The organism is Mycobacterium sp. ST-F2, assembly GCF_001905655.1.
Lineage (GTDB): Bacteria > Actinomycetota > Actinomycetes > Mycobacteriales > Mycobacteriaceae > Mycobacterium.
The window spans coordinates 1-228974 of the sequence record NZ_JMHT01000005.1 but is presented as its reverse complement, the minus strand read 5'-3'; the positions used below and the strand labels follow the sequence as shown (position 1 = coordinate 228974).

General features: G+C 66.9%; 222 protein-coding genes and 1 pseudogene (1 of these 223 running past the window's edge). 103 read left to right on the top strand and 120 right to left on the bottom strand.

Translation table 11 applies throughout. The features are described from left to right. On the bottom strand, nt 1-1440 hold the 5' portion of the coding sequence (locus EB75_RS02715; protein WP_073693933.1) for a nitrate reductase subunit alpha. Its footprint begins 2208 nt before the window's first position; only the first 1440 of its 3648 coding nucleotides appear in the window; its start codon is at nt 1438-1440; its stop codon lies beyond the left edge, outside the window. A gap of 415 nt (nt 1441-1855) precedes the next feature. Between EB75_RS02715 and EB75_RS02710 the strand changes: the two genes are divergently transcribed. After that, a complete protein-coding gene (locus EB75_RS02710; RefSeq protein ID WP_073693932.1) occupies nt 1856-3094 on the top strand; it encodes an HNH endonuclease in 1239 nt (412 codons plus the stop codon). A 116-nt stretch (nt 3095-3210) separates the two neighbouring features. On the opposite strand, the gene EB75_RS02705 is transcribed toward EB75_RS02710, so the two are convergent. From EB75_RS02705 to glf, 12 genes are all read right to left on the bottom strand, one after another. After that, nucleotides 3211-4137, bottom strand: a complete 927-nt coding sequence (locus EB75_RS02705) for an alpha/beta fold hydrolase (RefSeq protein WP_073693931.1) — start codon at nt 4135-4137, stop codon at nt 3211-3213. A gap of 157 nt (nt 4138-4294) precedes the next feature. Then, on the bottom strand, nt 4295-5860 hold the full coding sequence (locus EB75_RS02700; protein ID WP_168175966.1) for an acyl-CoA carboxylase subunit beta: 1566 nt from the start codon (nt 5858-5860) through the stop codon (nt 4295-4297). A gap of 19 nt (nt 5861-5879) precedes the next feature. Continuing rightward, nucleotides 5880-11375, bottom strand: a complete 5496-nt coding sequence (gene pks13 / locus EB75_RS02695) for a polyketide synthase Pks13 (RefSeq protein ID WP_286150053.1) — start codon at nt 11373-11375, stop codon at nt 5880-5882. A 55-nt stretch (nt 11376-11430) separates the two neighbouring features. Beyond that, entirely contained in the window at nt 11431-13317 is a 1887-nt protein-coding gene (fadD32, locus tag EB75_RS02690) for a long-chain-fatty-acid--AMP ligase FadD32 (protein ID WP_073693929.1), read from the bottom strand. Nucleotides 13318-13524: 207 nt separating this feature from the next. Next, a complete protein-coding gene (gene culp6, locus EB75_RS02685) occupies nt 13525-14538 on the bottom strand; it encodes a carboxylesterase Culp6 (RefSeq protein WP_073693928.1) in 1014 nt (337 codons plus the stop codon). Nucleotides 14539-14698: 160 nt separating this feature from the next. Next, nucleotides 14699-15568, bottom strand: coding sequence for an alpha/beta hydrolase-fold protein (locus EB75_RS02680; RefSeq protein ID WP_234785360.1), 870 nt, complete (start codon nt 15566-15568; stop codon nt 14699-14701). Nucleotides 15569-15823: 255 nt separating this feature from the next. Beyond that, on the bottom strand, nt 15824-16825 hold the full coding sequence (locus EB75_RS02675) for an esterase family protein (RefSeq protein WP_029104783.1): 1002 nt from the start codon (nt 16823-16825) through the stop codon (nt 15824-15826). A gap of 163 nt (nt 16826-16988) precedes the next feature. Further along, nucleotides 16989-18983, bottom strand: a complete 1995-nt coding sequence (aftB, locus tag EB75_RS02670; protein WP_286150052.1) for a terminal beta-(1->2)-arabinofuranosyltransferase — start codon at nt 18981-18983, stop codon at nt 16989-16991. Beyond that, nucleotides 18980-19906 (bottom strand): decaprenyl-phosphate phosphoribosyltransferase, encoded by a 927-nt coding sequence (locus EB75_RS02665; RefSeq protein ID WP_073693927.1) that lies wholly within the window; start codon nt 19904-19906, stop codon nt 18980-18982. The genes aftB and EB75_RS02665 overlap by 4 nt, the downstream gene beginning before the upstream one ends. Next, on the bottom strand, nt 19903-20442 hold the full coding sequence (locus tag EB75_RS02660) for a phosphatase PAP2 family protein (RefSeq protein ID WP_073693979.1): 540 nt from the start codon (nt 20440-20442) through the stop codon (nt 19903-19905). Before EB75_RS02660 ends, EB75_RS02665 begins: the two co-directional genes overlap by 4 nt. 26 nt (nt 20443-20468) lie before the next feature. Next, nucleotides 20469-22418 (bottom strand): glycosyltransferase, encoded by a 1950-nt coding sequence (locus EB75_RS02655; protein WP_073693926.1) that lies wholly within the window; start codon nt 22416-22418, stop codon nt 20469-20471. 5 nt (nt 22419-22423) lie between these two features. Then, a complete protein-coding gene (glf, locus tag EB75_RS02650) occupies nt 22424-23659 on the bottom strand; it encodes a UDP-galactopyranose mutase (protein WP_073693925.1) in 1236 nt (411 codons plus the stop codon). A 201-nt stretch (nt 23660-23860) separates the two neighbouring features. Between glf and EB75_RS02645 the strand changes: the two genes are divergently transcribed. Further along, entirely contained in the window at nt 23861-24865 is a 1005-nt protein-coding gene (locus EB75_RS02645; RefSeq protein ID WP_073693924.1) for a hypothetical protein, read from the top strand. Nucleotides 24866-25083: 218 nt separating this feature from the next. Continuing rightward, the gene (locus EB75_RS02640; protein WP_073693923.1) at nt 25084-26640 is read left to right on the top strand and encodes an LGFP repeat-containing protein; all 1557 of its coding nucleotides are present in this window, start codon (nt 25084-25086) and stop codon (nt 26638-26640) included. Here EB75_RS02640 and EB75_RS02635 read toward each other — a convergent pair. Genes EB75_RS02635 through EB75_RS02625 form a run of 3 tightly spaced genes read right to left on the bottom strand, consistent with a single transcriptional unit; the run spans nt 26637 to nt 28964 of the window. After that, nucleotides 26637-27449, bottom strand: coding sequence for a Cof-type HAD-IIB family hydrolase (locus tag EB75_RS02635; RefSeq protein WP_083611901.1), 813 nt, complete (start codon nt 27447-27449; stop codon nt 26637-26639). The two genes, EB75_RS02640 and EB75_RS02635, sit on opposite strands and share 4 nt — an antisense overlap. Then, the gene (locus EB75_RS02630) at nt 27449-28186 is read right to left on the bottom strand and encodes a lysophospholipid acyltransferase family protein (protein ID WP_073693921.1); all 738 of its coding nucleotides are present in this window, start codon (nt 28184-28186) and stop codon (nt 27449-27451) included. The genes EB75_RS02635 and EB75_RS02630 overlap by 1 nt, the downstream gene beginning before the upstream one ends. A gap of 4 nt (nt 28187-28190) precedes the next feature. Further along, nucleotides 28191-28964 carry a lysophospholipid acyltransferase family protein gene (locus EB75_RS02625; RefSeq protein WP_073693978.1) on the bottom strand — a complete coding sequence of 258 codons (774 nt, stop codon included), beginning with the start codon at nt 28962-28964 and terminating at the stop codon, nt 28191-28193. Between the two features lie 128 nt (nt 28965-29092). Between EB75_RS02625 and EB75_RS02620 the strand changes: the two genes are divergently transcribed. Together EB75_RS02620 and EB75_RS02615 are read left to right on the top strand one after the other, a co-directional pair. Further along, nucleotides 29093-30643, top strand: a complete 1551-nt coding sequence (locus tag EB75_RS02620; protein WP_073693920.1) for a Rieske 2Fe-2S domain-containing protein — start codon at nt 29093-29095, stop codon at nt 30641-30643. Beyond that, nucleotides 30640-30999: a hypothetical protein gene (locus tag EB75_RS02615; protein WP_073693919.1), complete on the top strand. Its 360-nt coding sequence runs from the start codon at nt 30640-30642 to the stop codon at nt 30997-30999. Before EB75_RS02620 ends, EB75_RS02615 begins: the two co-directional genes overlap by 4 nt. 14 nt (nt 31000-31013) lie before the next feature. On the opposite strand, the gene EB75_RS02610 is transcribed toward EB75_RS02615, so the two are convergent. After that, entirely contained in the window at nt 31014-31262 is a 249-nt protein-coding gene (locus EB75_RS02610) for a hypothetical protein (RefSeq protein WP_073693918.1), read from the bottom strand. Nucleotides 31263-31331: 69 nt separating this feature from the next. Next, the gene (locus tag EB75_RS02605; RefSeq protein ID WP_073693917.1) at nt 31332-32141 is read right to left on the bottom strand and encodes a DUF5718 family protein; all 810 of its coding nucleotides are present in this window, start codon (nt 32139-32141) and stop codon (nt 31332-31334) included. A gap of 106 nt (nt 32142-32247) precedes the next feature. Between EB75_RS02605 and EB75_RS02600 the strand changes: the two genes are divergently transcribed. Beyond that, nucleotides 32248-32973 (top strand): hemerythrin domain-containing protein, encoded by a 726-nt coding sequence (locus EB75_RS02600; RefSeq protein WP_073693916.1) that lies wholly within the window; start codon nt 32248-32250, stop codon nt 32971-32973. A 13-nt stretch (nt 32974-32986) separates the two neighbouring features. Here the strand turns inward: EB75_RS02600 and EB75_RS02595 are convergent, their stop codons facing one another. Both EB75_RS02595 and serS read right to left on the bottom strand, forming a co-directional pair. Beyond that, a complete protein-coding gene (locus EB75_RS02595) occupies nt 32987-36298 on the bottom strand; it encodes an ATP-binding protein (protein WP_073693915.1) in 3312 nt (1103 codons plus the stop codon). 18 nt (nt 36299-36316) lie between these two features. Next, on the bottom strand, nt 36317-37573 hold the full coding sequence (gene serS / locus EB75_RS02590) for a serine--tRNA ligase (protein WP_073693914.1): 1257 nt from the start codon (nt 37571-37573) through the stop codon (nt 36317-36319). A 122-nt stretch (nt 37574-37695) separates the two neighbouring features. Between serS and EB75_RS02585 the strand changes: the two genes are divergently transcribed. From EB75_RS02585 to EB75_RS02575, 3 genes are read left to right on the top strand one after another with little or no spacing between them, the layout of a single operon-like run. Further along, complete coding sequence (locus tag EB75_RS02585; RefSeq protein WP_073693913.1) at nt 37696-39162, top strand: septum formation family protein; 1467 nt, start codon at nt 37696-37698, stop codon at nt 39160-39162. A 2-nt stretch (nt 39163-39164) separates the two neighbouring features. Then, on the top strand, nt 39165-39515 hold the full coding sequence (locus tag EB75_RS02580; RefSeq protein ID WP_073693912.1) for a metallopeptidase family protein: 351 nt from the start codon (nt 39165-39167) through the stop codon (nt 39513-39515). A gap of 49 nt (nt 39516-39564) precedes the next feature. Further along, on the top strand, nt 39565-39762 hold the full coding sequence (locus tag EB75_RS02575; RefSeq protein WP_073693911.1) for a hypothetical protein: 198 nt from the start codon (nt 39565-39567) through the stop codon (nt 39760-39762). A gap of 10 nt (nt 39763-39772) precedes the next feature. Here EB75_RS02575 and EB75_RS02570 read toward each other — a convergent pair whose 3' ends face one another. Continuing rightward, the gene (locus EB75_RS02570; RefSeq protein ID WP_073693910.1) at nt 39773-40447 is read right to left on the bottom strand and encodes a histidine phosphatase family protein; all 675 of its coding nucleotides are present in this window, start codon (nt 40445-40447) and stop codon (nt 39773-39775) included. Then, nucleotides 40444-41358: a prephenate dehydratase gene (gene pheA / locus EB75_RS02565; RefSeq protein ID WP_073693909.1), complete on the bottom strand. Its 915-nt coding sequence runs from the start codon at nt 41356-41358 to the stop codon at nt 40444-40446. The genes EB75_RS02570 and pheA overlap by 4 nt, the downstream gene beginning before the upstream one ends. Nucleotides 41359-41479: 121 nt before the next feature. On the opposite strand from pheA, the gene EB75_RS02560 reads away from it, so the two are divergent. The 3 genes from EB75_RS02560 to EB75_RS02550 all read left to right on the top strand — a co-directional run bounded on the left by EB75_RS02560 (nt 41480) and on the right by EB75_RS02550 (nt 43800). After that, complete coding sequence (locus tag EB75_RS02560; protein WP_073693908.1) at nt 41480-42274, top strand: DUF2470 domain-containing protein; 795 nt, start codon at nt 41480-41482, stop codon at nt 42272-42274. Nucleotides 42275-42333: 59 nt separating this feature from the next. Continuing rightward, nucleotides 42334-43098, top strand: a complete 765-nt coding sequence (locus EB75_RS02555) for a CPBP family intramembrane glutamic endopeptidase (RefSeq protein WP_073693907.1) — start codon at nt 42334-42336, stop codon at nt 43096-43098. A 153-nt stretch (nt 43099-43251) separates the two neighbouring features. Then, complete coding sequence (locus EB75_RS02550) at nt 43252-43800, top strand: ferritin (RefSeq protein WP_073693906.1); 549 nt, start codon at nt 43252-43254, stop codon at nt 43798-43800. Nucleotides 43801-43806: 6 nt separating this feature from the next. Here EB75_RS02550 and EB75_RS02545 read toward each other — a convergent pair whose 3' ends face one another. From EB75_RS02545 to EB75_RS02535, 3 genes are read right to left on the bottom strand one after another with little or no spacing between them, the layout of a single operon-like run. Continuing rightward, nucleotides 43807-44661 carry a glycerophosphodiester phosphodiesterase gene (locus tag EB75_RS02545; RefSeq protein ID WP_073693905.1) on the bottom strand — a complete coding sequence of 285 codons (855 nt, stop codon included), beginning with the start codon at nt 44659-44661 and terminating at the stop codon, nt 43807-43809. Nucleotides 44662-44665: 4 nt separating this feature from the next. Next, the gene (locus tag EB75_RS02540) at nt 44666-45655 is read right to left on the bottom strand and encodes a DUF4328 domain-containing protein (RefSeq protein WP_073693904.1); all 990 of its coding nucleotides are present in this window, start codon (nt 45653-45655) and stop codon (nt 44666-44668) included. Nucleotides 45656-45675: 20 nt separating this feature from the next. After that, nucleotides 45676-46017, bottom strand: a complete 342-nt coding sequence (locus tag EB75_RS02535) for a rhodanese-like domain-containing protein (protein ID WP_073693903.1) — start codon at nt 46015-46017, stop codon at nt 45676-45678. A 393-nt stretch (nt 46018-46410) separates the two neighbouring features. On the opposite strand from EB75_RS02535, the gene EB75_RS29160 reads away from it, so the two are divergent. The 4 genes from EB75_RS29160 (at nt 46411) to EB75_RS02520 (ending at nt 48919) form a co-directional block, all read left to right on the top strand. Further along, complete coding sequence (locus tag EB75_RS29160; protein ID WP_168175962.1) at nt 46411-46566, top strand: hypothetical protein; 156 nt, start codon at nt 46411-46413, stop codon at nt 46564-46566. Nucleotides 46567-46710: 144 nt separating this feature from the next. Continuing rightward, nucleotides 46711-47334, top strand: coding sequence for a superoxide dismutase (locus EB75_RS02530; protein WP_073693902.1), 624 nt, complete (start codon nt 46711-46713; stop codon nt 47332-47334). A gap of 217 nt (nt 47335-47551) precedes the next feature. Continuing rightward, the gene (locus EB75_RS02525; protein ID WP_073693901.1) at nt 47552-48085 is read left to right on the top strand and encodes a peptidase; all 534 of its coding nucleotides are present in this window, start codon (nt 47552-47554) and stop codon (nt 48083-48085) included. A 435-nt stretch (nt 48086-48520) separates the two neighbouring features. Next, nucleotides 48521-48919 (top strand): helix-turn-helix domain-containing protein, encoded by a 399-nt coding sequence (locus EB75_RS02520; RefSeq protein ID WP_073693900.1) that lies wholly within the window; start codon nt 48521-48523, stop codon nt 48917-48919. 47 nt (nt 48920-48966) lie between these two features. Here the strand turns inward: EB75_RS02520 and EB75_RS02515 are convergent, their stop codons facing one another. From EB75_RS02515 to EB75_RS02505, 3 genes are all read right to left on the bottom strand, one after another. Next, nucleotides 48967-50130: a hypothetical protein gene (locus tag EB75_RS02515; RefSeq protein WP_073693899.1), complete on the bottom strand. Its 1164-nt coding sequence runs from the start codon at nt 50128-50130 to the stop codon at nt 48967-48969. Next, nucleotides 50127-50618: an ImmA/IrrE family metallo-endopeptidase gene (locus EB75_RS02510; RefSeq protein WP_073693898.1), complete on the bottom strand. Its 492-nt coding sequence runs from the start codon at nt 50616-50618 to the stop codon at nt 50127-50129. The genes EB75_RS02515 and EB75_RS02510 overlap by 4 nt, the downstream gene beginning before the upstream one ends. Nucleotides 50619-50680: 62 nt before the next feature. Then, complete coding sequence (locus EB75_RS02505; RefSeq protein WP_073693897.1) at nt 50681-51484, bottom strand: hypothetical protein; 804 nt, start codon at nt 51482-51484, stop codon at nt 50681-50683. Nucleotides 51485-52373: 889 nt separating this feature from the next. Between EB75_RS02505 and EB75_RS02500 the strand changes: the two genes are divergently transcribed. Genes EB75_RS02500 through rraA form a run of 3 tightly spaced genes read left to right on the top strand, consistent with a single transcriptional unit; the run spans nt 52374 to nt 53958 of the window. Further along, nucleotides 52374-53030 (top strand): DUF6474 family protein, encoded by a 657-nt coding sequence (locus EB75_RS02500; RefSeq protein ID WP_073693896.1) that lies wholly within the window; start codon nt 52374-52376, stop codon nt 53028-53030. A gap of 20 nt (nt 53031-53050) precedes the next feature. Further along, nucleotides 53051-53455, top strand: coding sequence for a hypothetical protein (locus EB75_RS02495; RefSeq protein WP_073693895.1), 405 nt, complete (start codon nt 53051-53053; stop codon nt 53453-53455). A 23-nt stretch (nt 53456-53478) separates the two neighbouring features. Next, nucleotides 53479-53958 carry a ribonuclease E activity regulator RraA gene (rraA, locus tag EB75_RS02490; RefSeq protein ID WP_073693894.1) on the top strand — a complete coding sequence of 160 codons (480 nt, stop codon included), beginning with the start codon at nt 53479-53481 and terminating at the stop codon, nt 53956-53958. Between the two features lie 70 nt (nt 53959-54028). Here the strand turns inward: rraA and EB75_RS02485 are convergent, their stop codons facing one another. Continuing rightward, nucleotides 54029-55498 (bottom strand): flavin-containing monooxygenase, encoded by a 1470-nt coding sequence (locus tag EB75_RS02485; protein WP_073693893.1) that lies wholly within the window; start codon nt 55496-55498, stop codon nt 54029-54031. Nucleotides 55499-55576: 78 nt separating this feature from the next. Here EB75_RS02485 and EB75_RS02480 point away from each other — a divergent pair, with 78 nt between their 5' ends. Genes EB75_RS02480 through dinB form a run of 3 tightly spaced genes read left to right on the top strand, consistent with a single transcriptional unit; the run spans nt 55577 to nt 59001 of the window. Further along, complete coding sequence (locus EB75_RS02480) at nt 55577-56212, top strand: TetR/AcrR family transcriptional regulator (protein ID WP_073693892.1); 636 nt, start codon at nt 55577-55579, stop codon at nt 56210-56212. Nucleotides 56213-56232: 20 nt separating this feature from the next. Then, entirely contained in the window at nt 56233-57738 is a 1506-nt protein-coding gene (locus tag EB75_RS02475) for an adenylate/guanylate cyclase domain-containing protein (protein WP_073693891.1), read from the top strand. Nucleotides 57739-57786: 48 nt separating this feature from the next. Next, nucleotides 57787-59001, top strand: a complete 1215-nt coding sequence (gene dinB / locus EB75_RS02470; RefSeq protein ID WP_142239384.1) for a DNA polymerase IV — start codon at nt 57787-57789, stop codon at nt 58999-59001. On the opposite strand, the gene EB75_RS02465 is transcribed toward dinB, so the two are convergent. From EB75_RS02465 to EB75_RS02450, 4 genes are read right to left on the bottom strand one after another with little or no spacing between them, the layout of a single operon-like run. Beyond that, the gene (locus tag EB75_RS02465) at nt 58998-59390 is read right to left on the bottom strand and encodes a hypothetical protein (RefSeq protein ID WP_073693889.1); all 393 of its coding nucleotides are present in this window, start codon (nt 59388-59390) and stop codon (nt 58998-59000) included. The two genes, dinB and EB75_RS02465, sit on opposite strands and share 4 nt — an antisense overlap. Further along, nucleotides 59387-59707 carry a DUF4333 domain-containing protein gene (locus EB75_RS02460; protein ID WP_073693888.1) on the bottom strand — a complete coding sequence of 107 codons (321 nt, stop codon included), beginning with the start codon at nt 59705-59707 and terminating at the stop codon, nt 59387-59389. Before EB75_RS02460 ends, EB75_RS02465 begins: the two co-directional genes overlap by 4 nt. Before the next feature lie 16 nt (nt 59708-59723). Continuing rightward, complete coding sequence (locus EB75_RS02455; protein ID WP_073693887.1) at nt 59724-60146, bottom strand: hypothetical protein; 423 nt, start codon at nt 60144-60146, stop codon at nt 59724-59726. 10 nt (nt 60147-60156) lie between these two features. Further along, nucleotides 60157-61161, bottom strand: a complete 1005-nt coding sequence (locus tag EB75_RS02450; protein ID WP_073693886.1) for a PHP domain-containing protein — start codon at nt 61159-61161, stop codon at nt 60157-60159. A 71-nt stretch (nt 61162-61232) separates the two neighbouring features. On the opposite strand from EB75_RS02450, the gene EB75_RS02445 reads away from it, so the two are divergent. Then, on the top strand, nt 61233-62084 hold the full coding sequence (locus tag EB75_RS02445; protein ID WP_073693885.1) for an LLM class F420-dependent oxidoreductase: 852 nt from the start codon (nt 61233-61235) through the stop codon (nt 62082-62084). A gap of 530 nt (nt 62085-62614) precedes the next feature. Here the strand turns inward: EB75_RS02445 and EB75_RS02440 are convergent. The 6 genes from EB75_RS02440 to EB75_RS02415 form a co-directional block, all read right to left on the bottom strand. Then, nucleotides 62615-63406 (bottom strand): polysaccharide deacetylase family protein, encoded by a 792-nt coding sequence (locus EB75_RS02440; protein WP_073693977.1) that lies wholly within the window; start codon nt 63404-63406, stop codon nt 62615-62617. Between the two features lie 288 nt (nt 63407-63694). After that, the gene (locus EB75_RS02435; RefSeq protein WP_073693884.1) at nt 63695-65161 is read right to left on the bottom strand and encodes a glutamate synthase subunit beta; all 1467 of its coding nucleotides are present in this window, start codon (nt 65159-65161) and stop codon (nt 63695-63697) included. Continuing rightward, on the bottom strand, nt 65154-69761 hold the full coding sequence (gltB, locus tag EB75_RS02430; RefSeq protein WP_073693883.1) for a glutamate synthase large subunit: 4608 nt from the start codon (nt 69759-69761) through the stop codon (nt 65154-65156). The genes EB75_RS02435 and gltB overlap by 8 nt, the downstream gene beginning before the upstream one ends. A gap of 509 nt (nt 69762-70270) precedes the next feature. Beyond that, nucleotides 70271-71167: a DNA-3-methyladenine glycosylase family protein gene (locus EB75_RS02425; protein WP_073693882.1), complete on the bottom strand. Its 897-nt coding sequence runs from the start codon at nt 71165-71167 to the stop codon at nt 70271-70273. 9 nt (nt 71168-71176) lie between these two features. Beyond that, a complete protein-coding gene (locus EB75_RS02420; protein WP_073693881.1) occupies nt 71177-71515 on the bottom strand; it encodes a DUF427 domain-containing protein in 339 nt (112 codons plus the stop codon). 98 nt (nt 71516-71613) lie between these two features. Next, on the bottom strand, nt 71614-72306 hold the full coding sequence (locus EB75_RS02415) for a chitin-binding protein (protein ID WP_502689328.1): 693 nt from the start codon (nt 72304-72306) through the stop codon (nt 71614-71616). Nucleotides 72307-72458: 152 nt separating this feature from the next. Between EB75_RS02415 and EB75_RS02410 the strand changes: the two genes are divergently transcribed. Continuing rightward, on the top strand, nt 72459-72929 hold the full coding sequence (locus EB75_RS02410; protein WP_073693976.1) for an SRPBCC family protein: 471 nt from the start codon (nt 72459-72461) through the stop codon (nt 72927-72929). 85 nt (nt 72930-73014) lie between these two features. Here the strand turns inward: EB75_RS02410 and EB75_RS02405 are convergent, their stop codons facing one another. From EB75_RS02405 to EB75_RS02395, 3 genes are all read right to left on the bottom strand, one after another. Beyond that, nucleotides 73015-73836 carry a class I SAM-dependent methyltransferase gene (locus tag EB75_RS02405; RefSeq protein ID WP_073693879.1) on the bottom strand — a complete coding sequence of 274 codons (822 nt, stop codon included), beginning with the start codon at nt 73834-73836 and terminating at the stop codon, nt 73015-73017. Between the two features lie 64 nt (nt 73837-73900). After that, nucleotides 73901-74953, bottom strand: a complete 1053-nt coding sequence (locus EB75_RS02400) for an NAD-dependent epimerase/dehydratase family protein (protein WP_073693878.1) — start codon at nt 74951-74953, stop codon at nt 73901-73903. Continuing rightward, a complete protein-coding gene (locus EB75_RS02395; protein ID WP_073693877.1) occupies nt 74917-75429 on the bottom strand; it encodes a nuclear transport factor 2 family protein in 513 nt (170 codons plus the stop codon). Before EB75_RS02395 ends, EB75_RS02400 begins: the two co-directional genes overlap by 37 nt. 92 nt (nt 75430-75521) lie before the next feature. On the opposite strand from EB75_RS02395, the gene msrA reads away from it, so the two are divergent. Beyond that, on the top strand, nt 75522-76025 hold the full coding sequence (msrA, locus tag EB75_RS02390; protein ID WP_073693876.1) for a peptide-methionine (S)-S-oxide reductase MsrA: 504 nt from the start codon (nt 75522-75524) through the stop codon (nt 76023-76025). A gap of 45 nt (nt 76026-76070) precedes the next feature. On the opposite strand, the gene EB75_RS02385 is transcribed toward msrA, so the two are convergent. Next, complete coding sequence (locus tag EB75_RS02385; protein WP_073693875.1) at nt 76071-76889, bottom strand: alpha/beta fold hydrolase; 819 nt, start codon at nt 76887-76889, stop codon at nt 76071-76073. Between the two features lie 9 nt (nt 76890-76898). Further along, on the bottom strand, nt 76899-78242 hold the full coding sequence (locus EB75_RS02380) for a cytochrome P450 (protein WP_073693874.1): 1344 nt from the start codon (nt 78240-78242) through the stop codon (nt 76899-76901). Between the two features lie 103 nt (nt 78243-78345). Here EB75_RS02380 and EB75_RS02375 point away from each other — a divergent pair, with 103 nt between their 5' ends. Beyond that, nucleotides 78346-78972 (top strand): TetR/AcrR family transcriptional regulator, encoded by a 627-nt coding sequence (locus EB75_RS02375; protein WP_073693975.1) that lies wholly within the window; start codon nt 78346-78348, stop codon nt 78970-78972. Here the strand turns inward: EB75_RS02375 and EB75_RS02370 are convergent. Next, a complete protein-coding gene (locus tag EB75_RS02370; RefSeq protein ID WP_073693873.1) occupies nt 78949-79518 on the bottom strand; it encodes a TetR/AcrR family transcriptional regulator in 570 nt (189 codons plus the stop codon). The two genes, EB75_RS02375 and EB75_RS02370, sit on opposite strands and share 24 nt — an antisense overlap. Nucleotides 79519-79573: 55 nt before the next feature. On the opposite strand from EB75_RS02370, the gene EB75_RS02365 reads away from it, so the two are divergent. Further along, nucleotides 79574-80122, top strand: coding sequence for an isochorismatase family protein (locus EB75_RS02365; protein ID WP_073693872.1), 549 nt, complete (start codon nt 79574-79576; stop codon nt 80120-80122). Here EB75_RS02365 and EB75_RS02360 read toward each other — a convergent pair. After that, on the bottom strand, nt 80119-80919 hold the full coding sequence (locus EB75_RS02360; RefSeq protein ID WP_073693871.1) for an enoyl-CoA hydratase/isomerase family protein: 801 nt from the start codon (nt 80917-80919) through the stop codon (nt 80119-80121). The genes EB75_RS02365 and EB75_RS02360 overlap by 4 nt on opposite strands. Nucleotides 80920-80974: 55 nt before the next feature. Between EB75_RS02360 and EB75_RS02355 the strand changes: the two genes are divergently transcribed. The 3 genes from EB75_RS02355 to EB75_RS02345 are packed head-to-tail and all read left to right on the top strand — an operon-like array spanning nt 80975 to nt 83026. After that, nucleotides 80975-81421: a MarR family winged helix-turn-helix transcriptional regulator gene (locus EB75_RS02355; protein ID WP_073693870.1), complete on the top strand. Its 447-nt coding sequence runs from the start codon at nt 80975-80977 to the stop codon at nt 81419-81421. Further along, nucleotides 81418-82227, top strand: coding sequence for an ATP-binding cassette domain-containing protein (locus tag EB75_RS02350; RefSeq protein ID WP_073693869.1), 810 nt, complete (start codon nt 81418-81420; stop codon nt 82225-82227). The genes EB75_RS02355 and EB75_RS02350 overlap by 4 nt, the downstream gene beginning before the upstream one ends. Nucleotides 82228-82285: 58 nt before the next feature. Further along, the gene (locus tag EB75_RS02345; protein ID WP_286150058.1) at nt 82286-83026 is read left to right on the top strand and encodes an ABC transporter permease; all 741 of its coding nucleotides are present in this window, start codon (nt 82286-82288) and stop codon (nt 83024-83026) included. Between the two features lie 14 nt (nt 83027-83040). Here the strand turns inward: EB75_RS02345 and EB75_RS28625 are convergent, their stop codons facing one another. Next, nucleotides 83041-83202, bottom strand: coding sequence for a cytochrome P450 (locus EB75_RS28625; RefSeq protein WP_142239381.1), 162 nt, complete (start codon nt 83200-83202; stop codon nt 83041-83043). Between the two features lie 112 nt (nt 83203-83314). Here EB75_RS28625 and EB75_RS02335 point away from each other — a divergent pair, with 112 nt between their 5' ends. After that, nucleotides 83315-83608, top strand: coding sequence for an SDR family NAD(P)-dependent oxidoreductase (locus tag EB75_RS02335; RefSeq protein ID WP_073693867.1), 294 nt, complete (start codon nt 83315-83317; stop codon nt 83606-83608). A 122-nt stretch (nt 83609-83730) separates the two neighbouring features. Here EB75_RS02335 and EB75_RS02330 read toward each other — a convergent pair whose 3' ends face one another. The 3 genes from EB75_RS02330 to treS all read right to left on the bottom strand — a co-directional run bounded on the left by EB75_RS02330 (nt 83731) and on the right by treS (nt 88145). Then, complete coding sequence (locus tag EB75_RS02330) at nt 83731-84933, bottom strand: GGDEF domain-containing protein (protein ID WP_073693866.1); 1203 nt, start codon at nt 84931-84933, stop codon at nt 83731-83733. A gap of 207 nt (nt 84934-85140) precedes the next feature. Then, nucleotides 85141-86421 (bottom strand): maltokinase N-terminal cap-like domain-containing protein, encoded by a 1281-nt coding sequence (locus EB75_RS02325; protein WP_073693865.1) that lies wholly within the window; start codon nt 86419-86421, stop codon nt 85141-85143. Beyond that, on the bottom strand, nt 86421-88145 hold the full coding sequence (gene treS / locus EB75_RS02320) for a maltose alpha-D-glucosyltransferase (protein WP_073693864.1): 1725 nt from the start codon (nt 88143-88145) through the stop codon (nt 86421-86423). Before treS ends, EB75_RS02325 begins: the two co-directional genes overlap by 1 nt. A gap of 38 nt (nt 88146-88183) precedes the next feature. Here treS and EB75_RS02315 point away from each other — a divergent pair, with 38 nt between their 5' ends. From EB75_RS02315 to EB75_RS02285, 7 genes are all read left to right on the top strand, one after another. Continuing rightward, a complete protein-coding gene (locus EB75_RS02315; protein WP_073693863.1) occupies nt 88184-88984 on the top strand; it encodes a HugZ family pyridoxamine 5'-phosphate oxidase in 801 nt (266 codons plus the stop codon). 10 nt (nt 88985-88994) lie between these two features. Further along, nucleotides 88995-89564 (top strand): orotate phosphoribosyltransferase, encoded by a 570-nt coding sequence (locus tag EB75_RS02310; RefSeq protein WP_073693862.1) that lies wholly within the window; start codon nt 88995-88997, stop codon nt 89562-89564. 60 nt (nt 89565-89624) lie between these two features. Then, complete coding sequence (locus tag EB75_RS02305; protein ID WP_073693861.1) at nt 89625-90212, top strand: hypothetical protein; 588 nt, start codon at nt 89625-89627, stop codon at nt 90210-90212. Then, complete coding sequence (locus EB75_RS02300; RefSeq protein WP_073693860.1) at nt 90212-90613, top strand: TIGR03668 family PPOX class F420-dependent oxidoreductase; 402 nt, start codon at nt 90212-90214, stop codon at nt 90611-90613. Before EB75_RS02305 ends, EB75_RS02300 begins: the two co-directional genes overlap by 1 nt. Nucleotides 90614-90683: 70 nt before the next feature. Continuing rightward, entirely contained in the window at nt 90684-92732 is a 2049-nt protein-coding gene (locus EB75_RS02295) for an elongation factor G (protein WP_073693859.1), read from the top strand. Between the two features lie 122 nt (nt 92733-92854). After that, nucleotides 92855-94582 carry a hypothetical protein gene (locus EB75_RS02290; RefSeq protein WP_286150051.1) on the top strand — a complete coding sequence of 576 codons (1728 nt, stop codon included), beginning with the start codon at nt 92855-92857 and terminating at the stop codon, nt 94580-94582. Between the two features lie 109 nt (nt 94583-94691). Next, nucleotides 94692-95561, top strand: coding sequence for a type IV toxin-antitoxin system AbiEi family antitoxin domain-containing protein (locus EB75_RS02285; protein ID WP_073693857.1), 870 nt, complete (start codon nt 94692-94694; stop codon nt 95559-95561). A gap of 56 nt (nt 95562-95617) precedes the next feature. On the opposite strand, the gene car (EB75_RS02280) is transcribed toward EB75_RS02285, so the two are convergent. From car (EB75_RS02280) to mrf, 6 genes are all read right to left on the bottom strand, one after another. Continuing rightward, nucleotides 95618-99127, bottom strand: a complete 3510-nt coding sequence (gene car / locus EB75_RS02280) for a carboxylic acid reductase (RefSeq protein ID WP_073693856.1) — start codon at nt 99125-99127, stop codon at nt 95618-95620. A 178-nt stretch (nt 99128-99305) separates the two neighbouring features. Then, nucleotides 99306-102833 (bottom strand): carboxylic acid reductase, encoded by a 3528-nt coding sequence (gene car, locus EB75_RS02275; protein WP_073693855.1) that lies wholly within the window; start codon nt 102831-102833, stop codon nt 99306-99308. A gap of 98 nt (nt 102834-102931) precedes the next feature. Further along, nucleotides 102932-103855, bottom strand: coding sequence for a DMT family transporter (locus EB75_RS02270; RefSeq protein ID WP_286150050.1), 924 nt, complete (start codon nt 103853-103855; stop codon nt 102932-102934). Between the two features lie 119 nt (nt 103856-103974). Continuing rightward, entirely contained in the window at nt 103975-105024 is a 1050-nt protein-coding gene (locus EB75_RS02265) for a zinc-dependent alcohol dehydrogenase family protein (protein ID WP_073693854.1), read from the bottom strand. Nucleotides 105025-105043: 19 nt separating this feature from the next. Further along, the gene (locus EB75_RS02260; RefSeq protein WP_286150057.1) at nt 105044-106150 is read right to left on the bottom strand and encodes an esterase family protein; all 1107 of its coding nucleotides are present in this window, start codon (nt 106148-106150) and stop codon (nt 105044-105046) included. A 185-nt stretch (nt 106151-106335) separates the two neighbouring features. Continuing rightward, nucleotides 106336-107523, bottom strand: a complete 1188-nt coding sequence (gene mrf, locus EB75_RS02255) for a ribosome hibernation factor-recruiting GTPase MRF (RefSeq protein WP_073693852.1) — start codon at nt 107521-107523, stop codon at nt 106336-106338. Nucleotides 107524-107618: 95 nt separating this feature from the next. Here mrf and rpmB point away from each other — a divergent pair, with 95 nt between their 5' ends. Genes rpmB through rpsR form a run of 4 tightly spaced genes read left to right on the top strand, consistent with a single transcriptional unit; the run spans nt 107619 to nt 108582 of the window. Then, nucleotides 107619-107855, top strand: coding sequence for a 50S ribosomal protein L28 (gene rpmB / locus EB75_RS02250; RefSeq protein WP_073693973.1), 237 nt, complete (start codon nt 107619-107621; stop codon nt 107853-107855). Then, entirely contained in the window at nt 107856-108020 is a 165-nt protein-coding gene (gene rpmG / locus EB75_RS02245) for a 50S ribosomal protein L33 (RefSeq protein WP_073693851.1), read from the top strand. A gap of 2 nt (nt 108021-108022) precedes the next feature. Further along, nucleotides 108023-108328 carry a 30S ribosomal protein S14 gene (gene rpsN / locus EB75_RS02240; protein WP_073693850.1) on the top strand — a complete coding sequence of 102 codons (306 nt, stop codon included), beginning with the start codon at nt 108023-108025 and terminating at the stop codon, nt 108326-108328. Next, nucleotides 108328-108582 carry a 30S ribosomal protein S18 gene (rpsR, locus tag EB75_RS02235; RefSeq protein WP_073693849.1) on the top strand — a complete coding sequence of 85 codons (255 nt, stop codon included), beginning with the start codon at nt 108328-108330 and terminating at the stop codon, nt 108580-108582. The genes rpsN and rpsR overlap by 1 nt, the downstream gene beginning before the upstream one ends. A gap of 52 nt (nt 108583-108634) precedes the next feature. On the opposite strand, the gene EB75_RS02230 is transcribed toward rpsR, so the two are convergent. The 4 genes from EB75_RS02230 to EB75_RS02215 form a co-directional block, all read right to left on the bottom strand. After that, nucleotides 108635-109459 carry a zeta toxin family protein gene (locus tag EB75_RS02230; RefSeq protein ID WP_073693848.1) on the bottom strand — a complete coding sequence of 275 codons (825 nt, stop codon included), beginning with the start codon at nt 109457-109459 and terminating at the stop codon, nt 108635-108637. Continuing rightward, nucleotides 109459-109962: a winged helix-turn-helix domain-containing protein gene (locus EB75_RS02225; RefSeq protein WP_217267675.1), complete on the bottom strand. Its 504-nt coding sequence runs from the start codon at nt 109960-109962 to the stop codon at nt 109459-109461. The genes EB75_RS02230 and EB75_RS02225 overlap by 1 nt, the downstream gene beginning before the upstream one ends. Nucleotides 109963-110072: 110 nt before the next feature. Continuing rightward, nucleotides 110073-110939 (bottom strand): rhomboid family intramembrane serine protease, encoded by an 867-nt coding sequence (locus EB75_RS02220; RefSeq protein ID WP_073693971.1) that lies wholly within the window; start codon nt 110937-110939, stop codon nt 110073-110075. Nucleotides 110940-110952: 13 nt separating this feature from the next. Continuing rightward, nucleotides 110953-111738 carry an acyl-CoA thioesterase gene (locus EB75_RS02215; protein WP_073693847.1) on the bottom strand — a complete coding sequence of 262 codons (786 nt, stop codon included), beginning with the start codon at nt 111736-111738 and terminating at the stop codon, nt 110953-110955. Between the two features lie 238 nt (nt 111739-111976). On the opposite strand from EB75_RS02215, the gene EB75_RS02210 reads away from it, so the two are divergent. From EB75_RS02210 to lipE, 4 genes are all read left to right on the top strand, one after another. Next, nucleotides 111977-113380, top strand: coding sequence for an HNH endonuclease signature motif containing protein (locus EB75_RS02210; RefSeq protein WP_073693846.1), 1404 nt, complete (start codon nt 111977-111979; stop codon nt 113378-113380). Nucleotides 113381-113474: 94 nt separating this feature from the next. Then, nucleotides 113475-114101: a class I SAM-dependent methyltransferase gene (locus EB75_RS02205; protein WP_073693845.1), complete on the top strand. Its 627-nt coding sequence runs from the start codon at nt 113475-113477 to the stop codon at nt 114099-114101. 5 nt (nt 114102-114106) lie between these two features. After that, entirely contained in the window at nt 114107-114589 is a 483-nt protein-coding gene (locus EB75_RS02200; RefSeq protein ID WP_073693844.1) for a peroxynitrite isomerase, read from the top strand. Beyond that, complete coding sequence (lipE, locus tag EB75_RS02195) at nt 114586-115830, top strand: lipase LipE (protein ID WP_073693843.1); 1245 nt, start codon at nt 114586-114588, stop codon at nt 115828-115830. The genes EB75_RS02200 and lipE overlap by 4 nt, the downstream gene beginning before the upstream one ends. On the opposite strand, the gene EB75_RS02190 is transcribed toward lipE, so the two are convergent. Beyond that, a complete protein-coding gene (locus EB75_RS02190) occupies nt 115820-116239 on the bottom strand; it encodes an SRPBCC family protein (protein WP_073693842.1) in 420 nt (139 codons plus the stop codon). The two genes, lipE and EB75_RS02190, sit on opposite strands and share 11 nt — an antisense overlap. Nucleotides 116240-116300: 61 nt before the next feature. Here EB75_RS02190 and EB75_RS02185 point away from each other — a divergent pair, with 61 nt between their 5' ends. After that, nucleotides 116301-117845: an acyl-CoA carboxylase subunit beta gene (locus EB75_RS02185; protein WP_073693841.1), complete on the top strand. Its 1545-nt coding sequence runs from the start codon at nt 116301-116303 to the stop codon at nt 117843-117845. Between the two features lie 117 nt (nt 117846-117962). Here EB75_RS02185 and EB75_RS02180 read toward each other — a convergent pair whose 3' ends face one another. The 4 genes from EB75_RS02180 to EB75_RS02165 all read right to left on the bottom strand — a co-directional run bounded on the left by EB75_RS02180 (nt 117963) and on the right by EB75_RS02165 (nt 121556). Next, nucleotides 117963-119063 carry an NAD(P)/FAD-dependent oxidoreductase gene (locus tag EB75_RS02180; RefSeq protein ID WP_073693840.1) on the bottom strand — a complete coding sequence of 367 codons (1101 nt, stop codon included), beginning with the start codon at nt 119061-119063 and terminating at the stop codon, nt 117963-117965. 1 nt (nt 119064) lies between these two features. Continuing rightward, nucleotides 119065-119856, bottom strand: a complete 792-nt coding sequence (locus tag EB75_RS02175) for an SDR family NAD(P)-dependent oxidoreductase (RefSeq protein WP_073693839.1) — start codon at nt 119854-119856, stop codon at nt 119065-119067. Between the two features lie 85 nt (nt 119857-119941). Then, nucleotides 119942-120646: a hypothetical protein gene (locus tag EB75_RS29155; protein ID WP_073693838.1), complete on the bottom strand. Its 705-nt coding sequence runs from the start codon at nt 120644-120646 to the stop codon at nt 119942-119944. Between the two features lie 175 nt (nt 120647-120821). After that, on the bottom strand, nt 120822-121556 hold the full coding sequence (locus EB75_RS02165; RefSeq protein ID WP_073693837.1) for an Rv3717 family N-acetylmuramoyl-L-alanine amidase: 735 nt from the start codon (nt 121554-121556) through the stop codon (nt 120822-120824). Between the two features lie 333 nt (nt 121557-121889). On the opposite strand from EB75_RS02165, the gene EB75_RS02160 reads away from it, so the two are divergent. Continuing rightward, nucleotides 121890-123659 (top strand): CocE/NonD family hydrolase, encoded by a 1770-nt coding sequence (locus EB75_RS02160; protein ID WP_073693970.1) that lies wholly within the window; start codon nt 121890-121892, stop codon nt 123657-123659. On the opposite strand, the gene EB75_RS02155 is transcribed toward EB75_RS02160, so the two are convergent. Next, complete coding sequence (locus EB75_RS02155) at nt 123656-124819, bottom strand: sulfotransferase family protein (protein ID WP_286150055.1); 1164 nt, start codon at nt 124817-124819, stop codon at nt 123656-123658. The genes EB75_RS02160 and EB75_RS02155 overlap by 4 nt on opposite strands. A gap of 108 nt (nt 124820-124927) precedes the next feature. Between EB75_RS02155 and EB75_RS02150 the strand changes: the two genes are divergently transcribed. Together EB75_RS02150 and EB75_RS02145 are read left to right on the top strand one after the other, a co-directional pair. Continuing rightward, nucleotides 124928-125503 carry a TetR/AcrR family transcriptional regulator gene (locus tag EB75_RS02150; RefSeq protein ID WP_073693835.1) on the top strand — a complete coding sequence of 192 codons (576 nt, stop codon included), beginning with the start codon at nt 124928-124930 and terminating at the stop codon, nt 125501-125503. Next, on the top strand, nt 125500-126600 hold the full coding sequence (locus tag EB75_RS02145) for a DUF1214 domain-containing protein (protein WP_073693834.1): 1101 nt from the start codon (nt 125500-125502) through the stop codon (nt 126598-126600). Before EB75_RS02150 ends, EB75_RS02145 begins: the two co-directional genes overlap by 4 nt. 49 nt (nt 126601-126649) lie before the next feature. Here the strand turns inward: EB75_RS02145 and hrpA are convergent, their stop codons facing one another. Beyond that, nucleotides 126650-130546 (bottom strand): ATP-dependent RNA helicase HrpA, encoded by a 3897-nt coding sequence (hrpA, locus tag EB75_RS02140; RefSeq protein WP_073693833.1) that lies wholly within the window; start codon nt 130544-130546, stop codon nt 126650-126652. A gap of 45 nt (nt 130547-130591) precedes the next feature. Continuing rightward, nucleotides 130592-131110: a MarR family winged helix-turn-helix transcriptional regulator gene (locus EB75_RS02135; protein WP_073693832.1), complete on the bottom strand. Its 519-nt coding sequence runs from the start codon at nt 131108-131110 to the stop codon at nt 130592-130594. Nucleotides 131111-131232: 122 nt separating this feature from the next. On the opposite strand from EB75_RS02135, the gene EB75_RS02130 reads away from it, so the two are divergent. Then, nucleotides 131233-131652, top strand: coding sequence for a hypothetical protein (locus tag EB75_RS02130; RefSeq protein ID WP_073693831.1), 420 nt, complete (start codon nt 131233-131235; stop codon nt 131650-131652). Nucleotides 131653-131694: 42 nt separating this feature from the next. Continuing rightward, nucleotides 131695-132102 carry a nuclear transport factor 2 family protein gene (locus EB75_RS02125; protein ID WP_073693830.1) on the top strand — a complete coding sequence of 136 codons (408 nt, stop codon included), beginning with the start codon at nt 131695-131697 and terminating at the stop codon, nt 132100-132102. Nucleotides 132103-132124: 22 nt separating this feature from the next. Here EB75_RS02125 and EB75_RS02120 read toward each other — a convergent pair whose 3' ends face one another. Further along, nucleotides 132125-133018 (bottom strand): mycobacterial-type methylenetetrahydrofolate reductase, encoded by an 894-nt coding sequence (locus tag EB75_RS02120; RefSeq protein WP_073693829.1) that lies wholly within the window; start codon nt 133016-133018, stop codon nt 132125-132127. Nucleotides 133019-133173: 155 nt separating this feature from the next. Between EB75_RS02120 and EB75_RS02115 the strand changes: the two genes are divergently transcribed. Next, nucleotides 133174-133947 (top strand): alpha/beta hydrolase family protein, encoded by a 774-nt coding sequence (locus EB75_RS02115; RefSeq protein WP_073693828.1) that lies wholly within the window; start codon nt 133174-133176, stop codon nt 133945-133947. On the opposite strand, the gene EB75_RS02110 is transcribed toward EB75_RS02115, so the two are convergent. Continuing rightward, nucleotides 133895-135619, bottom strand: a complete 1725-nt coding sequence (locus EB75_RS02110; RefSeq protein ID WP_073693827.1) for an alpha-keto acid decarboxylase family protein — start codon at nt 135617-135619, stop codon at nt 133895-133897. The genes EB75_RS02115 and EB75_RS02110 overlap by 53 nt on opposite strands. 147 nt (nt 135620-135766) lie before the next feature. Here EB75_RS02110 and EB75_RS02105 point away from each other — a divergent pair, with 147 nt between their 5' ends. From EB75_RS02105 to EB75_RS02095, 3 genes are all read left to right on the top strand, one after another. Then, on the top strand, nt 135767-135985 hold the full coding sequence (locus EB75_RS02105; protein ID WP_073693826.1) for a hypothetical protein: 219 nt from the start codon (nt 135767-135769) through the stop codon (nt 135983-135985). 162 nt (nt 135986-136147) lie between these two features. Continuing rightward, nucleotides 136148-136405 (top strand): hypothetical protein, encoded by a 258-nt coding sequence (locus EB75_RS02100; protein WP_073693825.1) that lies wholly within the window; start codon nt 136148-136150, stop codon nt 136403-136405. A 71-nt stretch (nt 136406-136476) separates the two neighbouring features. Beyond that, nucleotides 136477-137001 carry a hypothetical protein gene (locus EB75_RS02095; protein ID WP_073693969.1) on the top strand — a complete coding sequence of 175 codons (525 nt, stop codon included), beginning with the start codon at nt 136477-136479 and terminating at the stop codon, nt 136999-137001. Here the strand turns inward: EB75_RS02095 and EB75_RS02090 are convergent. The 4 genes from EB75_RS02090 to EB75_RS02075 are packed head-to-tail and all read right to left on the bottom strand — an operon-like array spanning nt 136991 to nt 140202. Next, nucleotides 136991-138208 carry a DUF7373 family lipoprotein gene (locus EB75_RS02090; RefSeq protein WP_073693824.1) on the bottom strand — a complete coding sequence of 406 codons (1218 nt, stop codon included), beginning with the start codon at nt 138206-138208 and terminating at the stop codon, nt 136991-136993. The two genes, EB75_RS02095 and EB75_RS02090, sit on opposite strands and share 11 nt — an antisense overlap. Nucleotides 138209-138249: 41 nt before the next feature. Beyond that, nucleotides 138250-138825: a class I SAM-dependent methyltransferase gene (locus EB75_RS02085; RefSeq protein WP_073693823.1), complete on the bottom strand. Its 576-nt coding sequence runs from the start codon at nt 138823-138825 to the stop codon at nt 138250-138252. Between the two features lie 49 nt (nt 138826-138874). After that, entirely contained in the window at nt 138875-139633 is a 759-nt protein-coding gene (locus tag EB75_RS02080; RefSeq protein WP_073693822.1) for a helix-turn-helix domain-containing protein, read from the bottom strand. Between the two features lie 8 nt (nt 139634-139641). Further along, a complete protein-coding gene (locus EB75_RS02075) occupies nt 139642-140202 on the bottom strand; it encodes a PadR family transcriptional regulator (protein ID WP_073693821.1) in 561 nt (186 codons plus the stop codon). A 110-nt stretch (nt 140203-140312) separates the two neighbouring features. Here EB75_RS02075 and EB75_RS02070 point away from each other — a divergent pair, with 110 nt between their 5' ends. The 3 genes from EB75_RS02070 (at nt 140313) to EB75_RS02060 (ending at nt 143380) form a co-directional block, all read left to right on the top strand. Continuing rightward, nucleotides 140313-140732: a nuclear transport factor 2 family protein gene (locus tag EB75_RS02070; RefSeq protein ID WP_083611888.1), complete on the top strand. Its 420-nt coding sequence runs from the start codon at nt 140313-140315 to the stop codon at nt 140730-140732. 2 nt (nt 140733-140734) lie between these two features. Continuing rightward, complete coding sequence (locus EB75_RS02065) at nt 140735-141772, top strand: LLM class F420-dependent oxidoreductase (protein ID WP_073693819.1); 1038 nt, start codon at nt 140735-140737, stop codon at nt 141770-141772. 417 nt (nt 141773-142189) lie between these two features. Further along, nucleotides 142190-143380, top strand: a complete 1191-nt coding sequence (locus EB75_RS02060; RefSeq protein ID WP_353651642.1) for an adenylate/guanylate cyclase domain-containing protein — start codon at nt 142190-142192, stop codon at nt 143378-143380. Here EB75_RS02060 and EB75_RS02055 read toward each other — a convergent pair. The 12 genes and pseudogenes from EB75_RS02055 to EB75_RS28620 form a co-directional block, all read right to left on the bottom strand. Continuing rightward, nucleotides 143374-143823 (bottom strand): annotated as a pseudogene (locus EB75_RS02055) (CAP domain-containing protein); the annotation flags it as partial. The gene EB75_RS02060 and the pseudogene EB75_RS02055 overlap by 7 nt on opposite strands. Before the next feature lie 14 nt (nt 143824-143837). After that, nucleotides 143838-144437, bottom strand: coding sequence for a hypothetical protein (locus tag EB75_RS02050; RefSeq protein WP_073693816.1), 600 nt, complete (start codon nt 144435-144437; stop codon nt 143838-143840). Nucleotides 144438-144468: 31 nt separating this feature from the next. Further along, nucleotides 144469-145023: an Rv1363c family protein gene (locus tag EB75_RS02045; RefSeq protein ID WP_073693815.1), complete on the bottom strand. Its 555-nt coding sequence runs from the start codon at nt 145021-145023 to the stop codon at nt 144469-144471. Beyond that, entirely contained in the window at nt 144993-146462 is a 1470-nt protein-coding gene (locus EB75_RS02040; protein WP_083611886.1) for an MCE family protein, read from the bottom strand. Before EB75_RS02040 ends, EB75_RS02045 begins: the two co-directional genes overlap by 31 nt. Before the next feature lies 1 nt (nt 146463). Beyond that, nucleotides 146464-147585: a virulence factor Mce family protein gene (locus tag EB75_RS02035; protein ID WP_073693814.1), complete on the bottom strand. Its 1122-nt coding sequence runs from the start codon at nt 147583-147585 to the stop codon at nt 146464-146466. Then, a complete protein-coding gene (locus tag EB75_RS02030; RefSeq protein ID WP_073693813.1) occupies nt 147582-148904 on the bottom strand; it encodes an MCE family protein in 1323 nt (440 codons plus the stop codon). The genes EB75_RS02035 and EB75_RS02030 overlap by 4 nt, the downstream gene beginning before the upstream one ends. A gap of 2 nt (nt 148905-148906) precedes the next feature. Further along, nucleotides 148907-150268: an MCE family protein gene (locus EB75_RS02025; RefSeq protein ID WP_142239377.1), complete on the bottom strand. Its 1362-nt coding sequence runs from the start codon at nt 150266-150268 to the stop codon at nt 148907-148909. Next, nucleotides 150265-151293: an MCE family protein gene (locus EB75_RS02020; protein ID WP_073693812.1), complete on the bottom strand. Its 1029-nt coding sequence runs from the start codon at nt 151291-151293 to the stop codon at nt 150265-150267. Before EB75_RS02020 ends, EB75_RS02025 begins: the two co-directional genes overlap by 4 nt. Next, complete coding sequence (locus tag EB75_RS02015) at nt 151290-152600, bottom strand: MCE family protein (protein WP_073693811.1); 1311 nt, start codon at nt 152598-152600, stop codon at nt 151290-151292. The genes EB75_RS02020 and EB75_RS02015 overlap by 4 nt, the downstream gene beginning before the upstream one ends. A 5-nt stretch (nt 152601-152605) precedes the next feature. After that, nucleotides 152606-153442 carry an ABC transporter permease gene (locus tag EB75_RS02010; protein ID WP_073693810.1) on the bottom strand — a complete coding sequence of 279 codons (837 nt, stop codon included), beginning with the start codon at nt 153440-153442 and terminating at the stop codon, nt 152606-152608. Further along, nucleotides 153439-154149 (bottom strand): MlaE family ABC transporter permease, encoded by a 711-nt coding sequence (locus tag EB75_RS02005; RefSeq protein WP_051128409.1) that lies wholly within the window; start codon nt 154147-154149, stop codon nt 153439-153441. Before EB75_RS02005 ends, EB75_RS02010 begins: the two co-directional genes overlap by 4 nt. 270 nt (nt 154150-154419) lie before the next feature. Next, complete coding sequence (locus EB75_RS28620) at nt 154420-154647, bottom strand: alkyl sulfatase C-terminal domain-containing protein (protein ID WP_073693809.1); 228 nt, start codon at nt 154645-154647, stop codon at nt 154420-154422. 279 nt (nt 154648-154926) lie between these two features. Here EB75_RS28620 and EB75_RS28340 point away from each other — a divergent pair, with 279 nt between their 5' ends. Both EB75_RS28340 and EB75_RS01990 read left to right on the top strand, forming a co-directional pair. Next, nucleotides 154927-156975, top strand: a complete 2049-nt coding sequence (locus EB75_RS28340) for a PecA family PE domain-processing aspartic protease (RefSeq protein ID WP_142239375.1) — start codon at nt 154927-154929, stop codon at nt 156973-156975. Between the two features lie 214 nt (nt 156976-157189). Then, nucleotides 157190-158440, top strand: a complete 1251-nt coding sequence (locus EB75_RS01990; RefSeq protein WP_073693808.1) for a DUF445 domain-containing protein — start codon at nt 157190-157192, stop codon at nt 158438-158440. 7 nt (nt 158441-158447) lie between these two features. Here the strand turns inward: EB75_RS01990 and EB75_RS01985 are convergent, their stop codons facing one another. Continuing rightward, nucleotides 158448-159593, bottom strand: a complete 1146-nt coding sequence (locus EB75_RS01985) for a cellulase family glycosylhydrolase (RefSeq protein WP_073693807.1) — start codon at nt 159591-159593, stop codon at nt 158448-158450. Nucleotides 159594-159685: 92 nt separating this feature from the next. Then, the gene (locus EB75_RS01980) at nt 159686-160270 is read right to left on the bottom strand and encodes a TetR/AcrR family transcriptional regulator (protein WP_073693806.1); all 585 of its coding nucleotides are present in this window, start codon (nt 160268-160270) and stop codon (nt 159686-159688) included. A 93-nt stretch (nt 160271-160363) separates the two neighbouring features. Here EB75_RS01980 and EB75_RS01975 point away from each other — a divergent pair, with 93 nt between their 5' ends. Next, a complete protein-coding gene (locus EB75_RS01975) occupies nt 160364-161503 on the top strand; it encodes an acyl-CoA dehydrogenase family protein (protein ID WP_073693805.1) in 1140 nt (379 codons plus the stop codon). Between the two features lie 12 nt (nt 161504-161515). Here EB75_RS01975 and EB75_RS01970 read toward each other — a convergent pair whose 3' ends face one another. Both EB75_RS01970 and EB75_RS01965 read right to left on the bottom strand, forming a co-directional pair. After that, nucleotides 161516-162508, bottom strand: coding sequence for an alpha/beta fold hydrolase (locus tag EB75_RS01970; RefSeq protein WP_073693804.1), 993 nt, complete (start codon nt 162506-162508; stop codon nt 161516-161518). Nucleotides 162509-162622: 114 nt separating this feature from the next. After that, entirely contained in the window at nt 162623-163387 is a 765-nt protein-coding gene (locus EB75_RS01965) for an SDR family NAD(P)-dependent oxidoreductase (protein ID WP_073693803.1), read from the bottom strand. Between the two features lie 25 nt (nt 163388-163412). Here EB75_RS01965 and EB75_RS01960 point away from each other — a divergent pair, with 25 nt between their 5' ends. Continuing rightward, nucleotides 163413-164015, top strand: coding sequence for a TetR/AcrR family transcriptional regulator (locus tag EB75_RS01960; protein WP_073693802.1), 603 nt, complete (start codon nt 163413-163415; stop codon nt 164013-164015). Here EB75_RS01960 and EB75_RS01955 read toward each other — a convergent pair whose 3' ends face one another. After that, nucleotides 164016-164492, bottom strand: coding sequence for a nuclear transport factor 2 family protein (locus EB75_RS01955; RefSeq protein WP_073693801.1), 477 nt, complete (start codon nt 164490-164492; stop codon nt 164016-164018). Between the two features lie 181 nt (nt 164493-164673). Between EB75_RS01955 and EB75_RS01950 the strand changes: the two genes are divergently transcribed. Both EB75_RS01950 and EB75_RS01945 read left to right on the top strand, forming a co-directional pair. Further along, nucleotides 164674-164889 (top strand): three-helix bundle dimerization domain-containing protein, encoded by a 216-nt coding sequence (locus EB75_RS01950; protein ID WP_073693800.1) that lies wholly within the window; start codon nt 164674-164676, stop codon nt 164887-164889. A gap of 324 nt (nt 164890-165213) precedes the next feature. After that, on the top strand, nt 165214-165645 hold the full coding sequence (locus tag EB75_RS01945; RefSeq protein WP_286150048.1) for a hypothetical protein: 432 nt from the start codon (nt 165214-165216) through the stop codon (nt 165643-165645). A gap of 170 nt (nt 165646-165815) precedes the next feature. Here EB75_RS01945 and EB75_RS01940 read toward each other — a convergent pair whose 3' ends face one another. Beyond that, nucleotides 165816-166613: a L,D-transpeptidase gene (locus EB75_RS01940; RefSeq protein WP_073693964.1), complete on the bottom strand. Its 798-nt coding sequence runs from the start codon at nt 166611-166613 to the stop codon at nt 165816-165818. A 221-nt stretch (nt 166614-166834) separates the two neighbouring features. Between EB75_RS01940 and EB75_RS01935 the strand changes: the two genes are divergently transcribed. From EB75_RS01935 to EB75_RS01910, 6 genes are all read left to right on the top strand, one after another. Continuing rightward, nucleotides 166835-168316 (top strand): APC family permease, encoded by a 1482-nt coding sequence (locus EB75_RS01935; protein WP_073693799.1) that lies wholly within the window; start codon nt 166835-166837, stop codon nt 168314-168316. Continuing rightward, nucleotides 168313-169680 (top strand): FAD-binding oxidoreductase, encoded by a 1368-nt coding sequence (locus EB75_RS01930; protein ID WP_073693798.1) that lies wholly within the window; start codon nt 168313-168315, stop codon nt 169678-169680. Before EB75_RS01935 ends, EB75_RS01930 begins: the two co-directional genes overlap by 4 nt. Before the next feature lie 234 nt (nt 169681-169914). Next, on the top strand, nt 169915-171363 hold the full coding sequence (locus EB75_RS01925) for a WS/DGAT/MGAT family O-acyltransferase (RefSeq protein WP_174557611.1): 1449 nt from the start codon (nt 169915-169917) through the stop codon (nt 171361-171363). A gap of 75 nt (nt 171364-171438) precedes the next feature. Further along, a complete protein-coding gene (locus EB75_RS01920; protein WP_073693797.1) occupies nt 171439-172212 on the top strand; it encodes a glucose 1-dehydrogenase in 774 nt (257 codons plus the stop codon). A gap of 119 nt (nt 172213-172331) precedes the next feature. Continuing rightward, the gene (locus EB75_RS01915) at nt 172332-173447 is read left to right on the top strand and encodes an alpha/beta hydrolase (protein WP_286150047.1); all 1116 of its coding nucleotides are present in this window, start codon (nt 172332-172334) and stop codon (nt 173445-173447) included. 63 nt (nt 173448-173510) lie between these two features. Then, nucleotides 173511-174383, top strand: a complete 873-nt coding sequence (locus tag EB75_RS01910) for a hypothetical protein (RefSeq protein WP_083611880.1) — start codon at nt 173511-173513, stop codon at nt 174381-174383. On the opposite strand, the gene EB75_RS01905 is transcribed toward EB75_RS01910, so the two are convergent. From EB75_RS01905 to EB75_RS01890, 4 genes are all read right to left on the bottom strand, one after another. After that, entirely contained in the window at nt 174355-175374 is a 1020-nt protein-coding gene (locus tag EB75_RS01905; protein ID WP_073693796.1) for an amidohydrolase family protein, read from the bottom strand. The two genes, EB75_RS01910 and EB75_RS01905, sit on opposite strands and share 29 nt — an antisense overlap. Before the next feature lie 14 nt (nt 175375-175388). Then, nucleotides 175389-176492 carry an MBL fold metallo-hydrolase gene (locus tag EB75_RS01900; protein ID WP_073693795.1) on the bottom strand — a complete coding sequence of 368 codons (1104 nt, stop codon included), beginning with the start codon at nt 176490-176492 and terminating at the stop codon, nt 175389-175391. A 51-nt stretch (nt 176493-176543) separates the two neighbouring features. After that, nucleotides 176544-177560, bottom strand: coding sequence for a glycoside hydrolase family 6 protein (locus EB75_RS01895; protein WP_142239373.1), 1017 nt, complete (start codon nt 177558-177560; stop codon nt 176544-176546). Nucleotides 177561-177840: 280 nt separating this feature from the next. After that, the gene (locus tag EB75_RS01890) at nt 177841-181098 is read right to left on the bottom strand and encodes a helix-turn-helix transcriptional regulator (RefSeq protein WP_083611908.1); all 3258 of its coding nucleotides are present in this window, start codon (nt 181096-181098) and stop codon (nt 177841-177843) included. Between the two features lie 514 nt (nt 181099-181612). On the opposite strand from EB75_RS01890, the gene EB75_RS01885 reads away from it, so the two are divergent. Continuing rightward, the gene (locus EB75_RS01885; protein ID WP_073693793.1) at nt 181613-182134 is read left to right on the top strand and encodes a DUF302 domain-containing protein; all 522 of its coding nucleotides are present in this window, start codon (nt 181613-181615) and stop codon (nt 182132-182134) included. Nucleotides 182135-182256: 122 nt separating this feature from the next. On the opposite strand, the gene EB75_RS01880 is transcribed toward EB75_RS01885, so the two are convergent. From EB75_RS01880 to EB75_RS01855, 6 genes are all read right to left on the bottom strand, one after another. After that, nucleotides 182257-182520, bottom strand: coding sequence for a hypothetical protein (locus tag EB75_RS01880; RefSeq protein WP_073693792.1), 264 nt, complete (start codon nt 182518-182520; stop codon nt 182257-182259). A gap of 54 nt (nt 182521-182574) precedes the next feature. Further along, nucleotides 182575-183000, bottom strand: a complete 426-nt coding sequence (locus EB75_RS01875) for a DUF4189 domain-containing protein (RefSeq protein ID WP_073693791.1) — start codon at nt 182998-183000, stop codon at nt 182575-182577. Between the two features lie 83 nt (nt 183001-183083). Then, on the bottom strand, nt 183084-185003 hold the full coding sequence (locus EB75_RS01870; RefSeq protein ID WP_073693790.1) for an acyl-CoA dehydrogenase family protein: 1920 nt from the start codon (nt 185001-185003) through the stop codon (nt 183084-183086). Between the two features lie 13 nt (nt 185004-185016). Next, nucleotides 185017-186327, bottom strand: a complete 1311-nt coding sequence (locus EB75_RS01865; protein WP_073693789.1) for a cytochrome P450 — start codon at nt 186325-186327, stop codon at nt 185017-185019. Between the two features lie 7 nt (nt 186328-186334). Further along, entirely contained in the window at nt 186335-188137 is a 1803-nt protein-coding gene (locus tag EB75_RS01860; RefSeq protein WP_064858893.1) for a peroxidase family protein, read from the bottom strand. 58 nt (nt 188138-188195) lie between these two features. After that, nucleotides 188196-188846: a hypothetical protein gene (locus tag EB75_RS01855; protein WP_234789641.1), complete on the bottom strand. Its 651-nt coding sequence runs from the start codon at nt 188844-188846 to the stop codon at nt 188196-188198. Between the two features lie 182 nt (nt 188847-189028). On the opposite strand from EB75_RS01855, the gene EB75_RS01850 reads away from it, so the two are divergent. Both EB75_RS01850 and EB75_RS01845 read left to right on the top strand, forming a co-directional pair. After that, nucleotides 189029-189661 carry a TetR/AcrR family transcriptional regulator gene (locus EB75_RS01850; protein ID WP_073693788.1) on the top strand — a complete coding sequence of 211 codons (633 nt, stop codon included), beginning with the start codon at nt 189029-189031 and terminating at the stop codon, nt 189659-189661. Nucleotides 189662-189759: 98 nt separating this feature from the next. Further along, on the top strand, nt 189760-189969 hold the full coding sequence (locus EB75_RS01845) for a hypothetical protein (protein ID WP_142239372.1): 210 nt from the start codon (nt 189760-189762) through the stop codon (nt 189967-189969). 21 nt (nt 189970-189990) lie between these two features. Here EB75_RS01845 and EB75_RS01840 read toward each other — a convergent pair whose 3' ends face one another. After that, entirely contained in the window at nt 189991-190899 is a 909-nt protein-coding gene (locus tag EB75_RS01840) for an AraC family transcriptional regulator (RefSeq protein WP_073693786.1), read from the bottom strand. Between the two features lie 35 nt (nt 190900-190934). Beyond that, nucleotides 190935-191684, bottom strand: a complete 750-nt coding sequence (locus tag EB75_RS01835; protein WP_073693785.1) for an SDR family oxidoreductase — start codon at nt 191682-191684, stop codon at nt 190935-190937. 242 nt (nt 191685-191926) lie between these two features. Here EB75_RS01835 and EB75_RS01830 point away from each other — a divergent pair, with 242 nt between their 5' ends. The 4 genes from EB75_RS01830 to EB75_RS01815 are packed head-to-tail and all read left to right on the top strand — an operon-like array spanning nt 191927 to nt 195674. Then, the gene (locus tag EB75_RS01830) at nt 191927-192763 is read left to right on the top strand and encodes an ABC transporter permease (protein ID WP_073693784.1); all 837 of its coding nucleotides are present in this window, start codon (nt 191927-191929) and stop codon (nt 192761-192763) included. Nucleotides 192764-192773: 10 nt separating this feature from the next. Then, nucleotides 192774-193526, top strand: coding sequence for an ABC transporter ATP-binding protein (locus EB75_RS01825; RefSeq protein ID WP_073693783.1), 753 nt, complete (start codon nt 192774-192776; stop codon nt 193524-193526). Between the two features lie 12 nt (nt 193527-193538). Beyond that, nucleotides 193539-194564, top strand: coding sequence for an ABC transporter substrate-binding protein (locus EB75_RS01820; protein ID WP_073693782.1), 1026 nt, complete (start codon nt 193539-193541; stop codon nt 194562-194564). A 12-nt stretch (nt 194565-194576) separates the two neighbouring features. Beyond that, on the top strand, nt 194577-195674 hold the full coding sequence (locus EB75_RS01815) for an LLM class flavin-dependent oxidoreductase (protein WP_073693781.1): 1098 nt from the start codon (nt 194577-194579) through the stop codon (nt 195672-195674). On the opposite strand, the gene EB75_RS01810 is transcribed toward EB75_RS01815, so the two are convergent. Then, nucleotides 195671-196558, bottom strand: coding sequence for an SCO6745 family protein (locus tag EB75_RS01810; protein ID WP_073693780.1), 888 nt, complete (start codon nt 196556-196558; stop codon nt 195671-195673). The genes EB75_RS01815 and EB75_RS01810 overlap by 4 nt on opposite strands. A gap of 193 nt (nt 196559-196751) precedes the next feature. On the opposite strand from EB75_RS01810, the gene EB75_RS01805 reads away from it, so the two are divergent. After that, nucleotides 196752-197774 carry a fused (3R)-hydroxyacyl-ACP dehydratase subunits HadA/HadB gene (locus tag EB75_RS01805; RefSeq protein ID WP_073693779.1) on the top strand — a complete coding sequence of 341 codons (1023 nt, stop codon included), beginning with the start codon at nt 196752-196754 and terminating at the stop codon, nt 197772-197774. An 11-nt stretch (nt 197775-197785) separates the two neighbouring features. Here EB75_RS01805 and EB75_RS01800 read toward each other — a convergent pair whose 3' ends face one another. After that, on the bottom strand, nt 197786-198235 hold the full coding sequence (locus EB75_RS01800; RefSeq protein ID WP_073693778.1) for a nuclear transport factor 2 family protein: 450 nt from the start codon (nt 198233-198235) through the stop codon (nt 197786-197788). A gap of 155 nt (nt 198236-198390) precedes the next feature. On the opposite strand from EB75_RS01800, the gene EB75_RS01795 reads away from it, so the two are divergent. Together EB75_RS01795 and EB75_RS01790 are read left to right on the top strand one after the other, a co-directional pair. Next, nucleotides 198391-199461, top strand: a complete 1071-nt coding sequence (locus EB75_RS01795) for an oxygenase MpaB family protein (protein WP_073693777.1) — start codon at nt 198391-198393, stop codon at nt 199459-199461. Then, complete coding sequence (locus EB75_RS01790; protein ID WP_073693776.1) at nt 199458-200012, top strand: peroxiredoxin-like family protein; 555 nt, start codon at nt 199458-199460, stop codon at nt 200010-200012. Before EB75_RS01795 ends, EB75_RS01790 begins: the two co-directional genes overlap by 4 nt. Here EB75_RS01790 and EB75_RS01785 read toward each other — a convergent pair. Next, nucleotides 200009-200638, bottom strand: coding sequence for a TetR/AcrR family transcriptional regulator (locus EB75_RS01785; RefSeq protein WP_073693959.1), 630 nt, complete (start codon nt 200636-200638; stop codon nt 200009-200011). The two genes, EB75_RS01790 and EB75_RS01785, sit on opposite strands and share 4 nt — an antisense overlap. Nucleotides 200639-200773: 135 nt before the next feature. Here EB75_RS01785 and EB75_RS01780 point away from each other — a divergent pair, with 135 nt between their 5' ends. From EB75_RS01780 to EB75_RS01770, 3 genes are read left to right on the top strand one after another with little or no spacing between them, the layout of a single operon-like run. After that, nucleotides 200774-201004, top strand: a complete 231-nt coding sequence (locus tag EB75_RS01780) for a hypothetical protein (protein WP_073693775.1) — start codon at nt 200774-200776, stop codon at nt 201002-201004. Between the two features lie 7 nt (nt 201005-201011). Then, nucleotides 201012-201890, top strand: coding sequence for a hypothetical protein (locus tag EB75_RS01775; RefSeq protein WP_073693774.1), 879 nt, complete (start codon nt 201012-201014; stop codon nt 201888-201890). A gap of 33 nt (nt 201891-201923) precedes the next feature. After that, the gene (locus tag EB75_RS01770) at nt 201924-203288 is read left to right on the top strand and encodes an ABC1 kinase family protein (RefSeq protein ID WP_073693958.1); all 1365 of its coding nucleotides are present in this window, start codon (nt 201924-201926) and stop codon (nt 203286-203288) included. Nucleotides 203289-203291: 3 nt separating this feature from the next. Here the strand turns inward: EB75_RS01770 and EB75_RS01765 are convergent, their stop codons facing one another. Then, on the bottom strand, nt 203292-204659 hold the full coding sequence (locus EB75_RS01765) for a flavin monoamine oxidase family protein (protein WP_073693773.1): 1368 nt from the start codon (nt 204657-204659) through the stop codon (nt 203292-203294). Between the two features lie 271 nt (nt 204660-204930). Between EB75_RS01765 and EB75_RS01760 the strand changes: the two genes are divergently transcribed. Next, nucleotides 204931-206772, top strand: a complete 1842-nt coding sequence (locus tag EB75_RS01760) for an HNH endonuclease signature motif containing protein (RefSeq protein WP_073693772.1) — start codon at nt 204931-204933, stop codon at nt 206770-206772. A 52-nt stretch (nt 206773-206824) separates the two neighbouring features. Here the strand turns inward: EB75_RS01760 and EB75_RS28615 are convergent, their stop codons facing one another. Both EB75_RS28615 and EB75_RS01755 read right to left on the bottom strand, forming a co-directional pair. Continuing rightward, nucleotides 206825-207013, bottom strand: coding sequence for a hypothetical protein (locus EB75_RS28615; protein WP_142239371.1), 189 nt, complete (start codon nt 207011-207013; stop codon nt 206825-206827). 71 nt (nt 207014-207084) lie between these two features. Next, nucleotides 207085-207687 (bottom strand): TetR/AcrR family transcriptional regulator, encoded by a 603-nt coding sequence (locus EB75_RS01755; protein ID WP_073693771.1) that lies wholly within the window; start codon nt 207685-207687, stop codon nt 207085-207087. Between the two features lie 99 nt (nt 207688-207786). On the opposite strand from EB75_RS01755, the gene EB75_RS01750 reads away from it, so the two are divergent. Both EB75_RS01750 and EB75_RS01745 read left to right on the top strand, forming a co-directional pair. Next, the gene (locus tag EB75_RS01750) at nt 207787-208257 is read left to right on the top strand and encodes an SRPBCC family protein (RefSeq protein WP_073693770.1); all 471 of its coding nucleotides are present in this window, start codon (nt 207787-207789) and stop codon (nt 208255-208257) included. Nucleotides 208258-208406: 149 nt separating this feature from the next. Beyond that, nucleotides 208407-209024 carry a DUF1345 domain-containing protein gene (locus EB75_RS01745; RefSeq protein ID WP_073693957.1) on the top strand — a complete coding sequence of 206 codons (618 nt, stop codon included), beginning with the start codon at nt 208407-208409 and terminating at the stop codon, nt 209022-209024. Here the strand turns inward: EB75_RS01745 and EB75_RS01740 are convergent. After that, the gene (locus EB75_RS01740) at nt 209008-209544 is read right to left on the bottom strand and encodes a DinB family protein (RefSeq protein ID WP_073693769.1); all 537 of its coding nucleotides are present in this window, start codon (nt 209542-209544) and stop codon (nt 209008-209010) included. The genes EB75_RS01745 and EB75_RS01740 overlap by 17 nt on opposite strands. Nucleotides 209545-209663: 119 nt before the next feature. Here EB75_RS01740 and EB75_RS01735 point away from each other — a divergent pair, with 119 nt between their 5' ends. Genes EB75_RS01735 through EB75_RS01725 form a run of 3 tightly spaced genes read left to right on the top strand, consistent with a single transcriptional unit; the run spans nt 209664 to nt 213370 of the window. Next, on the top strand, nt 209664-210503 hold the full coding sequence (locus tag EB75_RS01735; RefSeq protein ID WP_083611876.1) for an SMP-30/gluconolactonase/LRE family protein: 840 nt from the start codon (nt 209664-209666) through the stop codon (nt 210501-210503). Beyond that, a complete protein-coding gene (locus EB75_RS01730) occupies nt 210478-211857 on the top strand; it encodes an amino acid permease (RefSeq protein WP_286150046.1) in 1380 nt (459 codons plus the stop codon). Before EB75_RS01735 ends, EB75_RS01730 begins: the two co-directional genes overlap by 26 nt. Nucleotides 211858-211867: 10 nt before the next feature. Then, complete coding sequence (locus EB75_RS01725) at nt 211868-213370, top strand: serine hydrolase domain-containing protein (RefSeq protein WP_142239369.1); 1503 nt, start codon at nt 211868-211870, stop codon at nt 213368-213370. Here the strand turns inward: EB75_RS01725 and EB75_RS01720 are convergent. The 4 genes from EB75_RS01720 to EB75_RS29670 form a co-directional block, all read right to left on the bottom strand. After that, the gene (locus tag EB75_RS01720) at nt 213286-213711 is read right to left on the bottom strand and encodes a hypothetical protein (RefSeq protein WP_073693767.1); all 426 of its coding nucleotides are present in this window, start codon (nt 213709-213711) and stop codon (nt 213286-213288) included. The genes EB75_RS01725 and EB75_RS01720 overlap by 85 nt on opposite strands. A gap of 7 nt (nt 213712-213718) precedes the next feature. Continuing rightward, on the bottom strand, nt 213719-213901 hold the full coding sequence (locus tag EB75_RS01715; protein ID WP_073693766.1) for a hypothetical protein: 183 nt from the start codon (nt 213899-213901) through the stop codon (nt 213719-213721). Nucleotides 213902-214093: 192 nt separating this feature from the next. Further along, nucleotides 214094-214219 carry a hypothetical protein gene (locus EB75_RS29805; RefSeq protein ID WP_286150045.1) on the bottom strand — a complete coding sequence of 42 codons (126 nt, stop codon included), beginning with the start codon at nt 214217-214219 and terminating at the stop codon, nt 214094-214096. Between the two features lie 2 nt (nt 214220-214221). After that, on the bottom strand, nt 214222-214404 hold the full coding sequence (locus EB75_RS29670) for a Uma2 family endonuclease (protein WP_217267674.1): 183 nt from the start codon (nt 214402-214404) through the stop codon (nt 214222-214224). Nucleotides 214405-214507: 103 nt separating this feature from the next. On the opposite strand from EB75_RS29670, the gene EB75_RS01710 reads away from it, so the two are divergent. Both EB75_RS01710 and speD read left to right on the top strand, forming a co-directional pair. Beyond that, entirely contained in the window at nt 214508-215599 is a 1092-nt protein-coding gene (locus EB75_RS01710) for a type III PLP-dependent enzyme (RefSeq protein WP_073693765.1), read from the top strand. Then, on the top strand, nt 215580-216797 hold the full coding sequence (gene speD / locus EB75_RS01705) for an adenosylmethionine decarboxylase (protein WP_073693764.1): 1218 nt from the start codon (nt 215580-215582) through the stop codon (nt 216795-216797). Before EB75_RS01710 ends, speD begins: the two co-directional genes overlap by 20 nt. Here the strand turns inward: speD and EB75_RS01700 are convergent. Then, nucleotides 216769-217962, bottom strand: coding sequence for a PucR family transcriptional regulator (locus EB75_RS01700; protein WP_073693763.1), 1194 nt, complete (start codon nt 217960-217962; stop codon nt 216769-216771). The genes speD and EB75_RS01700 overlap by 29 nt on opposite strands. Before the next feature lie 85 nt (nt 217963-218047). Between EB75_RS01700 and EB75_RS01695 the strand changes: the two genes are divergently transcribed. The 5 genes from EB75_RS01695 to lipA all read left to right on the top strand — a co-directional run bounded on the left by EB75_RS01695 (nt 218048) and on the right by lipA (nt 222801). Next, nucleotides 218048-219139 carry a ferredoxin reductase gene (locus EB75_RS01695; protein WP_073693762.1) on the top strand — a complete coding sequence of 364 codons (1092 nt, stop codon included), beginning with the start codon at nt 218048-218050 and terminating at the stop codon, nt 219137-219139. A 32-nt stretch (nt 219140-219171) separates the two neighbouring features. Further along, nucleotides 219172-220332 carry a fatty acid desaturase family protein gene (locus tag EB75_RS01690; protein WP_073693761.1) on the top strand — a complete coding sequence of 387 codons (1161 nt, stop codon included), beginning with the start codon at nt 219172-219174 and terminating at the stop codon, nt 220330-220332. Nucleotides 220333-220416: 84 nt separating this feature from the next. Then, on the top strand, nt 220417-221220 hold the full coding sequence (locus EB75_RS01685) for a DUF1906 domain-containing protein (RefSeq protein WP_073693760.1): 804 nt from the start codon (nt 220417-220419) through the stop codon (nt 221218-221220). Beyond that, nucleotides 221217-221771, top strand: a complete 555-nt coding sequence (locus tag EB75_RS01680; protein WP_073693759.1) for a hypothetical protein — start codon at nt 221217-221219, stop codon at nt 221769-221771. Before EB75_RS01685 ends, EB75_RS01680 begins: the two co-directional genes overlap by 4 nt. A gap of 97 nt (nt 221772-221868) precedes the next feature. Beyond that, the gene (lipA, locus tag EB75_RS01675) at nt 221869-222801 is read left to right on the top strand and encodes a lipoyl synthase (protein ID WP_073693758.1); all 933 of its coding nucleotides are present in this window, start codon (nt 221869-221871) and stop codon (nt 222799-222801) included. A gap of 3 nt (nt 222802-222804) precedes the next feature. On the opposite strand, the gene EB75_RS01670 is transcribed toward lipA, so the two are convergent. Continuing rightward, nucleotides 222805-223113, bottom strand: coding sequence for a WhiB family transcriptional regulator (locus EB75_RS01670; protein WP_073693954.1), 309 nt, complete (start codon nt 223111-223113; stop codon nt 222805-222807). A 349-nt stretch (nt 223114-223462) separates the two neighbouring features. After that, nucleotides 223463-223747 (bottom strand): MerR family transcriptional regulator, encoded by a 285-nt coding sequence (locus EB75_RS01665; protein ID WP_502689327.1) that lies wholly within the window; start codon nt 223745-223747, stop codon nt 223463-223465. A 187-nt stretch (nt 223748-223934) separates the two neighbouring features. Between EB75_RS01665 and EB75_RS01660 the strand changes: the two genes are divergently transcribed. From EB75_RS01660 to EB75_RS01645, 5 genes are all read left to right on the top strand, one after another. Then, on the top strand, nt 223935-224426 hold the full coding sequence (locus EB75_RS01660; RefSeq protein WP_083611874.1) for an Hsp20/alpha crystallin family protein: 492 nt from the start codon (nt 223935-223937) through the stop codon (nt 224424-224426). A gap of 300 nt (nt 224427-224726) precedes the next feature. Beyond that, nucleotides 224727-225074, top strand: coding sequence for a hypothetical protein (locus EB75_RS28610; RefSeq protein WP_142239368.1), 348 nt, complete (start codon nt 224727-224729; stop codon nt 225072-225074). Nucleotides 225075-225274: 200 nt separating this feature from the next. Then, entirely contained in the window at nt 225275-225553 is a 279-nt protein-coding gene (locus EB75_RS28605) for a hypothetical protein (RefSeq protein WP_142239367.1), read from the top strand. A gap of 4 nt (nt 225554-225557) precedes the next feature. Then, nucleotides 225558-225989: a hypothetical protein gene (locus EB75_RS01650; RefSeq protein ID WP_073693756.1), complete on the top strand. Its 432-nt coding sequence runs from the start codon at nt 225558-225560 to the stop codon at nt 225987-225989. Nucleotides 225990-226175: 186 nt separating this feature from the next. Then, nucleotides 226176-226676: a hypothetical protein gene (locus EB75_RS01645; protein WP_073693755.1), complete on the top strand. Its 501-nt coding sequence runs from the start codon at nt 226176-226178 to the stop codon at nt 226674-226676. 33 nt (nt 226677-226709) lie between these two features. Here EB75_RS01645 and EB75_RS01640 read toward each other — a convergent pair whose 3' ends face one another. Both EB75_RS01640 and EB75_RS01635 read right to left on the bottom strand, forming a co-directional pair. Beyond that, entirely contained in the window at nt 226710-227147 is a 438-nt protein-coding gene (locus EB75_RS01640) for a hypothetical protein (RefSeq protein WP_073693754.1), read from the bottom strand. Nucleotides 227148-227178: 31 nt separating this feature from the next. After that, entirely contained in the window at nt 227179-228381 is a 1203-nt protein-coding gene (locus tag EB75_RS01635; RefSeq protein ID WP_142239366.1) for an ROK family transcriptional regulator, read from the bottom strand. Nucleotides 228382-228630: 249 nt separating this feature from the next. On the opposite strand from EB75_RS01635, the gene EB75_RS01630 reads away from it, so the two are divergent. Continuing rightward, on the top strand, nt 228631-228974 hold a 344-nt coding region (locus EB75_RS01630), incomplete at its 3' end, for a glyceraldehyde 3-phosphate dehydrogenase NAD-binding domain-containing protein (RefSeq protein ID WP_286150044.1).

The window sequence follows — 228974 nt, the reverse complement described above, 5'->3', positions numbered from 1 at the left end:
GTAACCGGCCGGCCAGGTGCCCGGCAGGCCGTCACGGGCCACGCCATACTGTGCCAGCATGAGATCGAAGACCGTGGTGACCCGCTGGCCCGCAACGATTCTGGTGGGCACCCCACGTTCCAGCACACCGGGCTGGTCGGTGTCGAACCGAGGGAGTGCAACGGTAGCGACATCATTGGCGCCACCGTGCAGCGTGAGGAGGGGGTCGACCCCCTGCAGGTCCAGATTCCATTTCCCTTCACCGGAGGCGGTGAAGCGATGGCCCAGGGACCCATTGGGCACCACCGGGGTGCCGTCGGCGTCGAGCAGTACCGGTTTGGAGACCGCGGCTTCCGTGTCCGCGTGTTCGCCGCCGAGATCCGCTGCGGTGAGGAACTTTCCGGGGACCAGCCGGCCGTCACGCTCGGTCAGTGCGACCAGGAACGGCAGGTCGGTGTACTTCTTGACGTAGTCGGTGAAGTACGGGGTGTTCTTCTCGACGAAGAACTCCTTGAGGATGACGTGGCCCATCGACATCGCGAGCGCGGCGTCGGTGCCCGGGCGGGCCGGCAGCCATTCATCGGCAAACTTGGTGTTGTCGGCGTAATCCGGTGACACCACAACGACTTTCTGGCCGCGGTAGCGGGCCTCGGTCATGTAGTGCGCGTCAGGCGTGCGGGTGACGGGGACGTTCGAGCCCCACATGATGAGGTAGCCGGCGTCGAACCAGTCGGCGGATTCGGGCACGTCGGTCTGGTCACCGAACACCTGCGGCGACGCCACCGGCAGGTCGGCGTACCAGTCGTAGAACGACAGCATCGACCCGCCCATGAGCGAAATGAACCGCGCCCCAACGGCATGGCTCACCATCGACATGGCCGGGATCGGCGAGAACCCGGCCACGCGGTCGGGTCCGTAGGTCTTGACGGTGTAGACGTGGGCGGCCGCGGCGATCTCGGCGGCCTCCCACCATTCCGCGCGGACGAAGCCGCCGCGGCCGCGGGCAGACTTGTAGGCCTTGGCCTTCACCGGGTCCTCGACGACGTCGGCCCACGCCAGCACCGGGTCGTTCAGCCGCTCTTTGGCTTCGCGGTAGTAGTCGAGCAGCAGACCGCGTACGTACGGATACCGCACGCGCGCAGGCGAATACGTGTACCAGGAGAACGACGCGCCGCGGGGGCAGCCGCGCGGCTCGTATTCAGGCTTGTCGGCGCCGATCGACGGGTAGTCGGTTTGTTGCGACTCCCAGGTGATCACGCCGTCCTTGACGTAGATCTTCCACGAGCACGAACCGGTGCAGTTCACGCCGTGCGTGGAGCGCACCACCTTGTCGTGTGCCCAGCGGTCGCGATAGAAGTCGTCCGCCGATCGCCCGCCGACCTTGTGAATCGTGCGCTGGTCGCCGGAGATTTCACCGCGGTGAAAATACTTGGACAACCGCAACAACGCGTCGCCGGCCATCGCCGGGCTTCCTGCCAACTCGGCCACAAAGCCCTCCTCTCGAGCCGTCGGAACATAAGGTTAGAGCCGGTCAGAAGGCTGTCAAAAGAACGCACATGCCCCCTCCGTGCCTGTGCGACCGCGTTAACAGGGCTGTCATGTCATGAAACAGAGGCGATTTCGGCATCGCGGGTTCTACCTGCGGTGATCTGTTGATCAGGGTAAACGCGGAGCGGCGCGGTGCGTCGCCCGTCACATTGCCGAGGGGTCGCGATCCGGAATGTTTATCAGCGCGGTAACAAACCGCAGCCGGTACTCGGAACGATGGATTCCCGCCAAAGACAGGCCACCGGCACCGTCACGGACGTCCTGATATGTCCCGCACCGACGTGAAAATCACCCTTGCCGTTCGAACGTTTGTTCGATACACTGTGTTATGGGAATCGCACCGGATCTCAACCCACTCCTCGACCACCTGCGCGGCGTGGCCATCCCCGAGAACATGTCGGGCGAGGACGCCGTCAACGTCACGCGGCTGCTGCTGCTGATCCGGGGCGTGGTCGACCATCTCGCCGCGACGGTGACCGGGGTGCTGGACCGGTTGGGCGTGGCGGCATCGCAGGGCCGGTCGCCGCGCGAACTCCTGATGTCGCTGGGGTGTGCACCCTCGGTGGCCGAACGGCTGATCCGGGTCGGTGCCGCGCTACCGTCGCTGCCAACCCTAGCGGCGCATGCCGGCGACGGCGCGATCTCCGGTGAGCATGTCGACGCGATCGTCAAGGGCATCAACCACATCCACGCCCGCGCACCCGGACCGGTCGACGAGGAGGCTCGCTTCGTCCAGTTGGCCGACCTACTGGGGCAGTTCTTCTCGGGGGCGACGCCGGCTGAGATCGGTAATCGGGCGCGGCGGCTCGGCAACCGGCACGCCGCGGCTGAAGGCGGGCTGCCTGCGGCCGAAGACCGGTCGATCAACACCGTCGAGCACCGCGTCACCTCCGACGGGCGGGTCCAGGTCCGCGCGGACCTGGACGCCGAAGTCGGCGCCAAATACATCGCCGCGATGGAAGAACACTCAGCACCACGACCCGAACCCGACGGCAGCCCCGACGTGCGGTCGGCGGGCAGGCGCCGGGCTGATGCGTTGGAGGCGGTGCTGGACATCGCCGCCCGCGGCGGCGACACCGCCAGCGCGCCGCGCACCCAGCTGCTGCTGTCGGTGCCCGCCGACACCCCGGACCTGGCCACGCTGGAATTCATCGGGTCGATCAGCACCATGACCCTGGACCGGCTCACCTGCGACACCACCGTCACCACGATCATCGTCGACGGCGAACAGGTACCCCTGGACATGGGGCGGGAGAAACGGCTGTTCCCGCCCCATCTACGCAAAGCGCTGTATCACCGCGACCAGTGCTGCATCAAATGCGGCGCACCACCCGGACGCACCCACGCCCACCACATCGTGCACTGGACCCACCACGGCGAAACATCACTGAGCAACGGCTGCCTACTCTGCCCGGCCTGCCACGCCAACGTGCACCACGACCGCTGGGACGTCGTCATGGGAATGGACAAACACCCCTGGCTCATCCCACCCGCCACCGTCGACCCGCAGCGAAAACCAATACCCGCCTACAACCGCCGCACCATGCGACTCGACCACGCCGCATAACACCTAAAGCGTTGTGCACCTTGACAACTCAATAGTGAGCCTGGCCCTCATGTTCGCGCGGCGGGTGGAATTCGCATCCGCCGCGCGAACATCAGAGCCGCGAATCCAGCAGCGATCTAGGGTGTTCCGATGAAATCGACGCCCGCGGTGATCGCCGGGCGGTGCCGCAGAATCCGGTAGTGCGCGAGCCGGCCCAGACCTTTCGTGGTCTCGAGGCGCGCGCCCGGCCAGGCCTCGGCGATCTCGGTGCTGGACGAATACGGGCTGTCCGGATCATCGGGGTCGTGGATGAGCAGCAGCGGCCGGTCGCCGGCGTGCACGGCCGACGCGGTGATGTCGGTGTCCAGCAGCGGCATTCCGAGCCGTCTATCTAGACGCCGGTGCAGGCGATCCCGGATCCGCCGCCCGAAGTTGTGCCGTTCAGCGAAGGCGTCCAGGTACCACGTGAAGTCGCCCATCGGCGCGAGGAACACCAAAAGCCCGGTCTGTGCACCGCGCGCCGCGGCCAGCGCAGCCGACTTCGCACCCAGCGAATGACCGATGACGGCATGCGCCGGACCGTGCTGAGCGATGACGGCCCGTACCGCCTCCGCGCACTCGACGATGGTGGTGCGGCCCGGCGCCAGCGCTCCCGGCTCGGAGTCGTGATGGCTGGGCAGGTCGAAGGCGATGACCCGATATCCCGCCGCGACAAGGGGTTTGACGAAAACCGCCATGTGCGCCCGGCACCCGCCCCAACCGTGTACCAGGTACACGAGCGGACCCGAGCCCCACGACTGCCCGGCGATGCGGTGGCCGTCCCACGACGCTTCCAGTGGCGTGCTGTCCGGCAGACCGGGCGGCATCTTGGTGCTCAGGTCGACATCCGGCACCGTGCACCACAATTCGGTGGCCCAGCGGGCCCCGATCGCCGGCGCGAACCGCTCCAGCCACCAGAAGGCGCGGCGCGTTCGGTCCGGGACCGGCGGGAGCACACCGGCGTCGGTGTCGGTCACCGCTTCGCCGTTTCGAGCCTGCCCGCTACGCGATTCCGTCAATGCCATGCGTCAACCGCCTTGGTACGAAGAGTGTCATCCTGCGACGACCGTCGCTGACGATCTGGCACTACCCACAATGGCCCCGCCGCAAACATCGGCCGCCGGACGCAAATGTCCCCCAAACACTGTGTGCCGGGGGACATTTGAGTCAGCTCGCGAGAGATCAGAGTGGCGTCAGGCCGTGCTTGCGCGCGATACGGTCGTGCTTCTGCTTGTCGCGCAACAACTTCAGCGACTTGCGCAGCAGCAACCGGGACTCGTGCGGCTGGATCACCGCGTCGATGTAGCCACGTTCGGCCGCCGTCCACGGAATCGCCATGTTGGCGTTGTAGCCCTCGATGAAGTCCGCCTTGATCTTCTGCACCTCGGGCGCCGTCGGATCCGGGAAGCGCTTGACCAGCAGCTGCGCCGCACCCTGGGCACCGATCACCGCGATACGCGCGGTCGGCCAGGCGAAGTTCAGGTCGGCAGACAGCTGCTTCGAGCCCATGACGGCGTAGCCACCGCCGTAGGCCTTGCGGATCACGAACGTCACCTTCGGCACGTCGGCCTCGACGATGGCGTTGAAGAAGCGGCCACCGCGCTTGATGATGCCGCCCGTCTCCTCGGCGACACCCGGCAGCGCACCGGGGGTGTCGACGACGAAAACCAAAGGCAGGTTGAAGGAGTCACAGAACCGGATGAACCCGGCGGCCTTGTCGGAGGCCTCGTTGCCGATGGCACCGGCCATGAACAGCGGCTGGTTGGCGATGACGCCGACCGGCCGCCCGTCGACCCGGGCGAAGGCGGTGATCATCTCCGGAGCACGCTGGTCGGCGATCTCGAAGATGTCGCCGTCGTCGAACATGCGCAGCAGGATGTCGTGCATGTCGTAGCCGGCGTTGTCGGCGTCCGGCACGATCTTGTCCAGCTCGAAGTCGCTCGGCGTCAGCTCGGGCTCCAGGCCCGGGTTGACGATCGGCGGATCGTCCCACGTGTTGGCGGGCAGGAAGCTCAGGTAATCACGGACGTACTGGAAGGCGGCCGCTTCATCCTCGACGACCTTGTGGATGTTGCCACGCTGCGCCTGGATGTCCGCGCCACCGAGTTCGTCGAACGTCACGTCCTCACCGGTGACGTCCTTGATGACGTCCGGGCCGGTGATGAACATGTAGCCCTGGTCGCGCACGGCCACCAGCAGGTCCGTCTGGATCGGCGAGTACACCGCACCACCGGCGCACTTGCCCAGGATGATCGAGATCTCCGGCACGGTACCGCGCAGCATCTCGTGCCGGCGGCCCAGCTCGGCGTACCACGCCAGCGAGGTCACCGCGTCCTGGATGCGGGCGCCGGCCGAGTCGTTGATGCCGATGATCGGGCAGCCGACCATGGCCACCCACTCCATCAGCTTCGCAACCTTGCGGCCGAACATCTCACCGACCGAGCCCTGGAACACCGTCTGGTCGTGGCTGAACACCGCGACGGGACGGCCGTCGATGGTGGCGTGGCCGGTCACCACACCGTCGCCGTACAACGCATTCGGGTCGCCCGGCGTCTTGCAGAGGGCGCCGATCTCGAAGAAGCTGCCCGGATCGACAAGCGCGTGGATGCGGGCGCGAGCCGAGGGAATGCCCTTCTTGTCGCGGCGCGCCTTGGCCTTCTCGTCACCGGGATCGGCTGCGCGCTCCAGCTTTTCGCGAAGCTCGGCGAGCTTCTCAGCCGTAGTGGAAGGGCTGCGCGTTTCGGACACTTCAGTCACGGTTCTCCTACTACTTCCCGGCCTGGACCTGGTTGATGGCTTCGCTCATGTGCGCCCCCACCTTGGCAATGTACGGCTCGTCGATGGCCTGGATGTGCTCGCCACCGATATTCACGACCTCGAGCGCCGAGGCGTACTTACCCCAGCCGCCGTCGGGCTGACGGGTGGCGTACGCGGGTTCGAAGGTGATGGCGTCATCGTGGTACCGCTCCGCCATATAGAGCACGACGGGGCCGTCGTACGCCTGCGGAGTGGCAACGTCGAGCGCGCGCTGGTCGAGGTACGACGTGCGCTGGTGCTCGATGATGCCGCCCGGAATCTCCACGCCCGCTTCCTTGACGGCGTTCAGCACGAACTGCACCTGGCCGGCGTCGTCGAGAACTTCGAGCTCCTCGTACGGGATGGCCGGGATCTGCACGTTGAACGTCTTCTCCGCGAACTTGGCGTAGCGGTCCCAGCGCTGGCGCGTGCCTTCCTTGGACGTGTCGATCGGCGTACCCGGGTGCACCGTGTCGATCAGCCCGACGAATCGCACGTCGGCACCGGCCTGTTTCAGGCCGACGGCGCACGCGTACGACAGCGCGCCACCGAGGGACCAGCCGGCGAGGATGAAGGGCTTGCCCTTCTTGCCGTCGACCCAGCCGTTGAGTTCGAGCAGCTTCGGCACGTACTGCGCGGCGCGCTCCTCGATGGTGCCCTCGACACGCTCCAGGCCGATCATCGGCGTACCCGCCGGCAGGCGGTTCAGCAGCGGTTCGTAGACGACGGTCGAGCCACCGGCGGCGTGGAACACGAAAACCGGGACCTGATCGTCGTTCTCGGGGGCGCGGATGATGCGGACGAAGCCGTCCAGCTCACCGGCCTCCAGGAACTCGCGGACCGTCGTCGACAGCTCCTCGATGTTGGCCGCCTTCTTGACGTCGTCGGCCGTGATGGTGCCCTCGACACGCTCGGAGAGACGCGTCGCCATCTTCTCGGCCTGCTCGTCGGTGACCGACGGCAGCACGTTGAAGATGCCTCCCGGCGACTTGCCGGTGACGATGGCCCACGTCGCGAACGTGACGCGCTCGGCCGCATCGCGCGGCGGCACATCGGAATTCAGCGCCTCGGCGACAGCCTTCTGGTTCAGCACCTCAGCAGCGGCGGCGGTCGCGCTCTGCGACGGCTGCGCCGCAGCCGGGCCCGACGGGTTTGTCGGCGGCGGCGGGACGGCCGGGCCGGACGGGTTCGTCGGGGGCGGCGGAATCTCCAGTGCGGCAGCCGCATCGGTGGCGATCTCGGCGGCTGCCGGCGCTTCGTCCTTGGCCGCCAGGGGATGCCCGGCCTCGGCCAGCTTGGCCTCCAGCTCGGCGACAGTCGTTGCGCCGCCCATCAATTCGGCCTGCGCGGCGGCGATCTCGTCGGCGGTCTGGCTCTTCTGTGCCTCGGCCAGCTGGTCGACCTCGTCGCGGTGCTCGATGGCGTAGTGGATCAGCTTCTCCACCGCGTACAGGTTGGCGTCGCGGACGGCGGTCAGCTGGATCGGCGGCAGGTCGAAGTCGTACTCGACGCGGTTCTTGATCCGGACCGCCATCAGCGAGTCCAGACCCAGCTCGATCAGCGGCACCTCCCACGGCAGGTCCTCGGGCTCGTAGCCCATGGCGCCACCGACGATCGCACCGAGCCGGTCCGCGATGGTCTCACCGGAGTCCGGCGACCACTTCTTGAAACCGGCCGCCAGGCCGGCGCCCGCGGTCAGGTCGTCCTGCAGGATGGCCGCGTCGTCTTCGGGTTCCGGTGCGGCGACAGCGGTTTCGGCCACCGTTGCACCGACAGCGGCCGGGAGTGCGGCGCCGCCCATGGCGACCGGCAGAGCCGCGCCGTCACCACCGCGGCTCACGACCGCGTCGTACACCAGCGTGAAGGACTCACCCATGCGGGCGTGCACCTGCACCGTGCCGCCGCCGGGGTGACGGGTCAGCGTGGTGACCAGGCGGGCACCCTCGCCCGGGATGGCGCGCTGCTCGTAAGCGGTCAGCGTGGCATCCGGAAGCACCTGTGTTGCAGCGGCTTTCACCAGCTTGCTCAGTGCAGCGGCGTCGACCTCGCCGCGCGGGGCGTACTCCCACACGTGCCGGCCGTCCGGGGTGGCGACGTGGCTGCCCGGCTCGATGGCCGAGCTGTCGGCGGTGAAGTTGGCGTCCAGCCAGTGCGGCTTGCGCTTGAAGCGCGTCGGCGGGATGGGCGCGTAATCGACGGCCGGGTCCTTGGCCGGCGAGAACAGCGTCCGGAAGTCCAGATCATGGCCGTGCACGAACAGCTGAGCCATGGCATTGGTCATGGAGTCGACCTCGTCCTGCTTGCGGGCGAGGGTCGGGATCAGCTGGCCATCGTGCAGGCCGGCCGACATGGTGGTGAGCCCAACCTGCATGAGCGCCACCGGGTTCGGGGCCAGCTCGAGGAACGTGGTGTGCCCGTTGTCGACGGCGGCGCGGATGCCGTGGGTGAAGTAGACGCTGTGCCGCAGTCCCTTCTTCCAGTACTCGACATCGTGGATCGGGTCACTGCCGGCACGCAGGAAGCTGCCTTCGTGGACGGTCGAGTAGTAGCCGGTTTCCAGTGGCCGCGGCTCGATGCCCTGGATCTCCGCCAGCAGCTCGCCGAGCAGCGGGTCCATCTGCTGCGTGTGGCTGGCGCCCTTGGTCTGCATCTTGCGGGCGAACTTGCCCTCGGCTTCGGCGCGGGCGATGATCGCGTCGACCTGCTCCGGCGGGCCGCCGATGACGGTCTGGGTCGGGGCGGCGTACACGCACACCTCGAGGCCCGGGAAGTCGGCGAAGACCGTCTTGATCTCCTCGGCCGAGTACTCGACCAGCGCCATCAGGCGGATGTACTCGCCGAACAGCATGGCCTCGCCCTCACCCATGAGGTGCGCGCGCGAGCAGATGGTGCGGGTGGCGTCGGCCAGCGACAGGCCACCGGAGAAGTAGGCGGCGGCCGCCTCACCGAGCGACTGACCAATCACCGCACCGGGCTTCGCGCCGTGGGCCTTCAGCAGCTCGCCGAGCGCGATCTGCAGCGCGAAGATCACCGTCTGGACGACCTCGATGGGGTATTCGCAGGTCTCGTTGGTGTAGTCGATGGCGTCGTCGAGGATCAGTTCGACGACGGAGTAGCCGCGCTCGTCCTGGATGTGCGCGTCGACCTTGTTGATCCACTCGGCGAAGATCGGATCGTTCAGGTACAGGCTCTTGCCCATCTTGCGGTGCTGCGCACCGAAACCGGCGAGCACCCACACCGGGCCGTTGGTGACCGGACCGTCGGCGGCGAGCACCAGTGGGCTCTGCTTGCCCTCGGCCAGCGACCGCAGACCCTTGACGGCTTCGTCGTGGTCGTGGGCGAGAATCACCGCGCGCGAACGCCCGTGGTTACGCCGGGACAGCGAGCGGCCGATCGACTCCAGCGAGTAGGACCGGCCCGTTTCACTGTCGATCCAGTCCGCCAGCTCAGCGGCGGCGGACTTCTTGCGCGAGGTCAGGAACCCCGAAACCGCCAGCGGCACAATGCGCTTGACGGGCTCGGCCGACTCGATCTCCGCGCGGCCGGCCTCGATCAGCTCCAGCGCGCGCTCGGTGAGACCGGGCAGCTCGGGCTCGTCGTCGGTCTCGTAGCCGTAGAACTCGGCGTCACCACGAGAATCAAAGGAATCATCGTCACTGTCTGAATCTCTTCGCGCAAGCGGCTCATCGGCGAACTCGCCGTACTCGTCCATCTTGACGCCGCCGACGTAGACGGCGTTCGCGTCGGACGACGACTTCTCTTCGGCGACAACCTCTTTGGGCTCCGGCTCAACGAGGTCGCTCGGCAGCACCTGGCGCATGACCAGGTGCGCGTTGGCACCACCGAAACCGAAACCGGAGACACCGGCGATGGCGTGCCCGCTGTAGCGCGGCCAGTCCGACAGCTCGGCGTTGACCTTGAGGTGTTCCTTGTCGAAGTCGATGTACGGGTTGGGGCCCGCATAGTTGATCGACGCCGGCAGCTTGTCGTGGTACAGCGCCAGCGTCATCTTCGCGACACTGGCCGCACCGGCGGCCGACTCCAGGTGTCCCACATTGGATTTCACCGCACCCAGCAGGGCCGGCTTGTCGGCGGCGCGGCCACGGCCCACGACGCGGCCGAGCGCGTCGGCCTCGATCGGGTCACCCAGGATGGTGCCGGTGCCGTGCGCCTCGATGTAGTCGACGGTCTTGGGGTCGATGCCGGCGTCCTTGTAGGCCTTGCGCAGCACCGCTTCCTGAGCGTCAGGGTTGGGGGCCAACATGCCGTTGGAGCGGCCGTCGTGGTTGATGGCCGAACCGGCGATGATGGCGAGGATCTCGTCACCGTCGCGACGGGCGTCGGCGACGCGCTTGAGCACGACCATGCCGCCACCCTCGGAGCGGGCGTAACCGTCGGCGTCGGAGCTGAACGACTTGATGCGGCCGTCCGGCGCCAGGACGCCGCCGACCATGTCGAAGCCGACCGTCACCGTCGGGGTCACCAGGGCGTTGACGCCACCGGCCACGACGACGTCGGCCTCGCCGGAGCGCAGTGCCTTCACGCCCTCATGCATCGCGACCAGCGATGAGGAACACGCGGTGTCGATGGTCATCGACGGCCCGCGGAAGTCGAAGAAGTACGAAACCCGGTTCGCGATGATGGAGCTCGCGGTACCGGTGATGGCGTACGGGTGCGTGATGGACGGGTCGGAGACCGACAGGAAGCTGTAGTCGTTGGTCGAGCTGCCGACGAATACGCCGACAGACTCGCCGCGCAGCGCCGACGCCGGGATGCGGGCGAACTCCAGTGCCTCCCAGGTCAATTCGAGCGCCATCCGCTGCTGCGGGTCGATGTTGTCGGCTTCCATCTTGGCCAGCGCGAAGAACTCGGCGTCGAAGCCCTTGATGTCCGACAGGTACCCACCGCGGGTGCGGGCCTCGGCCACGCGTTCCGCGATCCGGGGCTCGGCCAGGAACTCCGACCAGCGGCCCTCGGGCAGATCGGTGATGGCGTCGCGGCCCTCCAGCAGCGCCTGCCACATCTCGTCCGGGGTGTTCATGTCACCCGGGAAGCGGGTGGCCAGACCAACAATGGCTATGTTGGCGATGTCCTCATCGACATCGGCGTCGCGGGACCAGTCCTCGGCGTTCGCGGCGTCCGTGTCTTCCTCCGGCTCACCCTCGACGATGACCTGCGCCAGCGCCTCGATGGTCGGGTGCCGGAAGGCCACCGTCGCCGTCAGCGTGACGCCGGTGAGGTCCTCGATGTCGGAGGCCATGGCGACCGCGTCGCGCGACGCCAGACCGAGCTCGACCATCGGCACCGACTCGTTGATGGAGTCCGCCGGCTGGCCGGTGGCATTGGCCACCCAGTTGCGCAGCCACTCCCGCATCTCCGGCACGGACATGCCGTTTGCCCGGGCGGGCGCCTGCCCCTCCTGCGGCGAAGTGTCGATTTCGTTCGAATTGTCTTCGGTGTCAGTCATTTTCACTGTTCACTTTCGCCGCCGGACGGGAAGTTCGAGCCCGGGATAGAGGAGTTCAGTTCAGGTCGTCAGGGAAGGCGTTCGCGACCTTGCCGCTGCGTAGCGTGCCGTCGAGGTACGCCGCACGCGTGGCCCGGCGGCCGATCTTGCCGCTCGAGGTACGCGGGATGGCACCGGCCGCGGTCAGCAGCACGTCGCGCACGGTGACGCCGTGGCGCACCGCGATGGCCGCGCGGATGTCGTCGACGATCGGCTGGGTCTCGAGCTTGTGCGCACCCGGTGCCCGCTCGGCGACGATGACCAGCTGCTCGGAGCTGTCATCGGGATCACGCTTGAGGCCGGAATGGGCGTCGGCGAAGACCTCGTCGGGCAGCTGGTTGGCCGGCACCGAGAACGCGGCGACGTAGCCGACGCGCAGCGCCTTGCTGGCCTCCTGCGCCGAGTACTCGAGGTCCTGCGGGTAGTGGTTGCGCCCGTCGATGATCACCAGGTCCTTGACTCGACCGGTGATGTACAGCTCGCCGTCGTGGTAGGCGCCGTAGTCGCCGGTACGCACCCAGGTGGCGCTGTCTTCGGCGCCCTCGGCGTGCGACGGGCTGGTGCGTGACTTCAGGGTGTTCTGGAAGGTCTCGACGGACTCTTCCGGCTTGCCCCAGTAGCCGGTGCCCATGTTGGCGCCGCTGATCCAGATTTCGCCGATCTGGCCGTCGGGCAGCTCGGTGGCAGTCTCGGCGTCCACGATGACGGCCCACTCGTCCACGCCGATCTTGCCGGCGCCGGCCTGGGCGACCGCCTTGGGCGAGTCGTCCGGGACCACCACGAAGGTGCCGGTGTTGAGCGCGTCACGATCGACCGACACGATGGTCGGCTCATCGGAGGACGGCGTGGTGGACACGAACAGCGTGGCCTCGGCCAGGCCGTACGACGGCTTGATGGCCTTGGACGGGAAGCCGAAGGGGCCGAAGGCCTCGTTGAACCGGCGCACGGTCGCGGCCGAGATCGGCTCGCTGCCGTTCAGCACGGCCTTCACGTTGGACAGGTCGATGTTCCCGTCCTTCGGCACGCCACGAGCCGCGGCGTGATCGAAGGCGAAGTTCGGAGCCACCGAGATGACGCCGCCGGTGTCGCCTTCCTTGCGCGCCATCTCACGGATCCAGCGCTCCGGGCGACGGACGAAGGCAGCCGGCGTCATGAACGTGAAGCTGTGGCCGATCATCGGCGCGAGCAGCGCGGTGATCAGACCCATGTCGTGGAAGAACGGCAGCCAGGACAGACCACGGTCGCCCTCTTCGCCCTCGAGGGCCTCGACGACCTGCACCACGTTGGTGGCCAGGTTGAGGTGCGTGATCTGCACGCCCGTCGGGATGCGGGTCGAACCCGAGGTGTACTGCAGGTAGGCGACCGTGTGCTCGTCGACGTCGTCGAAGGGGATCCAGGTGACCGCGACCTCGTCCGGCACGGCGTCGACGGCGATGACGCGCGGACGCTCGCTGGCCGGCCGGCTACGGAAGAACTTGCGGACACCCTCGGCGGCGGCGGTGGTCGTCAGGATGGCCGACGGCTTGCAGTCGTCGAGCACGGCGTGCAGGCGGCCGACGTGACCCGGCTCCGACGGATCGAACAGCGGCACGGCGATGCGGCCCGAGTAGAGGACGCCGTAGAACGCCACCAGGTACTCGAGGTTCTGCGGGCACAGGATCGCGACGCGGTCGCCGACCTGGGTGACCTGCTGCAGGCGCGCGGCCACGGCCTTGTTGCGGGCGCTGAACTGCGCCCAGGACAGGTCTTTGGCCTCGCCGTCCCGCTCGATGGAGAAGTCGAGAAACCGGAACGCGAGCCGGTCGCCACGGACCTTCGCCCAGCGTTCGACGTGCTTCACGATGCCGGCGCCGTCCGGGAAGGTGATCTTCCCGTTCTTGATGAACGGGTTGTGGAACGCCATCAAAAATCTCCTGTCACAGCCTGCCGCGCCGGCCACATCGTCTGCAGCCAGTCACGCCAAATCCCGGGAAATGGTACCGGGCAGTAGCGATATGCCACCCCAAGATCCACAGCCAATGATAAGACCGTGCTCTTAGCTATCTCTTAATGTTAGGTGACGCGATTTGGCAGGCCAAATCGCCCCACCGGTTTTCTACTCGTCGGTAGCTCAACCGTGTTTCGGGTGCGGTGCGTTGTCGATCAGCTGCTTGGCCCAGTTGAGCGTCCACTGCGTCGAGGTCTGGCCGTCGAGGGTCCAGAACTGCGGGGTGTTGTAGAGGGCATGCACCGGCCCCGCGGCGCTGCCCGACAACGTGGCGAGCGTGCTGGGCAGGTTGACGACGTTGAACGCCTCGGTCGGCGCGGCGCAGATCAGGTCGCCCTTTCCGCAGATCTCGTTGACCCGGTCGTTGAGTGCGCCGAAGCCACCGACGCGCGGTCCCGTCATGTTGAGGCCGAGCATGCCGAGCGGCAGTTCGTGCAGCGTGATCTCGGCGCCCTGTCCCGGCGGGTTCGGGCCGATGTCCTTGCCCACGTCGGGCTGGCGCCGCCCGTCGGCGATCAACGTCACACCCAGCACCAGGTCCTGGTCGATGGGTCCGCGGCCGTTGCCGATGTCACTGGCGATGTCGCCGGCGATGACGGCGCCCTGAGAAAAGCCGATGATCACGAAGCTGGTCAGCGGGCAGCGCTCGTTGACCTGCGTGATCGCTTCGACGGCCTTGTTCTTGCCCTCTTCGCGGCTGTCGTTGTACGACATCTGGTTGTCCGCGGCCAGCGGGTTATGGAACTGCGCGGTGTACGGCACCGTGTACTGCGCCAGCCGGTCCGCGCCGAATTCCTGGCCCAGCGGATTGCTCACGTTCAGCAGCAGCGCAATCGGGAACGACGGCGTCGGGTTCAGCGGGTCGAGCGCCCGCGAGGACTCCCAGGTGCCCGGGATCGAGATCAGCTGCACATCGGGGCAGTCGGCCGACTGGTAGGCCGGACGCGGCTTCGACGGCTTCGTGGTGGGACCGGACGTCGGCGGCTGCGCCGAGGGCGGCGTCGGCCCCGGGATCTCACCGGGCTGACGCAGCCATACCACGATCGCGAAGGCGACCACGATGACCAGCAGTGCCACCGCACCCGCCGCGGCAATGGCGAGGATGCGATGGCGGCGGCGGCGATTGTTGGTGGCCATGTGGTGTGAGGTCTCCTGCGGGCAGAGTCGATCCGGTTGCGATCCGAATGTACTCAGCGCTCGTCACGTCGAGGTCACGCCGACCGCTTTTGCGCTGGTCAAGGCCACGAAGCTGTGCGCGAAATCATGGAAATCGCGTGCAGACCGCGGCCGCGCCGCGTTAGCGGATGACGCTGACGAGTTCGCCCGACATGGCACCGAGCTGGCCGCTCCAGCTGCCCCAGTCGTGCTGCGGGCCGTCTGGGAAGTCGAAGTGCCCGTTGTGGCCGCCGACGCTGCGGTAGTGCGCGTAGAAGGCGCGGTTGCTGCCCTGCGCCTGGTCGCAGTAACCGATCATCGCGGCCGGGTCGCTGCACGTGACGGTCGACGGGCTGAACACCCAGATCCGGGTGTTGTTCTGGTTCAGCAGGCTGACGTGCACATCCGGGTCGTGCCACTTCCAGCGACCCAGCTGCGGGGCGCCCCACATGCCGTAGGTGTCCACGCCGCCGAACTCGCGCATCCCGGCGGTGATGGCGCCGTTGAACGTCGTCGACGACGGGGTCAGGAATCCCGACAGCGAGCCCGCGAAACGGAACCGGTCCGGGTGGAACTCGGCCAGGGCCAGCGCGGCGGTGCCGCCCTGGGCCGCACCGACGACGCCGTGGCCGTTGGGGGCCAGGCCCTTGGTGGCGGCCAGATAGTCCGGGAGCTCCTGGCTCAGGAATGTCTCCCACTGCTTGCTGCCGTCCTGCTCCCAGTTGGTGTAGAAGCTGAACGCGCCGCCAGCCGGGGCGACGACCGAGATGCCCTTACCGGCCAGCGTGCCCATGGCATTGCCTGCGGTGACCCAGTTGCTCACGTCGGGGCCGGCGTTGAAGGCGTCGAGGAGATAGACCGCGTGCGGACCGCCGGCCTGGAACGTCACCGGGATGTCCCGGCCCATCGCGGCCGAGGGCACCATCAGCGTCTCCACGCCCGCGGCCCGGGCCGTTCCGGTACCCGTCAGCAGGCCGCCGGCGAGCACAACCGCCGCCGCCGTCCCAGCCATCGTCCGGAACATCCCCCGCATTGCCTGCAGCCCCATAACCAACCTCACCTGTTCGTGATCGTCGAGCGTCCTGAACCCGCGTAGTAGTGAACCACATCACCTCGGCGGATGGTGACCGAACAACGGGAGGGAACGTTGCCACGGGGTGCCGCGGTGTGGGCCGGTCAGGGCATAAACGACTGGCGGCGACGACCCGTGAAGGTCGCCGCCGCCAGTGCGAGTTGTTGCCAGAGGATTTACCTCGGGATCAGGTTGTTACGCCTGGCCCGAAGCACCCAGCACACGCTGCAGGTCAGGCTTCATGGCCTGCAGCTGCTGGCCCCAGTAGCCCCAGTCGTGGGTGCCGCTGTTGGGGAAGTTGAACACACCGTTGGTACCACCGGCAGCCAGGTAGGTCTGCTGGAAGGTGCGGTTGGTGCGGATGGTCAGGCCCTCCAGGAACTTGGCCGGCACGTTGTCGCCGCCCAGGTCGCTCGGGTTGCCGTCGCCGCAGTAGACCCACAGACGGGTGTTGTTGGCGACCAGGGTGCCGATGTTGACGAACGGGTCGTTGCGCTTCCAGGCGTTGTTCGGGTCGCCAGTGGAGCCCCACATGTCGTCGGCCTTGTAGCCGCCGGCGTCACCCATCGAGATGTTGACCAGGAACGGCCACCAGCCCTCGGACAGGTTCAGGAAGCCCGACATCGAGCCCGCGTAGATGAACTGCTGCGGGTGGTAGATGGCGAGGGTCATCGCGGCCGAACCGGCCATCGACAGACCGACAGCAGCGCCACCGGTCGGCTTGACCGACTTGTTGGCCTGCAGGTAAGCGGGCAGCTCCTGGGTCAGGAAGGTCTCCCACTTGTAGGTGGAGCAACCAGCCTTGCCGCAAGCCGGCTTGTACCAGTCGCTGTAGAAGCTGGACTGGCCGCCGACCGGCATGACCATCGAAATGCCCGAGCCGTTGTACCACTCGAAGGCGGCGGTGTTGATGTCCCAGCCGTTGTAATCGTCCTGCGCACGCAGACCGTCGAGCATGTAGACGGCCGGCGAGCCGGCGCCACCGCTCTGGAACTGGATCTTGATGTCGCGACCCATGGCCGCGGACGGAACCTGCAGGTATTCAACCGGCAGACCGGGACGCGAGAAAGCCCCTGCAGTCGCCGTTTCACCGACGACACCGACAAGACCGGGCAGCGCTGCCGCGGCAACGGCCGCAACCGCCATCCGGCGCGGCATGGCCTTGGCCATGGACCGCATCTTCCCAACGAAACTCATACCGCTCCCTAATCTTTCCTATGACGGCGTACGGACAACCCTCATCACCGCCTCTGCCGTTGAGGTGACGATCAGGCCGGGCGCATACGCCCGAGTGGTTATCGCCGCATGGTTCACCGGCGTTACCTACGCTTCAGGCCAGGACGGCGCACATGCGCCGAAACTATGGCCCGGTAGCCGGTAAGCCAGTGTAAGGGGTCGACAGCCTCGGAGGCACATCGAGCTTGCAGCGATAGAGCTCGTACAACGGCACGCGATCAATCCGGTAACGCGTAAATGTGAACGCGTGTACCAGATTTGACATGAACCGGTGGAAGCCCATCGGAGCGCGCACCGAGCTCAGCATCGTCTCGGTCTCCGGGCACGTCAGGGCGACCGCAGCCTGCGCCACCCAGTCCTCGTCCAGGTACGTCGGGATCCACGGGCGCTTGCGCAGGAACGGCCCCTCGGCCACCGCCCAGTCCGGGAACAGGTCCTTGTCGTGGCCGATGCGCGCATCGTCGAGCCGCGCCGTGTGGGCGGCCAGCGGATTGGCCAGCCCGATCTGGTCGATCACCCGGACCTCGAGCGGCAGGTTCATGCCCATCATGCCCAGATTGGTGAAAAAGACTGTGTGCGGCCCTTTTTCGAACCAGTTGGGTGGCGGCGGCGACGTCGGGTCCGGCACCGGCGGCGGCATGGCCGGAACCACGTCCCACTGGTCGTAATTGCCCGACGGCAGCAGCAGGGCGCCGACCGGAGTGTTGTCGATGGCGGTCAGCACCGACCGCATGCGCGGGTAGTCCAGGTAGTCCGCCGCCGTCAGCGGGTGCGCGTGGCCCGTCGCCTGCGAGTAGAAGCGCCGCTCGTCGACGATGCCGGAGTAGGTGACCCGGGTGGCGTCGTACCCGAGGCCCGGCGAGTTGGCCGCCCACAGCGACCAACCGACGACGGCCAGCCACAGGGCCGCCGTCGTACCGGCCAGCGCGTAGCCGACTTCGCGGGCGATGTTCTTGCCGTCCGGAAGCACGATCGGGATCACCGCAAGGGGTGTGACCAGGCAGAACAGCGGCACCAGCAGCACCCGGCCGTGCATGAAGTCACCGCCCTGGCGCAGCCAGTACAGCCCCTGCACCAGACCACTGCCCGCCATGAAAATCACTACGGCAGTAGGGCTTTGGACCCGACGGGCCAGAGAACTGTAGCCGCGCGGCACGGACTGGCCCCACCACGGCCGGCTGTGAGTGACGAACAACACAATCGCCAAAGCCGCCGTCAGCACCGCCGGGACCCACAACAGGTAGGGCCGGTTGAAGTTGCCGAGGTAGACGAAGCCCTGCGACCACTTGGATCCGGTGGCGTCCTTGGCCAGCGCGGTGATGGGCACCAGCAAGCCGTAGTAGCCCATCCGGAAGATCTCGTAGGCGATGGGAAGCAGGCCGCCGGCCACCACGATGATCAGGCGCCGGCGCCGGCCGCGGGCGGCGACCAGCAGCATCACCAGGGCAACGCCGCCGATCAGCGCCAATTCGGGGCGCACCAGGACCGACAGGCCGGCCAGGCAGGCCAGGGCGCCGTCGAACCGGGCACTGGTGACGTTGGCGTCAGCTTCACGGCCCTCGGCGCCAGGCGCGCGCAAGGCCTGCGACCAGCACACCAGCATCCACCACAGCAGTCCCAGATAAGCCATGATCAGGCCGTTCTCCAGGCCCGACGTGGCGAAGTCACGCGCCGGCGGCACGGCCATGTAGACCAGGGCGCCCGCCGGGACCAGCAGTGCGCGGCGGCCCCGCAGCCCGGGGGCATACAGCCGGCCGGTGCCGAGCATCGCGAAGACCAGACCGGCCACGCTCAGCGTCAGCGCCAGCGCCAGCGCCACGTACTCGAGCTGAGCCGAGCCACCGATCCAGGCGCCGAGGGTGACCAGATAGGTCCACAAGGTCGAGGTGTTGGATTCGACGCGCTCACCGACGTTGAACACCGGGCCGTTGCCGACCAACAGGTTTCGCACCGTACGCAGCACGATCAGGCCGTCGTCGGCGATCCACCGGCGCTGCCAGGCGCCCCAGCCGAACAGGGCGGCGCATACCACGACGCTCAACCACAGGCTGATCCTCGCGGCCCGGCCATACGGAAAGACCGGCCCGCGCAGCAATTGCTGAGCGGGCACGTCACTCAACGGATCAGTCCGGGCAGAATCGCGGCGACGAGCGTCGCGACCAGGGCGACGCCCAGCAGCTGCAGCACTCGGTCGTTCAGCACGATCTCCTCGGGTTCACCCGCAGCGCCACTGTCGACGTCGACGGCGTAGCGCAGGATCGCGATGGTGAAAGGCACCATCGACACTGCGAACCACGGGCCCTTGTTGCCCTCGAAGGCCCACAGGCCGTAGCAGAGGACCACGGCCGTCGCCGACAACGTCCAGACGAACCGCAGGTAGCTGCTGGTGTACGACTCCAGCGCCTTGCGAATCTTGGCGCCGGTGCGCTCGGCGAGTTGCAGTTCGGCGTACCGCTTGCCGGCCGACATGAACAGCGAACCGAACGCGAACACCAGCAGGAACCACTTGGAAAGCGGGATCCCGGCGGCGACACCACCGGCGATGCCGCGGAGCGGGAAACCGGAGGCATTGATGCAGATGTCCAGCACCGCTTGATGCTTCAGGCCGAAGCAGTAGGCCAGCTGGGACGCGATATAGACCGCCATGACGATGGCCAGGCTGGGCGTGAGCAACCAGGAGATCACCAGCGATCCGACACCGAGCGCAGTAGCCAATCCGTAGGCCAAAGGCACCGGAACGACGCCGGCGGCGATCGGACGGTACTGCTTCGTCGGGTGCAGGCGGTCTGCTTCCACGTCGCGGGCATCGTTGATGAGGTAGATACACGACGCGGCCATGCAGAACACCACGAACGCAACGCCGACGTGCTTGAGCACGTCGGCGTAGCTGTAGTGCGCCCCGCCGCCGAGAGCTGCCAGGGGCGCGACCAACACCAGGACGTTCTTGACCCACTGTCGCGGCCGCAGCGCCTTGACGATGCCGGCGGCCAGGTTCTTGGGCGGCCCCAGCTCCTTCGTCAATTCCTTCGTCTGTTCGGTCATGCCCCAGCCTTCGGTTCGCGCTTTGCAGTTCGCTCGGAGATCGCCCCGACTGATTCGGCGACCGCGGTTCCCACCACGACACCGGTCAGCACGTCAGTGGGATAGTGCACGCCGAGAACCAGCCGCGACAACGCCATCGGCGGCACCAGGAACCACGGCAGCGGCAGGCCCGTGGCCCGGCCGATCAGGATGGCGGCCGCGGCGGTGGACGTCGCATGGGCCGACGGGAAGCTCAGCCGGCTCGGGGTGCCGACGTTGACGGCGATGGCCGGATGCTGCGGGCGCTCCCGCTTGACCACGCGCTTGATCAGCACGGCGGCGGCATGGGCGAAGAAGGTGCCGACACCGGCCGTCACCCAGGCCCGGCGGCGCTGCGGCTGCAGCAACGCGCCCAGGCCACAGACGGCGAACCAGCCCAGGCTGTGTTCACCGAAGTACGACAGCACGCGGGCGCCGGCGAGCACCCCGGGACGTCCGGTCAAGGCCGACTGGACGCCGACCAGAATGGCGTCCTCGCCGCGCGGCGCACTGGCGATGGCATCACCCTCGATACCTTCGAGGCTCACCGGGCACCAGCCGACTCGGTCGCCGAAGCCAACAGCACGGTCTCCCACTTCTCCTTGCTCGTCAGCTCCGGCAGGGCGTTGCGGTACACGTTCCGCATGCGGTTGAACTTGCGGACCAGCAGCGCCTGACGCTTGAGCGACTCACGCAGCAACTCGAACATCTTCTCGCGGTCGCGCTGGCGGTAGACGACACCTCGGCCGTCGGCCGTGGTGACGGTGACACCGTCCACCATGCACAGCGAGAACCAGCGGGCATCCTGCGTCGCGACGTTGATCTGCGGCCGCACATGGTGTTCCGGGTCGTGCGGCTTGAGCTGGTTCACGACGCCACGGGTGAGCCGGACCGCGATGGCGGGCAAGCTGGTGGGAATCTTGACCTTGCGGCGCCACTTCTTGTCCGACGGCGCGGGCAACGTGGTCGCGCTCTCCAGCACCACGGCATCGGGGTACTCGTTGCGCATGGCGCGCACCTCGGGCAGTGCGGACTCGAGGATGGTGAACAGATTGTCCGGGCCGGCGAGGAAGTCGTCCATCGCCCGGTTCTGGATGGCCACCGTCGAATACTCAAGGCACAGAAGGTGTTTCATGGTCGCCTTGAAGTGGCTCGCGACCAGGCCACGGATGTTGCCGTCCCAGTGCAGAGCCGCCACGACGAGGCGGTTGCGCAGGTGGAAGTACGCCTGCCAGTCGATGGCGTCGTCCTTGTCGCTCCACGCCATGTGCCAGATCGCGGCGCCCGGCAGGGTGACGGTCGGGTAGCCGTGCTCGGCGGCGCGCAGGCCGTAGTCGGCGTCGTCCCACTTGATGAAGAGCGGCAGCGGCTGCCCGAGCTCCTCGGCGACCGAACGCGGGATCATGCACATCCACCAGCCGTTGTAGTCGACGTCGATGCGGCGGTGCAGGATCTGGCTGCGGTGTTCTTCTTCGTCGCTGAGCGGGTACTTGGCGAAGTTGTGGTCGTACTCGGCGTTGATGGCGTGGGTCCACATGAAGTTCGCCGAATCCACCATCTCGCCCATCACGTGCAGGTGCGAGGGCTCCTGCAGGTTGAGCATCTGGCCACCGATCAGCGTCGGCGACTTGGCGAACCGGTTGAGCGCCAGCGCGCGCAGCACCGAGTCGGGTTCGACGCGGATGTCGTCGTCCATGAACAGAATCTGTTCGCAGTCAGTGTGTTTCAGCGCTTCGTACATGACGCGGCTGTAGCCGCCGGAGCCACCGAGGTTCGGCTGGTTGTGGATGGCCAGCCGGTCGGCCAGCGGGGCCGCCGCGGCCGCGAAGTCGGGGTGGTCCTTGACCTTGTTGGTGCCCTGATCGGACACGATGACCGCGCCGATCACCTTGTCCACCAACGGATCCGACGTCAGCGCCGCGAGCGCGTTGACGGCGTCGGCCGGCCGGTTGAAGGTCGGGATGCCCACGGTGATGTTGGCCCGTCCGGGCGCTTCCACCGGCGCGTACCAACCGGCGCCCCGCACCGTCACCGCACTGTCGGTGGTGATGTCGAACCAGATCCAGCCGCCGTCCTCGAACGGCTCCAAGCCGATCTCGAACTCGACCACCGCCGGGAGGCCGTCGTCGCCGCTGGCGATTTCACTGCCGCCCACGGTGATTCGCGCACCGGTCGCCTTGGACCGGTAGACATCGACACGGGCGCGGCCTGTCAACTCGACCCGCAGCACCACCGAGGTCAGGATGGACCAGCGCCGCCAGTAGCTGGCGGGGAAGGCGTTGAAGTAGGTGGCGAACGAAACCTCGGACTCCCCACCGATTTCCAGCGTGGTGCGCGTCGGGGCGTGCGCGCGCCGGGCGTTGGTGGCCGATTCCTCGATGTAGAGCTTGCGGACGTCGAGGGGCTCACCCGGACGGGGCAGGATGACCCGCGACAGCAGGCTCACCGCACGGGACTCTCCCGACGCCAATGCGCCGGACGGGATGTCGCTCATGGTCTTCAGCTACTTTCTGTACCGGCGTCGCCGAGTGCCGCGCCGTCACGCAGGTGCGGCATCAGCACGTTGTCGTACATGTTCAGCGCACTGGCGATGGCCATGTGCATGTCGAGGTACTGGTAGGTGCCGAGGCGGCCCCCGAACAGCACCCGGTTCTCCTCCGTCTCGGCCTTGGCCCGGGCGCGGTAGGCGGCCAGGATGGCGCGGTCCGAATCGGTGTTGATCGGGTAGTACGGCTCGTCGTCGTCATTGGCGAAGCGCGAGTACTCCCGCATGATGACGGTCTTGTCGGTCGGGTAGTCCCGCTCGGGGTGGAAGTGCCGGAACTCGTGAATCCGGGTGAACGGCACGTCCGGGTCGTTGTAGTTCATGACGGGTGTGCCCTGGAAGTCTCCGATGGGCAGTACTTCCATCTCGAAGTCCAGGGTGCGCCAGCCCAGCCGGCCCTCGGAGTAGTCGAAGTAGCGGTCCAGCGGACCGGTGTACAGCACCGGCGCGTCCGGGCTCTCGGCCCGCAGCTGCTCGCGCACGTCGAACCAGTCGGTGTTCAACACCACATCGATGCGCTCGTCGGCGGCCATGTTCTCGAGCCATGCGGTGTAACCGTCGACCGGCAGACCCTCGTAGGTGTCGTTGAAGTAGCGGTTGTCGAAGTTGTAGCGCACCGGCAGGCGGCTGATGATCGACGCCGGCAGGTCCTTCGGGTCGGTCTGCCACTGCTTGGCGGTGTAGCCCTTGACGAAAGCCTCGTAGAGCGGCCGGCCGATCAGCGAGATGGCCTTCTCCTCGAGGTTCTGCGCATCGTCGGTGTTGATCTCGGCGGACTGCTCGGCGATCAGGGCGCGGGCCTCGTCGGGGCTGAAGTAGCGCCCGAAGAACTGCGACACCAGGCCCAGCCCCATCGGGAACTGGTAGGCCTGGCCGTCGTACATGGCAAACACGCGATGCTGGTAGCCGGTGAAGTCGGTGAACTGCCGCACGTAGTCCCACACCCGCTGATTGGAGTTGTGGAACAGGTGGGCGCCGTACTTGTGCACCTCGATGCCGGTTTCCGGCTCGGCTTCCGAGTAGGCGTTGCCGCCGAGATGGTGGCGGCGCTCGACGACCAGCACCCGCTTGTCGAGTTGGGTTGCCGCGCGCTCGGCAATCGTCAGTCCGAAGAATCCGGAGCCGACGACGATGAGGTCATAAGGGCCGGAGGGCTGGGTCGCAGCGCCCCGGGAATCAGCGGAGGTCATCGGCGTTCAGGGTATCCGACAGTGGCCGTTCGGCCCGAAAACACCCTGTCGGCCCGGCCAGTGCGCGGGCCGGTCGCAATTCGCTCACGATTCCGCATCGTCACTCTAATCCCAGTAATCACAGCTTTAACATCGATTGCGTCAGTACCGACGACTCAGCAAGCCAGCTCGAGCCGTACCCCACAGATTGAGGAGACTTCCGTGCCTAACCGACGTCGACGCAAGCTCTCGACAGCCATGAGCGCAGTCGCCGCCGTGGCCGTCGCAAGTCCGATCGCACTCGTGGCGGTCGCCGAGATGACCCCGGCAGACCCGACTCCGCAGCACCGGGAATTCGTCCAGGCCGCGCTGATCACCGACCTCCCCAACGAGGTCATGTCCGCGCTGTCGCAGGGCCTGTCCCAGTTCGGCGTCAACCTGCCGAACCTCATGGGCGGAGCCGCGAGCTCCCCCAGCCCGCTGACAGGTCTCAGCCCGGGCCTGTCACCGCAGACGGGTCTGACCCCCGGCCTGGGCACCACCCCCGGCTTGACGCCTCCGGCCGGCCTGACACCGGCGGGTGGGCTGACGCCGCCGGCCGGCCTGACGCCCGGTCTGGGCGCCACCCCGTCGACCGGATTGACCGCACCTGGGTTGACGCCGCCGCTCGGGGCAACCGCGCCCGGCCTCACCCCGCCGACCGGCCTGGGTGCCACCCCGTCGGCACTCACCCCCGGCCTGCCCTCGGCCGGTCTGCCCAGCGCGGGTCTGCCCAGCGCCGGTCTGACCACCCAGGGCGCGACTCTCCCGAGCATCAGCACGCCCGGGTTGAGCGCCCCCGGCCTGGACGCCACGGGGCTGACGACGCCGTCCATCAGCGCGAACCCGGCAGGGCTCGGCGCCGCGGGGATGCCGATGACCGATCCCAACGCCAGCCTGGGCCTCGGCCCCGGCCAGGGGCTGGGCGGCAGCTACCCGATCCTGGGTGACCCGTCGGTCGGCCTGGGCGGCGGCGACGGCCTCGGCCTCGGGGCGGCCCCGAGCAGCGGCGGTGGCGGGTTGATCAGCGATCTGACCAGCGCCGCCAACCAACTGGGTGCGACGCAGGCGATCGATCTGCTCAAGGGCATGGTCATGCCGGCCATCACGTCGGCGGTGAAGTCCGCGCAGGCCGCCCCCGCGGCAGCCGCAGCGGCCGCACCGGCAGTGCCCGCTCCCGCGGTCTGACAAGCGCGTCATACATAACTGAAGAGCCTGTAACCGAAACGGCACCGCAGAAGCCCCAAGGCTCTGCGGTGCCGTTGCGGCGTCTCGCAGAGAATTGACAGCACAGTAACCCGTGTCGAAACACTGGTAACACCTGGCACATACGTAACATTCGCGCTGTGCCGCGCCGTCGTCCCGCACCGTCCGTACTGTTGTCCGCCCTGGCGGCGACGGTTGTGATGGTGCCGTTGGCCCTCGGCGTCGTCCCCGGCATCCCCGGCCTGTCGGACGACAAACCGTCCGCGCCGGAACTCCACACGCAGCCACTGACCGGTGTCGGAGGCGGGCAGACCGTCCGGGAAATCCACCAGGACACCCCCTTCTCGTTGGTCGCCCTCACCGCCTCCGACTTCACCGGAACCTCGGCGCGCGTGCGCGCCCAGAAGCCGGACGGAACCTGGGGACCCTGGTACGAGGTCGAGGCACCCGACGGCGTCGGCGAGGCACACGCCACCACCCGCGGCACCGAGCCCGTGTTCGTCGGCCGCACCAACACCGTTCAGATCGCGGTGACCCGGCCCGCCGAGGCGGCCACCACGCCGCCGGCCGGCGACCGCCCGCAGGGGCCCGGACTGGGCTACCGGCCCGTCGACATCGAGAAACCGTTGGGGCCCAGCCTGAAAGCGGTGCTCATCAGCCCGCCGGAGGCACCCGCCGACGTCCAGTTCCAGCCGACCGCGGTGTCGGCGCCGAACCAGCCGCCGAACATCATCAGCCGCGCCCAGTGGGGCGCCAACGAGAGCGTCCGCTGCGGGCAGCCGGTCTACGACCCAGGCGTGCGCGCGGCCATCGTCCACCACACGGCCGGCAGCAACGACTACGCACCCGAGGATTCCGCGGGCATCGTCCGCTCGATCTACGAGTACCACACCCGCGAATTGGGTTGGTGCGACATCGCTTACAACGCCCTGGTCGACAAGTACGGGCAGGTCTTCGAAGGCCGGTTCGGCGGGATGACACGGCCCGTCGAGGGTTCGCACACCGGTGGCTTCAACGTCGACACCTGGGGTGTGGCCATGCTCGGCGACTTCGACGCCGTGCCGCCGACCCCGCTGCAGCTGAAGATGACCGGCAGGCTGATCGGCTGGCGCCTGAGCCTGGACCACGTCAACCCCCTGGGCAGCGTGGTGCTGACCTCCGGCGGCGGCTCGTTCACCCACTTCCCCGCCGGCGCCACACCCACACTGCCGACGATCTTCACCCACCGCGACGTCGGCAACACCGACTGCCCGGGCAACGCGGCCTACGCGGCCATGGGCGAATTACGCGACATCGCAGCATCTTTCACCGCGCCACCGGGTGCCCTGAGCGCGATGGACATGTTGCGCGGCGGAGCCATCTTCGACAAGTGGCAGGCCATGGGCGGAGCCGCCGGCCCGCTCGGCGTCGCCACCTCACCCGAAGCCGCGGCCGACGGGCACACCCGCTACGCGACCTTCGACCACGGCGCCATGTACTGGTCGCCGGTCACCGGCGCCCAGCCGCTGACCGGGGCCCTCTACGACGCCTGGGGCGCACTGGGTTTCGAGCGCGGCGCCCTCGGTCTGCCCACCAGCGGCGAGATTGCCGAACCGCAGTGGATCGTGCAGAACTTCCAGCACGGCACCCTGAACTTCGACCGCGAGAACGGGACCGTCACCCGCGTCATCGACGGTGTGCCCCAAGAACTTCCGCCGCCGCCGAAGCAGGAGCCGGTGCAGCTGGAACGGTTCAGCCGCATCGATATGCAGAGCTAGAGCCACCAGCGTTCGAGCACGCGGGCGACCCCGTCGTCACTGTTGGTCGTCGTGACCTCGTCGGCGGCCGCCAGGGCCTCCGGATGCGCATTGCCCATCGCCACACCCAGGCCGGCCCAGGTCAGCATCGGGATGTCGTTGGGCATGTCACCGAAGGTCACGACGTCCTCGGCCGTCAGACCCAACGGGCGGATGACCTCGGCGACCCCGGTGGCCTTGCTGATGCCCAGCGGCACCACCTCGATGAGCCCGTTGTTGGTCGAATAGGTCAGGTCGCCCGTGACGCCGATATGCGGCGCCAGCGCCGCGGCCAGGTCGGCGCTGTGCGCGCCCGCCTTGCGGATCAACAGTTTCACCGCGGGCACACTGAGCATGTCCTCGACCGAGACCTCGGTGTTGTCGGGGTTGTGCCAGGCGTGCTCATAGCCGGGGGAACTCGCGAACTGCGGAACCGACTCGTCGAACGCGGTGCGGCCCACCCGCTCCACCGCCAGGCCGACGCCCGGGATCACCCGCGTGGCGATCTCGGCCAACTCGCCCAACGCATCCGGGCTCAGGGTATGGGCCGAGACGATCCGATCCGTCGCGGCGTCGTAGACCACCGCGCCGTTGGCGCACACCGCCATCGGCGCCAACCCCAGCCCGTCCACCACCGGCGGAATCCAGCGCGGCGGCCGGCCGGTGGCGAGGACGAACTTGGCCCCGTTCGCGACCGCCGCCTGCACGGCGGCGCGGGTCCGCGGCGTCACCCGCTCATGGGTGTCGAGCAGCGTGCCGTCGACGTCGGTGGCGATCAGCGCGGGCAGCATCACCGGCCCCCGGCTTGGCGGCGGGCCTTCTCGGCCATCTCCAGCACTTCGGCCTCCTCGGGCGTCGGGGCGCTGCCGCCCAGCCGGCGCGGCACCCAGTACTCACCGGCTGGGTGCGGGTACTCCTCCTGCACCGCATGCAGTTGGTCCGTCATCGTCTGCTGCAACGTCGCCATCAAATCCGCGACCGGACCGGCTGCCGCGATGGGCGCGCCGACCCGGACGATGACCGGAATCTTCTTGCGTCCCAAGCGCTTCGGGTGGTCTTTGGTCCACAACCGGTGCACGCCCCAGACGATCACCGGGATGATCGGCACATCGGCGTCGAGCGCCATCCGCGCCACGCCCGTCTTGAACTCCTTGAGCTCGAAACTGCGGCTGATCGTGGCCTCCGGGTACACCCCGACCAGTTCCCCGGCGCGCAGCCGCTCGACGGCGACGGGATACGCGTCGCCACCGGAACTCCGGTCGACGGGGATGAGCCCGGCCCGCTTGACCAGGAAATTGCCCATCGGCACCTGCTGCACCTCGGCCTTGAGCATGAAGCGGACCCGGCGCCGCCGATGGGTGGCAGCCAGCCCGGCCGGCAGGAAGTCGACATAGGCGGTGTGGTTGATCGCGATCACCGCACCACCGGTATCCGGAATGTGTTCCAGCCCTTGGTAAGTGATCCGGGTTCCCGTGGCGGCGACCGCCGCCTTGGCGGCAATCTCGATGCCGCGGAAAACTGGCTCCATGGCGCTACTCCGGCGCACCTTCCGCCTGCCGCGCCGCCCGACGTGCCGCTTTCTCGCGGGCTTCGTCGAGGTCCATCTGGTCGGCCTCGGCCAGCGTCGGAGCGCCGCCGCCCAGCCGGTGCGGCACCCAGAACTCGCCGGCGGGATGTTCGGGGTAGGCGTCCTGGACTTCCGACAGCAGGTGCTGCATCCGGGCATGCAGCAGCGCCGTCAACTCGGCGGCGGGCAGCGTCGGGTAGATGGGCTCACCGACGTGGATGTAGATGGGCACCTTGGGGCGGCGCATGTTGCGCGGATGGCCCTTGGTCCAGATCCGCTGGGCGCCCCAGATGATGTGCGGGACGATCGGTACGTCGGCCTCGATGGCCATGCGGGCCGCGCCCGACCTGAACGCCTTGATCTCGAAGCTGCGGCTGATGGTGGCCTCGGGGTAGACGCCGACGAGCTCGCCCGCCTTGAGCTGCTTGACGGCCTCGGCATAGGAATCGGCGCCGCTGCCGCGGTCGACGGGGATGTGGCGCATCTTGCGCATCAGCCAGCCGCCGTACTTGTTGTCGAACACTTCCTTCTTCGCCATGAACCGCACCTTGCGGCCGCGCTTCTGCATGACGGCGGGCAGCCCGGCGAACGTGAAGTCGAAGTAGCTGGTGTGGTTGATGGCGACCACGGCGCCGCCGTTGACCGGCAGGTTCTCCGCGCCTGTGATGGTGAACTTCAGGCCCTGCACCCGCCACACCGTGCGGGCCAGCTTGATCACGGTGCCATATACCGGTTCCACGGGCATCAGCCTAGTGCGGACCGTCGGTACTACGCCTGGAAGATCACCCGAAGCCCGACGAGGTGCTGGGACGCCCCGGAATCCGGCTAGACTCGCTGGCAAACTCTCCACCGCCAAAAGGGGCATTAGTGCAGGTCACAAGCGTTGGACACGCCGGATTCCGGATCGATACCGCCGCGGGCAGCATTCTGTGCGACCCGTGGGTGAACCCTGCCTACTTCGCATCGTGGTTCCCGTTCCCGGACAACAGCCAACTGGACTGGGACGCGCTCGGCGACTGCGACTACCTGTACGTCAGCCACCTGCACAAGGACCACTTCGATCCGGAGCACCTGCGCGCGCACGTCAACAAGGACGCGACGGTGCTCCTTCCGGACTACCCGGTGCCGGATCTGCGTCGTGAACTCGAGGCCCTGGGCTTCCACACGTTCTTCGAGACCACCGATTCGGTGAAGCACCGCGTCAGCGGGCCCAAGGGCGAACTGGACATCATGATCATCGCGCTGCGCGCCCCGGCCGACGGCCCGATCGGCGACTCGGGCCTCGTGGTGTCCGACGGCGAGACCGTCGCGTTCAACATGAACGACGCCCGCCCGATCGATCTGGACATGGTGGCCACCGAGTTCGGCGACGTCGACGTGCACATGCTGCAGTACTCGGGCGCCATCTGGTACCCCATGGTCTACGACATGCCGGCCCGGGCCAAGGAGGCCTTCGGCACCCAGAAACGGCAGCGGCAGATGGACCGCTGTCGCCAGTACATCGCGCAGGTGGGCGCCACCTGGGTGGTGCCGTCGGCCGGTCCGCCGTGCTTCCTGGATCCCGAATTGCGCTGGCTCAACGACGATCACGACGATCCGGCCAACATCTTCCCCGACCAGGCGGTGTTCCTGGACCAGCTGCGCAGCCACGGCCACGACGGCGGACTGCTGATGATCCCCGGCACGGTGGCGACGTTCACCGGGTCGACACTGGACGCGCTGGTGCATCCCATTCCCGACGCCGAGGCCGAAGCGATCTTCACGACCGGCAAGGCCGACTACATCGAGGCCTACGCGCAACGCATGGCGCCGGTCCTGGCCGCCGAAAAGGCTTCGTGGGCACCGGCTTCCGGCGAGTCGCTGCTGGAGCCGCTGCGCGCCAAGTTCGAGCCGATCATGGTGCAGAGCGACCAGATCTGCGACGGCATCGGCTACCCCGTCGAACTCCGGATCGGCACCGAGACGGTGGTCCTGGATTTCCCGAAACGGGCTGTGCGGGAAGCGATTCCGGACGAGAAGTTCCGCTACGGCTTCGGCATCGCACCCGAACTCGTACGCACCGTGCTGCGCGACGACGAGCCGGACTGGGTCAACACCATCTTCCTGTCCACCCGGTTCGAGGCGTGGCGGGTCGGTGGCTACAACGAGTATCTGTACACGTTCTTCAAGTGCCTGACCGACGAGCGCATCGCCTACGCCGACGGCTGGTTCGCCGAGGCGCACGACACCTCGGCGTCGATCGACCTGGGCGGCTACGAGATTCAGCGCCGCTGCCCGCATCTGAAGGCCGACCTGTCGAAGTTCGGGATCGTCGAGGGCAACACGCTGACCTGCAATCTGCACGGGTGGCAGTGGAACCTGGACAACGGCCGCTGTCTGACCTCCAAGGGTCACGAGTTGCGGAGCGCCAAGAAGTGAGCAGCGGGCAATCCGACGCGCACTACGACGACGGTCAGATCTTCCTGGACCGGCAGGCGATCACGTTGCGCCGCTATCACTTTCCGTCGGGCACCTCGAAGATCATCCCGCTGAGCGCGATCCGCGGATACAAGGCCACGTCGCTCGGTTTCATCATGGACCGGTTCCTGATCTGGGGCGGCGCCGACCGGCGCCGCTGGCTGCCCCTGGACATCTGGCGGCCCATCAAGTCGACGCTGGTGACCCTCGACGTCGGCGGCGCCACGCCCGCGCCGGCGTGTACCCCGTTGCGGCCCAAGGAGTTTCTGGCCACACTGGACCAGTTACTGGGAGAGCAGGCCGCTCGCCGACAGTGACCGAATGGCGGCTGCTACCACCTGGTGCCGTCGAGCCCGGGAATGACGCACCGCCCGTCCGCGGCGACGCGGCCGATGAGCATCCCGTCGTAGCCGGTACACGACGAGTTGAGCGGCTCGCACGTGTTGATGGACGTGATCACCTTGTCCGGGCCGCATGGGGTTCCCGGCCCCGGCGGATCGGCTGCGGCCACAGCACTGCTGAGGCTCAACGCGAGAACTGCCGCAGACGTGACGACGAGCGAGCGGGTCGAGTCGAACATGATCGATACCTCCGGCCGATGGCCCCGACGTGCACCAATGCTACGCCCGAATCGGCGAGGTGATCCGGGCTAATCTGCCGCGCGCACCGTCTGCCGAAGTTCTGACACGTCGTCGGACGCGGTGTCGTACACGCGCACGATGGCCTGGTCACCCGGCTTCAGATAGGTGGACTCCCCCAGCTCGGTGTAGCGCGTCGCGCCGATGCCGACCAGCAGGTTCCTCGGGTGCCCCGCCGCCACCATCAGGGCGCCGACGTCCTCCAGAGGCGTGTCGTCCGAACCCTTCTGGTTCGCGAGCCGGTCGACGATCCAGTCCAGCAGCTGCGTGCCGTAGTACGAGTAACCCAGCAACGGGCTGTCCTGGCCGTAGGCGTGCTCGGTGCCGGTACCGTCGTCCAGGAAGCTCGCCAGCCGCAGCGACGACGTCGGGCCGTCGGGGCTCAGATCGCCGATCTCGAAGAACTGGGCAGCCACGCCCTTGGACGCCGGGCCCCAGTTCTTCTTGTGGCTGATCTTGGGGGCACCGGGCCGGCGGATCGAGCAGTCGTTGAACGCGCCCAGCGCGAACGGCCGCAGCCCCACCACGCGGTCACCCGCCCACGACACCTCGCATGCCAGCCCGACCTCGGGCTCGATCTGGAGGTTCAGCGGGCTGTCGCTGACGGGCAGCACGACCGCGTCCGACGACAGCGGGAACTCGCCGAGGAACGTGTCGCTGCCCGGCGCGTACCACGGGAAGATGCCCTTGGGCGCTCCGCCTTCCGACCGGACGTTGACGAAATCGACTGCCTCCCCGGCCTGTTCGAGGTGCCCGGCGAAGTTGCCCGCCACCCCGAAGCCGAACCAGCCACGCATGTCGTCCAGGTCGAGATCGATCATGGCTGTCACCCTACTTCGGCCGTGACCAGCGCCGACAAGCCGCAACCAAGTCGCGCTTAAGTCGCGGGCATCAGGCTGTGCACCAACCTGATCACAAGGAGCACCCGTGTCCACCTCCCTCGAAGCCGTCACCGTCGCACCCCGCCGCGCCGACGATCCCAAGCCCAACCTGCTGGGCATCACGCTGGCGCACCGCGCCATGCTGGTCGACCTGGTCCGTCTCACCGAGCTGGCCAAGGCCGTACGGGACCGCGACGTCATCTGCACCCCCGCCCGGGCCCGCGCCATCTCGCAGTACATCGAGCTGCTGTGCGACTCGATCCATCACCACCACACCACCGAGGACACCGTGCTCTGGCCGGTGATCCAGGCCAGCGTGGGCGATCACCTGGACCTGCGCGAACTCACCGACGACCACGCCGCACTGGACCCGCGCCTGGACCAGCTGCGGGCCCGCGCCGCGGCGTTCCGGCTGTCGAACGGGGACCGCAAGGTCGCGTTCCTGATGGCTTTCGAGCTGGCGGAACTCACGGCGCTGCTGACCGAGCACATCAACGACGAGGAACTGGACCTGTTCCCGCTGATCACCGAACATGTGTCCATCGAGGACTGGGAGTCGGTGGAAGCCGCGGCCCGCGCCGGCAGCCGGATGTCGTTCGACGGACCGCGCTCGCTGGCCGTGATGACCGACGACGAGCGGGCCTCGATGGCCGGAAAGCTGAACATCGGGCTGCGCGCCTTCCTCGCGGTGCTGGCGTTCCGGCACCGGCGCGTGATGCGCACCGTGTTCGGCGATCTCGCCGAGAGCCGGCTCGAGGCACTGGTCGGGTAGTCGACGAAGCCCGTCAGTCGATGAAGCTCAGCGCCTCGGCGGCGAGCCGTGCCCGCAGCGTCTCGGCGGCCTTGCGGTAGGCCCGGGCGTCCTCGGGCCGGTCCAGCGCGTCGGCGGCCGCGGCCAGGGCGTCGTCGACGGGGCCGACCATGAGCCCGTCGACCCCGAGCCCCGCGATGCTGCCCGAGTACGGCTCGAGTTCAGCCGCACGGGCCTGCACCTCGTCAAGGTCGCCCATCGCGACCGCGGCATTGACCCGCAACACCGTGAACGGCACCCAGAAGTACGCCCGCTCGATCGGTTTGCGGTCCGGCCACAGCTCCCGGGCCTCGGCCTCACGGCCGCGCGCGACCAGTGCCAGCACCGCGGCGTCGAGCGCGGCGACCGAGATCTCGCGGTAGAAGAACAGCAGCTCGTCGGCCAGCGTGCCCAGGTCACCGAGGCAGAACTCACCCGTTACGCGGCCCACCATCGCCAGCTTGGCGCCGTTGGCGGCGCCGTTCTCGGCCATCCGCGCCGCCAGGTCGGTGTAGGCGCTGACGGCCTCCTCGAGACGGCCGGCCAGCAGGTACATCCGCGCCTGGAACAGACCCAGCACGCCGAGCAGGTGGACCAGCTGGCCGGTGCTGGCGCGTGCCACCGCGAGGTCGACGTGCCGCTTCGCCGTCACCAGATCACTGCGGTTCCCGGCCGCGAGCGACAACAGCCAGTGCGCCACCGCTTGATAGTCGGCCTGCTCGGCGGCTTCGGCGGTCCGCAGCAGTTCGGCGGCAAGCACGTCACGCTCGGTGTCGAGGTCAGGTCCGAGCGCACAGAAAGCGTGCACGTTGAGCGCGGTACACAGCAGGCGGCCGGCCCCGGGATCGTCGGCGTACACCTGCCGCGCCAGCGCGAGCATCTCGGCGCTGGCCGCCAGCGCCCCATCCGGGTCGTTGCCCTCCAATTCTACGTAGAGCGCCTTGAGCAGCCGAATCCGGTCGGCGGCAGTGATGTCGCCGGCCAGCACGTGCCGCAGCAGCCCGATCATCTGTCCGTCGGACTCGTCGTACTCGCGGTCGCGCCACACCAGCGGGGTGTCCCACGCGGTGAGGATGCGCACCACCAGATCGTCGCGCGACCGGCCGGACACCAGCTGCAGCGCGCATTTCATCTCACTGCGCGCGGTGACGGCGTCGCCGGACTGCGCGAGCGCCGCGATCAGGCCGCAGCGGACCTCGATGTCCTGGTCCAGCAACGCGACGCTCGGCGACAGCTGCCGGCTGGCCGCCAGCTCGAGCATCTGCACCGCGGCGCGCCACTGCCGGGCGGCTTCCGCATGGGCGCCGACCGAACCGGCGTCGCGTGCGGCCGCGGTGGCGAAATCCGCTGCGGCCGTGGCGGTTTCCGCAGTGGCCGAGGCGACGGCGTGGTGCGCCAGGGCCGCCGGATCGACCGAGCGCCCCGGAGCGCGCAGCAGCTCCAGTGCGGCGGCGTGCAGCCGGGACCGGCGCAGCTTCGAGGTGTCCTCGTAGAGCGTGTCGCGGACCAGGCCGTGCGCGAACTGCAGCCGGCCCGGGGTCGGCTCGTCGAGCAGACCCAGCAGGACGGCGGGTTCCAGCGCGTCGAGCAGATCGTCAGGGTCGCTACGGCCCAGTTCGGCCAACAGGTCGACGTCGATGTCGCGGCCCAGGACCGCGGCCTGGCGCAGCGCGGTGACCGTCGGGCCGGGCAGCCGGGCCAGCCGGCGCCGCAGCACGTCACGCACCCCGACCGGCACCGACGCCCACACCGCGTCCTGGCCCTCGGCGGCCATCAGCCGGGCCAGCTCGCGGACGAACAGCGGGTTGCCGCCGGTCCGTTCGCGCAGCAGGCGCAGGGCTTCACCGCTGGTCGTCAGCCCGCAATCGGCGGCGACGGCGGCGGTGGCCGCCGCGTCCAGCCCACCGAGGATCAGGTGCGCGGACGTGTGCACCGTCAGCGCCGCACGCGCCACCTCCAGTTCGCCGCGATCCTCCGACGGGCGGTACGTCGCGATGACCAGCACGCGGCGGTCCTGCACGCGGTCGGCCACCAGCCGCAGCAGCTCCAGCGTCAGGCCGTCGGTGCGGTGCAGATCGTCGAGTACGACGGCCAGAGGCTGCTCATCGGCGACGGCACCGAGCGCGTCGGCCACCGCCTGCCCGAGCCAGAAGGTGCCCTGCTCGGCCGCGGCGCCGTCGTGCAGCAGCGGCGCCAGCGCCTGCCGGTCGTTCGCGGCCTCCCCCAACAGCTCCCGCAGCACCTCGGTCCACGCCCAGCCCGCGGGTGCGCCGTGCACCTCCTGGCAGCGGCCGTGCACCGTCCGCCATCCCGCGGCCCGCAACCGGCCCGCCGCCGCAGCGGCCAGCGTCGTCTTGCCCGAGCCCGCCTCGCCACCGATCCACATCACGGCGCTGGCACCGGTGGCGACGCTGCGGGCCACGGCGTCGATGGTCGCGAGTTCCTCGGCCCGGCCGTAGGCCTGTCCGGTTCGGTCGCGCGGCGCGGTATCCCGGGTCTGCGGCGGCGACGGCCGGACCGGGGCGGGCTGCGACGGTTCCAGGTGATCAGCCTGGCGCAGGATGTCGCGTTCGAGATCCCGCAGGGCGCGGCCGGGTTCCAGACCCAGCTCGTCGATGAGGTGTTCGCGGGTGCGCCGCAACACCTCGAGTGCGCCCGCCTGCCGCCCGGTCCGGTACAGCGCCGTCGCCAGGACCGCGGCGGCACCTTCGCGTCCCGGATGTTCGGCGACGTGCCCTTCGAGCGCGGCGATGGCGCTGCTGTACCGGGCGAGGTCGACGTGGGCGGCGGCGTGGCTTTCCACCGCGGCCAGCCGGAGCTCGGTCAGCCGGGAGATCTCCGGCGCCGCCCACAACGCGTCACCGGCGCCCGCGAACGGATCGCCCGCCCAGCCCGCCAGCGCCTCGTCGAGCAGCTGCGCGCGTTGCCGCGGGTCCGATTCCTCTTGTGCCGCAGCCACTTTCGCCTCGAAGCGCCAGGAGTCGACGGCATCGTCGGGCAACCGCAGGCAGTACCCCGGCGCCGCGCTGACCAGTATGCGGGCCGGCGCCCGGCGGGGCCGGTCAGGTTCCAGCACCCGCCGCAGGTGCGAGACGTAGACCTGCAGGGCCGACAGCGCCTTGGGCGGCGGTTCGCCCTCCCACAGGTCATGGATGAGCCGGTCGACGGACACCGTGTGCCCGCGTGCGGCGACCAACCGGGCCAGCAGCGCCCGCTGCATGCGCGCGCCCAGGTCCACCGGATCGTCGCCGACCCAGGCCCGAACCGGGCCGAGGACCGTCACCCGCACCGCCCGTTCCACCGTCATGCCCCCGCCGACGTGGTTCTACTTGGGCTGTAACACCGAGGTGCCGACGTACGGCACCAGCGCGTCGGGCACCCGGACGCTGCCGTCGGGCTGCTGGTGGTTCTCCAGGATCGCGACCAGCCAGCGCGTCGTGGCGAGTGTGCCGTTGAGGGTCGCGGCCGTCTGCGGCTTGCCGTTCTCGTCGCGGTAGCGGGTGGACAGGCGCCGGGCCTGGAACGTCGTGCAGTTCGAGGTCGACGTCAGCTCGCGGTAGGCCTGCTGTGTCGGCACCCAGGCCTCGCAGTCGTACTTGCGGGCCGCCGACGACCCGAGATCGCCTGCCGCGACGTCGATCACGCGGTAGGGCACCTCGATCATGGCCAGCATCTGGCGCTGCCAGTCGAGCAGCTTCTGGTGCTCGGCCTCGGCGTCCTCCGGCTTGCAGTAGACGAAGGCCTCGACCTTGTCGAACTGGTGCACCCGGATGATGCCGCGGGTGTCCTTGCCGTAGCTGCCGGCCTCCCGGCGGAAGCACGACGACCAGCCCGCGTACCGCAGCGGACCCTCGGACAGGTCCAGGATTTCGTCGGAGTGGTAGCCGGCCAGCGGCACCTCCGAGGTCCCGACGAGGTACAGGTCGTCGGCTTCGAGACGGTAGATCTCGTCGGCGTGCGCACCCAGGAAACCGGTGCCGCGCATGACTTCCGGCCGCACAAGCACCGGCGGGATCATCAGGGTGAACCCGTTCTCGGTGGCCAGCCGGACGGCCAACTGCAGCAGGCCCAGCTGAAGCAGGGCGCCCTGGCCCGTCAGGAAATAGAAGCGCGAGCCCGACACCTTGGCGCCGCGCTCCATGTCGAGCAGGCCGATGGCCTCGCCCAGTTCCAGGTGGTCCTTCGGAGCATCAAGTGCCGGCGGTTCACCCACCACATCCAGCACCTCGAAGTCGCTCTCGCCGCCGGCCGGGACACCGTCGATGATGACGTTGCCGATGGCCATGTGGGCGGCGGTGAACGCCGCCTCCGCCTCGGCCTGCCTGGCCTCGATGTCCTTGATCGCCGCGGACAGTTCCTTGGCCTTCTCCAGCAGTGCGGGCCGTTCCTCCGGCGAGGCCGCGCCGACGAGCTTGCTCGCCGCCTTCTGGTTGGCCCGTGCGGTGTCCGCCTCGGAGATGGCGGCACGCCGGGCCGCGTCAGCGTCCAGCAGCGCATCCACGAGGCCGGGGTCTTCGCCACGGGACCGCTGCGACGCCCGCACCCGGTCCGGATCTTCGCGCAACAGCTTGAGGTCGATCACGGGCGTCAGACTACTTTTGTCGCCGCGGCCGTGGAATGTCGAGGGCCTCTAGCGGTGCCCGGCCACAACCACATAACGGTACAACTGCAACTCTTGTCACAGCTCCAGCCGCGGCTGTCACAATGGAGCCGATGTTGGACGCACCCGCGGCGGTCGAACTGGGCACGGACACACCCCCAGACGCGCCGAAGACGACGACAACCTGGCGGCAACGCATGCACGGCATGCATGTCACCGGGACGCAGCGCGCGCTCGTCCTCACCGCGCTCGGCGGACTGCTCATCGCCGGCGTCCTCACCGTCATGCCCGAAGGCTCCCTCGGCCCGACCGGCCTCGGTTTCACCAGCGGCCGCGTCAACGCCGGCCGGGTGAGCGACACCCTCGACCACGCCAAGCCCGGCGACTGCCTGAACTGGCCGGAGCGCTCGCCGGACGCCGTCGAGATCGTCGACTGCAAGAACGAGCACCGCTTCGAGGTTGCCGAGTCGCTCGACATGCGGACGTTCCCGGGCAGTGAATACGGCCCGAACGCCGCGCCGCCCTCGGACTCCCGGATCAAGCAGATCAGTCAGGAGCAGTGCCAGAACGCCGCGCGCGACTACCTGGGCCCGCGCTTCGATCCGAACGGCAAGTTCGCGGTCAGCCTGGTCTGGTCCGGCGACAAGGCCTGGAAGGCCAAGGGCCAGCGCCGCATGCTGTGCGGCTTGCAATTGCTCGGCCCGAACAGCCAACAGCTGGCCTACAAGGGCAAGGTCGCGGACGTCGACCAGTCCAAGGTGTGGCCGGCCGGCACCTGCCTGGGTATCGACCCGGCGACCAACCAGCCCATCGACATCCCGGTCGACTGCTCGGCACCGCACGCCATGGAGGTCACCGGCGCGGTCAACCTGGCCGACAAATACCACGACATCATGCCGGCCGAACCCGATCAGCTGACGTACATCAAGGACTCCTGCACCAAGGCCACCGACGCCTACCTGGCTCCGGTCGAGTTGCGCGGCACCACGCTGACGCTGATCTACAGCTCCATCGCGCTGCCCAGTTGGACGGCCGGCAGCCGCCAGGTCTCGTGCAGCATCGGCTCATCGCTCGGAAACGGCGGCTGGTCGACGCTGGTGGGCAGCGCCAAGGGCCCGCTCATGATCAACGGGCAGTCGCCGGTTGCGCCGCCGGCCATCCCGGAGGAGCGGCTGAACCTCCCCCCGATCCCGGTCATCGAGCCGCCGGTGGACACGTCGTCGCAGGGCTCGTCGTCGTCCTCGTCGCAGGGTTCACAGTCCGGCCAGTCCGGGCAGAACCAGCGCGGCCAGCAGGCCCCGCAGACGCCCCAGGGCAACCAGCACATGCCGGGTCAGCCCGACACGTCGAACCAGCACGGTGCCGCCACGCCCGGGACTCCTCAGCAGCAGCAGGGCAACACGTTCCTGAACGGTCCGCCGCCGGCTCCGGCGCCGCCGCCCGGTGGCGGTGCGCCGCTCGACGGCCCGCCGCTCGAGGAGGCGCAGCCCGGCGCGCCGCCGCCACCTCCGGCGGGCCCGGTGGGCGCGGGTGCACCGCCTGGACCGGCCGTGCTGCCACCCGCTCCGTAGCCGTGCCGGTACGCATGAGCCGGCAGCGCTTCGAGGAGTTGGTGTCCGACGCGCTCGACCTGATCCCGCCCCGGCTCGCCGCGGCACTCGACAACGTCGTGGTGCTGGTACAGCCGCGCAACCCGGACGATCCGACGATCCTGGGGCTGTACGAAGGCGTCGCCCTCACCGAGCGTGATTCCTTCTACGCGGGCGCGCTGCCCGACACCATCTCGATCTACCGCGACGCGCTGCTCGACATGTGCGACTCCGAGGAGCAGGTGGTCGACGAGGTCGCCATCACGGTGATCCATGAGATCGCCCACCACTTCGGTATCGACGACGAGCGGCTGCACGAGCTCGGCTGGGGCTGAGCAGCGCGGCACCCCGGTTTTGTCGGACCGCGGTGCTACAAAAGAGGCCATGAGCACCGCCTGCCGCAACTGCGGGGACGGGCTGGCGCACTGCCACGGCACGGTCATCGTGCACGCCGGCCTGCCTGCCGAATGCACCGAGGAAACCTGCGCACTGCCCGAGTCCGAGCACACGCTACGCATCGATTGCGACGTGGTCGGGTGCGGCTGCGCCCAGCCGGCGGTGGGCCTGCGGGCCACCGGATAGTCAGCCCACCTCAGCCCATCGGGTCGGGCGCCGGGGGCGCCGCGGGGTCGTGTCCCGGGTAGAACGGCGGCAGCACCGGGCCCCACTGCACGCAGCTCCACCGGCCGTCGGTGATCGGGCTCAGCACCACACATTCGCCGTTGCGCAGGTGATGCTCGGACGCGAAATCGGCGTCCACTCCGGCCATTTGGGCGGCCACCAGCCGGATGGCCGCGCCGTGGCTCACCACCAGGATGTCGCCTGCCCACTCGTGGTCGTCCAGGTACCGCACGCGCAGATGCGTCAGCACCGGCACATACCGGTCCAGCACTTCGAGACCCGTCTCACCGCCGGGCATGGGGACGTCGAGGATGCCCCGCTGCCACTCGTCGTAGACGGCGTCGAACTGCGCGATGGCGTCGGCGTCACTGCGGCCTTCCAGGTCGCCCACCTGCACCTCGTGGATGCCGTGGACCTCGACCGGGTCCAGGCCCAGCCCGTCCGCGATGTCAGCGGCCGTCTGCACGGCCCGCTCCGCCACCGAATGCACCACCAGCCCGACGGGATGCGCCCAGTCGATCCCGAAATCGCGGGCCTGCTGGTGGCCGAGCTGGGTCAGCGGCGCCCCGGGCGGCCGGGTATCCAGCCGCTTGGCGACGTTCGCCTCCGACTGCCCGTGCCGCACCAACACCAAACGGCCACTCATGCCCGGCCCCCTTCTCTCAACCCCGCCAACCACTGCGTCGCCTCATCGGTGTCCGGGGGTGCCGCGCCCGCCGCCACGCCCGTCGGCCACGAGCCCAGGTACCGCACCTCGGCCACCCGCCGGTGCAGCGCCTTCAGCGCCTCGGCGACCGGTGCGTCGTCGATGTGTCCGACGCAGTCCAGATAGAAGATGTAGGTGCCCAATTCCGTTCTGGTAGGCCGGGATTCGATGCGGGTCAGGTCGATGCCCCGGATCGAGAACTCGGTCATCGCCGACACCAGCGCGCCGGGTTCGTTACGCAGACGCAGGACGACGGACGTGCGGTCGGCACCGGTGCGCGGCGGCGGCGGGCCGGGGCGGCCGACCAGCACGAAACGCGTTCGGGCATTGGGCTCGTCGACGACGCCCTCGGCCAACGAGTCCAGTTCCCACCGCAGCGCGGCCAACGCGGTACTGACTCCGGCATCGGCCAACCCTTCGGAAACCTGCTGCGCCGCACCGGCATTCGAGATCGCGGGCACGACCGTGGCGTGCGGCAGCCGCTCGGCCAGCCACCGCCGCACCTGGGCCGCCGCCACGGGGAAGGCCGCGACGGTGGACACCGTTTCGGCGGTCACACCCGGCCGGACGACGATGGTGAACGCGACATCGAGGGTGTGCTCGGCGAAAATCTGTACGCCACTGCCCCACGACAGGCTGTCCATGGTCGGCAGCACCGAACCCTCGATGGAGTTCTCGATCGGTACGCACGCGTAGTCCGCGGTGCCCATCCGCACGGCTTCCAGCGCCGCGCCCGAGCTGTCGCAGGCGACGGGTTCGAACTCCGATCCGCCCGGTGCGGCGTCGGCCAATTGCAGCATGGCCGCTTCAGTGAAAGTGCCTTGCGGCCCGAGATAGGCGATGCGTGCCACGCCGCAACCCTACTGGTTGCCGGTGCGCCGGAGCTCGCGACGCGGGCCTTTCGGTAGGCCTTGCGCCGGCACCAGGCGATAGTTAACTTAGGCTTACCTCACTTACTAGCGAAGGCGGGACATGCGCGACCTCACGACGACAATCGCAGCACCGACCACAGCCGAACGCGTCCGCAGCGCGTGCGCCCGAGCGGCCGACGCGATGCTGGCCGCCGACGGCGTCACACCGATCACCACGCCGGTGCACCATCTGCTGGCCGACGGCTCCGTCGTCCTGACGGTCCCGGCCTCGGGCCTCCTCGCCGCCACGGCCGGCGCCGCCGGACACAGCGGCGTCGCCGCCATGCTGGAACTGACCGATCTGGCCGCCCTGCCGTTGCGGGAACGGGTGCGCTCCCTCGTCTGGTTCCGCGGCCGCCTGCACGCCGTCCCGGCGGCACGGGTCCCGGCGCTGCTCGACCTCGTCGCGTCCGAAAACCCGCACCCGGTACTGCTCCAAGTGAATGCCGGAGCAGACCACGAAAACCCCTGCACGCTGGTCCGGCTCGAGATCGAGTCGGTCGTGGTGGCCGACGCCACCGGCGCCGAGTCCGTGCCCGTCGGCGCACTGCTTGACGCCCGGCCCGACCCGTTCTGCGCCATGGAGTCGCACTGGGTGCAACACATGGAGAGCGCCCACCGCGACATGGTCGACCGGCTCGCCAGCCGGCTCCCGGTCACCCTGCGCCGCGGCCACGTCCGCCCCTTGGGCCTCGACCGCTACGGCGTGCAGCTGCGCATCGAACGCGAAGACGGCGACCACGACGTCCGGTTGCCGTTCAGCAGGCCCGTCGACGACGTCACCGGCCTCAGCCGCGCCATCCGCACCCTGATGGGCTGCCCGTTCCTCAACGGGCTGCGCGCGCGCAGGACCTGAGCGCGCCGATGAGCCGCTTGCGCGAAGAGCATCAGACAGGCGCGGTTACCGTTGCTGCGATGACCGGGCCGGAGCAGGAGACCGAACGACGCGCGCTGCGCATCGAGATCGCCGTGGTGCTGGCGGTGACGTTCGGCCTGTCGGCCTATACGGCCGTCGTCAGCCTGGCCGAAGCCGTGATCCTCGGGCTGGCCGGGCAGAAGGTCGCGCTCAACCACCGGCGCTCGCCTATCGACTTCATCGACTTCCTGCTGAACCTCAGCCCGGCCTTCACACTGGTCGGCTGGGGCGCCCTGGCCCTGTATCTGTTGTGGCGCACCGGCTTCCGGCCCGCGGCAATCGGGCTGGGCCGCTTTCGATGGCGGCCCGACCTCCTCGGCGGTCTGGGCCTCGCCGCACTCATCGGCCTGCCCGGGCTCGGGCTGTATGTCGCCGGCCGGGCCCTGGGCATGGGCGTCGACGTGGTGCCGAGCACGCTCGGCGACACCTGGTGGCGTATTCCCGTGCTGCTGCTCATGGCGTTCGCGAACGCCTGGGCCGAAGAGATCGTCGTCGTCGGCTTCCTGTTGACCCGGCTGCGTCAACTCGACGTCTCCCCGACCAAATCGCTGGCCCTGTCGGCGCTGCTGCGCGGCAGCTACCACCTGTATCAGGGGTTCGGTGCCGGGCTGGGCAACATCGCCATGGGACTGGTGTTCGGATACGCCTGGCGGCGGACCGGCCGGTTGTGGCCGTTGATCATCGGGCACGGGGTGATCGACGCGGTGGCATTCGTGGGCTACGCGTTGGCCGCACGCCATTTGGGTTGGCTGCACCCGGCGTAATTCCGCGGACACGAGCCAAGCCTTACCTTTATTCGCATTCAGCAATTCGAATTAATGGATATTGCATGCGTCACATTGGGTAAGGATATGCTTTCCTGAATTAGGTTGACCTTGCATGACAAGGCCATTTGACCTGCACTATCTTTCATTTTCATGACCGAAGTGACGCGCCTCGAGACGAAATTCCACCAACTGCTGCAGGAGCAGATTCGGAGCGAATTCAGCGCCTCTCAGCAATACATCGCGGTCGCGGTCTACTTCGATGGAGAAGACCTCCCCCAACTGGCCAAGCACTTCTATGCGCAGGCCGTCGAAGAACGTAATCACGCCATGATGCTGGTGAAGTACCTGCTCGACCGTGACATCGAGGTGGAGATTCCCGGCGTCGACCCGGTGCGCAACACCTTCGACTCGCCGACCGAGGCGCTCAAGCTCGCGCTCAACCAGGAACGCGTGGTCACCGAGCAGATCAGCCGGCTGGCCAGCGTGGCCCGCGAAGAGGGCGACTACCTCGGCGAGCAGTTCATGCAGTGGTTCCTCAAGGAACAGGTCGAAGAGGTCGCGACCATCACCACGCTGGTGAAGATCGCCGACCGTGCCGGCGAAAACCTGTTCAACCTCGAGGATTTCGTGGCGCGCGAGCTGGCCGGCACCGGTGCGGCCGACCCGACCGCGCCCGAGGCCGCGGGCGGAAATCTCTAGGTATACCTAGGCTTCCGCGTCCTGGCCGCTGTCCCGGCCCGCGCCGGTCAGCCCGTTCTGCAGCCAGGCCTTGGTGCGGCCCGGGTGGTTGGTGGCGATCCAGCCGACCTCGAGGTCCGCGCAGTAGCGCACGTCCTCGTAGTGGTCGACGGTCCAGCAGTACAGCGCACGCCCGTGCGCGGCCGCATGGTCGACCAGTTCGGGGTGCTCACGAAGGGTCGTGATGGACGGTCCCACCGCCGTCGCACCGACGGTCGTCGCCGCACTGCCGCCCAGGTACCGCGACGTCTCACCGAGCAGCACCGTGGGCAGCATCGGTGCCGCACGGCGGATCCGCCACACCGCGGCTGCCGAGAACGACATCACCACGGCGCGTGCGAGGTCGGCCGAGGCCGGTGCCGCGATGCCGTACCGGTGCAGCAGCGCCAGCACCTTGTTCTCGACCAACGCGCCGTACCGCACCGGATGCTTGGTCTCGATGAACAGCTTCACCGGGCGGCCCCAGTCCAGAGCCAGCCGGATCAGCTCGTCGAGGGTGAGCAGGCCGGCGGCGCTCTGGCCGCCATCGGCTCGGCTGGGATGCCATGCGCCGTAATCCAATTCGCGAAGCTGGGCCAGGCTCATCTCGCTGACCAGTCCGGTGCCGGTGGACGTGCGATCCACCCTGCGGTCGTGCACGCACACCAGGTGCCCGTCCCGGGTCAGCCGGACGTCGCATTCGAGCCCATCGGCGCCCTGGCTCAGGGCCAGCTCGTAGGCGGCCAGCGTGTGCTCGGGCCGCTCGGCCGAAGCCCCGCGATGCGCCACCACGAAAGAGTTGTTGCGTGTACCGTCTGCGCCGCCAGTGCCGTCCACGCCCATGGTCCTATGCTGCCGGTTCCTCCGGCGCGGGCTCAACCGGAACCGCCGATTCGGTGACCGATCTCCCTGTTTCGTCCGCCCCGTCGGCCTCCCGGACCACCCAACGCTGCGCGGGTGCGTCCGCCTGGGTCCGCTCGAACGCGAGGTAGACCCGCATGACCATCGCCAGCGACAGCATGCCCATCAGGTACGCGATGACCGTCACCTCGGTGCTGTCCGCAACGCCCTGCGGGTCGGTGGCGAACATGCCTGCGATGGACCACGCGACAACCAGGCCCGTCACGGCCCAGATGGCCCACCAGATGCCGATCGGGCGCCGCAGCGTCCCCACGCGGTTCTCGCCCGTCGCCATCTCGGTGACGAACACCGGCGCGAGGAACATGTTCACCACCGGGACGAGGCAACCCACCCACAGCACCCAGCGGCGACGTGGATCGGTGGTTCCCGCCCGGTGGTAGGCCGCCGAGCGGCGGGCGATAAGCCAGTTGGTGAGCACGATCGCGACGGCCAGGACCGTGAACAACGCGACGACGCTGGCCGCGACGCCCAGCCAACTGCCTGCGAGGGCCACCCAGGGGTTGAGCAGCACGGTGCGGTTGATCAGCAACAGGATGTAGCGGACGACGTGCATCAGCGCCGCGGCGCCGAGCGCGATCATCGCGATGGCCGCGACCCCCTGCACGGTCCCGTTCGACGGCCCGCGGCGCGTCTCCTCGTGCTCGACGGTCGGCTCGGCGAACTCTTCGGTCAGTCCCCAGCGCGGAATGTGGTCGTAGTGCGGCGTCGGCCCCAGCGGCGGCTGATGGTGACGCGGCTTCGGCGCCGGCCCGGGCCGGACGGCGATCCACCGGTATCCGCGCGCCGGCTTCGACTGGCCGGCGACCGGCGCCGGCGCGGCGGGCGCCAGCAGCGGGCCCCGACACCGCGGGCACCATTGGCGCTGGCGATCACGCACGTTCCAACGCGTCGAGCACCGGGAACAGACCTGGATCACGGCACCAGCCTACGGGCCGGTCAGATGGCGCCGGGGGCGCCGTCGCCGGTGACGACCGGGCGGCCGGACCCGGCCCAGGCCAGCATGCCGCCGTTGACGTTGATCGGCTCGAACCCGTTGCGAGCCAGGTAATGCGACACCTTCAGCGACCGGCCGCCGGCATGGCAGATGACATACAGCGTGGCATCGCCGTCGATCTCCCCCAGCCGGCCCGGTACCTCGCTCATCGGGATGTGCTGCGCCCCGGCGGCATGCCCGCGGGCCCACTCGTCGTCCTCGCGCACGTCGAGCAGGACCGTGCTGGCGTCGAACTCGGTGGGCAACTGGTCGGCGTCAATCTGCGGCACATGCACATCGTCCATGGGTACATGCTGGCACGGGCAGCGCTCGTGTCACCAGGCGCGTCGTGACAGCAATTGGCCAACTATCCACAGTTTCCACAGGTTCATCCACAGGGCGCCGACCCGCCCGCGGGCATCCGTACCGGCCATAGCACCCCGCACCGACACTTGACTGGGGATAAACCGCCGCCGCTGGACGCGGTTGATCAACAGGCCGACACGCGGGGCGAGCGAAAAAGCTTGCCGAGCTAAGTAATTTTGCGGTCGCGGACCCGACCCGCCGCCGCTGGCGCCCGATTTCCCCGTCCCGCTGGCAAACGGTTATGATCGGCGTCACAACATCGGGTTGTGACACTCCTCACTTCACGCGAAATCGGGAACTGAGGACTGTTCAGGCAGGTCAGGGAGCATGCAATGGCGGCACATCCGTTGCGTCCGAGCTCGGGCGCATCGCCAGAGTGGCATTCCGCTTTCCCGTCGCGCACCCACAGCCAACTCGTCGCCTGTATCCGCGCCGGCATCATCGCGCTGTTCCTGCTCGTCGTGCTCGTTCTGATCGTTCTGGTCTAAAGCCCCAACGGGCGCCGATCTCACCCCTGTTGCGGGGGTGTCCTTGCGGTGCGCGCACCGATGGAGCAATGTGGTCTCGGATCTGTGGACGAACCCCAACTAGGGTCGTTGATCCCGCACGCGATCATCTAAGGAAGGAATTCTGTGGCTGAGTACACCCTGCCGGAACTGGACTACGACTATGGCGCCCTGGAGCCGCACATCTCCGGTCAGATCAACGAAATCCACCACAGCAAGCACCACGCGGCCTACGTCAAGGGCGTCAACGATGCGGTGGCCAAGCTTGAGGAGGCGCGGGCCGGAGACGACCACGCCGCCATCTTCCTCAACGAGAAGAACCTGGCCTTCCACCTCGGCGGTCACGTCAACCACTCGATCTGGTGGAAGAACCTGTCGCCCAACGGTGGCGACAAGCCGACCGGCGAACTCGCGCAGGCCATCGACGACCAGTTCGGTTCGTTCGACAAGTTCCGCGCGCAGTTCACCGCGGCCGCCAACGGCCTGCAGGGCTCGGGCTGGGCGGTGCTCGGTTACGACAGCCTGGGCGACCGGCTGCTGACCTTCCAGCTGTACGACCAGCAGGCCAACGTGCCGCTCGGCATCATCCCGCTGCTGCAGGTCGACATGTGGGAGCACGCCTTCTACCTGCAGTACAAGAACGTCAAGGCGGACTACGTGAAGGCCTTCTGGAACGTCGTCAACTGGGCCGACGTGCAGGAGCGGTTCGCCGCAGCCACCACGAAGACCAACGGCCTGATCTTCGGCTGATATCGCGTTTCGGCGGTAACGGGGCGTCGCGCTGCTGCGCGGCGCCCCGTTCTCGTTACCACCGAAACGTCGTCTGCGCGAGCCGAAGCCACTTCCGGCCCACGTGACACTTCTGGCACTCGGACACTCTTGCGTGCTAACCCGCCACTGCCGCACCCTGTAAGCAGCGATCCACTGTCGTATCGGCACGATTGCTGACTGAGTACCGGAGGCAGCCATGGACAGCGGGTCTGGCCAAGCGGTCGAGATTGCACCGTTCCATTCCGGCGGCGCACTCAAGGGGTTCGTGGTCTCCGGCCGGTGGCCGGATTCGACCAAGGAATGGGCCCAGCTACTGATGGTCGCGGTACGGGTGGCGTCCCTGCCCGGCTTGCTGGCCACCACCACCATCTTCGGGGCGCGCGAAGAACTGCCAGAACATCCACAGCCGGGAACGGTCGGCCTGGTTCTCGCCGAAGGTCCCGTTGTCGGCGAAGCCGCGGTGCCGCCCGGATATTTCGCCGACCGCCAGCCACCGGCGCTGCTGATGCTCCATCCGCCGGCGGAGACGACACCGTCCCTTCCGGAATGCCGGGGCGCGGCGTCCGGGTGTCTGCTCCTGCCCGGACTCCCTTACCTGGGGCTCGACCATCGAGCCGCCTGGGTCGAAGCCGAGGCCGACGGCACCATCACGTCGATGGTCAGCAGAGTCGGCGTGGACCCCATCAGCCACCCGGATACCGCGATTCTGGCCATGCTGCTTGCCGCCTGACGCGGCAATGGGTCGACAGCAAAGAGCTCGCATTTTCGCTGCGCGGCCGCGACCGCTCGACAACCAGCGCGCGCGGTTGCCGCGTCCCGCCGCAATGGTTAATCGCCGGTAGGCTGACGGCAAATACTTGGAGACGCATCGACCGCGCCGCGCGCGGATTGCTGATTTGTCCACCACCCGACAGCGACGGCGACGCATCGCGCAGCCGAGGTGCGGGCAAAATAGCACATGCGTCAAAATTTGCCTTGGCGGGCTGCCGGAAGGTGCTGGGATCCACCATTAGAATCCCAGCTCGGGGGCCTATCAACCGAGAAATTTGGTAGCTGGATCGAGTTTTCCGTGGTTTGCACTTGGCTCCCGGCGCAACTCTCGCTACGATAGTCAGCAAATAGTGACACTGACGCCTGTAGTTATCGTTAAGTGGAGGAATAAACGATGAGCATGACGTTCGCCGCTCGGCTGAACCGGCTGTTTGACACCGTCTACCCGCCAGGACGCGGTGCCCACACATCTGCCGAGGTCATCGCTGCACTTAAGGCCGAAGGTGTGACCATGTCCGCCCCGTACCTGTCGCAGCTGCGTTCGGGCAACCGGACCAACCCGTCGGTCGCGACCATGGCCGCGCTTGCCAACTTCTTCCGGATCAAGCCGGCGTACTTCACCGACGACGAGTACTACGAGAAGCTCGACAAGGAGCTGACGTGGCTCGCCAACATGCGCGATGAGGGCATCCGCCGCATTGCCGCTCGGACCGTCGGCCTGTCCCCGGAAGCCAAGAAGGACATCGCCGACAAGGTCGACGAACTGCGTCGCCAAGAGAACCTCGACAGCTAATCCGGTTAGCCCGAACGGGCTCACCTCAATACGACCAGCGGATTCCGTTAATCCGCTGGTCGTACTGCTTTAACGCGCCCGACAGACGCCTTGGCAGCCGTGCCTGTCGCCTCAGCTTTTCCCTGCCGGTCCAGCTCGCGGTACTGCGCGGCAATCGCCAGGATCCATTCCCGGTCCGAATACGTCGAGGGCTGTCGCAGCCAGCTCGGCCCCGGAAACTTCGTGCGGGACCGCCCCTTGGGCGCATCGCTGCGACCGTCGTAAATCCAGCTCGCCACCCGCCGCGCCTGCGCCTCGGGCGTCACGCCCGTGCGCTCGCTGTCCGAAAGGTGGCCGCCGTCGAGGACGGCGGTGGCCTCCAGATACAGCGCGTCGGAAATCAGCGACATCTGCTCGGCGACGCGGAACAGCAGTGGCCCACGCGGGCGCTCGCCGATCCCGATGTTCGGGTGCCGGCGACTCAACTCGGTGAGCAGCGGAGCGATGGTTCGCAGTTCCCGCCGCGCACCGAACCAATCCTCGACACTGGGCAGCAGCGAGCCGCTGGCCACCACCAGCATGGCGCAGCCGAGGATGGTCGCGGCCGCGCCGACGCCGACCAACTGGGTGCTGCCCACGGCGCGCAACAGAATGAAGGCGCTGGCCAGCACGATCAGCACGATGCCGATGCTGAAGACGAACAAGGCCCGGCCACGCCGGGTCCGGTTGGAGTTGCGCACACCGGCCCACGCCACCAGCGTCAGCGCCAGCAACACATACAACAACGGCAGCAGCCACGACAGCGAGTTGCCGCCCGACCCGAGATTCCGGCGCAGGTACTCCTCCGGTGCCATCTCCGGCTGCCGCGGGGTCAGAAAGAACAGCACCAGCGTCAAAGCCGCGATGGCCGCGGCGACGCTGTACTGAGCCAGGGCGATGCGGCGGATCGCCAGCGGCTTACGGCTCGACGATGCAGACGTGATCATCACGCAGCTGCCGGCTGCGCAGGCGATCAACGCCACCTGGCTCAGCATGCTGGACACGTTGGGCCAGTGCAGCAGGGTGTCGAGCAGCAGTGTGAGCGGCTCCCAGTTCAGTGCCGCGACCAAGCCCAGACTGCCGAGCGCGACGATCATCGCGGCGCTGACGAGCGACTGCTTGTTGACCAGTGCCCAACCGATACGAAGGCCGGTCGCCAGGCCGAGCAGGCCGGCGATTACCCAGATGATCAACCAAACGCCTCGCCGAGCCGGATCTGAACGATCGAGGAGCGGTCAGAAGGCAGCCGACCCAACCGGTGGATCAGCAGCGCTGCGAAATCCTCGGCCTCCTGCTCTGCTTCCTCACCGGCCGGACCCATGCAGCCCGTCCGCTGATTGAGCATGTAGCCGATGAGGTCCGAACTCGCGAACTCCATGGAGTCGCGGGCCGCCTCGACGACGGAGACGCCCTCATGCCCCAGCACCAGGTGGCCGAGCTCATGGGCGAGGGTCCGATCGCCGGCCGGCAGCCCCTTCTGCAAGAGGAAGACGTCGCGGTCGTTGTACTGGCGCCATTGTCCGCACACCCCGGCGGGCAGGTCGGCCATGGTCACCTCGATGGGGCGGCCCCGATCCTCGCTGACCGCTTCGACAAGACGGGCAAGGGAGACTTCACCACGTCGCGGGGCAAGATCCAGCACCGAATTGACGGCGCGTGTGACACGGCGGCTCGCGGGCATGCCGAACCCCCTTTCACTGCGATTGGCACGGTTATCACCAATTGTGCCGCACACCTATACCGTCAGGTCATAAATCGTGCAGTGCCGCTGCGGCGGACCACATGACCTGCGCGCGCCTGCCGGTAGCCGACGAGTCCACCGGCGCCGGTCAGGATGAGGATTCCGGTGAAGCCGGGGACGGCCACCGCCGCCACTTCACTGAGCCCGGCTGCGCGCAGGTAATCAGGATATCCGGCGCGGAACGCGGGGTCGGCGACGATCTCGTGCTTGGCTCCGAACGTCGTCGGTTCCGGCGACCGCACCGCCGGGACCTCAGCCGGAGCACTGACGACGACAGGGTTGTCGAATTTGAGTGCGGGGAAGGCCGGAGTGTCCAACACCGGGGCCACAGGCACGCCCGCCGCCGGCGCGGGGGTGCGGTTCGGGCGCCCGAGGTTCATGACCGGGACGACTTGCTCGCCGAGCATCGAAATCGATGTCTGCATGAACGGCAGCGACGTCGCCACGTCGAGGGTCGCGTTGGCGAGGCCCGCGACGAAGTCGTACACCGGCGCGATGTGGGCGAGGACGAAGACCGGGATGACTGCGAGCTGAGCCAGCACCGGAATGTTGGACACGTCGGGCAGCTGAGGGAGCTGATCCCACCGCGGCAACCTCGGTACCAGCGACGCCAGCGGGATCTTCGTCAGGTCGACGCTCTGCACCGTGCCGGTCGGAGTCGTGTGAACTGCCGCGGCGGGCAGGGAGAACATCAAACCCATCAGGTTGATGGTGCTGGTGGCCGCGGTCGTCGTCGGTTTGACGGTCGGTGTCGTGGGGGACGACGTCGGCGATGCCGGGCCGGCCGAACCCGCCCCTGACTTCACCCCGGTCGGAGTCGGGAGTTTGGGCAGACCCGGCAGACCCGCGAGGGTGGGCAGGCCGGGGAGGCTCGGGATTTTGGGGAGCCGGATTCCGGGGATACCGATGGCGGTGGCCGGTGTCGGGTCGGTTGCGGGAGCGGGTGCGCTCGAGCCGGGGTCGGTCTGCTGCGTCGCCGAGGTGGCCGACGGCTGGTGTTCGCCAGCCGCCGCGGTGGACGTTCCAGTTTCCCCGGACTGCCCAGGAGAAGCGTCGCTATTTTGTTTGCTGGAAGGGTCACTCCCCGTTGCATTCGTGCCCGATTCCGTAGCCTTGCGAGGGCCGTGTACATCGGTATCGGAACCACCCTGAGCAACGGAGCCGGACGAGCCGCGCTTATCTTTTTTCGCGCCCGAACCGGAACGGCCCTTCGATGGCGCCTTGTCGCCGTCGTCCGTCCGCCCAGCCGCCTGCCCGGGGGTCGTGTGCCCGCCACCAGCGGTTGAGCTGCCACTAGGCTTCGTGACGTCGTGGGAAGCCCCGCCACTGTGGTCACTCGAGCCACCGCCGGACGCCACGGAGTCAGCGAAGGCGTTCGCGCCACCCATGCCAGCGATCAACAGCCCAGATGCCATCAGCGCGGCAGCTGTAGCTATTCGTTGGCGTGGCGCCATCGTCCCCCGCTTTCATGGCATCGCAGAATCCGCTCAGATGAATTGTGAATAATTGTCGCACAACGCCCAGACTTTGTTTGCTGGATAAAGTAGCGAGAATTGTGTGAAATTCCACCCTGGAATTGCGGCGTAATTCGACCCGCGACCCGGTGCCCGATTCGGGCCTACGGACGATAGGGTGACGTCACCATCGCAGCAAGATCGTGCACACGTGTCGAGACGACCGGGAGGTCAGCCGAGAATGGGCCTGTTCAAGCGACGCAAGAGCCGGGCAACCCGTCGCGCCGAGGCGAAGGCGATCAAGGCGAAGGCGAAACTCGAGGCGCGGCTGTCTGCCAAGAACGAAGCTCGCCGCATCAAGGCTGACGGTCGTCGGCAAACCAAGCGCGACCGCGCCGGCGTCAAAGCCCAGCGGGACAGCGACAAGGTGGCACTCAAGGTTGCTGAAACCCAGCTGCGAGCGGTCCGCGAGGGCAAGTTGCTGTCGCCGACCAAGATTCGCCGGCTGTTGACGGTGTCGCGAATTCTCACCCCCGTCGTCGTGCCCGTCGCCTACCGGGCCGCGATTGCCGCACGCGGCGTCATCGACCAACGCCGCGCCGATCAACTGGGCGTCCCGCTCAGCCAGATCGGGCAGTTCTCGGGCACCGGCGGCGCGCTGTCGGCCCGGATCGCCGGCGCGGAGCGCTCGCTGCGCCAGGTGGCCGAGAACAAGCCCAAGGACGCCGAGACCAAGCAGTTCGTGACGACGCTGTCGAGCAAGCTGGCCGATCTCTCGGCCGCGGTGACGGCGGCGGAGAACATGCCGGCCCCGCAGCGGCGGACCGCGCACGCCGCCATCGAGACGCAGCTGAACGGCATCGACGCAGACGTCCTGGCCCGGCTCGGAGTCGCCTGACCGCGCGGAGGAGCACCCCCATGGCAGACGAGCAGAATCCGGCCGACGAGCCGCAGCCCGCCGTTCCGGCGAAGAAGACGCCGGCCAAGAAAGTGCCGGCCAAGAAAGCGGCCGCGAAGAAGGCTCCTGCCAAGAAAGTGCCGGCCAAAAAGACGCCCGCCAAAAAGGCTCCTGCGAAGAAGGCCGCGACCACCGCCCCGGCCAAGAAGGCCCCCGCGAAGAAGGCGCCGCCGAAGGTCGCCCCGCCACCGCCACCGGCGCCTGAGCCCCCGGCTCCCGAGCCTGTCGCACCGGCGCCGGCGCCCGTCCTCACCCTGGCCCCGCCCACTTCCCAGCGCTCCCGAGTGCCCGCGGCCGCGGTGATCGCCGCGGGCGTGCTGGCCCTGCTCGTCGTGCTGCTGGCCCGACGCCGCGCCACGGACTGACGCCGCCCTGAGATAATCGGCGCGTGACCATCGAACCCCGCGCCACTGCTGACCTCGTCGACGAGATCTACCCCGATGTCCGCAGCTGCGATCTGCAGTTGCAGAACTACGGCGGTCGGACCATGTTCGCCGGCCCGATCACCACGGTGAAGTGCTTCCAGGACAACGCCCTGCTCAAGTCGATCCTGTCGACCCCGGGCGACGGCGGCGTCCTGGTCGTCGACGGCGACGGCTCGCTGCACACCGCCCTGGTCGGCGACATCATCGCCGGCCTCGCGCACGACAACGGCTGGTCGGGCGTCATCGTCAACGGCCCGGTGCGCGACGCGTCGACGCTGCGCACCATCGACGTCGGCATCAAGGCGCTGGGCACCAACCCCCGCAAGGGCACCAAGACCGGCGCCGGCGAGCGCGACGTCGAGGTGACCTTCGGCGGCGTCACCTTCGTCCCGGGCGACATCGCCTACTGCGATGAGGACGGCATCGTGGTGGTGACGCCGTGACGGCGTGACGCCTTCAGCGCAATACGGAAAAGCCCCCACCGCGAAGTGGGGGCTTTTCGCATCTGATGGATCAAACTGTCACTGCGGCACGGTGTTTCGTGAACTGCAGGGCCTGCTCGTCGACCTTGCCGTACCGGATGGTCCGCATGTCGAAGAAGTAGTTCTGCTTGAGCTTCCACGGTGCTTCCGAGCCCGACTTCGGCAGGCTGTCCATGGCCCGCTTGAAGTAGCCGGGGGTGAAGTCCATGAACGGCAGCTCGTCGACGCTGTCGCCGGGGTGCTGCGGCTCGACGCGATCAAAACCGTTGGCGTCCATGTAGTTCAGCACGCGGCAGATGAACTCGGACACCAGGTCGGCCTTGAGCGTCCAGGACGCGTTGGTGTACCCGAAGGTGATGGCCATGTTCGGCACACCCGAGAGCATGAGGCCCTTGTAGGTCATGCTCGAGGGCAGGTCGATGGGCTCACCGTTGCGGTGGGCGATGGCGCCGCCGAACAGCTGCATGTTCAAACCTGTTGCGGTGACGATGATGTCGGCCTGCAGCTCCTCGCCGGAGCTCAGCTTGATGCCGTTCTCGGTGAAGGTCTCGATGGTGTCGGTGACGACGCCGGCCTTGCCCGAGCGGATGGCCTTGAACAGATCGCCGTTGGGCGCCAAGCAGACTCGCTCGTCCCAGGGGTTGTAGCGCGGGCTGAAGTGCTTGTCGTAGTCGAAGCCTTCCGGCAGGCGGCGGGTCGCCATCTGGCGCAGCGCCTTCTTGAACACCGCCGGGAACTTGCGGGCCAGCTGGTACTGCCCGGTGCTGTAGCCGATCTGCTTCCAGCGGTTCACGAAGTGCGCGAGGTGCTTCGGCAGGTACTTGTTGGTCTGCTTGGCAATCGGGTCCTCCAGCGGCAGCGCGCCGATGTAGGTGGGCGAGCGCTGCAGCATGGTCACGTGGCCCACGCCCCCGCTCACCAGCGACGGGATCAGCGTGACAGCCGTTGCGCCGGAACCGATCACGACGACGTTCTTGCCGGTGTAGTCCAGATCCTCGGGCCAGTGCTGCGGGTGGACGATCTGTCCCTTGAAATCGGCGGCGCCGGGGAACTCGGGCGAGTAGCCCTGGTCGTAGTTGTAGTAGCCGCTGCACACCGACAGGAACGACGCGGTGATCTGCTTTTCCTCGCCGCCGGCGGTGATGTTGATGGTCCAGCGGTTGTCGGCGTCCGACCAGTCCACCGAGGTGACGTGCTGGCCGGTGCGGATGTGCCGGCGGATGCCGTTCTCGTCGGCGGCCTCGTTGATGTAGTTCCAGATGGACTGGCCGTCGGCGATCGACTTGGCAGACTCCCACGGCTTGAACCGGAAGCCGAGGGTGAACATGTCGGAGTCCGAGCGGATGCCGGGGTACTTGAACAGGTCCCAGGTGCCACCGATGTTCTCCCGGCGCTCCAGGATCACGTAGCTCTTGGTGGGGCAGCGGTCCTGGAGGTGCCAGGCGGTGCTGATGCCGGAGATACCGGCACCGACGATGACAACATCGAAGTGTTCGATCATGGTACCGACGGTATCAACATGGTGTTGAGTCGGTCAACGGTGTGTTGAGAAGCTCGACAAACTGTTAGGCTCAGCTGCGTGAGTACCGCCGCACAGACCCGGACACCCCGGGGCCGGCGCGCGGCCCGACCGTCCGGTGACGACCGCGAAGCAGCAATCCTCGCCACCGCGACAACGCTCCTGCAGCAGCGTTCCTTCTCGGAGATTTCGGTCGACGATCTGGCCAAAGGCGCCGGCATCTCCCGCCCCACGTTCTACTTCTACTTCCCGTCCAAGGAAGCGGTGCTGCTGTCGCTGCTCGATCCGCTGATCAAGCGCGCCGACACCGGATTCGACGGTGCACTCGAGGACATGCCGGCCGACCCCAAGGAGGCCATCCGGCACGGCATCGAGATCTTCTTCAGCTCGTTCGGTTCCCACCCGGCCACCGCCCGGGCCGGCGTCGAGGCCGTCAGGACGGTTGCGGAGTTCCGTGAATTCTGGGCAGGCCTCATGCAGAAGTGGATCAACCTGACCGCCGCCCTGATCAGCGCGGAACGCTCCCGCGGTGCCGCGCCGGAGACCCTGCCCGCGCGCGACCTGGCGACCTCGCTGAACCTGATGAACGAGCGCATGATCATGGCGACCCTGGCCGGCGAGTCCGGGGCCGTCGCCCACGACGACGTCGTGGACACCCTCACCCACATCTGGCTGACCAGCATCTACGGCAGCTGACCACGGAGCGCCGCGCGCACATGGACGCCTTCTGGCAGTGGATGTGGGATCGATTCGGTTCGCGCTATTCGCTGGCACTGGGCACCATCTTGTTCCCGCTGCCGCTGTCGATCTATCTGATCCCGGCGCTGTGCGTTGTCGCGCTCGAGCATTCCAGCCGCTATGGCGCAGCCGTCGCAATCACGGCCGCCACCACATTTGTGGCGGGTGCCGTGACGGCAGTTCCCGGCTTACGCGACATCCGGGTGGTGGAGCGGTGGGCGGCCGGTCACGATGTCGACCGAACCCGCGCCCTCGAGGCCACCTACACCTGGGCTCGCGGGATGATCGTCCGGACAGTGGTGGGCAACGCGATCGGGGGCGCCGTCATCCTGGCCGCCGTCGCGGCGATCGCCGGGGCCGGCCCGCCGCGACTGATCCAGTACGCGGTGCTGGGCGCCGCCTACGGCACCGCGGCCCCCCTTCCCGGCGTGCACAGCTTGGCGGAAGCCGCGCTGCGACCGGCCCGGATCGCCATCGCCGGCGACACCGGGATCGGGGATTCCCTGCCTCGTTCGCGGCCGAGTTTTGCCGGGTGGACGAAGTTGTCCATGGTCGCGATCGCATTCGCGTACTCCGTCGGCGGCGCCATGTTGGCGGTCGCCTTCGACCGTGCGCGCGACATACCAGCGGTCCTCCTCGCGATCGGGTGCGCGTTGACGTTCGCCTTCGCGGTGCCGATCACCTTCGGTGTCGCGTTCTCGCCATCACTGCGACCGATTCGCGACCTCGCGGCGGGAACCGAGCGCGTTGCGGCCGGTGACTACAGCCAGCGCCTGCCCGTGGTGCAGGACGACGATCTCGGCACCCTGGTGGCCTCGTTCAACCGCATGCAGGCGGGTTTGACCGAGCGGCAACGGCTTCAGGCCGCATTCGGCAACTATGTCGACCCGGCTCTGGCCGAACGGCTCCTCGAACAGGGCGACGACATCTTCACCGGCGAGCGCCGCGAGGTGACGGTGATGTTCGTCGACGTGCGCGACTTCACGTCCTTCGCCGAGGCGAACACCGCCGAGGACACCGTCGCGCGCCTCAACGCGCTGTTCGAGATCGTGGTGCCGGCTGTCGTGGACTCCGGCGGGCACATCAACAAGTTCCTGGGCGACGGCGCCATGGCGGTGTTCGGCGCCCCCAACGACCTTGCGAATCACGCCGACGCAGCCCTCACCGCCGCTGTCGTGATCCACCGCCAGGTCACCGAACGATTCGATGGCGAACTGCGCATCGGTATCGGCATCAACACGGGTGTGGTGATCGCCGGGACCATCGGCGGCGGAACCCATCGCGAGTTCACGCTGATCGGCGACACCACCAACGTCGCTGCCCGCGTCGAGCAACTCACCAAGATCACCTGTGACGCGATCCTTCTCACCGACCGCTCCGTCGATGCACTGCATACTCCCCCGCCCGGACTCACCGACCGGGGAGCCCACGCCCTGAAGGGTAAGTCGGCCCCCGTGCGGGTCTTCGGGCTGAATCCCCTCTGAATCCCCTCCAACTTTCCACGCGTCGAACATCTGTGCGAAACTAGGCTGGTGTCGGACGTCCAAGCACACGCCGGGGCAGCCATCCTGCATGCCGACCTCGACTCGTTCTACGCCTCGGTCGAGCAGCGCGACAATCCCGCGCTGCGCCGCCGACCCGTGATCGTCGGCGCCGGCGTGGTGCTCGCCGCCAGCTACGAGGCCAAGGCCTTCGGCGTGCGCACCGCGATGGGTGGGCACCAGGCCCGCAACCTGTGCCCGCAGGCCATCGTCGTGCCGCCGCGGATGTCCGCCTACTCAGCGGCCAGCAAGGCGGTGTTCGAGGTCTTCCACGACACCACCCCACTCGTCGAGCCGTTGTCGGTCGACGAGGCGTTCCTCGACGTCAGTGGCCTCGGCCGGGTGTCGGGCACCCCGGTCCAGATCGGCGCGGCGCTGCGGGACGCGGTCCGCGAGCGCGTCGGCCTGCCCATCACGGTCGGCATCGCCCGCACCAAGTTTCTGGCCAAGGTGGCGAGCCGGGAGGCCAAGCCCGACGGGCTCCTGCTGGTACCGCCGGACCGTGAGCTGGCGTTTCTGCATCCGCTTCCGGTGCAACATCTTTGGGGTGTCGGCGCCAAGACCGCAGACAAACTTCGCGCCCACGGAGTCGAGACCGTGGCCGATGTCGCGGCCCTGACCGAGTCCGAGCTGGGCGCCATGGTGGGTGCGGCCATGGGACGTCAACTGTTCGCGCTGTCGCACAACATCGACCGCAGGCGGGTGACCACGGGCGTCCGGCGGCGCTCGGTCGGCGCCCAGCGTGCCGTCGGCAGGCGCGGAAACTCGATGTCCGACAACGACATCGACGCCATGGTGATCAACCTGGTCGACCGCATCACGCGCCGCATGCGCAGTAGCGGACGGACCGGCCGCACGGTGGTCCTGCGGCTCCGGTTCGACGACTACAGTCGCGCCACGCGCTCGCACACCATGCGCCGTGCCACCGCGTCGACCGAGGAAATCCTCACGGCCGCACGTGGGTTGGTGGCCGCGGCAGGACCGATGATCGCCGAGCGCGGGCTGACCCTGGTGGGGTTCTCGGTGTCGAACGTCGACAACGCCGGCACCGAACAACTCGAGCTGCCGTTCGACGGTGAGCCCGACACCGCCGCGGTGGACTGCGCCGTCGACCTGGTGCGCCAACGGTTCGGCAATGCCTGCCTGACGCGCGGGGTGCTGGTCGGCAAGGATCCGGGTTGGGAAATGCCGATGCTGCCGGACTAACCCGCCCGGTACGTCCACCCTGCATCGGCGACGCACTGCTGGATCGGAAGCTTGATGTCGTCGGTGGTGATCAGGTGGTGCATGCAGTTCGAGTTGCCGGACCAGAACCGCTGCAGATCGCCGGTGTCGTGGCACTCGAGCCACTGGCCCTCGGCATCCTGCCGCCATTCGACCAGGTGGTCCACAGCGTGCAGCAGTTGCTGCTCGGCGTCCAGCCGCAGCTGAATCTGGTAGCTCAGGGCCACCGCGAGGTCTTCGAGCACCTGCCGCCAGTCCGGGTCGTCGGACTTGAATTCGGCCACCAGGTCCACGCCCTCCGCGGCGCCGTCGCGGATCAGCCACGGCCGTGCCGGGCTGTTCAGCTGCAGCAACCGGTCGTGCAGGTTCACTTGCCGGGGATCAGTTCGATGCTCAGGGCGACATCGGCGCCCCGGATCTCAGCGACCCTCACCGTCGCCCGGCGACTCGTCTTGCCGGTGACCACGGTGCAGTTCTGACCCGCTCCGACTGTCGCCTCGAGGCCGCCGTCGCAGACGACGGAATCGATGGTCGCTGTGGTCTTGGTACTGAGGTTCTTCTTGACCTCCGCCTCCAACTTGTCTTTCGGCATCGTGGTAGCCCCAGCGCCCACGTGGAAGGAGCATGACGTCAGCAGACCCACGGCGGCCAGCGCGGCGACCCACCGCGTCTTCGATCGAACGTCCATGCTGAACTCCCTCCGCTCAGAGTTGGGCAACCACGAAACCCGATAGCAGCACCAGAAATCCGCCGACCTCACCGAGGATCAGCGCCACCATCCCGGCGTGCAGCCCGGCGCTGGGATGCTCGAACTGGTTGGTGGTGTCCCGCCGGACTCCGTGCTGGATGTACGCGGCGATCGCCACGACGAAGAAGAACACCAAAACCATTGCGGCCGTGAGGTTCACCCACATGGGCCAGGCGCTGAACTGCACGAACACCGCGACCAGCAGGGTGGAGAACGAATACATCAGCGCGGCCCGATGTGCGATGTCGACGTACGGATGCGCCAGGTGATCGGCATTGACGGCCATCTGCCGGTACTTCCAGATGCCGAGGATCAGCGCCAGCAGAAAGATCACACCCGCAGCGAAAAGCGTGATGGCGGTGGCGGTACCGAGAACCATGGGCCCGACGCTACGCGCCGGTCCACGACAGCAGTCGCTCGACCGGCCAGGTGGTGACGATCCGGTCCTGCGGCACACCGGCGTCCAGCGCCCGCTGCGCCCCGTAGCCGAGGAAGTCCAGCTGCCCGGGCGCATGCGCATCAGTGTCGATCGAGAACAGGCACCCGGCGTCCAACGCCAGGTTCAGCAGCCGGGTCGGCGGGTCGCGCCGTTCCGGGCGCGAATTTATCTCGACGGCAACATCATTGGCGGCGCACGCCGCGAACACCGCTTCGGCGTCGAACTTCGATTCCGGCCGGGTACCCCGGGACCCTTCGACCAGGCGGCCGGTGCAGTGGCCCAGCACGTTCGCCCGGCCACCGGATACCGCGCGGACCATGCGCCGGGTCATGGCGGCGGAGTCCATCGACAGCTTCGAATGCACGCTGGCCACCACCACATCCAGCCGCTCCAACAGTTCGGGCTCCTGATCCAGCGTGCCGTCCTCGAGGATATCGACCTCGATACCGGCGAGGATCCGCATCGGCGCGAACCGGTCCCGGATTTCGTCGATGACGTCCAGCTGCTGACGGAGCCGGTCCGCGCTGAGGCCGTTCGCCACGGTCAGTCGCGGTGAGTGGTCGGTCAGCGCGCAGTACTCATGTCCCAAACGCTGTGCGGTGGCCATCATTTCGCTGATCGGCGCGGATCCGTCGGACCAGTTGGAATGCAGGTGCAGGTCGCCCTTCAGGGCGCCACGCAGCTCACCCCCGCCCAAATCGGCTGCCGCAGTGCGGAGTTGGACCAGCGTGTCGGGCTCACGACCGGCCCACGCCTGGGCGATCACGGCGGCGGTCTTGGGCCCGACACCCGCCAGCGACTGCCAGCCGTTGGCGCGCCCCAGCTTTTCGCGTTGTTCGGCTGTCAGCGCCTCGACCACGTCGGCAGCCTTGCGGTATGCCATGACACGACGGGACTCCTCACGGGCGCGATCCTTGTAGAAGGCGATCTCCCGCAGCGCGGCCACCGGGTCCATGGTGTCCAGTCTGCCAACCCATCCAAAAACTCACAGGAATTAGTCGCCGCCCCTGACTAGTTTGAATAAGCGTGCGATTCGCCTTCAAAACCTCACCGCAGAACACCACCTGGTCGGACATGCTCGCCATCTGGCAGGCCGCCGACGATATCGACGCTTACGAGTCCGGTTGGACCTTCGACCACTTCTATCCGATCTTCTCCGACTCCAGCGGCCCATGCCTGGAGGGTTGGATCACGCTGACCGCGCTGGCGCAGGCCACCAAGCGGCTGCGGGTGGGCGTGCTCGTGACCGGCATTCACTACCGGCACCCCGCCGTGCTGGCCAACATGGCGTCGGCACTGGACATCGTGTCGAACGGCCGGCTGGAACTCGGCATCGGCGCCGGCTGGAACGAGGAGGAGTCCGGTGCCTACGGCATCGAGCTGGGCTCCATCAAGGAGCGGTTCGACCGTTTCGAAGAGGCCTGCGAGGTGCTCAAGGGCCTGCTCAGCCAGGACACCACGACGTTCGACGGGAAGTACTACCAACTGAAGGATGCCCGTAACGAGCCCAAGGGCCCGCAGCAGCCGCACCCGCCGTTCTGCATCGGCGGCAGCGGCGAGAAGCGGACCCTCAAGATCACCGCCAAGTACGCCGACCACTGGAACTTCGTCGGCGGGCCGCCGGAGGAATTTGCCCGCAAGCGCGACGTCCTCGCGGCGCACTGCGCCGACATCGGCCGTGACCCCAAGGAGATCACCCTGTCGGCCCACGTCCGCCTGGGCGAGGACCGGGACTACCGCAAGGTCGTCGACGAGGCCGCCGGGCTGGCCGCGGAGGGTCTCGATCTGGCGATCATCTATCTCCCTCACCCGCATGACGTCGCCGTGCTCGAACCGCTGGCCGAGGCGATCCGCGACTCCGGCCTGCAGACCGCCTGAGATATGGCAACCGCCCGGAGCCGAGAGATCGGTTCCGGGCGGCAGTAGGTTCTTAATTATCGCGAAGGTCACAAATTGATAACGAACAGCAAATCAGCTGGCGCTACCGCCGACCTCGGTCGGCTGGTGCGGTCGAACTGGCGCTAGACGCCGAAGCGGACCATGTCCGCGGCGGTGACCAGGCGCTCGTTCTTGGCCGGAAATTCGCGGCTCTTGACCGGATGCCGGAACAGGGACCAGGCAATACGTCCCATACGTGAACGCGATAGCGGGTTGTTGTACACGGTGATCACTCCTGCGGTCGGCGATTGGTTGCACCGTGGGGCCAGACTATCGCACGGCCCCCGCAATTTCATTACAACGCCGGTCACCGGCAAACCTCTGGAGGCGCGCCGAAGGTAACGTCCGCGTTTCTGGTGTGACTGAAGTGATTCATGTTGCGTGAGAAGTCCTTAAGCCCCTCTTAATTTAAGAGAGTGGACACCGCGCACGTGACCCACCGGACAATATGAGCTACGTCACCCGGCACCTCAGGCAGGCATATCGCGTGGCTTCCGGAACACGTCGTCGAGCGTGACCGTCCGCAGATTTCGCTCCTTCAGGAGGTCCACCAGTTGGCCGTAGACATGCGTCACCGGCAGGTGGTTCAGGTGCCCGATGACCACCGTCTGCTCCGTGAAGTACTTGCCCGCCATCTTGAGGATGTAGTCCTCGGACACGATGTTCTCGTCACCCAGCGATCCCGTCCACATGGTCGGCGTCGAGTAGCCGAGTTCAGCGGCGATCTTGTCGACGATCGCGTTGTGGCTGCCGTACGGCGGCCGGAAGTAGGGCCGTGAGTCGACCCCGAACGTCGACTGCAGAAACTTGTGGTTGCGCTCCAACTGGTCGACGATCTCGTCCTTGGACAGTTTCGCCAGGTCCGGATGCGACCACGTGTGGTTGCCCAGCTGAATCTGCCCCGACTCCACCAACGGCAGCATCAGATCCCGATTCTCGGTCCACGACTGGTACCTGCCGTTGACGAAGTAGGTGAGCCGCATCCCGGTGTCCCGCGCCAGCTTGGTGTACGCACGCACCACTTCGGAGCTCACGCCGTCGTCGAGGGTGATGGCCAAGCGGTTACCCGCCACGCCCGGCAGGCTGCTGATCTCGCCACCACCGGGCAATGCCAAACCCATGCCCCGCTGCACCGGCTCCGTCGGGGCCTTCGGCGGCGCCGCGGCCACGCTGGTGGCCGGTCCGTCGACAGCGCACCGCGCCAGGCCCACCCCCGCGACCACCGAGGCCGACAGACCCACCAAAAAGCGTCGCCGGCTCAGCTCGGAGCCGGCGAACGGGGACCCGGGAGTAGTGGAGTAGTTCGCCATAAGTATTCAGTTCTGGTCGATCGGGACCCGAACCGAATCATTGTGCAACTCTTGTAACACCAGCCTCACTCGACACACCCGGGGTGTATCGAGCTGTTACCAATGCCATCCGATACGCGTCGGGCGTTGACTGTGCGCGTACGCAGATGCTCACCCGGGTTGTGTGTGCGTCAGCGCACGGCCAACACAAATGAGGCCCGGCGGTGCGTCAGCACCACCGGGCCTCATTCGACTTCTACGTCAGCGCTGCGGCGCCGCCGTCGGCTTGATCGGCTTCGGCAGTGCCGACTCGCCCATCAGGAACCGGTCCACGCCGGCGGCCGCGGCGCGGCCCTCGGCGATGGCCCACACGATCAGCGACTGGCCGCGGCCCATGTCACCGGCGACGAACACGCCGGGCACCGTGGTCTGGAAGTCGTTGTCCCGGGCCACGTTTCCGCGGTCGGTCAGTTCGACGCCCAGTTCGGTCAGCAGGCCCTCACGCTCGGGTCCGACGAAGCCCATGGCCAGGAAGACGATGTCCGCCGCGAGTTCGAAGTCCGAACCCTCGACCTTCTCGAACTTGCCGCCCTTCATCACGACCTCGTGCACCTTCAGCGCCGAGACCTTGCCGTCGGTGCCGAGGAACTCCTCGGTGTTGACCGAGAAGACGCGCTCGCCGCCCTCTTCGTGTGCCGAGGACACCCGGAACATGAGCGGGTAGGTCGGCCACGGGGTCGACTCGGCGCGCTCCTCCGGCGGGCGCGGCATGATCTCGAACTGGTGGACGCTCTCGGCACCCTGCCGGTGGGCGGTGCCCAGGCAGTCGGCGCCGGTGTCACCACCACCGATGATGACGACCTTCTTGCCCTTGGCCGTGATCGGCGGCTCGCCGTCGGGACCGAGGACGTCGTCGCCGAGCTGCACCCGGTTACCCCAGGGCAGGTACTCCATGGCCTGGTAGATGCCCTCGAGCTCGCGGCCCGGGATCGGCAGGTCACGCCATGCGGTCGCGCCGCCGGCCAGGACCACCGCGTCGAAGTCTTCCTGCAGCTGCAGGGCGGTGATGTCGACGCCGACGTTGACGCCGGCGCGGAACTGCGTGCCCTCGGCCGCCATCTGCTCGAGACGACGGTCGATGTGCCGCTTCTCCATCTTGAATTCCGGGATGCCGTAGCGCAGCAGACCACCGATGCGGTCGGCCCGCTCGAAGACGGTCACGTCGTGTCCGGCGCGGGTCAGCTGCTGGGCAGCGGCCAGACCGGCCGGTCCGGAACCGACGACGGCGACCGTCTTGCCGGTCTTGACGTCCGGCACCATCGGCTTGACCCAGCCCTGGTCGAAGGCGTTGTCGATCAGCTCGACCTCGACCTGCTTGATGGTCACCGGGTCCTGGTTGATGCCCAGGACGCACGACGCCTCACACGGCGCCGGGCACAGCCGCCCGGTGAATTCCGGGAAGTTGTTGGTGGCGTGCAGGCGCTCGATGCCGTCGCGCCAGCGGTCGCGGTACACCAGGTCGTTCCACTCGGGGATGAGGTTCCCCAGCGGACAACCGTTGTGGCAGAACGGGATACCGCAGTCCATGCAGCGTGAAGCTTGGACCTGCAGGGTCTCCTTGGAGAACTCCTCGTAGACCTCTTTCCAGTCCTTGAGGCGCAGGTCGACCGGCCGGCGGACCGGGGTCTGACGGTGGGTGTGCTTGAGGAAGCCGTTCGGGTCAGCCACGAGCGGCCGCCATGATCGCGTTGTCGACGTTCTCGCCGGCGGCCTCGGCCCCGGCGATCGCCTCGAGTACCCGCTTGTAGTCGCGCGGCATCACCTTGATGAACTGCTCCTTCTCATTCTGCCAATCGGCCAGAATCCGCTGTCCCACAGCCGATTCGGTGCCGTCGACATGCGCGGTGATCATCTCGTGCAGCCACAGTTCATCCGTGGCGTCCAGCGCATCGAGATCGACCATCTCGCCGTTGATGTTGCCCGGCAACGCACCCTGCGGGTCGTACACGTAGGCCATACCGCCGGACATACCTGCGGCGAAGTTGCGGCCGGTCGCCCCGAGGATGACCACCTTGCCGCCGGTCATGTACTCGCAGCCGTGGTCGCCGACGCCCTCGACGACAGCCTGCGCACCCGAGTTACGCACCGCGAACCGCTCGCCCACGACACCGCGCAGGAACGCCTGCCCGCTGGTGGCACCGAACAGGATCACGTTGCCGCCGATGATGTTCTCCTCGGCCACGTAACCGGCCGGCGCGTTCTTCGACGGGCGCACCACGATGCGTCCGCCCGAAAGACCCTTGCCGACATAGTCGTTGGCGTCGCCGTTCACCCGGAGGGTGATGCCCTTGGGCAGGAACGCGCCGAAGCTGTTACCCGCCGAGCCGTCGAACGTGATGTCGATGGTGCCGTCCGGAAGACCTTGGCCGCCATGGACCTTCGTGACCTCGTGGCCCAGCATGGTGCCGACGGTGCGGTTCACGTTGGTGATCTTCATGGCGAGGCTCACCGGCGTCATCGACTCGATGGCGTCCCGGCACTCCGCGATCAACTGCTGGTCGAGCGCCTTGTCCAGACCGTGGTCCTGGCTCGACGTGCAGTACAGATCCTGCTTCATGAAGGCCGACTCCGGTTCGTACAGCACCGGGGTCAGGTCCAGCTTCTGCGCCCGCCAGTGGGCGACGGCCTTGCTGGTGTCCAGCGCGCCGACCTGGCCGACCATCTCGTTGACGGTGCGGAAGCCCAGCTGCGCCATGAGTTCCCGAACCTCTTCTGCGATGAACAGGAAGAAGTTCTCCACGAACTCGGGCTTACCGGTGAACCGCTCGCGCAGCACCGGGTTCTGGGTGGCCACACCCACCGGGCAGGTGTCGAGGTGGCAGACGCGCATCATGATGCAGCCCGAGACCACCAGCGGTGCGGTCGCGAAGCCGTACTCCTCGGCGCCGAGCAGCGCCGCGATGACCACGTCGCGACCGGTCTTGAGCTGGCCGTCGACCTGCACGACGATGCGGTCACGCAGACCGTTGAGCAGCAGGGTCTGCTGCGTTTCGGCCAGGCCCAGCTCCCACGGCGCACCGGCGTGCTTCTGCGAGGTCAGCGGGGTCGCACCGGTGCCACCGTCGTGCCCGGAGATGAGCACCACGTCGGCGTGCGCCTTGGACACCCCGGCTGCCACCGTTCCCACACCATTTTCGGACACCAGCTTCACGTGGATGCGGGCCTCGGGGTTGGCGTTCTTCAGGTCGTGGATCAGCTGCGCCAGATCCTCGATCGAGTAGATGTCGTGGTGCGGCGGCGGCGAGATCAGGCCGACACCCGGGGTCGAGTGCCGCACCTCGGCCACCCACGGGTACACCTTGTGTCCCGGAAGCTGACCGCCCTCACCGGGCTTGGCGCCCTGGGCCATCTTGATCTGGATGTCGGTGCAGTTGGTCAGGTAGTGCGACGTCACGCCGAACCGGCCCGACGCCACCTGCTTGATGGAGCTGCGTCGCCAGTCGCCGTTGGCGTCCCGGTCGAAGCGCTCGACGTTCTCGCCGCCCTCACCCGAGTTCGACCGGGCACCGAGGCGGTTCATCGCGATGGCCAGGGTCTCGTGCGCCTCGGCCGAGATCGAGCCGTAGCTCATGGCACCGGTGGAGAAGCGCTTGACGATCTCGCTGGCGGGCTCCACCTCGTCGATCGAGATGGGCTCGCGCACACCCTCTTTGAACTCGAACAGGCCACGCAGGGAGGCCATGCGCTCGCTCTGGTCGTCGACCAGCTTGGTGTACTCCTTGAACACCGAGTACTGCCCGGTGCGGGTGGAGTGCTGGAGCTTGAACACCGTGTCCGGGTTGAACAGGTGGTACTCGCCCTCGCGGCGCCACTGGTATTCGCCGCCGACCTCGAGCTCGCGGTGAGCCCACTCGTCGGGCCGGTCCAGGTAGGCGAGGCTGTGCCGCGCCGCGACGTCGGCCGCGATGTCGTCGAGGTCGATGCCACCGGTCGGACAGGAGATGCCGGTGAAGTACTCGTCGAGCACGCGCTGGCTGATGCCGACGGCCTGGAACAGCTGGGCGCCGGTGTAGGAGGCCAGCGTCGAGATGCCCATCTTGGACATCACCTTCAGCACGCCCTTGCCGGCGGCCTTGACGTAGTTGGCCTTGGCCTTGTCGCTGGTCATACCGCTGATGACACCGCGGTCGACCATGTCCTCGATGGTCTCGAAAGCCATGTACGGGTTGATGGCGGCGGCGCCGACACCCACCAGCATGGCCATGTGGTGCACCTCGCGGGCGTCACCGGACTCGACCACCAGGCCGACCTGGGTGCGGGTACGTTCCCGGACCAGGTGGTGGTGGACGGCCGCCGTCGACAGCAGCGACGGGATGGGCGCCAGCCATTCGTTGGACTCCCGGTCCGACAGCACGATGATGCGGGCACCGTTGCGGATGGCCTGCGACACCTTGGTGCGGACGTCCTCCAGGGCGCGGCGCAGACCGTCCCCACCGTCGGCGACGGGGTACAGGCAGCTGACGACCGCGGCGCGCATGCCGTGCTTGCGGCCCCGGATCTCGTGGTCGGGGTCCACGCAGATGAGCTTGGACAGGTCGCCGTTGCGCAGGATCGGCTGCGGCACGACGATCTGCCGGCACGAGTTCTCGTCCGGGTTCAGCAGGTCGCCCTCGGGGCCGATGACGCCCGAGAGGCTGGTCACGACCTCTTCGCGGATGGCGTCCAGCGGCGGGTTGGTGACCTGGGCGAACAGCTGCTGGAAGTAGTCGTAGAGCATCCGCGGCCGCTGCGACAGCACAGCGATCGGGGTGTCGGTACCCATGGAGCCCAGCGCCTCGGCGCCGGTGCGCGCCATGGGCACGATCAGCTGGGTGACCTCTTCGTTGGTGTAGCCGAACGCCTGCTGCCGCAGCACCACGCGGTGGTGCGGCATCTTGACGTAGTCGCCGGGAGGCAGGTCGTCGATGTGGAACAGACCGTTGTCGAGCCACTCCTGGTAGGGGTGCTCGGCGGCCAGCTTGTCCTTGATCTCTTCGTCGTCGACGATCCGGCCCTCGGCCATGTCGACGAGGAACATGCGGCCGGGCTGCAGGCGCATCTTCTTGACGACGGTCGACGGGTCCAGGTCCAGGACGCCGGCCTCGGAGGCCATGACGACCAGGCCGTCATCGGTGACCCAGATGCGCGAGGGACGCAGGCCGTTGCGGTCCAGGACCGCGCCGACGACGGTGCCGTCGGTGAAGCACACCGACGCCGGGCCGTCCCACGGCTCCATGAGCGACGAGTGGTACTGGTAGAACGCCCGCCGGGCGGGGTCCATGGTCTCGCTGCGTTCCCACGCCTCGGGGATCATCATCAGCACCGCGTGGTGCAGCGGACGTCCACCCAGGTGCAGCAGCTCGAGCGCCTCGTCGAAGCGAGCGGTGTCCGAGGCGCCCGGCGTACAGACCGGGAAAATCTTGTTCAGGTCGTTGTGGAACCCGAACACGTCGGTGTGGATGAGCGCCTCGCGGGCCCGCATCCAGTTCTCGTTGCCGTTGACGGTGTTGATCTCACCGTTGTGGGCCACCCGGCGGAACGGGTGCGCCAGCGGCCACGAGGGGAACGTGTTGGTCGAGAACCGCGAGTGCACGATGCCCAGCGCGCTGGTCATCCGGTCGTCCTGCAGGTCCAGGTAGAACGCCTTGAGCTGCGGGGTGGTGAGCATGCCCTTGTAGACGATGGTCTTGCCCGACAGGCTCGGGAAGTACACGGTCTCGCGGCCGGGGCCGTCCTGACCCGGGCCCTTGGTGCCCAGCTCGTGCTCGGCACGCTTGCGGATGACGTAGACCCGACGTTCCAGCTCCATGTCGGACGCACCGGCGATGAAGATCTGGCGCAGCGTCGGCATGGCGTCGCGGGCCAGCGCGCCCAGCGACGAGTCGTCGAACGGCACGTCGCGCCAGCCCAGGACGCTGAGGCCCTCGGCTTCGACGATCTTCTCGACGGCCTCGCACGCCAGCTTGGCGTCGCGGGTCGACTGCGGCAGGAACGCGATGCCGGTGGCGTAGCTACCCTCGGCGGGCAGCTCGAAGCCTTCCTCCGCGCACACTGCGCGCAGGAACGCGTCGGGAATCTGCAGCAGGATGCCTGCGCCGTCGCCGGTGTTCGGCTCCGCACCCGCAGCACCGCGATGCTCCAGGTTCAACAGTGCCGTGATCGCCTTGTCGACGATGTCGCGGCTCCGACGTCCGTGAATGTCCGCGACCATGGCGACGCCACAGGCGTCGTGCTCATTCGCGGGGTTGTACAGCCCGACCTTGCTGGGTCCGCCGTGCTGCAGCGCCATTCCCACCTAACCCTTCACCATCTTCTTGACGAAGCATCGCTTGACCGCCGCTTACAGCGGCGCCAGCGGACTGAGCGACGGTATGCCAGCGTGCAGCACTGAACGACGGGCCGTCCCGCTCGCCTCGATTGAGACAAAACGATATGACAAACCCGGCCTGACATGCCAACTTAGGTAGACCTAACGAGGTTGCTGCGACTGTGGTCGACAACACTCGAAAGCTACCCGTCGGTAGCCCGAATTCTATTGGAGCCCTTGCAGTTTCGCCAATCAATTCCGGCAATGGCCGGGTAGAACCCAGCCGCACCACCGGCCGCGGACTGTCAAGTCACTTTGCCTTGGACAGCAACATAGCAGGTAACCACCGGTTACGCATTTGCTGCAAAGATTGCTCAGATTCTTAGATTCGCCGCCGACCAGGGTTTTCCACGCCACGGGACGGGCCGAAGCCGCATTCGCCGGCGTCGCCCGCCCGCCGCCGTCCGGAACAGCCTCGGGCCGGATCGGGACTAGATTTCCTTCAGATTCGGAATCGCTTGGCGCGCACCGAATCTCGGATTGCGCGCCAGACCGCTGACCTCCAACAGCCGCACTGCCCGATGGCGGTGGGGCCGTAACGGTGCCAGGAGTTCGACCATCGCGGCATCGTCGATCGGGTGGCCCAGCAGGCTCCACCCGACCATCTTCGCCAGGTGATAGTCGCCGATGGAGAGGGCATCGGCGTCGCCGAACGCCCGTTGCACGGTCTCGGCCGCCGTCCATACCCCGACGCCGGGCAATGACATCAACGCTGTCGTGGCCATTTCCGGCGTCAGCCGCTCCAGCGCGTCGGCCCGCTGCGCGCAGCCGACCAGGGTCCGGGCCCGGCCGGGGTCCACGTTGGCCCGGTGGAACTCCCACGACGGAATACGCCGCCAGGCGTCGGCCGTTGGAGGCAGGCGCATACCAGCCGGCGCCGGGCCCGGCGGTGGTGCGCCAAAGCGGGTGGTCAGCTTCCAGAACGCACTCCATGCGTCGACGCCGTGGACGCGCTGTTCGAGGATCGCCGGGATCAGCGCCTCCAGCACCCGCCCGGTTCGACATAACCGCAGGTACGGGGTCCGGCGCCAGGCTTCGGCGATGGTCGGTTCGGCCGGGTCGAAGCCCGTCGAATCGTCCTCGGCACCGACCAGCCCGGGCAATCGGTCGAGGAATTCGGCGGCGCCGTCGCCCCAGACCTCACAGTCGACGGTGTCCAGCGCCGAAGAACTCAGCCGCGCGGTCACCCCGCCGGTGCGCATGAGGCTGGTGCGCCAGATCACGCCGTCAATGGTGCGGAAGGTCGGGTCGGGCCCGCCGCGCCGCAGCGGCGACAACGTCTGGCCGAGGCCGGCCGGGCCGTCCAGGACCAGGCTGGCGGTGGGCACGAATTCAGGTTAGGCGGGATGCACCACGATGTCGGCCTTGTGGGGATAGAACGCCACCCGGCCCGCGATCTGCGCGACTGCGGGGAGGGGTTGTTCGTAGGTCCAGATGACGTCTTCGACATCGCCGACGTGGTAGTACGCCGCGTCGCCCTTGTACGGGCAATGGCTGGTGGTCGAGCTCCGGGTGAGCACCGTGGGGTCGACGTCGGCAAGCGGAAGATATTGCACCGCTGGATAATTCGACTCTTGCAGGGTGAGTGCGTCGGTGGTGTCGGCGACCACGCGTCCATTGACCGCGACGGTGACTCGTCCGGCGGTCGGCGTGATCGTGATGGGGTGATCGCTCATGCTCAGACAACGCCTTTCCCGGCCGTGTCGATTCCCGACATGACGCTGGGCCTGTCATCTGTGACAGGCCCAGCAATCAGACGGCAACTATTGACGGACTACAGCGCGATCCAGATACCGAAGAACCAGAAACCCCACGCGTTGTATCCGGGGTCGAACACCGGGAAGACCTGCTGACCCCAGTAGTCGAACGGCGGAGGCGGCGGGGCCCATGGCGGCGGCGCGACCCAGTTGATGATCGGGCGGGGCGGAGGTCCCCAGCCCCACGGGGCCGGCCCGCCGCCCCATGGCGGCGGCGCGCCCCGCCAGTGCATGTCACCCGGGCCCGGGTCGCCCGGCCGGGGGTGCCAATTGCCATCGCCGGGGTGCCAGTCGTTCCCACCGGGGTGCCAGTCACCAGGCCCACCGGGTCCGCCGGGGTGCCAGTCACCAGGCCCACCGGGTCCGCCCGGGCCACCGGGGCCACCCGGTCCACCCGGGTGCCAGTCGCCGGGTCCGCCGGGTCCACCCTGCGGCGGCCCACCAGGTCCACCAGGGCCGCCCTGCGGCGGTCCACCCGGTCCACCAGGGCCGCCGGGACCACCCTGCGGCGGTCCACCCGGTCCACCCGGTCCACCAGGGCCGCCCGGCCCACCGTGCGGGCCACCCGGCCCACCCGGTCCCGGCCCACCGGGACAGAACTGCCCGGGTGGGCATTGTCCGGGCTGGGCCTGCGCGATATTGACGCCAAATCCTGCAATTGCAGCGCTCACCCCGCTGGTGAGCGCCGTCGCTATGACGATCTTCTTCATGCTCATATCAACTCAACTCCTTCAATCGGAAGGTGCCGTCATGCGGTTTATCGCAGGGCGACCCATCAACGGTTACCCCGCAAGTTAGGAATGAGCTGTACCGCGGCTGTGCAGTGCTTCTGCCCGGCGTGCTGACCGCCTACGATCGCCCCATGACCGCACAGGGCCCCGCCTCCGTCACCGCAGCCATCGAGATCGCCGCCAGCCCGTCGGCGGTATATGCGTTGCTGACAGATCTGCCCACCTTGGCCTCGCTGGCCGAGGAGGCCCACACCATGGAGTGGCAGAAGGGGTCGTCGGCTGTCGCGGGTTCGGTGTTCAAGGGACACAACCGCAACGGCTCGAAGACCTGGACCACCAGCTGCACCGTCACCGAGGCCGAGCCCGGCAAGACGTTCGGGTTCGCCGTGAAGTCCTCGATCGTGCCCATCGCGCACTGGCGCTACGACATCACCGAGACGGCGAACGGCTGCCGGGTCGCCGAGTCCACCTGGGACAACCGCCCCGGCCTGTTGAAGATGTTCGCCAGCACGCTCACCGGTGTCGAAGACCGGGACGCGGCCAACGCCGAGAACATCCGGTTGACGCTCGAGCGCCTGAAGGCGCGCGCCGAAGCCGCGTAGAAGTACGCTTCACTCATTACGCCTCGGATTGTGGTCAGTATGTGACCACAATCCGAGGCGTAATGCTGTCATGCCCTCTTGGTTCTCAGCCCCACGAATACCGGTGGTACTGCGACATGTAACGCATTCCGGGGATCGCGCGCATGGCGGCGGCCACGATGCGCAGCCCGGTCGGCAGCCGGTCATAACCGTCGGTCCCCAAGGCTGACACCCACGACAGCAACCGCAGCCCCGGTACGGCGGACAGGACGTCGTCGGGACGGTCGATGGCCCACTGCAACGTCGCGCCGGACCGCCGGACCACGGCGTTGGTCCACTGCAGTTTCACGCCGAGCCGGCTGAATGCGTCGAATTGCAGTTCCCCGCTTGGGAAATGCTCGACGATGCGGCGGAACAGGGCCCGCCCGTCGGCCTCGCTGAGATACATGGTGAGACCCTCGGCGAGCATCAGCACCGGGCGGTCCGTGAGAATGTCGGCGAGCCACGCCGGGTCCGTCACCGACGCCGACACGATGTGGCAGTGCTCGCGGGCCGGGTAGAGCCGGCGGCGCAGGTCGGCCACCTCGGGGTAATCGATGTCGTACCAGTCGACACCGGGGCTCGGATCCAGCCGGTAGTAGCGGCTGTCCAGCCCGCAACCCAGGTGCAGCACAACGGCTTCCGGATGTACGGCCAGGAATTGGCGGGCCGTCTTGTCGAAGTAGGCGGAGCGCAGCGTCACTCCCGGCGAGTTCGCGGCTGTCATCGTGGTCCGCGACCAGTCGTAGTCGATGCGCGCGACGATGTCCCTGGCGTAGGTGTCGTGCAGCACGGACTTCGGCAGGTCGGCGTCGAGCGCCTTGCCGTACAGCGTGGCCAGCATGGTCTGCGGCGCCCCGGTCAGGTCCACCGGCAATCTGTCCGTCATGGAGTTCGACGCTAACCGCGACCGGCGCTCCCGCGCCACGACTTAACGCCGTACGGCGCGTTGTTCAGCCCGTGGATTTCTGGGCCTGACGGGCCTTTCGCACACCGACCCAGAACCGCGCCGCCTCTCGCACCGCATCCTCCACCGGCCTTGGCTTCCAACCCAATTCGGTACGGGCCTTGGTGCAGTCGACGGGCGCCTCGGCGCGCATCAACCGCAGTGAGGCGAGCGACATGTGTTCGTCGGTGCCCTTGAGCCGGCCCTTGACGGTGCCCATGGTGGCCAGCGCGTACGTCACCGGCAGTGACAGCGACTTGGCCGGAGCCGGTACGCCGGCCTCGGCTGCGGCAATCCGCGCCACCTCGGCATTGCTGATCATCTTGTCGGAGATCAGGTATCGCTCGCCGGGCCTGCCCTTGTCGGCCGCCAGGATCAGCGCGCGGGCGGCGTCGTTGACGTCGACGGCCTCCAGTTCGATGCCGCTCATCACGAACGGCAGTTTCCCGAACGCGGCGCCGGCGATGATGGCGCCGTGCGGGGTACGGCCCCAGTCCGTGCCGCCGTAAGTGGTGGACACGCACATCGCGACAGCCGGCAGCCCGCGCTCGCGGGCGTACTGCAGCACCAATTTCTCGGCCTGTACCCGCGAGCGCACGTACGGCGGCAGAGTGCGCTCGTCGGCGACGTCGTCCTCGGTGGAGACGAACCCGCGCTTGCGTCCCACCGTGGCGTAGCTGCTGGTGAAGACGAATTTCTTTAGGCCCGAAGCGATTTCGGGCTCGACTGCGACGTCCAGCACGTTGCGGGTGCCCTCGACGTTGGTGCGGAACAGCGGTGCTGGATCGCGCAGCCAGCCGCGGGTGTCCACCACGCAGTAGTAGACGACGCCGACGCCGGTCATCGCGGTGCGCAGGGTGTCGGTGTCCCAGATGTCGCCCTCGTACCGGGTCACCGCGAGGTCGTCGATGCCGATGGTGTTGGCACCGGCGCGCACCATGACCCTGACGTCTTCGCCGGCCGCCACCAGTTGCCTGGTGACGTGCGAACCGAGGTAGCCGTTGGCCCCGATGACGAGAACCGTCACCGGCGACCCCTGCCGCCGAACTTGCTCATCCATTCCTGCGCCACCTCGGGCAGCGTGCCCAGCGCTTCCGCTTTCTTGCACCACGCCATGGTCGTTTCGAGGAACTTCATGGGGTTGTAGATGTCTTCCTGCTTGCTCCACAGCCCGTTGCCCGCATAGGTCATGATCGAGATGTTGGTGGCGCCCATGATGGTGCCGTCGCCCGGATCGCGCATGGGGTTGTCGAGCTCGCAGATGACGCGGCCGGTCGCCTCGTCGTAGACCTTCCAGAGCGACGGGAACGACGTCATGTAGCTGCCGGGGAAGTTCTCCATGGTGTTCCAGATCCAGGGCCGCACCTCTTCGCGGCCGTGCATGGTGCCCATGGCGTGCTCGATGTACAGCACGTCCTCGGTGTAGTGGTCGGTCCACGGATCCCAGTCGCGCGTCTGGGCGGCGCGGTCCACGGTCTGCTCGAAGACGTCGAATGCCGCGATGAGTTCCGCGCGGCCGAAAGTGTTGCCCGTCACAGGAAAACTAGAACACGTTCTAGTAGAGTTTGTCGAGCACTTGCGCACTCGCCGCGAATTTGGTTCTCTGGAGTCAAAGCGAGGAGGCGTACATGACCGATACCGCGACCGCGATCCTGGCGGGCGGCTGCTTCTGGGGGATGCAGGACCTGATCCGCAAGCAGCCGGGCGTGCTGACCACGCGGGTCGGCTACACCGGCGGCTCCAACGATCACCCGACCTACCGCAACCACCCCGGCCACGCCGAGGCTGTCGAAATCGTCTATGACCCCAGCCAGACCGACTTCCGGGCGCTCCTGGAGTTCTTCTTCCAAATCCACGACCCGTCGACGGTCAACCGGCAGGGCAACGATGTCGGGACCAGCTACCGCTCGGCGATCTTCTACACCGACGACGACCAGAAGCGCGTCGCCGAAGACACCATCGCCGACGTCGACGCCTCAGGCCTGTGGCCCGGCAAGGTGGTCACCGAGGTGACACCGGCCGTGCCGTTCTGGGAGGCCGAGCCCGAGCATCAGGACTACCTGGAGCGCATCCCCAACGGCTACACCTGCCACTTCCCGCGGCCGGGCTGGAAACTGCCCAAACGCCAGTGATTTGTGCACGATTTTCCGCGGCAGCCGCGGATTTTCGTGCACAAATCACGCTGTAGCGGCGCGCTCGGTGATCAACCGGGCGACCAGCTCGGGATGCTGATCCGGCAGCCAGTGGTTCGCACCCTCGACGATCTCGAACTTGTACGGCGCGTGGACGTACTGCTCGGTCAGCAAGGCGCCCTTGCGGCCGAGCGCGATGTCGCCGTCACTCCAGATGTAGGTGGTGGGGCGGGTCACCGGAGTGAACGCCGCTCTCGGCGACACGAATGGCATGGCGCGGTACCAGTTGAGCGCGGGCGTCAGAGCGCCGCTGTCGAACACCTCGTCCCGCGTGACGATCAGCGCGTCGTCGGTCATTCCACTGCGCGGCATGGCCAGCTTCGCGAATCGTTCTCCCAGCCACGGCACCTGGAATATCAGCATGTAGTACGAGTGCAGCGCCTGCGTCCCCGTGACCATCGCCTTCAGGAAGGCACCGGTGTGGGGCACCGACACCGCGGTCAGAGTGCGCACCAGCTCCGGTCGGGTCGCGGTCAGCGACCACGCGATGGCGGCACCCCAGTCGTGCCCGACCACGTGCACCGGTCCACCGACCAGATCGATCAGCGCCGCGACGTCGTCGGTCAGTTTGGGAATCGTGTACTGCCGACGACCCTTCGGCCGGGCCCCGCGCGAATAGCCACGCTGATTCGGCACCAGGGTACGGAAGCCATTGGCGTGCAACAGCTCTGACACGGACGACCAGGACTCGGCGGTCTGTGGAAAGCCGTGCAACAAGACCACGACGTCGCCGTCGATGGGGCCGGAGTCGATCACGTCGAAAGTCAGTCCGGCGTGGCGGTACTGCGAAATCCGTTCGGTCACAGCATGAACCTACAGCGGGTTGACGCGCCGGCGTAGGGTCACGCGACCACCGTCTTTGGGTGTATACGCCACGCCGCGCGAGAAGACCTTCTCCCCGGGGGCGCTGGTGGTCTGGATGGCGAAATGGCGCAGCACCGTGCGCAGGACGACGTCCATCTCGACTTGAGCGAACACCGCGCCGACACAGCGTCGGGTGCCGCCACCGAACGGCAGGAAGGCCAGCGGCGGCCGGCGCCCCATGAAGCGCTCGGGGTCGAACCGCTCCGGATCGGCGAATTCCTTTGCGTCCTCGTGCATGTGGTCGATGGCGACGATGACGGAGAAGCCGCGCGGAATGATCCATTCGCCGAGTTGGAAGGTCGGCGCGTACACGTGCCGGCCGGCGAAGTCGATGATGGTGCGGATGCGCTGCACCTCCAGCAGGACCGCCTGGCGGTACTCGTCGGTCTCGCCGGCCGCGATTTCCGCTTCGAGCCGCCGCAGCACCGCGGGATGCCGGGAGACCCGTTCGAAGACCCAGGCCATGGTGGCCGCGGTCGTTTCGTGGCCGGCGGCCAGCAGTGTCAGCAGCTCGTCGGCAATGTCGCTGCGGGACATGGCCGTTCCGTCTTCGTAGGTGCTGCGTAGCAGCAGCGCCAAGACGTCGTCCCGGTTCTCGAGATCGGGATCGGCGGCGACGGTGTCGATCAGTCTGGCGACGACCTCGTCGTACTGCCGCCGGTACTCGGCGAGCCGGCCCCACGGCGTGAAGCGGCCGTAGGTGCGTTTCGGCATGGGCAGCACGGCAAGCCGCGATCCCAGGGTGACCCACGGCGGGATGATCCGCCGGAGTTCGTCGAGGTGGTGACCGTCGGCCCCGAACACCGCGCGCAGGATGGCGTTGAGGGTGATGTGCATCATCGGTTCGAGCGTGGGGAACGCCTTCCCCTCCGGCCAGGACGCCGCCGCGCGCAGCGTCTCCTCCTCGAAGATCCGCTCGTAGTTCTTGATGCTCTTACCGTGGAACGGTGGCGTCAGCAGCTTGCGGCGCAACCGATGCTCGGAACCGTCGAGCGCGAACACCGATCCGCTGCCGAGCACGCGCGACAGATTCGGCTGAATGTTGCCGACGTCGGCGGGGTTCGCCGCGAACAACTGCTTGGCCAACTGCGGGTCGGTCACCATGACCGAACGACCGAAAACCGGTGCGTCACAGGTGAATACCGGTCCGAGTCGCGGCACCATATCGTTGACGAACTTGCGTCGATTGGTCGCGAAGGCCACGCCCTGCAGAATCTTGGGCACTCCGGTCGCCGGCGGCAGATGAATCGCCGGGGCACGTTCGATCAGTTCAGCGGTGACGGTTTCAGTCATGGCAGGCTCCAAGCCACTGATTACGCGGTACCACGGTGTACCGCGGGGTTGTCCGGTACGGTACCGGCTAGTACCACAGGTAGGCAAGGGTTTTGGGAGAGTGATGGCAGGCGGCGAGGTCAACTCGGCACAATCGGCTGCACAGCCGTTCCGTGGGCGGCTGCTCGACGGGCTCGCCACCTCGCTGGCGACCCGGGGTTACCGCGATACGACCGTCGCCGACATCGTCCGCAACGCCAAGACCTCCAAGCGCACCTTCTACGACCAGTTCTCCAGCAAGGAGGAGTGCTTCATCGAGTTGCTGCGCACCAACAATGAGGACCTCATCGCGCGCATCCGCGGTGCCATCGACCCCGACGGCGACTGGGAGCGGCAGGTGCGCGACGCGGTCGACGCGTATGTCGCGCACATCGCCTCCCGGCCGGCGATCACCCTGAGCTGGATCCGGGAAGCTCCCGCGCTCGGTGACGTCGCCCAGCCACTGAATCGGCACGCCATGGAACAGCTCACCGACATGGTCGTCGACCTCACCAGCGGTGCGGGATTTCAGCGGGCCGGCATCGCTCCGACCAGCCGGCCGGTGGCCCTGATCCTGCTCGGCGGTTTTCGCGAACTGACGGCGCTGCTCGTCGAGGACGGCCGCGACGTCGACGAACTCACCGAGCCGGCCCTGACCGCCGCGCTCGCGATCCTGGGCGCCAGGATGTCAGCGCAGCATCAGCCGGGCTGACTTCTCCAGCCGCCCGGCGATCTCGTCGTACGACGTCAACCCCATGCCGGCGCGCACCAGCGCGCCCGAGTAGAGCATCTCCAACGATTCGATGACGTCCTCGTCGACGTCCGGCCCGAGTGCGGCAGCCAGCCGGCTGCGGATGTCCCTGCCGATGCGCACCCGCAGCACCTCGACATCGGGATCGCGGCCCAGCATGGCGTGGGTCACCGCGCCGGCGAACGCGGGCTCGTCGATCACCAGCAGCGCGATGTGCCGCAGGACCTCGCTGACCCGCGTGGCCGGATCATCGGACTCGTGGACCACCGGCGGGGCGGCCGACAGCCGGCGCCAGAACACCTCGGCGACCAGGTGTTCCTTCGACGCGAAGTAGGTATAGGCCGTCGCCGCGCCGACCTCGGCCTCCGCGGCTACCCGCCGCACCGTCAGGCCGGAGAAGCCCTCGCGGCGCAGCAGGTCCAGGGCAGCACGGCTGAGCCGGTCGACCGTATCGGCCTGTTTGGCCGTCAACCGGCGCCGGGTGGGCTCAAGCGCCTGTTCGGACACGTGTCCGGACGCTACGGCACCGGGCGATCTCCCACAACCGGTCTACCGTGGACACATGCGGGCGCTGATCGTCGTCGACGTGCAGAACGACTTCTGCGAGGGTGGTTCTCTCGCGGTGTCCGGCGGCGGCGCCGTGGCCCGCGCGATCAGCGATCTGTTGGCCCGCCACGAGTACGACCACGTCGTGGCCACGGCCGACCATCACGTCGACCCCGGTGACCATTTCTCCGACGCACCCGACTACCTGACGTCGTGGCCCCCGCACTGTGTGGCCGGCACCGCCGGGGCGCAGTTCCACCCCGAGTTGGATGTCTCAGCAGTCGAGGCGGTGTTCCGCAAGGGCCGGCACTCCGCGGCATACAGCGGTTTCGAGGGCACCGACGAGTCCGGTACCGGCTTGGCAGATTGGCTGCGCGCCCGCCGCGTCGACGAGGTCGACGTGGTGGGCATCGCCACCGACTACTGCGTCAGGGCCACCGCGGCCGACGCCGCCGAGGCCGGGTTTCGCACCCGGGTCCTGCTCGACTACACGGCCGGCGTTTCGGCCGACGGCACCACGAATGCCATTGCGGCGCTGAAAGATTCCGGCGTGACCGTGGTCTAGACCGTCGGATCCTGCGGCCGGCCCGACCATTGCGGCAACCGACCGGCCTGCATCGCCCGCACGCCTTCCTTGGCGTCGTCGTGCGCTATCACCGCGCGGTGAATCTCGGTCTCGCGCTCCCCCACCTCGTCACGCGACAGTTCGAAGGAGTCCCAGAGCAGCCGCTTGCTGGCCGCCACCGACATCGGCGCCGTGTTGTCGGCGATGTCGTGGGCCATCTCCAGCGCGGCCGACAGCACCTCATCGGCCGGCAGCACTCGGTTGGCAATACCCAGCTCGAAAGCCCGACGACCGTCGAAAGTCGTTCCGGTCAACAGGATTTCCGCTGCCCGGGCAATACCGACCAGCCGCGGCAACGCCCAGTGCGAGTACGCGTCACCGACCACTCCGCGGCGCACCTGCACGACGCCGTAGCGGGCGTCGGCGGCAAAAATCCGGATGTCGCACTGTAGCGCCAGGGTCAGTCCCAATCCGATGGCGTGCCCGTTGACCGCCGCGATCACCGGCTTGCTCAACGACCACGCCGGGACCGGGATTCCGGCCGCACTGAACTCCGGGCCGGGTGCGGCGAACGTCTGGTCGCCGGCGGCCAGGTCGGCGCCGGCGCAGAACGCCGGTGGCGCCCCGGTCAGCACGACGGCCCGGACGTCGTCGGCTTGGTTGCAGCGGGTGTACGCGTCGGCGAGTTCCTCCCGCATGCCGTCGCCAAAAGCGTTGCGCCGCTCCGGGCGGTTCAGCGTCACCGTCACCACGCCGCCATCGAACGTGGTCAGCAGCGCGCGGTAATCCGGGAACACCGCCCGAGTAAACCACGACCGTACAATACCTCTGTAACAGAGCTATTATCGATATGTGCCCGCTCGAACAGACCTCACCACCGACCTGTTCCACACTGTCGGTCGCTTCCGGCGGCAACTGCGCCGGACCGCCGGCGGCAGCTTCGCGGGCGTCACCCAATCACAGGCCGAGCTGCTCAGGCTGGTCGGCCGCCGGCCCGACATCTCGGTGCGGGAAGCCGCGGAGGAGCTCAGCCTGGCCGCCAACACCGCGTCGACCTTGGTGTCCAAGCTGACCGCAGACCAACTGCTCGTCCGCAGCGTCGACCCCGACGACCGTCGTATCGGCCGCCTCCGGCTGACCGAACCCGCCCAACAACTCGCCGATCAGACCAGGGCTTCCCGCCGGGCCGCCCTCGACGTCGTACTGAACCAGCTCGACGACGAGCAGATCAGTGATCTGACAAAAGGTTTGAACGTCCTGGCCGAGATGACCAGGATGCTCCAGGAGAACCAATCATGAGTACCCCCGCCATCGAATGCGACCACGTCACCCACCGATACGGCGATTTCACCGCGGTCGACGACCTCAGCATCACCGTCGCCGTGGGCGAGACCATGGGGCTACTGGGCCCCAACGGCGCCGGGAAGACCACCCTGGTGCGACTGCTCACCACCCTGACCCCCGTGCAACACGGGCAGGTGCGCATCTTCGGCCTCGACGCGGGGCGCCGCACCATGGACATCCGGCAGAACCTTGGGTATGTGCCGCAACAACTTTCGATCGAGTCGGCCCTCACCGGACGGCAGAACGTCGACCTGTTCGCCCGCCTCTACGACGTGCCGCGACGCGAACGCCGAGCGCGGGTCGACGACGCACTCGAGGCCATGCAGCTGCTCGACGTCGCCGACCGTCCCGCCAAGACGTACTCCGGTGGGATGGTCCGCCGCCTCGAGCTGGCTCAGGCCCTGGTGAACCGGCCGTCGCTGCTCATCCTCGACGAACCCACAGTCGGCCTGGATCCCATTGCCCGCGACAGCGTTTGGACCCAGGTGGCGTACATGCAGCAAGAGTTCGGTATGACAGTCCTGTTGACCACCCACTACATGGAGGAAGCCGACGCCTTGTGCGACCGGGTCGCCCTCATGCACCGCGGCGGCCTGCAGACCGTCGGCTCCCCCACCGACCTGAAGGCAGCCCGCGGCCCGTCGGCCACGCTCGAAGACGTCTTCCGGCACTACGCCGGCTCCGACCTGTCGGGGGATGACGACCGCCAGTCTCTGCAGCAGGTCCGCGCCGGAAGGAGGACGGCCCGCCGTGTCAGTTGACGTCGAACTGGTCGCCGCGCCCCGCGGTGCCAAACGCATCGGCGGCCTCGCCCGCCGGATGGGCGCGTTCGCGCTCGTCGAATTGCAGAAGCTGCGCTACGACCGCACCGAGCTGGTCACCCGGACCATTCAGCCGGCGTTGTGGCTGTTGATATTCGGACAGACCTTCTCGCGGCTGCACGTGATCAACACGGGCAACGTGCCATACCTGTCATTCCTGGCGCCCGGCATCATCGCCCAGTCGGCGCTGTTCATCTCCATCTTCTACGGCATCCAGATCGTCTGGGACCGGGACGCCGGCATCCTCGCCAAACTGATGGTCACGCCGTCGCCGGCGTCGGCGCTGATCACCGGCAAGGCTTTCGCGGCGGGAGTCCGCTCGATCGCCCAGGTCATCGGGGTCCTGGTGATCGCCCTGCTGATGGGCATCCACTTGAGTTTCAACCCGCTGCACGTCCTGGCCGCCATGGCGGTGGTGATGCTCGGCTCGGCGTTCTTCTCCTGTCTGTCAATGACTTTGGCGGGGCTGGTCCGCAACCGCGACCGCTTGATGGGCATCGGCCAGGCCATCACCATGCCGCTGTTCTTCGCCTCCAACGCGCTGTACCCGGTGGACATCATGCCGGGCTGGCTGCACGCGCTGTCCACCGTGAATCCACTGTCGTACGAGGTGAACGCACTGCGCTCGCTACTGCTGGGCACCCCGGGCAACCCCCTGCTCGACGTCGCGATCCTCGCCGTCGCGGCAGTGCTCGGCATCGCCGCGGCATCGGCCCTGCTGCGCCGCTTAGTCCGGTGACAGACTCTGAGGCATCACCGGAGCGCGACTGTCACGCGGCCAGAACCGAGCGCATCGACCTCGGCGATCACGCGCTCCTCGATGTCGGGATGCTGGGCCAGAAGCGCGAAGGTCCACGCCAGCGCGGCCGCCGTCGTCCCGTGACCGCCGACGACCATTTCCATCATCTCCACCATCGGCGGGCGCGACCCTTATATCGAAGCGATCATCGGACCACTCGTCGAAAGCTGCTCGAGCACCTAGTCAGTTCTCATCTGACGCCTAGGCAGTGCGGGTTGACTCGATGTCATGAAGCACAGCATCGTCGCGGTCGTCCTGGACGCCGGCACCGACGCCGGATTGGCCACCGCCCACAGCCTGCTGGCGGACGGACACCGCGTGGTGGTGACCGCGCGACAGCCCGGCGCACTGGTACGCATCACTCATGGCTACCCCGCCGATCGCATCTACGCGCTGGCGGCCGACACCCACGATCGCAGTCAGTTCGACCAGGTGCTGGCGCTGACCCGCGCGCGGTTCGGCCGCGTCGACATGATCGTCGACCCCAAGCTGTATCGCTCGGTACTCCAGGCGTCCGCCTGAATAGCTGTTCGGTTCGAGCCAATCGTCCGGTCACGGCCACAAGATCCGCTCTGGCTGGAGTCCGAAGCCGGCTCAGGCGGCCGTCAAGTCCATGGCCTGACGGCCGCGCGCGAACCGGACCGTCACGGTTTCCGCGACGCGGCGTCGCCGCACTGCGATGACGCTGTGCATTCGCAGGACATGCCGTCGTCGGCCAGCAGGGACCGGCGTATCGCCCCGTCACCGCCGTTGCGTTTGGCGGCGAGCATCGCGTGGTCGGCACATTCGATGGCGGCGTCGAGCACTGCTCGACCTCCGCTGTCCGTGTCGGTGAAATCGGCCAGGGCAGCTGTGGCCACGCCGACGCTGGCGGTCACCGTCACCTCGTCGGCGCCTGCGGCGATAGCGGCACGCACCCGTTCGCTCATGGCTGCGGCCTGGCCGGGCGCAGCCACGTCGACGACGACGAACTCCTCACCACCGACGCGTGCGACCAAGGCACCGGCAGGCAGGGCGTGAGTTATCCGCGACGCGCTGCGCACCAGCACGGTGTCGCCCACAGCGTGACCATAGGTGTCGTTGACGGCCTTGAACCGGTCCAGATCGATCACCATCACCACCACCACGGCGTCGCCGGGAGCAGCGCCCCGCTCGGCCAGCAGGACACCGAACCGAAGGTGCAAACCGCGGCGGTTGAGCAACCCGGTGAGGTGGTCGGTCACCGATTCGTGAGCATCGTTGCGCAAGACCCAGATGCCGAACTGGACGACGGCCGGGAGCACGACGAACGTCGCGATCGCCGCCAAGGACTTCGCGACCGCGAGGTACGGATCCCCCTGCGGGCCGAGCGCGATGCCCACAGCGAACCCGCCGGTGACCACAAGCACCCACGCCGTGTGCAGCACCAGGCCTTTCGGGCCCTCGAAGAACATCACGTATATGGAGATGAGCAGCAGGGCGTTGAGACCGAAGAACCCCGCCAAGCGGTTCACGTCCAGCATCGCGACGGCAGTGATTCCGATGTCGGCGTAGACGATGAAGGCGATCGACACCGTCCGTGACGGCCACGGGCCGAACCACCACACGAGTGTCCACACAAAAGCCGTCGCCGCGAACGCCGACGAAATGATCTGTGCCTCACCGGTGTCCGCGCCGGACGGGGAGAACTGGGCGACTATCGCGATGACGGCCAACAGCGCCGCACAGCCCCCGACCAGTAGTTGGACGCCGCCGAGCAGTCCCCGTTGAGCGAAGTACCCGAGTTGCGCTTCGTACTCGACGGGTGCGGACCACCAGATGCGGGCCAGCCGGGCAACGGCGAGCAACTCGCGCAGTTTTGCCAACACGGCCGGTCCCCGTTCCCGATGAGTTGCTCGGCGGCCGTTCACCATCGGTCCCCACACCCGCCGCACTCAAGCAAGGTCAGCAAATGTATATCGCGCCTAATATCCGCAAGTCAATAGCGCAAATGCGGATATGCGGCTAATAACCAACAAGATGTACAACGGTTCGCACCCGAAGGTGAGCGGGGTGGGCGCACCAGGCGCGGACCGTCAGCCCAGCCGGCCGTTGACGATTCGCGCGATTGCCCCCAGCGGGATGTCCAGCCATTGCGGCCGGTGCCGGGCCTCGTACCCGGCTTCGTAGACCGCCTTGTCCAGCTCATATGCGGCCAACAAATCCGCCGCCGAATCCGGATCGGTACCACCGCCCTCGGCGTACCCCGCGCAGAACGCGGCCCGGTTGCGGTCGGCCCATTCGCGGGCGCGCGCCGCAAGCTGCTTGCGCCGCTGCTCGTTGCCGCCGCCCTCGGTCAGCCGCTGGAACGCCGCGTACTGATAGGACCGCAGGACGCCGGCGACGTCGCGCAGCGGGGAGTCCGGTGCCCGGCGCCCTTCCAGGGACTGGCCGGGTTCGCCTTCGAAATCGATCAGCAGCCAGGTCTCGGGGGTGCGCAGCACCTGGCCCAGATGCAGGTCGCCGTGAATCCGCTGCACCGTGATCGGCTGGCCCTCGAGCGCGCGGTAGCGGCCCTCGATGGCCGCGGCGAACTCGCGGACCTCGGGCACCGACGCCGTCACCGCCGTGAGCCGCTCCAGCATGGTCGCCACCGGGAACAGCGCCGTGGCCGTGCCGAGCTCGGCAGCCAATGTGGCGTGCACGGCGGCGACGGCCTGCCCCAACCGCTCCGACTCCCCCGCGAAGTCGCCACCGACCTCATCGGCGTACAGATCGCCTTCGGCGTAGAGGTCACGGGTGCTGGCGACGGCCATGTCCCAGCCTTCGGCGGCGTTGTCGGCGAATCGCGTCACCATGCCCAGCGCCGTCGGCGGGCCGCCCTCCAGCGACATGGTCCCCAGCAGCGGCGCCACATGCGGGCTACCGGCGCGGCTCAGTACCCGGGTCAGCTCGATGTCGGGATTCACCCCGGACGTGACGCGGCGGAACAGCTTGAAGATCGCGGCCTCGCCGAAGACGACGCTGGTGTTGCTCTGCTCTGCGCCGACGACGCGGGACGTCTCCCCGACCGGAAGCCGCGCACCGGGCTCGGCGGCGAAAGCGATCGGGCCGACAGTCGCCGACTCGGCGATCAGAGCCAGCAGCAGGTTCGCGACTTCCGGGTCACCGAGCGCATCCCCGACCTCGCCGTCGCCCTGGCGCAGCACAATCTGATACCGCTCGCCGGGGCCGTCGTCGTAGCTGACGTCGAGCAGTACCAGGTCGACGTCGTCGCGCAACGGCTCCACCAGCGCCGGTTCGGCGCCGGTCAGCTGCCGGTTGCGGCCGGCGTACCAGCGCTGCTGGGTCAGGTATTCGGTCAACTGTGGATCCATCACGGCTCCTCACCGACGGGCGCACGCAACGAGAACCAGTAGAAACCATGCCCGGGCAGCGTCAACAAATACGGCAGTTCCCCGATCTTGGGGAACTCAACCCGGCCGGTCAGCTCAACCGGGGTGTAGCCGTTCCAATGCTGCAGGTTCAGTTCGATCGGCTGGGGGAAACGGGACAGATTGTTGACACACAGCACCGTATCGCCGTCGAGTTCGCGCACATACGTCAGCGCCGACGGGTTGGACCCGCCGAGTTCCCGGAACGAGCCGACGGCGAACGCGTCGTGCCGCCGCCGCACCGTGAGCATCGTGCGCGTCCAGTTGAGCAGCGAGTTCGTACTGTCGCGCTGCGCTTCGACATTCACCGCTTGATAGCCGTACACCGGGTCCTGGCTCGGCGGCACGTACAGCCGGCCCGGGTTGGCGGTCGAGAACCCGGCGTTGCGGTCGGCCGACCACTGCATCGGGGTGCGCACGCCGTCGCGGTCGCCCAGCCAGATGATGTCGCCCATGCCGATCTCGTCCCCGTAGTACAGCACCGGGGATCCGGGCAGCGACAACAGCAGCGCGGTGAACAGTTCGGTCTGGTTGCGGTCGTTCTCCAGCAGCGGAGCCAGGCGCCGGCGGATGCCGACGTTGGCCTTCATCCGCGGGTCCTTGGCGTATTCGCTGTACATGTAGTCGCGCTCTTCGTCGGTGACCATTTCCAGCGTCAGCTCGTCGTGGTTGCGCAGGAAGATGCCCCACTGCGCGAGATCGGGAATGGGCGGCGTCTGGGCGAGGATCTCCGAGATCGGGAACCGGGACTCCCGGCGGACCGCCATGAAAATCCTTGGCATCAGCGGGAAGTGGAAGGCCATGTGGCATTCGTCGCCGCCGGTCTCCGGGTCACCGAAATACGCGACGACATCCGCCGGCCACTGATTGGCCTCGGCCAGCAGCACCCGCCCCGGGAATTCGTCGTCGACGACCTTGCGACAGCGCTTCAGGAAGGCATGGGTCTCGGGCAGGTTCTCGCAGTTGGTGCCCTCGCGCTCGAACAGATACGGCACCGCATCCAGCCGGAATCCGTCGATGCCCAGGCCCAGCCAGAAGCGCAGCACATCGATCATCGCTTCCTGCACGGCCGGGTTCTCGTAGTTCAGGTCCGGCTGGTGGGAGAAGAAGCGGTGCCAGTAGAACTGCTTGCGCACCGCGTCGAAGGTCCAGTTGGATTCCTCGGTGTCGACGAAGATGACGCGCGCGTCCTGGTACTTCTCGCTGGTGTCGCTCCACACGTAGTAGTCGCCGTAGGGCCCGGTGGGGTCGCGTCGGGACTCCTGGAACCAGGCATGGGCGTCCGACGTGTGGTTCATCACCAGGTCGGTGATGACGCGGATACCGCGCCGGTGTGCCGCGTCCAGCAACGCCACGAAATCTTCGACAGTGCCGAACTCCGGCAGCACCTTGTAAAAGTCGCGGATGTCGTAGCCGCCGTCGCGCAGTGGCGAGTCGTAGAACGGTGGCAACCAAATACAGTCGACACCAAGCCATTTCAAGTAGTCGAGTCGCTCGGTCAGGCCTCGGAGGTCACCTGAGCCGTCGGCGTCTGAGTCGTAGAAGGCGCGGACCAACACCTCATAGAAAACCGCGCGCTTGAACCAGGTGCGGTCCTCAGGGAGGACTCGCGCATGTCCGAAGTCCGCGGCGCTTGGATGTTCCACGCCACCGCCCGAGGCATCCATCGATCACCAACGTACCCGCGACTGAGTAGGGTGCAAACGTGGCGACACGCGATCATGGCGACCCAGGTGATGCCCCGACGATCCCGCCTCCGCTGGCCGAAATCGTCAACCCGACCCGGACGTCGGCCGCTGAAGAAGCGCGCACCATCGCGGCCTCGACCAACACCGGGACGCTGGCCACCCTGACGGCCGAGGGCGATCCGTGGGCGTCGATGGTCACCTATGGACTGCTCGGCGGCTCGCCGGTGCTGTGCGTATCGAATCTCGCCGAGCACGGCCGCAACCTGGCCGGCGATCAGCGGGCCAGCATCTCGATCATCGCGGCCAGCACCGACAAGGACCCGCTGGCGGGTGGGCGGGTGACCCTTGCGGGAAAGGTCGTGCGGCCCGACGGCGCCGAACGTGACGCGGCCCGCGACGCCCACGTCGCGGCGGTGCCGGCCGCCAAGTACTACATCGACTACAGCGACTTCGCCCTGTGGGTGCTGCATGTGGACCGGGTGCGGTGGGTCGGCGGTTACGGTCGCATGGATTCCGCCACGGGTGCGGATTATGCTGCGGCCCAACCGGATCCGGTGACGCCGTCGGCCGTGGCAGCCATCGCGCACCTCAACGCCGACCATGCGGACTCGCTGGCGGCCATGGCCCGGGTGCTGGGCGGATACCCCGACACCGAGTCGGCGACCTGCACCGGCGCCGACCGCTACGGCCTGGACCTGCGGGTCAACACCGCCCGCGGCATGGCCTACACCAGGGTGGGATACGCGCAGCCGTTGCAGTCCATCGATGAATTGCGTTCAGCGACGGTCGAATTAGCACGGCTGTCGCGGCAGGCATAGCATTCGCACCATGTCTGATCGCCCCGCAAGCTGGGAAGCCGCCTTCGAACTGATCCGCACCCGTGGCTATGAGCGCCGCGAGGAGCCGTTCCGGCTGGCCAGTGGGCAGCTCAGCCACGACTACATCGACGGCAAGTTCGCCATCGACAACGGCGTCAGCCTGACGGTCGTCAGCAAGGCCGTGGCGGAACTCGCCGCGCTGCGCGGCATCGAGTTCGACGCGGTCGGCGGCCTGACCATGGGCGCCGACCCGTTGGCGCACGGCGTCGCGATGGTCACCGGCAAGGCCTGGTTCTCGGTCCGAAAGGAACAGAAGTCCCGCGGCCGCGAGCAGTGGATCGAGGGCACCCGCATCGAACCCGGCACTCGGGTGCTGCTGGTCGACGACGTGATCAGCACCGGCGGCTCGACGGAGATCGCCTATGAGCGGGTCACCTCCGTCGGCGCCGTGGTCACCGGCGTCATCCCGATGGTCGACCGTGGCGACATCGCCACGGAACGGTTCGCCAAGCGCGGGGTTCCGTTTGCCGCGCTGGTCAGCTACCGCGACCTCGGCATCGAACCCGTCCAGGACGTCTAAAGCGCGGACACGCGCGCCGATACCGAGCAATTGGCGCGAGCCACCCCTAGCATCTGGGAGGTGGCTGACAGCGACGACGCAGAGCGCGAACCCTCGCAGCCCGGCGGCGTGCTGGAATCACCCGCCGAGGCGCAGGACGAGCGCGACCCGGACACCGATCCGTTCCGCGCCGTCGACCCGGGCCCACACGGCACCGGACCGTTCGCCGGCCCCACGACAGGCTCGTTCGTCATCCCCGAACCGGAGCCGACCGGCGACACCTTCGACGCGTTCAACACCGACACCTGGCGTTTCCGGCAACCGCCGCCACCCTGGTACCGCACCAAAGATGCGCGGCTGCTGCTGATCGTGGTGGCGGTCGCGGTGATCGCCCTCGTGGTCTCACTGGTGGTCCTGGCCACCCGGCGAGACGCCGGGTCGAACGAGCCATCGCCCGTGGAATCGACGCCGACGACCACGACCACCACCACGACGACGACCGTCACCTCCCCGCCCGCCCCGCCGCCGCCGTCCTCGACCGAACCGCCTCCGGCGGCCGCGCCCCCGGCGTACTACCCGCCGGCCGCGCCGCCCGCACCGACGCGTCCGCCCGAGATCAACGTGACCCGGATGCCGATGAGCGTCGCTCCCCAACCTCGCCACCGCTGATGTCCGACCCCGCCGCCCTGTTCTCCGCCTCGCCCGTCGCGGTGCTGGCCACGGTGTCCGGCGAGGGTCAGCCCCATGTCGTGCCCGTGGTCTTCGCGGTCACCGGGGACCTGCTGTACACCGCGGTGGACGCCAAGCGGAAGTCGACGCAGCACCTGCGGCGGCTCGACAACATCGCGGCCAACCCGCGCGTGAGCCTGCTGGCCGAGCAATACGACGACGACTGGTCCCAGCTCTGGTGGGCCCGCGCCGACGGCACAGCCACGGTGCACCCCAGCGGCGACGAGATGGCGATCGGCTACTCGCTGCTGCGCGCCAAGTACCACCAGTACGACCGGGTTGCGCTCGACGGCCCGGTGATCCGCGTCGCGATCAGCCGATGGAGTTCGTGGCACGCCTGAGCACATGGAGTCTTGTGCCGACCGTCGCGACAGGAGCATGGTGGACGTGAGTCGTCGATAGGGGCACGCCATGGCCGACAAGTCGAATAGCTCATCCGGAGCCGCGCCCGGTGCGGACAGTCCGGCGTCGATCCGAAATGTGGTTCTGGTCGGGCCATCTGGGGCCGGCAAGACCACACTGGTCGAGGCCCTGCTACTCCATGCGGGCGTACTGACCCGGGCGGGAACGGTGCTCGACGGCACCACCGTCTGCGACCACGAGCCCGCCGAAGTCGAACAGCAGCGGTCGGTCGGATTGGCGCTGGCGTCGTTGCAGCACGGGTCGGTGAAGGTCAATCTGCTCGACACCCCGGGGTACGCCGATTTCGTCGGCGAACTGCGGGCCGGGCTCCGGGCCGCCGACTGCGCGTTGTTCGTGATGGCGGCCAACGATGTGGTCGACGCTGCCACGAAGGCATTGTGGCGGGAATGCGCTGACGTCGGGATGCCGCGCGCCGTCGTGGTGACGAAACTGGACCACGCGCGCGCCAACTTCGCCGGTGCGGTCCAGTCGGCACAGGAGTCGTTCGGGGACAAGGTGATTCCGCTGTACCTGCCGGGGGACGCCGGGCTGGTGTCCTTACTAGCCGACGATGCCACCCTGATCGAGGGCATCATCGAGGAATCCGAGGACGAGACGCTGATGGAGCGCTACCTCGGTGGCGAACAGATCGACAACGCCGTGCTGGTGGCCGATCTCGAGCGCGCGGTGGCCCGGGGTTCGTTCTTCCCGGTGATCCCCGTGTGCAGCACCACGGGGACCGGGGCCGCCGAGCTGCTCGACGTCATCGCCCGCGGGTTCCCCTCTCCCCCGGAACATGTCCCACCGCAGGTGTTCACCCCGGCCGGAGTGGAAAAGGCCGCGCCCGCATGCGATCCCGACGCGCCATTGTTGGCAGAGGTGGTGAAGACGACGTCGGACCCGTATGTCGGCAAGGTCAGTCTGGTCCGGGTTTTCGCCGGCACCATCAGGCCCGACACGACGGTTCACGTGTCGGGCCATTTCAATTCGTTCGCCGATTCTGCCGCCGGGTGTGCCGAGCACGAGGACCACGACGAGGACGAGCGCGTCGGCGCCCTGTCGTTTCCACTGGGCCGCAAACAACGCCCGGCCGCCGAGGTGATCGCGGGGGACATCTGCGCCATCGCACGCCTGACGTGCGCCGAGACCGGGGACACCTTGTCGGACAAGGCATCCCCGCTGGTGTGCCGGCCGTGGACCATGCCGGCGCCGCTGCTCCCGATGGCGATCGTGCCGCACGCCAAGACCGACGAGGACAAGCTGTCGGTGGGGCTGGCCCGGTTGTCCGCGGAGGACCCCACGCTGCGCATCGAGCAGAACCCGCAGACCCATCAGATTGTGCTGTGGTGCATGGGCGAAGCCCACTCCGCTGTCGTGCTCGACGCACTGTCGCGGCGGTTCGGCGTCGCCGTCGACACCACGGAATTGCGCGTACCGCTCAGAGAAACGTTCGGCGGCAATGCAAAAGGGCACGGCCGGCATGTCAAACAGTCCGGCGGGCACGGCCAGTTCGCGGTGTGCGACATCACCGTCGAGCCGCTGCCGGAAGGGGCCGGGTTCGAGTTCGTCGACAAGGTGGTGGGCGGCGCGGTGCCGCGCCAGTTCATTCCGAGCGTGGAGAAGGGCGTCCGGGCCCAGATGGATCGGGGCATCTGCGGGTACCCGATGGTCGACATCCGGGTGACGCTGCTGGACGGCAAAGCGCACAGCGTGGACTCGTCGGACTACGCCTTCCAGCTCGCGGGCGGGCTGGCGCTGCGAGAGGCCGCGGCCGCCGCGTCGGTCAATCTGCTGGAGCCCATCGACAGCGTCCACATCGTGGTGCCCGACGAAATGGTCGGCGCGGTGATGAGTGATCTCTCGGGACGGCGTGGCCGCGTGCTGGGCACCGACACCGCCGGCGACTCGTGCACCGGCATCGACGCCGAGATTCCGGAGATCGAGCTGACCCGGTACCCGATCGAACTGCGGTCGTTGTCGCACGGTGCCGGGTCGTTCACCCGCACCTTCGCCCGGTACGAACCGATGCCCGAGGCGGTGGCGGCGCGCGTGCGCTGATCCTCCCTCGCAGTGATCCACGACTTTGGCAAACCTGATCGTGACTGACATCACCTGATGTCATAGTGTCGTCAGATTCGTGCCCGTGCGGGCGGGCACCAGGGATGTCAAAGGGGACACCTGTGGCGACACAGTCGGGGCTCGGTCTGCGCAAATCCAGTCGGTACCGCTTGGCGGTGATCGCGGCGGCCATGGGTATCGCGGCAGCGACCAGCCAGAACGTCGCGTGGGCCGAGACCGGCACCCCTGATTCGACGGGTACGCCGTCGTCCCAACAGGGCACAGCGCCGGCGAACACCGCCACGAAAGCCGGACCGGCCAAACCCAAACCCAAGCCGGGCAAGAAGGACACCAAGAAGGCCGACAAGGACGGCACCACAGATACCGATCCGTCGGGCACCGATACGTCTGCCCCCGATCCGGACGCCAAGCCCGAGGTGAAACCGCCGACCAAGCCGGCGAAGCCCCCGGTCGCCCAAAAGGGCTCGGACCTGACCAAGCCCACCGGTGACCCCAAGAAGGCACCGAAGCTCAAGCCGGCCACCGCGAGCACTCCCGCCAAGGACGCCACGGCCACCGCGGCCACGCCGCCCGCTGCGACCGCCACGGATACCCCCTCGACGGCTCCGGCCAAGGCGCCCGCGCCGACCATCAAGCCGGCAGCCCTGGCCGCCACCAACAGTGGCGTCAGCACCCTGACGACACCGACGCCCCCGCAGCCGCTGAATCCGATCGCCAAGCTCATCCAGCTGCCCGGCCGCATCATCAACACCGTCCTGCAGGTGCTGGACCTGACGGTCTCGCAGACCGGCCCCAAGAGCCCGTTCAACTGGTCGCCCATCTCCGAGGCGCTGTTCGCCGGGTTCCGGCGCATCGAGGACATGCTCGGGCTGAGCAAGACGCCCACCTCGGCGCCCGTGGTGCCGGAGCTGACCTATGAGGGCCCCACCAGTGGCGACACCCCGACGGTCGAGCAGTTCCTCAATGCCTCGGCCAACGCCTACGTGCTGGGCGGCCAGCCCGGTGATCTGAAACCGTTCACCGTCAACGGTTTTCAGATGCAGACCTTCAACCCGCTGTCCGGCGCCGTCGGCAAGGCCTGGGTGACACCCGAGGGCCACATCATCATCGCCTACCAGGGCACGACCGGCGGCACCAATCTGCTGTTCCATCCGCTGATCGCGCTGTCGCAGATCTTCACGGACATGCAGATCATCTTCACCCACACCACGCCACAGGCATTCTGGGATTCGCTGGCGTTCGAGCGGCGCGTCGAAGCGGAGGCCGTCAAGCAGGGCTACACCACCGATGACATCTTCGTCACCGGCCACTCGCTGGGTGGTTGGGAGGCGCAGTTCGTCGCGCAGCGGACCGGCCTCGGCGGCATCGGATTCGAGGGCCCCGGCCTGAACACGTCGGTCCCCGGCAATGGCGTCAACTCGAACTTCGTCAACATCGAGACGTACGGCGACACCGCGGCGTACTTCGCCACCGACCTGCCGGGGCTGCAGCCATTCATGCCGGCCTACGACCCCACCGGTGGCAGCAAGCCGCACTACGGCAACATCGTGATGATCGGTGACCCGGACGCGGTGAACCCGCTGTTCAACGCATCGGCGCTGTGGGGCCCGAACCCGATCAACGACATCATCTTCGCCATCGACATCCTCGGGAACTTCTTCGAGCACCACCTGCCGGGCATGCAGGCCTACAACCTGGGCGTCGCACCGGATCCCGGTGTGGTGCCCTGGCTGGGCTCCTACACCGGGCCGATCAACGACTGGGGCGACCTGGACATCTACGAACTGCAGCAGGCCGCATCCGACGCCGGAGTCCTGATCGCCCCCTGATCCCTCAGCCCCAAGCGATTTGTGCACGATTTTCCGCGGCGACCGCGGAAAATCGTGCACAAAACCCAGTTGATGGAACCGCAGGGGCGCCGCAAACGTCCGAATCTGTGTGCTCGATGACTACCTTCGCCGCCACGACGGCGTAATCACCCGCGCCCAAGCCCTGACCGCCGGGATCAGCGATGACGCCATCAGCCGCCGAGTCCGCTCCGGCCACTGGCTGCGCTGCGCCCCCGGAGTGTTCTTCGTCGACGATCGTCCATTCAGCGATGCGGCCCGCGTACGCAGCGCAGTGTGGTCCTACGGCCCGGCGGCCACCGCCAGCGGACTGGCCGCCGCGTGGTGGCTGGGAGTCACTCACTACGCGCCGGAGACCGTGGAAGTCACCGTGCCGAAGGTCAGCAATCATCGCAAGCGCGACGGCATCCGGGTGCGCCGCCGCGACCTGCTGCCACAGGACATCGTCGAACGCGGCGGGTTGCGAGTCACCGCACTCCCACTGACCGTCGTCGAAGCCGCGACGCACCGCGGAGGTGGCGCCAAACTCATGGACACTGCGTTGCAACGGCACGTCGAGCTGAAGAAACTCTGGGATGCGCACCTGCGCAACAAAGGACGACACGGATCGCCTGCGGCTCGGATACTGTTGCTGGCCGCCGAAGACGGGGCCCGCTCTCAAGCCGAACGCCTGTTCGTAAAACTATTGCGCCGCAACAAGATCACTGGATGGAAGGCCAACTGCCCGGTGGCCGGGTACAAAGTCGACGTCGTGTTTCCGGCAGCAAAACTCGCCATAGAAGTCGACGGATGGGCCTTTCACAGCAGTGCTGACGACTTCGAGAACGACCGAAAGCGCCAAAACGCGATCTCGCTGCTCGGTTACCAGATCTTGCGGTTCACGTGGCTCGACCTGACCGAATATCCCGACCGAGTGCTCGCCGAAATACGGAATGCCCTGCTGTCCAGGCACGCCGCCTGAAAACTTGTGCACGATTTTCCGCGGCGGCCGCGGAAAATCGTGCACAAATCCCTGGGTCAGAGCAAGCCGAGCAGCTGCAGGTCGGTGATGTACTTGACGATCACCGGCGCGGTGATGTGCGGAATGTCCTTGTCTGGGCCCAGCTTTGCCTCCTGCACCGCCTCGCGGAACACCACGACCGGCGCGATGGACCCGTTGTGCGGGTGCTCCGGCTTCTGGTAGTTGTGCAGCAGCGGCAGCAGTGACGCCTGGCGCTGGCGGTCCGGCAGGGCCCTCAGGGTGGTCTCGAAGCGGGTCAGCCATTCGGCGTAATCATCAACGCGGGCAATGGAATACCCGGCCTTGATGAGCCAGTCGACGAACTCGTCCATGCCCAGCCCGTCAGAGTGCGGGTTCATCACGTGGTAGGTGACGAACTCGCCCGCGGGCCGCACGCCGAGCGTGTCGATGGCCTCGGCGATGAACTCGACGGGCAGCCCGTCGTAGTGCGCAGCCTGCCGCTTGCCCTCGGCGTCCCGCTCGTAGAACGAGTACGGCGCGATGCCGGTCGCCACCAGCGAGAACATCATGCGGGTGAACATGTCGGGCAGGTTCAGCTGCCCCGCGTACGACGTGTCCGCGAGGATCATGTCGCAGCGGAACACCGAAACCGGCAGTCCGCAAAGGTCATTCGCCTCACGCAGCAGCACCTCACCGGCCCACTTGCTGTTGCCGTAGCCGTTGGCGTAACCGTCGTGGACGGCACGCACCGGGCTCATCACGCGCACGTCCGCCTCTTCGGTGAACGTGCCCGGCGCCAGCTGGTCACCGACGCCGATCGTCGACACATAGATGTACGGCTTCTGCCGGGTGGTCAGCGCGATCCGGATCAGCTCGGCAGTGCCCAGCGCGTTGGGTCCGAACAGCTCGCTGTAGGGCAGCACGTGGTTCACCAGCGCCGCCGGGTCGACGATGACGTCGACCTCGTCGGCCAACCGCTGCCAAACCTCCTGCGGCAGGCCGAGATTCTCGTCGCCCTTGTCACCGGCGATGACTTCGAGGTGGTCAGCGGCCAGGGCCTGGTAGTGCGCCAGCAGCTTCGGGTCGCCACTGTCGAACGTCGCATCGAGACGGGCCCGGGCCTCGTCGTCGGACTTGGCGCGCACCAGGGCGATCACCTTGCCGTCGACCAGGTCCATGCGTTCCAGCCACTCCAGCGCCAGGTAGCGGCCGAGGAATCCGGTTGCGCCCGTGAGCAATACGGTCCGAACCTCGGACGCAGGGCCGGGCAGCGACGGCGCCGCCGCCAGCGTCGTCGCATCGATGAACTTGTCCAGCGTCAGGTCCGCCGCACGCACCTCGACGGCGTTCTTGCCGTGCACCGAGCTGAAGCTGGGGCGCTTGGCGCCGCCGCTGCGCTCGTTCTCGATGTAGGCGGCCAGCGCCGCCAGATCGTTGGCGGGGCTCACGATGACGCCGACCTGAACCTCGACGCCGAAGATCTCCTCGAGCAGGTTGCCGAAGGTCAACGCGGACAACGAGTCTCCGCCGAGATCGGTGAAGTGGGCGTCGGCCGACACCTCGCCCGACGCACCGAGCAGCGCGCTCGCCGCGCGGATGACGGTCGGCAGGGCCGGGCCCTCGGCCCCGTGCTGTCGCAACTCACGGAGTTCATCGGCTTGTCCGGCAGCAAGACTCACGTACAGGTCTTCCAGCGCCGGCCCGTAATGCGCCTTGAGCTTGGGCCAGGCCAGCTTTCGGATGCCGGTCAACAGCCCGTTCTCCAGCGAGAACGGCTCGGTCTCGATGAGGAAGTCGCGGGGAATCTCGTAGGACTGCAGCTCGGCGGCCTTGGCGACCTCCTGCAGCGAATCGCTGATCCGCTGCTTCAGTTCGGCGGAATCCCAACGCGCCAAGGCATCTTCGGTCGGGACCACCACAGCCAGCAGGTACGGCTGGGCGCTGTTGCCGTAGACGTAGATCTGCCGGACCAGCGGGCTGTTGTTGCTGAACGCCGCCTCCAGCTTGGCCAGGGTGACGAACTCGCCCTGCGCCAGCTTCAGCACGTTGTTGCGGCGGTCGACGTACTGGATCTGGTCCGGGCCGATCTCGGCGACGACGTCGCCGGTGCGGTAGAAGCCGTCCTCGTCGAACACGGTCGCGGTGACCTCGGGCCGCTCGTAGTAACCCGGGAACAGGTACTGGGTCTTGACCAGCAGCTCGCCGCGCGGGTAGGGCTGGTCGGTCAGGTAGTAACCCAGGTCGGGCACGTCGACCAGCTTGTAGTCCAGGGTCGGCGGGCGCTGGATGACGCCGTCGAAGAAGACCATGCCGGCCTCCGTGGAGCCGTAGCCCTCGAGCACATGGATGCCGAGGAACTTCTCGACCCACGCCTTGAGCTCGTCGGTGATGGGCGCCGAGCCGGTCATCGCCTTGATGTAGCGGCCACCGATCAGGTTCTGCCGCATGTCGGCCATCACCTGCTGCTCGATGTCATCGCGCTCGGCCTCACCGGCACCGGCCGGCACGAGCTTGTCGACGCGGCTCTGGAATTCCAGGTACAGCATCTCCCAGACGCGGGGTACCAGGTTCAGCTCGGTGGGTCGCGCCAGCGCGAAATCCTCAAGGAGAGTGGACAAGTCGCTCTTGGCAGCGAAGTAGACGATGCCGCCGTTGGCCAGGGTGGAGTACAGGATGCCGCGGCCCATGACGTGGCTCATCGGCATGAACGCCAGGTTGATCGACGCCTCGCTGGGTCCGAACCACGCCGTGCTGGCCCGCCGCCAGAAGCTCGTCATGTTGCTCTCGGGGTACATCGCGCCCTTGGGCGCCCCGGTCGACCCGGAGGTGTAGATCAGCAGGGCCAGGGGGTCGGCTTCGTCGAAGACCGGTGTCGGCGCCGGCGGCAGGGTGCGGCCGCGGCTCAGTAGATCGCCGAAAGTCTCGACCGTGACGTTCAGGCCGGACAGCGCGTCGCGCGCCTTGTCGATGGCCTCACGCTCGTCGTCGACCTCGGCGTGGTGGTCGAACACCACGAAGCGGGCCGGAGCCGGGCCACCCACGGCGAGTTCCACAGCGTCGGCTACATAGCCTGCGCTCACGGCGATCAGCACCGGTTCGGTTTCGGCCACGATCGGCAGCAACGACGACGCCGCGGAGCTGGTCTGCAGCGGCACCGAGACGGCGCCGATCTGGCCGAGCGCGGTGTCGATGACGGTGTAGTCGGTGCTGGTGAAGCCGAGGATGGCGACACGGTCGCCGGCCTTGACGCCGTCGGCGTGCAGCGCGGCGGCGACGGCGCGGATGCGGTCCCACAGCTCGCGGTAGGTGATGGTGTCGTACTTCGGCAGCAGCCGCGCCACGGTGCGGCCGTGCTCGGTGACGAACTCGACGGCGCGCTGCCCGAGGGCGGTCCGGTCGGCGTAGCCCTCGAGGACGGTCTTCACGATCTCGGGCAGTCGCATGCCAGGCTTTTCGACCGACTCGGCGACCGACTGCAGCGGCACGGCCGCGGCGAACTGCGGATCAGTGGCGGAAAGTTCGACGATCCGGCGGGCGAGAGCGCTGTCGGCATGGGAAATCGACATGAAGAAACCTCACGAAAAATCGAAAAAACTCGAATGGGTACGCCCCGTTGCATTCCCACTAATTGAATGACGCTGGCGCGGCCGCCGTTGTTCCGGCGATTTCCTGCCAGTTCCCTGTGATTCGTGCACGATTTTCCGCGCCTACCGCGGAAAATCGTGCACAAATCCCAGGGTCAGCTCAGAGCAGGCCGAGCAGCTGCAGATCGGTGATGTACTTGACGATCACCGGCGCACCGATGTGCGGAATATCCTTGTCCGCACCGATTTTCGCGTCCTGCACCGCAGCGCGGAACCGGTCCACCGGAGCAATGGACCCCGGCACCGGGTAGCTCGGCTGTTGGTAGTTGTGCAGCAGGGGCAGCAGCGACGCCTGACGCTGCCGGTCCGGCAGGGCACGCAGCGCGGTCTCGAAGCGGGCCAGCCACTCGGCGTAATCACCAACGCGCGCAACGGAATACCCGGCGTCTATCAGCCAGTCGACGAACTCGTCCATACCGATGCCGTCGTCGTACGGGTTCATCACGTGATAGGTCTCGAACGTCGAGTCCGATTCGCCGGCCGCGACGCGTACTGCCAGCGTCGAAATGGACTCGGAGACGAACTCGACGGGCAGGCCGTCGTAGTGGGCGCGCTGCCGCTTGCCGTCAGCGTCCAGCTCGTAGAACGAGGACGGGGCGATGCCGGTGGCCACCAGCGAGAACATCATGCGGGTGAACATGTCGGGCAGGTTGAGCTGCCCGGCGTACGTGGTGTCGGCCAGGATCATGTCGCAACGGAACACCGAAACCGGCAGTCCGCAAAGATCATTGGCCTCGCGCAGCAGGACTTCACCGGCCCACTTGCTGTTGCCGTAGCCATTGGCGTAACTGTCGTCGACGGACCGCACCGCGCTCATCACGCGCACGTCGGCGTCCTCGACGAACTCACCGGGCGCGACGCCGCCACCGACCGCGATGGTCGAGACATACGCGAACGGCTTGATCCGCGTGGTCAACGCGATCCGGATCAGCTCGGCGGTGCCGAGCGCGTTGGGTCCGAACAGTTCGCTGTACGGCAGCACGTGGTTCACCAGCGCGGCCGGGTCCACGATGAAGTCGACAGTGTCGGCCAGGCGCTGCCAAACCTCCTGCGACAGGCCTAGATTGGCCTCACCCTTGTCGCCGGCGATGACCTCGAGGCGGCCCGCCAACGACCGGTAGTGCGCCAGCAGCTTCGGGTCGCCGGAATCGAACGTCGCGTCGAGCCGGGCCCGGGCATCGGCGTCGGACTTACCACGGACCAGGCAGATGACCTTGCCGTCGACCAGGTCCATGCGCTCCAGCCACTCCAGAGCCAGATAGCGCCCGAGGAAACCGGTTGCGCCCGTGAGCAATACAGTGCGCACCTCGGACACCGGGCCGGGCAGCGACGGCGCCGCCGCCAACGTCTCGGCGTCGATGAACTTGTCCAGCGTCAGGTCCGCGGCCCGCGCTTCGGTGGCGCCGCGGCCGTGCACCGTGGAGAACGTCGGCCGCTTGCTTCCGGCGCGCTCTCCTTCGATGTAGGCCGCCACCCCGGCCAGGTCGGTGGCCGGGCTGACGATCACGCCGACCGGCACCTCGACCTCGAAGATCTCCTCCAACAGATTGCCGAAGGTCAACGCCGACAACGAATCTCCACCAAGGTCGGTGAAGTGGGCGTCGCCCGCAACGTCGGAACCGGCCGCCCCGAGCGTGGCGACGACTGCGCGCAACACGGTCTCGAGCACAGGAGCGTCGGGCCGCAGTGACCGCAACGCCCGAAGCTCCAAGGCCTGCCCCTCAGCCAGTTCGGCGTACAGCTGCTCCAACTCGGCGCCGTAGCGAGCCTTCAGCTTCGGCCAGGCCAGCTTGCGCACACCGGTCAGCAGCCCGTTCTCCAGTGAGAACGGTTCGGTCTCGATGATGAAGTCGCGGGGAATCTCGTACGACTGCAGCCCGGACTCGCGGGCCACGGCCTGCAACGCGTCGGCCAGTTCGGGACGCAGGGCTTCCGCATCGGCAGCGCCACTCAGAGCTTCCAAAGACGGCACGATCACCGCCAGCAGATACGAGCGAGAACTGTTGCCGTACACGTAGATCTGACGGATCAGCGGACTGGTGCCGAAGGCGGCTTCCAGCTTCGAGACGGTGACGAACTCGCCCTGCGCCAGCTTCAGCACGTTGTTGCGGCGGTCCAGGTACTGCAAGTGATCGGGGCCGAGCTCGGCGACGATGTCGCCGGTGCGGTAGAAACCGTCGGCGTCGAAGACGTCGGCGGTGACGTCGGGCCGCTTGTAGTAGCCCGGGATCAAATCCGTTGACTTCAAAAGCAATTCACCACGGGGGTGGGGCCGGTCGGTCGACAGGTAGCCGAGCTCGGGTACGTCGACCAGCTTGTAGTCCAGGACCGGCGGACGGCTCACGTGGCCGCTGATCATGACGCCGCCGGCCTCGGTCGAGCCGTAGGCCTCCAGCAGCTCCAGCCCGAGGAAGTTCTGCACCCAGGCCTTGAGCTCCGGCGAGATCGGGGCCGACCCCGTCATCGCGACCAGCTGCCGCCCACCGATCAGGCTGACGCGCCGTTCGTCGAGCACCTGCTCCTCCGAGACGCCGTCCAGGGCCCGGCGATCGACCTCGCTCTGCACCTCCTGGTGGATCATCTCCCAGACGCGCGGCACGAACGTCATCTGCGTCGGCCGCACCAGCGCGATGTCCTCCAACAGGGTGGACAGGTCGCTCTTGGCCGCGAAGTACACCGTGCCGCCATGGGCGAGCGTGCGATAGACGGTGCCGCGGCCCATCATGTGGCTCATCGGCAGGAAGCTCAGGACGATCGACGGCAGGTCAGGCTGCTGGTGCGTCAACCCGGTCCGCCACGCGTTGGCGACCAACCGCTCGGGATACATGGCGCCCTTGGGAGTGCCGGTGCTGCCCGAGGTGTAGATGAGCACCAGCAGCGGGTCCGGGTCCGCGGAGACGACGGGCTCGACGGCCGGGAGCGCGGCGCCGCGCGTCACCAGGTCGGCAAGGGTCTCGACGACAACTCCGCGCTCGGCCAGGCGCGCCGCGGCCCGGGCCACGGCCTCACGCTCATCGTCGACCTGATCGTGGTGGTCGAACACCACGACACGCGTCAGCGCGGCAGCGGGCGACGAAACCAGCCCCGACACCAATTCAATAGCGTCGTCCAGGAACTTCACGTCGGCGAACAACGCAACAGGCTCGGTCTCGTCGAGGATCGGGCGCAGCTGCTCGGCCGGCGCGCTGGTCTGCAGCGGGACGGCGACGATGCCGGCGCGGGCGAGCGCGGTGTCGACGATGGTGTATTCGGCGCTCGTGAAGCCGAGCATCGCGATGCGATCGCCGGGGACGACAGCGTCAGGACCTGAGAGCAGGGCGTTGTCCACGGCCTGGATCTGCTGCCAGGCCTCACCGAACGTGACGGTGTCGTAGTGCGGCAGGAGCCTGGACACGGTGCGGCCGTCGGCACCGGTGACGTACTCGACGGCGCGCTGCCCGAGAGCGGGCCGGTCGGCATACGCCGCCATGACCGCGTGGATCATGGCGGGCAGCCGGATGCCGGGCTCTTCGAGGGCGGCGCCGACCCCGGCGAGGGGGCGTGCGGCGGCAAGTTGGGGATCCGTGGCGCACAGGTCAGCGATGCGCTGCGTCAGCTCTTGGGTAAGTACGGATTCTTCGTTCGACATAACAACCTCATCAATAGTTCACCAGCGTCGCCAGATACAACGTTAGCAAAACTAACGATATGCCCGAGTTGGCTGTGCTCCAAACCACACCGAGTGGCTCAGCGTTCTGAGGTGGGTTGCACCTGCTGCGGAGCGATCGGCGGGGCCACCTTGGTGCCCGCCTGCGTTTCGTACGCGCCCTCGTCGCGGCCCAGCGCGATGGTCGCCGCCGCCATGGCACCGATGGACACCACGAGTGCCACAGCCTCGGCCCCGGTGGTGTCGAAGCCTTCGCCCAGCACCAGAGCACCGAGCACGACGGCGACCACCGGCTCCAGCACGAGCATGGTCGGCACCGACGTCTGCAGGGCGCCGGCATGGAACGCGGACTGCTGCAGCACCGTCGCCACGGCGCCCAGAATGATCAGCAGGTACGGCGCCGGCGTCGTCAGCAGGCCCAGCCAACCGCGATGTTGGAGAATCGCCATGAAGATCTTGGTGACCACTGCGACGACACCGAACAGCACGCCGACGCCGACTGCCAGCAGCACCGCGCGCAACCAGCCGCTGCACCGCAGCGCCAGCAGTACGCACCCGATGATCACCGCCGCGCACACCGCGGCCACCAGCGCGATAACGACCGGTGAGGCCAGATGTTCGTCACGTTCGGGGCGGGCCAGCACCACGAATCCGGCGAGCCCGATGGTCAGGAGTCCAGCCCACAGCCACTCGCCGCGCGTCACCCTGCGATGCGCCTGACGCGCGCTCAACGGCAGGGCGAACAGCAGTGCCGAAACCAGCAGGGGTTGCACCACCAGAAGAGAGCCGTGCGCCAGGGCCAGCGCCTGGAAGACATAGCCGGCGACAGCCGCGCCCGTACCCGCCCACCACAGTCGCCGGCTCAGCAGCGTCGACAGCATGACGACGCTGACGCCGTGCTCCGGCGGCACATCGATGGTCGCGCGCTGGCGCACCACGATGCCGACGGCGGCACACACCGCGGCGCACAGTGCGAAGAGCACCACCAGTCCGTGTTGGATCAACGGAAACGTCCGATCAGCTGGGCGGCATACCGCGCCTCAGAGCCCACCGGAAACATCACGCCCAAAGGGTAGTCGAGCGAGACTGTCTGTCCCACTCGCGAGCCGCCCAGTGGATGTGATCAGGGCTCGAGCAGCACCTTGATGGCCGTGCGCTGATCCATCGCGGTGTACGCGTCGGCGACCTGAGCCAGAGGCAGGGCCAGGTCGAAAACCCGGCCGGGCGCGATGGCGCCGGACAGCACGTCAGGCAGCAGGTCATCAAGATATGGCCGGACAGGCGCGATCCCGCCCGCGACGTGGATGTTGGTGCTGAACAGTTGCTGCATCGGCAACTCGGGCGCGCCGGCCGGCACGCCGACGAACCCCAGAGAACCGCCCGGGCGGACCGCCCCGAGTGCCTGGCGCATCGAATCCTTCGTGCCGACGCACTCCAGCACCGAGTCAGCGCCGATACCGCCGAGCAGTTCCTCGATCGCGGCGATCCCGTCCTCGCCGCGTTCGGCGACGATGTCGGTCGCGCCGAAGTCGCGGGCCAGGTTCTGCCGGTCTTCGTGTCGCGACATCGCGATGATCCGCTCGGCTCCAAGGCGTTTCGATGCCAGCACCGCGCACAGCCCGACGGCGCCGTCGCCCACGACCACCACGCTGGCACCCGGCTGCACATTGCCCGAGCGGGCGGCGTGATGGCCGGTGGCCATGACGTCGGCAAGGGTCAGCAGGTGCGGGTACAGCTCGGCGTCGGGCGAGTCCGGCACGGTGACCAGGGTGCCGTCGGCGAAGGGCACCCGGACGTATTGCCCTTGCGCCCCGTCGAGCGCCTCGCCGGTCTTGGCGGTGCCGCCCCAGACGCCGAAGTTGACGCACGAGGTCGTGATCCCGTTGCGGCAGTGCACGCAGGTGCCGTCGCTGTCGGTGAACGGCGAGATGACGAAATCCCCGACGCGCACGGTGTTGACCTCGGCGCCAACGGCTTCCACGATCCCGATGAACTCATGCCCGATCGGGTGCGGCACCGGCGTCGGACGCACCCCGCGGTACGACCACAAGTCCGAGCCGCACACGCAGGTCCGCACCACCCGGACCACTGCGTCGCCCGGTGATTGAATCTGCGGATCGGGGCGCTCCTCGAGTCGAATGTCGCCCGGGCCGTGGATGATCGTCGTCTGCACGGCTTGAAGTCTTGCCGATCTAGCCCGTTGGCGCGAGTACCAATCCACCGGTGGCAGCCGGCGCCGGTGCAGCAGGCGCCGGGGCCGCAGCCGGCACGGCGGCGGGAACCGCAGCGGGGACGGCTGCCGGAACAGCAGCGGGAACCGCGGCCGCGACGGGGGCCGGAGCCGGCACCGCGACCGGAGCGATGGCGGGCGCAGGAGCCGGGGCCGGAGCGGGCGGCGGCACCGGAGCGCCCACGCCGAGCACGCGCAGCAGGTCAGGCTTCATGGCCTGGAGCTGTTGGCCCCAGTAGCCCCAGCTATGGGTGCCGTCCTTCGGGAAGTTGAAGACCGCGTTGCGGCCACCGGCCTGCTGGTACAGCTTCTGGAAGTCCCGGTTGGAGCTGATGGTCAGGTTCTCCAGGAACTGGGCGCTGTAGAGGATGCCCATGTCACCCGGGGTGTCGAGGTCGGATGGCATGCCGTTGCCGCAGTACACCCAGACGGCGGTGTTGTTGGCCACCAGCTGTCGGACGTTGACGGTCGGGTCGTTGCGTCGCCACGCCGGGTCGCTGGCGATGCCCCACATCTGGGTCGGGTTGTAGCCGCCGGCGTCCTTCATGGCGAAGCCGATCAGGGTGGGCCACAGGCCCTGCGACGGGTTCAGGAAGCCCGACAGCGAGCCCGCGAAGATGAACTGCGACGGGTGCCAGATGGCCAGCGTCAGCGCCGAACCGCCCGACATCGACAGACCGACCACGGCGTTGCCGGTCGGCTGCACGCCCCGATTCGCGGCCAGCCAGGCCGGCAGCTCCTGGGTCAGGAACGTCTCCCACTTGTAGGTGATGACGCCGTTGTTGTTGGTCGCGGGCTGGTACCAGTCGCTGTAGAAGCTGGACTGTCCGCCGACGGGCATCACCATGGACACGCCCGACTGGTAGTACCACTCGAACGCGGCGGTGTTGATGTCCCAGCCGCTGGCGTCGTCCTGGGCGCGCAGACCGTCGAGCAGGTAGACCGCGTGCGGTCCCCCGCCCTGGAACTGGACCTTGATGTCGCGCCCCATCGCGGGCGACGGAATGTTCAGCACCTCAACCGCTTTCGCGGCAGCCTGCGCCTGAGGCAGCGCAGCGGGCATCACCATTCCGGGGACCGTCAGGGCAGCCACCGCCGCCACCGCGAGTCGACGCAGTTTCGCGCCGTAGTTCCTACCAACCAGAGTCGCCAACACGGGGTGAAAAGTAACCCCGGGCGCAGGCGCCTCTTGCGATCAACACCCGGCGTGATCGCCTCGTTATCAAGGCGTTTGGCTATCGAGTCCGGAACGACTCACGCCGCGCCGTGATCGGTGCCGTCACCGACGACGGTCACGTCGCCGGCGGTGCACGGTTCCTGATGCGAGTCCCCGAACGGATCCGGGTAGCCACCCCAGGTGCCGCGCGCGGCGAACTCGTCGTCGGTGAGCAGGGCGCCGTCCAGTGCGGCCGTCACGTCGTCGGGCCGGGCGCCGCACACCAGGATCGTCATCGCGGTGTGCCGGTCTCCGAATTCGTTGTCCCACATCAGGTCTGCCATCGCACGCCGCTCGCGGTCCAGGTAGGCCGTGTCACTGACGGTCATCGCGGCGATCCACCGGCCGGCATTGCTGACGCGCAGCCCGCCGCCGGCCGACTCCAGCCACATGACATGGTCGGGCCGGTTGGCCAGCCAAATCCGGCCGCGGGTCCGGATCACGCCGTCGAGCAGGTGGTCGATGGCGTCGTGCAGGCGTTCGGGGTGAAACGGCCGGCGCGCGTTGAATTCGACAATCTGCACGGGCCCTTCGGGTTTGAGACTGGGCTGCCCGGCCAGCAGCGGTCCGTGCGGCTCGTCGGCGCGGCCCAGCCGGGCGTCGGGCCACAAGGTGCGCAACGCGCCCTCGACCATGGCGGGCTCGGTGACGAGCTGCGCCCGCGGCGCCAGCCGGCGACACACCGCGAGCAGCACGGGCTCGGCGTGGGTCACCACGAGGACGTCGGCGAACTCGGCCTGCCCCACCGCCACCTGAGCGACGGTCCGACCGTCGGGCAGTTCGTCGTCGCCCAGTGCGTCGGTGAGCCAGTCGGCGGCCTCGATGCATGTCACCACCCCGGCGATGACGACGTCGCGCGCGGCCGGCCCATCGATGTAGCCGGGACCGACGTGAACCCGAACGTGGTTGATGGCCCAGCAGATCGGTTCAGGCTCCATCCACGGCTCGAGGTGCACGACGATCCGCTGGACGTCGTCACGCCGGTGCAGCAGGCGCAGGTAGATCAGCAGATCGTTGCGGACCGTGCAGGACACGCAGCCGTGGGCCAGTTCCAGCGCCGCTTCGGTCTCGTTGACGACGCCGTGCGGCGCGGTGATGGTGCGACGGCGAACGACGTGGCCGTCGAACTGATGCTCCACGAGCACGGTGCCCGGCACCTTCACTAGTTCCTCGGTCACGTATCCGGTCGGGCCCTGACCAGCCACGACGATCACCGGCGTCCTCATCGCCACCCCTTATCGACAATCATTTTCAATTCTGTTGCCGTCACGCTACAGTGGCGGACGGCACTTGTCGAAAATGATTTTCATTAAGGATGCTCATGTCAGCGCACTGCCAGGTCACCGGGCGCCAACCCGGCTTCGGCAACACGGTTTCGCACTCCAACCGCCGCACCGCGCGCCGGTGGAACCCCAACATCCAGAGCAAGACCTACTACCTGCCTTCCGAAGGCCGGCGCATCCGGCTGCAGGTCAGCGCCAAGGGCATCAAGGTCATCGACCGGGACGGCATCGAAGCCGTCGTGGCGCGGCTGCGCCGGGACGGGGTGCGAATCTAGATGTCCCGCACCGATATTCGCCCCGTGGTGAAGCTCAAGTCCACGGCGGGCACCGGCTACACGTACGTCACCCGCAAGAACCGCCGCAACGATCCCGACCGCATCGTGCTGCGCAAGTACGACCCGATCATCCGCAAGCACGTCGACTTCCGAGAGGAGCGCTGAGCATGGCCAAGAAATCCAAGATCGCGAAAAACGAGCAGCGCCGGCTGACTGTCGCCCGCTACGCCGAGCGCCGCGCCGAACTCAAGGCGATCATCAAGTCCCCCTTGACCACTGCCGACGACCAGGTGGCCGCCATGCGCGAGCTGGCCCGCCAGCCCCGCGACGCCAGCGCGGTGCGTGTGCGCAACCGCGACGCGGTCGACGGCCGTCCGCGCGGCCATCTCCGCAAGTTCGGCCTCTCGAGGGTCCGGGTGCGCGAACTCGCCCACGACGGACAACTGCCCGGCATCCGGAAAGCGAGCTGGTGATGGCGACCAGGCGCAAACCCACCCGACGCCCCGCCGCCGAGGCGAAGCGGCCGGTCAAGAACATGCTGACCAAGCTCGGGGTGGACCACCTCGACTACAAGGACACCGCGAACCTGCGGCTGTTCATCTCCGAGCGCGGCAAGATCCGGTCCCGGCGCGTGACGGGTCTGACGGTCCAGCAGCAGCGTCAGGTCGCGACCGCGATCAAGAACGCCCGCGAGATGGCGCTGCTGCCCTATCCCGCGATCAGCTGAACCCGGCTCCTGCCCAGCCACGAGATAAACGCCAAACGCGTGTCTGTTTACATCAACGGTGCGAAGTGCTGACAACTGTTCCTGTCGCGTCCACGACATCCAAGGTCACTGTGAAACCGTCATCAGCGGCGGCCTCTACAAGGGCAACAGCATTCACCAAGCAAACACTCCTCCCGTCGGCGTGATACGCGCGCGAAATCGCGCCCGGCGGCGTGAACCGACCGCCCAGACCACCCGCACCACCGCGGCGAGCAGACCACCAACGACCGATAGCCCGTTGCTGCGCAACACTTTCGGGCACTTCGACAGCGATGACGTGGATCTCGGAATATCCTGCAGCGCCAAGCTCAGCCAGAAGGTGGGTACCCAACGGCGGCCAGCTCAATGTGCCTTCGATGACTATCTGCTCACCCCGGTCAATACAGTTGCGGCGCAACACATCACAAATCCGCGTCGACTCATGGTGAACGAGCGGAGCAAGTTCACGTGGAGCAATCCGGTGACCATCAGCAAGAGTCGTCGACAGGATGTCGTTGAACAGGGCGCAAGCGACTGCGTCCTCAAGCAAATCGTCCTTCACCACGTCAGCATCCAGACGCCGATACTGCGACATTGAGGTACCCAACACCGCGTTGACTGCTTCAGACTTACCCGCGCCCGGAACCCCGGCGGTGATCACCGCAACACCGTCCCGGCTCGGCGTCCCCGTGCGATTCAGGTAATCGTTGACGATTCGCTTGCGAACCAGCGCGCGCCGCGGGTCGTCTTGGTAGACCAGGTGGGTGGCCCGGGAGCTGTCGGACGCCGCCACCGCGCCAGGCGCAGTGAGATCTGAAAGTTCAGCGGCTACGGCTGCGCAGAGCTCGTCTTCACTCACTACTCGTATGCCACTGCCGTTTTGCGGGAGGCACGATGAGCGCGAAACAACTCCGAATACTGCTCGAACGTCAGCCGATCCTGCTGAAACGCATACTCAATATCGTCCCAGCTGCCGCGCACGTATGCGTCGGTGGCAACGCCGTCCACGTCCGGGACGTGCCCGTCGGTGTAATCGGCGTTACCTAGCTTGCGCATCATCATCCGGGTATCAATTTCGCCAGCGTCGCGCTCATCAATGATGTCTAGCGCGGACTTCGGTTCGACGCGCAGATGTCCGTCGTTCTGACGTTTCACGGCGGCGATCGTCCGACTGATGTGGGGTTGTGAGACCCCGACAAGTTTGGCTATCGCGGTCTGTGATCGGCCTGCAATTGCAGCCTCAATGATGAGCCGCACCTCGCGCTCGGCGGCCAATCGACGTTGGGCGCCCGCCTTACGCAGAGCCGAATCGGTGACTCGCACCCGCTTGTGCAGTATTTTTCGGCGTTCCATCGCTGTCACCACCCCTCTATGCATTCAGTATAGTCGCATGTCAAACACTGCGCGGAGAGCTTTAGCGGCAGCGTCGATCACGCCGAAGTCAAGGTGGATCACAACGAGACGGCACCAAATCAGCTGAACAGCTCCAGCAGTGTCTCGGTCCGCCACATCGTCAGCCCGGCAAACAGCGTCAACAGCACGGCGGTCACGGAAATCAACGCCACGAGTCGTTGACGCGCAGGCACATACGCGAAGACGGCCGCCACGACGGTGCCAGTGACCAACCCGCCGACGTGCCCCTGCCAGCTGATCGACTGCGAGCTGACGGCGGGCAGCACGAAGGTGATCACCAGGTTGATGACGATCAGGCCGACGATGCCGCGGACGTCAAGCTGCAGCCGGCGGAACAACACGAACGTCGCGCCGAACAGACCGAAGATCGCGCCCGACGCACCCGCCGTCGCGGAATTCAGCGGCGACAGCAGGTACACCAGCACCGACCCGCCCAGGCCGCTGAGGCCGTACAGCACCCCGAAGCGCAAGCGGCCCAGCCACTGCTCCAACTGCGGACCGACGGCCCACAGCGCCCACATGTTGAACACGATGTGGGCCAGGCCGTAGTGCAGGAACGCCGAGCTCGCCAGGCGGTAGTACTGGCCCCCCGCAACGCAACCGATCGTCGATGATTCCTCAGTTAGGCAGGCCGGTACCAAAGCCAGCTCGCCCTGCAGATTTGGCACCGTCTGCTGCAGCACGAACATCACCACGTTGATCGCGATCAACGTGTAGGTGACCAGCGCGCCCTGGGTGATGCGGCCACCGAAATGCGTCCGGGCCTGACGCACCGACCGCTTGCCTTCATTGACGCATTCCGGGCACTGCTGGCCGACGGCAGCTGCGGTCATGCAGTCCGGGCAGATCGGACGGCCGCAGCGGCTGCAGCTCACGTACGTGGGGCGGCTGGGATGCCGATAGCAGGTCGGCGTCGGGACGGTCATCATCTTCTCCGGACTACAGCCGCCACAGGGCTTCCTGGCTGGTGCTGGCGATCAGCACCCCACCAGTGTCATACAGGGCTCCCGTGACCAGCCCGCGGGAGTCGGTGTTGTTCAGCCGGGTCACCTCGTAGCGGTGCCAGTCCCGCGGCACGAAAGGCCGGTGGAACCACACCGCATGGTCCAGGCTGGCGGCGAAGCCCTGGCGCAGATCCGTGCCGTCGGGCCGCGCGACGGGCACCGGCCCGAAGTCGGACATGAAGGTGAGCGTGCAGGCGCGAATCAGGTTGTCGTCCTCGATCTCGTCCTTGGTGCGGATCCAGAACGGGGGCACGGCGAACGCGCCGACGTCTTCGGGCCGCACCCTGATGTCGAAGAAGTCGGCAGCGGTGAGGCTCGTCGCCTTGGCTACCGAGGCGTCGAATTCGAGGCCCCGGACTTCGGGCCGTTGCCAGTCGGCACCCGGTTCCGGAAGGTGGAACGACGCGATCATCTCCAGGATCGTCTTGCCGTTCTGCTTCGCGGTGACGCGCCGCGTGTCGAAGGACCGGCCGTCCCGGGTTCGTTCCACGTGAAACTCCACGTCGATGCCGTACTGGCCACCGCGGACGAAGTACAGATGCAGCGACTGCGGCAGCTTGTCCGGTTCGACGGTGCGGCCGGCCGCGCCGAGCGCCTGCGCGGCGATCAGACCGCCGAACAGCGACCGTCCCGGTCCGTCCGTCGGCTGGGGTGCGGTGAAGGTGTCACCGTCGCGCGCGAAGTCGAGGAGCTGGGCAATCCAGCTGGCTGTGGGACTCACAGCTCGGCAGCGTATCCGCCAGTAGGGCCGGGCTATCCGATTGAGCCGCCGATGCGGCACCCGCGCGGCCGTTGCGATCGAAAATCATTGGTCTCGCAATACCCGACATTGCTCGTCCGTTGCCTCCAGAAGGCTTTGGTCACTTTGTTTTGCCCTTATCACGGTAGGCAATCAGCGGGACCCAATCGCGACGTATCGGTCGTGAAAATTTGTCGGTGCTTCGAACTAGTATTCGAATATGGACATCGCCAGCACGCTCACCGTCGAGGAGGCGTACGCCGAGTACGAAGCCTCCTCCGCTCGGTTGGCGTCGCTGGACTACAGCCGGTTGTCGGTCCCGGAATTGTTGGCGTTGCAGTCCCACCGCGAACAGCTGCGCTGCGCCGCTGAAGCGGTGGACCATGCGATCCTGGCCGCCACCCAAGCCCAGACCACGGCCAAGGAGATCGGGGCGAAAAACTGGGCCGACGCGCTGCGCACCCGGGACCGGCTCAGCAGCGAGGAGGCCCGGCGCCGGGTCCGGCACGCCGAGTTGTTGGGGCCGCGGTGGTCGTTGACCGGGGAGGTGTTGCCGCCGCTGCGGCCGCATGTCGCGGCCGCGGTCGCCGCGGGCGCGATCAATGGTGATCATGTTGATGTCATCGAGTCGTTTTTCGCGAAACTGCCCACCTGGGTCGACCTGTCCAGAGTCGATGAGGCTGAATCCGCGTTGGTGGCCGCGGCCCGCAATCTCACGCCTGAATCGCTGCGGTCGGTGGTCCGGCGCAAGCTGTATGAGTTGGATCAGGATGGTCCCGAACCCGATGACCGGGACCCTGAACCGTACCGGGACCGGGCATTGGTGGTGTCCAAGCAGGCTGCTGATGGCACGTCGGCGTTGCGTGGTGTGCTGACCCCGGCCGCGCGGGCCACCTTCGAAGCGTTGATGGCCAAATACGCCGCGCCGGGCATGTGCAACCCCGCCGACCCGCAGCCCTGCACCTGCGGGACACCGACCCAAGAGCAGATCGACAATGATCACCGCACCCTGGCGCAGCGTCAGCATGATGCCTGGGAAACCATCGGCCTGCTGCTGCTGTCCACCGATCTGGGTGAGCACAACGGTTTCCCGGTCACCATCGTGGCGACCTGCACCCTCGAGCAGCTCGAGGACCGCGCCGGGGTCGCCGTGACGCACACCGGCACCCAGCTCCCGGTCAAGGATCTGCTGAATCTGGCTGCCCGTACGGGCGCGTCCTGCTACCTGGCGGTGTTCGACAACCATGGTGATGTGCCGTTGTATCTGGGGCGGGCGCGGCGCACCGCCACCACCGGCCAGCGCCTGGCCCTGTTCACCCGCGACTTGGGCTGCACCCGCCCCGACTGCACTGTCCCGGCCGCGGGCTGCCAGGCCCACCACATCCCCGGATGGACCCGCGGCGGACAGACCGACATCACCACCATGGCCCTGGCCTGCGGCTGCGACAACCGCCTCGAAGACACCACCGGCTGGACCAGCACCATGAAAAACGGCCGCCCCCACTGGACCCCACCACCACTACTCGACACCGGCCAACCCCGCACCAACACCTACTGGCACCCCACGCTCTACCCCACCGAAGGTGAGGATGGCGATGGCGAAAGCGACAGTCCAGCAAGCTAACCCGGCGTGAAGCCAAGGTCTCGCCGGAGTGCCGGATGTTGCCTGGCTGCGTGCACCCACACAGCTCCGCGGCATTGGGGGTTAGCCTGGCCGCATGGTTCAACGCCGGGGATTCAATGACACCGTCACCCGATTCTGGGGCTTCGCAGCCCCCGCCTACGACACCCAGGTGCTGCAGCGTGTCGTCTACCAGCCCGCACAGGACGAGGTCCTGGCCCAACTGCACTCGCACGGCGCCCTGACCATCGCCGACATCGGCTGCGGCACCGGTATTTTCGCCGACCGGATCGAACGTGAGCTGGGCGCCGTCGTGACCGGGGTGGACATGTCCGAAGGCATGCTGGCCCAGGCCAAGGCCCGGTCCTCGAGGGTCAACTGGGTCACCGCGCCGGCCGAGGAGCTGCCGTTCAACGACGGCGCACTCGACGCGATCGTGACGACGTCGGCGTTCCACTGGTTCGATCAGCCCGCCGCGCTGCGTGAGTTCCACCGGGTGCTCAAGCCGGGCGGCATCGCGGCCGTCACCACCATCAGCCCACGCCAGGTGCTGCCACTGCACGCGCTGTCGTCGCACATCCTCAACCCGGCCCACAATCCGTCGCCCGCGGAGATGAAGAAGCTGTTCGAGGACGCCGGGTTCACCGTCTCCGAGCAGCACCGGGTGAAGCGGCCGGCGTGGACGCTCGTCGTGTCCGACCTGCTCACCGTCGGAACGAAGTAGCCGACATGCCCGATCTGCACCCCGACGTCGCGGTCCTCGCCCCACTGCTGGGCACCTGGGCCGGCACCGGCTCCGGCGAGTACCCGACCATCGCCTCGTTCGACTACCTCGAAGAAGTCACCTTCGGCCACGTCGGCAAGCCGTTCCTGGCGTACAGCCAGAAGACGCGCGCCGCAGATGACGGCCGGCCCCTGCACGCCGAGACCGGCTACCTGCGGGCACCGGCGCCCGGGCGCATCGAGTGGGTGCTGGCTCATCCGACCGGCATCACCGAGGTGCTGCAGGGCACCATCAGCACGGACGGAGAGTTCGTCCTGGATCTGGCCACCACCGATATCGGACGCACCGATTCCGCGAAAGAGGTTGATGCCCTGAGGCGTTGGTTCCGGCTCGACGGAGATACGTTGAGCTACAACGTCCGGATGGCCGCCGTGGGCATTCCGCTGCGCCACCACCTGGCCGCAGTCCTGCATCGGAAGGACGCATGACGGAACCCCAGACGGGCCGCATTCGGGTCCCGGCGGACCTGGACTCGGTGACCGCGATCGGCACGGAAGACCACAGCGGCGTCGATCCCCAAGCGGTGGAACGCATTTGGCAGGCGGCACGGCACTGGTACGCGGCCGGGATGCACCCGGCCATCCAGGTCTGCCTGCGCCAGAACGGCCGGGTGATGCTCAACCGCGCGATCGGCCACGGCTGGGGCAACGGGCCCGACGACCCGGTGGGCGCCGAGCAGATTCCCGTCGGCGTGGACACCCCGTTCTGCGTGTATTCGGCCGCCAAGGCCATCAGCACGACGGTCGTGCACATGCTCGTCGAGCGCGGCGAACTCGACCTGGACGCCCGTGTCTGCGACTACCTGCCGACGTACACCAGTCACGGCAAGGACCGCACCACGGTGCGGCACGTCGTCACCCACAGCGCCGGGGTTCCGCTGGCCACCGGGCCACGGCCGGACCTCAAGCGGATGAACGACAGTGAGTACGCCCGCGAGATGCTGGGCAATCTCCGGCCGATCTACCGGCCAGGCCTGGTGCACATGTACCACGGCCTCACCTGGGGGCCGCTGATTCGCGAAATCGTCTCGGCCGCAACGGGTCGGGGCATCCGGGACATCCTGGCCACCGAGATTCTCGAACCCCTGGGCTTCCGCTGGACCAATTACGGCGTTGCGCCAGAAGACGTTCCGTTGGTCGCACCGAGCCACGTCACCGGCAAGCCGCTGCCCGCGCCCATGGCGGCGGCGTTCAAGAAGGCCGTCGGCGGAACCCCGAGCCAGATCATCCCGTTCAGCAACACCCCGGACTTCCTGACCAGCGTGGTGCCGTCGTCCAGTACGGTGTCCAACGCTGTCGAACTGTCGCGCTTCGCCGAGATGCTTTGCCGCGGCGGGGAACTCGACGGGGTGCGGGCGCTGCGCCCGGAGACCCTGCGTGCCGCTACCGCGCCGTGCCGACGGCTACGCCCCGACATCGCCGTCGGGCTGATGCCGATGCGCTGGGGTACCGGATACATGTTGGGCTCCAAGCGCTTCGGCCCGTTCGGCAAGGGCGCTCCGGACGCCTTCGGGCACACCGGGCTGACCAACATCGCGGTCTGGGCCGACCCGGCCCGGAACCTTGCCGCCGCCGTGGTCAGCAGCGGCAAGCCCGGCGGTCATCCCGAGGCCAACCGGTACCCGGCGCTGCTCGACACGATCGCCCGGGAGATCCCGACTACGCCTTAGAGGCGGCCTTTGCGAGCAGCCGCAGCAGGACCTGGTTGATGGCCGTCAGCGCCAGCTTCACCGGCGGGAACGACGCGGTCGAGTTCAGCGTGTAGTCGATACGGGTGCCGGTGCCCTCGGGGGTCAGGCGCACCTCACCCGAGTAGCCGGGGAACGGCACGCCGGAGCGGGCCTTGTAGCCGAAGACGTTGGGGGCGTCGAAGGTGACGACCTCTTCAACGATGGCCGGTGCCGGTCCGGGCGCCGAGATCCGGCGGACGGCGCCGAGGCCGTTCGGCGCCGGGGTGCCGGGCTGATCGATGGTCACGGTGACGCCCGGACCCCAGTTGGACATGCCTTCGTGGTCGATCAGGGTCGCCCAGACAACGTCGATCGGGCGGGCAACGGTGGTGGTTGCTGTGGATTGCATGGCTCGATCATGCCCCACCCCTACCCGCGGCGCCTGGCAGGCTGTCCCCATGCCCGGCCCCATGCCCGAAGTACCGTTCCGCGACGACCACACCGAGCTCCTACGGCGCCGCAAGCTGACCGAGGACGCCGCCCGGCCGGACGCCGTGCAGCGCCGGCATGACGCCGGCGGCCGCACTGCCCGCGAGAACATCCTGGACCTGGTCGATGCCGGCAGTTTCGTCGAGTACGGACGCTTCGCCATCGCCGCCCAGCGGGCCCGCCGGGAGCTCGACGACCTGATCACCCGGACCCCGGCCGACGGCCTGGTGGCCGGTACCGCCCACGTCGACGGCCGGCCCTGTGCGGTGCTGTCCTACGACTACACCGTGCTGGCCGGCACGCAGGGCGCGCTCGGGCATCTCAAGAAGGACCGGCTGTTCGAGCTGATCGAGCGGATGAAGTTGCCCACCGTGTTCTTCGCCGAGGGCGGCGGTGGACGCCCCGGCGACACCGACCATCCGACGGTGTCGTCACTCGATGTCCGGGCGTTCGCCCTGTGGGCCGGATTGTCCGGTGTGGTGCCGCGCATCGCCGTGGTCAAGGGCCGCTGTTTCGCCGGCAATGCGGTGATCGCAGGCTGCTCGGATCTGATCGTCGCCACCGAGGACACGTCGATCGGCATGGGCGGCCCGGCGATGATCGCCGGCGGTGGACTCGGCGACATCGCGCCGGATGCCGTCGGTCCGGTCTCGGTGCAGGCACCCAATGGTGTCGTCGACGTGGTGGTGCCCGACGAGGCGGCGGCAGTCTCGACAGCCCGGCAACTGCTCGGCTACTTCCGCGGGCCCACCGCCTCCGGCACCGCGCCCGACCAAACCGCCTTGCGCACAATGGTTCCCGAACGCGCCCGGCGCGCCTACCAGGTCGCGCCGATCATCGAGATGCTCGCCGACGAAGACTCCGTCACCTTTCTGCGGCAGAAGTTCGCACCCGAGCTGGTGACGGCTTTCGCCCGCATCGAAGGTCGGCCGGTCGGGATTCTGGCCAACAACACCATGGTCATGGCGGGTGCCATCACCGCCGCGGCGTCCGACAAGGCGGCCCGCTTCCTGCAACTCTGCGACGCCTTCGGGATTCCCGTGGTGTCGCTCGTCGACTGCCCGGGCTTCATGGTGGGTCCCGCCGCAGAGGCCGAAGCGCTGGTCCGGCGCGGGTCTCGGCTGTTGGTCGCCGGTGCGGCGCTGCGGGTCCCGCTGATCGCGGTAATCCTCCGACGCGGTTACGGCCTTGGCGCACAGGCGATGTGCGGCGGCAGCCTGCACGAGCCATTGCTGACGGTCGCGTGGCCGGGCGCGCATCTCGGGCCGATGGGGCTCGAGGGCGCGGTGCGGCTCGGGCTGCGCAAGGAACTCGAAGCCATCGCGGACGACGACGCCCGCGAGCAGGCGGTTCGGGACGCCACCGCGGCCGCGCAGGCCAACGCCGCAGCGCTCAACTCGGCGTCCATGTTCGAGATCGACGACGTCATCGACCCCGCCGAGACCCGGTCCCTGATCGCCGCGACACTGGCGACGGCCGCGCCCGCAGGTCTGCCGCCGCGCCGGGGGTTTGTCGATACCTGGTGACTTGCGTTGACCCTGAACTGACGGCGCATTTGTGCGAGTGGAGTGCACCATGGCTTCAGGCTCAACGAGCCGGGACGCGACCCGTACGTTGACCCTGGACTGACGGCGCACTGTGGCCTAGTCGCGCACCCCGCGGTACAGCTGACGGCGCACGAGGAAGCGTTGCAGTACCCGGTCGACCGTCCACGCCGGGAACCGGAAGGCCTGCCCCCACGGAGTGAAAACCTCCAGCCCGTCGGGCTGCGGACCGAGCACCGAACCCCATCGCACCGAAGGCGGACGGTAGCGGCGCAGCTTCCGAGACCTCAAGAATGCCAAGATGTTTCGGGCCACCAGCGCACCACCACCGTTGCGCGCCGACGTCCGCAGCGGGTCGGTGCCCGCGACGTCACCGACGGCGAAGACTCCGGGATGCCCGGGCACCGTGAGTTCCGGGGTGACGCGGACGAAGCCGTCGTCGTCGAGGATCTCAGCCGGCAACCACGCGGTGTTCGGCCGGGCCTTGCCGACGGCCCACAGCACCGCGTCGACGTCCGCATCGGGCTGGCCGGTACTGAATTCGACTGGGCCGCTGGTTATTTCATCGCGGTCCGCGGGCAGGATCGCACGGTGGCCGAGGTGCAGCCGTACCCCCAGTTCCGCCAGCCGCTGCGCGACACGCACCTGGGTTCCGGTGTGGTAGCCCGGAAGTATCTGTGCGCCAGGGAAATACAGGTCGATCACCTTGTCCGGCCAGGTACTCGCCAAGTTGCCGGCACTGCTCACCGCCGTGGCGCCACCACCCACCACAGCAACGTGCCGGGCACCGGCCAGGCGCTCGTGGGTGGCCCGCAGGTCCGCGGCGACGTCGTCGGCCGTCTGCAACGTCGGCCGGCGCCAGAAACCGTTGGTGGTCCCGGTGGCGATCAGCAGCACATCGAACGGCTCGGTGGCCTCGGTGCCGTCGGCCCCCACGACGGTGACGGTGCGCGCCTCCAGATCGGCACCGGTCAAGGCCCCGTGCACGATTCGGACCGGATCGAGGCCCCGGAAGCGTCGGAAGCCGATGAAGTAGTCCCGCGCCCAGTCCTGCGGCCGCGAGACCCGCATGCCGAGTTCCTGCCCGCTGACCAGCCCGTCCTTGACCGAGATTCCGACGACGTCGGCGTGTCGGGCCAGGCGGACGGCGGCGAGGATGCCGCTGTCCCCCAGCCCGGCTATGACGATGCGCTTGCGCAAGTCAGGGCAGGATCGAGTCGACGTAGCCACCGTCAGCGCGGACGGCGGCACCAGTGGTCGCCGAGGACTGCTCTGAGCTGAGGTAGACGACCATGTTGGCAATCTCCTCGGGCTCAATCAGCCTGCGCAGCAATGATTGTGGGCGGTACTTGATCATGAACTCGCGCTGCGCCTCCTCCCACGGCAGGTTCTTGTCGACCAACTGATAGACGAAGTCCTCGACGCCCCCGGTGTGCGTCGGGCCCGCGATCACCGAGTTCACCGTCACGCCCGTGCCGGCCGCGTCCTTGGCAAAGCCGCGAGTCACGGCCAGCAGCGCAGTCTTCGACGTCCCGTAGTGGATCATCTCCTCCGGGATGACGATCGCCGAGTCGCTGGCGATCTGGATCATGCGACCCCAGCCGCGTTCCGTCATGCCGGGTAGGTAGGTCCGGATCAGCCGGACCGCCGACAGTACGTTCACCTCGAAGTAGGTGCGCCACTGCTCGTCGGTGATCTCCCGGGCCGGCGCCGACCCGAAGATGCCGAGGTTGTTCACCAGGATGTCGACATCCGGAAGTTGTTGTGTCAGTTGAGCTACGCCGTCAGCGGTCGTGACATCCGCGGCCACGCCGACGACGTCGGTGAGTCCCTTACCCGTCAACTCGGCAACCGCGGCCTGCACCCGATCCTCGCTGCGCCCGTTCACCGCGACCCGCGCACCGCTGCCGCCCAGCCCCTCCGCGATGGCCAGTCCGATGCCTTGAGTAGACCCGGTGACCAGTGCGGTCTTACCGGTCAGATCAATGTGCACAGTCAGCCTCCAATGATTTCACGGGTGGGTCCAACGCTAGCCGCCCGCCAAACATTTCAGTACCGTCTGGAGCGTCATGACGGAACTACTGGTGCTGCACATCGCCAAGCGAGAGATCCAGGCGGTGTCGCTCGACGGTTCCCGGGTGCGGACGCTGGTTTCCGATGTCGATGAGACGCCCGACGGAATCGTCGTCGACCAGGCCCGGGGTCACATCTACTGGACCAACATGGGTACGCCCGACCCCGGCTCCGGGCGCGGTGCCTTCTCGACGTTCTTCAGCCGTAACGGTTCGCTCGAGAGGGTGAACCTGGACGGTTCGGACCGGCGGACCATCGTGCCGCGGGGTGCGTTCACCACGGGCAAACAGTTGACCGCTGATTTCGGCGCTGGCCTGCTCTACTGGTGCGACCGCGAGGGCATGCAGGTACTGCGCTGCCGGCTGGACGGTTCCGAGCTGGAGACGCTGGTGGTGGCGGGCACCGATGCACAGGACGCACGCAACCACTGCGTGGGCATCGCCGTCGACCCGGCGAACCACCTGGTCTACTGGACGCAGAAGGGCGCATCCGACGCCGGCCAGGGCCGAATCTTCCGGTGCGGCACCGACATTCCCGGTGGGCAGACGGCGACCGATCGGGATGACATCGAACTGCTGTGGCAGGACCTGCCCGAGCCCATCGACCTCGACCTGGACGGTTCCGGGCACCTCGTCTGGACGGACCGGGGCGCTGAACCGGACGGCAACACGCTCAATCGCGGCCGGGTCCAGCCCGGGGTCGGATCCCACACGATCCTGGCGCGCGGGTTTCAGGAGGCCATCGGCCTGGCCACGCCCGACGACACGACGTACTACGTGAGCGAATTGCGCTCCGGCGGCATCCGGGTGGTGCACCTCACCGATGGAAGTGCTTGTGAGCTGGCGCAATTGGGACCCGGGTCACCGGGATCGCGCTCGCCGAGTTCTAACTCTGCTGGAGGAAGGCCTGGATGCCCCGGCCGATGGCCAGGGCAATCGTCTGCTGCCCCTGCTCCGACGTCATCAGCGCCGCGTCCTGGTCATTCTTCATGTTGCCGCACTCGACCAGAATCGACGGGCACTGCGCCAGGTTCAGGCCGGCCAGGTCGGACCGGCCGTAGAGGCCGCCGCTGCCGATGTACGTCGCCGGCGTCATGCCCGTGGCCACCATCTGATCACGCATGATCTGGGCAAACCTGACCGAAGGGCCGGCCTGTACCTGGTTGAGCGGAGGCGCCGAGTAGTTGACGTGGAAGCCGTGTCCGCCCGCAGGCCCGCCATCGGCGTGAATCGACACAACGGCATTGGCGTGCAACGCATTCGCCATCGCCGCCCGCTGGTCGACACACGCACCCATGGCACTGTCGTTGTCGCGGGACAGCTGAACCCGCGCGCCTTCGTTCATCAGCAACTGCCGGACGCGCAGTGACACCTGCCAAGCGAAGGCGTGCTCGGTAAAGCCGGTGTTGGTGGAGGTTCCGCTCGTCTGGCAGTCCTTGGTACCACCACGGCCGGTGGGAACCTGCTTGGTGAGCGTTCCGTCGGTGGCCCCGCTGTGCCCCGGATCGAGGAAGATGACGGCGCCCGCGAGGCCCTGAGCCCGGGCGACCGGTGCCGTCAGCGACGACACCACAGCAGGCATGCCGACCAGAACCGGTGCTGCCGCAGCCATTCTCAGCATGCGCCGGCGCGAGATGCACCCGACGCCCTTGGCTTCGTCGTCTCTTTCGCACGGGCTACTGGTCACTGATCGGATGCTACGGACCGAGACTGGGAACACCCCCGAGCGACCAGACACGGTTCCGTCACGAAGCAGTAACTTCTTTTCGGTTCGGCGTACGGTCGAGGTGTGGAGACGATTGTCGAGACAGCACGCATGGGGGCGCGCATCAAGGCGATAGCCGGCTGGGCCGCCGCACGCACCCGAAAGACCAGCCCGTCACCATTGTTGCCGCCGTGGGAGGCACCTGCCGCCCGGTACGGCGTCGGAATCCACCACAACGTGGCGGTACCGATGAGCGACGGCATCTCCCTGCGGGTCGACATCCACTACCCGACCGACCCGGCCACCGGCGAGCCCGCAACCGGACCTTTCCCGGTGCTGCTGTCGATGACGCCGTACGGCAAGAAGGCGCCTCCGCCGGCGGCCCAGATCGGCGGCGGTGCGACGCCGTACCTGATTCGCCGTGGCTACATCGAGGTGATGGCCGACGTGCGGGGCACCGGCGTGTCGGGCGGGTCCTTCGAGATGCTTGGACCCGAGCAGGTTCAGGACGGTGTAGACCTGGTGAATTGGGCAGCGTCCCTGCCCAATTCGAATGGCCGCGTCGGCATGTTCGGTATCTCCTACCTGGCCATCAACCAGCTGCTGACGGCCTCTGCCGTAGGCCCCGACTCGCCGTTGAAGGCGATTTTTCCGGCCATGGCGGCCAACGACTTCTATCGCGACGTCGTCACCATGGGCGGCGTACCGCACATGCGGACGGTCCGCGCGTACGGCGCCACCTATTCGCTGCTGAACGTGATCAACCCGGCGCTTGAGTTCGCACACCGCGGCGGTCACGAAAGGCCCAGGGCCGGTGGTATTTCCGCAGTGCGCCAGCGCGGCCGCGATCAGCGCAACTACTTCAAGAACCTGATCAAAGACGCGATCGCCGGCGGCGACACCGCGTTCGACGGCACGTTCTGGGACACCATGCGTCCTGCCGACGTGATACCGAAGATCGTCGAGAACGGCGTCGCGGTGTTTCTGGTGGCCGGGTGGCATGACGCGTTCCAGCGGGGCGCGCCGCTGAACTACGCAGCGCTGCAGAACACGTTCGCCGGCCGTCCCGCCGGCGCTGCCATGACGGCGGATCAGCCGGTGTCCGATCGCTTCCAGCTGATGGCCGGCCCGTGGTACCACGTCTCGGACCTGGACGGGCAGCACCTGCAGGCCCTGCAGCTGCGCTGGTTCGACCATTGGCTCAAAGGTGACGACACCGCGGCCGTCACCGGTCAGCCCGTGCGTTTTCAGGCGATCGGGAGCCCAAAGTGGTTCCGCACCAATGCCTACCCGTTCCCGGAGGCCACGCCGACCCGGTTGTACCTCGGCCTGGGCGGCGGCCTGCACCCGACACCGTCGGCAGAGGAGTCGACCGCCACATTGCAGTACCTCTCTCGCGGGCCGGTTTCCGGGCGCAGCCTCGAACAGTGGAGCCTCGGTATGGGCAGTTTCATGGCCTCGCAGACGGGCCGCAGCGTCCGGTACGACCAGGACAACAGCCGGCTGCAGCGCGATGCCCTGACCTACACCAGCGAGGCCTTCGACACCGAGAAGCTGCTGGCCGGGCCGGTCGGTCTCACGATCTTTGCCACCGCCGACCGCCCCGACACCCTGTGGGTGGCCCACCTGGACGATCTGTCGCCCGACGGCGTCAGCCGGCCGCTGACAGAAGGGGCGCTTCTCGGTTCGCATCGCGCTCTCGACCCCGAGGCAAGCTGGATCTTGTCCGACGGCACCGTGCTACGGCCCCAACACATCAGCACCAAGTCCGCCGCCGAACCCGTCGTACCCGGTGAGGTGACCCGCTACGACGTCGAGATCTTCCCCACCGCGGCGATCCTCGCCCCGGGCCACCGGTTACGACTGACGCTGACGACGTACGACTTCCCGCATCTGGTACCGACCCGCCCGCAGCGGGCAGCGCTCGCGGGCGGGGTCTACCGCATTTCACAAGGGGGTGTGCATGCATCGCATCTGGTTGTCCCCCTTGCTGATCCGGCGACCATGGAACAGCCCTAGCTGAGGAACCGCTGCGTGTAGGGCGCGAAGCGCGCCTTCAGGTCATCCAGATCAAGGCCGAACATTTCACAGGACGTCTCGACGCGACCCAGCCGGCCGCGCTGGTGACCGGCCAGGTAGTCCGCCATCGCGCCGCGTTCGGCGTCCGAAAGTTGTTCCTCTGCAAGGGCGAACACGCTCTCTGCAGTGCCGAGGTCGTCGGCCATGAAGTCGTCGAACCGGATGTCGATGGAGCGGTCTCGGCCGATGATGTCCCGGTCCCGGACCAGCCCGGCCAGCATGTGTTCCAGGCGCTGCACCCAGTACACCGCGATGTGCTCGACGGGCACCGGGCTGCGGTGCATGCGCGCCGAGTAGGTGAGCATCGCGATCATCGACAGCACCACCGGCACGGGATCGCGATGAGTGAAAACACCGACCACACCGGGTAATTCAGCGTTGAGCACCGGCAGTTGTTCGAGATGTTGTGGCGACTTGAGCAGCCAGCGCCGGCCGCCGCGCAGGAATTGCAGGGCCTTGAGCTGGGTCACCATGTGCCGGTAGTGCGGCGTCTGGTCATGGGATTCGTAGTAGTCGCGCCACACGGGAACGTCTGCCAATGTCTCGAAGTACATCGTGGAAAAGTCGTTGGCCAGCAGCTGGATTTCCTCGTGCACATGGTCGGTGGTCATCTCGTGCATCAGCGGGAAATGCGGCATGACGATGTTCATCACGTTGACCGCGACATCCATCCGGGTCCGCCGCGGGTCGGGCTCGATACCGGCCTCGGACGCCAGCGGGAACGGCTCCATCGACTCCCAGTACGGCAGGGTCCGGAAGGTCCCGGCGGCGGCCAGCAGATTGTGCAGATGCGTTGTCCCGGTACGGGGCAGCCCGACGATCGCGACGGGGGGCAGCAGCTCGATGTCGTGAATCTCGGGGTGCCGCTTCAGTAGATCGGTCAGCAGCAGCCGGTTCTTCAGCAACTGCAGCAGCTGGCCGTAGAAGTTGACCACGCCGGGGCCGTTGAGGCCGTCGATATCCCGAAGCGCGCCGAGCAGCACGTCGAGGCGCTCTCGGTAATCGATGGGACCGAAGTCATCGAGGCCGGTGTCGGCACTCGCCTTGGCATGTAGTGCGGCCGCGTCGAGCGGACAGTCCGCCGCCATCATCGTCATCATGTCCCGGAACTGCTGCGCCTCGGCCGTGAAGGTGGGATTGGCCAGGTCATCGAGCCGGACAACGTCTGTGGTGTCAGTCACACAAATTATGTTACTATGAGTTTCGTAATGACGAAAGCACTTGGACGACCCCGTGATTCACGCATCGACAACGCCGTGCTCACCGCCACCGCCGAACTGCTCGGTGAAGTGGGCTACGCCGCGTTGTCGGTGGACGCCATCGCCAAGCAGGCCGGCACCAGTAAGCCGACGATCTACCGACGCTGGCCCAGCAAGGCCCATCTGGTCCACGAGGCCGTTTTCCCCGCCGGCATAGCCACCGAACTGCCGGACACCGGGTCCCTGGCCGGGGATGTCCGCGCGATGGTCCGCGGCACCGTGGCGGTACTCAGCACTCCCGCAGCGCGCGCCGCCCTGCCCGGGTTGCTCGGCGAAATGACCGCTGATGCCAGCCTGCACACCGCCCTACTGGACCGCTTCGCCGACGCGCTGGGACCCGGGTTGCACGCCCACCTCGACGCCGCGGCCGCGCGCGGGGAGCTGCGCCCCGGCGTCACGCCCTCCGATCTGACCGAGGTCATCACCGGCATCGCGCTGCTCGCGGCCCTCACCCGCAGCGACGCCCCTGATGACGACTGGATCGACCGCAACACCACACTGATTCTGAAAGGTATTGGCGCATGACCGAATCCGCTGCCGCGTGGCGGGAACTCCTCGACACCCTTCGTGAGCTCGACACCTCCTTCCTCGAGGGTCCGCGCGCCGTCACCGATGACCGGCAGATCGCCGACGGCTACCGCATGCTCGCGACCGGTCTCGGCGTGGCGCTGGACTGCTACCTGTTCCCCGAGCCAGGCCGGCCCCAGTTCGTCGCCGTCAACACCCCGACCCGGCATGACCGCCGGTGGGGTGGCGACAACACCGACGCCTACTACCACATGTGCCCGGTCGATCCGGAGCGCAAATACCGCGTCTTCGGCAACAAGGGCGACAGCGTGTACCTCTCGCTGACCGCGTACAACGAGCCCTCCCCCGGCGCCTGGTCGAACAAGGTGGTCGCGATAATCCGTGATACCGACATCGAATTCGACGCGGACGGCAACTTCTCGTTCGAGCTCGGACCGCTGCCCGAGGCCGCCGTCTTCCTGACGCGCGACTACCAGGCCGATCCGACGACGGGCCGTCCGGTCACGTGGAACATCGAGGCACTCGATCCCCCGGAACCGTTCCGGCACAGTGATGCCGCAACCGCCGCCGCGCTGCGGTCCAGCGCCAACTGGATCCGTACGCTGTTCGCCATCATGCCCATGCCGGTGGGTACCCGGGCGGTCGACGCCGCGACACTCGGTCACGAAACCGCCCATCTGGCAAATGAATTCGCTGCGCCGTACCAGGTGCCGGACGCCAACTTCGGCTGGTCAGCGCGTGACGCATGCTATTCGTATGGCAGCTTCGTGCTCGCCGAGGACGAGGCTCTGGTCATCACCCACCGGCCGCCGGCGTGCCGGTTCTGGAACCTGGTGGTGTGGAACCAGTTCATGGCCACCCCCGGAGCCAGCGATGCCCGCAGCTCACTCAACGGGTACAGCGCGGTGCCCAACTCGGACGGCACGGTGACGGTCGTGCTGTCCCGCGGTACCACCACCCACCCGAATTCGCTGACCACACTGGACTATCCGGTGGGCAATCTGGCGTTCCGCTGGTTCCTCACCGACCAGGTGCCCGACCGCCCTGAGGTCCAGCTGGTCAAGATCGCCGACGCCCCCACGTCACCTTCCTGAGGGATTTGTGCACGATTTTCCGCGCCGGCCGCGGAAAATCGTGCACAAATCACGGGACGATGGCGTCGATGGCCCGGTAGATCCGCTGCTCGCTGACGGGCCTCGGGGTGCCCAACTGCTGGGCCCAGAGACTGACGCGGAGCTCCTCGATCTGCCGGGCGATGTCGCGGACGTCGTCGCCTTGGCACCGCAGCGGCGAAAGTGCCTGCCGCAGTTCGTCGTACGCGTCCTGGACGGCGTGTATCCGATCCATCCGTTCGCGGTCCGCGGCCGGCGCCTGGGGTAACCGCTCCAGCCGTCGGCCGACGGCCGTCAGGTACCGGGTCAGGTCGGCCAGGTGGATCACGCCCGTCGCCGCGACGAACCCGACCGGCAGCAGCCGGGCCAACTGCGCACGGATATCGGCGACCGCGTCGGCCTGGAGCGCAGATGGCTTGTCCGGCAACGCGACCTGCGCCGCATGCGCGGCGGTCAGCACGCGCTCGACGCGGCCGACCACATCGAGCGTCGTCGGGACCAACTTGGCTGCGACGGTGTCGCGCAGCGCCGTGAAGTCCGCCGCGGTCCACACCGGCTTGGGTGCCAGTACCCGCACCGCGGCGTCGGCGCAGTCTTCGAGCAGCGCGGCCAGGCTGCCGTCGGGATTGCTCGACAGCGCCAGTCGCGCCCGGGGATTGAGCCCGCGCTCGGCTGCTTTGACCGGTGACGGTGCCGCCAACCGGAGCAGCCGCCGCAGTCCCGGTCCCATGGCCGCTGCCTGCTCGGCAGCGGTCGGGAACACGCGAATATCCACTGCCGCACCGGTATCCACGAACGCCGGGAACCCGCGCACGGTGTGACCACCGGCCGCGCTCTCCACACTCCGCGGCAACTCGGCCAGATCATCGGGCCAGGCCTTCAGGCCGGTCCGCTGCAGATCACCTGCGACGGCACCGGCGACCGCTTGACGCACCGAACCGGCCAGCGTGTCGTGCAGCGCGCCCAGGTCCTTGCCACGCGCCACCTCGGTGCCGGCTTTCTCGACAGCGAAGGTGACCCGCAGGTGATCCGGAATCTTGCTCAGGTCGAAGGCGTCGATCGGCACCAGAATGCCACTGCGCCTGCGCAGTTCGCGCTGCAGTTCCTCGAGCAGTGAGCCGTCTCCCGGATTGAGGTCCGGCAGCACCGCCCGCGCGGTGTCGGGCGCGGGCACGAAGTTGCGGCGCAGGTCCTTGGGCAGCGACTTGATCAGCGCCGTCACCAACTCTTCGCGCAGTGCGGGTACCTGCCACGCGAAACCGTCACCCCCGAGCCTCGCCAGCACCTCGACCGGAACGTGCACCGTCACACCGTCATCGGCGGCGCCGGGCTCGAACCGGTAGCTCAACGGCAGCGACAGGTCGCCGGTCTGCCAGGTGTCGGGCTGGTCGGCATCGGTGTCGGCACGCAGCAGATCCTCGCGCGTCATGGTCAGCAGGTCCGGCGTCACATGCCGCTGCTTCTTCCACCAGGCGTCGAAATGCCGTGCCGACACCGCGCTTTCCGGCACGCGCTGGTTGTAGAAGGCATAGACATCGTCGTCGCCGACCAGCAGATCCCGCCGCCGCGCGCGTTCCTCCAGCTCGTCCAGCTCAGCCCGCAGGCGCGTGTTGTCCCGGAAGAAGTGGTGGCGCGTCTGCCAGTCGCCCTCGACCAGCGCGTGCCGGATGAACAGCTCGCGTGCGACCACGGGATCCACCTGCGCATAGCCCACCCGCCGCCGCGGCACCAAAGGCAAGCCGTAGAGCGTCACCCGTTCGAACGCCATGACCGCACCCCGGCGGGCATCCCAGTGCGGCTCGCTGAAGGTGCGCTGCAACAGATCTCCGGCGACCCGCTCGACGGTCTCCGGTTCGATGCGCGCCGCGATACGCCCGAACAGCCGGCTCGTCTCCACCAGATCGGCAACGACGATCCACCGCGGCGGCTTCTTCGTCAGCACCGAGCCCGGCGCCAACACGAACCGCGAGTTGCGGGCGCCCTGGTAATCGCGCGTCTCGCCTTCCCGCAACCCGACGTGCGACAGCAGCCCGGCGGTCAGCGCGGTGTGGATACGCAACGGGTCGGCCTCCTCGCCCGACTCCCGGATGCCGAGATCGCCGGCGATGCTGCGCAACTGGCCAACCAGGTCCTGCCATTCCCGAATCCGCAGGTAGTGCAGGAACTCGTCGCGGCACATCCGGCGGAACGCGCTGCCGGACAACTGGTTCCGTTGCTCACGCAGGTAGTTCCACAAGTTCAGATAGGAGATGAAGTCCGAATGTTCGTCGGCGAACCGCGCGTGCTTCTGCCGCGCGGCCTCTTCCCGGTCGGACGGCCGCTCCCGCGGATCCGGGATCGACAGCGCGGCGGCCAGGATCAGCACCTCGCGCACGCAGCCTTCGGTGTCGGCCTGCAGGATCATCCGGCCGACACGCGGGTCCAGCGGTAGCCGGGCCAGTCGGCGACCGACGTCGGTGATGGCGCCCTTCGCGTCGAAAGCGCCCAATTCCTGGAGCAATTGGATGCCGTCACGGATGCTGCGCGCATCCGGCGGATCCAGGAAAGGGAAAGCCTCGATTTCGCCGAGACCCAAAGCAGCCATCTGCAGAATGACCGCACCGAGGTTGGTGCGCAGGATCTCCGGGTCGGTGTACCGCGGCCGCGACGCGAAGTCCTCTTCCGAATACAGCCGGATGCACACACCCGGCGCGGTACGGCCCGACCGGCCGGACCGCTGCGCGGCCGACGCCTGCGAAATGGGTTCGATCGGCAGCCGCTGCACCTTGGTGCGCCGGCTGTACCGCGAGATGCGCGCGGTGCCCGGGTCGACGACGTACCGGATGCCCGGCACCGTCAGCGATGTCTCGGCGACGTTGGTGGCCAACACGATCCGGCGGGGCCCGCCGGGCTTCGCGTTGAAGACCTTCTGCTGGTCCGCGGTCGGCAGCCGGGCGTACAGCGGCAGGATCTCCGTCGGGAAGGTGTCGCCGGACAGCGCATCCCGCAAAGCCTCTGCGGTGTCGCGGATTTCGCGCTCACCGGACAGAAACACCAGCACGTCGCCGGCCGGTTCTGATTCCAGTTCCCGCACGGCGTCGACGATGGCCTCGGTCTGGTCCCGGGTCTCGGTGCGGACGATCTCATGATCGGGATCGTCGGGGTCGTCGCTGTCGTCCACCGCGACGGGGACTTCCAGTGGCCGGTAACGGATTTCGACGGGGTAGGTACGGCCCGAGACCTCAACGATGGGCGCTCCGCCGAAGTGCTTCGCGAACCTCTCCGGCTCGATGGTCGCCGACGTCACGATGACCTTGAGGTCGGGGCGCCGCGGCAGCAACTCGCGCAGGTACCCGAGCAGGAAGTCGATGTTGAGACTGCGTTCGTGGGCCTCGTCGAGGATCAGTGTGTCGTACCGCAGCAGCCGCCGGTCCCTCTGAATCTCGGCGAGCAGAATGCCGTCGGTCATCAGTTTGACGAGGGTCGAGTCGCTGGCCTGGTCGGTGAACCGCACCGTGTAGCCGATGGCGCCGCCCAGCGCCGTGCCGGTTTCGTCGGCGATGCGCTGCGCCACCGTCCGGGCCGCCAGCCGTCGTGGCTGGGTGTGCCCGATGGTGCCGCGGATGCCCCTGCCGAGCTCGAGACAGATCTTGGGCAGCTGCGTCGTCTTGCCCGAGCCGGTCTCGCCGGCGACGATGACCACCTGGTTGTCGGTGATGGCCTTGGCGATCTCACCTCGACGATCGGTGACCGGCAGGTCGGGATAGGTGATCGCAGGAACAGCCGCGAGACGACTGGCGATCACGCCTTCCGCCGCGGCGATCTGTTCGGCGATCTTCTCCGGGTTGTCGCCCCGCAGGTTCTTCAGCCGACGCTGCAGCCGCGCGGCGTCACGGATGGTCAGACCATCCAGACGATCACGCAGTTCGCGTAGCTGAAGGTCGGACACTGGTCCCAGGATAGGCGGTCGCCCGCCACCTCATCGGCCGCGACGTCACGGGGTGAGCAGCTCGTCGTCGGTCGACTCCATCGCCGATCCGGCGAGCCGATGCGCAAGTCCCTGGACGACCCGCAGGACGGCATCCCGCTCCTGATCATCAAGGCCGCCGACGGTCATCTCCTCCATCTGGCGCCATATGCCCTCGATCTGATCGCGCAATCCGCGGCTGGCCGGTGTCGCTTCGACCAGATGTGCGCGCTTGTCCTCGGGGCTCGGGAAGCGGCGGACGAATCCGGCGTGCTCCAGCCGCTGGATCATGCGGGTCATCGTGGGCGCATCGGAACTGGTGAGCCTGACCAGATCCGTCTGGCGGAGTGGGCCGCGATCCCACAGGTACATCATCACCAGCTCCTGGCCCGGATACAGACCGAGCGGCCGCAGGAGTGTCGCGACGATCGTTCTCGTGAGCCGGGTGAGCTGAAAGACCGCGTGGCTGACGGGGCCGCTGCGGGCCGCCGTCGGCAATGCCATCGCCTCGCATGCCTCCCCACCTTCAATGCTCTCCGTCACCATCAACGCCCCCTGTCAGCAGTTAGTTGTCTAACCACCATAACTCGGCCACGGCGCACAAAAATCCCAGTTGGAATAGCCGTTCATAGTTACTTGTTCAAGCAACTATCTAGAAAGGCGGCGTCATGAACACCAACAACCACCACACCGGCACCGAGCTCCGTCGTTCCATCGGTCGTGTCATGACAGCCGGCGCCATCGGAGTGTCGGCCCTGTCGATCGCACTCGCGGCACCGGCAGCAGCGAAGGGGCCGCACCCAGGCCCGGTGATCGACCGCCCCCAGCCGACCAGCTCGCTGAGCGCCCAGAACAACGACGGCCGCGTCTCGACGGCGCCGGTGAGCCCCGTTCAGCGCATGGCACCCGGCGCCATCCCCCGGTCGCAGCCGGCGACGTCGATCAGCGCGCAGCAGAACGCCGGAAGCCCCGCGGACGGCGGATCACGCGGCACCGCAGGGCGGGCAGACGTCAGGACTCCCACCATGCCCGGCCCCCTCAACGCCGCCGAGACCGGACGGTTGTTCGGGGGCAAGCGAGCCTCGTAATCTGACGATCGCCACCCGTTGTGCACACGAACGGAGAACCCCATGGCCGACCGCGAAGACATCATCGACCTGCTGACCCGGTACGCCACGGGCATCGACCGGCAGGACTGGCCACTGTTTCGTTCCGTGTTCACCGACGACTGCGTGTTGGACTACGGCCAGATCGGCTCATGGCACGGCGTCGACGGCGTCACGGACTACATGATCCAGGTGCATGTGCCGTTCGAGCACACTCTGCACCGGCTCAGCAACCACGCCATCGAGATCGACGGCGATACCGCCACCGCCCGCACCTATGTCGACGTGCTGCTCATTGCGCGGGAGGCCAAGCCGCACAAGACATCTGATGTCAACGCGACCGGCTTCTACGACGACGAACTGGTCCGTACCGACGGAGGGTGGCGCATCAGCCGCCGAAAGCTCACGATGGTCCGGAACGTCTCCCTGTGAGCGCCTGACGTCTGCCGAAACGCTAGACCTTGTCCGGCGCCCAGTAGTCCAGCATCGTCGCGAAGGTTTCGAACGCCGGCTTGGACACCCCGTATGCGGCTTCCAGGTGGATGCTGATCGGGAAGCCGAGCTCGCCCACGCCGTCGATGACGCGCTTGTACAGGTCCAGCATCAGCGCCCGCTTGGCTGCCGGCTCCTCGCCCGCCAGCCGCGTCACGAACTCCTGCTCGGCCGCGACCAGCGGATTGCCCGGATCCTGGATCAGCCAGTTGATGAGGCCGACCTTGGACTCCATCTTGGGAACGAACCCGAACGACAGCAGAAGCTCGGGGCGATGCTCGGTCGTCGCGGCGAACTCCTTCAGGAACCCCACGATGGTGTCCGAGTACAGCAGCTGGGTCATGCCGTAGGTGGCGCCCTGGTTGATCTTGAAGTTGAAGCGGCCCTGCTCGCCGTCACGCGTCGGAATCAGGATCACGCCGCGGTTCGGCACCTGGTCGCGGTAGATGGTCAACGCGTCGGTCGGTGCGACACCGGAGCCTTCACCGTCACTCATCGTGCGCGGCACGCCGACGAACGCGATGCCGTCGAAGTCCGCGTCCTGCAGCACGGTCAGCCGCTTCCCGAGCGCGTCCTCGTCCAGGAACGACGTCACCTGGGTGCACAGTCCGCGCATGCCGGGCAGCTCCGGCTTCATCAGCTGCCAGAAGTCGAGGACGTCCATCTTCGGCTTCATCTCGATGGGCCGGTCGCCGTCCTCCTCGATCATCCCGGGGATCATGACGTGCCGGATGCGGCCCTCGATGCCGACCGCCGCGGCGTTGAGCAGCACCTTGTGCGCCTCGTCGACCGCAAACTGGGGACCGCGCTCAATGTTCGGCGGGACCAGCTCGAAGGCGATAGTGTTCAGGGTCACGACTCTGCTCCGGATCTCGACTACATACGGGGCAAGCAGGCGTCACTGACCGCTACGACCCGGAGGTCGCGTTTCCCGTGAAACCTCCACCCTACCGATGGCGCCTAGCAAAGAATCGGCCACGTCCGGCTAGATGTACGTGGTAAACCCGTCCCGTGGCTGAACGCGTCAAGTTCCAGAGCTCCACCGGCCCCATGCTCGCCGGCATCATCGACCTCCCAGAAGGCACCCCGCGCGGTTGGGGCGTCTTCTCCCACGGCTTCACCCTCGGCAAGGACTCCCCCGCCGCGGCGCGCATCTGCAAGCAGCTGGCATCTGACGGCATCGGGATGCTCCGGTTCGACGCCATCGGGCTCGGCGACTCGGAAGGCCACTGGGGCGACGGGTCCTTCACCCACAAGACCAACGACGTCATCGAGGCGTGCAAGTTCATGACCGAACGCGGGACGCCGTCGGCGTTGCTGGTGGGTCACTCCTTCGGCGGGGCGTCGGTCCTGTCCGCGGCGCGGCAGGCGCCCGGGGTGCGCGCGGTGGTGACGGTCGGTGCGCCCATCGACCCGTCGCATGTCGAGAAGCAGTACGACGACATCCTCGGCTGCGTGCTGGCCAACGGCAGCGCCCAGTGGATGGTCGGCGGACGCGAGCTGACGCTCAAGCGCGACTTCGTCGAGGACGTCCGCGCGGCCAAGTTGCACAGCAAGATCAAGGAGCTGCACCTACCGCTGCTGATCCTGCACTCCCCCACCGACAACACCGTCGGCATCGAGAACGCCAGTGAGATCTTCCGGACGGCCCGCCACCCGCGCAGCTTCGTGTCACTGGAGGGCACCGAGCACCTGCTCACCGGACCCGGTCAGGCCAAGCGAGCTGGACGGATCATCGGCGCCTGGGCCGACGCCTATCTGGGCCCCGACAAAGCGCGGCGGTAGTCGAGACCCCGGCCGCCTGATTGGCCTTGGCAATCGCCTCGGCGAGCTCTTCGAGTAACGGCGGCACATCCAGAGCGGTCACGACGGCTTCGATGAAGACCAGCTCATCCGGATGGGCGGCGGCGTCGGCCAAGGCCGCATCCAGCTCACCGCACGTTGTGGCGCGGTGGGACAACGGGTTCGGTACGCCGAGGGCCGCCGGGATGTCGCGCCACTGCCAGCGCACGATGTCGTTGTAGGGCGCCGTGGGGCCGTGGATCGCGCGTTCGACGGTGTAGCCGTCGTTGTTCACCAGGATCACCACCGCGGGCACGCCCTCGCGACCGAACTGGCCGAGTTCCTGGATGGTCAGCTGCGCGGCGCCATCGCCGATCAACAACACGGGACGACGGCTCCGTTCCGCCAGGCCCGCGCCGAGCGCAGCCGGCAGGGTGTACCCGATCGATGCCCACAGTGGCTGGCCGATGAACGCCACCCCGCTGGGCAGCCGGTGCCGGGCCATGCCGTAGTACGACGTGCCCTGCTCGGCCAGAACCACATTGCCCGGGGTGAGCGCGCCACAGACCTTGTCCCACAGCGCCTTCTGGGTGAGCGGCTGGTCCGGCGCGAGCTCTGGGTCGAGCGCGTCCGGAATGGGCTGGGCCACCGCCGGTGACCGGGTGGGCCGAGACCGCAGGATGCCGGTGATCGCTTCGAGTGCCGCCGACATGTCCAGTGGCGCAAAGACTTCGCCGGCGACGGTGCTCTGGTTGGGTCCGATGTCGATGGTCCGGGTGGGGTCGATCTGCTGCGTAAACGACGCACTGACCATGTCGGTGAACTGCACACCGGCGGTGACCAGTACCGGTGCTTCTTCGATGGCCCGGCGGACCGACTCCTGACTGGAGGTGCCGGCGTAGATGCCCAAGAACTCGGGAGCCGATTCGTCGACCAGACTCTTGCCCCACATCAGCGTGGCGTGCGGGACGACGTCGGCTGCCAGCAGTGCCTCCAGCTGCGGGACGGCTTCCAGACGGTGCACCAGCAGGTCGGCGAGCACCGTCAGCTGGTGCTCGCCGATGAGGCGGGCAGCGGCCGCGGTGAACAGCGACAGGGCGCGCGGGCTGGTGCCGCTGGTGTACCGCGGCAACGGTCCGGTCGGAGGTTCGACCGGGAACCGGGCGACATCGGTGGCCAGCATCAGGTAGCCGGGCAACTTGCGCTCGTGCACTTCAGACAGGACCCGGTCGATCTCCCGGGTAGCGGTGGCCGGCAGGAGTTTGGCTTGCGCGCACGTGATTTCGCGGGCGATGCGCAGAAAGTGGTCGAAGTCGCCGTCACCGAGCGAATGGTGGATCACCCGGCGGGAGCCCTGGACGTCGATCGACGGCGTGCCGACGATGTGGACCACGGGGACATGCTCGGCGTAGCTGCCTGCGATCGCGTTGGCCGCGGACAGCTCCCCGACACCGAACGTGGTGATGAGCGCCGCCATCCCCCGCAGCCGGCCGTAGCCGTCGGCGGCATATCCGGCGTTGAGTTCGTTGGCGCTGCCGACCCACCGGACATCCCGATGGGCGATCACATGATCGAGCAGTTCCAGATTGAAATCGCCTGGGACCCCGAATATCTCGGTGACCCCGAGTTCAGCGAGCCGGTCCAGCAGGTAGTCACCGACGGTGTAGTCAGACATGCCGAGACCTCCTGGAATCGCTACTACGGTGACGGTCGTCACCAAAGACATAATGCTGCCAACGCTGGTAAACATCGCGCCAACTGGGATGGCACCGCGTCCGCGCTCCGTTGTACCGGCCAGAACCGCAGCACAGGAGGTAGGGCTATGAAGAACGTCACTTTTGCCGGATTGGTTTCGGGCGCACTGGCCACGGCTGCCATCGGGCTGGCCACCCCTGCGCTGGCGGATAACGGAGGCACCGTCGCACTGCCCGGGCCGGTGCCGGTATACCCGCAGTACTCCGTGATCGGCGGCGCCGATCCGTACGTGCCGTTCGGCCCCAACCCGTCGGTGCCGTACGGAGTCTGGGTCCAGAACCAGTAGTCGATCCGGGACGAAGTCACCAGCCCCGGCGTTCTGACTCGGCTCACCCGACCCTGACACCGGTCCTGCCAAACGTCGTAAATGTGCCTGTGCGCCAGCTGATACGACGCATCACGCGCGTACGGTTGAGTTGGCGAGGACCGGAGGGCAGGAGGCACCTGAATGAAGAAGATGGCTGTCGCCGGAATGGTGTCGGGGGCACTGGCCGTAGGGGCGATGGGTCTGGCCGCTCCCGCGCCGGCAGACAAAGGAAGCACTGTCGCGCTGCCGGGTCCGGTGCCGGCGCGGCCGAGTGCCGTGCCAGGGCTACCGGGTCCGGTGTCGGTATACCCGCAGTACTCCGTGATCGGCGGCGCTGATCCGTACGTGCCGTTCGGCCCCGACCCGTCGGTGCCGTACGGGGTCTGGGTCCAGAACTAGCAGTCGATTCAGGGCGGCAATCATGTTGAACTTCAACGTGATTGCCGCCCTGAAGCATTACCATGACCGCCATGACCGTTCGCCCACGCCGGATCGGGTGGCAGGTCGCGGCAGTGTCGCTGCTCGCGGCCTGTGGCTCGAATACCTCTGCGACGCCGTTGTCGCCAACACCCAGCGCACCGCCTCCGACCAGTACCGCCGAAGCCCCGCTGCCCGCACCGGTCCCCATCGTTCCGGTGAAACCGAATGCGCGGCAAGCCAAATGGGTCGACCTACAGGTCGGCGACTGTCTCAGCACTCCGCCACCCACCGACCCGAGCGTCGTCGAGGTGACCCTGGTCGACTGCACGGCACCGCACATCGCCGAGGTCTTCCTCCGGTCCAGCGTCGGGGTCAACGACGCGCTTGCCGGTATCGCCGATCAGCGGTGCGCGGCGGGCTTGGCGCAGTACAGCGGACAGAGCAGCCGCTACATGGCGACCTACCTGATCGACTCGAACATGGACCGGACGGGACACACGCCCCTGCCCAGCACCGTCATCTGCCTGCTGCAGTCCTCCAGCGGCCTGTCGCTGACCGGCTCGGCTAAGGCTTAGCCGTCAACAGGATGTATTGGGCGGCGACCTGTTCGTGGACGTCCTTCAGCTCGGGGCCACGTGCTTCGATGGCGTAGTTACCCGCGGGAGCGACACAGTAGAACTGCCGCGGGTCGGCCAACAAGATGCAGCGGCTCAGCGGCAGCGCCGGCACCGGATCGGCCGATTCCGTCCCGTCGACCGAAACCTCTTTGCCGAAGGAGTTCGCCACGTTCACCGCTGATGACGGGTCCTTGGCCTGATACACACTGGTCTTGCCCCGGGCGTACCCTGTCACTCCGTTGTCCTGGAACACCTTCGACGAGGCGATCGGATTGCTCTGGAAATGCAGGGCTCCGGTACCGGAGTAGACGGCGTTCTGCGAGTTGCGTGGGTCATCGGTCAGCAGTGTCAACGCCAACAACCCGGTCGGATCGACCGGTACCGCGGCCAGCTCGGCCGCCGGTTTGAACGGCTCGATGGCATCGATCTGCGCTCGTACCGCCTTGGCCACCAAGCCGACAGCAGAATCAGGACCCGTGGTCGACTGCGCCAATTGCGTCAGGACATACGGCCCATGTGGGGTGAACGACCGGACGGTGGTCAGCTTCGCGGCCTGGGATTCGACGTCGTAGGTCGACGCCAATGCATCCGGATGATCAGGAACGGCAATGGCTTTCGGTTCGGCACCGCGAATCTTCAGTTGCCGGGCCGCCGCATTCATCTCGGTGGCCGCGGCGCTGGCATCAGCCGGCGCGGCGAACCGCAGCACGCCGTTGATCAGCACCGTCTTGGCCGCAGACTCCCGGCCCGAGGCGAACCCGTCGATGAAGTTGTGCCTGCCGGCCGCCTCGGCGATGGTCTCGGGTCCGAACTGCGCCAGCGCACCGGCCTGATCGAGCACGAAATACGTTGACAGATAAGGGTCTGTGAGTGTGTTGTCGACAGCCCACGGCCCCACCACGTAGCCGGCCATCTGCTCCGCCTCGACCCTCGCGCCGATCTCCGACGATCCGGCCGCGCCGTAGGGCTCATGCGCCTTGGTCGGGTAGGCGCCAGGCTTCAACTGGGCCGGAGCGACGATCGCAGGCGGCGGGGGTGCCGTCGCGGTCGGGGTCGCCGACTTGGCGGACGACGGCGCCGGGCTGGACTGCGTCGACCCGCCGCCGCAGCCCGCGGCCAGCACCGCCACCGAGACCATCACTGCGCCGTTGACCAGACCCCGCATGCGTTCCTCCCCGCGCCGACTGCAGACCAACCTACCCAGTCTCAGGTGCTGGTGGCACTGAACTGCATCACATGCCCAAACACCTTGGTATTCGTATCGATACGGAGCCCGTGGCGCCGACCCTCCACGGTCAGCTCGTGAGGGTTCAACAGCCGGAACGGTGACCGGTCCACCCGGTGCACCGCCGTCGCCACGGGAGTCCGGGTCAGGTCATAGCCGACGAACACGCCGCCGGGTTTGAGTACCCGCGCGATCTCGGCGACCGCGGCTTCCCACTCGATGACGTGGTGCAGCATCAGGCAGCTGACCACCGAGTCGAACGAGCCGTCATCGAACGGCAGGCTGGTGGCGTCGGCGCTCTGCACAGTGACCTGCGGACGGTCCTTGAGTCGTTGGCTTGCTGCGTCGACCATCACGGGGTCCAGATCGGTCGCGGTGATCGACACCCCGGGGCGGGCTGCCGACAGCCCCTCCGCGATTGCCCCACTGCCTGAACCGATTTCGAGCAGTTGCTCCCCCAGCTGGTCGGTGGGCAGCATGTCGAGAACGGTGCGCGTGGTTGTGCGCCACAGGGCGCCGCAGCAGAACGCCCGCTCGATTTTGGACATCACCGGCATGGCGGCCTCCTCCTCGTGGTGTCCTTCGAGTATCGAGCCGCCCGGGACATCACAGCTTGGATGGATCCGTCGAATCCCGCAGGGCCCGGGCGATCTCCGACGGCGCGGCCCCGGTCATCTCCCGGCACACGCGGTTCGCGTGTGATCCGTCGGCGAATCCCGCCAGATGCGCGGCGTCGGTGACCTGCTCACCACCGGCGAGGTGCTTCAGCCCGGAAATCAGCTTCGCCCAGCGCGTGGCCGCCGAGAACGACACCCCCGTCTGCTGCCGGCACAGCCGGCCGAGGTAGTCGGGAGATACCGCCACCTCGTGGGCCACCGACACCAGGTCCACGGAATCGGTTGCGCCGCTGTAGATCAGGTCCATTGCCCGGCACAGCTGCGGATGCAGTCCCGGCTGCGGTTCCGCGCCACCGCACAGGCTGTCGATCAGGGCCGCGGCGGCCGGTTCCGGGCCGGCGTCGAGCGCTGTCGCCACCGCCCTGGCGAGCGCCTGGTCACCGGGCGGGATCCAGATGCCATCACCGGATTCGCTCTGGCTGAGGGCGTGCAGTGCCACCCCAGGCCAGGTGTGCGGCGCCAGATAGAGCGCCAGGGTCACACCGGTGGGGTCGGACCGCACCGCGTGGCCCGCACCACTGGCGATGACGACGACGTGTCCGCACCGGGCCGTCCCGTCGTCCGAGCAGATGGTCAGCGGACCGGTCAACCCGACGCCGACCTGGACCGCGGGATGGTGATGAATCTCCAGGTCACCGAAAGTGCCGACGACCATGATCTGCGCTGGACCCAGCTCCCAGACGCGCATGCCCCATGCTAACGCCGCGACTGCCGCCGCTCGATGACCTCCAGCGCCCGTTGCGCCCATCGCAGGTTCTCCTGTTCGAAGGAGATACCGCGCATCAGCGTCAGATACGGCCCTACGCGATCCGCTTCGGCCAGGAACACGGCCTCGCTGCGCCCACCCAGGATTCGGGCGCGGATGCGTTCATAGAGTTCGAGCTGATTGGCGGACCACTGGATACGGTCCCGCAAGCCCGCACACACCGCCACGTCGTTGCCGCTGTCGACGGTCGATACCTGGACCAGGAGGTCGTCGCGCATGGCCAGCGGCTTGGGCGTCGCTTCGGTGAAATCGTGCACCGCGGCCCGCCCGGCGTCGGTCAGCGTGAACATCCGTTTGTTGGGCCTGCGCTCCTGTTCGACGACGCGGGCCTCGATGAGCCCGTCGGCCGCGAGGCGGTCGAGTTCGCGGTACAGCTGCTGCGGCGTCGCCATCCAGAAGTTGGCGACGGACGCGTCGAAGCCCTTGGCCAGGTCATATCCCGAAGCCTCACTGTCGAGCAGGGCCGCCAGGACGGCGTCGCGCAGAGCCATGCCCGAGAGTCTAATAGTCAACAAAGTGATTAGTCACATATAGACATGCCGAGTCCGGCGAGCTAGCGTCACCGGTACCTAATCAACAAGTTGACTATGTGAGGTATGCGATGCAGGCGTTCCGCAAGGCCGTCGAGACCCACGACCCCGCCGCCATGGCGGATTGTCTGGCCGACGACGTGGTGTTCACCAGTCCCGTCGCCTTCAAGCCCTATCCCGGCAAGCCCATCACCGCCGCCATCCTGCGCGGCGTGCTGCGCGTCTTCGAGGACTTCCGCTACATCCGCGAGATCAACGATCCTGAAACCAACAGCCACGCACTAGTTTTCGAGACCACCGTCGGCGGTAAGAAGATCACCGGCTGCGATTTCATCCACGTCAACGACGAGGGCCTGATCGACGACTTCATGGTGATGGTCCGGCCCCTCTCCGGCGCCACGGCGCTGTCCGAGGCCATGGCCGCCCAGTTCCCCCAGATCCAGGCCGAGGCCGCGGAAGCCATCGCGGCCCTCGCCGCGAAGGAGCAGTGAGCATGAAGATCGGTCTGGGTATCAACTATGCCGGCGGCTTCAAGGAGGTCGTGGCCGAGGTCGCTGACCTCGAAAAGGCCGGGCTGGACGTGGTTTTCGTCCCGGAGGCGTACTCGTTCGACGCCATCAGCGCACTCGGCTACCTGGCCGCCGCGACCGAGCGGGTCGAGTTGGCCTCGGGCGTCCTGCAGCTCTACACGCGCACCCCCACCCTGACGGCCATGACGGCCGCCGGCCTCGACTACGTGTCCGACGGCCGCTACATCCTGGGCCTCGGTGCGTCCGGCCCGCAGGTGATCGAAGGCTTCCACGGCGTCCCCTACGACAGCCCCATCGGCCGCACCCGCGAGGTCGTCGAGATCTGCCGCCAGGTGTGGCGCCGCGAACGACTCGCCTACCAGGGCAAGCACTACACCATCCCGCTGCCCGAAGGCCAGGGCACCGGCCTGGGCAAGTCCCTGAAGCTGATCAACCACCCTGTGCGCGAACGCATTCCGGTCCTGCTCGCGGCACTCGGCCCGAAGAATGTCGAGCTGGCCGCGGAGATCGCCGAGGGCTGGCAGCCCATCTTCTACATGCCGGAAAAGGCCAAGGACGTCTGGGGCGACGCCCTGGAGGCCGGGTATGCAAAGCGCGATGCGACGCTGCCGCCCATGGACGTCTACGCCGGCCCGGCGCTCGCCATCGGCGACAACGTCGAGGGACTGCGCGAGTTCATCAAGCCCCACGTCGCGCTGTACATCGGCGGCATGGGCGCCAAGGGCAAGAACTTCTATCACAACGTCGCCACCAAGTACGGCTACGGCGCCGAGGCCGACCGAATCCAGGAGCTGTACCTCGCCGGCGACAAGGACGGTGCCGCGAAAGTGGTTCCGGACGAACTGGTGCGGGATATCTCATTGATCGGCAGCCGGGAGTTCGTGAAGGAACGCGTCGCGGCCTTCCGCGAGTCCGGCGTGACGGTGCTCAACGTCGTGCCGATGGGTGCGACGACCGCCGACCGCGTCAAGCTCATCGAGGAGCTGCGCGAGCTGGTCTAGATCTGCGACAAACGACGGGCCGTCACGGGAAGATGGGCAAACACCGCAGAGCCTGAGGACGCCGTGACCACCTACGACCCGCCACGCCGCCTGGTACTGCTGCGCCTGCTGGCGCGGCCGTACCGCTACGGCGGAATCCGTCTGCAACGGCGGGCGCTTCTGCTCGTGTACATCGGCGCCTCGTCGGTGTGGGCGGTTGCGGGACCACAGTTCGTGCGGTTGTTCGCTCCCGGTCTCACCGGCACGGACCTGCTGATCCTCACCGGCCTCGGTGCCACCATCTATCTGATCGACGACCTCGTGACCTATGCGGCCATCGCGCCGCATCTGCGCGCGCTGCAGCGGTGGTTCGACAAGCCGGAACCTGCCGAGGCCGCCGGCGCCTGGCGAACGGCCGCCGAGGTCCCGTTGGCACCCATGTTGCGGCCCGTGTCCTTGATCTTCCTCGCGGGTCTGAACTTTCTGTGGATCGTCGTACTGATCAGCCTGCTGCATCTCCCGGCGATCACGTTCCTGCTGTTCATCCCCGGCGCCATGCTGTTCCGGTTCTACTGGTTCGCGTTACGTTCGCTGCTCACCGAGCAGATGATGCGCCCGGTCCTCGCCGACATCAGCCCGCACGTGACGGACTTCGGCGGGCCGGTCCGGGTTCGGGTCGGGCTGCCGTACCGGCTTCTCGGCACCATTCCGTTGATCGCGGTGCTGGCCGGCACCATTGTCGCGGGCATCGTCGGGCCGCACACCATTCGGACCCTGGCCATCGGCGTCGGCCTGTCGTTGGTCATATCGCTGACCGTCGCCTCTCCGCTCCTACTGCTGGTGACCCGCTCGGTGACCGAACCGCTGCGCGACATACGCCGGGCCGCCGACCGTGTCGGTGACGGCGACTTCACCGTCCGGGTGCCGATCACCAGCACCGACGAAATCGGCCTTTTGGCCACGGGTTTCAACGCGATGACCGAAGGCCTGGCCGAACGGGAACGACTCCGGACGGCGTTCGTCACCTACCACGACGCGGCCATCGTCGAGCACATCCTCGCCGACGGCGACGGTCGCCTGGCCGAGGGCGAGGAAGCGGAGATCACCGCGCTGTTCATGGATGTGCGCGGCTTCACCGGCTACTCCGAACAGCACCCGGCACGCGACGTGGTCGCGATGCTCAACCGGTTGTTCGCAGCGGTGGTACCGATCGTGGGAAAGCACGGCGGCTACGTGGACAAGTTCATCGGTGACGGCCTGCTCGCGGTCTTCGGTGTACCGCAACGGTTTTCCGACCATGCGGACCGGGCCCTGGCCGCGGCATGCGAGATCGCCGCTGCGCTGCATGACCGCAACGGCGATCCCGATATCGGCATAGGCCTGAACTCTGGCACCGTCGTCGCCGGGAATCTCGGTGGTTCAGGACGATTCGACTTCACGGTGATCGGTGACCCGGTCAATGTCGCCGCGCGCGTCGAATCGGCGACCAGACAGACCGGCGACACCATCCTGCTGAGCCCGCACACCTGGGAACTCCTGAGCCCCGCGGCCCGCGCGAATACCGTTGCCCGACCGGCCGTCCCGCTCAAGGGCAAGACCCAGACCGTCAGCCTCTACGCGCCCGGCTGACCGTACACCGCAACGACGACCGAGCGGTCCCAACTGTTCTCCGACCACACGCCCATGACGGTGTTGGCGCAGTTGGCCATGATCGCGTAGGTGGGCGGGTCGTAGTACCACTGATTGAGTACATCCAGATTGTTGATCGCGATCGAGCGATTTATCGCCACCGTCTGAAACACCTTCCCCCGGAAGCCCGCTGCCTGGGCCCGCGCCTGGGGCGTTGACCCATCCGAACCGAGGTCGCCGTCCAGATCACGGTTGTTCAGCACGTCGTTCGCGTGCCACTCGGCGGCCAGGCGCAGCTGTGGGCTGATCGCCACGTCGTTCGTGCACCCGGCCTGATGCTGGATGGTGTAGACGTTGGCGACCACGCTGTTGTTCAGGCGGCTGTTGTCGGCGTGCGCCGACGGGACTGCCCATCCGAATCCGGCTGACGCTGCGAGCAACATCAGCAACCCCCGGCTCACACCGGGTCGAACTGCGAGATCAGCCATCGATCGTGCACCTTGTCGAGAGTCACCCGCACCGTCGAAGTCGAAGCGGTGGGCGCGTCCTTTCCGATGGTCGTGGTCTGGTTCACGAAAACCAGGACCACAGCGTGGTTTTCGGTGGCCGATACCGAAGCGGCGTCGGGCACGGTTGCCACGGCCGAGATGTGCTTCTGCTTGGCCCCGGGGGCCACGACGGTGTCGACCAACTTGATGTACTCGCCGCGGAAGCCTCCCGTCAGCCGGTCCGCGGCGGCTTTGAGTTCTGCATCAACCGTGTCGGGGCGATAGGACAGCATGGCAACGGTCCCGTCGCTTGCCGCCCGCACCGATTCGGTGGCCGCGCTCTGCGCCAACTGCACCGAATCACCCTGCCATTTCAGGTATCCCGCGCCGGCGGCAAGGAGCATCGCCGCCGCCGCCAGCGCCACACCGGTCCACCGAGCCCATGGCTTCCGCGAGTCAGCCTGCGCTGGTGCGGTTTCGGTCTCGGCGAGCTCTACCTCAGCGACCTCAGCCTCGGCCACCTCTGCCTCGTCGAGCGAGGCGGCGCGTTCTTCGACATCGACTGTCATGACCTGTCCTTCATGTTGTCCTGACCGCCCCTCACGACACGAACTGGACGTTGGAGATCCTGGCGCCCGCGCCGTCTTTCGCGACACTGATCCGCATGCGCCAGTTTCGCGGCGGGCCGGCCGGCGCCTCGGCCAGCGACGTCCGCACCGACACCGCCAGGAGCACCTGTGCCCCATCGCCATTCACCGACTCCAGGCCGGCTTCGGTGACGGTGCCCTCGGATTTCGATCGCGCTTGCTTCACCACGGCGACGAACGGCTCCGACCGGCGCTGAAAGTCCTCGCGGAACGCTCCGGTCGACGAATCGAGAATCCGGCGGATGTCGTTGTCCGCTTCGGTGTAGCTGATCGTGGTCAGGTTCAGCGCGGCCTGGCGGGCGGTCTGCACGTACAGGCTCCGCAGCGCCTGCCCTTGCTGTGCCTGGTGGGCCCGCAAACCCAACCAGCCCGCCAGGCCGCCGACGGCGACCACCAGCGCCAGACCCGCCGCAACAAATGGCGAAATTCGCGGCAATCGCTGTCGCAGCGACGGTTTCGGCGCCGTGACCGGAGCGTCTAGCTGTTCGGTGTCAGCATGCTCTGCCATGTCTTGCCTTTCGTCGTGGCGGCCAGGTCGGAGTCGGTGTAGGGCTTGCCGTCCGGGCCCACGTAGCTGCCGGTCTTGGGGTCGTAGGGCACGAAGGCCACCGGGGGCGCCGGTCCGGGCGCAGCGGCGGGGCGCTGTCGTGGATCGGTGCCTGGTGCGTACTGCGGTACGCCTTGGCCCGTCAGGGTGGCGTTGGGGTCGCCCTTCCAGATGTAGCCGTCATTGAGAGGCACGTACTGCTCGTTGCTCTCGCAGATCTCAACGGTCGGAGCCCGCTTGGCGGGATTGTTCTCGCACGGAATGTTCCGCACGCCACGGACATTCAGGTCAGAGTCCTGCGGAACACGGCAGTACAGCTCACCGGCCGGCCGCTCCGGGTAGTCCACCTCGGTGGGCACCCGCTGCTGCTTGACCGGCAGGAAGCCGGTGTTGCACGGCGGCGGCAGGTTCATGTTGAGTTTGAAGTCCAGATAGATGCCCCGGTACGGCGTCTTGAGATCCGCGTCCGCGACCGCGATGGCCGACATCAACGCCGTGCCTTGCGGGAACAGCACCAGCAGTTGTTCGATGTCGTGCCGGTAGGTGACCGCGATGTCGCCCAGGCTGACCATGTTGGCCAACAGCAAGGGCAATGCCGGTGCGAACCGATCGAACAACGCCCGGCCCTCGTCCAGAGTCGGCTGTCCGAGCTTCAACAACTCTGCAAAGGCCGTGTCCTGGGCCTTGAACTGGCCGGTGATGGAAGCCAGCCGCCCCGCCCAGGTCGCGATCGAATCCGCGGTCTGCACTTGGGAGTTCAGTACCGCGGGACTCTGGTCGATCAAATGCGTGATCGCGCCGACGTTCTTGCCGGCCTCGGTGGCCAACGACGTGGACCCGTTGATGATGCGGGACAGCTCAGGCCCCAGCCCGCTGACCGCCTTGTCCGCCTCGTCGACGACGGTCCGTAGATTCTCCTGGGGGATGGCCTCGAGCGACCGGTTGGTGGCATCCAGCAGGTTGCCGATGTCCGGAGGAATCTGCACCTTGGCCACCGGGATGGACGCACCGTCGCGCAAGGTGCGACCTGAATCGGATGCCGCTGCCGTAGGCCGCAATTCGATGAACTGTTCGCCGACGGCGGAGCGGCTGTGCACCGAGGCCGACACATCCGCCGGCACTGTGATCGACGAGTCCAGGTTCAGCACGGCACGGACTCCGCTCGGGGTCACGTCGACAGCCTTGACCCGGCCTACCTCGGTACCGCGGTAGGTGACCACCGAGGTCGGGTACAGCCCACCGGATTCCGGCAGGTCGACCGTCACGGTGTAGCGACCGAATCCGAGCAGGGCAGGCACGTGCACGAAGCCGAATGCCATGACGCTGCAGGCGATCACGGTGACAGCACCCAGGATCGCCAGCTGGGTCCAGACAGTGCGGGACAAGCGCAGACGCAGCATGTCAGTACCCCCCGAAGTGGTAGGGAGCGATCAGTGGGTTGCCCGCGGTATACGGGCTGGGCATCTGACCGATCGTGCGGCCCCACTGCATCTCGAGCTCGGTGAGGTTGCCCTCCCACCGGGTCCCGGTGAACAGACTGCTGTCGAGCCGGCTCAAGGTCAGGTCGATGATCATCGTGATGTTGGCGAAGTCGCCCCGAAACCATTTGCCCAGATTGCTTTTCACCCACGGGTACGTCGACAGGAAGTCCAGTCCCTTGGTCAGGGCCGGCCCCGAGTCGGCCAGCGACCGCAGCACGGGCACCATGTTCCGCAGATTGGCGACGAGGCTCTCCTTGGTCTGCTGCACCGTCGATGACGCGACGGCGCTGAACCGTCCGACGGCATCGATCGCGTTCGCCAGCTTCTCGCGCTGCTCGGCCAGCACCGCCAACGCCTGCGGGATGGTGGTCAGTGCCTTGTCCACAGTCTTCTGGTTCGCCGCAACCTGGCCGACCAGCGAGTTCAAATTCTCTGTGGCGGTGATGATGTCGTCGGTTTGGGCGTTGAGCCGGGAGATGAAGGTGTCCAGTTGGGTCAGCAGGCTGCGCATGTCGTTCTCACGGCCGGCCAGTGCCTTCGCGAAGGTCTGGTTGATCTCCTGCAGCTGGGCCAACCCGCCGCCGTTGAGCAGGATCGACGCCGACGCCAGCGCCTGTTCGGTGGTGGGATACGTTGCGGCCCTGGACAACGGGATCACCGCGCCGTTCGTCAGCTGCCCCTGCGGCGGCTCATTGGTGGGCGGGCTGAGCTCGATGTGCATCGAGCCCAACAGACTGGTCTGACCGACCTTCGCGGTGCTGTTGGCGGGCAGGTGGACATCACCGTCGATGCGCATGGTGACCAGCGCGTGCCAGTCCTGTACCTCGATCTTGGTGACGTTGCCGACGTTGACGTCGCCCACGCGCACGCGGGTGTTCTGCTGGATGACCACGACGTCGGGCAGCTGCGCCTGGATCGTGTACGAGCCCGGCCCGTCGCCGACCGTACCGGGCAACGTCAGCGAATTCAGGCCTCGCCATTGGCATCCCGGGAGCGCCAGGACGCTGACGAGGATCAGGGCCACGGTCACCAGGCGCTTCACGGCTGACTCCCTTGCTGCGGCACCATGAGGCCGGCCAACCCCTGGCCGGGATCGGTCGGTGTGGGCTCCGGCGCCTCTGCCGGCAGCGGACCCGCCGGCGGAGTCTCCTGCACGGGCGCCCCACCCGGGCGCAGCCGCGGCTCGCTGTAGGTGACCTCGTTGGGCCGGGCCGTCGCGCCGACGAACGGGTTGCCGCCGATCGGCAGGAAGTTGTACTGCCGGTTCTTGATGATCGGCGCCAGGTACTGCACGCACAGCTTGGCGGACTGCTCGAAGCCTGCCCGTGCCGCGGACTGGATTGCGCCGCAGAGGAACTGCACGGTGTCGGCGAAGTTGACCGGCGCCAGGATGCCGGTGATGGCGCTCTGCGCGGGGTCGTAGATGTTGGTGAAGTTCTGGAACACCGTCGGCGCGATGTGCAGCACCTGTTTGATGTCGGTGCGGCTGTCGTTGAGCGCCGTGGTGATCGCACCCAGATGGTCGAAGGTGGTGCCGAGCCCTTCCCGGTTCTCCGCGATGAACCCGCGCAGGTCCTTGACCGCGCTATCCAGATTTCGCGTCGCATCGGCGACGTTGTTCGGCGTGCTCGACAACGCGGTGGTGATCGACGCCATGTTGGTGTTGAACGAGGCGAGCAGGTCGCTGCTGGACGACAATGCGGACACCAGCAATTGCAGGTTCCGCACGGTGCTGAAGATGTCGGTGCTGTGGTCGCCCAGTGCCGACATGGCGCGCGACAGCTTGATGACGGTGTCGCGGGCGGTGTCCCCCTGGCCGCGCAGGTTGTCGGCTGCGCTGTTGATGAATTCGCCGACAGCACTGGGGCCGCCGGGACTGGTCGGCTGCAGCGAGTCGGTGAGCTTCTCCAGTTGTTGACGGAAGTCGTCCCACTCGACCGGCACGACGGTGCGGTCCAGCGCAATGGTGCCGCCCGCGGCGAGTTTCGGGCCGCTGGTGTAGACCGGCACCAGCTGGATGGCCCGCGCACTGACCAGTGAGGGTGACAGGATCGCGGCGCGGACGTCGGCGGGCAACGGGTATTGCGAGTCGACCGAGAAGGTGACCTTGGCCGACTGCGGCTGCGGTTCGATTTTCTCGACCGTGCCGACGGTGACGCCCAGGATCCGGATGTCGTCGCCGGTGTACAGACCGTTGGTGTTGGTGAAGTAGGCGACGTAGGTGTTGCGGCTGACCTTCTCCCACCACGACCCAGCCAACCCCGTGACCGCCACCGTCAACGTGACGACGAGGCTCACCGCAATGACGACCCGCCAAATCCGGCGCCGGCGAATGTCTTTCGTACCCAGATCAACTGACATCGTCACCGCCCTCCCACCGGGGAGACCGGGTCCGAAATGACACCCGGCGAGCCGCTGGGTGAATGGTTCGACGGCGGTAGCGGCGTCGGGTGCGGGACCGTCGGCGCGGGTACCTCACCGGGAGCCGGGCCCGGTGCCGGCGGACCGGGCGCCGGCCCACCCGGCGCGGGTGCCGGCAGCGGTTCCCGATACGGGTAGCGCGGATCACCCGGATTGCCGGTAATGGCTTCGGGCAGTGTCAGATTCGGTGGTCCACCCTGGCCGGTGCGCGGGTACGGCGATGGCAGCGGAGGGGTACCGGGCTGACCGACGCCGGGTTCGGTCAGTTGCGACGGCAGCAGGACGTTCGGGTCCAGGCCCAGGTCGGAGAACGCAGCGTCGACGAACGGCTGATCGAACTGCCCGGGGAAGAGGTTGACCAGCGACGCTTTGAAGAACGGTCCGGCGCCGAGCACTTCACCGAACGACATCGCGTAGCGACGCAGCAGGTACAGCGTGCGCTGCAGCTCCTGCTTGCGGTTGTCGAGGATGCCCAGCACGCCGTTGAGCTTGTCGACGGCGGGTTTGAGTTGCGTCCGATTGTCTTTCACCAGACCGGACAGCTGCTGCGTGGCCGCACTGACATTGGCCATCAACGTCTCGACCGAATTACGTTGGAGGAGAATCTCACCCAGCAACGCATCGGTGTTCACCACCAACCGCGCGATCTGGTCACTGCGCTTGGCCAACACCGAGCTCACCTTGTTGGCGTCGGCGAGCAACTGGCGCAGCTTCGCGTCCCGGGTGCCGAGCGTGTCGGAGAACCGTGCCACGCTCTCCAATGCCAACTTCAGCTCGGGCGGCGTGTTCTGGAACGTCTGCGCCAGCGTTTTGAGCGCCGACGACAGCTGGGTGGTGTCCAGACCGCTGATGGTGGTCGTCAGGTCACCCAGCGCCGCCGGCAGATCGTACGGCGACGTGGTGCGCTCAATCGGGATGGGACCGTCCAGGTTTCGGTCGCCACGCGGGGTCAGTTCCAGCACCTTGGTGCCGAGCACCGTCTCGGTCTTGATCGCAGCCTCGGTGCGGTCGCCCAGTTCGACGCCGTCGCGCACCGTGAAGTCCACCCGAACCTTGGCACCCTCCAAGTGAATTCCCGAAACCCGCCCGACACCCAGGCCCGACACCCGCACGTCGCTGCCGGTCTTGATACCGCCGGCATCGGCGAAGTACGCCTCATGGTCGGTCGTGCCCTTGATGAACGGGATTTTGTCGTAGCTGAACGCGGCGACGACGATCGCGACGATCAGCGCGATGCCGGTCGCGCCCACCGCCAAGCGGTTACGTTCGGCGAGTGGCTTGATGTTCAATCTCTTTCGCGTCATTTCGGCGTGCACCGCCCCGAGTCCTGGCCGGCGACCTTGACGTACACGGGCTGGCCGCCCTTTCCATTGAGCTTGAGCAGCGCATCGCAGAGGTAGAAACTGAAGTAGTCGCCGTACAACCCGTTGCGCGAGAGAATCTGGTACGCATCGGGCAGGGTCTTCACCAGATCGTCGACATAGTCGTGGTCCGCCTCGATCTGCCCCGACACCCGATCCGTCTGCTGCACAATCTGTTTGATAGGTTCCCGCGCCACGGTCAGCAGATCTGCGACCGATCCCGCCGCCGCGTTGATGTTCGCCACCCCGGCCGCGATATCGGACTTGCGATCGGCCAGCCCCTGAACCAATTGCGAGAGCTTGTCCAGGCCGTCGGCGAACTGGGTGTCGCGGGCCGCGAAAGTCCCGACCACCGTGTTCAGGTTGGTGATGACTTCACCGATGAGCTGATCGCGACCGGCCAACGTTGTCGTCAGTGCCGACGTCTGCGCCAGCACCGACGAGATGGTGCCGCCCTGGCCCTGGAACACCCGGAGCAGCTCACCGCTCAACGCATTGACCTGGTCGGGATCGAGCGCACGGAACAACGGCCGGAAGCCGCCGATGAGCGCGTCGACATCGAGCGCGGGCGAGGTTCTGGACAGTGGGATCGTCTGGCCCGGAAGGAGTTTCCGTACCGATCCGGGACCTTCCTCGAGCGCCAGGTAGCGGTCGCCGATCAGGTTCTCGTAGCGGACCGACGCCGTGGTGCCCTCGGTGAGCGTGAGCTGGCGATCGATCGCGAAGTCGATGGTGACAGTCCCGTCCTTGTGCAAGGTCAGGTCTTTGACCTTCCCGACCTCGACCCCGGCGATGCGGACGAAGTTCCCACCCTTCAGGCCCGACACGTTGCTGAACACGGCCCGGTAGGAGGCGCGCGAATCGAAACGGAACTGCCCGAACACCGTCAGCAAGCCGAACATGAAGAGCAGGCTGACCACGGTGAAAATCACGACACGGGTTGCGATCCCACGGATCCGGCTTCTCACGGTGCCCCCGGAGCGGGTTGGGGCACACCCATCTCGACCCCAGGCAGGCCCGGCGCCGGGCCTCCGGGGTACCGGATGCGCGGCGGCTCCGGCTCAGGTTTCGTCACCGGGAAGTAGTTGGCGAAGCCGGGGAAACCGATACCCGGGTTGGGCCGCATGTCCAACCCGTCACCGAACCCGGTGTCGGTCACCAGATACTTGACCGGGAAGTTCTTACTGACGTCGGGCAGCGAACCGCAGCTCGGCTTGCCACCCGGCCCACCGCTGGCGTTGACGACAGGCAGGTTGTCGGGGAACCGATAGGGATCGGCACCGGCCAGCAGCGCGGCATCCATGATCACCGATTTCCCGTTGCCGCCCATGGCATACCGACCGCCGTGCTCCAGGAACCATTGAGCACCCTGGAACAGGCAGGTGTAGGTCGGCGAGTACTTGTCGAGCAGTGCGGTGGTCGGCCTCAGTAGGTTCATCGCCAGCACCAGGTTGGTCTGGTTGGCGCCGATGGTGTCGATGCCCGACCGGGAGAATCCGACCGCGGACAGCAGCAGACCGTCGAGTTCTTTCGACTGGCCGGTGATGGTGGTGGCCGTGGTCGAGAAGGAGTCCAACGTGGACAGGATGTCCTGCGCCGCAGTCGAATAGGCCTGCGTGGTCTGACCGAACAGCTGCCAGTCCTTGCGAACCGTGTCCATGCGCGGGTTCACCTCCAGCAGGACCTTGTTCGCGTCGCTGATGGCTTGCCCGATGACATCACCCTTGCCGCGCAGTGATTCGGCCACCGCCGAGAGCACCGAATTGAGCTTCGTCGGGTCGATCACCTGCACCACCGACTGCAGGTTCTCGAACACGGTGTTGACCTCGACCGTCACATTCCGTGACTGCAGCACCGCACCCGACCGGAGGTGACCACCGCTCGGACCGGTCGACGGCACGTTGAGCTCGACGTACTTCGCGCCGAACGCGGTGCTGGACCTGATCTGCGCCTCGACATTGCCGGGCAGCTGAGCGAAAGGTCCCGGGTCCATCCGCAGTTTCAGGGTCGAAAGCACCTGTCCCGCGGTGGTTGTGCGGCTGCCGATCGATTCCACCTCACCGATCTGCACGCCCCGGAGCTTCACCTTGGCGCCGTCTTCCATCACCAGGCCGGCACGATCGGAGATCAGCGTCAGGGGAACGGTTTCCCGCAGTGATCCGGAGAAGAGCAACCACGTCATCGCCGTCAGGGCGACGACCACCAGCACCAGCACCGGCGCCCACCAGATCGGGTCGACGTGCTCGCGCCGAGTGCCGTTGGTTCCCTTCCCCATTCGGCTCAGCCCGCCAGATGGAAGTTGCCGGACTGTCCGTACACGGACAGTGTGATGGTCAGCAGGATGAACACGCCGGCGGTGATCGAGGTGCGCACCGCGCGGCCGACGGCCTCGCCGACTCCGGCCGGCCCGCCGGTGGCGGTGAAGCCGTAGTACGTGTGCACCGCCATCACCGCGGCGGCCATGGCCAGCGCCTCGAAGAACGACCAGGCCAGGTCGTTCGGGTGCAGAAACGTCGTGAAGTAGTGGTCGTAGACGCCCCGCGACTGGCCGTAGATCATCGTCGTCCCGAATCTCGTGGCCAGGAAGGACATCAACACCGCCACGGTGTAGATCGGGACGACGGCCACCACACCGGCGACGATCCGGGTGGCTGCCAGGTACGTGATCACCCGGATCCCCATGACTTCCAGGGCGTCGATTTCCTCGTTGATGCGCATGGCGCCGAGTTGCGCCGTCGCCCCCGCCCCGATCGTGGCGGCAAGTGCCACCCCGGCGGTGGCCGGCGCGATGAAGCGCACGTTGAGGAAGGCCCCCAGGAAGCCGGTCAGCGCTTCGATACCGACGTTGGACAAGGTGTTGTAACCCTGAACCGCGATCAGCGCGCCGGTGGACAACGTGAGGAATCCGACGACGACCACGGTGCCGCCGATGACGGCGAGCGCGCCGGTGCCCATCCCCATGACGGCGATGAGCCGCAGCACCTCGCCCGGATAACGCCGGACGGCGTCGGCGGTGGCGGCCAGAGCACTGCCGTAGAAGGCCGTCTGCTCCCCCAGCCGACGGGTGCGATTGAGGACGGTTGCCCCAGCCCTTGGTTCGCTCGCACGCTCGCTCACGGCGCCACTTTCACGCCGAACGCGGTCGCCAGGATGTTGATGAGGAACAGCGCCATGAAGGCGAAGACCACGGTCTCGTTGACCGCGTTGCCGACTGCGGTCGGGCCGCCACCGACCGACAGGCCCTTGTAACAGGCGATCAGCCCGGCAGACAGGCCGAACAGCAATGCCTTGACCAGAGAGACGATCACCTGCGGCAGTCCGGTGAGCAACGTCATGCCCGCGATGAACGCGCCCGGGGTGACGTGCTGGATGTAGACGACAAAAAAGTAGCTGCCGGCCAGGCCGACGACCGCGACCATGGAATAGAGCATCGCGGCGACAAACGTCGCGGCGAGTACGCGGGGCACGACGAGTGCCGGGATCGGGTTGACGCCGATGACTTTCATCGCGTCGATCTCTTCCCTGATGGTTCGCGCGCCGAGGTCGGCACACATCGCGGTCGAGCCGGCACCGGCCACCACGATCGCGGTGACCACCGGCCCCACCTGCGTCACCGAGGCCAGCGCGGCACCGGCACCGGACAGGTCACCGGCGCCGACCTCGATCAGCACGATGTTGAGCGTGAAGACGATCAGCACTGTGTACGGAATCGACAGCACGACGGTAGGTACGACGGAGACGCGCGCGACGAACCAGATCTGCTCGATCAGTTCACGCCAGGCGTACGGCGGACGGAGCATGGCGGCGAAGGTCTCGCCGGCCATGACGATGAAATCGCCGACCGCCACAGCGGGGCGCGCCCAGGCCGCGGAGGCGCGCGGAGACGACTGGAGCGGTTGCGCCACAAGCTGCCTCCCAGTGTCGTTCCGTCGTGAGCTTGGCCCGGACGCTAGGAAGGCACCAGTTTGCTGTCAACACAACGAAAGGAGGTGCAGCAACGTCAATTACCGAAGATGCAGGTGGACTCAACGCAATTGCTTCGGTTCACCAGGATTGAATCGCGCTGAGCCAAAACCTACCCGCAAGTGCCCTGGTCACGGCGTCACGATGTTGAACCAGAGCTGGAAGGTGTCGAGCAGTCCGACGAAGTCGTCCACCGACTGCCGCCTACCCTCCACGGTGACGTTGTTCGCGGAGATTGCATCGGCGAGTTTGACTTTGCCGAGCTGAATCTCGTTCATCGTCGCCTTGGTCAGCTTGGGTCCGGCGTCGGCGTTGAGGGCGACCTTCTTTCCCGCAGCCTGTGGACCGTTCAGTCGCACCGCCTACCGTTTGCCCACATCGCCCCGCCCGCGCCGCGGCGGCAGCCCTGACAACTGCACTCACCGGCGTCAGATACCGGAGGACCTCCCATGCCGCGATATTGACGATCGCGGCAAATTACTTTGCCAGAACCGCTGCGGCACCCGTCCGCAACTGTTAATTTGCAGTCAGTATTGCGGTTCGACGCCGGTCTGCCAGACTGCTGAGCGGTACTGCCGCAGCAGCGGTTGATCTGCCGGGGTCTGGTGGCCGTGCGGCGTGACTATGGAGGACCCGAAATGCCTGGTGCACACCGTCGCCCGCAGCGCCGGAAGTTGGCGGTATCGACGTGGCTGGGCACCGGCGTAGCCGCCGTCGGCGTCAGCGCGGCACTGCTGGGCGGTGCCGCCGTCGCGAGCGCCACCACGTCGGCAGATGCAGACTCCACATCGTCGTCGACTCCGGCGCAGCCCAAGAAGCCGCCCGCGCAGAAGAACAAGAAGAAGGACAAGAAGGACGCCACCGTCGCGGCCGACGAGGCGCCCGCCAAGGCCGTGTCGGAAACCGACGGGTCCGGCGACGCCACTACGGATACCGACGGCGACCCCAAGCCCACCAACAATCGCCGCACCAAGAACGACAACAACGGGCGAGCGGCCACCGCTCCGAACGCCGGAACCGTTGCGAAGCTGCCGACGGCCGCCGCCCAGGCGGTGACCAACAACCCGTCGAAGAAGAATCCGCTGAAAGCGGCCGCCGCGCTCAAGCCCACCACGGACACGCCGGACCCAGCGCCGTCCGTCGCACCGGCACCCACGGCATTGGCCGCCGCAACTGCTCCGCAGATCACGGTCACCGCGACCCAAACACCCACGGCCGCAATCACTTCGATTCCCAACACGACCGCCAAGGCGTTGAGCAGCCTCTCATCGCCGAGCGCTCCCGCCAACATCTCCGGACTTCTCTCGGTGCTCGCCGCCGTCGGTCAGGCCTTCGGCGCTGCCGCGCAGCGCACGGAGGAGTTCCTGACCGACTCAGTCGTCGGCACCACCCAGACCGTCAGCCACCTGATCAGCGCCCTGCCGGCCCTGGCCATCCCGACTCAAAAGAACAGCGCCGCAGCGACTCTCACGCCGGCGCCCACCGAGACGTGGCAGCCGGGCCAGACCGTCACTGCCGACGAGTACGTAACGACGGCGATTCAGCAGATCTGGGCCGCACGTGCCCTCCTCGGCACCAGCTCAGCCACGGGATACTCCCGCTACGAGCTGAGGATGGCCGCCCAGTACCTCACGACGTACCAGGCGAACCAGCAGTCCCTCATGGACGCCTACGCGGCAGACCCCACCAATGCGGCAGCGCTGAAGGCGCTCAAGGCCAACGAGGCGCTACCCGGCAAAGCGGTGACCGCCATCAAGACGGCCCGGATGTACGCGGGGAACCGACCGGAAGCCAAGGATCTGATGACCCAGGCGGCGACCAACGGCCGCGTCTACGCCTCGGTTCCGCTGTCGATGTACGCGGGCGTCGAGCCGATCGTCACCATCTCGGTGAATGGCGGGCCGAGGATCAAGGTCCTGGTCGACACCGGATCGTCCGGACTGGTGGTCAACGCCAAGAACGTCGGCCAGACCGGCCTCGGTAATTCGGTCGACACCGGCACCGGCGCCTACAGCGGCGGCCTGACCTACACCTACAACACCTACAACACCACGGTGAACTTCGGCAGCGGCATCGTCACCGCGCCGACCTCGGTCAACGTCATCACCGACCCGACGCAGCAGGCCGCCTTCGCCAAGTTCCTGGCGAACAACGGTGTCGTGGGCGTCCTGGGTGTCGGCACCAACGCGGTGGGCCCCGGCCCCGGCCTGGTCACCACCGGCCTGCCCGGAGCCCTGAAGAACGGCATCTACATCGACGAGGTCGGACGGAAGCTGACGTTCGGCCCCAACCCCTTGCCGGCCCGCGTGACGACGTCGGGATCACCGAACGTCATCGGTTCGATGACCGTCAACGGGGTCAACACGCCGATCAATCTGCTGGTCGACTCGGGCGGCGTCTACGGCACCATCCCGTCGACCATGGTGAACTCCTCCCAGATGGTCGCCATCAAGAACACCGACGGCACGGTCGCCTACTACGTGCTGGCCGCGGGCGTTCCGATCTCGGTGTATGACGCCGACGGCACCCTGCTCTACACCTTCACGACCACGTCGTCGTACCGACCGACGGTGACCTTCGACGACTACAACGCCGAACTGTCCAACACCGGCGCCATGCCCTTCCTGCACAACCGGATCTACATCGACTACAGCACCGCAAACGGATCGACCGTCTTCGATCTGTAGGTCGCCACTCAAAACCGTCCGCTGTTTCGCCGCGCTCGCGGCGAAACAGCGGACTGCTGCGGCATGAAAAATCCCGACGCCATACCGAACTATCAGGCCGTTCGAGCGGGCTTAACAAAATACGCGATCCACAGTTGCGAATCTGACGTGCCCGTTAGTCTTCTCGCACGTAGTCGCCGGTTAACGTAGTCCAGCTACTCACTGGACGCGACTGATGGGAGACAGCCAGGTGGAGAATCTCATGGCCAACGCGTTCGCCTACCCCTGGTGGGTGTACGTCACCATCCCGTTGGGCGCCGCGTTCGTCGGCTGGATCACCAAGATCATGGCCTTGAAGATGATGTTCTACCCCGTTGAGTTCAAGGGCATTCCGCCTTACCTCGGCTGGCAGGGCCAGATCCCCAAACGCGCGCCGAAAATGGCCGCGGTAGCGGTGGATTCGCTGACCTCGGAGATTCTCAAACCCGAGGAGATGTTCGACAAGATCGATCCCAACGAGCTGGTCAAAGAACTCGCCGAGCCACTGCGGCAGACCTCCGCAGAGATGGTCGACACCATCATGATGTCGTTCCAGCCGCAGGTCTGGCGCGCGACGCCCGACCAGTTCAAGGACGTCGTCGTCAACAACGTCGAAAAGCGCATCCCGACGGCCATGGCCGCGATGTTCGACAAGCTCCGTGGCCAGGTCGACCAGATCTTCGACATCAAGCACATGGTCGTCACCAACCTGGTGCGCGACAAGGTCACGCTCAACACCGTCTTCCAGGACATCGGCAAGCCGGCGTTCAAGTTCCTCATCATGTCCGGCCTGCTCTTCGGCTTCCTGATCGGTCTGGTCCAGGCCGTGGTGTTCGGCATCACCAACTGGCACTGGTCGCTGCCGCTCTTCGGCCTGCTGACCGGTGGTCTCACCGACTACGTTGCACTGCAGATGATCTTCCGTCCGCTCGAGCGGAAGAACGTCTTCCTCGGCATCAAGTGGCAGGGCGTCTTCCAAAGGGAACGCAAGCAGGTCGTCGAGGGCTATGCGGCGCTCATGGCCCGGGAGATCTTCACGCCCCAGGCCATCATGGAGAGCATGCTGAACGGGCCGTCGTCGGACCGGTTCTTCGACATGATCTCCACCGAGATCAGCCAGACCATCGACACCCAGATGGGCTTCACCGGCAAGATCATCAAGTCCGTCGGCGGCCGCCAGTACGTCGACATGAAGAAGCAGATCACCGACTCGATCATCGAGAAACTGCCCGAAACGTCCACTTACATCGAGGGATACATGCGCGATCGCCTCGATCTGGAGAACGTCATGGTCACCAAGATGATGCTGCTGGACTCACTGTCGTTCGAGAATCTGCTGCGTCCCGCGTTCAAGGACGACGAGTGGATCGTCGTCGTGCTCGGCGCGACCCTCGGCTTCCTCTTCGGTGAGCTGCAGGCGCAGCTCATCCTCCTGCTGGCACACTGACCGGTGTCTACGTCTGGCCGGCTGTTCCGGTCAGCTTGCGGACGGTGAGGACCTCGCTGTCCCGGAAGGCCCGCCCGTTGGGGTAGAGCAGGTCGCTGAACCAGACCTTCGGCTCCGACGGGTTCGGGTGGTCCCACGAATCCCACGGGAAGTACGTCTGGGTCTTGCCTGCCACCAGCCCCCAGCTGTACGCACCCACGTTGCGCTGCTTGGCAATTGGCAGAATGCCCTCGACGGTGCTGCCCAGGCTGCGCGCCAGGTACTCCGTACACAGGATGGGCCGGCTCAGCGGCGCGAGCTCATCGATTCGGGCCGAGAAGTCCGCCGGCTTGGCGTAGCTGTGGAACGAGATGACGTCCGAGTTGTCCAGCTGGATGGACGCGATGGCGCTGCGCTGCGCGGGGTCGGCCCAACTGCCTTGCCACACACCACTTGTCAGCGGCTGTACGGGATCGACGGCCCGCGCCCAGGCGAACACCTGCGGCAGCAGGTCGGCGACCAGCTGCATCTTGTCGCTGCGCTCGACCTTGCGGTAGACGCTGGCCGGGTTGTCGGGTTCGTTCCACAGGTCCCAGCCGAGGATCCGGTTGTCGTTACGGAAGAGGCTCAGCACGCCGGTGACGTAATTCTGCAGTACGGCACGGTATTTCGGATCGCCGAGACGGTCCGCACCCGGACTCTGCACCCAGCCCGAGTTGTGCACACCCGGCCTCGGGGCCCGCTGCACGCCGAGTTTCGGATGCGGGTCCCAGCAGGAGTCGAAGAAGACGAACAGCGGCTTGATGCCGTTACTGGACGCGATGCTGACGAACTGGGTCAGGCGCTGCGAGAAGCCCTGCGGGTCCTGCGCCCACAGCAGATCGTGGAGGAAGACCCGCACGGTGTTGAACCCGAACCAGCGAGCGGCGCCCAGTTCGGCGTTGATGCGGCCGGGGTCGTAGGTGCCGGACTGGAACATCTCGATCTGGTTGACCGCGGTGGAGGTGATGTAGTTGCCGCCGACCGGCCAGGCCTGCCCCTGGTACCAGCTGTTGGCCCGTTCGGGCGTCCAACGCGCGCCGGCCGCGGACGCCAGAGCCGGTCCCGAGAATCCGGCCATGGCGGAACCCGCTGCCAGCAGCAGCGGGACCTTGAGAACGGTTCTGCGGTCCACCGCACGAGGCTACTGATCTTGATGGGGCCATTGGGGCGTGCTTATCGAGTTGCAACAAACACGATGTCGGGCGGTGACGTCAGGCCACCTGCTCAGGCATTGATCCCCGCCGTGAGGATGGCCGCAAGCTCGCGATATGCGCTGGCGTCGTCGAGTCCGGTACTCTCGCGGACCCGGCGCTGCTGGATGCGCACCATCATGGTCGACGCCAGATCGGCAGCGAAAGCCGCATGGACATCACGGAATTCACCGCTCTCGACCCCGTCGGCAATCATCTCCTGCACCCGGCGAGCAGCGATCTGGGTGTTCTTCTCATAAACACTGCGGGCCGGGGCAAAGGCGTCCAAGTCCACCATGAACTGATCCGACGCGGCGTCCAGCACCGTCCCCACCGCCGACAGGTAGGCCGTGATCCGGGCGCGGGGCCCCTCGACTCCGGCCACCAGCTGCTCGACCTCATCGGTGGCCTGCCGGAAGAACTGCACCGTCGCGGCGCGGACCAGCTGCTCCTTACTGCCGGCCAGCGTGTACAGCGTCGACTTCGAACAGCGCAGCCGCCCGGCGATGTCGTCGAGCGTGAGGTGCGCGAAGCCCTCGTCGAGAAACAACGCGATGAGGGCATCGAACAGCTCGGTGCGTCGACGGGTGCCGAAGTCCGGGGACGTGCGCGCGCTCACACCGGCATAGTACTGCGGACCCTTTACTCAGTACTACCAAACCAGTACTCTGTGAAGTAATTCAGTACTGTTCGACGTATTAGTGGAGTTCCGGTGCCCGTTGATCGCCTCTTGCCCAATGACGAAGCCCACGCGCTGATCGAGCTGACCCGCGACATCGCCGACAAGGTGCTCGACCCCATCGTCGACCAGCACGAGAAGGACGAGACGTACCCCGACGGGGTCTTCGCCACCCTCGGCGAGGCCGGGCTGCTGAGCCTGGCGTATCCCGAAGAGTGGGGCGGCGGCGGCCAGCCGTATGAGGTCTACCTCCAGGTGCTCGAAGAACTCGGCGCCCGCTGGGCGTCGGTGGCCATCGCGGTCAGCGTGCACAGCCTGTCGTGCCATCCGCTGATGACGTTCGGCACCGACGAGCAGCGGCAGCGCTGGCTCCCAGAGATGCTGAGCGGCAACCTGATCGGCGCCTACAGCCTGTCCGAGCCGCAAGCCGGTTCCGATGCCGCGGCGCTGGCCTGCAAGGCCGTGCCTGCCGACGACGGCTACCGCATCACCGGTTCGAAGGCATGGATCACCCACGGCGGACTCGCCGATTTCTACACCCTGTTCGCGCGTACCGGCGAAGGTTCCCAAGGTGTTTCGTGTTTCCTGGTGCCCTCCGACACCGAGGGGCTGACGTTCGGGCGGCCCGAAGAGAAGATGGGCCTGCACGCGGTGCCCACCACGTCGGCGCACTACGACGGTGCGTTCCTCCCTACCGAACGTCTGATCGGCGCCGAAGGCCAGGGTCTGCCGATTGCCTTCAGCGCGCTCGACGCCGGCCGGCTCGGTGTCGCCGCCGTGGCCGTCGGCCTGGCCCAGTCCGCACTGGACCAGGCCGTGGCGTACGCCCAGGAGCGAACGACGTTCGGCCGCAAGATCATCGACCACCAGGGGCTCGGCTTCCTGCTGGCCGACATGGCCGCCGCCGTCGATTCGGCACGGGCCACCTACCTCGACGCCGCGCGCCGCCGTGATGCCGGCCTGCCCTACTCGCGCAACGCCTCCGTGGCCAAACTGGTCGCCACCGACGCGGCCATGAAGGTCACCACCGACGCCGTCCAGGTTTTCGGCGGCGCCGGCTACACCCGCGACTACCGCGTGGAACGCTTCATGCGCGAGGCCAAGATCATGCAGATCTTCGAGGGCACCAACCAGATTCAGCGGCTGGTGATCAGCCGGAGCCTGGCCAAATAGCCGCCGGCCGGACTACATCCGGCTGACGTCGATGATGGCGTTCGCGAATAGCGCGGGCGCCTCCTGAGGGACGTTGTGGCCGATGCCGTCGAGAACCCGGTGTTCATATGCCGCGGTGTACATCGAGCGGTATCCGGCACCGTCCTTCGCCGCACCGTCGAAGTCACTGCCGATGGTGATGGTGGGGACGCGGATCGGCGGCCTGGCCTGCAGGTGTTGTTCGTCTGCGTCGTAACGGCTTTCACCCTCCGCGAGGCTCAGGCGCCACCGGTAGTTGTGGATCACGATGGCGACATGGTCGGGGTTGTCGAACGCGGCGGCACTCAGCCCGTAGGTCGCATCGGTGAAGTGCCAGAGCGGCGACGCCTTCTCCCAGATCAGCCGGTTGAACTCCTTGGTGTTCTTCCGATAGCCGAGTTCACCGCGCGGCGTCGCAAAGTAGTACTGGTACCACCAGCCCAACTCGGCATTCGGCTCCAACGGCTGGAGGTTGGCAGCGCGATTGACCAGGATGTACCCGCTGACCGCCACCAGACCCGCCACCCGCTGCGGCCACAGTGCCGCAACGGCATTCGCCGTGCGCCCGCCCCAGTCGAAACCACCGAGGATCGCCCGCTGGATGTTGAGGGCGTCCATGAAAGCGATGACGTCCGCGGCCAGCGCCGCCTGCTGACCGTTCCGGATCGTCGTGGCGGCCAGGAAACGGGTTGATCCGAAGCCCCGGAGATACGGCACGATCACCCGGAATCCCTGGTCGGCCAGGAGCGCGGAAACATCTGCGTAGCTGTGGATGTCGTACGGCCAGCCGTGCAGCAGGATCACCGGTTTGCCGTCCGCCGGCCCGGCCTCGACGTAGCCGACGTCGAGGTCGCCGGCCCGAATCTGCTTCACCGCGTTCAGGTTGTGCTCGGGCGCGGGCGGCGGCGTCGGCTTCTGCGGAGCAGACGGCTCTGACGACGATCCGCACGCCGCCAACGACGCCGCGCCGACTGCCGCGGTCGCCATCAAGCCGAACTGCCTTCTGCTCACACCGGTCACGGCACCATCTCACCCGCTCTCACACATCATGTCCAATAACAGATGGCGATAGGCAACATCTCCTTTGGAGATGGCATCGGTTCAGACCGCCGCCCAGCCGCCGTCCACGCTGAGGATGGCGCCGTGGATGTTGGCCGCGTCATCACTGACCAGGAACGCGACAGCTGCGGCGACTTCCGCCGGCGTACTCATCCGCCGTGACGGTAACCGGTCCAGTACCGGTTTGATGTGTTCTTCGAACTCCTGTTGACGCTCGGTCGCGATCGGTCCGGGAGCCACTGCGTTGACCCGAACCCCGAACGGGCCGTACTCATCAGCCCAGGACGCCGTGAGCGAGTGGATGGCCGCCTTGTTGGAGTTGTAGATCGCCGAGCCGCTCGCCCCTCGCAGTCCGGTGATCGATCCGATGTTCACCACGGCGCCGCCACCACCACGCACCATCTCGGGGGCGATCACCCCCGTGAGCAGGAACGGGGCAAAGACGTTGACCTCGAACGCTTCTCGCAGCACCGACGGGGAGACCTCACCGGTCGGGGTCGGCATCAGCAGCGTGGCGGCGTTGTTCACCAGGATGTCGAGCCGTCCGCCCACCGCCTCCGTGGCTTGTTCGGCGAGGGCACGGATCGCACCGTCGCCACCCGCCAGGTCTGCTGCGACGAACGACGCCTCGGCACCAGAAGCGCGGATCGCGGTCACCAGCGCGGTGCCGCGCTCCGCATTCCGTCCGCTGACCACAACATGGGCTCCGTCGTCGGCCAGCCTGCGTGCGATGGCCATCCCCAGACCTCCGGTTGAACCTGTGACAAGTGCTGTGCGGCCGGACAATCGCGTATCTTTTGGACTCATGAGTCCACATGATTCGTCGGAAAAAATGGACCTGCAAGTCCAGAAACTGACGGCCAAGGGACGAGCCACCCGCGCCCGCATCATCGATGGTGCCGCAGCCGAGATCCGGGACCGCGGTGTCGCGATGACCACCATCGAAGACGTGATGGCGCGGACCCAAACCTCGAAAAGCCAGATTTTCCACTACTTCCCCCGCGGCAAAGAGCAGTTGCTGCTCGCCGTCGCCACCCTCGAATCACAGCGGGTCCTCGACGACCAGCAGCCCCACCTCAGCTCGCTCACTTCATGGGCCGCCTGGCAGCGCTGGCGGGATGTCGTGGTCGAGCGCTACCGGCGACAGGGGCAGAACTGCCCGATCGCGGTGTTGATGTCCGAGATCGGCCGCACCAGCACGGGCGCACAGGCCGTCACCACCGAACTGATCGACTCGTGGCGGGGTGCCATCGCCGCCGGCATCGTGGCAATGCAGCAGCAGGACAAGATCGCCCCGACCGTCGACCCCACGCGCGCGGCAGCCGCACTGCTGGCCGGCATCCAGGGCGGCGTCGGGATCATGCTGGCCACCGGCGACCTGACTTATCTCGAGGCCGCCCTCGACGAGAGCATCCGTGCGCTGCGAAACCGGTGACTACTGCAACGGGATGTCATGTCCCCGACCACGTTCCGACTCGGGCCGCACGCCGAACCACCGGCGCTCCGACTCGGTGATCTGCAGATCGTTGATGCTGGCTTCCCGCCGACGCATGAGCCCGTTGTCGTCGAACTCCCACAGTTCGTTGCCGTAGCTGCGCCACCACTGCCCACCGTGGTCGTGCCATTCGTATTGGAAGCGGACCGCCATGCGGTTCCCCCGGAAGCCCCACAGGCTCTTGCGGAGCACGTAGTCGAGTTCGCGTTCCCACTTGGCCGTCAGGAACTCGACGATCTCGGCGCGTCCCGTCACGAACGTGTCGCGGTTCCGCCACACGGAGTCCGGGGTGTATGCCAGCGCGACCCGTTCGGGGTCGCGGGTGTTCCACGCGTCCTCGGCCGCCTGCACCTTCACCAGGGCCGTCTCTTCGTCGAAGGGCGGGAAGGGTGGTCGGGACTCCGGGGTGCCGGACATGGGCGAGCCTCTCGTCAGGTGGGGTGCGGCCGAGCGGGACTGCGCAGCCCGCCGCCTTTGACAACCGTAGGAGCATCAGCGGCATTTCCGGCGGCTCACACGGCAGCCTCAATTGTTAGTTCGCCTACACGTCGCACCATCTGCGTTGACAGCTGTCAACGCACCCGAGAAGGATCGAGGCATGTCCGCCAAGTCCGAAGCGCAGGTGTTCACCGAAATCGAGAGCCGTTTGACAGCCAAGTTTGCGGACCTGCCCCCGGCGCGCGTGACGACTGTCATCGAAGGCGCGCGCGAACAGTTCGCCGGCAGCACCATTCGGGACTTCGTCCCGCTGCTGGTGGAACGTCGCGCCGACGAGGAGCTTTCCAGGCTGTTGGCCGGCGACGCCGCCCACTAGCCCCGTTTGCTCGGCACGCAACTGAGTTTGCTAGCGTCACAACGGGTTCCAGCACCACCCGATTGCCTTTCGAGACCTCTCTGTGAGCACTTCGAGGCTATTGAAACGGTGCGGTCACGGTCGCGGCTCAGTCCCATGTCGAGCGCGCATCCGATTGAAAACATGTCTGGACCCAGCCTCTCGCCGTGCCCTACGGTTCAGCTGCGCAAATTTTCGGCGCAGTAATTTAAGGGCACGTTCAAGGAGACGCCGGTGATGATCAGCTTTGGTCGAATCGCTGTGAAATTAGTTGCCAGCGCCGGTGTGTGCGCGACTGCCGTGGCCGTGAGCCCGACCGCAGCCGCCGTCCCACTCAAGACTGGCGGATACGCGTGCGACGCGGGCGCCACCGCGGGAGCGCCGGCAGCAGGGGCACCTGCCGCTGCTGCTGCCGCGGCTGCCGCCGCGCCATGCGCAGCGCCCGCCGTGGAGTCATCGGGCATCGTCGGACCCCTGGCCGCCGCTCCGGTGGTTCCGGCCGCGGTGCCGCCGGTTCCCGCGGTCGTCCCGCCGGTGCCGGCAGCGGTTCCGCCGATCGTGCCTCCCATCCCCGCGGGCCTGCCGCTGGGCGCCCCCATCCCGATCGCTGCGGCCCCCGCTGCCATCCCGATGGACATGGGCGGGATCGCGGACGGCAAGGAAGCGCGGACGCTGCGTCCCGTCGACGCCGGCGGCCCGACCCCCAACCTGCCGACCCAGCCGGGCCCGCAGAACTAGATCAACAAGCCGCACAACCGCTTTCACCGAAGCACCCGAGCCCCCGCGGCTCGGGTGCTTCGTGCATTGAGGTCGTTGACGCTGTACTGAGGGCGCACTTGTGCGAGTAGCGAACACCCCAGCCGCAGGATCAACGCGGCACAACAATGCGAATTACGTTGCGGCGCAGGCTACGGCTCGACGATGACCGGGTCGCCGACGTTGACGGTGTTGAAGTACCACTCGGCTCCCGCGGGCGCCAAACCAATACACCCGTGGCTGACGTTCTCGAAGCCCATCGACTCGACGGCCCACGGCGCCGAATGCACGAACAGTCCGCGTCGGCTGATGCGTACCGCGAACTCGACCTCCGTCATGTACCCGTCCGGATGATCGACGGGAATGCCAACGCTGCTCGAATCCATGAGCACATTGCGGTCTTTCGCCAAAACGGTGTACTTGCCAATCGGCGTCTCATACTCGGGCCGACCCATGGTCGCGAGCAGCACACCGGACTCGCCCAGGTGCGGAAGATGATGCGGCGCGGGCATATCCGGTGAAGTCTGGCCGTCGATCGTCACAGTGAAGGTGTGAGCCCCCACATGAGCGGTGCCGATCACCGCCGGTCCCGTGGTGAACGCCATCGGCTGGCCGGCGACCGTCAGCTTGATGGTGCTGTGCGCAGGCCAGAAACCATCCGGAACCCATTGCACCACTTTGTTGTCCAGCCATTCGAACTTGCCTGACATGGCGGGCGAAGACGTCACGTCCAGGGCCAGCTCAGCGGCAGCCCGGTTGGTGATGGGCTGTTTGAACGTCACCACGATCGGATGCGCGACGCCGACCGGAATGCCCTGCGTCGGCTGCGTCGACTCGATGATCGAACCCAACGGCAGCCGAATGCCCGCCGTCTCGATACCGAGCGCGCCGCCAGTGGTGGTCGTGGCGACCACGACCACGGCAAGAACTCCGTGCACAAACACCCGCATGTATCCGACCCCTTTGTCGCTGGCCGCATGGTTGAACACCGTCATGGTATGGGCCGCAGAACGCCGAAATCCGTACGGCGCGTCAATATTTCGGTCAAAGATTCGTCACGGATTGGCCACCCAACATCACGGCGCGGATCAACACCTGCAATCTGCCGACATCTCCCATTGACGTAAGCGACAATTATGACTACGGGGGTAGCGGAAGGCTGGGCCATGCCATGACAACAGACCGTGTTGCGCTTCCGGACGCGGCAGACGACGAGTGCGTCGACTGCGGCTACACACCGGAACTGAAACGGACCCTCAGCGGCTTTCAGATCTTCGCGGTCTCCTTCGCTTTCATATCGGTGGCGGTCGGGATCTTCGGGACCTATGACGACCTCCTCAAGACCGCGGGCCCCGTCGGCATCTGGCTCTGGGTCGTGGCCGCCGCCGGGCAGACTCTCGTTGCCCTGGTGGTCGCTCAGTTCGCGTCCCGCATCGCGCTCAGCGGCTCGTCGTATCAATGGGCGTCGCGCTTGGCCAGCCCGAAGGTCGGGTGGCTCTTCGGCTGGCTGACGTTCTGGTATCTCGCGATAGCGGTGGTCGCGATGGACAACGCCCTGGCCAGTCAAGCGCTCATGCCGCTGTTGGGCATGTCCGACGACGAAGACACCGCGCGACTGATCACCGTGGCGGTCTTGATCATCCAGGCCGTCCTGGTCATCGCCTCGACGCGCCTGCTCGGCCTGATCACCTCCAGCGCGGTCGGCCTCGAACTCGGCATCGTGGTTCTTCTGGTGCTGGCACTCGGCGTCGTCATGCTGGTCACCGGTGACGGCAATGTCGACAACCTCACCAGCCGAGGGATCGCCGCAGACAGCCCCGATTATTTCGCCGTCGGAGGTGGGTTGATGGCCGGCATGATCATGGGCCTGACCACACTCGTCGGTTTCGACTCCGCCGCGAACCTGGCGGAGGAAGCCAAAGATCCGTTCCGCAGTGTCCCGCGCGCCATCGTGGCGTCGGTCGTAGCGGCGGGCGTGATGGGCCTGGTCTTCTTGATCGCCCTGACGGCCGCGATCAAGAACGTCACCGCTGTAAGCCGGAGCGGCTCGCCCGTCGCCCTGATCATTCGCGACCAACTCGGCTCGATCACCGAGCGAATCCTCCTGGCCGGCATCGCCTTTGCGATGTTCGGCGCCGGCATGGTGGTGCTGGCAGCGTGCTCGCGGCAGGTGTTCGCCATGGCACGTGATGCCCGCTTCCCCGCCCATGCCCTGATGCGACAGGTCAATCCACGCACCCAGACGCCGGTGCCCGCCACCATTCTGATCCTGATCGTCGGGGTTGTGCTGATGGCGACCTTGCGTGGGTCCGCGCTCATCCAGCTCATCATCGCGTCGACCATCCTGCCGGCGCTGATCTATGGAGCCATCGTCGTGCTGTACCTCGCCGTCCGGAAACGCCTGGAGCACAAGGAAGGTGGGTTCGGACTGGGCCGCTTCGAACTTCCCGTCGCGGGCATCGCACTGGTCTGGGTGGCTTTCGCACTCTTCGTTCTCGTGACGCCCGACTCGGCGCGGGTACCCGGCTTCATCGTGCTCGGCCTCATCGCCGTCGGCGTCGCATACTTCGTCAAGATGCTCGTCTTCAATCGTGAGGTACTCGACACCGAACCGGGTATCGACGAGTTCGCCGCAACACCGGCAGACCGATGATCCCGCTGTCGTCCCGGCCCGGGACCCTCACCGGAAAGGTGGTGTGCCCGGACGACGCCGAATACTCCGCGTCCTGCGCCGGATTCAACCTCCTTTACACCAACCGGCCCGCAGCCATCGTGTTCGCCAAGGAGACAACCGATGTCGTCAATGCACTGACCTGGGCGCGGGAACACGACGTGCCGGTGCGGGCCCGGAGCGGCCGTCACTGTCTCGAAGGCTGGTCCACGGTCGACGACGGACTGGTCATCGATGTCAGCCACCTGAAGTCAGCAGTAATAGACGCCGGCCGACGGACCGCCACGGTCGGCGCCGGCCTCACCCAATCCGAGGCGGTGGCGGCACTGGGCCGGGCGGGCTTCGCGGCGCCAACCGGAACCGAGGGGTCCGTCGGCCTGGTCGGCGCGACACTCGGCGGCGGCTTCGGGCTACTGACCCGCGCCTTCGGCATGGCCTGCGACAACCTCATCGCGGCCGAGATTGTCGTCGCGTCCGAAGACGGCACCAATGTCTTCATCGCCGACGAGACTCATCACCCGGACCTCCTGTGGGCGCTCCGCGGCGCCGGGAATGGCAACTTCGGTGTCGTCACCTCGATGACATACTCGATTCATCCACTGGCGCAGGTCATTTACGTGGTTGCGCGGTGGCCCGGACTCGATGACCTACCCGGGGTGTTCGAGGCCTGGCAGCAGTGCGCGCCGTTCCTGGACCACCGCCTCACCAGTCAGCTCGAGATCCGTCGCGACGAGATTTCGATGGTCAGCGTTCTGACCTCCGGTTCGGAAGCCGAAGCGCTGGAGATGCTGGCACCGATCCTGGCCGTGGGTACGCCCCGCCTCGAAGCAACCGCCGGGACGTGGGCCGACACGTTCGCCGGCTTTCAGATTCCGCTCGACGAGGAGCCGGCGAATTGGAAGTTCCTCTCGCAGTTCATGACTGATCCGTTCCCGCCGGAAGCAGTGCAGCTCGTCGGCGCCTACATGTCGAAAGCACCCACGGCTGCATGCAATTACTTCACCAACGCACTGCTCGGCGCCGCCGCGACCGAGCCATGCGGCGGCGCGGCGTACGCCCATCGCGATGCGCTCTTCTACGCCGAGCCGGGTGCGGGCTGGGGCATCCGGGGCGCCCCCGCAGCGGGCGACCCACTGACCGAGGCCTGCCTACGGTGGATCACCGAGTTCGGCGAGGCGTTGCGCCCCTTCATGAATGGCGCCTATACCAACGTCCCGAACGCCGGCATGCCCGACTGGGAGCACGCGTATTGGGGAATGAATGTCGACCGACTGCGCGCCGTCAAAGCCAAATACGACCCCGAGAATATATTCCAGTTCGAACAGAGCATTTCACCATCGCCATAGTTCGGCGCACCGGAGGCAAACCTGAATTGGGAACCGTTTTACGCCTTCTCGACAATTGCAGGCAAAGTGCAACAGCTTACTCAGTTCACCTAGTAGTCGTGGACCAAATACGGGAGAACCGCAGCTAGACGACGAATTTCAATCTCGCTGACTGGGAAGTAGCAATTGTAAAACGCGTAACCGTGGATACGTTATTGCCGCCACAATTCGGTGGTCGACGAGGGGAGTATCGCGGTGAAGCGCTTGTCCGGCATGGATGCCATGTTCTTGTCCATGGAGGGCACCGAATGGCCTCAGCACACGCTGGGGTTGATGATTCTGGACCCCAGCGACGCACCGGGATTCGACTTCGAACACCTGCGGGATCACCTGGATCGCCGCCTGCCCTACCTGCCGTCGTTCCGCCGCCGCATCCAAGAGGTCCCGCTGGGACTGGACCGGCCGGTGTGGGTCGACGATCCGGCGTTCAAGCTCGATTACCACATTCACCGGGCGGCGCTGCCCGCTCCCGGTGGCGCGAAAGAACTCGCCGACGTCGTCGGTGAAATCCTGGCCCGTCAGCTCAACCGCAACCAGCCGCTGTGGGAGAGCTGGTTCGTCGAGGGCCTCGAAGGCGGCCGTGTCGCCTACATCGCCAAGACCCACCACTCCATCGTCGACGGCGTCTCCGGCGCCGGCCTGTCATCTGTGCTGTGCGACGTGACTCCCGATGCCACGAAACCGATCGTCGATCTGCCGAACGAGGATGAGCAGAACCGTCATTCGAGCCTCGAGCTGTTCGCCAAGGGCGCTCTCAGCGCCGCGAGCACGCCGCCGAAGGTCGTGCAGTACCTGGGCCAGACGGTCCGCAACGCCGTGACCACCATCAGCCACCTCCGTCGCGACGATCCGCCGCCGCGCCCGATGAGCGCCCCGAAGACCAGCTTCAACGGCGCACTCAGCTCGCACCGCAGCTTCGCCTACACGTCGCTGCCGATGGCAGAGGTCAAGCACGTCAAGAACGCGCTCGGCGTCAAGCTGAACGACGTGATCCTGAGCGTCGTGGCCGGCGCGCTGCGCACCTACCTGACCAAGCGCGACGCGCTGCCGGAGGCCCCGGTCCTGGCCACCGTGCCGATGTCCACCCGCAACGCGGGCGACGAGACCCCCGGCAACCACGTGCACACCATGATCGCGTCCATGTGCACCGATGTGGAGAATCCGGTCGAGCGGCTGTCGGCCATCCACAACGGCATGAACAGCGCGAAGGCGCTGGCCGAGGACCTGCAGGCCGGCCAGTCCATCGGCCTGACCGACTTCGCGCCGCCGGTGCTGCTGAACCTGGTGTTCAAGGGCTTCCGCGCCGCCAAGCTGGAGGACAAGCTACCGCTGGCGAGCAACCTCATCGTCTCGAACGTCCCCGGCCCGCCGATCCAGCTGTACATGGCCGGCGCCAAGATCGAGCACATCGTGCCGGTCGGCCCGCTGACCGTCGGTATGGGTATCAACGTCACGGTGTTCAGCTACGGCGGCAACGTGGATGTCGGTATCCAGGCCGACCCTGACCTGGTCGAAGACCCGTGGGAGATCCTCGATGGCGCCCGGGCGGAGCTCGACACGCTCCTTGCCGCTGCCGGCTGGGTGGAGCCGGCCCCGGAGTCCGCAGTCCCACCGGGTGGGAGTTCCGCCGTCAGCGCCGACTAGATGTGATTGCCTTCACACGCGGGCGGACCGCCACAGCGGTCCATGCCCAGAGGACGTCGAAAGGAAGTTGCTGAGATGGCAGATTCGGATAGCTTGTCGGACGTGGTGGCGATCGTCACCGGTGGCTCACGCGGGCTCGGCGCGTCGATGGCGCGCCACATCGTGGCCGGTGGCGGCAAGGTCGTCATCGCTGACGTCCTCGACGACGAGGGCAAGCAGCTGGCCGACGAGCTCGGGGATGCAGCGCGGTACGCACACCTCGACGTCACCGATCGCGCGCAGTGGGACGCGGCCGTCGCGCTGACCGTCGCCGAGTTCGGCAAGATCACCGGTCTGGTGAACAACGCCGGGATCTCCACCGGCCAGTTCATCGAGCACGAGCCGCTGGATCACTTCCGCACCGTGCTCGACGTCAACCTGGTCGGCGTCTTCAACGGCATCCAGGCCGTCATCGCGCCGATGCGTGCCGCCGGCGGCGGTTCCATCGTCAACATCTCGTCGGCCGCCGGCCTGATGGGCCTGGCCCTGACCGCCGGCTACGGCGCCTCGAAGTGGGCGGTCCGCGGCCTGAGCAAGATCGCGGCCGTCGAACTGGGCACCGACCGCATCCGGGTCAACTCCGTGCACCCGGGCATGACCTACACGCCGATGACGGCGCAGGTCGGCATCCAGCAGGGCGAGGGCAACTACCCCAACACCCCGATGGGGCGCGTCGGCGAGGCAGACGAGATCGCCGGTGCCGTGACCTACCTGCTGTCCCGCGCCGCCTCGTACGTCACCGGCGCCGAGATCGCCGTCGACGGCGGCTGGACCACCGGCCCCACCGTCAAGTACGTGATGGGTCAATAACTGAACAGGCGACGAGCCAATCGTCCGTCAGCTCAGCATGTTTGAGCTGAACGCGGGTGCGTGCCGATGGCCATCGGCTCGCGTCCGCGGACGGGACGACTTCAAGCAAGGAGACAATGGTGTCTGCCCCACTGAGGAACGATGAGTTGCCAGAGCCACCCATGGTGAGCCGTCCGGAATGCATGGACGTCAGCGAGCGCATGGCCGTGGCCCCGCACATCGCGATTGATGAAGCCGTGCTCGCTGTCATGCGCCTGCGCCAGCCGAAGCTGCCCGCAGAGGCCGCACCCGAGCGGCTCGCCGCCGACTTGGACAAGGCCGCGGCCCTGTTCAAGCGACGCGGCTGGATCTCCAAACCGTCCAAGTACCACCGCACTCCGCCGAAGTTGAACGACGCCGACGTCCTGCACTGGAGCACCCACAACGGACCGCTCCGCCACGAGTCGATGTCCTTCGCGTCGGAGTTCGACGCGCGGTCGTTCGAGCTGGGCGCGGGCCGGTGGCCCGGTAATGACCGCAACGACACCGTCACCGTCCGGCTGCTGCGCCGCCCCGACTCCCCCGCCCCGTGGGTCGTCATCCTGCACGGCTTCGGGATGGGCTCGTCACGCTTCGACCTGAACGTGCTCTGGGCCAACTACTTGCATTACAAGCTCGGATACAATGTCGCACTTCCTATTTCGCCGCTGCATGGCCCCCGGCGCGAGTCCGCGGACGGACAGCTGCTGTCACTGGATCTGACCTCGATGCTGCACGGCATCACGCAGGCCGTGTGGGACGTCCGCCGGCTGGTGAGCTGGATCCGCAGCACCACCGATGCCCCGGTGGGTCTCTACGGCGTCTCGCTCGGTGGCTACCTGTCCACCGTGCTGGCCGGCCTGGAACGGTTCGACGCGGTGGCCGCGGCGCTGCCGTTCGCCGATCCGCTGGCGCTGCTGACCCACCACGGTCCACCCGAGGAATACCGCGACGTCATCGCGTCGGACGACGCCCGGACCGTCTTCCAGGTCGTGTCCCCGTTGGCGCTGCCGACGGTCGTCGCACCACGGGACCGGACCTTGTTCATCGCCAAGGCGGACCGGCTGATTCCGGTCGAACAGTCTGAGGCCCTTGCCAATTCGTGGCACGCCGAGCATGTGGACTGGGTCAGCGCCGGACATGTCGGATTCACCTGGACTCGCGCTTCGCGCGGTGTACTGGGCCGCAGGTTCCGCGAGTCTCTCGGCACCGCGTAACCCGCTATCCCAGTCAGCGGCATCGCGCTGCGTGGCGGTTGACGGAGTGACGATCATTTAGATATGGCGAACTCCGGACCGTTTCCGTCTTGGGACTCGTTCCCGAGCTGGGACTCGTTCAAGCCGATGGATGCGTTCAAAACGCTGGACGCCTTGTCGTCGTTCTGGACATCGGCTGCGGGCAACGCGCTGACCTCCGGTCCGGCCGGCGCGTACCAGAGCTTGTTCGACACGTTGCGCAAGCAGGTTGTCGGCCGCCGGATCACCGTCAAGCTCAAGTCCGGCGAGATGACGCTGACGGTCACCGCGATCGATGCCGACCTCGACATGCGTAGCCTGTCGGTCGGGCAGCTGGGCGAGGTCTCCATCTCGGCGTCCGACATCGTCTGGAACGGTTGGCAATTCGACAAGGCCACCGCGGTCCTGCACAACGTGCACATCAAGCCGAGCAACACCCCGGTGCTCGTCGCTGCGCCGTTGGATCTGACCATCGAGATGTCCGCCAAGGCGCTCGACAACATGATCGACAAGGCTTCGTCGCTGCCGGGGCGGGCCGCGCCGAAGTTGCTCGGCAACATCGACGCCGGTGGTGTCGCGCAAATCCGTTGGGCTAAACGGCCGGACATCGGCCATCTCGAGGTCGACGCGACCATCGACGGCTCGACATTGCTCGTGAAGCCGCGGATGGTCGCGGTGCGCAAAGCCCGGTGGCATCTGCCGAACCGCTTGCCCGCCTATCGAATTCAGCTGCCGAAGCTGCCCCGCGAACTCGCGCCCACCTCCGTCAACTTCAGTCCGGAGACCCTTGAGCTGACCGGGCGGATGCCAGAATGGCGCGTCGAGGTGCCGCGGCGCCGCATCGAGGAGGCCCTCAATCAACTCAACCAGGTGGGCAAGGCACTCAACCTCAGTTGGATGGCGCGGCCGCGGGACTGATCCCCTCCTCGAACCCCGGTATCCGACTGCCGAAGAGCCGCACCGCATTTTCGTAGCCGACCTTGCGCCGGTCCGCGTCGTCCATCGGATACGACGCCAGGAAGTCGGCGCCGTCGACGTTGTCGTCCATCGGGTAGTCCACCGAGAACATGACCCGGTCGGCGCCCATGACCTCCAGCGTGCAGGCCATGGCCGGCGGGGAGAAGTTGCCACTGGTGGTGAAGTAGAAGTTGTCCCGCAGGTACTCCGACGGCAGCTTCTGCAATCGGCCATGCGAGTCGCCCGAGCCGCCCAGCCCGTAGTACCGATCAGTGCGAAAAACTGTGAACGGCAACATCTCTCCGAGATGGCCGAGGATCATCTGCAGGTTGGGATGACGGTCGAACAGGCCCGAGTAGATCAGCCGCAGTGCGTGGGTGCCGGCCTCGACGGCGAAGCCCCACGATGCCAGGTGCAGCCCCTGATCGACATATGGCGCGAACCAGGCTTCCATCACTGCCGGGTGCGGAGTGGTCGGGTGCAGGTAGATCGGGACACCGAGCGTCTCGGCTGTGGCGAACAGCGGCTCGTAGGCGGGGTCGTCCAGGTAGCGGCCATGGGTGTGGCCGTTGATGAGGGCTCCCACCAGTCCGAGATCGGCGACAGCCCTGCGTAATTCAGCGGCAGCGGCATCGGGGTCCTGCGTCGCGAGGGTGGCGAAGCCGCCGAACCGGTCGGGGTACTGCCGCACGGTCTCGGCGAGATCGTCGTTGGCGCGACGTGCGTAGTCGACGGCAAGCACCGCGTCGTCGTACTCCTGCACGCCTGGGTCGAAGAGGGACAGGATCTGGAAGTCGATGCCGGCGGCATCCATCTGCTCCAGCCGCAGCGGCCCGCGGTCGTAGAGTCGGTCGAAGCCGGTGCGGTTGTTGGACTCCAACCATGTCGCGACCACATTGCCGTCGCTCGCCGGGTTCCACGCGTAGTGCTCTTCCAGCGCGATCAGATGCATACGCCGAGGATAGGTCAGAGGGCGAAGACCTGACCGTCGCGCGCGACGGTGATCTTGCCCTGATAGCGGCTGCCGATCGCGTCCCGCCACTTCGAGTCGGGCAGATCGGTGGGCGAATAGTGGCTCAACACAACATGCTTGGCATTTGCCGCCGCCGCTACCTCACCGACCTGCTCGGCAGAGGTGTGCGAGCGGACCAGATACCCCGGCGGGAACCGGCTGTTGTTGCCACCGTCGGCGAGGCTGAACTGGGCCTCGTGCACCAGGATGTCGGTGCCGTGCGCGAGAGCGATCAGATTGTCCGATTTGGTCGTGTCACCCGAGAAGGTCACCGACACACCGGATTTGAGCAGATCGAAGCGGAATGCGAAAGCCGGGTACACGTCGTAGTGGCTCACCAGGGTCGCCGTGACGCGCACGTTGTCGTCCGTCATGACCGGGAAGGGGTCGGTGCGCGGTGACCGGTTCTGGTAGTCCGAGCCGGGTGGCGCAACGACTTCGTTCACACTGACCAGACTCTGGATGTCGTCGGTGCCCATGTCCCGGATGAAGATGTTGCTGGTGTAGGCGAAGGCCCGGTGCAGCGCTTCCGTCATGGCCGCGATCCCTGGCGTCGGGTTGGCGGGTTCGACGGTCGGCGGGTTGGGATTGCCGACCTCGCTCGGCGGGAGCCCGCCGGCGGGGCCTGGCCCGTACACCGTCACTGCACCCTTTCCCCGTGACGCGGTGTAGCCGCCGGAGAGGAAGAAGCTGTAGTAATCGACGATGTGGTCGGTGTGCAGGTGCGTGATGAAGAGACTGCGCAGCTGGTCGAACTTCAGGCCGGCATTGGTGAAAGCATTCAAAGAGCCCAGGCCGCAGTCGATTTGGTAGACGTCGTTGCCGATCTTGAGCGCCGACGAGATACCGGTCCGGTTCGGCACCGGCGGCGGACCCGCCTGCACGCCGAGGGTGATCAGAGCGTTCTGCGGCAGCGCGTCACCGCGCGGCTCGGCTGAACTGCTCGCCGATGTCGCGAGCGCGGCACTGCCGAGCAATGCGGAGACGGAGGCGACCAGCGCCGTCCGCCGGGATATCGCATCGACGCCGTCGGCACAGTCAGGGCCACACCCATGCATGACGGCAACGTATCGTCCTTCACGCCGAAACCCGGGTCGCGGCGCGCGGAATCAGTGCGCCGCGTTACGAGCCAGGTCGATGGCGAACGATTTCACGAACGTGCCCGCACCGGGCTCGCCGCGGCCGCACGACCCGTCAGACTCGCCGACGCGCTTCACCCAGAGGTACGCGTCGGCGTGCGCGCCGGCGGTATCGGTGGTGGGCGCGACACCGAGGGCGCGGCCGTCGGGGTTGCACCAGTACATCGGGTCACCCTCGGCCGGTCCGGCTCCATTGCGCGACGTGTCGATGACGTAGTGCGAGCCGTTGGTGAGCCCGGAGATCGCCTCGCCGTATCCGATTTCCTCACCGGTGGTGAAGTAGTTGGTCGTGTTGAGACTGAATCCGCGTGCCTTGGCGACGCCGACCTCGTTGAGACGGGAGGCCATGGTTTCGGCGCTCACCCACCGCGAGTGCCCGCCGTCGATGTACACCGCCGCCGCGGGATCGCGAGTCAGGGTGTCGACGGCGTAGCGGATCAGGTCGAAGCGCTCCTGCCGCTGGCCGGCGGACAGGCAGTCGGCCATGGCCAGCGCGTCAGGCTCGACGATGATCGCCGCCGGTGAACCACCCAGGCCGGCCGCAACGCTGTCGATCCACGCCCGGTAGCTGTCCGCCGACCCGAAGCCACCGGCGGCGTAGCTGCCGCAGTCGCGATGCGGAATGGCGTACAGCACCAGCACGGGAGTGGCACCCGCTGCATTGGCGGCGCCGGCCAGCCCGGCGACGGTGCCGCCTACGGTCGAGGCCGGGAACGCCTGATCCAGCCAGTAGGCCTGCGGCGTGTTGGCGATGGCAGTGAGTTCGGCACTGGGCGGGTCGGCATGGTCCGCGGCGAGCTTGGCCTTGGAGATCGGGTCGGCGTAGAAGGGCCGGCCGGCCAGCGGGTTGTCGTCCGAAGCCAGGCGGATCGCCGGTGCGTCGGCACGCGGCGCCGGATCGAGGGGCAGGCCGGCGCTCGCGACGGCGGCTACAGCCAGGAGGGGAGCGGTCCAGCGGGCGACGACGCCAACAGCCGAAGAAATCACCTCAGAAAAATAGTTCGATTTCGTCAATAAACGCCAATCGGGAGCCAAAGTTGGTGTGCGAGTGACCAAAGTGGCGCTGACCACCGTTTCGCCCGCGACGTGCCATGAACGCCGTCGGCGTGTCGGCTCTCCCTCGACACATTCGATCTGGAGGCGTCAGGTTTCCTTGACTGTCAGGGAAACCTGACAGGTCCCGGCGAGAGTGATCCAGGGAGACCTGTGCTGAAGTTGCCGGTGTGACTGCAGATGCCACGATCAGCCGCTCGTGCCGTCGAACGGATCACGCGTGCCGGGCCGCCTCCTGCGCGAGTTGCACCCGCGACGCAACACCGAGCTTCCCGTAGATGTGGGTCAGGTGCGTCTGCACCGTCCGAGGCGAGACGAACAGCCGGGCGGCGATGTCCTTGCTGGGCAGTCCGGCGACCGCCAGCTTCACCACCTCGAGCTCAGCTGGCGTCAATGATGCCCAGCCGCTCGAAGGCCGCTTACGCTCGCCGCGGCCGCGCTGGGCATAGGCGATCGCCTGCTCCAGAGACAGCGCCGCGCCCTCATCCCATGCGACGTCGAAATCGTCGCCCATGATCGCACGAAGTTCAGCAACGGACGCGTCATAGCCATCCTGATAGATCCGGTACCGAGTCTCACCGGTGCGTTGCCTGACGGCGTCGGCTGCGCCGAACAGCCGCGCAGCTTCCGGGTAACTCTCAGCAACCGCCGCCGACGAAGCCAGGCACTCAAGCACATCGGTCATCAACAACCAGGCCTCGCACTCGACCCCACAGGCCAGCGCAGCGTGCGCATCCTGCTCGGCCTGCTGGAAATCGCCTTCCGCCATGGCAATTCGGGCACGTGCCGCCAACGCAGTCATACGACTCCAGGCAATGGCGTCAGCGACCCCGTCGTCGGCATACCGACGGGCCGATTCAGTATCGCCACTCGCCAGCGCGATCTGGGCCATCAGCGCCAGCTGGATCGCCACGACTTCCCGGCTCCACGTGGTCAGCGGCCAGCCGAACCGACTTGATTCGGCGGCGGTCGCGACGTCGCCTGCAGCCAGAGCCGCGTAGGCCACCACGATATGGCTCCAACCTTCCGTGACACCACCGATCGGCTCACTGACGTCGACCGCCTCGCGCGCTGCCACCATCGCGTCGTCCAGGTCGCCGTGATACACCAACGCCTGGCATAGGGTCTCCAGCCCCATCGCTTTCGTGAAGAGATCACCCGCCGCGTCAGCGTCAGCGATCAGTTCGCGCAGGCCGTCGATAGCCGTGGCCAGGTCGCCCTGCCATACCTGCGCCCAGGCCAGCCACAATCGACACTGGCGGACTGAGACGTGGTCGCCGACGGTTTCGGCGACCTGCCGTGCTTCGATCGCAGCAGCTCGCACCACAAGCGGGTTGCTGGTCAGAAATGCGCCAAGGGCACGCCACGCGAGAATCTGCCCGACCCGCCATTCGTCGCCAAGTTCGTGTGCCAACTCGAGTGCCTCGGCAAGATACTGCCGGGTGGCCCCCGGGTGATAGCCGCTAGCGCAACCGCAGGCGATGAGTGCCCGCACCATCAGCGCACGGTCCCCCACCTGCTGGGCGAGGTCCAGCGACTTCGTCGCCAACTCGATCGAATCAATGAGGCCTACACCACCAAGCCACGCTTTCAAGAAAGCACAGGACGCGTATGCCAAGGCCCGTACCGACGGCGTCACCGCGCCGTGGTCAGCGGCACCGTCGCGGAGAATCGCATCGAACCAAGCCAGCCCCTCACCAACACGGCCGCGCCCCAACCAAAACGGCTGCATTTCCGACACGAGAATCAGAGCCGTGTCGATGGCCTGACTTTCCCGACTCCAGGCGAATGCGGCCCGCAGGTTGTCGAACTCGATCTCCACATCATGCAGCCGCTGGTCGTAGCCGGCACCGGTCGACGCATCCAATTGCGATGCGAGACCCGAGTAGTGGTCACGATGCCGATTACGCACCTCATCGGATTCACCTGAGCCGCCCAGCTTTTCGAGCGCGTACTGACGGACCGTCTCCAGCAGGCGGTACCGCGTGCGGCTGCCCGTGTTCTCGGCGATCACCAGTGATTTGTCGACGAGCAAAGTGAGTTCGTCCAAGACCTGATAACTCTCGACACCGGCGTCGGCACAGACGGATCGCGCGGCGTCCAGGTCGAATCCGCCCACGAACACGGCCAGCCGACGGAGCAGGATCTGTTCGGGCTCAGTCAACATCGCATGGGACCACTCCACCGACGCCAGCAACGTCTGCTGGCGTCGGACCGCCGTGTGTGCTCCGCCGGTCAACAGCCGGAACCGGTCGTGCAAGCCGTCCAGGATCTCTTCCGGTGCCAGGGCCCGAACCCGCGCCGCGGCGAGTTCGATCGCCAGCGGCAGACCATCCAGGCGTGTGCAGATCTCGCCAACAACGGTGGAATTCCGTTCGGTGACAAGGAAATCCGGCCGCACGGCCCGCGCCCGGTCAGCGAACAGCTGCACCGACTCGTCGGTCAACGACAGCGACGGCACGCGCCACGTCACTTCACCGGCGACCCCGAGTGGTTCGCGGCTGGTGGTCAAAACTTTTATCGCAGTGCAGGTCCGCGTGATGTCGACAACCAGTGCCGCCGTGGCGTTCAGGAGATGTTCGCAGTTGTCGAGGACCAGCACCCCTCGACGGCGGGAGAGAAATCGCACCACGGAATCGGCCGGTGTGCGGCCCGGTTGGTCCAGCAGGCCCACCGCCCGTGCGACCGACGAGGCCGCAAGATCGGGCTCGGTGATCGGGGCCAGGTCGACGCACCACAGCCCGCCCAGATCGTCGGCGACGCGGGTGGCCACCTGAACAGCCATCCGGGTCTTACCCACGCCGCCCGTACCGGTCAACGTCACCAGCCGGTTGTTCACCACCAGCTGACACACTTCGATGAGCTGCTCTCGCCGGCCGACGAACGTCGTCAACTCCACCGGAAGGCCTTGTGTGCCAATATTATTCACTGTGCGCAGCGGCGGAAACTCGTTGCGGAGATCTGGATGACACAACTGCACCACCCGTTCGGGCCGCAGAAGATCACGTAGTTGATGCGTACCCAGATCGGTCAGCCATGCGCCATCGGGCAGCAGATCGACAACCATGTCCTCCGCCGCGCCGGACAGCACCGTCTGCCCGCCGTGTGCCAGATCACGAAGTCGGGCAGTTCGATTGACGGCCGGCCCCGCGTAGTTGTTTTCGTCGCGCAGTTGCACCTCCCCGGTATGGATGCCGATCCGCATCCGGATTGGCGCCAGCCGGGCTCGCTGCAGATCGAGCGCACACTTGACGGCATCGCTCGCTCGGGCGAACGCTGCCACGAAGCTGTCGCCCTCGCCCTGCTCCAGCGGCCGCACCCCGTTGTGTGCGGCGATCGCGGTGGATACCACTTGATCCAGCCGCGCCAGCGCGGCGGTCATCTCCTCGGGCTGGGTCTCCCACAGTCGCGTCGAACCCTCGACGTCTGCCAGCAGCAGTGTCACGGTCCCTGCCGGCAGCAGCTCGCTCATGCCCACATCACTCCAGGTCAACGGCGGTACATCTACCCGTCGAACGATGTCGCTCATGGTAATCAGCGTGACCGGACCAGATGGGACAAACATCCGCAGAACTGCGTATCCGCCCTCCGATTGTTACGGCATCACATAGCAGGACTGCTCGCAGAGGGCACCGACAAATTTCGGCCCTCGAAAGCAGCCGGGCGAGAAGCCAGCCGCCCGCCGACGATGAGCTTATGCGCCTAGCTCACAACACATTTGACACACGAGCTCGGCCTCGGCGATCAACCTGCGAAAGTGACCTGCATCGTGTCCCCGCGAATACCAGGATCATCTCGGCCTCCCCATCCGGCCTCGACCCGGCGCAGAGTAGGTGTCAGGCCGCCACCCCCGGCGGCACCAGCGATAGGACCCCGCCAGATGACCATCGTCAAAGCACACTACAGCCGCCCCGAACTGCTCAGCTTGAACATCGACCACACGCCCCGGCCGCAGGTCCATCGCACCGACGTCGCGAAGGTCGATCATGACGACGAGTGAGGCTCAGGCGATTCCGTTCAGCGGAGTTCGGATGCGGTTCGACAGTGACAAGACGTTCGATGAACTGCGTGACGATCTGCTCGCCGATATCGGTGCAGAGCCCGCGCAGATAACCGGCCTCCGAGCATTGGCAGATCGCGACTGGAACGCGTTCGAAGCGGACGTCCAGCGCCAGGCCGGACCCAGCGATTTCATGTTGATGCACCTGATCGACCACACCTCGTGGCTCAGCACTGCGGGAGTAGACCGGAAGGCCTTGCGCGTCATCCTCGGCAATCCGCTCATCGCAATCACCATGATCAGACACGACCTGACGGCCGGGCTGTTCGCTCCCGTCGAGGTCCTGCTGACGGAAGTCGACGACAACCGGAGCGCCCTGACCTACGTCAAGCCGTCGTCGCTGATGGTTGTCGACGACAACCCACCGCTGCACGCCGCGGCACTGATTCTGGACGACAAACTCGCCGCCCTGGCCGAGAAGGTATCGAGCACCGGCGATGCACCGTGAGCTCGACCAGCGCGTCGGCTCTCCGTCGACACGTTCGATCTGGAGTCGTCAACTTTCGTTGACGGTCAAGGAAAGTTGACGGCTTCCGGCGAAACATGCCCAGAGAGAAAGCAGCACTCGACCTAACGGTGCCCGCCGCCACCGCCTCCACGGTTGATGACGCCGCCGGGGTAGAGGTACCACTCATCGTCGCCGAACGGGAACTCCTCGTTGTCCGCGATGACCGACGGCGAAGCGGCCGGCACCGACGTTTCGCCGCCGACCTCACTGCCCTGACAGACGGTGGCCGACGGGTCGCAGATATCGGCGTGTGCCGCCGGTGCGACGAGAATTCCCGCAGCCGCGCCTGCTGCCGCGAAAAGCGCCGCATTCTTCTTCAGATCCATGGCGGGTCCCTTTCGCCGTCCGCAACCGTATTGGACGACGCTACCCCGCCCGTGTCAGTGCTCGGTGCCGAGTGAGCAGAACGACAGGACGACGGTCGCGCCGAACGACGTCGACAGCCGGGCTTTCGTCTCGGCCTCCTTCTGCGTCTGGGCCACACCTGTGCCCCACATGAGGCTGTGGTTGAACGGGTTGGGACTCGTCGCGAGTGCGGCGCACTCGTTGTCGCCCCACACCACGATCCGGCAGTCGGTCCCGCCCTTGTTGAGGCAGTAACCCACCGCGTCGAACTTGGCCTGGTTCGCGTCCAACAGGCTCTGTGTGTAACCCCACTGCCCTGTCGCCGGTGAGAACGCGATGGCGAGGTACCTGTTGACTCCAGCGTTCGCCGGGCTCGCCGCGCCAAGTGCGCCGGCGACGGCTCCGGCGGCGACGAGCGCAGCTGCGACGGCTGAGCGACGGCGGACAGATACAGCGGTCATGATGTTCTCCTTGGCAGGTCGGAGCCCTCGTGGGCACCGTTCACTGACTAGGAGTGCTCAGTCATCGCAATCGGGACACTTTTTCAGATATCCGGGATGCGCTCCGGGTGCAGCATCTCGGCGTAGCGCAGTTGCTCGGGAATCCCGAACCCGTCGACCAACACCTCGGCGTACGGCCGCAGCTTGCGGCAGCGGTCGTTGATGCCGGCGGTGACGGCCTTCGCCCGGTCCATGGACAGGAAGCGGTGCTCGATGTACCAGGCCTTGTCTTCTTCGATCACCGACAGCGCATACAGGTCGCACACGAGGCCGAAGATCTCGCGGGCCTCGGGATCCGTGCACGCGTCGATACCGGCGGCGAACGACTCGAACACGATGCGGTCGATGTGCGCCGACGCCGCGTGCAGCACATGGTCCTGCACGGAGTTGAACGCCTCGAACGGGCTCATCTCCTTGGAGTTGGCCTGCAGGCGGCGGGCGACCGTCGACAGCAGATAGTCGGCCCGGTCCTCGAACATCTTCGCCTGGGTGCCGCGGTTGAAGAGGCTGCCCTCTTCCTCGTTGTCCTGGCGAGTGTCGAGCAGGTTCTGCAGGATGGTCTCGGTGCCGGTACTCCGACGCACCCGCTCGCGGGCCGTGCTGGTCGCGAACTTCACCCACTCGAATGGGCTCATGCCCTTGATGTCGTCGGCGTACTCGGTGAGCAGGTGCTTGGCCACCAACTGCGTCAAGACGTGGTTGTCGCCTTCGAAGGTGGTGAACACGTCGGTGTCCGCCTTGAGCGCGATGAGCCGGTTCTCCGCCAGATACCCTGCGCCGCCACAGGCTTCGCGGCACTCCTGGATGGCTTTGGTGGCGTGCCACGTCGCCGCGGCCTTCAGACCGGCGGCGCGCGCCTCGAGCTCACGCTGCACCTCACCGTCGGGTTCGGCTTCCTCCGTCAGATCGTGCAGGTCCGCCACCAACTCGTTCTGCGCGAACTGCAGTGCATAGGACTTCGCGATCAGCGGCAGCAGCCGACGCTGGTGCACCAGGTAGTCCATGATCAGGACTTCGTCATCCGTCTTCGGCGCCTCGAACTGCCTGCGCTGCAACGCATATCGAGTCGCGATATCCAATGCGACACGGGCGGCGGCTGCGGCACTGCCGCCGACCGTCACGCGTCCGCGGATCAGGGTGCCCAGCATGGTGAAGAACCGCCGGTTGGGGTTGTCGATGGGCGACGAGTAGGTGCCATCCTCCGCAACGTCGCCATAGCGGTTCAGCAGGTTCTCCCGCGGGATGCGCACATGGTCGAACTGGATGCGACCGTTGTCCACACCGGGCAGCCCGCCCTTGTAGTGACAGTCCGAGGTGCGGATGCCCGGTAGGTCGTTGCCGTACTCGTCGCGCAGCGGCACCATGAAACAGTGCACGCCCTGGCTCTCGCCGCCCGTGATCAGCTGTGCGAAAACCGCTGATACCTGGGCAGATTCAGCAGCGCCGCCGATGTAATCCTTGCGCGCCGTAGGTGTCGGAGAATCGATGACGAACTCCCCGGTCGCCGGGTCGTACGTGGCGGTCGTCTCCAGGGACTGCACGTCACTGCCGTGTCCGGTCTCGGTCATGCCGAAGCAGCCGACGAGGTCCAGGTCGATGGCCTTGCGCACGTACGCCTCGTGGTGACGTTCCGTGCCCAGGTTGTCGATGGCGCCGCCGAACAGGCCCCACTGCACGCCGGCCTTGACCATCAACGACAGGTCACTCATGGCCAGCATCTCGATACGGGCGATGGTGGCGCCCGCATCACCGTTGCCGCCGTGCCCCTTCGCGAAGGCGTCCTCGGCGGCGCCGCGCGACGCCATGTACTTCATCTGCTCGGTGACCTTGGCTCGGGCCACCGCGGTGTCCGGCGTGTAGTGCGGCTTGAACAGGTCAGCGGAAAGCTCTTGCCGAATACGGTCTTTCACCTCGCGCCACCGTCCGTCAAGGGCGTAGCGGAGATGTTCGGCGGTCGTCGTCACAAGGGTCCCCCAGCTAGCGTTCGATGCTGATGCCGTACAGGTCGATGCTGTGCGGCAGTGACTTCTGTGAGTTCAGCGTAGCGCCGCGCAGCACGGGAGTGGATCCGTCCAGTACGTGCGCCAGGAAGGCCTGCCCGAGGAACACCGACAGGCCCGCGCCCGGGCAGCCCTGTGGGCCGTGGCTGAAGAAGTTGTACGACCAGTCGCTTCCGGCGTCCCCGCTGACCCACTCACCCGGCGAGAACCGGTCGGCGTACGGGATCCGGTCACGGTTCCGGTGGTTGAACACGTTGTAGATGAGAACCTGCTTGCCTTCGGGCAGCACCGCCCCACTGGGAAACTCGATGTCCCGGGTTGCGACGCGGCCGAACAACCCCGTCGTCGGCCACAGCCGCATGGTGTCGAGCAGGCACCCGCCGAGGTATTTCAGCGACGCGATGCCCTGCCCCGAGTTGATGTCGGCCGCGGCCATCTCCGCCCGGACCTCGGTCAAGTTCTCCGAATGCGTGGACAGCACCGCCAGCGTGCGGAAAGCATTGGCCGCCAGGGTATCCCCCATCGCGAACAGCCAGTGGATCACCTGGCTCGCGGGGCTCGCGGTCTCCGGCGGAGTGGTCTCCCCGATGAGTGCGGCCAGACTGCCCGGTTCCGGGTCCGTCAGATAGGACTCGATGTGGGAAACGAATTCCGGATACCCCGGTGCCGGCTCGCCCGGCATCCCGTTGCCCGCGGACATCAGTTCGCTGAGCTGCGAGGTGAGCCGGGTGTCGTCGGCGGCCTTGTCACCGAAGACGACACACCGGGTCAGGCGCTGGAACGCCGCGTTCCACTCGGACCACTTCAGCGCCCCGGACCCGAGGCCGTCCACCGTCTGAGCCACCTTCTCGACGAAGGCCTGCGCCAACCGGTGTACCGGATGTCCGGTGTCCAGAACCGCTTCAGCGAACCGGCGACGGTCCTCCCACGGCTGCCCGCGGGAGATGGTCAGCGCGTCCGGCTGGAACGCCGCCATCCCCTCGCGTTTGGGCTTCGGATCGGAGGCGAACGGGTCGGGCGATCCGCCCAGCACGAACTCCAGATCATCGGGGTGGTGCACCAGCAGCGCCTCGTCGGCGACGACCCGAACGTAGAACGGGCCGGGACCGTAGCTGCGCACCATACCTTCGACGAGCTGGTATCCCAGGTAGTCGGAGCTCAGGCCAGATGCGATGCGGGTGGGCAACTCTCGCTTGTTGAACAGTCCCAGAAGGACGTTCGGCACACCGATCTGAGCGGTGAACCGAACGCCTTCGACGATTGACGCGTGCGGGAAATCGTCGGCCATGTGTCCGTCAGCCCCAGGGCAAGTAGGCGCGGACCGAGTCGGCCAGCTGCACCACCGGGTTCTTCTTGCCCGGCACCGGTGCACCCAACTTCGGCCATGGCGCGAACACCCGCTCGACGTCGCCGATCACCGGTTCCAGCTCCGGATAGTGGCGCAGCATGACGTCTTTCATGGTGTTGTTGTTCACCCAGTCGAACCCGACCTGCGTGTACACCTCGGGCTTGTAGTCGTTGGTGAAGAACCGGTCGCTCTTCAGTCGGCGCGACGCCATCAGGATGAAGATACGGAAAGCGGTGTCCGAGAAGCCGAAACCCTTCGGCGGCTGCTCGGCCTGCATGCCGATCTGCAGATCGACAGCGTCGACATCGCCGTTGTAGACCTCGTTGATCTCTCGCGCCCACTGCTTGTTCGGGGTGATGTCGTCGATGGTCTTGCGGCGCGGCATCCGCAGCGCTTCACGGAAGTCGTTGTAGCGCGGCACACCGCGCTCGCGGTCACGCACGATGTCGAGAGTGGCAAGGTCGGTGACCTGGCCGTCGACCCGGGTGAGGTTGCGCAGCGCGTTCGGGTAGTTGTGCAGGCACACGGCACCGGCGCTGGCCAGACCGAACGAATACCACATGTCGCCCATCTGGATCTTGTCCATGAAGCCACGCGTATGAACACCCTGAAGGTCGGTGAAGTCCGCCTTGACCAGGTGCTCGCCCGACTCCAGCGAGAAGAAGTTCCAGTCGTCCGGGATCAGCGGGTGCATGCGGTAAACGGAGACGAACTCCTCGGTCAGTGAGAACGGAGCCGTGTGGTGGTCCGTCGCCGACCCGATTATGCCCGAAATCGCCTCATTGTCGCTGATCCGGCCGAACTTCTCCTGGAACGTCTCGCCCAGCGCGCCGTACCAGTTCGCGTTCATACCGATCTGCAGCGCCGGATGCCGCAGCACGCACGGCGTCCACTCCACGGTGTGGATCTTGGCGATGAGTGCAGAGACGACGAGGACGGCGATCTCGAAGAGGCGCTGATCATCGAAGCTCGGGTAGGCCTTCTTGAGCGCGTCGCAGACCGCGTTGTGCTCGCGCGCGAACATGGTGTGCAGCAGGCCGGTGCCGACCCAGTAGTTCTCTTGCATGCCAGTCAGGTCGATGCCCTTGATGTCGCTCTCGGGCAGACGGCCGTTCGGGTCGACCTTCACCTTGCCGTCGACGAAGGTGCGGACCTGCGACTGGCGCTCCTTGCCACTGCCGTAGACCTGCGAGCCGTCCCACCAGTGCGTCTCGGCGTTGGCGAAAACAGGTGCGGGGCAACCATCGGCGATCTCGCCGCGCAGCGGGATGGTGCACCGGATCTTCATCGGGTTCTCGGGGAACTGGTCGTCGGCGCTCAGCGGGATGTCGATGGTCTTGTCGGGCACACCGTCGCCATGGAAGAACCAGTTGTGGTTCTCGAACTGCAGCCATGCAGCGGCCAGCGCGTTGATGATGCCGGCGGGCTTGAAGTCGTCGCGGGCCATCAGCTTGCGGCTGATGACGCGCGGGTCCGGCTTGAGCAGACGCTTGACGTCGGTGACGGTCATCGACAGCGGCACGTTGCGTCCGAAGCCGGTGCCCTTGGCACCCATGTGCGGATCCGCGAGGTCGTTCCAGGTGCCGTCAGGCTGACGGGCCCGACGCACTTCTTCGGTGGGCTGGCCGAGGTCATCGGCAGGACGCATCCCGTAGCTCTCGTACAGATTGTGCGCGCGAAGGTCATCGCGAGCCTTGGTGAGAGCGTTCAGCTGCAGGAGCAGAGACGGGTATTCGTGCCACTCAGTCATGTTGTTGCCGTTTCTTTTTCGAGTTAGTCGTTTAGGTGGGCTGTGAACGCGAGGTCTGTCAGCGCGGCGTGCGCAATGCGAAGTAGCCGATCTTGCTGTACTTGTCGGAGCCGGTGTTGAACAGAATCTTGCCGAGGTAGACACCGGGCACGAGCTGCACCAGTTCGTCCCGGATGCTCCGGATCACCAGGCGCGGGTTCGATTCAACGTTGGCGTAATCGATGACCATGACCTGACGATCGGGGTCGTCCTTACCGGCTTCCACGTAGGTCGCGAAGTCGAAGGCGAGTTTGCCGGATTCGGCATCACGCATCGAATACAGCGGCCACAGCAGCTTGCCAACCAGGCCAGTGCTCTTGGTCAGCCGATTGTCGCCGGTGCCGGCCTCCGAATCGAAGCGCTTGCCCTGCCACGGCATCCACAGGGCCGTAACAGCCCGCGTCACGGTATCGAGCGCAGGGTTCGTCGTCGTCATGACGAGAATGCCCTCCGTCGGGCCGTCCAGATCGACCGGCGGCGTACCCAGCCGGAAAAGATCGTTGAGCTGCGCTTCGGCAGCATCGGAGTCGTTGTCCGCCAGCTTGGACAGCTCGACGATCCAGCTCCACGCCGAATCAACCGCTCCCGGCTGCCCTTCCGCGACCGACTTCCGCAACCACGCCAACCTGTCGTCCGCAGCAGAGTCCGCCGCTGCTTGTTGTTCACTCATCGGCACCATTTCCGTCGAATTTCGAGTACTCGCGGAGCATGATAGTGACCTGCGCCATTCTTTGGAGGCATTTCAAGACGATCGTCCAAACTTTGCCACCCCGGGGCAGAAGTACCTGATCAGAGGAATAGACTTGGTATTCCCCGCCAGTTCACTGACACCTCATCTGCCACTGGAGCCCTGTGGATACCCCTTCGAGCCGCGTTGCAGGCCGACTGGCGGGCGCGCGTGGGCAAAAGTTCGCTGCGCGCCGTCAGGAGCTGGCCACCCAAGCCACCAGCGGACTTGCTGAACTGGGCTTCGCGCGCGCCAGCATGCGGGAGCTCGCCCAGCATTGCGAGATATCGCTCGGCGTTCTGCACTACTACTTCGACGACAAAGACGACCTCGTCATGTGCTGCGTGCGGCAGTACAAGGACCATTTCGTCGACCGCTACAACTCCATCGTCATCGACGGCAGCTCCGGGGCCGAGCTCAAAACTCGCATCAGCAGCGCGCTGAGCAACTCACTGCAGGAGTCGGCCGTCATGCACCGGCTCTGGTATGACCTGCGCACCCAGGCGCTCTTCGACGATCGATTCGCGGTGAGCATCAACGAGATCGACGACAGCCTGGCTGCGCTCACCTGGAAAGCGGTCACCGCGTACGCCGAGCTCACCGAGTCCCGCATCATCGTCACGCCCGCCATCGTCTACGCGACCGCGGACGGCCTGTTTCACCGCGCACTACGTGATCTGATCCACGGAGACGCTGCAGCGCCGCAACGGTTGGCGCACGAAATCGAGTCTGCGCTGGAGGATTTCGTCGGTCCCTGAGTCGGATGCTGACCCCTACCGCCTCCTACCGCGGGCGGACATCAAGATCAGCCTCGAGCCCGATGTCCGCCGCCCAGCTGATTCGTAGCGTCGAACGCATGACACACGCACACGTTCCGGCCCCCGCGGAGATGATGCGGGATTGGTTGCGCCACAGCGCTCAGCAGGTCGCCGAAGCGGTCTCGGCCGCCGGCACCTGGGTCCAGGGCCGCACCCATTGGCCTCAGCATCGTGCCGACTACTACCCACCACGCCGGGAGGCGTCGTTCGAGGAAGCCGCGATGGCACGCGAAATGTACCGACTCTGAAGCCTTTTCGATGTGCCCCGGTTACGCGCGTTGACGGTCCTGCCGGGCGAACTCGGCCGGCGAGCACCCCACCACGCGCGTGAAGGCGGCACTGAAGGCGCTCGCTGAGCCGTACCCGACCCGGGTGGCGACCGCCGACATCGACGGCCGCTCACCGAGCAGTAGCTCCTTGGCCCGTGCGACGCGCCATTCGGTGAGGTACTGCAGCGGCGGCATCCCGACGGTGCGGGAGAAGCGCTCAGCGAAAACCGCGCGGGACATCCCCGCCGTGCGCGCCAGCTTCTCGACCGTCCACTGGCCGGCCAGATCGGCATGCATCGCCCGGAGCGCGTGCGTGAGTGCCGGATCAGCCAGCCCCCCGAGCAACCCCCGCTCCACGGCGGCGTGTTCGGTCTCGAACCGCCACGTCTCGATGAGCAACACCTCGACCAGGCGCTCGAGAATGAGGTCCCGACACCGGTTCTGCTCGTCGGCCTCCTCGGCGATCAACTCGACGATGCGGCCCAGCCGGGACGCGCCGGGTGCGTCGCGCCTGATCAGAATCGCCGCCGGCAAAAGCCGTGCCACGAGTTCGGCGTTCGCCCTGTCGAATTGGAAATACCCACCCAGCATGCGCATGCTCGGGGCGCCGTCACCGTAGGTGGCATCGCGGTCGAGATCGATCGCCGTGTCCGTCGCGGGCAGGTCGAGGTCGCTGGCCAGGATGAAACTGGGCGTCTCCGGCAAGAGCAGGAAATCACCCTCGCGCAGTTCGACGGCGTCGCCGCCCTCCGGGATGAACCAGCACGTCCCTTCGAGCATCACGCAGAAGGACGGATCGGTGTATCGCGGCTTACGCACGCTCCAGCGCCCACCGCCTGCCACGACCTTCGACCGCACCCCACGCGACTGCAACAGCGCGACGATGAAATCGAGCGGGTCCGTTGCCATTTCGACACGGTACCCGCGACCGAGCGAGAGCGTGGCTACCGGCTCTGCGCAGCGACCAGCGCCAGCGCGTCGGGCCCCGCCGCGAACCGGAGTTGGCCCGACGTATCGGTCGCCGCCTGGTAGACGACCTCGGCCACGTCGGATGCCGTCGTGAAGACGTCCACATCGCCGAACGCCGCCATGACCGGCGCCGCGAAGTCCAGGTACGGCTCCGGAATCAGGCCATCCATGCGGCTGGCGCCGTTCGTCGTGAAGCTCGTGCCGGGCCCGTAACCGGGTTCGACGAGTTTGGCTGCCACACCGAAGAATTCGAGTTCCAGCGCCAGCGAGCCGGTGAACCCCTCGATCGCCGCCTTGCTCGCCGTGTACACCGCGGCCAGCGGCATCGGAGCCAAGGTCGTACTGGACGTCACGTTGACGATGACGCCGGAGCGTCGTTCCCGGAACTGCGGGACCACGGCCTGTGTCATCGCGATGACGCCGAAGGTGTTGGTCTCGAACACCTCCCGGGTCGTCGCCATCGGGGTGGCCTCGAACGCGCCGACCACACCGACGCCGGCGTTGTTCACCAGCACGTCGATTGGGCCGGCCGCGTCGATGGCGGCGGCGATGCTCTGTGGGTCCGTGACGTCAAGCGCCAGTACGCGGATGCGGTCCGAGTCCGGGAACAGATCGGCATGCGGAGTCCGCATGGTGGCGATGACGTTCCAGCCTTGCGAGTGGAAGTAGCGCGCGGTTTCGAGTCCGTAGCCGGAGGAACAACCAGTGATGAGTGCTGTCTTCATGCCTCAAAACCTAGGCAGGCCGGGCCCGACGATCAATGCGCTTTCGTCCGAGATCCATGCGTAATCGTCTGGAGAACCTCCCGGGCAGCCCGGTTGCCGGCTTCGATGGCCCCTCGATGTAGCCGCCTCGACGTTCCCGTGGAATCAGGGCGACGGTAAATCTTCACCTCCCGCAAGCGGCCTCCTACCTTCGGTGCCATGGCCTGTCTGCCTGACCTGTTGCCGTCGACGTGAGGAGCGTGATGACTACGCGCGAGGCCCCGGTGGCCGCAGTAACGCCGGTGGCCCCCGATACCGAACCCGTTGCGCCGCAATGGCGTAGCCGGGTCTACGCGCGGCGCTGGGAAATCATCCGCTGGCTGTCTCCAATTGCTGTGCTGCTGCTGTGGCAGGCCGGAAGCGCGTGGGGCCTCATTGATCCCGCCATCCTGCCCGCACCCCAGACCATCGCGGAGGCCGGCATCGAGCTGATCGGCAACGGTCAGCTCGCCGAGGCACTGCGCGTTTCGGGAATCCGCGCGGCCGAAGGCCTCTTCCTCGGCGGCATCATCGGCGCCGCACTCGGCGCCCTCGTGGGGTTCTCGAAGTGGGCGGACGCCACCGTGGACCCGACGATGCAGATGATCCGGGCCCTGCCTCACCTCGGCCTGATCCCGCTGTTCATCGTCTGGTTCGGCATCGGCGAACTACCCAAGGTGCTCATGGTGGCCTTGGGCGCCGCGTTCCCGCTGTACCTCAACACCTCGTCGGCGATTCGTCAGGTCGATCCGAAACTGTTCGAAACCGCTGCGGTGCTTGGGTTCTCACCCCTGCAGCGGCTGCGGACCGTCGTCATCCCCAGCGCTGCGCCCCAGGTCCTCGTCGGGCTGCGGCAATCCCTGGCCATCTCCTGGCTCACGCTCATCGTCGCCGAGCAGATCAATGCCGATTCCGGTGTCGGCTACCTCATCAACAACGCGCGCGACTTCCTGCGCATCGACGTGATCATCTTCGGGCTCGTTGTCTACGCGCTGCTCGGCATCGTCACCGACGGGCTGGTTCGCATCCTGGAGCGCCGGGCCCTGCGGTACCGACACTGAAAGGCATTTCATGACAACGCTTTACGAACTACCGTTAGAAAAGCGCGCCGTGTCCGAGCCACCCGCGGCAGAGCTGCATTCGGTATCCAAGTGGTACGGCCGCAACAGGGTGCTCGATGACGTCAGTCTTCGGGTGAACCGCGGCGAGATCGTCGCGCTGGTCGGGCGCAGCGGTTCCGGAAAGTCGACGGTGCTGCGGGTGCTTTCCGGGCTGGCCGACGAATACCATGGCCGGCGGGACGTGCAGGGCGCACCGGCCATCGCGTTCCAGGAGCCTCGGCTGTTCCCCTGGCGTTCTGTCCGCGACAACGTGCGCTATGGCCTGACTCGCACCAAACTGTCTCGCGCCGAAGCGCTTTCCCGCGCTGAACAGGCACTTGACGAGGTGGGGCTGGCCGACAAGGCGCAGGCCTGGCCCCTCACTTTGTCGGGCGGGCAGGCTCAGCGCGTGTCCCTGGCCCGGGCGCTGGTCGCCGAACCACAACTGCTGCTGCTCGACGAGCCGTTCGGCGCGCTGGATGCACTGACGCGGCTGTCGATGCACCGCCTGCTCCTGAACCTCTGGCGTCAGCACAGTTTCGGCGTACTGCTGGTGACGCACGACGTCGACGAGGCCATCGCCCTGGCCGACACCGTCGTGGTGCTCGAGCACGGCCAGGTCGCGCACACCCTGCGCATCGAAAACCCCCGCCAGCCCCACGGACTGCGGGACCGACGCACCGACGACTACCGCGCCGAGCTGCTCACGCAGCTGGGCGTCTGACAGGAGACGACAGTGAGACACTCAGCGATATCCCGCCTGCTCGCGATCGTGGCTGCCGGCGCCGTGCTCACCGCCTGCGTGTCCAGCCGCGACACCAAGAGCGATCTGGCTGTCCCGCAAACAGTTCCGTCGTCAGACCTGACCGGGCTGACGCTCCAGGTGGGCGATCAGAAGGGTGGCACCGAAGCGCTGCTGCGGGCCGCCGGGGAGCTGGACAACGTGCCCTACAAGGTCCAGTTCTCGACGTTCACCTCAGGACCACCCCAAGTCGAGGCCGCGACCGCGGGAAAGATCGACTTCGCTGTCACCGGCAATACGCCGCCGATCTTCGGCGCCGCGTCCGGCGCGAAAATCCGGGTGGTTTCGGCATATTCGAACAGCGCGACCGGCGACCAGATCCTCATTCCCGCTGATTCGCCCGTCCACTCCGTCGCCGAACTCCGCGGCAAGAAGGTGCTTGTCGGTAAGGGCAGCTCGGCGCACGGTCATCTTTTGCTCCAGCTTCAGAAAGCCGGTCTGACAGTCAAAGATATTCAGCTGGTCTTCCTGCAGCCTGCCGACGCCTTCACCGCCCTCAGTCAGGGGCAGGCCGATGCGTGGGCCATCTGGGATCCGTACACCGCCCTGGCGCAGAAGCAGCTCAAGGTACGCACCCTGGTCACCGCGCAGGATGTCACCAACGGCTACGGGTTCGGGATCGCCTCGACCGCCGCGCTACAGGACGCCAAACGCAACACCGCGCTCGCAGACCTCGTCCAGCGGATCGCCCGGGCGTCCCTCTGGGCGAAAGAACACCCCGACCTCTGGTACGAAAAGTACGCCGCGGCAATCGGAATCGATCCGCAGGTTGCCCGGGCCGCGCAGTCGCGAAGCCTGCGGCTGTCCACACCCATCAACGACGCGGTGATCGCGTCCGAGCAGCAGCTCGCCGACGTCTTCGAAACGTCCGGACAGATCGAGCACAAACCCAACTTCTCGCAATACGTCGACAACCGATTCAGTGACCAGCTGTCGCCGTTCTGGAACACCGCCAAGTAGGAGGCAATCACCTTGTCCGCCAAGTTCTTCTGGTTCCTGCCCACCAACGGCGACAGCCGCTCGATCGTCGGCGCCTCGCACGCGTCGTCGCACCACACGGTTCCCGCCGGATACCGCAAGCCGAGCCTGCGTTATTTGGGAGAGGTGGCCCGCGCCGCTGACCGCCTCGGCTTCGAGGGAGTGCTGACCCCCACCGGAACGTGGTGTGAGGACGCCTGGTTGACGTCCGCGGCGCTGCTCGAGCAGACCGACCGACTCAAGTTCCTTGTCGCCTTCCGGCCCGGCCTGGTGCCGCCCACTCTGGCCGCTCAGCAGGCGGCAACCTTCCAGCGCTTCTCGGGAGGACGCCTGCTGCTCAACATCGTCAGCGGTGGCGACGATGTTGAGCAGCGCCGGTTCGGCGACTGGCTGAGCCACGACCAGCGCTACGAACGCACCGGCGAATTCCTCGAGATCGTGCGCGACGTGTGGCGCGGCGGTCCTGTCGATTACCACGGACTGCACTATTCCGTCACCGATGCTCGAGTATCCGAGCCACCGAACCCGTTGCCGCAGCTCTATTTCGGTGGTTCGTCGCCGGCGGCGCTGCCCATCGCCGCCGAACACGTCGACGTCTATCTGACCTGGGGCGAACCACCGGCCGCGGCGGCAGCCAAGATTCAACAGGTCCGCGAACTGGCCAAGGCCCGCGGACGGACCCTGCGTTTCGGCATCCGGCTGCACACCATCACCCGCGACACCTCCGCAGCAGCCTGGGCCGTCGCCAACTCCCTGCTGGCGGAGTTGACGCCCGAACAGATCGCGAAAGCCACAGCACTGCATGCCAATTCGGAATCCGAAGGACAACGACGCATGACGGCGTTGCACGGCGGACGTCTCGACCACCTCGAGGTCTACCCGAACCTCTGGGCCGGCGTCGGTCTGGTGCGAGGCGGCGCCGGAACCGCACTGGTCGGCAGCCATGAGGAAGTGGCCGCCCTGATCTCCGAGTACCACGATCTCGGATTCGACGAGTTCATCCTCTCGGGCTACCCGCACCTCGAGGAGGCCTACTGGTTCGCCGAAGGTGTGCTGCCCCTGCTGCGCAAGCGCGGCGCCCTGGCGGCTTAGACCAGGTTCGCGCCGGGATCGTCGAGATCGCTGTGTTGCAGCGCCATCGGGGTGATCGCCGGTAGGTCCCCGCCGGCGACCACCTGTCGGGCAATCGGGGTGAGCACCTGGAACAAGGTCTCGACCTCGTCGTCACTGAGCACGTCGAGCGTCGGCAGCGCCGCGGCATCGGTGCAGTACTCGATGTTGTCTTTGAGGGCACGTCCGGCGTCGGTCAGCGCACCGTCCGCGGTCAGCAGCCCGCGCCCGACCAGTTGCTCCGTCACTGCCGCCCACTCGGCGTCGTCGTAGTCGCGGGTGGTGACGACCTTCTCCTTGGTGGTGCGGCCCGCCGCCACGTGCAGCACGTTGGATTCGCGCCCGGTGATGCCGGCGGCCACGAGAGTCGCCACATGAGCGTCGCCTCGTTGCTCACGCAGCAGGGTCGCCGCATGCCAGAGGGCGGCGACCGGCTCGTCGGGCCAGGGCACTGCCGACAGGGCGGCGAAAAGCGGCCGGCCGTCGACAGCCGCGCCCCGTGCGACCCGGCCGAGCAGTTCCGCGGCGGTGCGCAGGTTCTCGTCGGCGGTCAGGCCGTACCGCTGCAACGCGGCGACAGCGCCGGCTTGGCGGGCAGCCAGCGCCTGTTCCGGGGTCGCGACGTCCCATACGCCGGCCAGGGACTTGGCCACCCGGTGTGGGGCGAAGTTGTAGAAAACCGCTTCCACGACCTGCGGAGGCACCGGCCCCAGGGGCGCCGACCGGGTGGCGAAGTAGCCGCTCCAGAAGCTGCGGTAGCCGAGAGCGACGGCCGCCTGCCGCGACTCGGGCGCGAAGTACGTGATCGCGTGGACGGGTTCGAATCGCTCGAACAACCGGCGGGCCAAAGTGGGTGTGCGGGCCATGTTGCCAGTCAAGCACGGCCCTGTTTTTGCCCGCGAACAGCCACAGGCGCCCAGCGGATCGCGTGGTTTTGGGCACATTTCTGTCTGCTCGGCGCAGGTAGAAAGCCGATCGACGTGTGTCGGCACCACGTCGCCGCGTAGGGTGCTTTGGTCGGCCTCAGCGAACATGCCGATAGAAAAGTTGGGCACAGTTATGACGACAGCTGCAGACACGTCGCCGCTCGAAGCGCGGATCGGCCATCACTACCAGATGGACGGCACCTATCTGGTGGGCCGCGAGAAGCTCCGCGAATACGCGCGTGCGGTGCAGGACTACCACCCTGCGCACTGGGACGTCGCTGCCGCCAATGCGCTCGGCTACGCGGACGTCATCGCACCGATCACTTTCACCTCGACCCCGGGGATGAAGTGCAACCGCCGGATGTTCGAGTCGATCGTCGTCGGTTACGACACCTACCTGCAGACCGAGGAAGTCTTCGAGCAGCACCGCCCGATCGTGGCGGGCGACGAACTGGTCATCGACGTCGAGCTGACGTCGGTGCGCCGGACCGCGGGCCGTGACTTCATCACCGTCACCAACACCTTCACCGATACCAAGGGCGAGCGGGTCCACACCCTGCACACCACCGTCGTCGGCGTGACGGCCGAGGACATCGACGGCGACGTCAAGTCGGCCGTGCAGAAGGCCATGATGCACGACATGAACATCCTGGACATCGGCGCCGAGGAGTACCGCAAGACGGTGCGGCCCGAAGGCGAAGTCCGGATTGCGAGCGACTCGGCCCGCACCCCGGGCACGCCGTCGTTCGATGACGTCGCCGTCGGCGACGAGCTGCCCGCGAGCCACCTGCGACTGTCCATCGGCGACCTGGTGAACTACGCCGGCGTGGCCGGCGACGCCAACCCGATTCACTGGGACAAGGACCTGGCCCAGCTGGCCGGCCTGCCCGACGTGATTGCGCACGGCATGCTCACCATGGGCCTGGGCGCCGGATTCGCGTCATCGTGGGCGGGCGATCCCGGTGCCGTCAGCCGCTACACGGTCCGGCTCTCCGCGCCCGCAGTGGTACCCGCGGCCGAGGGCTGCGACATCGAGTTCAGCGGCAAGATCAAATCGCTGGACCCGGAGACCCGCACCGGTGTCGTCATCATCGGGGCGAAGTCGGCCGGCAAGAAGATCTTCGGCCTCGCCACCATGGACGTCCGCTTCCGCTGAGTTTCGGCCCATTACTGGGCGAACAGCACCTTCGGATTGCCGGACATCGCCGACCACCGGCTGATCCGGTTGACGATCCGCCAGCCTTCGGGACGCCGCGCCCAGGTGTCGGTGTATTCGCCGTTCGTATCGAAGTTCTCCGCCGCCAGCGGCCCGAGGCCCTGATGACGGGCCTGCACGTAGGCCCGGGTGACCGCCGTGTCGTCGTCACGCACTTCAACCTGGATGGACCCGATGAGATGCTGTGTGCCGCCACAGTTTTCGAGGTACCGGCGGAATGTCTCCACCAACGCCGGCAGGCCTGACTGCTGCCCCTGATCGCCGTAGTCGAACGTCACGTCGTCGGCGAAGACCTGCGACACGTCCGACCAACGCTTGCCGTCGACCACACGCGCGAACGTGCCCAGGCGCGTTCGCAACTCCTCGGCGTCCACCAACTTCTGCACGGCAACGTCTGACATCGGCCCTCCATCTTGCTGGTCCTCCGCATCCTATGGCGGCCGGGCAGCCTCAGTCGCTCGCGTTTCCCGCCCGACGGACGACCCCTTGTCCACCCACATCGCTTGAGGTAGCGTCACAATTGGAATAGCGTTGCTATCTCAAAGTAGGAGGACCCATGAAGGCAGTCCGTTTGCAGGACGTCGCGATGCCCAAAGCCGAGCGGCAGCGGATCGATCGCCGGTACGACTTCCTGTTGAAGCTGCACGGCAAGAACGGCAAGAAGGCCCTGGCGATAGCGGAGGCCCCACGGATGGACAACGGCTACTTCGGGCCCGAGTCGATCAGCTGGAAGGTCTACGAGAACGTCATGGTCGCCGGAATGGGGGCCCTCTCAGGACTTTTCATCTCGGTACTGGATCCCGACGGCGCGTACGGCGTCGGCCACCACACCACGTACTACTACGACACGATCGGCCGTATCCGCCGCAGCCTGCACTTCTTCGCCGGCGCGGTCGCAGGCGACACTGTCAACGCCGAGAAAGTCGGCGTGGACCTGTTCCGCAAGCACTCACACATCACCGGCGAAGTGCCCGCGACGGGAGAACTGTTCCAGGCCAACCACATCGAGACCCTCAAGTTCACCTACGTCGTCGGCTGGCCGCACCTGTGGCGGGCGTACAAGACCTTCGGTGACCCGAATGCGACCGACGACGACGAGCGCCAGTTCTACCGTGAACAGGTCAAGGTCTGCCAGCTGATGGGAATGCCGGCGGGCGAGTTGCCCGACACCCCCGAGGACGTCGAAGCGTGGGTGCAGCGTGCCGAGCAGGAACTCATGGCTTTCACGCGGCCGGCACAGGAACTCACCGACTTCATGACCCATCCCCCGGTGACCCCGCTGAACCCGAATCTGGTCATCGGCACGCTGATGCGGGTCGCAATCTGGGCTGCCATCCCCCTACTGACGCCGTATGTGCGACAGATCTGCGGCCTCGAGGACTACCGGATGCGCCCGCGACTGGGCTCACTGTTGGTCAAGGCGACCGTCAAGGCGCTGGAGAACCCGATCTTCGACCGCATCTTCATCCCGTACTTCGGACCCGAGATGTGGGGTTATCTGCACAACGTGGTTCGCCATGCCGACAGCACCGGCTTCGTCGAGATGACGCACGATCCGGGCCTGACGCTGCAGCACGGCAAACGCGGCACGATGTGCCCGTTCGCCGTTGCGGGAGCGGGCATATGACCCGGGTCGATGTCATCAGCAATGAGCGGGTGTTGGATGACCGGCACCACCTGCACGAGTTTCAGGACTTCTGGCGCGACGGGCCGGTGGCACTGGTGTTCCTGCCGCAATTCGGCAGCGCCTTCGGCCTGGCTCAAGCCAGAGAGTTGACCGCGCGCTTCGATGAAGTGGAAGCGCTTGGCGCCCAGGTGATCCTGCTCGGCATCGGCACGTCGATCCAGGGTTTCACCTTCCGGAAGCGGGCCGGTTTCCGCGCTCCCGTCATGGTCACTCAAGACCACACGCTTTATCGCACAATGGGATTGGCCGCTCGACGGCGATGGTTGAACCCGATCCGGAATGCGAGCGCATTTCTCAATTTCGTCCGGGCCGGGATCTATCCCTATCAGCGCACCGGCGATCCGCGCCGACTCGGTGGTGTGTTCGTCGTCGAACAGGGCGGCCGGCGAGTCACGTGGGAACACCGGGCACGGTATGCCGCCGACCTGGCTACCGGCAGTGAGGTGGTCGCCGCGCTGTGCGCTGCCGCGCGGCGGACCGTGACGGCCTAGTTGGACTTGCCGACCGCCAGTGCGTCGAACCACAGCTTCATGTTGGCCACCATCAACGAGGCGCCGCGCTCGGCATCGATGGTCCCCAATGCCTGCGCCATGGCGAGCCCAGCGCCTGTCGAAACCGCCAACTCGATGGCATCGTCCATCAACGGGTGGTCGGCCGGAACCCCTTCCGGCACAGCGTCTTCCAGCAACACCCGCGTCGATTCCTTGAACCGTTCCAACGCCTCACGAGCCTTGGCGAGCTGCTCAGGATTGTGGAAAGTGCTCGTCACGTATTCGGCGGTCAGCACGACGAGGTTGGGCTCGGCGCCGATGCGGGCCCACCAACTCGCAAGGGCCGCCAGCCTGTCGTCGGTGGAGACGCCGGCCGCCACGAGAGGCCCGAGCAGTTGATTGAGTTCGGCCATGGAGCGGTTGCGGATCACTTCGAGGCACAGCGCTTCCTTGCCCTCGAAATTGCTGTAGACCGCACCGATGGTCCGTCCGGCCTCTGCCGCGATGGCCGCCAGTGACGTGGCGTGGTACCCGTTGGCGTAGAAAAGTTGCTCCGCGGCGTCCAGCAATTCCTGCCGCGTCTGCGCTTGGCTCTCCGCCCGCGTCAGCACCTTCCGAGCCGCCACCACATCCTCCACATCCTCTACACGACGAGCCTCGATACTATCGCTATCCAGATAACAGGCCAGCTTAAAGGCCCTTTTCCGCTCACTCGGATGTCTTCGGATAGCTATGCCATCCGAATGTGGTAGTTATTTAGGATGGACAAAGCCGCTACCCCGGGTACCGACAACCCGCTGCTCGACGAGCTCGGACAACCGCGGGATGTACTCGACAAGCTCAGCCCCGAGGAATCAGCCCAACTGCTCAGCCTGCTCAGGAAAGCCAAGGCGTCCCACCAGCGCAGCCTGAACGACTCCCTCGACGACGGGCTCAAGGTCCTGCCCCGGCTGATCCGGCCCGCTGCCCGCAAGATCCTGTTCGGAAGGTGACTCACCGATGGCCGACATTCTGACCCGCGCCCAGCTGTCACTGCTGGCCGCGCTGCTGCAGACCGACCCTGCAAGCCTGTCCAGCCTCGAGCGGCTCGGCGCCGACGATCTCAAAGCCCTCCGCAGCGCCCTCTCCGACGCCCTGTTCGACGAACAGGCCGAGGCCTTCGCCCGGGTGGGCAAGCTGGCGCCCCTGGTGCCAAATGCCGTGGTGGTCACCGTCGCTCATCGAGCGGTGCCGGCCGAAGTGGCCGGACGTGTGGGCGGCGCGGTAGGCCTGGCTCATGGCGACCGCGCCATCGGCGTGCTGTCGGGCCTCAAGCCCACCTACCTCGCCGACGCGGCACCCTATGTCGATCCCCGGGTCATCCCGCACTTCGCCCCGCGGCTGCCCGCCAAGCTGTTGATCCCAGCCGCGAAAGAACTGCTGCGGCGTCGCGACTACCTGACGGCATCGCGGTTCGTCGAATTCGCCACCGACGAGCACATTGTGGCGTTCGAGAAGGCCATCGATGACGACGAAGGCATCATCCTGACCGGAGTGCTGGTGTCGGAGACCGCGATCATGAACGACATCATGCGGGCGGCCGGCTCTGACCGGTCGCAGCGCATGGCCCGGTCCGCATTGCGCGGCAAACCAGAAGTACTGGCGGCGCTGCTGTCGCTGCTGAGCCGGATCGAGCCCGAACTTGCGAAGCCCGCCGTCACCAAGCTGCTGGGCCATCCCGACCTCGACGTCGTGGCTCGCGTCCTCGACGTGGCCGCGACAGAGGGCGTTGTTGTTGAGGCCCTTGAAGTTTCCGCTGTGCTGGACGACGAAATCCAGGCCCGTCTGGCCGGTTTGGAAGCCTGGCACCGCATCACCCGCGAGGCGCCGGTAGCTTGAGGCTGTCGTTGCACAGATTCCGTGGGAGGCGACGTGGCACGCCGACTGCCTGAAGGCCGTATCGCGCGGGGCGGGAAGCTGGGTGCCCTGGCCGCCAAACAAGCGGTGCGCGGCGCCGGCACCCGGCTGTCGATGGTCGGCCGGTCAGAACGCGCCAAGGAGCTACTGGCCGAACGCGCCACCATCGAGATGGCCGAGAATCTCGTCACGGTACTGGGGTCCATGAAGGGCGCCGCGATGAAGCTCGGGCAGATGCTGTCGGTGATCGAACTGGACCTGGTACCCGAGTCGCATCGGGAGCAGTTCCGGGGAAAACTTGCCGCGCTGCGGGACCAAGCTCCACGGGCACCGTTCAGTGCAATGCGCGAGGTCGTAGAGGCCGACCTGGGACCGCTGTCGTCGGCGTTTGCCGATTTTGACGAATCCCCCACGGCCGCAGCATCAATCGGCCAGGTCTACCGGGCCCGGCTGCGCGACGGCCGCGACGTCGCGGTCAAGGTCCAATACCCGGGCGTGGACCGGGCGATTGCGGCGGACATGCGCAACCTCGCGCTGTTGATGAAGCTCTGGCGCGTGTGGCCGGCAGCGAACACCGCGATGCTCGACGAGATAACGCGGAACTTCGAAAGCGAACTGGACTACCTGCGGGAAGCCGACACTCAGCACCACGTGGCCGAGCAGTACCGCGGACACCCGTTCATCGTCGTCCCCGACAGCGTGGTCGAGTTCTGCACGCCACGGGTTCTGGTCACCGAATACCTCGATGCTGCCGGCTTCGACCACATGCGCACGTTGCCGGCCGCCGACCGCGATCACATCGGGGAACTGATCTACCGCTTCTACATCGGTTCGCTGTTCACCAACCACGAGTTCTGCGGCGACCCACATCCAGGCAACATCATGCTCGCCGCCGACGGGCGGGTCGGATTCGTCGACTTCGGGTTGTACAACCGCATGGATCCGGCCAACGTGGCATTCGAGCTCGACTGTTTCCACGCCGCGATCGAGGGCCGCGCCGACGACTTATACCGCTTGATGCTGGGCCGGGGCATCGTCGACGCGGAATCCGTTGTGACGCCGCAGGATTGCCTGGAGTACATCTGGGCCGCCAGCGAATGGCACATGGTCGACGAAGACCTCACCATCACGCCTGAGCTGGCCACCGGCGCGGTGGTCTCAGCAATCGATCCGCGGCAGACCGAATTCGCGGGCATGAAGCGGCAGATGCTGCCGCCCGAGCACGTCTTCTCGCGGCGCGCCGACTTCCTCACGTTCGGCACCTTGGGCCATCTACAGAGCACCAACAACTGGTACCGGATCGGTCAGGAGTGGTTCTTCGACCGGCCGGCCGAAACCGAAGTCGGCCGCGAGATCGCCCGGTGGCGCTCGGCGCGCTGAAACTCAGCCGGCCATAACACTTTCCGCGGCCATGACCTCAGCCGCAGCGCGTTCGCCGGAGCGGACCGCACCGTCGATCCAACCGCACATGATCGCCGAGCTTTCCGTCCCCGCCCAGTGGATGCGCCCACACGGTGTGCGCAGCGCGTGGCCGAACTCCGTGAGCACACCGGTCGGCGCGTGACTGATCATCCCGCCGCCCGAGTAGCGCTCGGCCGTCCAATCCTGCTCGTGATAGCTGATCGGGGACGCCGCTTTCGGGCCGAAGCGATCGACGAGTTCATCGATCACCGCGGCTTTCCGTGCTGCCGGATCGAGCAGGCCGAGCTTGCGCGCAGCCGGACCTTCGGTGATGACACACATGATGCCGGGCGTACCCGTGTCCGTGCAGGCATCGATGGTCAACGTTGCCGGACTGCCCGGTGCGGCCGACTGTCCGCACAACCCGTCGGCCCGCCAGAAGGCGGTGTCGTAGACGACCGAGATCTTGTAGACCGCACCGCTGGGCATCCGCCGGTGCAAGAAGGTCCGGTCGATTGGGAGCATCGGCTCGTACTCGATCTGAGTGGCAACCGCCAGGGGGACGGCGACGATCACGTGCCGGGCCCGGACGGTCAGCCGCTTGGAATGCACGGTGACACCGTCGTCGTCCTGCGCAATGAGGTCTACCGGTCGCGAAAGGTGCAGTGCGTCACCGAGTTCGGCGGCCATGGGTCCGTAGATCGCGCCCATGCCACCATGCACGCGAGCGTCCTGGGCACCACCGGAATTGGAGATGACGAAGACGGGTCCACCACCCGAGCCCATCTGGTGCAGTGCCCACAACAATGACGTCTCTGAGGCTGCCGAGGTGTAGATCCCGGCCATCGCCATGTCGAGCATCTCGCGCGCCTGGTGCGATCGGATGTTCCGATGCAGCCACTCCCCCAAGGTGATTCGGTCCCACTCGGCGGCCTTCTTGGCCTCCCAAGGAGCGTCGAACGGGATCGACTTGCACATCTGACCGATCTCGAGCAGGCCGGCCCCGAGGTTCGCGATGGCCCACGGGCTCATCGCCCACGGGATCGTGCCCGAGTAGCGGTGCTTCTTGCCGTCGACGATCATCATGGCGTCGCCGTCGACGTACTCCTTGTATTCGCCTACCCCGTATTCGGCCATCAGCGCCTTGATGCGGTCCTGGCCAGGACCGACCCACGCGCCGCCACGATCGATCCACGTCCCGTCGGGGAGTAGCTCGGTGAAGGTACGGCCTCCGACCCGGTCACGCGCCTCGAGCAGGGCCACCGAGCGACCTGCCTGTTTCAGCCGCAACGCAGCCGTCAAGCCCGCGAAACCTGCTCCCACAACGCAAAAATCGACATCGGCTGCCATGAGTCGCCCCTTCGCGCCCGAAGTTCCGTGCTCGTGCCACACGCCCTGCGATCAGGTGCGATGGCGGGGCCAACTCATCGACGGCGAGGGTGGGCTGAGCTCAAGGTACGCCGGCCTGGCCGGTGCCGAATCCGGATTTGCACAAAATATGCGCGCGCGTAAATGCGCTTTCACGCAGTCGCGGCTGCGACCCGAGCCTGCGGGTCCAAGTGTCACCGATGTCCTGATGCATCACTGGCACGTGTCAGACCTGCCTGGCATAATCGAATGCATGTTCGAACACATAGGGATCGGAGCCGGCGGCGTGCTGGTTCACGATGTCTCCGTGGTCGACGCGATGATCCATTTCGCCCGGGTGTCGAATATCGCCGAGTCCGGGAAGTTCACAGCCATTGCAGACCTGGCGATGTTGCGTATTGACGATCAAGATGGCCGGCAGTGGTGGGCGTGCGATGGCTGGGATGCCGCCGTCGCCGAAGTCGGAGCCGCGCTGGGCCTCGGGAAGCGCGAAGCGTCGGGACAGTTGTCGATCGCGGTCGCGTTGCGCTTCCGGCTACCGAAGGTGGCGGCGGTGTTCGCCAACGGCGGCGTGTCGGCAAGAACGGTCGGCACGATCTGCTGGCGCACCCGCCTGGTGGAGGACCCCAACACTCTCGCTGTCATTGATGCCGCGTTGGCGGGGGCGTTGTGTGAGTGGGCGGGGTTGTCGCGCAAGAAGATTGAACGCAAGATCGATGGCTGGGTGCAGAAGTTCGATCCGGCTGCGGTGATCAAGGTGCGGTCGGCGGCTCGCCGCCGCGGGGTCGGGATCGGCAAGCCGGACGACGAGACCGGAGTGGCGTCGATCTGGGGTGCACTCCTGGCCACCGACGCCGAACTGCTCGATCGGGTGCTGACCGAGATGGCCCGGCAGGTGTGCGAGAACGATCCGCGGACGTTCGGGCAGCGCCGCGCCGATGCGCTCGGTGTCCTGGCCGCCCGCGGAGAACGGCTGGCCTGCCAGTGCGGCAATCCCGACTGCCCGGCCGCCGGGCCGGATGCCCGAGCCACCGCGGTGATGATTCATGTGCTCACCGATTCCCTGCCGGTGCCGGTGGCTGATCCGCTACTCAGTGGGGACCCGGCGGCGCCGCTCGTACCGCCTGCACCTGCCCCGCCTCAGCCGGTGTTCACACCCGAGACTGCGCCCGAGCATTTCTTCACAGCCGAACCTGAGCCCGCGCCGGCGGATGCCATGGCGCCCATGCCCATGCCCGAGCCGGCATCGGCGGCCGACTCGCGGTCTGCCGAAACCCCGACCCCTGCTGTGGCCGAATCGGACAGCGACGCGACGCCCACCCCTGCAGCTCATGCAGCGCCCAGTCCCGCTCCCGCCCCGACTTCCGCTAAACCCCCTGCCCCTGTACGCACCCCGGTCGGCTATGTCCTCGGCGGCGGCGTAGTGCCCCCGGCGGTGCTCGCGGACTTGGTGGCCCGCGGCGCGAAAGTCCGCACCGTGGCCTCGTCCGCCGATGTGGCTGGGGTGTCGCGGTACCGGCCTTCGGTCGCGATGGATGAATTCGTCCGCATGCGGGCCATGACATGCATGTTCCCCGGTTGCGATCAGCCCGCCACCAACTGCGACCTCGACCACACGATTCCGTGGCCGGCCGGGCCCACGCATCCGGGCAACCTCAACCCGAAATGCCGCAAACACCACCTACTCAAAACCTTCTACGGCGGCCCCGACGGATGGCAGGACCGTCAACAACCCGACGGCACCATCGTGTGGACCGCACCCACCGGCCACACCTACACCACCGTGCCCGAAAGCCGAATCCTGTTCCCCCGCACCGTCACCGACACCCCGCTGCCGAACCCTCCCACCGATCTGGACACCCCACCGGCTCCCGGCCGGGGTGTGATGATGCCCATCCGCCGCCGCACCCGCGCCCAAAACCAGGCCCAGCAGATCGCCTACGAACGCGCCCTCAACCAAGCCGACATCGACGAACGCGAAGCCGCGCAAGAAGCCTTCGCCCGCCAACGCAAAGAACGCGAAGCCGCAGAAGCTGCAGAAACCGCGGTAGCCGCCGAATCCGCAGAGCAACAAGACATCCCTCCGCCACTCTGAGTGCGCCGCACTACCCCTGAAAAGGCATGACTTTCAGGGGTATTGCGGCGAGCTACACGTCGCCCGGCATGCCCGGTGGGCTGAGTGAACCGTCGACGTTCGGCACGACCGCGGGAGCGGGAAACGGCGGGATCGCCCGTGAGGTGTCGGCCGGCGGGTTCGCGCCCAGTAGGGCGACGGCCACCGCACCCGCTCCCGCCGCCAGCAGGCCAAGTGTTCTCGATGCCTTAGCAACCCCCACTTCGCATCGTCAGATGCATCTGAAGCTACGCCGGCAAAGCGCACCGGGACCAGGAATCAGCCAATCGCCGACTAGGTGCCCGCGAGTTGGCCGACGACGCCCATCGCGAGGTCTCTGGCGCGCAGCAACTCGCCATCGTCGGCGAACAATTCCCTTCGGCCGTTGCCGGCGGCGAGAAACGCGTCGATCTTGAACGCGTCGTCGGCCGGGGCCGGCGAGCCCGCGACAGCAAGCTCGGTTTCCAGCAGTGTTAGCCAGCCGCGCTTGAGTTTCCTGACCTCGTCCGCGACCGGACCGTCGCGGCGGCCGTACTCGGCGGTGGTGGCCGCCATGAAGCAGCCGCCGCGGAACACACCGGCGCTCAGGTAGTCGACCCACGCATCGATCAACGCGCGCAATCGCGGCGCGCCGGGGGCGGCCTCATATGCCCGCGCGATGATCGTTTCGCGGTAGATCGTTCGCGCCGCGGCGACGGCCGCGACCTGGATCGCCTCACGGTTTCCGAACACCGTGAGGATGCCGCTCTTGCTGACCCCGGTGGCCGTGGCCAGTGCGCCGACCGTGATCGAGTCGAGCCCATGCGTCGTCGCGATCATCGCCGCCTCGTAGGCGACCTTCTGCCGCGTCACGTCACCGCGGACGCGTCGCCCATCCGGCTGATCGTCGCTTGCCACCTCCGCATTTTATACGTGCGACTGGACGTATATATCTGCGATCGCTAGGCTCCGAAACACGTCCGATCGGACGCTTAACTTCGCGATTGGAGTGCCCGCATGACTTCGAATCCGCAACCCGTGCTCGAGGAGAGCATCGACATCGCCGCCCCGCCCGACGCGGTATGGACGTTGGTGAGTGACGTCCGCCGGATGGCGGAGTGGAGCCCGCAGGTCGAATCAACCCGGCTGCGCGGCGGCGCCGAGCAGGTCGCCGACGGAGTCGAGTTCACCAACCTCAACAGCAACGGCACCTTCCAATGGAAGACACACGGCACCATTGTCCGACTGGACCACGGCCGCGAGATCGCGTTCCGGATCAAGGAGAACTGGGCCATCTGGTCCCTGTGTCTGGAGCCCACCCCGGGCGGGACCAGGCTCACGCAGCGGCGCGAGAACCCCGACGGCAGCCCGGCCGCCACTGCCCAGGTGATCGACGCCTACCTGGGCGGGCAGGACGCCTTCACCGAATCCATGCGCGACGGAATGCGCCAAACGTTGCAGGCGATCAAGGCGGCCGCGAAAGGCTAGTCGAGAAAGTCGGCCGGAGTGACCTCGAGAAGTACGTCCGCCCAAGAGATCAGCAGTTCCCTAGCGGGATCCGACATCGCGAATGTCGGAGTTCACGGCGAGAGACGCACAACACGGGGAACATGAGTCACGTGAAGGGGCAGACACGGATATCCGGCGCCGACAGATTCTGGATCAGTTCGGCGATCGGAGTGGTCTCGGGCGGCGCAGCGTGGCTGCTCCTCGAACGCTGGCCGGTCGGTCTGCTGGTCGTGGTCATCGCGACCGCGGCCACACACGTCTCGTGGACTTTCGCGGTGCAGTGGCCGATGGATCCCGAACAGACCCGCGAACACGCCAGCAACGAAGACGTCAACAACGACGTCGGGAACCTCGTGCGCCTGCTCATCCTCGCGGCGAGCCTGTCGGCCATCGGCATCCTGCTCAAATCCGCCGACGACGCCGACAAGGCGTCCTACGCGGGGCTGTCCCTCGCCGCGATTCTGGCGACGTGGGCGCTGCTGCACACCATGCACACCGCCCGATACGCGCGCTTCTACTACAGCGGCGAACCGGGCGGTATCGACTTCAATTCCGCGGTGCCGCCGCGGTACGTCGACTTCTACTACTTCTCGTTCAACCTCGGGATGACCTATCAAGTCTCCGATACCGCCGTCACCGAGTCCGACATCCGGGCAGAGGTGCTCGAGCACTGCCTCTTCAGCTACATCTACGGCACGGTGATCATCGCGTGCACCATCAACCTGGTCATCAACCTCGTGGGCTGACGTCGTAGGCGTGGTGGACGATGTCGTGCAGGTGGTAGAGCGCGATGGTGGCGATGGTGAATTCGCTTCCGTTACTGCGTAATCCACGTCGGTTCCACGCGTCGGCCGGCACGTTGGCATACGTGGCGGCGACGATGTTCGCGGCGTCGAATAGTTGGGTCGCGACCACGGCCGGGTCCTGCGACGGGTAGTCGTCGGCGATCGCGGTTTCGTCCTGATCCCAGTTCGGGAACCGCGGATCGTCCTCTGTCAGCATCAGCTGCACACGGTGATCGAAGATGCGGTGGACATCGCGGACGTGGCAGCCATACTCCAGCAGCGACCACACCCCAGGCTGTTGCCGCTCCCGGACGCCGGCTCCCGCCAGTCGGTGCACCCAGTCGGCGGCATCGTCGCGAATCCGGTCGGCGACGTCGGTGGGCTGAATAGCCGACGCATCGAACCCGCACTCGGGGCAGGGGCGGGACAGCACCCACGTCCAGTCCTTGGTGTCGGGTTCGATCGGGTCTGGAGTCGTCACGGCTCAAGTGTGGCACTTGGCCTGGCCGGCTCGGGATAGCCTCTACGCACTCAGCGAGCGAAGGGAATGGTCCGACGACGACGACGTCCACAGCAGTTGAACCGTTCATCGACGGGTTCGTGTACGGCGAGGGCCCGCGGTGGCACGACGGCCGCCTCTGGTTCAGCGACGGGCCGGCCGGGCGCGTGTACTCGGTCGGCGAGACCGGCGACCTCACCGTGGCCGCCGAAGTCCCCCGCGCTTCCGGCCTCGGCTGGCTTCCCGACGGCACCCTCGTCGTGTCGACGCTGTTCGACGCCACCATTCACCATGTCGACGAGCAGGGCAACACCACCGCGACATTCGACCTCAGCGATCTGGCCTGGTCCACCAATGACCTCGTCGTCGCTCCGGACGGCCGCGGGTACGTCGACCTCTACAAACAGACCGGCAATGCGCTGGTCGGCGAGATCGGCCTCGTCGATCCGGCAGGAACGGTCCGTAGCGTCGCGACCGGCCTTGCCGTCCCCAACGGCCTCGGCTTCCTGCCCGACGGCTCGAACCTCGTCGTCAGCGAGACGAACGGCTCACGCCTGCTTGCCTTTTCGACCGAACCCGACGGCAGCCTCGGCGCACCCACTGTATTCGCCGATCTCGGCCCGCATCGTCACCCCGACGGCCTCTGCATCGATGCCGAGGGTGGAGTGTGGGTCGGCTGCTATGACTCCGGCGAGTTCCTCCGCGTCGTCGCCGGCGGCACTGTGACGGATCGCATCGCCATCGACAGTGGGTGGGCCGTCGCACCCGCCCTGGGCGGAGCCGACGGCCGCACGCTGTACCTCGTGGTCGACGACACCACGCACGAAGGACTGCTGCGCGGCGAATCGGCGGGCCGGATTCTGCAGACCCGCGTCGACGTCCCCGCCGCGATCACCCTGAACGGAAGGCACCCCGATGGCTCCGAGCACCCGCCCCGCTGAAGGAACGCAGGGCGCCGCCTCCACGACCGACGCCCCGATGCACCGTGAGCTGAAGAACCGGCATCTGCAGATGATCTCGCTGGGCTCGGCGATCGGGACCGGGCTGTTCCTGATCTCCGGTACGTCGGTGCAGGCCGCGGGACCCATCGTCCTCGTCGGCTATGCGATCGCCGGCGTCGTCCTCTACGGGGTCATGCGAATGCTCGGCGAGATGGCCGTGGCCCATCCGGTCGCCGGGTCGTGGTCGGCGTACGCACGTGAATATCTCGGCAAGCCAGCGGGATTCATCGCCGGCTGGAACTGGTGGTACGTCTGCGTCGTCGTCTGCATGGTGGAGTTGACGGCAGCCTCGGAATTCATGGCCTTCTGGTTCCCCGACATGCCGCGCTGGATCACCACCGCCGTCTGTCTCGTGCTGATCACCGGTGCGAACATGATCAACGTCAAGGCCTTCGGTGAGTTCGAGTTCTACTTCACCCTGATCAAGGTGACGGCCGTCATCGCCATGATCGTGCTCGGTATCGCCATCGTCTTCGGCGCGGGTGACTACAACGTGCACGGGCTGCAAAACCTCTGGGCGCACGGTGGTTTCGCCCCTAAGGGGCTCGGCGCCTTCATGATCTCGCTGGTCGCGATCACCTTCTCGTTCGGCGGTATCGAGTCGTTGGGCACCGCTGCCGGCGAGGTCGAGGAACCCGCCCGCAACATCCCGCGCGCCATCAACCAGGTGCTCCTGCGGATCCTGGTCTTCTACGTCGGCGCCATCGGCGTCATGCTGATCATCTGGCCGTGGGATCAGGTGGGCACCGAGGGCAGCCCGTTCGTGCTGATGCTCGTCGGCCTCGGAATCGGCGGCGCCGCAACGCTGCTCAATGTCGTCGTGCTGACGGCCGCACTGTCGGTCGCCAACGTCATGACCTACAGCAACGCCCGGGTGCTGTACGACCTCGCAGCCAGCGGCCAAGCCCCCCGATTCCTCGCGCACACCAACAAGCAGGGCGTGCCCGTTCGCGCGCTCCTGCTCAACTCCGGATTCGTCGCCGTGGCAGTACTTCTGAACGTGGTACTGCCCGGCAAGGCCCTCGCGGTCCTCATTCCCGTCGTGGTCGGCAGCGAGCTGATCACCTGGAGCATCATCGTGCTGAGCCACCTACGATTCCGTGCCCGCGAGGGTGCGGGCGTCTTCAAGACGCCGTGGTCGCCGATCACGAACTACCTGTGCCTCGGGTACTTCGCGCTGATCTACATCCTGATGACCCAGGACCCGGCATCCCACGCCGGTGCGATCGCGCTGCCGCTGTGGTTCTGTGGTCTGCTCATCGTCGGGTTCGTTCTGGCCAGAGTCAGGCGCTAACGTCGAACCGGTGAAGGCGTCTCGCGTTGCACGGGTTTCGGCCGTCGTGCTTGCCGTTGCGGCGTGCGGGCATCCGGCGCCGCCGGCTGTCACGCCTTCCATTGCCCCGCCGGCCGCTCCGCCGGCGGCCACCCCGGTGCCCAGTGCCGTCCCGATCCCCACCGTCGTCCCGGCCGGTCCGTTCGCCGCGGTCTCCCGCTTGGTGAATGACGCCATTGCGGCACATCGGTTGCCCGGCGCGGTGATTCAGGTCGGCCATGCCGGGAAGGTCGTCTTCCGGCAGGCCTACGGTGCGCGCCGACTCGGTGACGAACCCGCGCTGGACGGATCGTCGGCGCCGGCAGAGCCGATGACCGACGACACCATCTTCGACCTCGCGTCGTTGTCGAAGAGCGTCGCGACAACGGTGGCTTTCCTACAGCTGTACGAAACAGGCCTGGTAAAGGTCGACGAGCCCATCCAGACGTACTTCCCCGAATTCAACGCCACCAACGATCCGCGGCGCGCCCAGGTGACGGTGCGCATGATGTTGACGCACACGTCCGGCACCGGCGGCGACCTCAGCCACCAAGGTCCGTGGGGGCTGACGAGCGCCGACAAAGCAGAGGGCATTCGGCGCGCGCTCACGGCGCCGTTGGAGTTCGGCCCCGGCGAGGGGTTCCACTACTCCGATCTCAACTTCATCATTCTCGGCGCGCTGATCGAGAAAATCACCGGAGAGTCCTTGGACAACTACGTGCAGGACAACGTCTTCGCACCGTTGGGGCTTGCCGATACCCGGTACCTCCCGGCGACCAAGGCCTGTGGCCCGCACCAAGTTCGGGGTACGGCAATCGTTTTCGAAGGCATACCGTCAGACCCCTGCCCGCCGGGCACCTGGAGCACGGCCCTGCTGGCACGCGTCGCACCAACCGCGCACGACGACGACACCCCCGGCATCAACCCCGACTTCGACCACCTGATCCGCGGCACCGTGCATGACCCGACGGCCCGACGCATGGGCGGCACCGGAGGGAGCGCTGGGGTGTTCTCGACAGTCGACGACATGGGCCGCTACGCGCAGGCGCTGCTCGACCTACTCGCGGGCCGTCCGAGTCTGTTCCCGTTGAAGCAGTCGACTGCCGAGCTGCTGGCGACGCCGCAGCAGCCGGGACACAACGCCGGCCAGGTCCCCGCGGCAGACAGGGCCTCTCGCTACGCCGTCGAAAACCACCCCAACACAACGGATCCGCTCCTGGCGCCGAACTATCCGGCCATCGCAGGGCAGGAACTGCGCAGCTTCGGCTGGGATATCGACACCGAGCACTCGCGACCGCGCGGCATGGTCTTCCCCGTCGGCAGCTTCGGCCATACCGGCTTCACCGGGGTCACCCTCTGGATCGATCCCGGATCGGACACCTACGTGGTGGTGCTGGCGAACGTCATCCATCAGCGCGGCGGGCCGCCGATTGCACGGCTCAGCGGCGACATCGCCACTGAAGCCGCGCGGGCTCTACAGCTGTATGGGAACTGAAGGTCGTAGACCACTGGCGATTTCACGCAGACCAATGCGCGACTGATCATCGGCGGACGCCGGTTGGCGACGGACACCACGATGCCGTCGATAACCTGCTTGAGGTGCCCGTGATCCTCATGAAGGACATACGCCTCGAGCCAGTCATCGCACAGTTGCACCACGGCCGGCGCAACTGGAATCCGTTTGACGGCAATCAGCTTCAGAAGAATGCGAATCGCGGTGAAGGAGTCGCCGGCGCCGATGCAGATGAAAACATGGTTGCGCTCGCGCGCGTCCAGCTCGGGCTTGGCGATGTCGATGAGCGACCAGGCGAGATTGGTTTCTTGTACGTGTTGCATGGTCGTCTCACCACTGCGCAGCCAACCGGGGCTTCACGAGTTCCCATGGACAAACCATGCGCGGAGTACCCATCGCGGTCGTGATGGCGACGAGGACAGAGCCGACATCCGTCACGGTGGCGACGTGTGGCCCGTTGTGAACGATGTCGCCGACATTGAATTGCGTTGCAGGGAGGTTCGATTCGTTCATGTAGAGCGCCAATATTCGACTCGCGGGATTGATGATTCACGCCGCGCATACCTCCGCAGCGTGCCCCCAGCGTCTCGCCAGTACACCTGATATCGACGACGAAACTGTGCCCATCGTAATCGGCAACGCGGCAGGAGAACGGTCCGCGCCACTGAGTGGAAGCCCACCGCCGTGGCGAGTCCTTGACGGCCGTCAGGCGAAGCGGCCCAGAAGATCGGTGGGCACGATGCGCACCGGGAACGGGCGCGTCGCGTCATACGCTTCGCTGTCCGTCACCTGCGCGACTTCGGCGTAAACGCCGTCGCGCAACTCGAACACCGTCAGCTGGACCTGGTCCGTGCGTAGGCGGCTTTTTTGGTGTTGAGGTCGTTGAGCGCGGTACTGGGTGACAGGACCTCTACCGCGAGACGGCCGTCATCGGGCATCCCTTCCAGATCACGCACCGTCAGCGGGCCTGATCCGGATACGGGGAATCCTCCGGTCGTGGCAGTCACAGCTCCCATGGTGCACCTCCTTGTCGGTTGTTGCCCACCGATCAGCACCTGGCACCGACAGAACCGCGGCGGTCTCGCGCGCCAAGCGCATTCGTTCAGTACGCTGCCGCCTGTGCCTGGTAGGCCATACCTGACGATCGACCTCGCGACGGTGCGCAGGAACGTTGCCGCATTGCGCAGCGCGCTGCCCTCCGCCGCGATTCGGTACGCCGTCAAAGCCAACCCGGCCGAACCCATCCTGCGGCTGTTGGCGGCCCTTGATTGCACGTTCGACGTCGCATCCGTCGGCGAGATCGACCTGTGCGCCTCGGCCGGCATCGGCGGCACGCTGATGACGTTCGGCAACCCTCTCAAGAAGCCTGCGGAGGTGGCGTACGCGTTTGCGCGGGGCGTGCGGCGGTTCACCTTCGACACCGCAGCCGGGCTGGAGGCCATCGCCGAGAACGCGCCGGGGTCGGGCGTCGAATGCCGCATCGCGCCGGCGTTCCCGTCGTCGGTGACGCCGTTCGGGCACAAGTTCGGATGCGCGCCGGACGACGCGGTCGGCTTGTTGACGGAGGCCGGCCAGTTGGGGCTGCGCGCGGATGGGGTGGCTTTCCACGTCGGCTCGCAGCAGCTGGACCCGCAGGCGTGGGAGATCGGAATCCGTTGCGCACGTGACATTTTCGATGCGACGCCGGGCCTGGCGACGCTGAATCTGGGCGGCGGCATCCCGCTCTTCTACGACTCGCCGGTGCCCGACGTGAGGGTTGTCGGTGATGCCATCGCCGGTGCGCTCGGGCGCCATTTCCCGGCGCTCCCCCGCGTGGTAATCGAGCCCGGCCGCGCGGTCGTCGGCTCGGCGGGCACATTGTTCTGCGAAGTGGTCTCGGTGCGGACCGGCACCGACGGGCGCCGCTGGGTGTACCTCGACATCGGGCGCTACGGCGGGCTGGCCGAAACCGAGAACGAGTACATCCGGTACCGGCTGCGCACCAGCCGCGACAGTGACCCGGTGGCCGACGCCGTCGTCGCGGGCCCGACGTGCGATGGTGACGACGTGCTGTATCAGCGGTATCCGCTGCCCGTGACGCTGCGCCCGGGCGATCTGGTCGAGATCGATGCGGCCGGTGCCTATACGACGAGCTACTCGTCGTCGTTCAATGGATTTGAGCCGCTGGCAACGCAGTTCGTGGAGGTCGATGATGCAGTCACAACCGGGTAGCAGCTTCGCGGGTTGTCATGTGCTGGCCGAGTTCACCGGTGTCGATCCCGAGCTGGCCAACGACCGGGTGCGCCTGCGCCACCTGCTGCGCAGCTCGGTCGAGCGCGCCGGCGCCACCGTGTGCGACATGGTGGACAAGCGCTTCGAGCCGCACGGCGTGACAGTGCTGGCGTTGCTCGCCGAGTCGCACGCGTCGATCCACAGTTACCCCGAGCGCGGCGCGATGTTCGTCGATGTCTTCACCTGCGGTGAGACCGCCGACGCGGAGAAGGCCGTCCGGTTGCTGCGCGAGGCTGTCGGCGCCGCGGATGCTCACGTCCACACCGTGTTTCGTGGCGCGGGCAAGCAGATCGTCGAACCGATGGCACCCGGCATCACCCGCAACTGGGAGCTGACCGAGGTGCTGTGCGATACCCACACCGAGTTCCAGCATCTGGTGATCGGCCGTACCGCACAGGGCATTTCATTGTTCAGCGACTCCGACCGGCAGAGCACCGAATTCAGCCAGCTCGTCTATCACGAGGCCCTGATGGTGCCGGCGATGCTGCTGGCCGGGACTATCGACCGGGTGCTGATCATCGGCTCCGGCGAGGGCGTCGCCAGTCAGATGGCCGTCGCCGCCGGTGCCACCCATGTCGACCATGTCGACATCGACCGCGAGGCCGTCCGGCTGTGTGCCGAGCACCTGCCCTACGGCTACACACCCGACGAATTGGCAAGGGCCGAAAGCGGACTCGGGCCCGTCACCGTGCACTACGCCGACGGCTACGAGTTCGTCGCCACCCACAGCGGCCCCCGATACGACATCGTCGTCATCGATCTGCCCGACGAACGATCTGAACCCGCGCAGCACAACCGCTTGTACGGCGCGGACTTCATGAAGTTGTGCGGCGACATCGGGGCCGTCGTTGTCGGCCAGGCCGGCTGCCCCACCCTGTGGCGCAACGAGACGCTGATCCGGTCATGGGAGCGATTCGGCGAAACCTTCAGCACCGTGGTCTATTTCGGCAGCGACGAACACGAATGGGCCTTCCTGTCGGGCACCGCCGAGGTGCTCGAGGACCCACTCACCACGATGCAGGCGCGGCTGGAAACCCTCCCGTACCGATGTCAGACGATTGACGCCGAATCGCTCGCGGCTGCGCTCACACCGCCGATCTCACTGCGGGCTAGCCGCTCTGCCCCAGTGCCACAGTAATTTCCAGTACCAACGCGGGATCATCGAGCCGATCGCCATAGAGTTCACGGAGCTGAGTCATCCGGTAACGCACCGTCTGCGGGTGTACGAACAACGATTCGGCCACGGCGTCACGGCGGCCGAGGTGCAACACCCACGCACGCAGCGTTTCCGCGAGTCGTTCTGCGGCACTTGGTCGTAACTCTGCAAGGGGCGCCAGGACCCGCCGGCGCAGGTCGTCGGTGGCGTCTTGATCGGCGCTGAGCACGAGATCGACCAGATGGTCTTCGGTATCGACCACCGTGGATTCGTCGGGCACCAAGGCACGCATCCGGACGGCGCGCAGGTACGACGCGCGCACCGATGACCATTCACGTACGGGCCCGACGATCGCCCGCCGACCTGCCAACGCGTCGAGGATCCGCCGTCGCTGGTGGCCCTCGGCATCGGGGGCCAGCACGACGGCCAGCGGTTCACCGGCGTCCATCTCCGACACGTCAAGACGGGCCTGCAACATCTCCTGAGTGAAAAGAGCAGTCAGCTTGCGCGTCTCGGACTCGGGCAGCAGCACGGCGCTCAGCGTCTTCGGCGGCTTCCAGTTGGCCTGCTCGGCGCTGGCGAGCAATTGATTCAACGGTGCGCCCGCCAACAATTCCGCGGCGAGCCGGTCCAGGTGGCGTTGCCGGACCCGGCCGGCGGCGGCGAGTTCGTCGGAGTGACCCGCGACGCTGGCCGCCGACAGCTCATCGATGAACGCGAACACCATTTCGGCGAACCTCGCCGTCGTGGCCGCAGAGAGTCCTGCCGCGACCGCGGTTTCGGAAAGCTCTCGCCACGCCACTCGAGCACCGACCCGATACGCCGAGAGCAACGCATCGATGGAACGGCCGGTGCGGGCCTCGCCCCGGCCCAGGTCGTAGGCCCCGTCAAGCGCCGGGGACAGCCGCGGCCCCGGATCGGCGCCCTGGGAGCGGGTGGTCAGGCGCAGGAACACTCCGAGCGCCAACTGCACCGCGCTCTCGATGGTCTGCCCCATGGGGCCGCTGAACGCATCGGTGTAGCTCGGAACTTCCGCGGTGACCGCCGCGACGGTCCGCTCGGCCATCTGCGGCAACACCCCTTCCAGGGCCTGGACCATCTGCTCGTCGAGGTCCAGACCGCTGAATTGGGCAGCAGAATCGCTCATAACTGTTCTTTCCGAACAAAATCATGTGAGTTTCTCACCTTCTCAGCATAGGACTTTGTACCGCTGACTCATGGACGCTAGAAGCATGACGACGACACCAGTTCGCCCCAAGGTCGCGGGATTGCGCCGTCGCGTGCTGGAGCTGGCCGAGCGGATCACCACTCCGCTGCTGCCCGGCGACTACCTCGACCTCGTCGCGCCACTGCGGTCCGGTGCCCCGCTGCGGGGACGGATCACCGCCGTACATCCCGAAACGCCCGATTGCGCCACCGTGATGATCAAGCCGGGCAGCGGCTGGCAGTCGCACATCCCCGGCCAGTACGTCCGCGTCGGCATCGACGTCAACGGCGTCCGCCAGTGGCGCACCTACTCGCTGACCTCGCACACCGAGCGCCCCGACGGGCACATCGCGATCACCGTCAAAGCCATCACGGGCGGCACGGTCAGCAATCATCTGGTGCACCGGGACACGGTCGGCACGCTGGTTCAGCTCGATCAGGCTGCCGGCGACTTCGTCCTTCCCACCCCGGCACCGGACAAGCTGCTGTTCGTCGCCGCCGGCAGCGGCATCACGCCGATCATGGGCATCCTGCGCAACCTCGCCGACGGAACGGGCACCGACACCGTCGTCGTCCACTGCGCGCCGACACCGGACGACATGATCTTCGCCGACGAACTGCGCCAACTCGCGGCACAGGGCCGGATCCGACTGATCGAGGTCCACACCGCCACCGAGGGCCGGCTCGACATGACGCGCCTGCGCGAACTGGTCGGTGATCTCACCGCGCGGCACACCTGGGCATGCGGACCTGCCGGACTACTCGACGCGCTGCAGGAGCACTGGACCGAGCACGGTGTCGCCGACCAGTTGCACACCGAGCGATTCCGCGCCGAAATCCTCACCACCGGCGACGGCGGCACCGTGACGTTCACCAAGAGCGGCACGACCACCGAAGCCGCCGGCGACCAGACGCTGCTCGACACCGGCGAGGCCGCCGGCGTCCTGATGCCATCGGGCTGCCGCATGGGCGTGTGCTTCGGCTGCGTCGTCCCCCTGCGCCGTGGAACCGTGCGCGACGTCCGCACCGGCGACGTCACCACCGCCACCGAAGGCGACGGGGTCGCCATCCAAACGTGCATCAGCGCAGCCGCCGGCGCCTGCGATATCGATATCTGATCGAAAACTGCTTACAGCCAAGGAGTTACGACATGACCGCCATGCAACGCAAACTCAAGAACCCCGTCGCGCACCTCTCTGAGGCCGACATCGAGAACATCGGCATCGAACTCGACGCGATCCGCGCCGAGGTGATCGCCAGCCGTGGTGAACGCGACGCGGCGTACATCCGCAAAGTCATTGCCGGCCAACGCAAACTCGAGCTGGCCAGCCGCGCCGTGCTGCTGTTCTCGCTCTTCCCGCCGGCATGGCTCGTCGGCACCGCAGGGCTGGCCGTGTCGAAGATCATCGACAACATGGAAATCGGCCATAACGTGATGCACGGCCAGTGGGACTGGATGCGCGACCCGAAAATCCACTCCACGACGTGGGAGTGGGACAGCGCTTCGCCGGCCGATATGTGGAAGCACTCCCACAACGAGCTGCACCACACCTACACCAACGTGCTCGGCAAGGACCAGGACCTCGGCTACGGCATCATGCGCGTCGACGAGGACCAGCGCTGGACGCCGTTCTACCTGATGCAGCCGCTGACCAACTTCATCAACGCCTGCTTCTTCCAATACGGCATCGCCGCATACGATTTGCAGATCGGCCGCTATCTCAAGGGCAAGACCGACAAGGAAGAGTTCCGGCGCCAGGGTAAAAAGGTCCTCGCCAAGACCGGCCGGCAGGCGCTGAAAGACTATGTCCTGCACCCACTTCTGTCCGGTCCCTCGGCGCTGACCACGCTCACGGCGAACCTGACCGCCAACCTGATCCGCAATCTGTGGACCCACTCGGTCATCATGTGCGGGCACTTCCCCGAAGGTGTGGAAACCTACGAGAAGACGTCGATCGAGGGCGAGACCCGCGGCCAGTGGTACCTGCGGCAGATGCTCGGCTCGGCCAACATCTCCGGCGGGCGCTGGATGCATTTCATGACCGGCAACCTGTCCTTCCAGATCGAGCACCACCTGTTCCCCGATCTGCCCAGCAATCGCTACCAGGAGATCGCGCCGCAGGTCGCCGCACTCTTCGAACGCTACGGGCTGACCTATGTCAGTGGCCCGCTGCCGAAGCAGGTGGCGTCCGCTTGGATGAAGGTCTTCCGGCTCTCCCTGCCCAACCGTTTCGCGACGAAGCGCCTGCCGCGCCTCCGGCGGGGACGGGCACCGAAGGCGGCGCCCGAGTTGTCAGCGGCAGCTGCGTAGCCAGCCGCACATCGCAGGTCACGATCTGAAATCGACTCAGATTCATAACAACTTTCACATCTGTCGCATTGTTAACATCGCCGGATGCAGTACTTCCCGGAGACCACCGGCCTTCGGCGCCCGTTGTCGCGGCGTGATGCGCTGCGCTACGTCGGCGCCGCGTCGGCGCTGGCCGGGCTCGGTGCGGCAGCCGCACGTGCCGGCATCCCCATGGCGTCGGCCGCCGCTCCCACATTGATCGACTTCGCCATGAAACAGATTCCGGCGCAGGATATTCGGGCCGCCGGCCACGCCGGCGTCGTCAACTACGTCTCGACGTCACGACCCGGCTCGACCATGGGTGCCAAGCCCATCACCCTCCCCTACGCCCGGTCACTCGCGGCGGCAGGACTGGCGATCGTCAGCAACTACCAGTACGGCAAGCCCGGTGGGACGGCGCCGTCGGATTTCACGCGCGGATACGCCGGCGGCGTCGCCGATGCCCGCACCGCCTGGCAACTGCACAGTGCGGCAGGGGGCGGCCAGAGCGCGCCGATCTTCTTCTCCGTCGACGACGACATCGACCGCGAAACATGGAACAACGTTGCGCTGCCGTGGTTTCGGGGTATCAACTCGGTGCTGGGCGCACAGCGCACCGGCGTCTACGGCGGCATCAACACCTGCCAGTGGGCCACGGCCGACGGTGTCATCGGGCGCTCCACCACACCCGGCAAGGTGTGGGCCTGGCAGACCCGGTCCTGGTCCGGCGGCAAGGTCTATCCGGCAGCCGTGATGTACCAACGCATCGTGAGCACCGCGTCGAATCCGGGTCCCGTGGTCGGCGGGCTCGAGGTCGACGTCAGCGACGCCCTGGCTTCCGACGTCGGGCAGTGGAACCTGCATCCGTGATCCATGGCTGGCGCGACCTCGGCTTGATCGTCGGCCTCACGTTGGCGATCATGATCGGCTCGCTGTTGATCACGCCCCTGTTGGTGCGACGCGGACTCAAGACACCGGCCGGGCTTCGGTTGATCAATCGCGCCACCAAAGCGGTGGTGAACGCGGTAAAGCGGCCGATCACCATCATGGTGCTCGATGAGGTCATCGACGTCATCCAGACGGGGCACTACACCCGCAACATCTCTGATGCCATCCAAGAGAACCACGACGAGCTGAAAGCTCTTGCGGCCGACAAGATCCGCACAGACTCGGGCATACCCGTCATCAGCCGAATCCCCGGTTACGACAAGGTCGTCGGTCAGGCGAGCGAATCCGTCATGCACGTTCTGATCGCGATGCTCGCCGATCCCCGGATGGACGAGTTCGTCTCCGACCTGCTCCGCAACAATCTCGAGCAGATTCAGAGCGCGGTCCGCCGCCGGGAGCACGAGCGATCCGCTTCGTTCCGGCAAGCCGGCACACCCGCGGCGGCAGCGGTCTCTGAGGCGGCGACGTCCTGATTCCATCTGATGACGTTGGATACGCGACGCTGCCACCCAGCGGAACCTGCGCGCCACACATACCCGGTCCACTGAGAACTCGCCTAGCATTTTTCCGATGAGTGTCGATCCCGGTGACCGCAAGCTGCTCCGGCTGGAGGTCCGCAACGCGCAGACCCCGATCGAGCGCAAGCCGCCGTGGATCAAGACCACCCTGCGGATGGGCCCCGAGTACAAGGACCTCAAACACCTGGTCAAACGTGAAGGCCTGCACACCGTCTGCGAAGAAGCCGGCTGCCCCAACATCTACGAATGCTGGGAAGACCGCGAGGCCACCTTCCTGATCGGCGGCGAACAGTGCACCCGCCGCTGCGACTTCTGCCAGATCGACACCGGCAAGCCCGCCGACCTCGACCGCGACGAACCCCGCCGCGTCGCCGAGAGCGTCAAGACCATGGGCCTGCGCTACTCCACCATCACCGGCGTCGCCCGCGACGACCTACCCGACGGCGGCGCCTGGCTCTACGCCGAAACCGTCCGCCAGATCCACGCCCTGAACCCGGACACCGGCGTCGAACTGCTCGCCCCCGACTTCAACGGCATCCCCGAACTGCTCGAGGAGGTCTTCGACTCCCGCCCGGAAGTGTTCGCGCACAACGTCGAAACCGTGCCCCGCATCTTCAAACGCATCCGCCCCGCGTTCCGCTACGACCGCAGCCTGGGCGTCATCACCGCCGCCCGCGACTACGGGCTGGTCACCAAGAGCAACCTGATCCTCGGTATGGGCGAGACCCCCGAGGAAGTCCGGACCGCGCTGCAGGATCTGCACGACGCCGGCTGCGACGTCGTCACCATCACCCAGTACCTGCGCCCCTCACCGCGGCACCACCCCGTCGAACGCTGGGTACACCCGGAGGAATTCGTCGAACACCAGCAGTACGCCGAAAACCTCGGCTTCGCCGGAGTCCTGGCCGGACCACTGGTCCGCTCGTCCTACCGAGCCGGAAAGCTCTACGCACAAGCCGCCCGAACCAGGTCCCACATCGGCTAGGTGTCAGCGGCCGGAGTCGTGACGCGGCCGCGTACCGATGATGCGTCCGCGGTCTTCCTCGGAGATGCCGCCCCACACGCCGAAGCCTTCACGCGCGATCAGTGAGTGCTCACGGCATTCGGCGGCGACGGGACACTGGGCACAAATGGCCTTCGCTCGTTGTTGGCGCTGCTGACGCGCGAGCCCGCGTTCCCCGTCCGGATGGAAGAAGGTCGACGGATCCTCGCTGCGGCAGCGTGCCGACAGTTGCCAGGCCCATGCTTCGCCGAGCTTGGTGGCAAGCGAAACGCCCACTCCTGTGCTGCGGTTCATCAGCGGTCCTCGAAGGGCCACCGCGTCGACGACCATCAGCGTCTTCAGGCCGTCGCGCGCACTGCAGACAGGCTCCGCCTCACCCCGGATGACTTGGGCAAAGTGGGTGATCTGGTGTGCCAGCGGATCGCTGTGGTCGACATCGAGGACCGACGAGTCGTAGGCGGTGTACCAGGAGCGGGTGGACGAATACTCCCGCAGGCGCATGGTCGGTATGGACAGCGAGCCGTCGGTCCCGGCGATGTGGTAGCAGTCCTCATCCGGGTAGTGCGCGTAATCCTTGTTTTCGCGCTCTCGGGTTTCGCCGGGGTGGAGCGTCCGGGCTAGAAGGGCCCGCGCCTCGGCCGGTCTACTCGGGCGACTTGTTGTCGGCGACGGCGTCGCGGAGGGCCGCGTTGGCGTCTTCGAGATCGAGGATGCGGCCGATGCCGGCAATGTTCACCCCGGCGGCGAGCAACGTGACGATGCGTTCGATGCGGTGGAGGTCATCAGCGCTGTAGCGGCGGGTGCCGCCGTCGGTGCGTGCTGGGCTCAGCAGGCCCCGGCGCTCCCACGTTCGCAGCGATTGCGTTGGCGCGCCCGACAATTCAGCGGCCACCGTGATCCCGTACACCCCGTGGCCGGATGCCGGGATCCGGTTGGTGGCCCCCACGTTCTGCGGGTCGGGGCCTGTGTTCGCAGTGCTCACAAATTTCCTGCCCTTGGTACTTGCATCAAATATCCGTACGGTGCTATATAAAAATCTATACCAGTTGGAACAGATAACCAACCGGTAGACGCACAGAGTGGAGAGAAGAAAGGAAGCACTGGAGGTGGCAACCATGCTGATGCGTACCGATCCGTTCCGAGATCTCGACCGGTTCACCCAGCAGATTCTGGGGACTGCCGCGAGGCCGGCGGGGATGCCGATGGATGCCTGGCGTGACGGAGATGAGTTCAAGGTCGAGTTCGACCTACCAGGTATCAGCGCCGATTCGCTGGACCTGGACATCGAGAACAATGTGGTCACCGTGCGCGCCGAGCGCGCACCCCTCGATTCCGGCCGGGAGATGCTCGCCGCCGAGCGACCCCGTGGGGTGTTCTCCCGCCAGCTGGTCCTGGGCAACAACCTCGATACCGGCCGCATCACCGCCGACTACAGCGACGGGGTGCTGCGCCTGGTGATCCCGGTTGCCGAGAAGGCCAAGCCGCGCAAGATCACCGTCGGCCGCTCCGAGGGCGCCAAGGCGATCACCGAAGACAACAAGGTGATCACCGAGGACGGTGATCCGGTGGCCAAACCGACATCGACGAGAGAACCCGCCGGGGTCTAGACCCCGGCGACGGACACCCTGCGGTGATGGCGGGCCTGGCCACCACGCGCCCGGGGCGCGTCCCCTCGCGACGGCCGACCTCCACAGCCCCCAACGCGCTGGCCGTTGCCGCGCCCCACTGGTGTGGTGACTGGTGATCAAGACGCGCGTGGCACAGGCATCACCGGCGCATTGTCCCGCCACGTGGTGCCTGGCCAGGCCCGTCACCACCGCAGGGTGTCCGCGCGGTCAACCCACTGGCGCACAGAGGGATACAGACGAGATCGGCCGGTCGATGCCGACACCGGAAAGGAGGTAGCCATGACACAGAGCACCATGATGGCGGCGCCGGTACCGCCGAGCGCCGGCGAATCCGTCCAACTGTTGGTCGCACCCGTGGTCACCAACGACCCATCGCCGGACATCGCGCTGTTCGCCGAAGTCGACGCCATACTCTGCGAAGCTGCCGCCACCCTGCGTCGGCGACCGGCACCACCAGCGATCGGGTGCGCTCTCGACGAGCCCCGGTGCGCTGGTCGGCCGTGGCATTCGCACACACCGCGACCGCGGAATGCCCCCGCGACGCGGGTGTACCCGATGCAGCGCAGTCCTCCGCAGCGCCGCGACCCAACAGCACTGTTGATGATCCACCCAGCGGAAGCGAGGTGATGGCATCACCGCACAAGCGGCTGGGCCGACCCGCCAGCAGGGCCACACAATGGACGCCACACCCACCCCAACGCGGGACGGGAAGCGCCAAAGCCCAATCTAGGCAACACATCCCGTGGCGGTCGGCCCGCCACCATCACCGTCGAAGCTGTCGGACCGGATCGTCGTCAAGTCACTTCCTCCGCAGCAAGGGCACGATCATGACTGCAGTTGAGAAGCCAAGCGCCCCACCGCAAGACGCCGACGCAACTGACCTCGTCGCGGCACAGAATGCCCGCACAGCCGAAGCCGTCCGCTTGGCCGCAGAGGCACGAAAGGCGCTCGGCGACACCGATGCATCCGGCCCGATACCCACGATCACCGACATCGTGCAGATCACGCTGGGCATCCAGCCCGAGCCCACCACGCCGGCAACCCAAGACTCTCGGGGTCGAGGCGCGACGGAAACTCCGCCGACGCCCCAAGGCGGCGGGAGGTAGCGCCATGGTGCGCCAACACCGGCGCCGGCACACCGAAGACGGTCCGGTGACGGTTGTGGCGGAGTTCTCGGTGCAACAACCCGAGAACGCCGCATCGCTTGCCGGCGCCCTCGGCGACGCAATCGCCGAAAACCTCAGCCGGTGTTTGGGTTTCCTCACGTGCACGCTGATGGTCAGCGCCGATTCCTGCCTGCTGATTGCGGCGACACGGTGGGCCTGCGAAGACGCTTGGCTCGCCGCTTCCGGCCACGGAGATCTACCTTGGCTGCAGCTCCAAGAATCCGACGCCACGCTGACCGCACGCCTCGCGGAAGACGGCGGCGCACTGCTGCGCGTCAACGTGTTCCACGAAGTGGAAACACTCAGCACACTCGTCCCGACATCACCTCTGCGCACTGAGGCGACTGCGCGGGTTTCTCACGAGGCCACGGCCTGAATCGACGCGACAAGCAATCCCCGAGTTCTGTCGTCCCAGAGAACTATCGGGCATATCTTGCGCCCACTCGGCGTTATCAATGTTTGTCCCAATTGTCACATGGGTACCGTTGATAACAGCATCCCGATGTGGGTGCCACTGTCGACAGAGAGTCCATACGAAGAAAGAGCCGAATGGGTTATCGCTATGAACACTGTCTTGTACTTCAGCGCCGGCGGCGCTGCTTATGAAACCCGCGCCTACACGCCGGCGGACATCACTCAACTGATTCAGAATCAGCGGCTGCAATGCCTGACCAGCGCTGATCGCCAGTTCGACTTCTGGTTCGCCCCCGCATCACGCCGATGCCAGCGCCGGGTCAACCGAACCGCCACCGAACTACTGCTTGCGACAACGACTTTCACAGCCAGGACCGTGCCGCTGCTGCGTGGCTCCATTGTCCTGGCCAGCCACGACGCCGACGGTGACCTGGACGGGCTGAGCTGGGTGCAGCTGGATCAGCTGGCCCGCCTGAACAGCACGGTCACCGATCGCGACCGACGGATTCTGGGCCGACGCATGGCCCGCGATGAACGCCGTCTGCGACGCGAAGCCGCTGCCACGCGCCATTCTGTTTCGGCGGCGGCCGCAACCACGAACGCTGAAACCGCTTCCCGCGGAGTGGGTTTCGCCTCGTCAGCACGGTGAGCGGCGTATCGAGGGCGGAGCCATCGTCGCCTGCTACGCCGTGATCCGCATCTCGGCGCCGGGGTGCGAACTCAATGTGACGACGACAGTGCCGCTTCCGGTGGCGAACGACGCGCCGGCATAGCCGATGAATCCGTAGTGCCCGTCGATCGTGGAGACCGCGGTGATGTCACCGTGCCCGGTGGCGCCGGTGTCGAGATTCGTCCACGTGACGACGTCGGTGAGTGCGCAGGAGCCGTCGTAGACGCCGGCGTCATAGTGGATGGCAACGCGGACACCGTGGCCCAGCTGATCCCCGGCCTGCACAGGCGCCGCCTGAGCGTCGGCGCTGACGGTGCCACCGCACGTCGGCGACGCCGCGACGGGAACTTCGCCGAGTTGCGCCGCGGCGTCGGCGCCGGCCGTCGCCATCGACAGCCAGGGCACAGCCAGCGCGACAAGGGTCAATCCGGCCACGCGCAATGAAGTCATGTCACCACTATCGGTCGCCGTGCGGGCGGTGTTAGCCCACACGAGCGCCGGACTCCAACGACGCATCGATGACGCTGGGGCTCAGGATGTGATCGAGCACCGTCGTGGCGCAGCCGACAATGCCGGATCGCTCTCGATGCACGGACGGGACGATCTGCAGAGTCCTGGTCGACAACGTACTGGCATTGCCGTACAACGTTTCTCGCAGGCCGGCGACGAACATGTCGTAGGCGCCGACCATGTCGCCGGCCACCACAAGCACGGCGGGGTTGATCAGGTTCACCGCCGCGGCGAGCACCTCACCGACGTGGCGCCCGCTTTCCCGAATCATGCTGCGCGCCTTCGCATCGCCACCGAGAGCCAGCGCCACCACGTCACGCAGATGACCGACCGCATAGCCATCGTCTTGCAAGGCCCGCACGATGGCCCAGCCGCCGGCGACGGCCTCGACACAGCCCGAGTCACCACAACGGCACGGAATACCTTGTGCCGCTGCGATCTTGCTATGGCCGAAATCCCCGGCGGCCTGCACGGCGCCCCGCTGGAGTCGACCGCCCATGATGATGCCGGCACCCAACCCGGTGGACGCTTTCACCACAAGCATGTCCTCGGCGTCGGCGACACCGGCGCGCCGTTCCGCCAGCGCAATGACGTTGGCGTCGTTGTCCATGACCACCGGGGCATCGGTGAGCCCGTGGAAGTACGGCGCCAACGGCACGCCGTCCCAACCGCTCATGTTCGGAGAGTCCAGACTCGCTCCGCGCTGCTGGTCGACCGTGCCCGGCAAGCTCAGTCCGATACCGAAAATGCGGTCACCACGGCGCCCGGAGTCGTCGATCAAGGCGTCGAGATGCTTGACGAGGTCAGGCATCAGATCGTCCGGACCCATGCCCGGCTCTTGGTTGATGTCGGTGGTGGCGAGGATGTCGCCGACGAGATTGCACAGCGCCAGCTGGGTGCGGCTGCGCCCGATCGCCACCGCGAGAACGATTCCCGCATCGACGTTGAACATGAGTTGGCTCGCCGGACGGCCGCCTGTCGACGCCGCGAGTTCAGGCTCGATCACCAGGCCGTGGGCTTGCAGCGCAGCAATCCGCGCCGTCACAGCGGTCCGGGACAGCCCGGTGATCCGGCTGATCTCGCTGCGGGTGATGGCCCGGTGATCGCGGATCACGGCGAACACCTCACCCACCGTGGGTGTCACCGACGTGCCGCTTTGCACCATGGCTCCCATTCAAGCAAGGCCAGACCGAGCGAGGCAAACGTAAGGTCGGGCTAGTTAGGTATTTGAAGTACACAAGTGCCTTGCACAAAATCATAACTGGTGTAGGGTCCTACTTGAACGATCAAGCTCCCCCGAGGACCGCGATTGGCGCCGGGCCCGCCACACGAGTGCCGGCGACACATCTGCTGCGCATCCAATGTTGCTGCGCGACAACAGATTCACCTGGTACCAGACCACCCAGATCTAAGGAGATCAGCAGTGACCATTCGGATCGGCGTCAACGGTTTCGGCCGCATCGGGCGTAACTTCTTCCGTGCCCTCGACGCGCAGCAGGCAGCGGGCATCAACACCGATCTGGAAATCGTGGCGGTCAACGACCTCACCGACAACGCGTCGCTGGCACACCTGCTGAAGTTCGATTCGATCCTGGGCCGGCTGCCCTACGACGTCAGGCTCGACGGTGACGACACCATCGTCGTCGGCGATGCCAAGATCACCGCCCTTGCGGTCAAGGACGGTCCGGCGGCGTTGCCGTGGGGCGATCTGGGTGTGGACATCGTGGTGGAATCGACCGGGATTTTCACTGACGCCGCCAAAGCGCG

Coding starts and splice junctions, on each gene's coding strand:
- EB75_RS02710 (WP_073693932.1), top strand. CDS start 1,856: ATGGGAATCGCACCGGATCTCAACCCACTCCTCGACCACCTGCGCGGC.
- EB75_RS02705 (WP_073693931.1), bottom strand. CDS start 4,137: ATGGCATTGACGGAATCGCGTAGCGGGCAGGCTCGAAACGGCGAAGCG.
- pks13 (WP_286150053.1), bottom strand. CDS start 11,375: ATGACTGACACCGAAGACAATTCGAACGAAATCGACACTTCGCCGCAG.
- fadD32 (WP_073693929.1), bottom strand. CDS start 13,317: ATGGCGTTCCACAACCCGTTCATCAAGAACGGGAAGATCACCTTCCCG.
- culp6 (WP_073693928.1), bottom strand. CDS start 14,538: ATGGCCACCAACAATCGCCGCCGCCGCCATCGCATCCTCGCCATTGCC.
- EB75_RS02680 (WP_234785360.1), bottom strand. CDS start 15,568: ATGGCTGGGACGGCGGCGGCGGTTGTGCTCGCCGGCGGCCTGCTGACG.
- EB75_RS02675 (WP_029104783.1), bottom strand. CDS start 16,825: ATGAGTTTCGTTGGGAAGATGCGGTCCATGGCCAAGGCCATGCCGCGC.
- EB75_RS02665 (WP_073693927.1), bottom strand. CDS start 19,906: ATGACCGAACAGACGAAGGAATTGACGAAGGAGCTGGGGCCGCCCAAG.
- EB75_RS02655 (WP_073693926.1), bottom strand. CDS start 22,418: ATGAGCGACATCCCGTCCGGCGCATTGGCGTCGGGAGAGTCCCGTGCG.
- glf (WP_073693925.1), bottom strand. CDS start 23,659: ATGACCTCCGCTGATTCCCGGGGCGCTGCGACCCAGCCCTCCGGCCCT.
- EB75_RS02640 (WP_073693923.1), top strand. CDS start 25,084: ATGGTGCCGTTGGCCCTCGGCGTCGTCCCCGGCATCCCCGGCCTGTCG.
- EB75_RS02635 (WP_083611901.1), bottom strand. CDS start 27,449: ATGCTGCCCGCGCTGATCGCCACCGACGTCGACGGCACGCTGCTCGAC.
- EB75_RS02630 (WP_073693921.1), bottom strand. CDS start 28,186: ATGGAGCCAGTTTTCCGCGGCATCGAGATTGCCGCCAAGGCGGCGGTC.
- EB75_RS02610 (WP_073693918.1), bottom strand. CDS start 31,262: ATGTTCGACTCGACCCGCTCGCTCGTCGTCACGTCTGCGGCAGTTCTC.
- EB75_RS02605 (WP_073693917.1), bottom strand. CDS start 32,141: ATGATCGATCTCGACCTGGACGACATGCGTGGCTGGTTCGGCTTCGGG.
- EB75_RS02595 (WP_073693915.1), bottom strand. CDS start 36,298: ATGACGGTGGAACGGGCGGTGCGGGTGACGGTCCTCGGCCCGGTTCGG.
- EB75_RS02585 (WP_073693913.1), top strand. CDS start 37,696: ATGGAGCCGATGTTGGACGCACCCGCGGCGGTCGAACTGGGCACGGAC.
- EB75_RS02575 (WP_073693911.1), top strand. CDS start 39,565: ATGAGCACCGCCTGCCGCAACTGCGGGGACGGGCTGGCGCACTGCCAC.
- EB75_RS02570 (WP_073693910.1), bottom strand. CDS start 40,447: ATGAGTGGCCGTTTGGTGTTGGTGCGGCACGGGCAGTCGGAGGCGAAC.
- EB75_RS02560 (WP_073693908.1), top strand. CDS start 41,480: ATGCGCGACCTCACGACGACAATCGCAGCACCGACCACAGCCGAACGC.
- EB75_RS02555 (WP_073693907.1), top strand. CDS start 42,334: ATGACCGGGCCGGAGCAGGAGACCGAACGACGCGCGCTGCGCATCGAG.
- EB75_RS02550 (WP_073693906.1), top strand. CDS start 43,252: ATGACCGAAGTGACGCGCCTCGAGACGAAATTCCACCAACTGCTGCAG.
- EB75_RS02545 (WP_073693905.1), bottom strand. CDS start 44,661: ATGGGCGTGGACGGCACTGGCGGCGCAGACGGTACACGCAACAACTCT.
- EB75_RS02535 (WP_073693903.1), bottom strand. CDS start 46,017: ATGGACGATGTGCATGTGCCGCAGATTGACGCCGACCAGTTGCCCACC.
- EB75_RS29160 (WP_168175962.1), top strand. CDS start 46,411: ATGGCGGCACATCCGTTGCGTCCGAGCTCGGGCGCATCGCCAGAGTGG.
- EB75_RS02525 (WP_073693901.1), top strand. CDS start 47,552: ATGGACAGCGGGTCTGGCCAAGCGGTCGAGATTGCACCGTTCCATTCC.
- EB75_RS02520 (WP_073693900.1), top strand. CDS start 48,521: ATGAGCATGACGTTCGCCGCTCGGCTGAACCGGCTGTTTGACACCGTC.
- EB75_RS02510 (WP_073693898.1), bottom strand. CDS start 50,618: ATGCCCGCGAGCCGCCGTGTCACACGCGCCGTCAATTCGGTGCTGGAT.
- EB75_RS02500 (WP_073693896.1), top strand. CDS start 52,374: ATGGGCCTGTTCAAGCGACGCAAGAGCCGGGCAACCCGTCGCGCCGAG.
- EB75_RS02495 (WP_073693895.1), top strand. CDS start 53,051: ATGGCAGACGAGCAGAATCCGGCCGACGAGCCGCAGCCCGCCGTTCCG.
- EB75_RS02485 (WP_073693893.1), bottom strand. CDS start 55,498: ATGATCGAACACTTCGATGTTGTCATCGTCGGTGCCGGTATCTCCGGC.
- EB75_RS02475 (WP_073693891.1), top strand. CDS start 56,233: ATGGACGCCTTCTGGCAGTGGATGTGGGATCGATTCGGTTCGCGCTAT.
- EB75_RS02460 (WP_073693888.1), bottom strand. CDS start 59,707: ATGGACGTTCGATCGAAGACGCGGTGGGTCGCCGCGCTGGCCGCCGTG.
- EB75_RS02455 (WP_073693887.1), bottom strand. CDS start 60,146: ATGGTTCTCGGTACCGCCACCGCCATCACGCTTTTCGCTGCGGGTGTG.
- EB75_RS02450 (WP_073693886.1), bottom strand. CDS start 61,161: ATGGACCCGGTGGCCGCGCTGCGGGAGATCGCCTTCTACAAGGATCGC.
- gltB (WP_073693883.1), bottom strand. CDS start 69,761: ATGGCGCTGCAGCACGGCGGACCCAGCAAGGTCGGGCTGTACAACCCC.
- EB75_RS02420 (WP_073693881.1), bottom strand. CDS start 71,515: ATGAGCGATCACCCCATCACGATCACGCCGACCGCCGGACGAGTCACC.
- EB75_RS02415 (WP_502689328.1), bottom strand. CDS start 72,306: ATGAAGAAGATCGTCATAGCGACGGCGCTCACCAGCGGGGTGAGCGCT.
- EB75_RS02410 (WP_073693976.1), top strand. CDS start 72,459: ATGACCGCACAGGGCCCCGCCTCCGTCACCGCAGCCATCGAGATCGCC.
- EB75_RS02405 (WP_073693879.1), bottom strand. CDS start 73,836: ATGACGGACAGATTGCCGGTGGACCTGACCGGGGCGCCGCAGACCATG.
- EB75_RS02400 (WP_073693878.1), bottom strand. CDS start 74,953: ATGGATGAGCAAGTTCGGCGGCAGGGGTCGCCGGTGACGGTTCTCGTC.
- msrA (WP_073693876.1), top strand. CDS start 75,522: ATGACCGATACCGCGACCGCGATCCTGGCGGGCGGCTGCTTCTGGGGG.
- EB75_RS02380 (WP_073693874.1), bottom strand. CDS start 78,242: ATGACTGAAACCGTCACCGCTGAACTGATCGAACGTGCCCCGGCGATT.
- EB75_RS02375 (WP_073693975.1), top strand. CDS start 78,346: ATGGCAGGCGGCGAGGTCAACTCGGCACAATCGGCTGCACAGCCGTTC.
- EB75_RS02365 (WP_073693872.1), top strand. CDS start 79,574: ATGCGGGCGCTGATCGTCGTCGACGTGCAGAACGACTTCTGCGAGGGT.
- EB75_RS02350 (WP_073693869.1), top strand. CDS start 81,418: ATGAGTACCCCCGCCATCGAATGCGACCACGTCACCCACCGATACGGC.
- EB75_RS02345 (WP_286150058.1), top strand. CDS start 82,286: ATGGGCGCGTTCGCGCTCGTCGAATTGCAGAAGCTGCGCTACGACCGC.
- EB75_RS28625 (WP_142239381.1), bottom strand. CDS start 83,202: ATGGTGGAGATGATGGAAATGGTCGTCGGCGGTCACGGGACGACGGCG.
- EB75_RS02335 (WP_073693867.1), top strand. CDS start 83,315: ATGAAGCACAGCATCGTCGCGGTCGTCCTGGACGCCGGCACCGACGCC.
- EB75_RS02325 (WP_073693865.1), bottom strand. CDS start 86,421: ATGGATCCACAGTTGACCGAATACCTGACCCAGCAGCGCTGGTACGCC.
- treS (WP_073693864.1), bottom strand. CDS start 88,145: ATGGATGCCTCGGGCGGTGGCGTGGAACATCCAAGCGCCGCGGACTTC.
- EB75_RS02310 (WP_073693862.1), top strand. CDS start 88,995: ATGTCTGATCGCCCCGCAAGCTGGGAAGCCGCCTTCGAACTGATCCGC.
- EB75_RS02300 (WP_073693860.1), top strand. CDS start 90,212: ATGTCCGACCCCGCCGCCCTGTTCTCCGCCTCGCCCGTCGCGGTGCTG.
- EB75_RS02295 (WP_073693859.1), top strand. CDS start 90,684: ATGGCCGACAAGTCGAATAGCTCATCCGGAGCCGCGCCCGGTGCGGAC.
- car (WP_073693856.1), bottom strand. CDS start 99,127: ATGTCGATTTCCCATGCCGACAGCGCTCTCGCCCGCCGGATCGTCGAA.
- car (WP_073693855.1), bottom strand. CDS start 102,833: ATGTCGAACGAAGAATCCGTACTTACCCAAGAGCTGACGCAGCGCATC.
- EB75_RS02260 (WP_286150057.1), bottom strand. CDS start 106,150: ATGGTGATGCCCGCTGCGCTGCCTCAGGCGCAGGCTGCCGCGAAAGCG.
- mrf (WP_073693852.1), bottom strand. CDS start 107,523: ATGAGGACGCCGGTGATCGTCGTGGCTGGTCAGGGCCCGACCGGATAC.
- rpmB (WP_073693973.1), top strand. CDS start 107,619: ATGTCAGCGCACTGCCAGGTCACCGGGCGCCAACCCGGCTTCGGCAAC.
- rpmG (WP_073693851.1), top strand. CDS start 107,856: ATGTCCCGCACCGATATTCGCCCCGTGGTGAAGCTCAAGTCCACGGCG.
- rpsN (WP_073693850.1), top strand. CDS start 108,023: ATGGCCAAGAAATCCAAGATCGCGAAAAACGAGCAGCGCCGGCTGACT.
- rpsR (WP_073693849.1), top strand. CDS start 108,328: ATGGCGACCAGGCGCAAACCCACCCGACGCCCCGCCGCCGAGGCGAAG.
- EB75_RS02220 (WP_073693971.1), bottom strand. CDS start 110,939: ATGACCGTCCCGACGCCGACCTGCTATCGGCATCCCAGCCGCCCCACG.
- EB75_RS02210 (WP_073693846.1), top strand. CDS start 111,977: ATGGACATCGCCAGCACGCTCACCGTCGAGGAGGCGTACGCCGAGTAC.
- EB75_RS02205 (WP_073693845.1), top strand. CDS start 113,475: ATGGTTCAACGCCGGGGATTCAATGACACCGTCACCCGATTCTGGGGC.
- EB75_RS02200 (WP_073693844.1), top strand. CDS start 114,107: ATGCCCGATCTGCACCCCGACGTCGCGGTCCTCGCCCCACTGCTGGGC.
- lipE (WP_073693843.1), top strand. CDS start 114,586: ATGACGGAACCCCAGACGGGCCGCATTCGGGTCCCGGCGGACCTGGAC.
- EB75_RS02190 (WP_073693842.1), bottom strand. CDS start 116,239: ATGCAATCCACAGCAACCACCACCGTTGCCCGCCCGATCGACGTTGTC.
- EB75_RS02185 (WP_073693841.1), top strand. CDS start 116,301: ATGCCCGAAGTACCGTTCCGCGACGACCACACCGAGCTCCTACGGCGC.
- EB75_RS02165 (WP_073693837.1), bottom strand. CDS start 121,556: ATGCTGAGAATGGCTGCGGCAGCACCGGTTCTGGTCGGCATGCCTGCT.
- EB75_RS02160 (WP_073693970.1), top strand. CDS start 121,890: ATGAGCGACGGCATCTCCCTGCGGGTCGACATCCACTACCCGACCGAC.
- EB75_RS02155 (WP_286150055.1), bottom strand. CDS start 124,819: ATGATGACGATGATGGCGGCGGACTGTCCGCTCGACGCGGCCGCACTA.
- EB75_RS02150 (WP_073693835.1), top strand. CDS start 124,928: ATGACGAAAGCACTTGGACGACCCCGTGATTCACGCATCGACAACGCC.
- EB75_RS02145 (WP_073693834.1), top strand. CDS start 125,500: ATGACCGAATCCGCTGCCGCGTGGCGGGAACTCCTCGACACCCTTCGT.
- EB75_RS02135 (WP_073693832.1), bottom strand. CDS start 131,110: ATGGTGACGGAGAGCATTGAAGGTGGGGAGGCATGCGAGGCGATGGCA.
- EB75_RS02130 (WP_073693831.1), top strand. CDS start 131,233: ATGAACACCAACAACCACCACACCGGCACCGAGCTCCGTCGTTCCATC.
- EB75_RS02125 (WP_073693830.1), top strand. CDS start 131,695: ATGGCCGACCGCGAAGACATCATCGACCTGCTGACCCGGTACGCCACG.
- EB75_RS02110 (WP_073693827.1), bottom strand. CDS start 135,619: ATGTCTGACTACACCGTCGGTGACTACCTGCTGGACCGGCTCGCTGAA.
- EB75_RS02105 (WP_073693826.1), top strand. CDS start 135,767: ATGAAGAACGTCACTTTTGCCGGATTGGTTTCGGGCGCACTGGCCACG.
- EB75_RS02100 (WP_073693825.1), top strand. CDS start 136,148: ATGAAGAAGATGGCTGTCGCCGGAATGGTGTCGGGGGCACTGGCCGTA.
- EB75_RS02095 (WP_073693969.1), top strand. CDS start 136,477: ATGACCGTTCGCCCACGCCGGATCGGGTGGCAGGTCGCGGCAGTGTCG.
- EB75_RS02090 (WP_073693824.1), bottom strand. CDS start 138,208: ATGCGGGGTCTGGTCAACGGCGCAGTGATGGTCTCGGTGGCGGTGCTG.
- EB75_RS02085 (WP_073693823.1), bottom strand. CDS start 138,825: ATGCCGGTGATGTCCAAAATCGAGCGGGCGTTCTGCTGCGGCGCCCTG.
- EB75_RS02080 (WP_073693822.1), bottom strand. CDS start 139,633: ATGCGCGTCTGGGAGCTGGGTCCAGCGCAGATCATGGTCGTCGGCACT.
- EB75_RS02075 (WP_073693821.1), bottom strand. CDS start 140,202: ATGGCTCTGCGCGACGCCGTCCTGGCGGCCCTGCTCGACAGTGAGGCT.
- EB75_RS02070 (WP_083611888.1), top strand. CDS start 140,313: ATGCAGGCGTTCCGCAAGGCCGTCGAGACCCACGACCCCGCCGCCATG.
- EB75_RS02065 (WP_073693819.1), top strand. CDS start 140,735: ATGAAGATCGGTCTGGGTATCAACTATGCCGGCGGCTTCAAGGAGGTC.
- EB75_RS02060 (WP_353651642.1), top strand. CDS start 142,190: ATGTTGCGGCCCGTGTCCTTGATCTTCCTCGCGGGTCTGAACTTTCTG.
- EB75_RS02050 (WP_073693816.1), bottom strand. CDS start 144,437: ATGACAGTCGATGTCGAAGAACGCGCCGCCTCGCTCGACGAGGCAGAG.
- EB75_RS02045 (WP_073693815.1), bottom strand. CDS start 145,023: ATGGCAGAGCATGCTGACACCGAACAGCTAGACGCTCCGGTCACGGCG.
- EB75_RS02040 (WP_083611886.1), bottom strand. CDS start 146,462: ATGCTGCGTCTGCGCTTGTCCCGCACTGTCTGGACCCAGCTGGCGATC.
- EB75_RS02030 (WP_073693813.1), bottom strand. CDS start 148,904: ATGTCAGTTGATCTGGGTACGAAAGACATTCGCCGGCGCCGGATTTGG.
- EB75_RS02025 (WP_142239377.1), bottom strand. CDS start 150,268: ATGACGCGAAAGAGATTGAACATCAAGCCACTCGCCGAACGTAACCGC.
- EB75_RS02015 (WP_073693811.1), bottom strand. CDS start 152,600: ATGGGGAAGGGAACCAACGGCACTCGGCGCGAGCACGTCGACCCGATC.
- EB75_RS02005 (WP_051128409.1), bottom strand. CDS start 154,149: ATGGCCGGCGAGACCTTCGCCGCCATGCTCCGTCCGCCGTACGCCTGG.
- EB75_RS28340 (WP_142239375.1), top strand. CDS start 154,927: ATGCCTGGTGCACACCGTCGCCCGCAGCGCCGGAAGTTGGCGGTATCG.
- EB75_RS01990 (WP_073693808.1), top strand. CDS start 157,190: ATGGGAGACAGCCAGGTGGAGAATCTCATGGCCAACGCGTTCGCCTAC.
- EB75_RS01970 (WP_073693804.1), bottom strand. CDS start 162,508: ATGGCGACCGCGGCAGTCGGCGCGGCGTCGTTGGCGGCGTGCGGATCG.
- EB75_RS01965 (WP_073693803.1), bottom strand. CDS start 163,387: ATGAGTCCAAAAGATACGCGATTGTCCGGCCGCACAGCACTTGTCACA.
- EB75_RS01960 (WP_073693802.1), top strand. CDS start 163,413: ATGGACCTGCAAGTCCAGAAACTGACGGCCAAGGGACGAGCCACCCGC.
- EB75_RS01955 (WP_073693801.1), bottom strand. CDS start 164,492: ATGTCCGGCACCCCGGAGTCCCGACCACCCTTCCCGCCCTTCGACGAA.
- EB75_RS01950 (WP_073693800.1), top strand. CDS start 164,674: ATGTCCGCCAAGTCCGAAGCGCAGGTGTTCACCGAAATCGAGAGCCGT.
- EB75_RS01940 (WP_073693964.1), bottom strand. CDS start 166,613: ATGCGGGTGTTTGTGCACGGAGTTCTTGCCGTGGTCGTGGTCGCCACG.
- EB75_RS01935 (WP_073693799.1), top strand. CDS start 166,835: ATGACAACAGACCGTGTTGCGCTTCCGGACGCGGCAGACGACGAGTGC.
- EB75_RS01930 (WP_073693798.1), top strand. CDS start 168,313: ATGATCCCGCTGTCGTCCCGGCCCGGGACCCTCACCGGAAAGGTGGTG.
- EB75_RS01920 (WP_073693797.1), top strand. CDS start 171,439: ATGGCAGATTCGGATAGCTTGTCGGACGTGGTGGCGATCGTCACCGGT.
- EB75_RS01910 (WP_083611880.1), top strand. CDS start 173,511: ATGGCGAACTCCGGACCGTTTCCGTCTTGGGACTCGTTCCCGAGCTGG.
- EB75_RS01905 (WP_073693796.1), bottom strand. CDS start 175,374: ATGCATCTGATCGCGCTGGAAGAGCACTACGCGTGGAACCCGGCGAGC.
- EB75_RS01900 (WP_073693795.1), bottom strand. CDS start 176,492: ATGCATGGGTGTGGCCCTGACTGTGCCGACGGCGTCGATGCGATATCC.
- EB75_RS01890 (WP_083611908.1), bottom strand. CDS start 181,098: ATGAGCGAGCTGCTGCCGGCAGGGACCGTGACACTGCTGCTGGCAGAC.
- EB75_RS01885 (WP_073693793.1), top strand. CDS start 181,613: ATGACGACGAGTGAGGCTCAGGCGATTCCGTTCAGCGGAGTTCGGATG.
- EB75_RS01880 (WP_073693792.1), bottom strand. CDS start 182,520: ATGGATCTGAAGAAGAATGCGGCGCTTTTCGCGGCAGCAGGCGCGGCT.
- EB75_RS01875 (WP_073693791.1), bottom strand. CDS start 183,000: ATGACCGCTGTATCTGTCCGCCGTCGCTCAGCCGTCGCAGCTGCGCTC.
- EB75_RS01865 (WP_073693789.1), bottom strand. CDS start 186,327: ATGGCCGACGATTTCCCGCACGCGTCAATCGTCGAAGGCGTTCGGTTC.
- EB75_RS01860 (WP_064858893.1), bottom strand. CDS start 188,137: ATGACTGAGTGGCACGAATACCCGTCTCTGCTCCTGCAGCTGAACGCT.
- EB75_RS01855 (WP_234789641.1), bottom strand. CDS start 188,846: ATGAGTGAACAACAAGCAGCGGCGGACTCTGCTGCGGACGACAGGTTG.
- EB75_RS01845 (WP_142239372.1), top strand. CDS start 189,760: ATGACACACGCACACGTTCCGGCCCCCGCGGAGATGATGCGGGATTGG.
- EB75_RS01840 (WP_073693786.1), bottom strand. CDS start 190,899: ATGGCAACGGACCCGCTCGATTTCATCGTCGCGCTGTTGCAGTCGCGT.
- EB75_RS01835 (WP_073693785.1), bottom strand. CDS start 191,684: ATGAAGACAGCACTCATCACTGGTTGTTCCTCCGGCTACGGACTCGAA.
- EB75_RS01830 (WP_073693784.1), top strand. CDS start 191,927: ATGACTACGCGCGAGGCCCCGGTGGCCGCAGTAACGCCGGTGGCCCCC.
- EB75_RS01825 (WP_073693783.1), top strand. CDS start 192,774: ATGACAACGCTTTACGAACTACCGTTAGAAAAGCGCGCCGTGTCCGAG.
- EB75_RS01810 (WP_073693780.1), bottom strand. CDS start 196,558: ATGGCCCGCACACCCACTTTGGCCCGCCGGTTGTTCGAGCGATTCGAA.
- EB75_RS01805 (WP_073693779.1), top strand. CDS start 196,752: ATGACGACAGCTGCAGACACGTCGCCGCTCGAAGCGCGGATCGGCCAT.
- EB75_RS01800 (WP_073693778.1), bottom strand. CDS start 198,235: ATGTCAGACGTTGCCGTGCAGAAGTTGGTGGACGCCGAGGAGTTGCGA.
- EB75_RS01795 (WP_073693777.1), top strand. CDS start 198,391: ATGAAGGCAGTCCGTTTGCAGGACGTCGCGATGCCCAAAGCCGAGCGG.
- EB75_RS01790 (WP_073693776.1), top strand. CDS start 199,458: ATGACCCGGGTCGATGTCATCAGCAATGAGCGGGTGTTGGATGACCGG.
- EB75_RS01780 (WP_073693775.1), top strand. CDS start 200,774: ATGGACAAAGCCGCTACCCCGGGTACCGACAACCCGCTGCTCGACGAG.
- EB75_RS01775 (WP_073693774.1), top strand. CDS start 201,012: ATGGCCGACATTCTGACCCGCGCCCAGCTGTCACTGCTGGCCGCGCTG.
- EB75_RS01765 (WP_073693773.1), bottom strand. CDS start 204,659: ATGGCAGCCGATGTCGATTTTTGCGTTGTGGGAGCAGGTTTCGCGGGC.
- EB75_RS01760 (WP_073693772.1), top strand. CDS start 204,931: ATGTTCGAACACATAGGGATCGGAGCCGGCGGCGTGCTGGTTCACGAT.
- EB75_RS01750 (WP_073693770.1), top strand. CDS start 207,787: ATGACTTCGAATCCGCAACCCGTGCTCGAGGAGAGCATCGACATCGCC.
- EB75_RS01730 (WP_286150046.1), top strand. CDS start 210,478: ATGGCTCCGAGCACCCGCCCCGCTGAAGGAACGCAGGGCGCCGCCTCC.
- EB75_RS01720 (WP_073693767.1), bottom strand. CDS start 213,711: ATGCAACACGTACAAGAAACCAATCTCGCCTGGTCGCTCATCGACATC.
- EB75_RS01715 (WP_073693766.1), bottom strand. CDS start 213,901: ATGAACGAATCGAACCTCCCTGCAACGCAATTCAATGTCGGCGACATC.
- EB75_RS29670 (WP_217267674.1), bottom strand. CDS start 214,404: ATGGGAGCTGTGACTGCCACGACCGGAGGATTCCCCGTATCCGGATCA.
- speD (WP_073693764.1), top strand. CDS start 215,580: ATGCAGTCACAACCGGGTAGCAGCTTCGCGGGTTGTCATGTGCTGGCC.
- EB75_RS01700 (WP_073693763.1), bottom strand. CDS start 217,962: ATGAGCGATTCTGCTGCCCAATTCAGCGGTCTGGACCTCGACGAGCAG.
- EB75_RS01695 (WP_073693762.1), top strand. CDS start 218,048: ATGACGACGACACCAGTTCGCCCCAAGGTCGCGGGATTGCGCCGTCGC.
- EB75_RS01690 (WP_073693761.1), top strand. CDS start 219,172: ATGACCGCCATGCAACGCAAACTCAAGAACCCCGTCGCGCACCTCTCT.
- EB75_RS01685 (WP_073693760.1), top strand. CDS start 220,417: ATGCAGTACTTCCCGGAGACCACCGGCCTTCGGCGCCCGTTGTCGCGG.
- lipA (WP_073693758.1), top strand. CDS start 221,869: ATGAGTGTCGATCCCGGTGACCGCAAGCTGCTCCGGCTGGAGGTCCGC.
- EB75_RS01670 (WP_073693954.1), bottom strand. CDS start 223,113: ATGAACCGCAGCACAGGAGTGGGCGTTTCGCTTGCCACCAAGCTCGGC.
- EB75_RS01660 (WP_083611874.1), top strand. CDS start 223,935: ATGCTGATGCGTACCGATCCGTTCCGAGATCTCGACCGGTTCACCCAG.
- EB75_RS28610 (WP_142239368.1), top strand. CDS start 224,727: ATGACACAGAGCACCATGATGGCGGCGCCGGTACCGCCGAGCGCCGGC.
- EB75_RS28605 (WP_142239367.1), top strand. CDS start 225,275: ATGACTGCAGTTGAGAAGCCAAGCGCCCCACCGCAAGACGCCGACGCA.
- EB75_RS01650 (WP_073693756.1), top strand. CDS start 225,558: ATGGTGCGCCAACACCGGCGCCGGCACACCGAAGACGGTCCGGTGACG.
- EB75_RS01645 (WP_073693755.1), top strand. CDS start 226,176: ATGAACACTGTCTTGTACTTCAGCGCCGGCGGCGCTGCTTATGAAACC.
- EB75_RS01640 (WP_073693754.1), bottom strand. CDS start 227,147: ATGACTTCATTGCGCGTGGCCGGATTGACCCTTGTCGCGCTGGCTGTG.
- EB75_RS01635 (WP_142239366.1), bottom strand. CDS start 228,381: ATGGGAGCCATGGTGCAAAGCGGCACGTCGGTGACACCCACGGTGGGT.